This is a genomic window from Bacillus sp. NEAU-Y102 (assembly GCF_054788175.1).
Genome location: NZ_JBTWFK010000002.1, coordinates 172582 through 403267, shown reverse-complemented (window position 1 = coordinate 403267; position 230686 = coordinate 172582). Strand labels below are relative to the sequence as shown.

Here is a 230686-nt window from a genome sequence, read left to right as displayed (position 1 = left end):
TAAATCACGCATATTATCTGAATAAATATCTTCTAATGATTGTTTGCGTTTCACTAATTTCCCTCCCTTCATACATAACAACGAAATACATATAAAAAAGTTACAATTTTTTATGGAATTATAGTAAAAAACGTCAAGAATTGGATTGCGTTCTCTTTTATCATAATACATATAAGGCGGGTGAACAGAGATGGAAAGCTATGAAACACAAATTCAAAGGTCAATTGATTATATTGAGGAAGATGTAATGGAAAAACAAACGCTGCGTAATTTAGCGCGGGTTGCAGGTTTTTCTGAGTCGCATTTTCATCGTGTATTTCAGGCGTTAGTAGGTGATACAGTAATGGAGTATGTTCGAAAGAGGAGGTTAGCCCGGGCAGCTTATCAACTTTCTCATACGGATGAAAAAGTTATTGATATCGCGTTTGAACATGGCTTTCAATCTCACGAAACGTTCACGAGAGCCTTTAAAAAATTATTTAAAATGACACCGAGTGAATATCGAAAACAAGAAATCGAAACACCGATGTATTACAGAGTGAATGTAAAGCAAAGAAAATTAAATCCGTATTTAGGGGGCATACAAATGGAATATCGTATTGTAAATAAACCAGAATTTTTAGTGGCGGGTTATGAATTGAAGACGACAAGTAAAGAAGGGAAAAACCATCAAGACATTCCAGTATTTTGGCAAGAATATTTACAAAAAGATCTTGGGACAACGATTCCGAATCGTAAAGATACGAGCCAATGGGTAGAGCTTGGATTATGTACTGATTTTAATTTAGAAACAGGAGACTTCACTTATATTATCGGAATGGAAGTTACAGATTTTGAAAATGTACCAAATGAAATTGCAAAGCGTACTTTCCCGGCAGCAACATATGCAGTATTTACAACGCCGAAAGTTCCTCATGAAGAAATGGTATCGTCTATTCACCAAACTTGGAATGCAGTATTCTCAGAATGGTTCCCGCATTCAGGATATGAACATTGCGGAGTTACAGAGTTTGAACTGTACGATGAGCGTTGCCACGAAGATAAGAGTGAGTTTGCACAAGTAGAGCTTTGGATACCGGTGAAGAAAAAATAATAGGGTAAGAGCGAATCATTGGGAGATGGTTCGCTTTTTCATGAAGGGGGAAATAGGAAAATGTTCAAAAAACTAGAATGTGTATCTATACATACGAAGAATATAGAAAGGTCAGTTTCTTTCTATCCCGCTATTTGCCGGGCAGTAAGATCCCTACCTCAAAATTCAGCGAAAGCAAAGAAGTTAGGGGGGATCAACTGCCCGTAAAAGCCCGATTGGTTCAACTAATAATCAGTGGGGGATGAAGAAGCCCCCCCACTGATTAAAGTTTCACTTTATAAAGAAATGGGAATGAAGCAAAACTGGATGATAGAAAGAGAATTAGAAGAAGGGGTTATTTGGATGTTAATAGGATTGAAGTTTCCAGATGAGAAAAGTTCGGAGTTAGTAATAAGCAATCATCCGGATATTAATTTTAGGGAAGTGGAAGTATTAGTAGAAGATGTACAACAAACGTATGAAAGTTTAAAAGATAATAAAGATGTAAAATGGATTTGCGAACCATTTCCAACGGAATCAGGACATGTTGCAGTAATGGAAGCACCTGATGAGAATGTGTTTGTGTTAGTAGGGAAATAGCTAAAATATGGAGATGACCTTTCATAGTGAGTTGTGAAAGGTTATTTTTACGAGTGGATTGTTAAATTTGTATTGTTTTATCTGTAATACATATGAAAATGGTAAAATAAAATAGCAATTAAATATTGCGGGTGGAAGGTTATGCCCTTTCTTCATTTAATGGAGTAAGGAGGTGTAATCGTATGGAATTTCTTTTGCAAATTTTGTTGGAAATCACAAAAACTATAGCTAGAGAAGGTATAGTTTTGGGATTTAAGAAATTAACGGCAAAAAAGCGCAAAAAGAAGACCACCCGTCTGCCTGCGAAGCGTGGGAAGTCTTCAAAGCGCAAATAAGCTTTAGTTGCAACCTTCCACCTCGCGGTAATTAGTTGCAGTGACGGGGTGTTGGAAGCACCTCGTCTACTTCATTTTATGCAAAACTTATTTAGTTTATACTTCTATTTATAGTATAACAGTTTAGAAATGTATTTGTTAATAGTTTTATTTTTACTTTGTATAGTAGGGGAAGTAGACTGGTATTGTTGGTTTTTGTTGGCAATTCGATATATCTTAAAAATCGCTGATATAACTTCATATACCGCCGAACTATCGCAATAAGCTAGAATAAAAGGCGAGTAACATAATTTCATGTACCATCAAACTTCCCCATAAGAAAAGACGCTACATAGCGTCTTTCCTACGAACGAAACGGAAACACAAGAATAATCGTCGTTCCTTTTCCGAGTGCACTATCAACGGAAATTGTCCCGTTATGAGCATGAACGAGCTGTTTTGTAATGGCTAGGCCAAGTCCAGTTCCGATGTTGCTTTCTTCTGTGTTTGTTCCGCGGTAATATCGTTCAAATAGAAGTTCTTTCGTTTTTTCATCCATTCCTTTTCCGTCATCCGAAATGGAGAGTATAAAGGAATTAGCGTTTTGTGATAGTTTTACGATGACAGTAGTTGTTTCGTTATTATGTTTTACAGCATTTACGAGTAAGTTTTCGATAATACGCTGGAACCATTTTTCTTCAATGAAATATTGAATTTTATTTGAGCTCGGTACGAATTCAATATTTTGATTTTGAAGTGTTGGATTATTAATAAATTGCAATAATACTTTTTGGACGAACTGATTGATTTCAACGTTTACGTGCTGTGCAGGAAGGCTATTATTTTTTAATTGATACGTTAAGCTTAAATCATCAATTAATGTCGTCATATATTGAGATTTCTCTTTCATAACACTACCAAATTGTTGAATATCACGATCGGTCCAGTTGTATTGATTCGATTCTAGTAATAATGCGTAGCCATATATAGAGCTAAGTGGTGTTTTTAAATCATGCGTTAGACCGGTAATCCATTCTTCTCGTGTTTGCTGAAGTACTTGCCTCATCGCATCATTTTTCTTGAGTGTAATAGAAAGGTGTTCTAGTGAACTTGTCACATCTCTAAACAAACGGAATGACCATTTTTCTTTACCAGATCGCCGGAACCTGACAGGCTTTTCTTTTTTACTAATAGGTTCTTCATACTTTCCACCAGCGATATTTTTAAGCCAGCGCATCGCATGTAATAACGGTTTCCCGAATTTATTACCATACCAAATAGAAAGAATGACTAAATAAACAAATACGATAAGAAGGATTAATCCGCATCCAATGAGAAACTTCTTAGTAAATACATCTTCAATTTCGTCATCTGGGTAGTAGTGATCATTTTTTGCAGTTACAACGAGAAGGTTGCCACTATTTGCATCGTAAAAGCTAGACGTGTTTTCTTTATGATTCCAAGGTTCTTTTTCATTAAGGGCGATTTGTATTGCTGAAAATGTTTTTTTCTTTCCGGTTGTATAAGAAAAAACCTCTTCGCCATTTTGATTAAATATTTGAAGTGCTGCTTTTTCTTTAGACAGTAACTGTTTTTCTTGATCTGTTAATGTGAACGAATCCATTGTTAAAGAGGAATGCTCCTTTTGAATTGCTGTTAGTAAAGCATTGCTTTTTAACATACCACCATAAATAACAAGTACTTTCTTTTCTTCTAATTCAATTTCCCAATATGTAAATTTATAATTACTTTCGATATGATGTTGTATATATGCGACTAAAGATGTCTTCGTATAAGCATTCGGAACATCATTTGGTGTATTAAAGTGGTAGAGGATTTTTCCGTTTTCATCTACAACTTGGAGCCAATCATTTTTCTCCTTTATTAAATCTTGCACTTCAGATTGTAATGAAATATGCCCATCTTCTGAAGAGATGTATCTTGAAATCGTAAAACTATCAGAATCTGGAATGTTAGGTTCATATAAAGTACTAGTAAGAAGAAAAATTAAATAAGTAAAAGCAGCAACTACAGCGATAAGTAATGTAACTAAAACAAAAACGTGTTGCATGATAAATTGAATAATAAGTCGTTTATTAAAATTCATATCGTCACCCTACTTTGTAACGAACTTATAACCAAGGCCGCGAACAGTTTTTATATATTCTGGTTTACTTGGATCGTGTTCAATTTTTTCACGTAGTTTTCGAATGTGGACCATAACAGTGTTGTCATCGCCATTATAGGCAGGTGCTCCCCAAACTTTTTCGTATATTTCCTCTTTCGAAAATACGTAGTTCGGATTCTCGCAAAAGAAGAGTAGTAGTTGAAAGAGTTGAGCGGAACATTCGACAATGTGACCATCCACTGTCAGTTCTGCAGAGTGTTGATCAATTTCAAATCTTCCAAATGAAATCGAGTGTGATTTTTGTTCGTGCGGTACTGCTTGTTTCATATGTCTCCGAAGCTGTGCTTTCATGCGTGCTACTACTTCTAATGGATTAAAGGGCTTCGTAATATAATCATCCGCACCGTATGAAAATCCAGATATTTTATCTAAATCAGATGCTTTTGCTGATAGGAAGAAAATGGGACAATCTGTTTGTTGGCGAATGATTGGACAAATATCAAAACCAGATTGTCCAGGAAGCATTACATCTAAAATAATTAAATCGTAATTGTTTTCCTTAGTTAGAGATAAAGCTATTTCAGCTGATGTTGCAGTTGTAATATGAGAAAAACCTTCTTTTTCAAGAATGGTAGTTAGTAATTGTAAAATTGCTGTTTCATCATCAACGAGTAAAATATTTGCTTGGTACATAAACATCCCTCCTAATTTTCTCGAATATCATATCATCCTTTTGTAACTTATGGAATTTTTAAGGAAATTTTAAGGTTTTCTTTCGCAAAAAATTAAGAATCAAATGATATGATAAAAGTAACATAGGGGAGGAGATGAGTGTGAATCCGTTTCAAGTGATGCGAGCTAGATATTTTTTAATTGTATTTGCACTATTAATTTTAATAGCGAGAAGTAGTGGCGATTTGCTAACAAGTATATTTCATATACAAAATTCTTCTTTTATAAATATCCTTATATTCTATATCCTTCCGATGGTATGGATTTTTTATGAGTATAAAAAGCATCGCATTTCATTTTCATTGTTTGTTAATAAAAATGAAACATTTAACTTGGTGCAAGTTTTATACATTACGGTTATGTTATGCATATTTAGTTACGGGTATCTTATTTTGTATATGTATAGTTTTGCATGGATCACACCAGACTTTATTATGAATGCATTGCATGAACCGATTATAGATAGTACTGGGGGATATGTATATCAAGTCATTAGGGTTGTATTCATCGCACCAATTATCGGGGAGTTTGTTTTTCGCGGATTTTTACTTCAACGCTTTGCAACAAAATGGGGAACGAGCATAGCGACCATCGTTGTAGCAATATTGTTTGCATTGTTACATGTTGATTTCCTCGGTGCAGCCATATTCAGCATCGTATTGTCGATCGTATATATTCGTACGGAAAGTTTACTCATGCCAATTGCAATACATATGTTAAACAATGCATTTGTAATGTGCGCGTCTTTTTTAATAAGTAGAGAAAAAATTATGAGTTTTGCAGACTTCTCAAATTATACGACATTCTTTCCTGGACTTATTATATTTATAACGGGATTAAACTTAGTACTTATCTTTTTATTTGTTAATCGCAAGTATTGGAGTAAAGAAGTGCCAGTTATATATGCAGAGCAGGAAAAGAGCTTTTCAGATGTAGTCGGGAGTAAATAAGATGAAGAAGACGGTTGAAAAAATATTAAAAGAAATTATAGATGCTACGTCTATTGCAGATATGTGTGATAAAAGCTTTTGTAATTGGATTCAACCTGTAGTATTTGTTTTCTAGTAATCATTTAAAAGAAAATATTATTTCTCTTCTTATTGTATTAGGAGTTGTACTAATATTTGGTCTAATTGTAGAAGAAATGATGAAGCGCATCTTCAGAAAAAATGGAGAGAAGTATATGTGGGTTCATAAAGTATTTGAGAAAGTAATAGTGGCTTTCCTTTTGTTTTATAGTATGAAAACAATCATTTACTTTATAGCTTTGAAACATCATTAATTCTAAATTTGAAAGGGATGTATAAAATTATATGAATGAAACGATATCATCAAATAAGTTTTTTTATTTGATTTTACTTAGTCTAGTGTTAATAACGACAGTGAATGTTATTTTGCGCTGGGAGGAAGCTTACTTTTTCATGTATTTAGCGCTCCATTTGTTGGGGATTTTATGTATAAGTGGTGGAGTCGTTACTGAAAAAAAGAGTGAAGAAAGCGTTAACTATATGTGTGTGATCGGTCTTATTTTACTTTTAGCTGTACAGGGTATTATGAAATATAGTTCCTTCTCTTTACAAGATTTTAGTTTATTAATAGATGTACTTCCTTAAAGAGGCTCTTTATGTTATCTAAAAAGCAAGTAGGGTACGTACTAGTTTTAATCGGATTTTTTAAGATTATCCCGCTATTTGCCGGGCAGTAAGACCCCACTGATTAAAGTTTCGCTTTATTATAACGACGCTATTCTTTCAAGACTATGAGTATATTTGATATGTAAAAGGCGTTGGTTTGTAAGTGCTTCCGGATTATGAACCGAAGAAAGTGTTTAAAGATAGGTAAAACTCTTCTTATGTAGAAGAGTTTTTTTATGTAAATAAAAAGATCCATAGCAATTCACATAATAAGCTTGTTCTAATTTAGCGTGTACGAACTTACAATAATAATAGACAGGCAGCATAGAGGAGGGAATAGCGTGAGGAAGGTTATTGGTTGGTCGCTTTTTTTGTACGTTGGATTTGCGTTACTTATATATTGGTATTTATTTGGATGGAATCATGAACTTATTCCGGACATGTATAAAGGAACAAGTGCAGATCCAGAAACGTTTATGAGTGCTAGAGAGCTTACGCTAAGCCAAGATTATTCGCGCGTGAAAAATTTACTATACTTTTTAGCGACGCCTCTTGAATGGATTATTTTATTATTTGTACTTGTGCTAGGTATTTCAAGAAAGTTTGAGAAATGGTCGAAGGAAACGACTAAAATAAGTGTCTTGCAAGTTGCGATTTATTTCTTTTATTTATCATTACTGACAACAGTGCTTGCCTTACCGATGCAATGGATTGGCCGGAAAGTATCCGTTGATTACGGCATTTCAACACAAAGTACACAAAGCTGGATAAAAGATCATGTTATCGGTTTTTGGGAAAGTTATGCGACTATGTTAATCGTAGTTACCGTTCTATTATGGCTTATCCGTAAATTTCCGAAGAGGTGGTGGCTAGCAGGGTGGGCGCTCTCTGTTCCATTTACAATCTTTTTAACATTCATACAGCCTGTCGTTATTGATCCGCTTTATAACGACTTCTCAACGCTGAAAAATAAAGAATTAGAAACGAAAATTTTAGCGATAGCAGACAAAGCTGACATTCCTGCTAAACACGTATATGAAGTAAATATGTCAGAAAAAACGAATGCATTAAATGCTTACGTAACAGGAATTGGTCCTAACGCCCGTATTGTAATGTGGGATACAACGCTTAAGCAGTTAAAAGATAAAGAGATATTATTTATCATGGCTCATGAAATGGGACATTATGTTATGAAGCATATATACTTTGGCGTTGCAAGTTATGTATTGCTATCGTTTATAGGTATGTTTTTAATTAGTCGTATTATAAATATGTGTATTCGCAAATGGGGAGATACATTGCAAATTTCAAAAGTGGCATGTTTCTCCATTTTACCTTTATTTTTCTTAATTTCTTCTATACTCTCTTTTGCAGCACAACCAGCAACAAACTACGTTTCACGTATAGAAGAAAGAGCGGCAGATCAATATGCTTTAAATATGACGAAGGACGGGAAATCTGGTGTGAAAACTTTTCAATATTTATCAAAAACAAGTTTAAGCCAAGTAAATCCGCCTGCGTTAGTGAAGTTTTTCTTATACACCCACCCACCAATTTTTGAAAGAATTCACACGTTTGAACAATATGAGAAACAAAGCAAAAAGGAGTAGCATGATAGCTACTTCTTTTTTTATAGAGATATAAGTTTGATATTGGGAATATTTATCATTGCTTTTTATTGAGATTTTGTAAATAATAAGCTATAAAATTCTAAAAATCTATATATAAAGGAATAAAGGTGGAAAAATGTATTTTTTACAAAATTTAAAAGTGAAATATAAATTATTATCGCTTATTTCATTAGCAGTTTTAGGTATGGTAATTATGAGCAGTGTAGCAATTAATTCCATTAATAAGATTAAGCACGATACAGAGGTTGTAGTAGATGATTATCAATATTCTGCAATTTTATTAGAAGGAATGCTTCGCACACAAAATTCACTAGAATATAATTTATTAGAATTAATTACTGCATCACAAAATGAAGTGGCAAATAAAGAGGGGATAATTGATAATATTGAAAAGGATCTTAAAAAATATGATTCTTTATTAAAAGAATATGATGATGGTTTTAATTTAAGTAAGCAAGAGGATGAACTGTTTCAGAAGATGAAGAAATCTTTGCCAAGTTATAAAGATACATATAAAAAATTATTTGAAAAGGCGAAGGCAACAAATGAGCCACAAATGGTAAACGAATTTCAGAAGGAATTAAAACCGAAGGGAATAGAGTTAGCTGGTTATGCAGTGGATCTAGAATCGTATGTTTCAAACTTAGCTGATCAAGTGTTTAAAGATTCTCAAAAAATGATTGATCGATCCGTTATTACCTTTATCATTCTTGTAGTAGTTACTACAATCGTTATATGTATAGTAAGTTATATTATTAGTAGGCTTATAGTTGCTCCGTTACAAACGGTTAGTCGTATGATGGAAAGAGCGAAAGAAGGAGATTTAACTGTACATGGTGATTATAATGCTAAGGATGAATTAGGTGTATTAGTAAGTAATTTTAACGAGATGATTGCAGGGCTAAGAACAAATATGCAAGAAGTAGAGAATAATATTCAGCTTTTATTCCAACATGCAGACGGAGTAGCATCTGCATCAGAAGTATCTAGTAGTGCAGCGAAGAAAATCACTATGGATATTGAAGAAGTTGCAAATGGTGCAGAGAGTCAAATGCAAGCAATGGAACAAACTGCGGGTGCGATGGAAGAATTGACACAAGGAATGCAGAGTATAGTCAATACATCGTCCTCTGTAAATGAATTGTCTGCTCAATCAGCATTAGATGCAGAGAATGGTAACAAATTAATGAAACAAATGATTCAACAGATGGATACAATCCAAAATTCGGTACATAGCGGTGTGAAACAAGTAGAGACTATGAAAGAACAATCAGAAGAAATTGTTAAAATCATTGATGTTATGCAAGGTATTACCTCTCAGATTAACTTATTAGCATTAAACGCCGCAATTGAGGCTGCACGTGCTGGTGAAAGTGGTAGAGGATTTGCAATTGTGGCAGATGAAGTGCGGAAATTAGCAGAACAATCTAGTGATTCTGCAAAACAAATTGAGAATCTTATTACTCAAGTTATGGGAACAACGAACCATACGGTACATATGATGGGGAAAGTAGATAATGAGGTACAGGCAGGTACAAAAGTAGTAATGCACACAGAAAAAGTATTTGGAACAATTACAGAAAAAGTACAGCAAGTATCTGAGCAAATTCAAACGGTATCTATGTCTACAGATGAAATTGCAGCGAGTAGTGAGGAAATCTCGGCTTCTGCAGAAGACATGGCTCAAATTTCCCAAAGATCATCTGACCGAACTGATAGGGTAAAAGAGTCTATTCAACAGCAAGAAAAATCTGTTCAAGAGATTTCGGTTTCAATTGAACATATGCATAACGCAGCAGGAAAATTAAAACAAATAGTTGCCCAATTTACTCTTCAAAAGTAGTAGCATATTTGAGTGTTAATAAATATAAAAAAGCATCCTCTTTTAAGAAAAAAGGATGCTTTTTTTATTACTACTATTCTTAGATTTCGAGCATTTTCAAGGTGATGATCTGTACATACTAGATTTGTATATTACTTATTTTTTGACAGTTTAAGACATTTATCGACGAGAATTATTTCTGTATTAGTGTTTTTAGATCCTGCGGTTGCAATATTATTAGATACTGTTTTTACCGGATTTAGACCAACTAGTATGCAAGTAGTTGGGATTATCCTTATATTTGTAGGGATGGCGCTAACTTTTCGCAAGGGAAGAGAAGGCGAGTTATCAGTGGAGAGGAATGCTACCTCTGAAATATAAATCATGAATATAGTAACCTTCATTAGGCATCTCCTTTACGCGCCAATAAAGGGAAGTTGTAAAGTGAAAAGGAGTTTATAAAGAGATTGTAGAATGTTTTAGTATATGACACCTTAGATGTGACAACTTCCTTTTTGAAAAAGAAAGAAGGAGGCATAAAGCAGAAAGGTAGTGGAAATATTTCTTCTAGAAGATTTGCATTTTATCTTACATTCACCAAAAAATAGTACTCCTGAAATAATGAAGTTCATTTTATTTGAATGAAATAGGGAGAGAGGACGATGAAGAAAAAAATATTGGGTGTAATGATGATTGCGACAATGGCAGGAGGGATATTTGCAGGGACGAATGTGACGCCTGTAAAAGCGGAAGAGTATCCACAAATGATTGTGTTTGAAGATGTTCCATACGGGTTTTGGGCATATGACGCTATTATGGATTTAGCATATCATAAAATTATATTAGGGTATGGAAACGGGAAGTATGGTGTTGGTGATCTTACAACACGTGAACAAGTAGCTGGTATTATTTACAGAACACTTGAAATGAAAGAAGAAGGATCAGTAGCGAATCCGTATAAAGATATTTCTGATAGTACAACAACTTTTAAAAAGGAAATTTTGGCGTTAACAAAACGTGGTGTTTTTACAGGGGATGGGCAAGGGAACTTTAGGCCGAAAGCACCAGTCTCTAGAGCGGAAATGGCTGTCATTTTAAAACGAGCATTTACTTTTGAAACGAAGCAAAAACATACATTTAAAGATATTCCAAAAGGCCACTGGGCAGAAGATGCAATTAGTGCGCTACAATCTAATAATGTTGTAAGAGGAACTGGGAATGGCATGTATGAATTAAATCGCCCTGTACCTAGAGAACAATATGCTCAATTTATTAATAATGCGATTATTAATTATCATTTGAAAGAGGATTGGAGATAGAGTGAAATATGAAAGCACAAATAGAAATATTTGTGCTTTTTTGTTTGTTTAAAAAAGAATTATTATTCGTTTTTATGTATTTTTAATGTTATACATAAGCTTTATAATCAACCCCATAAAAAAGACATGATGTGTAATATGATTCACAAAACCGTCACGAAATGTGTCGGAAAATATACTATTTGTTATGTATATTTGAAAAAACATATACATATTGGGGAGGAAATGTAATGAGCAAAAAATTATTAAAAACAGCTACAGCATTAACAATTATGGGTGGGGTGTTATTCTCAGCAGAGAGTAACAATGTAAAAGCGGAAAGTGCACCGTTGCAAAAAACAAATACAATTGTATTTAAAGATGTACCAAAAGGGCATTGGGCATATGAGGCGATTCATGATTTAGCGGAACAAGAAATTATTTTGGGATATGGCGATGGAATATTCGGTTTTGGGGATAATGTAACACGTGAGCAAGTTGCAGCTTTAATTTACCGTGTGTTTGATATGGAAGAACAAGATGAATATGAAAACCCATATGGAGATATCGATGAAAATTCAACAAGCTTTATCGAGGAAATATTGGCTTTAACGGAAATCGGAATTTTCCAGGGAGACGAGAATGGAAACTTTAGACCGAAGGCGACGTTGACGCGTGCGGAAATGGCACAAGTTCTTACGAATGCTTTTGACTTACAGGCAAAGGGATCTCATAACTTTAATGATGTTTCAGCAAATTCATGGGCAACGAATGCAATTAGTGCAATACAAACAAATGGTATTACAATGGGAATCGGAGAAGGTAAATTCGGTCCGTCTATGAAGGTAACGAGAGAACAATACGCACAGTTTTTACATAGAGCAATATTGCATGATATGGAACAAGGGCAGTAATAAAGTTTAACTAGTCAAAGTAAAATTTAAAAATAATACAAAAAAGGTCGTTGTTGTATAACAGCGGCCTTTTTTGTATGGAATAAAGCGCGAAAGCATGGCGTTTTGAAAAAAAGTGAAATGAATTTTCAAAAAAAACTTCCTTTTCCGAAGATTTGTTATATAATATAAAACATAAAATCAAATCTGTTATAAAACAGTTTAAGAAGGGGATGCTAATATGTCGACGCAAACTTCACGGGTTACACTCGTTGGAGAAATGTTACCAGCGTACAACGAAATATTGACACCTGAGGTGCTTAGTTTTTTGAAGGAACTACATGAGAATTTTAATGAGCGCCGCATAGAACTTTTACAAAAACGTGTAGAAAAACAAAAGAGAATTGATGCAGGGGAGTTTCCGAAGTTTCTAGAAGAAACAAAACACATACGTGAAGCGGATTGGACAATTGCCAAGCTGCCAAAAGACTTAGAGGATCGCCGCGTAGAGATTACTGGACCGGTAGATAGAAAGATGGTCATTAACGCTTTAAATTCAGGAGCGCATCTTTTTATGGCGGATTTTGAAGATTCGAATTCACCAACTTGGGAAAATGCAGTGGAAGGTCAAATCAACTTACGAGATGCAGTAAAGGGAACGATTTCACATGAAAATGATAAAGGGAAAGAATATAGATTAAATGAGAAAACAGCTGTACTCATTGTACGTCCAAGAGGATGGCATTTAGAGGAAAAGCATATGCAAGTTGATGGGAAAAATATGTCAGGTAGCTTAGTAGATTTCGGCTTGTACTTTTTCCATAATGCGAAAGCTCTTTTAGCAAAAGGGAGCGGCCCATACTTTTACTTACCGAAAATGGAAAGTTATTTAGAAGCGAGATTATGGAATGATGTATTCGTATTTGCTCAAAAATATATCGGCATTCCAAATGGAACGATTAAAGCAACTGTGTTACTGGAAACGATTCACGCTTCGTTTGAAATGGATGAAATTTTGTATGAGCTAAAAGATCATTCTGCTGGCTTAAACTGTGGAAGATGGGATTATATTTTTAGCTTTTTAAAGAGTTTCCGTAATCATAATAAATTCTTACTACCAGATAGAGCACAAGTCACGATGACAGCGCCATTTATGCGTTCGTATTCTTTGAAAGTAATTCAAACGTGTCACCGCCGTAATGCACCAGCAATTGGAGGAATGGCGGCACAAATTCCGATTAAAAATAATCCAGAAGCGAATGAAGCAGCTTTTGAAAAAGTGCGTGCTGATAAGGAGCGCGAAGCTTTAGACGGTCATGACGGGACTTGGGTTGCTCACCCTGGACTTGTACCGGTTGCAATGGAAGTATTTAATCACATTATGAAAACACCAAATCAAATTTTCAGAAAACGTGAAGAAATATGTGTAACAGAAAACGATTTACTAGAGGTACCGGTGGGAACGATTACAGAAGAGGGCCTTCGCATGAATATTAGCGTAGGTATTCAATATATTGCATCTTGGTTAAGCGGACGGGGAGCAGCACCCATTTATAACTTAATGGAAGATGCGGCAACTGCTGAAATTTCAAGAGCACAAGTATGGCAATGGATTCGTCATGAAGGTGGAAAACTAAATGATGGTCGTAATATTACGCTTGAATTAATGGAAGAGCTAAAAGAAGAAGAATTAGCAAAAATAGAAAGAGAGATTGGTAAGGAAGCCTTTAAGAAAGGGAGATTCCAAGAGGCGACAATGTTGTTTACAAATCTCGTTCGAAATGATGAATTCGTACCATTTTTAACATTACCAGGTTATGAAATTTTATAAAAAATGAAAAGGGGATGGAATAAATGAAAAACGAAAGAATCGAGAAATTACAAGAAAGCTGGGAATTAGATGAGCGTTGGAAAGGGATCACACGTCCATATTCGGCAGAAGATGTAATTCGCCTGCGCGGATCAATTGATATTGAACATACATTAGCGCGCCGCGGTGCTGAGAAGCTTTGGACATCGCTTCATACAGAAGACTATATTAACGCACTTGGCGCATTAACAGGAAATCAAGCGATGCAACAAGTAAAAGCTGGGTTAAAAGCGATTTACTTAAGTGGTTGGCAAGTGGCAGCTGATGCAAACCTTTCTGGACATATGTATCCAGACCAAAGTTTATATCCAGCGAACAGCGTACCTGCTGTAGTGAAACGAATTAATCAAACACTTCAACGTGCGGATCAAATTCAACATATGGAAGGAAGCGATGATACAGACTATTTCGTACCGATTGTAGCAGATGCAGAAGCTGGATTTGGTGGACAATTAAACGTATTCGAACTGATGAAAGGTATGATTGAAGCAGGTGCATCAGGTGTGCATTTTGAAGATCAATTATCTTCAGAGAAAAAATGTGGCCATTTAGGTGGAAAAGTACTACTACCAACGCAAACAGCGGTACGTAATTTAATTTCTGCACGTCTTGCAGCAGATGTAATGGGAGTGCCAACAATTATCGTTGCAAGAACAGATGCAGATGCAGCTGATTTAATTACGAGCGATATCGATCCTGTTGATAAAGCATTTATTACAGGAGAAAGAACACCAGAAGGATTTTACCGTACGAATGCAGGTCTTGATCAAGCGATTGCGCGCGGTTTAGCGTATGCACCGTATGCAGACCTCGTTTGGTGTGAAACGTCGGAACCAAATTTAGAAGATGCAAAACGATTTGCGGACGCAATTCATAAGGAGCATCCAGGAAAGTTACTTGCATATAACTGTTCACCTTCATTCAACTGGAAACAAAAACTAGATGAAAAAACAATTGCGAGCTTCCAAAAGGAAATCGCATCTTACGGTTATAAGTTCCAATTCGTAACACTTGCTGGATTCCATTCATTAAATTACGGTATGTTTGAACTAGCACGTGGCTATAAAGAGCGCGGCATGGCAGCATACTCTGAACTACAACAAGCTGAATTTGCAGCAGAAAAACACGGCTACTCTGCAACACGTCATCAACGCGAAGTAGGAACAGGTTACTTTGATGAAGTTGCACAAGTGATTACAGGCGGAACTTCATCAACGACAGCGTTAAAAGGATCTACAGAAGAAGCACAGTTTACGAAATAAAAGGAAGGGGCACCTGTTTGAAGGGGGCCCCTTGTTATTTTGTGAACGATTCGAAAAGAGATATCAATTTATCGGCAAAAAACGATACTAACTTTTCTTTATTACTAAATCAACGCCACTCAGCCCTATGATTACGAATAAACTTCATATCTTTCTCATAATGCTCTAGATGTCCTTCATCAATCATTCTTTGGAAATTCAAGTCGCCTTCTTGCGCTTTTCGTTTCATATATGTACATAACCCTTCTAATCGTAGCAACACCATTCCTAAGTAATCTTCATCCATATTTTTACCATAGGACTGAACGAATAATTTCACTCTCTCTTTAATACGATCTGCATGTTGCGATGATTCATAATGAATGGCTTCACCAGATTCTGTATAATACACTCTACTTAAAGGCACACAAGTATAAAGTGTATAAGCGATATCCCATAGTCTTGGACCAGGAGCAGCAACATCGAAATCAATAATCCCTACTGGCTTCTCATTATTAAAAATAATGTTATATATGGCAAAATCATTGTGGCATAAAACCTCTCTATCTTCTCCATCTACACCTAAAAACTTTGGAGTATAATGAAATCCTTTGTTTTCTAAGTGTTGTAATAGCTTATGGATTTTTGCGCTATCTGGCTTTAACTCTCGACGAACAGTATTTTCAGAACGATATACGTTCGAAACGTTTCCGCCTGTTAGCTTTTCTTCGTTATCGTAGTTTGACATGTGAAAATTCCCCCTATAATTAAAAAATCCAATTCCAAATAGTGAATAGACCAACAATGGCAGAAAAGAGAAGGCAAGCAAGGAATGCTAGACAGCCAAAAGGAACTAGCTTATCTTGCCATGTTTCTTTATACTCATAAATTAACTCCTCTGCTACTTTCTTCTGCACTGAAGATAAAGGTTGATCTTTATACAAAGCTTTTATATGGTTAGAATCGCCTTTAAACTTTAAAGCGCGTGCAATATGATGAGGGTTATTTCCCATTGATTTCTCAAATAATAAACATGATTCATGCATAATATCTGTTTTATGCTCCTCTAGATACCAGTAACGTCCAGCCATTTCTGGATATTGTAATTTATAATAAATATCTCCGAGTTGTTTTCGAAGATGTAATTCATTTGGGTATGTAAAGATGAGGCCGTGCAATCTGTCTCTTGCTTTTCCAAGATTATTATTTTCAATATCCTCTTCGATTCTTTTTAATGTTTTTCTAGGAATTTTGTTGTTCATAAATTCCTCCTTATTTGGAATAGAGATAATTATATTTTATAAGAAATACTAAAAATTAGAAATTCCATTTTAGAAAAAGATTGTACATTTTATTTTAATGTGCTATGATGGTGTCAGTTGAATAGTTAAATTAAGCAATCCATATGTTATCAAGTGCTGAAAACGAACGAGAAAAAGTATGTGAGAACTAGTTTATGTTTCGTATTTGATAATGTGTGGATTCTTTTTTTAGACAGGAAGACTAAAAAATTTAAAATTTGTATTTTCTTAGGAGGAAATAATTATGGCAGTAACAGGACAAGTAAAATGGTTTAACAACGAAAAAGGTTTCGGTTTCATCGAAGTTCCAGGCGAAAACGACGTATTCGTACACTTCTCAGCAATCGAAACTGACGGTTTCAAATCTTTAGAAGAAGGTCAAAAAGTTAGCTTCGAAATCGAAGACGGTAACCGTGGACCTCAAGCTAAAAACGTAATCAAACTATAATTTTATAGTTGATGATGGAAAAAAGGATGGCTAATGCCATCCTTTTTTTTTTTTTAGGTTGTGCAGAAATTTTTTTCAGAGCCTGTTTTTATATCTAAATCTCTTTTTCTATGTTACAACTGGTAAAAAATTATCGGGAATGCGTATTAGTTCCTGTATAAGAATTAGTTCAGCAAGAGCATTTGCTGCGTATGATAGTAAATAACTATAAGTTTGTATTCTTTATTGAAATAGGGGAATCTTTTCCAGATAGACCTTGAGTCTCATCTTTTTTGTTAGTATTGTTATTGGAATTTTGTACGTTTTGAGATGATGTTTCTAACAGTTGTTCTTGTTCCTTGCTAGGAGTATTCAGAGCATCTGAGGGGATGCTATTAACCTGCTGACTTAATAGATTTTCTTTATCCATAGTATACAGCTCCTTTTTGGAATTTGATAAAAAGAAATGTAATTATAAATGGCTACTTATATATATTGTGTTTTTGAATGAAATTATATACAAAACTTATATTACAAAGTTAATTAATTGACGAATTGTTAGTAATGGAAAAAATGTACAAATTTAAATTTTTTAGTAAAAATTAAAAGCGAGTAACAAGTACAAATACTCTTTCTCATGTTTTATATAAAGATCATATTACAAATCAAAAAAGATGTAGAGAACCTTGGAAGAAAATATAGTTGTTTTTCTAAGGGTGAAGAAGAATAAATAAAATGATACTACAAATGTAAAAAGGCTTTCCAAAAAGGAAGGCCTTTTACTCTTTTTTCACTACGTTTTTCTTCTCACGTTTTTTACATTCTGTACATTTTGATTTACGAAACGGTTTGGCAAAGAATAGCAGAATAAAAAATAAACCGAATATAATACTAGCTGAATTTTTCACGATAATGACGCTACTATTTTTCATTTGAATCGATGGTTGGATCTCTTTTTCTTCCATAGTGGCCCTCCATATATTGGATTTACATTTTAATTATAACAAAGTTAATTGTTGTAATGATGTGAAATGAGGAAGTGATTTCAAATATTTATAGCAGTATAAATGCTTTTTTGTGCACAATGCCATCTTGTTATTTTTATATATTTATTTTGAAATTTGAAGAATGTTTGATAAATAATAAATTAATGTAAAATAGTAGAATGTGCAATCCGTTTTCTTTTCATAGGTGCTAAAATTATATATGCAGCTGCTAATATAAATGGAAAAAAGGAGATAATAGAGTATGGAAAGTAAAGTGGAACGCTATGTCGAAAATTATGTTGTAACGAAAAATACGATGGCCTTACTTCCTGTTATTCTAAGTGAAAAGAAAATTGTTACGCGAGTCGTTGAAATGAATGATTCTTTTTTCGTATTTCAAAAACCACTAGATATTATAGAAAGAAGTTGCCGAAAGCATGGTTCTAGTTTCTTAGGCAGAAAAGAAGGAACGAAAGAATTAACTCATATTACACATAAAGCACCGATTGCGATTAGTCCTACAGATCAACTTTATTTTTTCCCTACCTATTCTTACTCTAGAAAAGAGTGCGCTTGGTTGTCTCATTTTTATATTGAAGGTAATAAAGAATTAAAAGATGGAAATCTTATTATTAGGTTTATAAATGGCTTTGCTGTGAAATTAGAAATATCAAAAACTAGTTTTGAAAATCAACAAAATCGTACAGCGAAATTGCGTACTGAATATGAAGATCGTAGGAAAAAACAAGGGAGCCCTTGTTTTAAAGAGATTGATAAAAAAGAGGAATCAACATTAAGACCTGCTTATGAGAGAGTGTATTTTGTGAAGGAAGGCGAAGTGTGAAAGGATGGGGGAATCCCCATTCTTTTTTTGTTTATCCGCTATTTACCGGGCAGTAAGACGCACACATCAAAATTCAGCGAAAGCAAAGAAGTTAGGTGGGGCCCTGCTGCCTGTAAAAGCCGGATTGGTGAGGGTTGATTAAAGTTTCATTTTATCAATCTTTATAGATAAAGAGATGTGTTAGAAAAACCGAGTTGTAATTTCATTTACCGATAAAAATATCGGAAAACCACCTAAATAACAAAACGAACGAAATTTCCTGTCGAATATTGATAGATTATCATAGCTAAATAATGAAGGAATTCTTATGAAAGATATGGAAACTTTAATAAATACATCTCCATATGTCGTATCTACCATTTCCTCTTTCATATAAGCAATGATACAGTAGGGATAGTATTTAGAGTAAAGGGGTAAAGTGTAGAATGGATTTTCAGACAATCAAAGAGTATTTTTCACCAGAAAATATGGATCATATTGTTGAGAGTTATAAAGCGTTCGGACCACTTCTTGGTATTGGTTTACCGATGATAGAGGCGTTGATTCCAGCATTACCGCTTATTGTATTTGTACTGGCGAATGCTGTTGCATTTGGCTTTTGGCTCGGTTTTCTTTATTCATGGCTTGGATCAGTAATGGGTGCATTACTTGTCTTTTTCATCATCCGCCATTTTGGTCGCAGTCGTTTCTTTTCGTTTGTAAATAAGCATGAGAGAGTAAGAAAAGCAATGGGGTGGATTGAAAGGAAAGGATTCGCACCGATTTTTGTTATATTTTGTTTTCCGTTTACACCGTCAGCGCTAATAAATGTTGTCGCTGGTTTATCACGAATTAGTGTAAAACAGTTTGGGCTAGCGTTAGCATTCGGAAAACTTGTGATGATTTTTATTTTAACGTATATCGGTCATGATTTAATGTCATTTATTCATAATCCGGTGAAATCAGTCATTGTAGCGATTGGTATTTTTATTTTATGGTATGTCGGTAAGAAAATTGAAGTAAAGTTAGAACTACATTAAGAATAGTCTTCTTTGTAAAGGAAAGCTTCAGTATTAAAGGATAAGGGGAGAAGCGGATGAAGAAAACTTTGAAAAAAGAAGGCATAGAGTGGATACGAACAATTTTAATTGGTGTATTATTAGCTGTATTTTTTCGAACGTTTTTCTTCTCAACGTATGTTGTAGAGGGGAAGTCAATGATGCCGACATTGCAAGATGGTAATATGCTCGTTGTAAATAAGGTGAGTTATCAAGTTGGGGACTTGAACAGATTTGACGTTGTGGTGTTTCATGCGAATAAAAAAGAGGACTATGTAAAGCGAATTATCGGTTTACCTGGAGATCATATTGAATATAAGCATGATAAGTTATATATAAATGGACAATTTATTGATGAGCCGTATCTAGAGAAATATAAGAAAGAGATAAATGGAAGGCAACTAACAGGCGACTTTACATTAGAAGAGTTAACGAAAGAAAAGCTGGTGCCACCCGGGTTTATTTTTGTAGTAGGTGATAACCGGCTCGGGAGCTGGGATAGTAGACACTTTGGCTTTGTAAAAGCTGATACAGTCGTCGGTAAAGTTGATTTGCGATATTGGCCAATTCAAGAGGTGCAAACGAATTTTTCAAAAGGTTGATATAATAGATAGAAGTATAGAAAAGACAAACAACTCAGTTTGTCTTTTTTCGTGTACTATAATACAATTATAGTAGCAAACTAACGTTCGTTATGTAAGTGAAAGGTGGGGTTACATGTCACTTCGATTTGTGATTGGTAGAGCGGGAAGTGGAAAAAGTACACTTTGTTTACGCGAAGTGCAAGAAGAGTTAAAACAACGCCCGAGAGGGAAAACAATATTATATCTTGTGCCAGAACAGATGACATTCCAGACGCAGCAGGCGTTAATTGGAAGTGAGGATGTAAGAGGTTCTATTCGGGCACAAGTTTTTAGTTTTTCACGATTAGCGTGGAAGGTACTACAAGAAGTTGGCGGAGCGAGTCGTCTTCATATTGATGAAGCGGGTGTACATATGTTACTCCGTAAAATTGTAGAGTCTCGTAAAGATGGATTATCGGTGTTCCAAAAAGCAGCGGAGCAAAACGGTTTCTTTGAACATCTTGGCAGTATGATTGCAGAGTTTAAACGTTACAATGTAACGCCATCTAACGTATATGAAATGTGGCAACAATTGGATGCGCATAGTAGCAGTGCCGAACAAAAGTTACTAGCGAATAAAGTGTATGATTTACAGCTATTATACGATGATTTTGAACGTGCTTTAATTGGAAAATATTTAGATTCAGAAGACTACCTGCAATTGCTAGTGGAAAAGCTTCCGCAGTCTGAATATGTAAATGGTGCGGAAATTTATATAGATGGATTTCATTCATTCTCCCCGCAAGAGTTAGAGATTGTAAGACAGCTTATGATTTGCGGAGCGAGAGTTACGATCACGTTAACGATAGATGAAAAAACGTTAGCACAGCCAGTAAATGAACTCGATTTATTTTATGAAACGACGTTAACGTATGAAAAAATCAAACAAGTAGCGCGTGAAGAGAAAATAGAAATTGAAAAAACAATTCCACTTATGGAACAGCCGCGTTTTCATTCTCCGGCATTAGCGCATTTAGAAGCTCATTATGAAGCGCGTCCGAATGAAAAATTTAACGGTGAAGCGAGTGTAACGATTAGCACAGCTGCGAATTTACGAGCGGAGGTAGAAGGTGTTGCTCGTGAAATTCGTAAACTTGTTGCGGATGAAAGGTATCGTTACCGAGATATTGCAGTGCTTCTTCGTAATGGGGAAAGTTATTACGATGTGATGCGAACGTTATTTACAGATTATAATATCCCGCACTTCATCGATGAAAAACGCCCGATGTCACACCACCCATTAGTAGAATGTATTCGTTCTGCACTCGAGATTATTAGTGGGAATTGGCGTTATGATGCGGTGTTCCGCTGCGTGAAAACAGAGCTTTTATATCCATTAGACGTAAGAAAAGAAACGATGCGTGAAGAAATGGATGAATTTGAAAATTACTGTTTAGCGTACGGTGTACAAGGAAAGAGGTGGACTTCAGAGGATCCATGGATGTATCGCCGTTATCGTTCTCTTGATGATACGAACGGGATGATTACAGACAGTGAACGTGAAATGGAAGAGAAAATAAATAGGTTACGTGACGTTGTAAGACCACCTGTTATTCGCATGCAAAAAAGGTTAAAGCGTGCAGGAACAGTTATGCAAATGTGTGAAGCAGTTTACTTATTTTTAGAAGAACTGGATGTTTCGAAGAAGCTAGAAGAATTACGTATACGTGCAGAAGAAAGTGGAGATTTCTTATTTGCGACAGATCATGAACAAGTATGGGAAGAAGTAATGAGTCTTCTTGATACATTTGTAGAGATGCTTGGTGAAGAGAAAATGTCTCTTTCTATGTTTACGGACGTTATGTCGACAGGTCTTGAGGCACTTCAATTTGCTAACATTCCGCCGTCATTAGACCAAGTGTTAATTGCTAATATTGATCACTCCAGGTTATCTGACGTGAAAGCAACGTTTATTATAGGTGTAAATGAGGGGGTCATTCCAGCAGCACCTATGGATGAAGGTATGCTTTCTGATGAGGAAAGAGAAGTTCTTGGTGCGGCAGGGATTGAATTAGCGCCAACGACGAGACAAACTTTGTTAGAAGAACAGTTCGTTATGTATCAAATGGTAACGAGAGCGTCTGAGAGGTTATACATTTCATGCCCGCTTGCAGATGAAGAAGGAAAGACGTTACTTGCGTCTAGCTTTATTAAGAAAATAAAAAGAATGTTCCCTAATGTGAAAGATTCATTTATTACGAATGACGTAAACGATTTATCACGTTCAGAACAAATTTCATACGTAGCAACGCCAGAAGTAACGTTATCTTACGTTATGCAGCAACTACAAACGTGGAAGCGATACGGATTTGAAGGGAATTTAGACTTTTGGTGGGACGTATATAATTTCTACGTAACTTCAGATGAATGGAAACAAAAAAGTAGCCGCGTCTTATCAAGTTTATTCTATCGAAATCGTGCGAAGAAACTAAGTACAGCAGTAAGTAGAGATTTATATGGAGATATAATTAAAGGAAGCGTCTCTCGTATGGAACTATTTAACCGTTGTGCATACGCTCATTTTGCACAGCACGGTTTATCACTTAGAGAGCGTGATATTTTCAAGCTTGATGCACCGGACATCGGCGAATTATTCCATGCGGCATTAAAGAAAATTGCGGACAAGTTATTGCGTGAAAACCGTACTTGGGCGGATTTATCCATAAAAGAGTGCGAGCATCTTTCTGTTTTAGTAATAGAAGAAATTGCACCGTTATTACAACGACAAATTTTATTAAGTTCAAACCGTCATTTCTATTTAAAACAAAAACTACAACAAATCATTTTCCGTACGTCAATCATTCTTCGTGAACATGCGAAGTCGAGCGGATTCGTACCAGTTGATTTAGAAGTGCCATTCGGTATGGGCGGTACAGGATCACTTCCGCCGATGGAATTCTCACTACCAAATGGTGTGAAGATGGAAGTAGTCGGCCGTATTGACCGTGTTGATAAGGCAGAAGATGAGAACGGGACGTTCTTACGTATTATTGATTATAAATCAAGTTCAAAAGCGTTAGATTTAACAGAAGTGTATTACGGATTAGCACTTCAAATGTTAACGTATTTAGATGTTGTTACTTCGAATGCACAGACGTGGATGAAAAAAGGCCAAGCAGCATCACCAGCGGGTGTATTGTATTTTCATATCCATAATCCAATTGTTGAAATGAAAGGTGACGCATCTGAAGCCGAAATTGAAAAAGAAATTTTAAAGAAATTTAAAATGAAAGGACTCGTATTAGGAGATGCGGACGTTGTTCGTTTAATGGATAACAAACTTTCAACAGGAAGTTCAGATATTATTTCTGCTGGCCTGAAAAAAGACGGTAGCTTTAGTGCGCGTTCAAGTATTGCAAGTGAGCAAGAGTTTAACGTACTGCAAAAATATGTACACCATACGTTTGAAAATATCGGAAAAGATATTACAGAAGGTGTTATCGATATTGCTCCTTATAAAATGGGAAATAAAGCAGCGTGCACGTTCTGTAACTTCAAATCTGTTTGTCAATTTGATGAGTCACTTGAAGATAATCAATTCCGTACGTTAAAAGATATGAAAGATAGTGAAGCGATGGAGAAAATAAGAGAGGAGGTTGGCGGAGAATGATAGAAAATTGGCCTAAAAAACCAGAAGGTAGTCAATGGACAGATGACCAGTGGAAAGCTGTTGTAGCGAACGGACGTGATATTTTAGTTGCGGCTGCAGCTGGATCAGGTAAAACAGCAGTATTAGTTGAACGTATTATTAAAAAGATTATTAATGAAGAGAATCCAGTCGATGTCGACCGCCTGCTCGTTGTAACATTTACAAATGCAGCAGCGCAAGAGATGAAAAATCGAATTGGGGAAGCGTTAGAAAAGGTATTAATTGATGAACCAGGCTCTCAGCATGTAAGAAAGCAACTGAGCCTATTAAATAAAGCTTCCATTTCAACAATTCACTCATTCTGTTTACAAGTAATTAGAGGATATTACTACATGCTGGATGTTGATCCTCGTTTCCGTATTGCGAATCAAACAGAAAATGAATTGTTAAAAGAAGAAGTGCTAGATGACATATTAGAAGAAGAGTACGGAATCGAAGATAATACAATCTTCTTTGAACTTGTTGATCGTTATACGAGTGACCGTAGTGATGATGACTTACAACGTATGATTTTAGCGCTTCATACAGAGTCAAGAGCGCATCCAAATCCGGAAAAATGGCTTGATAAATTAGTAGAAGCATATGACGTAGAAGGAAAGACAATTGAAGATTTAGTATATGCTTCTTATTTATTAGAAGATGTGAAATTCCAGCTTGAAACAGCGGAACAGCATATTCGTAAGGCAACTGAACTCGCAATGCTTCCTGACGGTCCAGCGCCTCGCGTTGAAACCCTGCAAGCAGATGTAGCATTACTTGGAACGTTATCATCAGCTGCTCGTGAGTCGTGGACAAGCGTGTATGAAGCGATGCAAAACGTATCGTGGCAAACGTTAAAGCGTATTAAGAAAAGTGATTACAATGAAGATGTTGTAAAACAAGTAGACTCTCTTCGTAATAAAGCGAAAGATGAAGTAAAGAAATTACAAGAAGAGTTATTTAGCCGCAAACCTGAAAGTTTCTTACGAGATTTTCAAGATATGCACCCAGTATTAGAAAAGCTTGTTCAACTTGTAAAAGTATTTACAGAGCGTTTCCAAGCGATGAAGCGAGATAAAGGAATGGTCGATTTCACAGATTTAGAGCATTTCTGTTTACAAATTTTAAGTGAACAAAGTGAAAATGGTGAAATGAATCCGTCAGCAGTGGCGCTCCAATATCGTAATAAATTTACTGAAGTATTAGTCGATGAATATCAAGATACGAACTTTGTACAGGAATCCATTATTAAATTCGTAACGAAAGATTCTGAGAGTGAAGGAAACTTGTTCATGGTTGGTGACGTAAAGCAGTCGATTTATCGTTTCCGACTAGCTGAACCAGGACTATTCCTAGGAAAGTATAAACGCTTCACACAAGAAGGATTGGGCGGCGGAATGAAGATTGACTTAGCGAAAAACTTCCGTAGTCGTCATGAAGTACTAGCAGGTACGAACTTCATTTTCAAACAAATTATGGGCGAAGAAGTTGGAGAGATTGACTACGATGCTGACGCTGAATTAAAACTAGGTGCTACCTATCCAGAAGGTGAAGATGTAGCGGCAGAATTACTCTGTATTCAGCAAACGGAAGAAGAAGTAATAGACGGTGAAGAAGGTGCAGAAGTCGAAAAAGCACAGCTTGAAGCTCGCCTTATGGCGCAGCGCATTAAAGCGATGGTTGATTCCGGTTATGAAGTGTATGACCGTAAAACGGATAGTATGCGTCCTGTACAATACCGCGACTTCGTTATTTTACTTCGCTCCATGCCGTGGGCGCCGCAAATTATGGAAGAGTTAAAATTGCAAGGAATTCCGGTATATGCTGACCTTGCGACTGGTTATTTTGAAGCAACGGAAGTAAATATTATGATGAACGTATTCCGCGTTATTGATAATCCGATGCAAGATATCCCGCTTGCAGCTGTACTTCGTTCCCCAATCGTTGGATTAAACGATGAAGACCTTGCGACGCTTCGTGCTCACGGAAAGAAAGGCTCGTTTTATGAAGTAATGAGCTCATTCTTAAAAGGTGCACCGCTTGAAGAGGAACAAGAACTTCATGAAAAACTAGAGTGGTTTTATAACTTACTGCAAGGATGGCGTGAATTTGCACGTCAACAATCACTTTCTGATTTAATTTGGAAAGTGTACGGCGAGACAGGTTATTACGACTTCGTTGGCGGTTTACCAGCTGGAAAGCAAAGGCAGGCAAACTTACGCGTACTATATGACCGTGCAAGACAATATGAAGCAACATCATTTAGAGGATTATTCCGCTTCTTACGTTTTATTGAACGTATTTTAGAACGCGGTGATGATATGGGGACGGCGAGGGCCCTCGGTGAACAAGAAGACGTTGTTCGCATCATGACGATCCATAAAAGTAAAGGGCTAGAGTTCCCGGTTGTATTTGTAGCTGGACTCGGCCGTCGTTTTAATACACAAGACTTAATGAAACGTTTCTTACTCCATAAAGATTTCGGTTTCGGTTCGCAATTTATCGATCCGCGTAAACGAATTAAATACACGACATTATCACAGCTTGCGATTAAACGTAAAATGAAAATGGAATTAATTGCGGAAGAAATGCGCGTACTATACGTAGCGTTGACGCGTGCGAAAGAGAAGTTAATTTTAATCGGAACAGTTAAGGATGCAAATAAGGAAATGGAAAAATGGCTTGATGCGAGGGAACATAGTGAATGGTTATTACCGGATCACATACGTGCCGGAGCGTCTTGTTATTTAGACTGGATTGCACCTTCATTATATAGACACCGTGATAGTGAAATGCTTCTTGAATTAGGACAAGGAAGTATTCCAGATGAAATTTACGGGTATGACACGAACTGGAAAGTAGAAGTTGTGGACGGTAACACGCTACTTGCACCAGAGCCAGTTCAAGAAGAGAAACAAGAATTGTTAGAAGCGCTTCGTGAGAAAAAGGCTGTTCCCCTGCAAAGTGAACGGAAAGAAGAAGTGTACGACAGATTAATGTGGAAGTACGGATATGAGGATGCAACATCTTATCGTGCGAAGCAATCTGTTACAGAAATAAAGAGAAATTATCAATCTGAAGAAGGTAGCGATAATGCCTTTATTAAAAAACTACGTGCGCCAATTAAAACACGTCCGCGCTTTATGGAGAAAAAAGGATTAACGTACGCAGAGCGTGGAACAGCAGTCCATGCCGTTATGCAGCATGTTGATTTGAAGAAGCCGATTACGGTTGAAGTTCTGCAAGAGCAAATTGCTGGAATGGTAAATAAGGAATTATTAACATTCGAGCAGGCGGAAGAAATAGCGATTGAAAAAGTAATTTCATTCTTTGACAGTGATTTAGGTAAAAGGGTACTAGCGGCGAAAAGTGTTGAGCGTGAAGTGCCATTTACGATGATGCTTGCAGCAGAAGAAGCATATCAAGATTGGCAAGGGAAGAGTGAAGAAACGATTCTTGTCCAAGGGGTTATCGACTGCATGATTGAAGAGGAAGACGGCATTACGTTAATCGACTTCAAAACAGATACGATTGAAGGGAAATTCCCAGGCGGATTCGAACAAGCAAAACCAATTTTAGAAGATAGATATAAAGTACAGCTTTCGTTATATGCAAAAGCGCTGGAGAAAAGCTTACAACATCCTGTGAAAGAGAAATGTTTATACTTCTTTGATGGGAATCATGTTGTAAATATTGAGGAATAGAGGGGCTTGAAAATGGTAACGGAAAAAACGTTAAGAACTTGTGAAAAAGGACATGAATACTACAAAAGTAGCGATTGCCCAACTTGCCCGACTTGTGAGAAAGAAAAGAAACCTAAAACAGGATTTCTTTCACTTCTTTCATCACCAGCACGAAATGCGCTGCAACATCATGGAATTCACACGATAGAAGAACTATCCAAGTATAGTGAAAAAGAGATTTTAAAACTGCATGGTATGGGACCTGCGTCTATGCCGAAGCTTAGAAAGGCTTTGGAGGAGAGAGGGTTATCATTTAAATAAAATGAAATAGTGCCTCTTTACTACTTACTTGTTTATACTGCTATTTGTGGACAGTAAAGCTCTTTCTTATTAAAATTTCATTTTAATAATTTTGAATTAGATAAAAGAAAAAAGTAGGAGAATATCTCCTACTTTTTTTACGCTGTTCCAATCTGATCTTGATCCGCCACATCAGAATCAAACGTATTTGTTGCACTAACACCGTTAAACGTATTTACGACAAATCCAACATTGGAAGCCCCAGATCCGTTATAAGCTTTCGTGTTTTCTTTCGGAGATACGTTATAAAAATCTCCTAAGTTGAAAGAGCCGTTACTATTTTGAACGACGAGATTTCCTACAACCGAAGGCATACCATCCACCTACTTTACTAAGCTTTTTACTTACTATATGAATTATTGTGCGGAAGGTTCATCCGTAATATATTGGCGGATTTGCATAATACGAGAGTTATTAAAACCATAATCAACATTTCCAATTTGAAAGCAACCAGAATTTAAAAGTGTCCGCAATTCAACATTATTAACTTCAATAAAAGGGCATTCATTTACAATATTTAATTTTACATCTGTCGTTCGTTTTGGAATTGTAATGTGTTCATCTGTAAAGATTTCAAAAGCATCAAAGCGACCTTCTCCCCTTATATAACAAGGAATTTCACGGTGGACGGCAAGAGCTCTACTTTTTAATTCCATTTGGTTTGCATCTCCAACTTGAAATACGGCAGTAATCCCTAAAGAAATAATAGAAACATTTTGGACAATGGACACATGATGTAACATAATTTCTCAGTCTCCTTAACCTGGAGTAGGAGGGACATCTGTTACTAATGGTACAAATGGACCCTCTGTAACTGTTTCAAATGGTGTATCGAGAATAGAAGATAGAATGAGGAGATTTGCATCTCCAATTAAAAAGAGTGCGGACGACGATACACCGTTCATTTTAATCTGTCCGACTTTTAACTCACGGTTTACAACGTTAAGGTTCATACATACTTACTCCTTTCGGAAATTTCCCGGTATGTGCTGAATAAATGAGAGAAAGGCTTTGTCAATATCTTGTTTCATTGCCTGGATAATGATATCTCGTAAATAATCTGGATCTGTTGAAATACCTTCATATGATTGAACTTGTGATAAATAATAAGGGAGTCGATGCTCCATCTGTTTTTTTATGTCATCCACCATCATTTGTCGATACATTTCATCAAGCGGTGTTCTCTCTTCTTGTTCAAAATGGAGAATACGATTATATGCTTCTTCATCTAAGTATCGATGCATTTCTTGGAGGATACCTTGATAAAAGTCTGGGTTTGTTTCGGTTTCAGGATTTACCTTCAATGTTTCTGTATCCACTTGAAAATCTTCAATTTGTTGTCCTTTTGCTGAAAATGGGTTTAAGCCAATATTTAAAGTGCCATTTAAATTTTCGACTTTTAATTGATCGAATTTGTATTCCACTTTTCCTACAGAAGAGGAGGGGCGATTTTTTAATTCGTTAAGCTCTTCTTGGAGTTGACGCACTTGATCTTCTAAATTGAGGATGGCTGCTTGTTGTGTTTGAAGAGCTTGTTGAAGTTGGTGTAAGTAAGTATATATATCTTGATTCATTTGTGAAACCTCCTTTTCAATAGGGAGGGTAAAAATATTCCTGCTATATATTTATGACAAGGATGTCTTAAGAAGAACTAGTTGATGGTTTGATAGAAATAATTTGTCCGTTTGCCTGTAATGGGCGAAGCGGCTCCGTAAATCCGCCCGTATTTGAAAATTTGGATAGGGCTTTAATACTTCCGGCAGTGCCAATTTGGAATACAGAAGAGGTTGTAATGCTATCAATTTTAATGCTGTTAATGATAATGCTTTGGTTTACGTAAAAATTCAATACAATCGCCCCCTTTAAGTTGAACCAATTATCGCTTGATCAACGACATCTGAATCATTAACAGTCGTTGCACTTTGATAATTGTAGACAGAAACATTATCTCCAACATTAAAAGAGCCGGCCCCGGCGAAAGCACGTGAGTAACTAATAGGCCTAATCGCAAATACATCTCCAATATGAAAAATACCACTTGATCCAATATTGACGATACGAATATGTCCGACCATAGCTGGCATACAAAACACCCTTCGTTTTTAAAATTTTCTTTTCTACTATTGTATGGGCGTTTCCGATAAAATGTGTGTTTTTTTGAAATAAAAGAAACACACACATTATTGCGTGTGTGTGTTGAGTGTTTGATTTGAGTGAAAATCCGTATGTACATGCCAAATTACATTTAAGAGCCTGTCCAGTTCTTGGCTACAATCCACTGTTTTTTGAGAAGTCATTCCATAGCGTTCAGCAAAATAAATCATTTTTTCACGTTTTTTTTCAATCGCTTGCTCAAACATTGAAATCGGCTCCATCTCTAAATGAAATTTTTAGTATATATGTAGTACATATTATACAAAAACTCCATAAAAAAGAAATACCTTCGCTAAAAAAAGTAAAAATTCTACATTTTATGCCAAATGTAAAGGGGTAACGAATAGGATGTGAGAAGAATATTGTAAAAATTAGCGTGCATGAGAAGGTTTTTTTCTTGCGGATGCGAATACAATTAAAGGGTATGAGTTTTAGGATGGAGAGTGGAAATATTGCGTTTTGTAACGGCGAAGAAAGAAGAAAAGGTATTTGTAGGTATTGTGGATGAAGAAGAAGAAAAGGTATTACACTTAAGAGAAGCGCAAAGACAAAAAGGGGAAAAGGTTACAATCCCTATTACAATGTTAGAGTGTATTGAAAGAGGGACTGAGTGCTTTGAGAAAGTATGTGAAATTGTAAATTGGGCAAAAGAGAACGGGGAAGCGGCGTATTATCCGTTAACAGAGGTGAAAATATTAGCACCGATTCCAAGGCCAAGAAAGAATATTTTGTGCGTTGGAAAAAACTATCGTGAGCATGCGGTAGAAATGGGCGGAGTAGAGTCTATTCCAGAAAATATAATGATCTTTACGAAAGCACCAACAACAGTTATTGGCATAAATGAGCAAATTAATGGTCACCCTCACGCAACGGACGAACTAGATTATGAAGGAGAACTAGCTGTCATTATAGGTAAGCGAGGGAAGCAAATTAAAAAAGAAAAAGCGCTTGAGCATGTTTTTGGTTATACGATTATAAATGATGTAACAGCTCGAGACATTCAAAGAAAACATAAACAGTTTTTCCTTGGGAAAAGCTTCGATACATTTTGCCCGATGGGACCGTATTTAATTCATAAATCGGTGGTTAATGCGCCGAATGCATTACACATTGAAACGGTAGTAAATGGAGAAGTAAGGCAAACTTCCAACACAAATAAAATGATTTTTTCGATAGAAGAAATTATTTCAACGATAAGCAAAGGAATGACTTTAGAACCAGGTGATATTATCGCAACAGGAACCCCGGCTGGTGTCGGAAAAGGTTTTACACCACCGAAGTTTTTACATGCTGGTGATGAAGTGGTCATTACAGTAGAAGGAATTGGTACTTTGCGAAATGTAGTGAAATAAAGAAAAGAGCTATCTTGTTAAAAGATAGCTCTTTTTTATGGCCTTGGGTTATAGAGGTAATCGATAACGGAAAAAGTGTAAAGGCCAATGAATGCAAGTGTACAAATGCCAAATAGTATAACCGTAAGTGCACTTTTTTCTCGTCCAAAACCAATGATAGTAAGAATAACAGCAGTCCAAAATGATGCTTTCAGTAGTGTGAATGTAGTAGGAGTTGAGTAGTGAGTAAGCCATGTTGTGGAAAGTAGGAAGCCACAGAATGTAACTAAAATAAAAGATGTAGCTAAATAGTTAATCTGTTTACCGTATCTTAATAGCATATCGCACCTCCTTTACGATTTTAAAATACAGAAAATTACGATTTTATCTTAATGTAAATGAATATAAAAAGAAAGAGGTTGTCCCAACATGCCGGACAACCTCTCTATTATTATGATAATACAGCTTTAATTTTTTGGAATGCCCACTCTAAATCTTCTTCAGAGATTACTAGAGGTGGTGCGATACGAATTACGTTTTCGTGTGTTTCTTTACATAGTAGACCAGCTGCTTTTAGTTGTTCACAGTAAGGACGAGCTGGCTCGTTTAATTCGATACCGATGAATAAACCTTTACCGCGAACTTCAGTGATCATTGGGTTATCAATTTCTTTTAATTGCCCAACTAATTTTTCTCCTAATTGAAGAGAACGCTCTGTTAATTTTTCTTCTTCTAACACTTCAAGAGCTGCGATAGATACAGCACATGCAAGTGGGTTACCGCCGAATGTAGAACCGTGAGAACCTGGCTCAAATACACCTAAAATGTCGCGGTTTGCTGCAACGCAAGAAATCGGGAACACACCGCCACCAAGTGCTTTACCAAGTATGTACATGTCAGGAGTTACATCGTCCCAGTCACAAGCGAATACTTTACCAGTACGGCCTAAGCCTGTTTGGATTTCATCGGCTACGAATAAAACGTTTTCTTTTTTACATACTTCAAGAGCTTCTTTTAAGTAACCAGCTGGTGGGATGTTAATTCCAGCTTCACCTTGAATCGGTTCTAAAATGAATGCTGCTGTGTTTGGTGTAATTGCGGCTTTTAATGCTTCTAAATCACCGTAAGGAATTACAACGATGCCAGGAAGCATTGGACCGAATCCACGCTTGTACTCTTCGTTTGAAGACATAGAAACAGAACCCATTGTACGTCCGTGGAAGTTATCTTCACAAACGATGATTTCAGCACGGTTTGCTTCTACTTTCTTCACATCATAAGCCCAGCGGCGAACTGTTTTAATTGCAGTTTCAACAGCTTCAGCACCTGTGTTCATTGGAAGTACCATTTCTTTATTAGTTAGTTTCGCAACTTTTTCGTACCAAGGACCTAATTGATCGCTATGGAAAGCACGAGAAGTTAACGTAACACGATTAGCTTGGTCAATTAAAGCGTTAATAATTTTCGGGTGACGATGACCTTGGTTTACTGCAGAATATGCACTTAATAAGTCCATATAGCGGTTTCCTTCAGGATCTTCTACCCAAACACCTTCTGCTTTAGAAATAACGATTGGAAGTGGGTGATAGTTATTTGCTCCGTATGTGTCTGTAAGTTCGATAATATCCTTAGTTTGAATCATGATTGTTCCCCCTTTTGTTATTACAAGAAGTTTGTAAATACTCTAAATATTATATCATTTAAATGTAAAAAAGCGAAACATTTCCTGAAAATAAATGAACATGTTATCATATAGAGTGAAAAAGTGTGAAAAGAGGAGGTAAGGGATACGATGGTACATATGCATATTACAGCATGGGCGTTAGGTTTAATTTTATTCTTCGTTGCGTATTCATTTTATTCAGCAGGAAGAAAAGGTAAAGGTGTACATATGGGGCTTCGCCTAATGTATATCATCATTATTGTGACAGGCTTCATGTTGTACATGAGTATTGTGAAGACAGCAACAGGTAGCATGCACATGTGGTATGGCTTAAAAATGTTAACTGGTATTTTAGTTATCGGTGGAATGGAAATGGTTCTTGTGAAAATGAGCAAAAACAAACCAACAGGGGCGGTTTGGGGCTTATTTATTGTTGCGCTAGTAGCAGTATTTTACCTTGGGCTGAAATTACCGATTGGCTGGAAAGTATTCTAATAAAAAATAAAACCACCTTATAATCTCAAAGACTTGGGAGATAAGGTGGTTTTTTACGTTATCCCGTATTAACTGGCAGTAAAACTCCCACCTCAAAATTCAGCTTAAGCAAAGAAGTTAGGCGGGAGATCAACTGCTCGTAAACACCCGATTGGTGAAGGCTAATAATCAGTGGGGCTGCCCCACTGATTAAAGTTTCACTTTATGTCGCATCGATATGCAACTCTTCCCCATTTACTTTCGTAAAACGGAACATATTTTTATTGGATGTAGTGTGACGGACGAAATGGTGCTGCAGTGTACAAATCATCTCTTCGTTATCAAACAAAAGAATATTTACTCCTTCGCGTGACTCCTCTTTCGGTAAGAAAGATAAATAATTATGACAATACATGCAATCATATAAAGAGTAGTGAAGTGATTGCAATGATTCAGTTAATAATGTGAAGACGGAGTCAGGTAATTCCTCGAGCCATTCATTATAACTAAGAAGTAACTTTTTTCGAATACGTATCATTTCACCATTTTGCAAATGGTGTTGTTCGTTGGCGATTTGTAATACATCTTGTTCATAGAAACGGGCTGGTAGCCAATTGTTATTATATAAAACTTCAAACCCATCTTCGGCAATATCTTCTAATAAAAACGCTTCATCATTTTCATCATCAAAGAATACCCATTCATTGTTTATATATTCTACATTACCGACTGTATGAGCACGGGGCTGGTTATATAAAATATGTTTACGTTGTATCATACACGATTTCTCCTTTATGAAAAGTAGTTATTCCTGTTATAGACAGTTCGTGCATTCTTTATAACTAGACACATCTAAACATAGGTGGGCATACAATAAAACACGTTTTACTGAGTGAGAATGCTATTCCAAATGTGGATAGTAGGTTATCGTCAAGTTTGTCATTTTTTTGATCCGCACTCACAGGGTGGGGATTACTGCACGTTCAAGAAAAGAAATAAGATGGAAGGATGATTTATATGTGCGGGATTACAGGATGGGTGGATTATAAACGCTCATTAGAAGGAGAAAGAGATGTCGTTACGAAGATGGCTGAGACGTTAGCGAAACGCGGTCCAGATGATAATAAAGTTTGGATTAAAGGTAATGTCGCATTTGGGCATAAACGGTTAATCGTTGTTGATCCTGAGGGTGGTAAACAACCGATGACTTGTTTAAAAGATGAAACGAATTATGCCATTTGTTATAACGGTGAACTTTATAACACAGAAGACATTCGAAAGGAATTATTAAGAAGAGGATATACGTTCAAAGGTCATTCTGATACAGAAGTATTATTAGCTTCTTATATTGAATGGAAAGAAGAATGTGTCGATCATTTAAACGGTATATATGCGTTTGCAGTATGGGACGAACAGAAAGAACAAGTATTTATTGCGAGAGATCGATTAGGTGTAAAGCCACTTTTTTATAAATATGATAGCGGACGCTTATTATTTGGTTCGGAGTTAAAAGCGATATTGTCGCATCCAGATGTGAAGGCAGAAGTAACATTAGAAGGATTATCAGAAATATTCGGACTCGGACCGTCAAGAACACCTGGCCACGGTATTTATGCTGGTATAAAAGAATTACGTCCAGGTCATGCGATGACATTTTCAAAGAACGGTTTATGTATATGGAGATATTGGAATGTGGAAAGTAAAAAACATGAAGACTCCTTTGAAGAAACAGTAGAGAAAACACGCTTTTTATTACAAGATGCGATTACAAGGCAGCTCGTTTCTGATGTACCACTATGTACTTTTCTATCAGGCGGTGTAGATTCGAGCGCTATAACAGCAATTGCTGCGAAAGAATATGCAAGGTCAGGAAAAGGGCAATTACACACATATTCTGTTGATTATGAAGATAATGACAAATACTTTAAAGCGAATGCGTTTCAGCCAAATTCAGATGCTCCGTTTATTAATTTAATGACTGAGACATTTCAAACAACCCATCATCGCTGCGTCATTTCGAATGAACAATTAGCAGAGTATTTAACTGAAGCGGTACTCGTTCGTGATTTGCCTGGTATGGCAGATATCGATTCGTCATTATTATGGTTTTGCCGAGAAATTAAACAAGATTTTGTCGTTGGCTTATCTGGAGAATGTGCAGATGAAATATTTGGTGGATATCCGTGGTTTTATAGAGAAGATGATTTACAATCGAGTGCATTTCCGTGGATGCGTTCTACAGAGGCACGTGAACAACTTCTAAAAAAAGAATGGAGAAATAAACTAAATTTACAACAATATGTACAAAGGCGCTATGAGGAATCGATTCAAGAAGTTCCTATTTTAGAGGGGGAAAGTCCACTAGAAGCAAAAAGACGCCAATTATTTTATTTAAATATGGTATGGTTTATGACAACATTATTAGACAGAAAAGACCGTATGAGTATGGGGGCAAGTTTAGAAGTACGCGTTCCATTTGCAGATCATCGTCTTGTCGAATATGCGTGGAATATTCCTTGGGAAATGAAAATGTATAAAAACCGCGAAAAAGGTCTATTACGTAAAGCGTTAGAAGATGTACTCCCACATGACATCTTATATAGGAAGAAGAGTCCTTATCCGAAAACGCACAATCCACACTATACAAAGGCAGTAACGGTATGGCTTCAAAATCTATTAACAGATAAAGGTTCAATTTTACACGAACTATTTGATAAAGAGCAGTTGAGCGGATTGATTCAGTCTGGTGGCAGTGCATTTCAAACACCGTGGTTTGGTCAATTGATGACTGGGCCACAGCTTTTAGCTCATTTAGCACAAATTCATGTTTGGTTTAAAGAGTATGGGGTAAATATTAAAGAATAGGAGAAAAGCGGCTTGCAATTATGTAAGTCGCTTTTATTAAAGAAATTATCATATAAAATTCAAAATCACCTTATAAATAATACTTAATTAGAATTATTATTTTGACGTACTTATTATTACTTGTTATAATTTGAAACAAACGTTCTGAAAAGGATTCTCATTTATAAAATTGAGGTGTTATATAGATGACAAAGGAAAAAATAGGTTTACTCGTAATGGCGTATGGAACACCAGAATCATTAGACGATGTAGAGGCATATTATACACATATCCGTCACGGACGTAAGCCATCAGAAGAAGCGCTTGAAGATTTAATTGGGCGCTATAAAGCGATTGGTGGAATTTCGCCGCTTGCAAAAATTACGAAAGAGCAGGCGCATAAATTAACAGATTCAATGAATAACATATTTACAGAGTATGAATTTACTTGTTACTTAGGTTTAAAACATACTGCGCCATTTATAGAAGATGCTGTAGAAGAAATGAAGCGAGATGGAATTGAGCAGGCGATTAGTATCGTATTAGCACCGCACTATTCTACATTTAGCATTAAAGCGTATAATGACCGTGCTATTCGTCTTTCAAAAGAAATCGGTGGTCCTGTGATTGAACCAATTGAACAATGGTACGATGAACCGAAGTTTATTTCGTATTGGACAGATCAAATAAAAGAAACATTTACAAAGATTGAAGATAAAGAGAAAACAGTTGTAATTTTTTCGGCGCATAGTTTGCCAGAAACAATTATTGCAGCAGGGGACCCTTATGTGGAGCAATTGCAGCATACAGCAGATTTAATTGCGGGGGCTGCCAATATTCAAAACTATACAACGGGTTGGCAAAGTGCTGGGAATACTCCAGATCCGTGGATTGGTCCAGATGTGCAAGATTTAACGAAAGATTTATATGAAGAGCATGGGTACGAATCTTTCATATATTGCCCAGTTGGCTTTGTGGCAGAGCATTTAGAAGTTTTATATGACAATGATTATGAATGTAAAGTTGTAACTGATGAATTAAATGCTAAATATTTTAGACCAAATATGCCGAATGCACAATCTGCATTTATCGACTGTTTGGCTGAAATTGTTTCCAAAAAAGTGAAGGAAATAGTTGACAAAGATTTAGTTTTAAATAATAATTAATTTATAATAATTTTAAATTAATAATAATTACTATGAAAGAAAGAGGAGGATCCCCCTAGATGAATCCAAATAATCGCTTAACAACAAACCAAGGTGCTCCAGTTGGAGACAACCAAAATTCTCGTACAGCTGGTCGTCGTGGACCAGTATTATTAGAAGACTATCATTTAGTAGAAAAACTTGCACACTTTGATCGTGAACGTATTCCGGAGCGTGTTGTGCATGCACGTGGTGCAGGTGCTCACGGTGTATTCGTAACGAAAAATAGCATGAAGCCATATACGAAAGCAGCATTTTTACAAAATGAAGGAACTGAAACACCTGTATTTGTTCGTTTTTCAACGGTTATTCATGGTCAAGGTTCTCCGGAAACAGCTCGTGACCCACGCGGTTTCGCAGTTAAATTTTATACAGAAGAAGGAAACTACGATATCGTAGGTAATCATTTACCAGTTTTCTTCATTCGTGATGCAATTAAATTCCCTGACATGGTTCATTCTTTAAAACCAGCACCGGATACAAATATTCAAACGCCAGATCGTTATTGGGATTTCATGACGTTAACTCCAGAGTCTACACATATGATGACATGGGTATTTTCTGATTATGGTACACCAGCAAGCTATCGTGAAATGGAAGGTTTCGGTGTCCATTCATTTAAATGGATTAATGAAGAAGGTAAAATTGTTTATATTAAATACCACTGGAAACCGCAGCAAAGTGTACGTAACTTAAATGCGAAAGAAGTGCAAGAAGTGCAGGGGAAAGACTTCAATCATGCAACTCGTGATTTGTTCGACGCAATCGAAAAAGGAAATCATCCAAAATGGGATTTACACGTACAAGTTATGCAACTAGATGAAATGGATTCTTTAGACTTTGATCCACTAGATCCAACGAAAGTATGGCCAGAAGATCGCTTCCCGTTAATTGAAGTAGGGACAATGACGTTAAATCGTAATCCGAAAAACTTCTTTGCAGAAGTAGAACAAGTAGCGTTCTCTCCAAGTGCAACTGTAAATGGTATTGAACCATCGGAAGATAAATTATTACAAGGTCGTTTATTCTCTTACCCAGATACACAGCGTTATCGTCTTGGTGCAAATTACTTGCAAATTCCTGTAAACTGCCCATATGCAGCTGTTCATAACCAACAACGTGATGGTGCGATGCAAATGAATCAAAACCCATCTACAATCAACTACGAACCGAGCCGTCATGCAGAGAATCCAGTTGAAGACAAAGCTTACCGCGATTCGACTATGAAAGTAGAAGGCTATGTATCTCGTGAAAAAATCGAGAAACCAAATGACTTTAAACAAGCAGGTGAGCGTTACCGTTCATTCTCTAAAGAAGAGCAAGATAACTTAATTGCAAACTTAACAAATGACTTGAAAGACGTAAATGAACGCACGAAATTACTAGCTGTTTGTAACTTCTTCCGTGCAGATCAAGAATACGGTATGCGTTTAGCGCAGGCGTTAAATGTTGATATTACGCAATATGTAGGAAATGCTCCAAAATAAATAGGAAAAGACGACCGGGTTTCGGTCGTCTTTTTTGTATAACGTTATGTGGGGTATTTTGCTTGTAAATTATGTCGGAATTTGTTTGTAAATCGATATGTTGTGTCGGACCGTTGATATATTGAAAGTAACAATCGATATATTTGAAAAATCGTTGATATATCCAAAAAACCGTTGATATATTTACATTTATACTAGGTGGGGTATGTTGCCTAGTACGCAAAAAAGAGATGCAATCTACTATCAATAGATTGCATCTCTTTTTTAGTTTACTCGCTCTGCATGTTCATAAGCCTTCTCGCCATGCATTGAAATATCAAGACCCATGTGTTCTTCATGTTCATCGACGCGAACGGGGAGGAAGAAGTTGATCGCTTTAATAATGGCATACGTCATGATGATCGTGAATGCATATGTTGCGCCAATCGCTATAAGTTGTTTAAACAGTAACGCGGCATTTCCGTAAAATAATCCGTTTGCGCCATCCCCGTTTACGGCAGTAGTTGCAAATAGTCCTGTTGCAATACCGCCCCAAGTTCCTCCGATGCCGTGGCATCCAAAGGCATCAAGTGTATCGTCATACCCGAATTTTGTTTTTAGGAAGAAAACGGCGCCGAAGCATATTATACCACCAATTGCTCCGATAAGAAGGGCGGAGAAAGGTGTAACGAACCCGCAGGCTGGTGTAATAGCTACTAGACCAGAAACAACTCCGCAAGCAGCTCCCATCGCGGTCGGTTTTGATTGGAAGAACCATTCAGAAAGCATCCAAGTTAGAGCGGAGGCAGCAGCGGCTATATTTGTATTAGTAAATGCAGTTAAAGCTACGTCGTTTAAGGATAATGCGCTGCCAACGTTAAAACCGAACCAGCCAAACCATAATAAGCCTGCGCCTAACATTGTAAATGGCAAATGGTGAGGAGAAGAACCATTTATGTTTTTTCGTTTTCCAAGGAAAATAGCTAATACAAGACCGGCAACTCCGGAAGTGATGTGAACGACATTTCCGCCAGCGAAGTCTAGTGCACCAAGTTCCCTTAGCCACCCACCGAGGCCCCATACCCAATGAGCGACAGGATTGTAAACGATTGTTGTCCATAGAAGGATAAAAATAAGAAAGGCAGAAAATCGCATTCTTTCAGCGAATGCACCTGAAATTAAAGCTGGAGTTAAAATGGCGAACATGAGTTGAAACATCATAAATAAATTGTGAGGAATAGTAGATGAGTAGTCTGGATTTGGTGCGTAGGTAACTCCGTTTAGACCGAACCAATCAAGTGTACCGATAAGTCCGTGCCAATCTGGCCCGAATGATAAAGAATAGCCGATAACAATCCATTGAATCGAAACGATAGCCATTGCACTATAACTATGCATCGTTGTACTGAGTACGTTTTTGCTACGAACCATACCTCCATAAAAAAGTGCCAATCCTGGTGTCATCAACATGACCATTACTGTCGTCACAAACATAAAAACCGTATCTCCCATATTCATGATCTCTCCTCCTGGAATGTTAGAAAAAATAACATCTATTTGTTATGTTTCATATCATATTCGAAATAAAACTAAAAATCAACTAAAAATTCAGAAAATTACATACGTGATGTCATAAAATCTAACATAGATTATTTTGTGAGGATTGAAATCGGCATATGCGTTTCACTTGGATAATTGGTATAATATTCTTACAATTAAAAAATTGGGGGATGCGTGTGGGAAAAATATGGACTAGGAAACTATTTATTTGTTTTTGCTTAGCTGTTGTTTTGTTTGTACCAATACATACTTTTGCAGACGAAAAAAGAGAGTGGCGAGATGAGGTTATATACTCCATTATGATTGATCGCTTCAATAATGGAGAACCGAAAAATGACAAACAGTTAGAAGTTGGTAATTTAGAAGGGTATCAAGGCGGGGATATAAGAGGAATTATAAAAAGGTTGGATTACATAAAAGAAATGGGTTTTACTACCGTTATGCTTTCGCCACTTTTTGAAAGTGGAAAGTACGATGGATTAGACGTGCGAAATTTTAAAAAGGTAAATGAACATTTCGGGACAGAAAATGATGTGAAAGAACTTGTAAAAGAAGCTCAGGCAAAAGGAATGAAAGTTGTATTTCAATTTCCGCTTGGAGAAAATGAACAACAGGTAATTGACGCAATGAAATGGTGGATAAAAGAAGTTGATTTAGACGGAAGTTATGTTATACATAGTGAAAAAAAGCCGCGTTCCTTTTGGGATAACGCGCAAAAAGATATGCAAGTGATAAAGAAAGATTTTCGTATTATGACAAAGGAGGATAGCGAATACAACGAAAAAATAGTAGAATCGTTTTCCAAAGCGGATGTATCGGTGAAATCGTTATACGATGTGAGTAAAAAAGAAGGAGAATTTGTTACGTTCTTAGATGATCAAGAAACAAAAAGATATGCGCGTATTGCAAAAGAAAATATGTATTATCCGCCATCACGTTTAAAACTGGCGCTTACATATCTGTTAACATCACCTGGAATTCCGAATTTTTATTACGGAACTGAAATTGCATTAGATGGAGGAAGTGTACCCGATAATAGACGATTAATGGATTTTAAGTCAGACGAAAAATTTATGCAGCACATAACAAAACTAGGTGAACTTAGACAGGCGAGACCGTCTTTACGACGCGGTACGTTTGAGCTATTGTATGATAAGAGCGGGATGAGCATACTAAAACGAAAATATAAAAATGAAGTAACTTTAGTAGCAATTAATAATACGAAAGAAACACAAAAAGTCTCCTTACCTGCAAGTACGATTGGTGAAAAACAAGAGTTAAGAGGATTGTTAGAGGATGAAATTATAAGAGAGGAAAATGGGGGATTTTATCTCGTTTTAAAGCGTGAAGAATCAAACGTATATAAAGTTAACGGAGAAACAGGTGTGAATTGGTTATTTATCTCCTTAATCGTTGGTGTGAATGTATTATTTATTGCGTTTTTAATTGCAGTTAAAAGGAAACGTAGATGAGAAGTTGCTCGTTCTATGTTCATGTCTTCTTATTGTATTTGTTTGTTCGGTGGGGCAATAGTGTTTATTCTGTTGATATGAAATTTCTTAAGAGAAACGATACGAAAATGAAAACTTCTCTAATGAGAGGGGGTTCCAGGTTAGGGAGAAAGTCTTCTTCCTAGCCTGTTTTTGTGTCAATACGGATAGAGAAAGATCTTTGGAACGAACGATAATTGCAACTATATTAATTTTATATTACATTAAAAATTAGAGAATACTCTTATACTAATATAGTGCTAAATAGTAGGTGGGAAAATGGAATTTTACGATTTGGGTATTACCATTAAAGAGCTTAGAATTAAAAAAAATATATCACAATCCGAATTATGTCATGGAATATGTTCGCAAAGTCAAATTAGCAAAATAGAAAAAGGTATGATTTATCCATCTAGTATATTGTTATATCAATTATCAGAAAGACTTGGTATTGACCCGAATAATATATTTGCATTAACTCAAAACAAAAAATTTAAATATGTAGAAAATGTAAAATACGTAATAAAAGATTGCTTAAAGCAAAAACAATATAAAGAACTTTATGAAATAGTGAAAAAAGAGAAAGATGAAAAAAATTTCCAAGCAAAAGAAGATAAACAATTTCTCCTATGGCATGAAGCAATTGCTGTATTTGAGGTGAACAGATCCATAAAAACTGCATTAAAACTTTTAAATAATGCATTAAAACTAACTTTAACCAATGTTGATTTTTTATCAGAAAGAGAAATAGATATTATGCAGACAATGTCTATATTTTATGCGGAAAATAAAGAATATGATAAAAGTATTACTATATTAGGAAGATGTTTAACTAATTTTAATAAGTTAGATTTTCCGAGAGATAAAGCGATTAAATTAAAAATCATTTTTAATTTAGCGAAATGTTTAGGTATGACCTATCAATATGAAGAAGCGGTAAAATACATTGATAAGGGCATCAAATTAGCTATTAATCTAAATACTTTATACTTATTAGGTGAACTCTACTATTTAAAAGGATGGAATTTATTAAGATTTAAACAACAGAATGAAGAAGATATTGCAAATAACATGAAAAAAGCATTATTTATATTTGAACTAACAGAAAAAGAAACTCTGATAAAAATGGTTAAAGAAAAATATTTTGAAAATCAAACTGAAAAAAGCCACTCATAATTCATTTGGAAATCACTTGAAATATAATAAAACCTACAGGGGAAATCCCTGTAGGTTTTATACTTATAAACTTGCTTCTAAAATATTAGTGTTTAATATAAGAGTGTCCTTAACGTACTTTTTTATTTTGAAGTCTGCATCTTTATTAACAATTTATGCTTCTTTTTAACTCCATCCAAATATGATTAAAATTAAGATGGTTCAAGTCGGAGGAAGGCACTTTGATGTGTCTTTTCTTATGACTTTTATCATTAACTATTTAATGTTTTTTAAATGATTACATGACATAGTTTTTTTGTACCAAGCTTTGTTGATACAGTTAGACTTATCCGTTAGTGTATTCGTATTATTAGAACATCCTACAGTATTTAGGGAGAATGTGGCCAATAAAAACCATAATATTAATTTCTTCATATAACCACTTCTAACTCTTTTTTAATTAACATTTTTTAAGTTCCTTATTAATTTTACATTATATTAAAGGTTGGGAAATATTCTTATACTCATAAATTGTTACGTTTTGGCGGGAAGAGGAATTATAAGTTACAGCGATTTTTAAGATGACTTTGGCCTAGGATGTAATTACTAAGAAAAGTAATTCAAATCGAAGGGGAAACGTCTTAAATTGTCTTTTTTTTATTTTCAATAAGGTCTGCTAAATGCATGTATGAAACAAATTCTACAATAAGGCCTAGTTTAATCATGCATTCACTTGTGAAGTATTCGTATAGTTAGACTCTGTTCACTTAGCAATTTTCACCGCAGATGCCTTTTTTCTATGGCTTGTTCTTGTAATATTGTCTCTACAAAACTAAAAAGAAAACTCCTCTAATTAAGAGGAGTTTTCTTTTTAGCGGTAGTTAATGAACTGTACGTCGATTGGTAAATCAGCGCTACGAACAGCTGCAATTACTGCTTGTAAGTCATCGCGGCTTTTCGCCGTAACACGTACTTGGTCATCTTGTACTTGTGTTTTTACTTTTAACTTCATTTCTTTAATGATGTTGTTAATTTTTTTCGCGTTATCTTTATCGATACCTTGTTGAAGTGTTGCGCGTTGGCGAACAGTGTTCCCAGTTGCAGCTTCAACTTTTCCGTAATCTAAGTTCTTAATTGGAACGTTACGTTTTACAAGTTTAGAAATTAAAACATCTTTTACTTGGTCTAATTTGAACTCGTCATCAGAAGTTAAAACTAGTACTTCTTTTTCTAATTTAATATCACTTTTACTTCCTTTAAAGTCATATCGGTTTTGGATTTCCTTTAATGCGATATTAATTGCGTTTGTTACTTCAGGTAATTCTACTTTCGAAACGATGTCAAAAGAACTATCTTTTGCCATAGTTAGCACCTCCAAATAAATTTCTAATCTTTTTATGTACTGTACATACTAAAGTATAGCTGAAAACGAGTCTAGACTTAAGTGTTTTCGTATTTATATTCATGTAACCTCATTTTATTATAGTGAATTTTGGGCAGTTGGACAAATACAGGAAAAATCATGTTATAATTAACTTTTGTTTGGAATGATAAAAAAGATAATTTTATATATATAGAAGGGAATTAAAAAATATGTATTTGCAAATAGGATCGATTGAACAGGTAACTGTTTTACGCGAAACGGAAATTGGATATATGGTTGGGAATGAAGAAGAAGAAATTTTCCTACATAAAAACGAAGTAGCTGGAGAAATTGAAGAAGGCGATACGATTGATGTATTCTTATACCTTGATCACCAAAATCGTATTTCAGCAACAATGAAGGAGCCAATTATTACAACGTATGATTGGAACTGGGTAAAGGTTGTAGAAGTCATTCCTAGTTTAGGTGTGTTTGTTGATATTGGTGTATCAAAAGATATACTAATTCCAGCTGATGAGTTCCCGATTTATATGCCGGTATGGCCAGAAGTAGGCGACGAATTATATTGTACGTTAAAATTAACGAATCGTGATCGTTTAATTGCTCTTCCGGCAAGAGACAGTGATATGCAAGAAATTATCGTAGATGCAACGCCATCTATGCGTAATAAAAACGTAAATGGACGTGTATATCGTTCTCTTCAAGTTGGTTCATTCGTACTAACTGATGAGCATTTCCGTGCTTTCTTACACCATACAGAAAGAAAAGAACAAGTCCGCATCGGGGAGCGTGTAACGGGCCGTATTATTGACGTGAAAGATGATGGTACAATTAACATTTCACTTCTTCCTCGTAAAGAAGAAGGAATGGAAGACGATGCGGCAGTAATTTATGCATATATGGAAGAACGAGGCGGAGCAATGCCGTTTTGGGATAAGAGCCATCCAGAAGATATTAAAGAACGCTTTAACATGAGTAAAGCTGCATTTAAGCGCGCACTTGGTAAGTTGATGAAAGAAGAAAAAGTTTACCAAGAAGAAGGTTGGACTTACTTTAAGAAATAAGATAGAAGATTAAAAAGCACAACCTTATTTTTAAAAAAATAAGGTTGTGCTTTTTTAATTTCCTTGTGGAGAAACAAGAGTAAATGTATCTTTCAAATCACTATCGTTTATTTTAATATTTGCCTTTTTTAATTCCTCTTGTAACAATTTTTTGCTGAATATAGGGTCAGCGATACGTTCTTCTTCTAAGTTTTTGCGAATAGATTTTTTTACTTCATCGTAAGGTTTTAAATCTTTTTTATCAGTTAATTTAATAACGTGATAACCGTTTGATGATTTTACGGGGTTGCTAATTTGTCCAACATTTAGTTTGTAGGCAGCCGTTTCAAATTCAGGAGCCATTGTACCTGAATTGAAGTATCCAAGGTCTCCACCTTTATCTTTTGATAGTAGATCTTGTGATTCTTGTTTTGCTAATTCTTCAAATGAAGCACCAGCATCTAGTTTACTCTTTATTTCTTTCGCTTCATTTTCGTCACTTACTAAAATGTGACTCGCTTTAATTTCTGGCTTATAGTGGTCTTTTACGTCTTTCTCTGTAATGCTTTTCTTAATTGCTTCATTCATAGCAAGTTTGAACTTAATTTGATTTTTGAAATCCTCTTCATCTTTTAAACCATTATTTTCTAATACTTTTTTGAATTGATCTCCATATTGTTTTTTTACTTTTTCTACTTCTTTATTTACCTCTTCATCAGATACTTTATATTTTTTGGTGATGACGTCTTGTGCCATCATTTCGTATAGCATGTCTTTTCCGTAACGATCTTTCAACTGTTTTTCGAAGTCGTCCTTCGTAACGGTTGAGTCTGTTGCTGTGGCGACTGTAGCTGATTCGTTTTTTTGTCCGCAAGCAGATAGCATCAATATACTTATTAGTGCAGTAATAATGAAAATTTGTTTCCCTCTCATGCCAACACCTCATCCGAATATGTTATCGCTATTGTAGAATATAGAAGTGAACATGAAGTGAATTTTTAATGTTTTTTCCTGTGAAATGTAAAAAAAGTACATCAACATAATTGCTGATGTACGGTGGAATCAAAGGTGATCGGTCTTTTTAGAGTATGCACGTTTACCTTGCTCTATATTTTTTTGTTCTTGCTCATTTTTTTGTGCGCGTTTTGCATTATTATCGCGTGCTTTTTTGTCGTTATCACTCGTATGTGGCATATGTATCAACTCCATTTCTAAACGTTGTACGTTTATCATTTCCTTTTTCGTAAAGACTATGTATAGCGGTGCATTTATGAAGGGTAAAGGTGGATTCGAAATGGATTTAAAGTTGAATTATACTGAACTTATAAAGAAGTTAATCGTTGTAATCATCGCAGGTTTATTAAACGCGATTGGGATGAATTTATTTTTAACGCCAGCGAAAGTGTATGCGAGCGGCTTTGCTGGATTGTCTCAATTATTATCACAAATATTAGGTGATTTTTTATCGATTCACGTATCTACGGGTGTGTTGTTTAGTTTATTTAATATTCCTGTCGTTATTTTAGCATGGAAAAAGGTTGGAAAGGCCTTCACTTTTTTTAGTTTTCTTTGTGTTATATTTATGACTTTGTTTCTAGAAATCATCCCTGTTAGAGCAGTTTCGAACGATATCATATTAAATGCGATTTTTGGCGGGATTATTTCGGCAATTGGGGTAGGGATTGCTTTAAAGTGGGGTGCTTCTACAGGCGGATTAGATATTATTGCCATGATTTTATCAAAAATAAAAGATAAGCCTGTCGGTACATACTTTTTCTTTTTTAATGCAATTATTATTATCGCTGCTGGCTATGTATATGGATGGGAAAAAGCGTTATATACATTAGTGACTTTATATGTGTCAACGCGAATTATTGATGCAATTCATACTCGTCATGTAAAGATTACAGCATTAATTGTTACGAAGAATGGGGCAGATGTACGAAAGGCGATTCACTCGCGATTAGTAAGAGGGATTACAACAATACCAGCAACAGGTGCTTATACGAATGAAAATAAAGAAATGCTAATGATGGTTATTACCCGTTACGAGTTATACGAATTAGAGAGGATTATTAAACAAGTGGACCCAGGGGCATTTACAAATATACTGCAAACAGTTGGGGTGTTCGGATTGTTTCGGAAAGATTAAAGAGGACCAAAACTGGTCCTCGTTTTTAATGTACATTCGTAATGTTTTGCAATTGCTCTTGCATTTCACGTAGCTGAACTTTTTCAGCAGTTGAAGAGTTTGCGTAAGCGGATTGCAAAGCATTTTTTGCTCTATACACGAGATCTTGTTGCTCAGTACCGCTTGAACAAGATACGGCATTTTCAACAGCATCTCTGGCTTGTTGGAATAGTAAGTTCCCCATTTAAACCCCTCCAAAAGAAGAGTTACTTCTTGCTTTTTCTGCCTCAGCTAATGTACCTCTGTACGGGAATCTTGCATCATGCTTCATAACAGCATCGGCTCCTTGTTGGATAAAACGTTTTGATTTGTTCTTTTTACCCATTCGAAAAACCCCCTTTATTTAGCTGAAAACAATCGACGCTATGTGTTATGCGTCTACTTATAGTATGGACATTTGGCAGGAAACTATAAGCAGGGAATTTTTAGATTACAACCCAAGAACCTCTTCTAAATATAAAGCAATACCATCTTCTTCGTTCGTTAACGTAGTATGGTTTGCGAGTGATTTTAATTCAGGGATGGCATTTCCCATTGCGATGCCGTGACCAGCAAATTCAATCATTTCAAAATCATTATCTTCGTCACCGAAAGCAATAATTCGCTCTTGTGGAATGTTGTAATGACTAGAAATTTTTTGTAATCCGACCGCTTTATTTAATCCGCTTTTTACAATTTCAATAATCGGCCAAGGTGCACCCCATTTTCTATGGTCGATTACTTCCGCATGCATATCAGTTAAATGTTGACGAATTGCAGTAGAATGCTCGTCATGTGCGTCAATTAATAAGCAAGTTGGATGGTCATTTAAAATATTTAATAAGTCTCCTGTAAAAATCTTAGGAGAACCGAATTCGAAAATGTGTTTTTTATCTTCATCAATTTCACGAACATACACATCATCCATAACTTCAGCGTATATATTTTTTACGCCGAAATCAAAACAAGCTCGTACAATTTCTTGCGCTGTTGCTAGCTCAAGAGGAGAGTGATGTATACCCCAGTTTGAATCCAGAGGATGGTGCACGTACGCACCGTTAAAGTTTACGATAGGTGTATTCAGACCTAGTTCTTTATAGTAATCATAACTAGCGCGGAATGGACGTCCTGTTGAAATAACGACAACGTGTCCTTGTTCCTTTGCTTTTGCAATTGTATGTTTCGTTCGAGTCGAAATTATTTTGTTGTCTGTTAATAAAGTGCCGTCTAAGTCTAATGCGATTAAATGTTGTTTGTTCATAATTTCACCTCTTATAATAATTTTTTTGTTTCTATCTGTATTTCCGTTTTTAATATGCAGAAATAAGAGGTTAGACTGGGTGAGACCACCATAGATGGAGATTTCACTATATATCCATCTTACGTCGCGAAGTACTACGGTGTCTACTATTTCTCGTTGGAAATTAAGAAAAGTCAACATCTTTTTAGAAAGTTCAAATAATGTTTCTTTCATTATGTACAAAATGTGAAAAGGGTTACATTGCTCGTATGATGAGGCATATAATGAACATGTAATCTTCTCGTATATGTTTGACTCTCCTTTGAAACTAGCCTAGAGTAGGTTGGTTTCTTTTTTTCTACAGATAGGAAAGGAATTCCTTCCTAAGCTTGTGTCATTCATGTATATGTACAAGAATGAGATGTAGTACTTGTTTCCTAAACATGACAGAAAACCTTTCTTTTAAAATGGATATACTAATGAGGCAAGACGTCATGGAAGGAGAATGAAGATGGGACAAAATCGCAGGTTTCGTTCTGGACAAAAAGCGCCAAATGATGGCATTTACGTAGAAATTGGTGAAACGGGAAGTATGGTAAAAAATCCGCAAATGGTACAATTAACTGCCGGTGAAAAGTTTCCAGACAACACAAATCATAACCGCCAGTGGACATATAAAAGAAAACCGTAACAGAAGCCGCAATCTTTATTGCGGCTTTTTTGTTGTTACATAATGTAGTTTCATTTATCGTACTTTTTTAAATAGCATAATGAATGCTCCTTTTTTCTTTTTCCAATAATAAGTTTGAAAATGCATAGGCGAATTTATTGTATAAAAAAGTCAGTTGGCGTATAATTAAATCAAAGGTCAAAGAAAGTCAAACATTTGGAGGGCTGTAAAGATGGACTTAAATCAAATGACAACAAAAACACAAGAGGCGATTATGAGTGCCCAATCTTTAGCGGTATCTCATCATCATCAAGAAGTAGATACTGTTCATCTCTTGTTTACATTATTAGAAGAGCAAGATGGGTTAGCAGTGCGTATTTTTCAAAAAATGAATGTCGATATAGAAGCGTTAAAGCAAGGCGCCGAAAGTTTAATTAAGAAAAAACCTTCTGTAACGGGAAGCGGTGCAGAAGTAGGCAAATTATATATAACAGGTGCTCTGCAACAACTACTTGTAAGAGCAGGAAAAGAAGCAGAGAAATTGCAAGATGACTACATTTCAGTGGAACATGTATTGCTTGCTTTTTCTGAAGAAAAAGGCGATATCAATCAATTATTTACAAGATTTCATATTACGAAAGATAACTTATTACAGTCTTTAATGACAGTTCGGGGGAATCAAAGAGTGACTAGTCAAAATCCAGAAGCAACTTATGAAGCGTTAGAAAAATATGGCCGTGATTTAGTGGCAGAAGTGAGAGCAGGGAAAATTGATCCTGTTATTGGCCGGGATAGTGAAATTCGACGTGTCATTCGCATTCTTTCACGTAAAACGAAAAACAACCCTGTTTTAATTGGTGAGCCAGGTGTTGGTAAAACAGCAATCGTTGAAGGGTTAGCGCAGCGTATTGTGAAAAAAGATGTACCTGAAGGGCTAAAAGATAGAACGATCTTCGCGTTAGATATGAGTGCGCTCGTAGCTGGTGCGAAATTCCGTGGTGAGTTCGAAGAGCGTCTGCAAGCTGTATTAAATGAAATTAAAAAGAGTGAAGGGCGTATTTTATTATTTATTGATGAACTTCATACAATCGTTGGCGCCGGTAAAACAGAAGGTGCGATGGATGCAGGGAATATGTTAAAACCGATGCTTGCTCGCGGTGAACTACACTGTATTGGGGCGACGACATTAGATGAATATCGTAAATATATTGAGAAAGACCCGGCGTTAGAAAGACGTTTCCAACAAGTATTAGCAGAAGAACCAACTGTTGAAGATACAATTTCCATTTTACGTGGTTTAAAAGAGCGTTTTGAAATTTATCACGGTGTAAATATTCATGACCGCGCGATTGTAGCAGCATCAGTTTTATCAGATCGATATATTTCGGACCGTTTCTTACCAGATAAAGCAATTGATCTTGTCGATGAAGCGTGTGCAACAATTCGTACAGAAATCGATTCTATGCCGACAGAATTAGATGAAGTAACGCGTCGTATTATGCAGTTAGAAATTGAGGAAGCAGCTCTTGGAAAAGAAACAGATCGTGGTAGCCAAGAACGTCTTAAAACGTTGCAACGTGAACTATCAGATTTAAAAGAAGTTGCAAGTGGTATGAGAGCGAAATGGGAGAAAGAAAAAGAAGACATTCACAAAGTTCGTGACTTACGTGAACATTTAGAACGTCTGCGCCGTGAATTAGAAGAAGCAGAAGGTAATTACGATTTAAATAAAGCAGCCGAACTTCGTCACGGGAAAATTCCAGCAATTGAAAAAGAGTTAAAAGAAGCGGAAGAAATGGGCGCGCATAATAAACAAGAAAATCGTTTATTACGTGAGGAAGTAAGTGAAGAAGAAATTGCAGATATTGTTTCACGCTGGACTGGTATTCCTGTTGCTAAACTCGTTGAAGGTGAACGCGAGAAATTACTACGCTTAGAGCAAATCTTATCAGAGCGTGTCATCGGACAAGAGGAAGCAGTAAGCTTAGTATCAGACGCGGTTCTTCGTGCTCGCGCTGGTATTAAAGATCCGAACCGCCCGATTGGTTCCTTCATTTTCTTAGGCCCTACGGGTGTTGGTAAAACAGAACTTGCAAAAACGTTAGCGCAGTCTTTATTTGATAGTGAAGAGCAAATGATTCGTATTGATATGTCTGAGTATATGGAGAAACACGCAGTGTCACGCTTAATTGGTGCACCTCCTGGATATGTAGGATATGAAGAAGGCGGTCAATTAACAGAAGCGGTAAGACGTAAACCATATTCCGTTATTTTATTAGATGAAATTGAAAAAGCACATCCAGAAGTATTCAACATTTTATTACAAATGTTAGATGATGGACGCATTACAGATTCGCAAGGACGTACAGTGGACTTTAAAAACACAGTTATTATTATGACTTCAAATATTGGATCTGCTCATTTACTAGATGGATTAGAAGAAGATGGCTCGATTAAAGAGGAATCAAGAGACCTTGTAATGGGGCAATTAAGAGGACATTTCCGCTCTGAATTTTTAAACCGTGTTGATGAAATTATTTTATTTAAACCTCTTACAACGAATGAAATTAAAGGTATTGTTGATAAAATTGTAAAAGAATTACAAGGGCGTTTAGCTGACCGTCACATTACAGTAGAATTAACAGACGCAGCAAAAGAATTTGTTGTAGAAGCTGGCTTTGATCCGATGTATGGAGCTCGTCCATTAAAACGATACGTACAACGTCAAGTGGAAACGAAATTAGCGCGAGAATTAATTGCAGGAACAATTACTGACAATATTCACGTAGTTGTCGATGTAGAAAATAACGAATTAGTTGTTCATGTGAAATAAAAATAAAAAAGAGTTCGGATAAAATCCGGACTCTTTTTTTAGTGTTGTTCTACTGGCTCGTTTGGAATTGCAGCTGAAATCGCTAGTACTAATACAGCAAGAACAACTGAGAAAATAGACGCTTGGTTAAAGTCGTATGTACCGCCAGTCATAGAGCCGATTACATAGCTCATCATATGTACAAGTAAGAACGACCAAATTAATGCCCAAATGAAACGCATATTTTACACCTCTATTCGTTCAATCTGTCCTTATTGTAACACAATTGAAAAAAGAATATAGAAAAATATTTGTAGATTTTTCAACGCAAATTTGCATTCCGTTCATACATTATAAAAGAGTGGTTTTATATGTTTAGAAAATAAGGCGGGGGAAAAATGAGTATTACGGAACGTTTTTTTTACTTAGAAAAAGAACCATGTGTCATTTATTTACCGGAGAAGCCAAATGGATTTTCGGTTATGCTCCTCGGTGATTACAACTACTTTATTGAGAATGGTACAAGTTTATGGACACAGCATGCGGGAAGATCTTATTTTTTACATGGCCTTATTGAGGAAGGCTACACGGTCTTTTCTTCTAATTTATACGGAAGGCACTGGGGAAACGACCAATCTGTTCGTCTAGCAAAACGTTTATATGATGTTGTTTTGAGAAAAGAGACGTTAAATGCGAAAATGCACATAATGGCAGATGGTATGGGTGCGCTTGTAGCACTTGAAATGATGAACAAATACCCTGAATGTATTCGTTCTGTCATTATGTTGAATCCATGTTTAGATTTACCAGAATATGTGGAATTTGAGAAAGAGCATAAGTTTTTTTACAAAAGATTAGTGAAGGAATTAAGTTTGGCGTATGATGCCAAAGAAGAAGAGTTAGATTTAAAAATAAATAAGAAATCATTTACGCTTCTGCCATCTTGTGTACCTGTCAAAGTTTTCGTATCAACACAAGAAAAAAGAGGAAGAAAACAACAGTTGCGTAAATATGAGAAAATGAGGCAATTAAATCAATGCGATACGTCTGTCTTGTTCCATCTGCAAGATGTGAAATATAAAATGGTTAGGCAAACGACTGATTTCTTTAAAAAATATGAAGAAGAATTGTGAAGCTCCCATATACATAAATGAGGAGCTATTTGTTTCAAGGAGAAAGGGTTGGTGGTATGGAACGCGTGCTGATAATAGGTGCACTTACGTTTGTAGGTTATCACCTTGTGAATAAAATGATCGCAGAAGAAGTAGAAGTGTATGGTCTTGATTTTGATGAATTCAATAGTATGACCAAAATTAATGAAGAGAAGTTATTGTTAATTGGGCGAAATGCGTTATTTACGTATTATTCGATAAGAGATGAAGATGGATGGAGATCAGTAGAGGAAGAGAGATTCGATACTGTTTACTTTTGCTTATATGAGCCAAATCAGCAATGTGGATTTCGGAATGAAAGAGTCATATTACAATATTTAAAGCGAATTATAAGAATGTGTGAAGAACAAAAATTGAAGTTAAATTTAATTTCTTCTATTGAAGTAGGTAGTACAGATGAATCGGAAAATAAGCGCATATTTTTGAAAGTAGAAGAAGGATTGAAAAAAGGGGATTTACAATATAGTGTATTTCGAGTTCCTACATTATATGGACCGTGGCAACCGTCTTTTATGATGTATCATCAGCTCATTTTATCAGAACTGGATGAGAAAGAGTGCTATTATGCGAGTGAGGAAAACGGAAGTGATCTACTGTACGTGGAAGATGTATGTGAATACTTATGGGAAAATGGAATGAACGAGCAGCATCTCGGTATATACAATTTGCTTAGTGGTAAAAAGTCATTATGGAAAAAAGGTATGAACCTTTTACGCGCGGATGATAAAGTAAATAAAAATAATAACGAAGTAAGAGATGAGGCTATCGAGGTAATTTCGATAAAAAGAAATACTCCGTTAGAATACGGTTTAAATAAGCAACTGGCACACATGAAAAAATATAAAGAGTTATACGAAGGGTAGCACGCGTGTTACACTATTGTATGTGAAAGTTTTAATGGAGAGGAAGAGTATAATATGAACGAAAAAAGCATGCAGTTTTTACAAATCGCAATGAAGCATTTACCAGAAGCAAAGGCCATTTTAGATGATAATGGAATTGCGCTTGATATGGAGAAAGCACAACCAGTATTAGAGTTATTGATGAAAGTTATGAACGAAGCATATGAGCTTGGGAAAGCAGATCAACAATAAAACCCTTTCTTTTTGAGGAGAAAGAGGCTCGAACCGTCGAGAGAAGCGGTTCGAGCCTTTTTATATTTCAAAAGAAACAGGGAAGGTATGTTTCTGTTTCTTTTAATAAACAATAAAGTGAATAATGCCTAGCTTTATGTTTTAGCTGAAATATATTCTAGACAAAAATACATTTATGTTTTAAAATTAGTACCAAGTCATAATAATTGATATAAAACGGAGGGCTGCGATGTGAACGTGGGCATTTTAGGGATCGGAAGATATGTGCCGGAAAAAGTAGTCACAAATCACGATTTAGAGAAGATAATGGATACATCCGATGAATGGATTCGTACGAGAACGGGAATTGCCGAAAGACGCATTGCCGATGATACAATAGATACTTCGTATATGGCCGTAGAGGCTGCTAAAAAAGCACTTGAAGATGCAGGGGTTAGCGGAGAAGATATCGATCTTATTTTGGTGGCGACAGTAACACCAGATCGTGCGTTTCCAGCAGTAGCTTGTGTCATTCAAGAAGCGATTGGAGCGAAACATGCAGCTGCAATGGATGTAGGTGCAGCATGTGCTGGTTTTATGTACGGAATGATTACAGCGCAGCAATTTATTCAAACGGGAACTTATAAAAATGTATTAGTAGTTGGTAGTGATAAACTATCTAAAATTGTAGACTGGAATGATCGAAATACAGCGGTACTATTTGGAGACGGAGCTGGTGCTATCGTAATGGGAGCTGTTTCAGAAGGAAGAGGCGTTCTATCTTTCGAATTAGGAGCAGACGGAAGTGGCGGTAAGCATCTTTATCAAGACGAGTATGTTATGATGAATGGCAGAGAAGTGTTTAAATTTGCCGTTCGTCAACTTGGTGAATCTTGTCTTCGCGTGCTGGATAAAGCTGGTCTTACGAAAGAGGATGTGGATTTCTTAGTACCGCATCAAGCGAACATTCGTATTATGGAATCTGCAAGAGAGAGATTAAATTTACCACAAGAAAAAATGAGTATGACAATTGAAAAGTTTGGTAATACATCAGCTTCTTCAATTCCAATTGCAATGGTAGAGGAATTGCAAAATGGACGTATTCAAGATGGTGATTTAATTATACTTGTTGGTTTTGGCGGCGGATTAACATGGGGAGCAGTTGCTCTTCGTTGGGGTAAATAAGGACTGAGAGAAAAAAAGGAGTGTATTTTGTATGGAAAAAAAGAGGGTCGTAATTACAGGGCTAGGAGCTGTTACACCGATCGGTACAGATGTTGAAACAGCGTGGGAAAACATTAAAAAAGGTGTATCTGGAATCGGACGACTTACAAGAATTGATCCGGAACTATTTCCAGCAAAAGTAGCAGCAGAAATTAACGACTTTGAAGTCGAGAAATATATTGATAAAAAAGAAGCGCGCCGTATGGATCGCTTTACACAATATGCAGTAGCAGCAGCGAAAATGGCAGTTGCAGATGCAAAGCTTGAAATTACAGAAGAAAACGGACCTCGAATTGGTGTATGGATTGGATCTGGTATTGGCGGTATGGAGACATACGAAGAACAATTTAAGATTTTTACTGAGAAAGGTCCGCGCCGTGTGAGCCCATTCTTCGTGCCGATGATGATTCCAGATATGGCAGCAGGTCAAGTATCAATCGCAACAGGAGCGAAAGGAATTAACACTTGCTCTGTAACGGCTTGTGCATCTGGTGCAAACTCAATTGGTGATGCATTTAAAGCAATTCAGCGTGGTGATGCTGATGCAATGATAACAGGCGGAGCTGAAGCGCCGTTAACAAGTATGGCATTCGCAGGATTTAGCTCAGCGAAAGCATTAACATTTAATGAAGACCCAGCAACGGCTTGCCGTCCATTTGATAAAAACCGTAGCGGTTTCGTAATGGGTGAAGGTTCAGGTATTTTAATTCTTGAAGAATTAGAGCACGCATTAGCTCGTGGTGCTCACATTTATGCGGAAATCGCTGGTTACGGTGCAACTGGTGATGCATTCCATATTACAATGCCGGCTCCTGGTGGTGAAGGCGGCGTGCGTGCAATGCGTCAAGCTTTAGCAGATGCAGGTCTACAGCCAGAAGATATTGATTACATTAATGCGCACGGTACAAGTACGGATGCGAATGAAAAGTATGAAACGATGGCAATTAAAGAAACGTTCGGTGAGCACGCGTACAAAGTAGCAATTAGCTCAACGAAATCAATGACAGGTCACTTATTAGGAGCAGCTGGTGCTGTTGAAGCGATCTTCTCAATTAAATCAATTACAGACGGAGTAATCCCTCCAACAATTAACTATGAAACACCAGATCCAGAATGTGACTTAGATTACGTACCGAATCAAGCGAGACAACAAGAAGTAAATGCAGTATTAAGTAACTCACTAGGATTCGGTGGTCATAACGCAGTATTAGTATTTAAATCGTATAAATAATAGATGAAATAAGGAGTTTTTTCGTAGCATATTACGAAAAAACTCCTTATTTATTTTTACGTCTTTTTCTCTTGTAGCATATACATAAGAAAAAAGGAGGGATAAAGATGGGGGTTATTGAAACAGCTGAATGGCTACATTTATATTATGGACGGCCAGAAAAACTTTGTGAGAAATTTACGAAGTATATTCCGTTGCCAAAAGAAAGGTTGTATCGCTTTTTAATTTCAAAAGGGATGTATCGTCCGGTCATGCATGGGGAAAAGGAAATTAAAGAATTAGAGGAAAAGGAAATTTGGAAAGAGTTGAGCTTGGAGTATGATAAATTGAAAAATTGGTTGAAAGGTCCGGATGTCCCTGTCTTTATTTTATTATCAGATGCCTATAATCGAACTGTACAAGAAGAGTATAACGGTAGAGCTGGATTATCTATGCGTCATGTTATTTTCTTATTTGTATGTGGACGGAATTCGGTGGAAGAATTAAAGGTGTTATTGGCGCATGAATATCATCACATATGCAGGTTACATCAAATTGAGACGAAAGAAACAGAATATACATTACTTGATACGATGATTATGGAAGGGCTAGCTGAGCAAGCGGTAACGGAAAGATATTCAGAAAAAAACAATGCACCGTGGACGATGTATCTTTCAAAAGAAGAGGCTATTTATTATTGGAAAAATGTTGTACATGAAAGAATAAGTATAAAACGAGGAACAAGGGAGCACGACATCTTATTAAATGGATTTCACTCTTATCCAAAGATGCTTGGCTATGCGCTTGGATTTCATATTGTCAAAGATTGTGTAACATTGGAAGGAGAAGATACACTTTCTTTATTATCTATAGATGCAAAAGAAATATTGAATAAAGCAAATACATTTCATATATAAAAAAACAGGAGCTCTATTTCCTGTTTTTTTAGTATTAATAGAAGAAAAAATAATAATTAGAATATATTTCCTTAGGTGGAATAAAGTTAAGAAAAATTGAACATAATGATTGATACAAACAGTAGTGAAGTGAGGGGTAGTGAATGTTATATCTACATGATGTATGGGTAAATTGGTTTGAAGGTGAAGAGAATGGGTATAACGTTTGTCATTTTTACGAATGGCGGAAAGATGATACGATTGAGCTATTAGATCAAGTGCCATTATTAAAAGTAGATGCCACATTATATCATTACATCGAGGACGAATTGTTAGAGCTTCCGCAAAAATTGTTGGAAGACGTACATCATAAGGCTTATATTCGTAAAAATCATGAACGTTTGCAGCAAGAGTATTGCTTTGTTGTTACAGATGGAAAAGGAATTATTGCGATTGATACAATTGGTTACAATGTACCTATTCGTAAAAGCAGACTTATACCACGGCAAGAGCAGATGGTATATGAGATGGTAGAAAACGTACAAGCAGAAAAGTATGAGTTCCAAGTAGAAGAAACAGAAAAAGAACACCACATTTTATCACCATCGCCTTTCATTATGAATGGCTTGACTCGTAAAGAAAGACAACTAAAACAATTATTATTTATGGCGTTAGATCAATTACATACAACGAAAAATACAGCGGAAATTCGCTATTGGTACACAGAGTGGGATCCGTCAGCATATGGAACGGTCCAACATATGGAATTTGAAGATATTTGGGCAAGACTATATGATGAAGCGAAATCAGGCTGGTCTGAGAAGCACGAACAATTATGCGAGCACCTTGTAAAAGGACAGCCGTTTTTTGAAAAGTTATGGGAAATGGAAAATGAGCAAAAGGTAAATTAAAAAACCGCCAATTGGCGGTTTTTTAATTTGGTGAAATCCAGCTCCAGCGGCAAGAATGTTCGGTGGCTTCGCGCCTTCCTGCGAGGCAAAAAGCGCCTTTACGTCAGGAGCTCCATCCCCCTCACATTCTAAACGAGCCGCTTCCACTTTATATGTAATTTAGCTCCGGCTCCTAGCCCTTCGCGTCTAAGAACCTTCCCCACGAGAAGGTAAAAAGCACCTTCTGTGGGAAAGAACTTTAGCCGTCAGGGCTAAGCAGTCGCCTCCGCTTTTTATGTTACCTACGTTTTCTGCTTAGTCCCATTGCGTTTTCTACTTTGCGTAGTTGTTTGAATGCAACGCGGTTTGCTTTTTCGGCACCTTTGTCTAGAATTTCGTCTAGTTCTGGGGAGCTGATTAGTTCGTTATATTTGTCTTGGATTGGGCGAATTGCTTCTACGACTACTTGTGCTAAGTCGCCTTTGAAGTCGCCGTATCCTTTTCCTTCGTACATTGCTTCTATCTCTTCAACTGTTTTTCCTGAGAATGAAGAGTAAATTGTTAATAGGTTAGAGATTCCAGGTTTATTTTCTTTATCGAATTTCACGATACCTTCTGAATCTGTTACAGCACTTTTAATTTTCTTTTCAATTGTTTTTGGTTCATCAAGCATACTGATCATTGATTTTGGATTCGGATCAGATTTACTCATTTTTTTCGTAGGTTCGGTTAATGACATAACGCGAGCTCCTACTTTTGGAATACGAATTTCAGGAACTATGAACACTTCACGGAAGCGTTTGTTGAAACGCTCTGCTAGATCACGTGTTAATTCCATATGTTGTTTTTGGTCATCACCAACAGGTACGATTTCTGTGTTATAAAGTAAAATATCAGCAGCCATTAATGGTGGATACGTAAGTAATCCAGCTGGAACTGAATCTCTACCTGAAGCTTTATCTTTATATTGTGTCATACGCTCTAATTCTCCAACGTAAGCAACAGATTGCATGATCCATCCTAGTTGAGCGTGTGCAGGTACTTCTGATTGTACAAATAAAGTAGCTTTTTCAGGATCGATGCCGCATGCTACATAAAGTGCAGCAAGACTACGAATGTTTTTGCGAAGTTGTATAGGATCTTGAGGTACTGTAATGGCATGTTGGTTTACAATACAGAAATAGCAATCGTGTTCGTTTTGAAGCTCTGTAAATTGCTTCATAGCCCCTAAATAGTTTCCAAGTGTAATCGTTCCGCTTGGCTGAATACCAGAAAAGATAACTGACATAATTATTTCCTCCTAAATTTGAATGCGTGATAGGGAAGAGAAGGCAAACAAAAAAGCCCATTCATCCCAAAAAACTATAGGGACGAATGGACCGCGGTACCACCCTAATTATTTCACTACTGTGAAATCTCTCTAATCCATAGTAACGTCTGGATATAACGCCAAGGCCTACTACTTTCGGTTCGGTTTGGTGCTCAAAAGCCCATTCCACATTGTACAATTACTTGTTCACACCAGCCACAAGCTCTCTGAAATTGTTTCAATATGTACTCTTCTTTATCATCGCATACATATAAATTTATTTATTGTTAACTGAGCTCTTTTAATATGAAAGAACTAAAGTTTTATAACAAAATGTTTTGCTGATAATTATATCATATGGGATAGTGTTTGCAAACTACATCAAAATAGTAAAGCTAATGAGGGTCGAGAACAACCCAAGAACGATACCTGTAATACAAATTGGATATGTCCATTTGAATGAATATGTTTTATAAATACGTTCTTTCTTATCTGTAGGTTCCTCGACTTCTTCAATTAAAGAGTCAATCTTTTTGTTCGTGCCAAATACTCTCTGGAAAGCGTAAAGAGTTACATTGAAAAATCCATTTTGAAATATGAATAAAAAACCACCTATCAGAATAAAAAATAGCGCGATATAAAACGAGATGTTGACAAAGTTCAACAAAAATTGAGATGAAATGAGGAATGCACCAATACTAGAAGCAATCATCGCTATAAAAATTAGTATACAAGTATGAAAAAAAACTTTATTCAAAATATTCCCCTCCGTCAAAATATTACTAGAATTATTATACTATAAAAGCTATAATAAGTACTAGAAATAATTTTTTGAAAATTATACACAATTAAAGGTCTGATTTTAAGATGATGGTAGCAATGTTAACGTATCCCTTTACGAAAAATTAAAAATATAAACATTTTATTAAAAATTTTAACAAAAAAACAAAAAACTATATTCACAATCGTCGTATTATATGTATAATGAAAATTGTAGAAACTTGGAGATTATTCTTTCAATTCTACTTTTTAACAAGTGAGGGTACAGGAAGTGCAATTAGGGGAGGCAACACAACATGAAGAAAAAGATACCGTTATTACTTGCATCAACTTTAACTGCAAGTATGTTGCTTGGCGCGTGTAGCTACCAAAAAGATGATGCAAAAGCAAAAGGGAAAGAGAACGCTACGAGTAGTAGTAACGGAAAACAGATTCTTAATTTAACAGAGTTATCTGAAATTCCGTCAATGGATGCATCATTAGCATCTGACTCTTCATCTTCTACAGCATTAAATAATACGATGGAAGGTTTATATCGTATTGGCAAAGATCAAAAGAGAATGCCTGGCGTTGCAGAAGATGTCGAAAAGCTAGATGATGGGAAGAAATACATATTTAAATTAAGAAAAGATGCGAAATGGTCAAATGGGGAACCTGTAACAGCTAAAGACTTTGTGTATTCATGGAAAAGAGCCGTAAATCCAGATACAAAAGCAACGTATTCGTACATTATGTTCGATATTAAAAATGCAGAGAAAATTCATAAAAAAGAATTACCTGCTGACCAATTAGGTGTAAAAGCGATTGATGATTATACATTAGAAGTGGAATTAGACAATCCCGTTCCTTACTTTATCGATTTAACAGTTTATCCAGTATTTTACCCGCTAAATGAAAACTTTGTAAAAGCACAAGGTGATAAGTTTGGTTTAGAGGCAAATACAACATTATATAACGGTCCATTCGTTATGAGTGATTGGAAACATGAACAAAGTTTCCAATTCAAGAAGAATCCTTCATATTGGGATAATAAAACGGTTAAAATCGAAGAAATCAACTTTAATATTGTAAAAAATACAGCAACTGATGTAAATTTATATGAGACAAACGCGATTGATCGTGCGGCTTTAACGTCTGAATTTGTTGATAAGTTTAGACAAAGCCCAGAGTTCCAAACAAGAAAAGAAGCAGGGGTTGCTTACTTAAGATTTAATCAAAGTAATCAGTACTTAAGTAATAAAAACTTAAGAAAAGCAATTTCAATGTCCTTTGACCGTGATAACATTGCGAAAGTTATTTTAAATAACGGTGCAATTGGAGCTTACGGATTTGTTGGAAAAGATTTCGCTGAAGGTCCGAATAAAAAAGATTTCCGAGCTGAAAATGGAAAGCTAGTTGAAACAAATCCAAAAGAAGCGAAAAAGCTTTGGGAAACAGCGAAGAAAGAGCTTGGAACTGATAAAATCGAACTAGAATTCTTAAACTTTGATAATGAAGATGCTAAAAAAGTTGGTGAATTCTTAAAAGGTGAGATAGAAAAGAACTTACCAGGTTTATCAATTAAAATTAAACAGCAACCATTCGCACAAAAAAATAAATTAGAAGATTCTCAGCAATATGATATTGCGTTTGGTATTTGGGGACCAGATTTCCCAGATCCAATCTCATATTTAGATATGTTTGTTACGAATGGTTCTCAAAATAAAACAGGGTATTCTAATCAGAAGTATGATGAGTTAATCCTAAAAGCTAAAACAGATACAAAAGATTTACAAGCTCGCTGGAACAACCTTCTAGAAGTAGAGAAGATGTTAATTAAAGAGGATGCAGTTATCACTCCAATCTTCCAAAAAGGTTCAGCGTATGTAGTAAAAGGTGCCGTAAAAGATATTATCCCAATTAACTATGGTGGTAAATTAACTTACAAATGGGCATCTGTTGAACAAAAATAATCTTTTTTTCCATCGTTTACAAGGGTATATGCCTATGATGGGCATATGCTCTTATTTTAAAAAAATAAAAGTAAGAATATTTTAAACTATCTTATTGCTTTTGAGAAAAACGGGGAGGTGCTTGACTATGGGACGTTATGTATTAAAACGTTTCGTGTACATGGCTTTGACATTATTTTTAATTACTACACTGACTTTCTTTTTGATGAAATTACTTCCGGGTTCTCCGCTTAAAAACCAGGAGAAGCTATCACCGGCACAAAAAGAAATCATTCTTGAAAAATACGGATTAAATGATCCGGTACCAGTTCAATACGCACGTTACTTAGGTAACTTAGCAAAAGGTGATTTAGGGGTATCATTCCAATATGATAACCGCCCAGTAACAGACATGATTGTGGATCGTATTGGACCATCAGCCCAATTAGGTTTACAAGCGATTATATTAGGGACATTTATCGGTTTAATTTTAGGTATTGTTGCCGCACTTCGTAATAATACGTGGGTGGATTATAGTGCAACAGTTATTTCGGTACTCGGAATGTCGGTACCATCATTCGTATTCGCCGCATTACTACAATATTTCGTAGGGGTAAAACTTGGTTGGTTCCCGGTAGCATTCTGGAAAGGACCAGAGTTTACTGTAATGCCTACAATTGCATTATCGATGGGAGTTATCGCAACAATCGCACGTTTCTCTCGTGCAGAATTAATTGAAGTTATGCAGTCAGACTATATTTTAACAGCGAAAGCAAAAGGAATTAGTCAAGGCGTTATCATTGTAAAACACGCACTTCGTAACGCGTTAATTCCAGTTGTAACAATTTTAGGACCAATGGTTGCGGCATTAATTACAGGAACACTTGTTATCGAGCAAATTTATGCTGTACCAGGACTTGGGGAACAATTCGTTAAATCGATTACTTTAAATGACTATACAGTTATTATGGGAACTACGATTTTCTATAGTGCAATCTTCATTTTAGTTATTTTCATTGTCGATATTTTATACGGAATTATTGATCCTCGTATTCGTTTAGCGGGAGGGAAAAAATGATGAAAGATGTACAAAAATTATCTCCAGATTTATTTCAACAAGCCAATCAAAATAATGTTGATAATGAAGTCATTGCCCGTCCAAGCTTAACGTTTTGGCAAGATGTAAGAAGACGTTTGTTCCAACATAAAGGTGCGATGCTTGGCCTTGTATTATTAGTAATCATTGCGCTATTAGCGATTTTTGGACCGATGGTAAGTAAACACTCGTATAAAGAGCAAGATTTAGGTCGTGCGAAATTACCACCAAAAATTCCAGTTATTGAAAATGTTCATTGGTTACCATTTGACGGTACAGATCAATATGGTGTTGACCAATATGAAAAACGTGATATTAAAGAGTACTTCTGGTTTGGTACAGATGATCTTGGCCGTGACTTATGGACAAGAACATGGGAAGGTACACGCGTATCATTATATATCGCTCTTTTAGCAGCAGCAATTGACTTAGTAATTGGGGTTGCATACGGAGGTATTTCAGCATTCTACGGCGGTAGAGTAGATAATATTATGCAACGTATTATGGAGATTATTAACGGTATTCCATACTTAATCATCGTTATTTTAATGGTAATCATTATGGGATCTGGTATTTGGTCAATTACACTCGCGATGGCGATTACGGGTTGGATAGGGATGTCGCGGATTGTTCGTGGACAAATCCTAAAGTTAAAAAACCAAGAATATGTATTAGCATCTCGTACATTAGGTGCAACAAATACACAATTAATTGTGAAACATTTAATTCCAAACGTAATGGGACCTATTATCGTAATGACAATGTTCACAATTCCATCAGCGGTGTTTGGTGAAGCGTTCTTAAGTTTCATTGGTTTAGGAATTCAGCCACCATTCGCGTCACTTGGTTCTCTTGTAAATGATGGTTATAAATCTATTCAAACGTATCCACACATGATGTTCATCCCTGCGGTTGTCATCAGTATGTTAATTCTAGCATTCAACTTAATGGCAGATGGATTACGCGATGCGTTAGATCCAAAAATGCGTAAGTAAATGAGGAGGGAGAAGTAAAAATGAAAACATTGTTAGAGGTAAAAGATTTACAAGTCTCCTTTGATACACATGCAGGTGAAGTACAAGCAGTGCGCGGAGTTACTTTTGATTTGAAAAAAGGGGAAACATTAGCGATTGTAGGAGAGTCTGGTTCTGGGAAATCAGTTACTTCTAAAGCGCTAATGGGGTTAATCCCAAATCCTCCAGGCCGTATTAAAAATGGAGAGATTGTATTTGACGGTCGTGATTTAACGAAATTAACGGAAAAAGAAATGCAGCAAGTTCGTGGTAAAGATATCGCGATGATTTTCCAAGATCCAATGACATCATTAAATCCAACGATGACAATTGGGAATCAAATTATGGAAGGTCTTATTAAACACCAAGGGATGAGTAGAGGAGACGCACGTAAAGTTGCGTTAGAATTAATCGACCTTGTAGGTATTCCAAATCCAGAAGCACGTTTAAAACAATATCCTCACCAATTCTCAGGTGGTATGAGACAGCGTGTAGTTATTGCGATGGCGTTAGCTTGTAACCCGAAATTATTAATTGCCGATGAGCCGACAACAGCGCTAGACGTTACGATTCAGGCACAAATTTTAGAACTTATGAAAGACATTCAGCAAAAAACAGAAGCGGCAATTATTTTCATTACGCATGACTTAGGTGTAGTAGCAAACGTTGCTGACCGAGTGGCAGTTATGTATGCTGGTAAAGTTGTTGAAATTGGAACTGTAGATGAAATTTTCTATAATCCGAAACATCCATATACTTGGGGCTTAATCGCATCTATGCCAAGTTTAGATGGTTCAGAGGAAGAGTTATACGCAATTCCTGGAACGCCTCCGGATTTATTGAAGCCGCCAAAGGGTGATGCTTTTGCACCACGTAACCCACAGGCGCTGAAAATTGATTTTGAAATGGAACCGCCTTTATTTAAAGTAAGTGATACACACTATGCGGCAACTTGGTTACTTCACGAGCAAGCTCCAGAAGTAAAACCGCCGGCAGTTGTTGAAAAACGTATTCTTCAAATGAAAGCAGGTGAACAACATGACTAAACAACGTGAGAAATTAATTGAAGTAAAAAATGTAAAGCAGCACTTCGACGTGAGTGGTGGTGTTGTCAAAGCGGTTAATGATATTTCATTTGATATTTACCGCGGAGAAACATTTGGTCTTGTAGGAGAATCAGGTTGTGGTAAATCAACAACTGGAAGAACGATTATTCGTTTATATGATGCAACTGCTGGTGAAGTATTATTCGATGGTGAAAACGTACATGGTAAGAAATCACGCACAGAATTGAAGAAATTCAACCGTAAAATGCAAATGATTTTCCAAGATCCATACGCATCACTAAATCCTCGTATGACAGTAGGGGATATTATCGCAGAAGGTATTGATATTCACGGATTAGCGAAAAGTAAAAAAGAGCGCATGGACCGTGTTCATGAACTACTAAACACAGTTGGTTTAAATAAAGAGCACGCAAACCGTTTCCCACACGAATTCTCAGGTGGACAACGTCAGCGTATCGGTATCGCTCGAGCGCTTGCTGTAGAACCAGAATTTATCATTGCCGATGAGCCGATCTCAGCACTTGACGTATCGATTCAGGCGCAAGTTGTAAACTTACTGAAAAAGTTACAAAAAGAAAAAGGCTTAACATACTTATTCATTGCCCATGATTTATCGATGGTAAAATACATTAGTGACCGCATCGGCGTAATGTACCGTGGTCAAATTGTAGAACTGACAACAAGTGAAGAGTTATATGCGAATCCAGTTCATCCATATACGAAATCACTATTATCAGCAATTCCGCTACCAGATCCAGATTATGAGCGTAATCGTAAACGTATCGTATACGATCCATCGCAGCATGATTACGGTAGCGAAGTGCCAACAATGCGTGAAATTCGTCCAGGACATTTCGTACTATGTTCTGAAGCAGAGTATAAGAAATATAAAGAAATCTATCAATAAAAAAAGAGCCATTCTTCCATTGCGGAAGGAGGGCTCTTTTTTCTACTATATAAAATTACTAAACTTGAACAGAAATACTCTCTTCTTGTTCTTCAGGTTTAACTAGTGCGTAACGTTCCCAAGCTCTACTTTTCCAGCGGAAGAACATAATAATGGCACGTGTCCATTCGTCGATGGCGATCGCTAGCCAAATACCCACGAGCCCCATATCTAAATGAAAGGCGAAAAAGTAACCTAGTGGTAAACTCATTAACACCATAGAAAATGCACCGATTAAAACAGGATATTTTGCATCACCAGCTGCACGAAGCGAATTAATGATGACGATGTTCATCGTACGTCCCGTTTCAAGTAGTACACTTAGTAAAAGAACACTTGCGCCTAACCCGATAATGTGCGGATTATCTGTAAACAGTCCCATTAATTGTGTACGGAATGTAATAACGAGAGCGACCATACATAAAGTTACACCAATCGCCCATTTTACACTTTTCCACAAACGTTCGTATGCTTCATCCTTTTCGCCACCACCAACAAGGCGGCCAATAATAATGGCTGTTCCCATACCAATCGCAATTGCAAATAAATAAGTGAACATGGAAATGTTAGTAGCGTATTGTCTAGCCGCTAATGATTCCGTTCCTAAGTACGTTGCGTAATAAAGGAAGACGATTTGACAAGCTTGATACATCACTTGTTCAAATGCAGATGGAATGCCGATTTTTAAAATTTTTCCAATGTATTCTTTGGATAAAGTGAAGTAATATTGTAATTTCACACGATATTCCATAACGCGATATAGTAACCAGAAGAAAACAATAAGTGCGATCAATCGACTGATAGCGGAAGAAATTGCAGCCCCTTGTACACCGAGCTCAGGGAAACCAAATTTCCCGAAAATGAGTACGTAGTTTCCAGCGATATGAATAATATTCATTCCGAGTGAAATAAACATCGCTTGCTTTGTAAAACCGTGTACACGGATAATTGCGGCTAATGAGTTAATGATAGCTTGCAGGAAGATTGCCCCTCCGACGATAGATAAGTAGTTTTGCGCATACGTTAGTACATCGCCTTGTAAGTTCATTGCAAGCATCATATGTTTCGAAAATAAAAGAAAACCAGCGCTTATAACGAGCCCAACTATTAAATTTAATGTGACGGCTAATGCTGATATTTTAGATGCTTCCATAAAGCGTCTGGAACCGAGGTATTGAGATACAACGATAGCAGCGCCGTTCCCGATGACTTCTAATACCAAAATCGCAATATGGAGATATTGATTCGCTGCACCAACCCCAGATACAGCATCGTCTGATAATGCACTTAACATGAAAGTATCAGCGATCCCCATCAACATAAAAAGAAAAACTTCTAGAAAAATAGGCCATGTTAATAAGAATAAACTTAATTTCTCTGTCGGCCCATTTTTTGCCTGAATTGCTGTCATGTCCGTCCCCTCTTTACCGATATCTATTTTTAGCAAAATGTATCGTAACATACTTTCTTATCCTTTGCACTCATTTTAGCCTATATATTTTTAATATGAAGGGCCTGCTATTTTATGTTGAAAAGGGTGGGATAATTATACATAAAATATTATAAAATATAAAATTTATTTTTCTCTGATAATTTATAATAATATAAAAATAATTATTTTTGGCACTTTAGTAAGGAAAATAGACAATATAAAACGTTTACAAAGATATATTTTTTAACAGAAAATTTTAATGAAATAGAAATATAAATATACAAAAAATATATTTGTGTGTATAATATGAATTATTAGAACATATATATATTTCTTTCTGTTTGAAAATGAAAGGGCTAACATTTTTTGGAGGGTGGAAGTATGAAAAAAAAGATACCAGTTTTTGTAGTATCAACAGTAGCAATGAGCATGATATTAGGGGCATGTAGCTACCAAAAAGATGAACCGCAAGCAAACGCAAAAGGGGATAGCGGGAAAAGCGGTGCGAAGCAAGTTCTTAATTTAATTGAAACACAAGAAATTCCAACGATGGACCCAGCATTATCAGCTGACGCAGTTTCTTCAAAAGTAATGAACAACACGATGGAAGGTCTATACCGCCTTGGAAAAGATGATAAGTTAGTTCCAGGTGTAGCAAAAGAATTTAAAAAGTCAGAAGACGGTAAAAAATATACATTTAAATTACGTGAAGACGCGAAATGGTCAAACGGTGAGCCTTTAACGGCGAAAGATTTTGTATACGCATGGCAAAGAGCAATCAATCCAGACACAGCTGCGAAATCAGCATACATTATGTATGATATAAAAAATGCAGAGAAAATTAATAAAAAAGAGATGAGTCCTGATCAATTAGGTGTAAAAGCAATTGATGATTACACATTAGAAGTAGAATTAGACAATTCTATTCCATATCTTGTAGATTTAATGGTATATCCAATCTTTTATCCTGTAAATGAGAAATTTGTGAAAGAGCAAGGTGCGAAGTTTGGTTTGGAAGCGAACACAACGCTTTACAACGGACCATTTACATTAAGTGATTGGCAACATGAACGCAGTTTTAAAATGACAAAGAGCTCATCATATTGGGACAATAAAGAAGTGAAGCTTGAAGAAGTAAACTTTAATATTGTAAAAGATACATCTACGCCAATTAACTTATATGAAACAAATGCAATCGATCGAGCGACGTTATTAGCAGAGTTCATCGATAAATATAAAGGAAAACCAGATTTCAAAACAGTAGAAGAGACATCTGTATTTTTCCTACGCTTAAATCAAAAAGATCCAGCTTTAGCAAATAAAAATATTCGTAAAGCAATTTCCCTTGCTTTTGATCGTAAGCCGTTCGTTGATACATTATTAAATAACGGTTCTAAGCCAGCAACAGGATTAATTCCTGATAACTTCATTAAAGGTCCGGATAAAAAGGATTTCCGTGCTGAAAATGGTGATATTGTAAAACCAAATGTGAAAGAAGCAAAAAAATATTGGGAAGCTGGTACGAAAGAGCTTGGAAAAAATGAAATTGAATTAGAGTTATTAAATGAAGATGTTGAATTATCTAAGAAAACTGGTGAATATTTAAAAGGTGAACTGGAAAAGAATTTACCAGGCTTAACAGTGAAAATTAAACAACAACCATTCGCACAAAAGTTGAAATTAGAAGATGCGGGTGATTATGTCATGTCATTCTCTGGATGGGGGGCAGACTTCCCAGATCCGATCACATATCTTGATATGTTTGTAACAGATGGGTCACAAAATAAGATGAAGTACTCTAATCCGAAATACGATGAAATCATTATGAAAGCGAAAAAAGATGGAAGCGATGTAAATGCTCGCTGGAAAAACTTACTTGAGGCAGAAAAAATGTTACTTGATGACGCTGCGATTGTTCCAGTATACCAACGTGGTAGAGCATACTTACAAAGAGAAACAATTAAAGATATGTACAACCATAAATATGGCCCTGATGTGAGCTTCAAATGGGCATCCGTAGGGAAATAAAAAAAGCAGGCTAACCACCTGCTTTTTTTAATACGTGCGTTTCTTATAAATGCCTTTTCCGCCAACTTGATTCCAGCCGGATTGTACATCCAAACTTTTGTTAACAAACTTCATTTTTTCTTTTCCGCCAAAGAGCTTTTCGCCAATGCTATTTGTAATGACACCAATCAATGCTGTTATTCCGATGATGAGGGCAGCAACCGTAATAAAATCAACAAAAAAAGCAATCATTTGCAAACTCCCCCTTTGCCTGTCTGTATGTTTATTGTATGAGATAAAAAATAAAAAAGAAAGAAATGTCAGAAAAAAATAATTTACTTTAGAAATCGTGTGGACAGGAGGGAGAATATTTGTTAAAATAAGAACAAATGTTCCTTTTCATTCTCATTTGTATAGTCTTACATTTCTTAATTGATTTATCAGGAAAAAGTAAGAAAACGTTCTCTTTTTCATAGGGAAGATTATAGATAAATAACTATATATTATATGAAAAATCTAGGGGGAATGAGTATTGAAAGGGTTGAAAGTTATTGTTCAAGTACAGATAAATTGAGCGTAATCATGTTACATAGCAGTGGAATACACGGAAGAGTTTTCTCAACTAGCAGGAAATTTACTGTATATTTCTTGCAAAATCTATTGTATAATGATTATAGAAGTTACTTATTAAAAGTAATTGTTGTTTATTATAAGTTGTTGCTTACATGAAATGCGATTTTTGTACTTTTCAATAAGACAAGTTATCGCGAAAAATTGCTGAAGTTAGAAATTAAAACTGTATTTAGTACAGAATTTGTACTCTTTAAGGAGAGTGAGCTTTGTATGGTAACATTATATAGTTCTCCAAGCTGTACGTCTTGTAGAAAGGCGAAATTATGGCTAGAGGAAAATCATATTCCCTATACAGAACGTAATATTTTCTCAGATCCATTAACAATTGAGGAAATTAAAGAGATTTTACGTATGACAGAAAGCGGAACGGATGAGATTATTTCTACTCGTTCGAAAGTTTTCCAAGAATTGAATGTAAACTTAGAATCTTTACCACTTCAAGATTTATATAAGATGATTCGTGACTATCCAGGGATTTTACGTCGTCCAATTATGATTGACGAGAAACGCCTTCAAGTTGGTTACAACGAAGACGAAATTCGCCGTTTCTTACCACGTACAGTAAGAACGTTCCAATTACGTGAAGCACAACGTCTTGTAAATTAATTATAATAATATGAAAACCTTCTACCTATTATATAGTAGAAGGTTTTTTTTAATGTTTCACATTGCGTAATCGAACTTGTTGTACGATAAAGCCGATGCATAAAATAGTGAAAATGAACAAATAAGGAATGCTTGCAGTGAAACTTGGGTTGTTATGAAAAAAGGTGGCAAGTCTGTCTTCATGTGTAACCATTTTTCCTGCAGTATAGGCAAGAATCGCTGCACCGCAATAAATGAGGAATGGAAATCGTTCCATAAGTATTAAAATAAGTTTGCTACCCCAAATAATAATAGGGATAGAAATGAGTAAGCCAATTATGACGAGTAAAAATCTCCCGTGAGCTGCACCTGCAATGGCAATAACATTATCAAACCCCATAACGAGATCCGCGAAAACAATTGTCCGCACAGCTTGGAATAAAGTTGTTTTTCCTTGAATAGCAGAAAGATCGTTGTTATTATCAGTTAATAAATTGACTGCAATTAATGTAAGTAAAACCCCGCCAATCAGTTGTAGAAATGGAATGTCGAGTAAATAGACAGCTAATATAGTAAGGGCAATTCTTAGTACGATTGCTAAAAGAGTACCAATCAAAATAGCTTTATTTCGTTTCGATTCAGGTAAATTTCGGCTAGCTAGTGCGATGACAATTGCATTGTCACCACCTAATACAACATCGATACCGACAATCATTAGTACGGATGTTAAAAACTCTAAGTCCATTCGTCTGCCTCCATTTATGATGTTTTAATAAGCGAACTGTATGTATGTGATGAAGAAAGTTGTTGTTAAATAATCTCTTCCAATAGAAGTTTCACTTTATTAAAGTGTACGGGGGAATGTGGAAATGTATGTCCAAATTTTTTGTAAGTAAGAAATCGCTATAATAATATATTTATGTAGTTGATCGAGTAAAGATAGGCATATAACTATTTTTGTAAAATAAATCGATTTTATTTCCATTCTGGAGAATCTTATCATAAAATGAGAGTACAAGAATCTATTGATTTGTCATATGAGTGGGGAATCCCTTCATAACAATTCTAAGCAGGAAGGGAGAGTTGTATTTTGGATATTGAAAGAATTAATGATCATACGATGAAATTTTTTATTACGTACATTGATATAGAGGATAGAGGATTTAATCGTGAAGAAATTTGGTATGATCGCGAACGAAGTGAAGAGCTCTTTTGGGAGATGATGGACGAAGCTCGTGATCATGACGATTTCTTTATTGATGGGCCGTTATGGATTCAAGTGCAAGCAGTCGATAAAGGGATTGAAGTACTTGTCACGAAAGCAGAGCTTTCAAAGGACGGACAAAAGCTGGAACTACCGATAGGGGTAGACAAAATTATAGATATTCCTCTAGATGAAGGCATCGAATCATTATTCCAACAAGAGTTAGTCGAAGAGGTAGAAGAACAAACAGGAACAAACTTTAATGAAGATGGTACGTTTGGCTTTTTAATTAAATTTAATGATTTTGAAGATGTCATTTCATTAAGTCATCGTCTTATCTTTGAAGATATAAAAGATGAGCTGTATTCATTTGAGAACCGCTATTATGTATATGTGGAATTCGATGAAGTGCTACATGATGAAGAAGAAATCGATCGTATTTTAAGTATTATTTTAGAATATGGGGAAGAATCAACTTTAACAATTCATCGTGTAAGTGAGTATGGAAAACAAATTGTGAAAGAGCATGCGCTTGAAACGATTCGCAATAATTTTCCTGCTAAAACGTAGGCCGATTTCTGTAGTATGAAATCGGCTTTTTATATGAAGAATAGGAAAGCTTTCTTAGTTAGGAGGTAAGAGATGAAAAATACGTTAAAGCTGATTTTCTTTATCCTGCTATTGTTCGCATTATTTGTTTCGTTACGTATGTTTATTGATGTAGCATTTTATTCAGATGTGATTGGGATAAAAGATGTTTCGATTTTAGGTATTATTAGTATTTTATTTACAGTATCTGCGTTTTTAATTGGTTGCGTTATTTTCTTAGAAAATCGCCATCCATCTAAAACACTTACATGGTTAATTGTGTTAGGGATTTTTCCAGTATTTGGCTTCTTTGCTTATTTATTATTTGGACAAAATTTTCGGAGAAAAAGAATGTTTCAAAAGAAGGCGTTACTTGATGAACAGGCGTTTTTACAATATAAAGGGCATGAAGATTACGAAGAAAGAATTTTACGCAATCATAAGCATCAAGAGCTGTTATTTCGTTTAGCGGATCGCTTAGGCGCTTTAAATATTTCATTTCAAACTGAAACGAGGACATTAACAAATGGAGATGAAACGTTTCAGGCCATTTTAGATGGATTAAAACGAGCAAAACATCACATTCATATGGAATATTACATTGTGCGTGATGATAAATTAGGAACAGAAATTAAAGATATTTTAATACAAAAATCAAAAGAAGGCGTTGTTGTTCGTTTTTTATATGATGCGGTTGGAAGTTTTAAGTTATCAAAATCGTATATTGAAGAATTAAACGATGCAGGTGTTGAAATGATTCCGTTTTTTCCTGTGCGCTTTCCGATTTTAAACGATAAGATTAATTATCGAAATCATAGGAAAATTGTTGTGATTGATGGGAACGAAGGGTTTGTAGGCGGATTAAATATCGGTGATGAGTATTTAGGGAAAAGTAAATATTTTGGCTTTTGGCGAGACACGCATTTGTATTTACGTGGTGAAGCGGTTCAAAGTTTACAGCTTATTTTCCTTCAAGATTGGTTTTATATGACTGGAGAGGCTGTGCTAGCTCCTGAATATTTACAAGCAAAAGCAGTTGAGGGTGATCATTGGGGAGGCGTGCAGCTCGTTGCAGGCGGCCCTGATAATAAGTGGGAAACGATTAAGCATTTATATTTCGCAATGATCGCTTCTGCTCGGAAATCTATTTGGATTGCAACGCCGTATTTCATTCCGGATGATGATATTTTATCCGCATTAAAGGTAGCTGCGCTTGCTGGTATTGATGTTCGTTTGTTAATGCCGAGTAAGCCTGATAAGCGTACTGTCTTTTACGCATCGAGATCGTACTTCCCAGAGCTTTTAGATGCAGGGGTAAAGATATATGAGTATGAAAAAGGTTTTCTCCATAGTAAAGTTGTCATTGTCGATTCTGATTTAGCTTCAATTGGGACAGCTAATATGGATATGAGAAGTTTTCATTTGAATTTTGAAGTAAATGCCTTTTTATATGATACAGATAGCATTAAAAGACTTGTTCAAGACTTTAAAGATGATTTAGAAGAATCAAGTGAAATTCATGTCGATCATTTTCATAAAAGGCGTCTTCATAGACGAATTGTTGAATCAACGTACCGGTTATTATCCCCTTTATTATAAAAAGAGATGTCCGAAATTGGGACATCTCTTTTTTTAAAGGAATTTGTAATAAATTGTAGAATGTAAAGAGCTGAAAGGATGTGATTACGATATTTATAGCTAAAAGAGAAAACGGAGAAAAAATTCATTTACTCTACAATTGTAATGAAGAGCTTTTGCGCCGTATGCGTCAACAGGAACGATTCTTTTGTGTAGCTTGTGGAAAGGAAGTACAAATGAAATTAGGGAAACAAAAAAGTTGGCATTTTGCTCATAAAAAAGTGGATTCATGTCTTGCCTTTTATGAAGCGGAATCTATGTATCATAGGCACGGTAAAGAATTGTTATATAGATGGTTCGAACGTCAAAACTTTCATGTAGATATAGAGCATTATCTGCCCCAGATTCAGCAACGACCAGATATTTTTATAGAGAGAGCAGGGAGAAAAATTGCGATTGAATACCAATGCGCAAATCTTTCTATAGAGCAGCTGTACAAACGAACCTATTCGTATTGGCGAGCGGGTATACAGGTCATTTGGATCATTGGTGGAAATCAATTGAAAAAGCAATCTGCATATTGGATGAAATTTTCCTCACTTATGGCTTTCTCCTTACAATCTTATCCTCAACCATTTCTTATTTTCTTCTGTTCCAAACAAAAATCATTTATGAAATGCGCGTTTCTCACTTCTTTTTCTACAAGCGTCTCTTTCTCACATACTATATATTTACCAACTGAAACTACTACTTTTGAACTACTCTTTTCCCCTGTTCCTTTCCAAAAAGAAATATTAGACCGAGAATGGAAGCAACGAAAGGACTATTTTCGAAAAAATGCTTTGCCTATTTGGAATTATAATTATAAGTCACTATTACGCCTCTTATATCAATTTAAATGTACCCCAGCGAGCTTTCCTTCTGAAATTGGTGTTCCACTCCCTTCTGGATTTGCTTTTCAAACAAACCCATTTATATGGCAAGCTTTTCTATATATGAAGTGTATAGGGGAGCTTGCAGTAGGAGAGTGTATTTCTCTTCAATATGTGTGTAGTTATGTAAAAAAGTATACGAAAAGGCGTATGCTCCCGTACTTTTCAAAGCATATATGGAAAGTAGCAGTTACTGAATATATGACATTCTTATGTTATACAGGTGTATTACGTAAAGTGGAGACTTATAAGTACCGGAAAATAAGGGGGATCGTTATGTTAAAAACAGAGGAGGAAGTTATGAAATATGATGAAACTTGTTTAGCGTATGCCTTATCTTTATTTGAGGCAAAGTACAACATGAGAGAAGGAAAAGGGGATATAATAAAGACTGATTGTGAAGGAATTACATAAGAAAAAAACGAATTGTACTTAAGTAGAGATAATTAAAGGAGGGCTTAAAGAATGTCTGAACAAAACAAAGCGAAAACATTACCAGATCGCAATGAGATTGAAGAAGCAAGTACGTGGCGATTAGAAGATATTTTCCAAACAGATGCAGAATGGGAAAAAGAATTCCAAGCTATTAAAGAGCTATTACCGAAGTTAACTGAATTTAAAGGGAAACTTGGTGACTCTGCGGACAATTTACTTGAGGCATTGCAATATGAAGACGAAATTTCAATGCGATTAGGTAAGCTATATACATATGCTCATATGCGTTACGATCAAGATACAACAAACTCTGTATATCAAGCATTAAATGATCGCGCAACAAATTTATATTCACAAGTATCTAGTAGCACAGCGTATATTGTACCTGAAATTTTGTCGGTTTCAGAAGATACACTGCAAACATTCTTGAAGGAAAATAGAGATTTAAGTGTATATGAACATGCATTAGAAGAAATTACACGTCAACGCCCGCACGTATTATCAGAAGCTGAGGAGGCTTTATTAGCGGAAGCATCTGAAGTAATGAGTTCATCAAGCAATACATTTGGTATGTTGAATAACGCGGATTTAAAATTCCCATCTATTAAAGGTGAAGACGGAGAAGAAATAGAAATTACACATGGTCGTTACATTCAGTTTTTAGAAAGTGATGATGGCCGTGTTCGCGAAGATGCATTTAAAGCTGTATATGAAACGTACGGGAAATTTAAAAATACATTCGCAAGTACGTTAAGCGGAGCAGTAAAACGTAATAATTTCAATGCGCGTGTTCGTAAATATGATTCTGCTCGCCAAGCTGCACTAAGCAATAATAATATTCCGGAAGCAGTATATGATCAACTTGTTGAAACGGTAAATGACAACTTACATTTATTACACCGTTACATCGATATTCGTAAGCGTGCATTAGGACTTGATGAGCTTCATATGTATGATTTATATACACCACTTGTACCAGAAGTGAAAATGAATGTGAAATACGAAGAAGCGCAAGACCTTTTATTAAAATCTTTAAACGTACTTGGTGATGAATATGTTGATATTTTGAAAGAAGCATATGAAAATCGCTGGGTAGATGTGTATGAGAATAAAGGAAAACGAAGCGGGGCATATTCATCTGGTGCATATGGAACAAATCCGTATATTTTAATGAACTGGCATGATAATGTAAATAATTTATTTACACTTGCTCATGAGTTTGGTCATTCGGTGCATAGTTACTATACAAGAAAAACACAACCGCACGTATATGGTGATTATTCCATCTTCGTAGCAGAAGTGGCATCAACTTGTAATGAAGCGCTTCTAAATGATTATTTATTAAAAACGACAGAAGATAAGAAAGAGCGTCTATATTTATTAAATCATTATTTAGAAGGATTCCGTGGTACTGTATTCCGTCAAACGATGTTTGCAGAGTTTGAACATATTATTCATAAGAAAGTACAAGAAGGACATGCTGTTACGCCAGACATGCTAACGGAAATCTACTACGATTTAAATAAGAAATATTTCGGTGACGCTTTAGTAATCGACGAAGAGATTGGTTTAGAATGGTCTCGTATTCCGCACTTCTACTACAACTATTACGTATATCAATACGCAACAGGATTTAGTGCAGCGACAGCTCTATCTAAACAGATTTTAGAAGAAGGACAACCAGCAGTAGAACGTTATATTAACGAGTTCTTAAAAGCAGGAAGCTCTGATTATCCAATTGAAGTGCTGAAAAAAGCAGGAGTAGATATGGTATCTCCTGAACCAGTAAAAGAGGCACTACAAGTATTTGAAGAGAAATTAAATGAATTAGAAGCATTATTATTTGAAGAAAAGTAATGAAAAAAGACGAGAGATTGTATCCTCGTCTTTTTTGTTGAATAAATTCAATGTCGATATTTGTCGAAAAAATAAGGTGAATTTCTTTGTTTTTCTAACTGAAAGGATAGTTTTACAGCTGATTTTTGAAATTAAAACCCTTTGAATCTTTTTTTATGATTGAAATAAGAGAGAGTGATAACGATGATTCCAAATAAAAGAGGTAAGGCAATAATTTTAGGAAAAGCTTGTAGTAGAGAGAGGATGTACAAGAAAAAAGAAACGATGACAGCTAGAAAGAGAAGAGCAATATAAGATTTTTTCATAAATAACCCCCCTAAATGACCTTTTTTATAGCTTATTCAAAAATGAAAACGTTTAGAATGTGACAAAAGTGTGAATTTCGACAAAAGGGGTTGTCATCTGGCGTCGAATCTTGTAATATAATAAGCGTGAACGAATTCACATACAAACATATACCCCTTTGTTTGAACGTGAAAATTTCTCCCATCCCCTTTAATATTTTTATAAGCCGTAAAGAAAAAGACCTGGTGTTTACACCAGGTCTTTTTCTTTTGCTATCCATTTCCAATAACGTTCGCATTTTACTTCAATCATTTGTACTTTTCGTTTCAGTTGTAATTTTTTAAGTTCGCGCTCAATTTCTTGCTGCGGACAGTCATAAATAAATGCTACTTCTTTTGAAGATATAAATTGTGTTGCTTCTAGTAATGCTTCTAAAGGTGGTAATGGTTCTGGCTCAATTTCACATTTTACAAGTTCTTTCAATAATTGTACGTATACATCGTAGGAATAATTTCCAGCGATTTTAATACCTTCTTCATCTGAGTTCGCATGAAAAAAGACGAGGGAGGGTATTTCTGTAATATGCATCTCATTCGTGAATTTCAAGTCACATTGGAAAGCTTTTTTTGCACTAGCAGAATGTAGATCTTTTTTAAATTCTTCTACATCAATATTGCTATCTTTCGCACATGCAAGTAATAGTTCGCAGTCAGGGTTTGATACATTTTCAAGGAAAATGTATTCTTGGAGTTTTCGCAAAAACTTCGAACCTGCTTTTCGGCCTTGCAACTCCGCCGCCTTAATTGCCATCGAAACTAAATATGGTGTTGACGATGCTTCTTGCATATGTACCTTTCCATCACATGAAAAACCTTGTAAACTTGTTGTCTTTTCCCACACAAATCGAATATTAGCAGGTTTATTCCATTTGTGTGAGGAAGCGTTCGTTCCATCCACTTTTCCTGTTACGATATGACGAATAGAGAAGTATTTCCCGTATTCAAGCCATAGTTTAATAATAAAAGGCTCAATTTCCCAGCAATCTTTACAAAGTGGATCAATAAATAAATATGCTTCTACAGACTTATGCTCGCATGCGGAAGGAGATGGCATATTTATATGCTTTGCTTCCTGCTTATCCATTACACTTCACCTGTTTCGTTTGGAGTATTAACCATATGCTGAGCGGTTAATGCTAAACGTTCAAAAACAAACTCTCTTATATGACCATGCACTCCAGTATCATCCATTGCTTGCTCCATACATGATAGCCAAGCCTCTGCTCGTTTTGGAGTAATCTCAAACGGAAGATGGCGTGCCCTTAACATAGGATGACCATGTTCTTCAGTGTACAAATTAGGACCACCTAAATATTGTGTTAGAAATTGCTTCTGCTTCCTAGCGGTTTCTGTTAAATCTTCCGGGAAGATGGGAGATAAGTCAGGGTGTTTACTGACATAGGAATAAAATGTATCTACTAATATTGCAATGCATTGTTCACCGCCAATTGCTTCAAATGGTGTCATCGGTTGCTTGCTCATCCTTTATAAACTCCTTTTTCCATGAAATGTATATCTATTGTAGCAATGGAATGTTCGAGAGGGCAAATAAACAGCCTTCTCAAACATTCTTTGCTTATTCTACGGGTGTAAACTTTTTTAGTAAGATGTATCCACTAGTGAAACATATTCACTAGTGGAATTTTCACTTTAGCGTGCTTTGTTTTGTTTGGCAAGGAAAAAGCGTTTTACTTTGTTATTTGTATGACGAACAGGTATGTTATGTTGCGTTAATAAATGAATAAATGCAGCTTTTCCTGTTTCTTCATCTTGCACTTCAAATTCAATTTCATAATCATCGTGATTGTAATAGAAACTATGATCAAAGACAAGCGTTCCGCCTTTAAATAATGCTTCGGCTCTTTCAGTTGTTAAACTACCCATATAAGTTAAAGTGGAAACAGGAATTTGTAATTTGTGTAGTTGATCCATTACAGCCCCTGGAATGATTACGTTTGTTTCCATCATCATTCTTGCTTCGTCTTCTGTTACGACTTGATGCGTTTCTAACAAGCCGACTTCTGCAGGTTGTTTCAATGTTAATGTATAAATTTCTCCTTTATGACGAATACGAAGTGCAGAGCCGGCTTCTTTTAACGAGAAGCCCGGTGTTTCAAAGTAGTGATTCACCTGTTTCGTAAATGCTTCAATAGAGAATGATTTACATAATGTATCGAATTCTTCTTCTGTAACAATATTTTTAAATTCAATTTCAATTTCTTGTGTCATTGTATGCGCGCTCCTTTTAAAAAATAATTCTTTACACATTATCGCTTTTTCATAAATTTGGTTCAATGTTTTATTTGTTTGCGTCCATGTTATGATACAATAATACTGTTAAGTAAGACAGGAAGTTGAGATGGAGGAGTTAGAGCATGCAAAATAAAATTCAAGTTAAGAGCGTAGAAAAGAGAGAGAATGCGCTTATTTTTTGTGCGGAAAATAATGAAATAGAGGTAAAGGAGTTAAGTGCGCGTAATCACGTACTTGTAGACTCAGACAATTTATCATTTTTATATATTTTAGAAAACGAATCATCTTTCATTTATGTAAGTATTCCGCACACATGCTGGGAAGCAATGCATGAAGCGATGAATAAAGATATAGTAATGTTCGTTCGTGTGAATGACGTTGAAATGGAATTAGAAAATTTAAAAGAAGAAGTAGAATATTTAGTTGAAAATATTGAAGGTAATGCAAATTACGGAGAAGAACTAGTAACTGCTGTAGAAAAAGTATTTCTATAAGCAAATGGATTGATTTTGGTGGTGGTTGAAATGAATCGAAATTGGGAAGAATTTTTAGCACCTTACCATCAAGCGGTGGCAGAGCTGAAAGTGAAACTAAAAGGAATGCGTACTCAATTTGCAATGTTGACAGAGCATTCTCCAATTGAGTTTGTAACAGGAAGGGTAAAGTCGGTTGCTAGTATTATTGATAAAGCGGAGAAGAGAAATGTACCGCTAGATCGGCTGAGAGAAGATATGCAAGACATCGCGGGCCTTCGAATGATGTGTCAATTTGTTGATGAGATTAAGCCTGTTGTAGAATATCTTCGAAAACGAAATGACTTTGAAATCGTGGAAGAACGTGATTATGTCACGCAAAAGAAAGATAGCGGCTATCGCTCTTATCACGTTGTCATTAGTTACCCCGTTCAAACGATTCAGGGAGAAAAAAAAGTATTGGTAGAAATCCAAATACGCACGTTAGCAATGAACTTTTGGGCAACAATTGAGCATTCTTTAAATTATAAATATAGTGGACGTTTTCCTGAAGATATTAAAATACGCTTGCAACGTGCAGCGGAAGCGGCGTTTTTATTAGATGAAGAAATGTCTTCTATTCGTCTTGAGATTCAAGAAGCGCAGAAGGCTTTTTCAAGAAAGCAAGAAACGAAAGATTCCGAATCATAAACTAAAGGGTGTTGGGCGATGAAATTTACAATTATGTCAAAGGGAGATCAATCATCAGATACACTGGCAAGCACGATGAAAGAGTACTTGTTAGATTTTGGATTTACAATGGATGAAAAGGAACCCGATATTGTAATTTCTGTTGGGGGAGATGGAACGCTTTTATATGCGTTTCATCGTTATTATAATCGATTGGATGAAACAGCATTTGTTGGTGTACATACAGGACATTTAGGTTTCTATGCAGATTGGTTACCGACAGAAGTAGAGAAATTAGTAATTGCGATTGCGAAAACACCATTCCAAGTGGTGGAATATCCGCTTTTAGAAGTGATTATTCGCTATGTGAATGGAAGTAAAGAGTCACAGTATTTGGCGATGAATGAGGCGACTGTAAAAAGTGCAGAAGGTACATTAGTAACAGAAGTAGAAATACGCGGAGAATATTTTGAAACATTCCGCGGGGACGGCCTTTGTATTTCTACTCCTTCAGGAAGTACTGCATATAATAAAGCGCTTGGCGGAGCAATTATTCACCCTTCTATTGAAGCGATTCAAATTGCAGAAATGGCGTCCATTAACAATCGTGTGTTTCGTACTGTGGGATCGCCACTCGTATTGCCGAAGCACCATACATGTGTGTTAAAGCCAGCTGCAGGAATGAACTTACAAATTACAGTGGATCATTTAACGATGGTTCATCAAGATGTGAAATCAATCCAGTATCGCGTCGCAAACGAGAAAGTACGATTTGTTCGTTTCCGCCCGTTCCCGTTCTGGAAACGAGTTCGTGACTCGTTTGTTGCAGATAAATAGAAAGGGTTATAAATTTGAACAGATTTACATTGAAATGGGATATAGGACTGGCTGAAGAGAGTACTTTAGTTAGGGAATTTTTGAAAACGAAAGGTATTTCTAAAGCCGCTTTAACGGATATAAAGTTTCACGGCGGGGCAATTGAAGTAAATGGTCAACATGCGAGTGTTCGTCATCAGTTGCGCGCTAGTGAAGAATTACGCATCTTTTTTCCAGTGGAGGAAAGAAGTGAAGGGATGATTGCAGAAGATATCCCTTTATGCATTGTATATGAAGATGATGCGGTTCTTATCATTAATAAAGAGGCGAACATGTCAACGATTCCATCTAGGGAACATCCGACAGGGAGTGTTGCCAATGCGCTTTTATCTCATTATGATAAGCAGCATCTTGCAAGTACAGTACACATTGTAACACGGTTAGATCGTGATACTTCAGGGCTTATGCTTATTGCAAAAAATCGTTTCGTGCATCATCTTTTATCGAAGCAGCATCAACAAAAAGCTGTGAAACGAACGTATGAAGCAATTGTTCACGGTGAGATGGTAGAACGAGAAGGAATGATTGATGCACCAATTGGTCGGAAATCTGATAGCATTATTGAGCGAACGGTTTGTGAGGATGGACAAAGGGCAGTTACTCATTTTAAAGTAATTGATAGTACATATCATAAGACACATGTAGCGCTGGAGCTTGAGACAGGAAGAACGCATCAAATTCGTGTGCATATGGCTCATATAGGACATCCATTACTTGGTGATAACTTATATGGAGGAAGAAGGGATGAAATGAAACGGCAAGCACTTCATAGTAAATCTTTGACGTTTTATCATCCTATTTTAGAGAAAGAAATGTCTTTCACTATAAAGATTCCAAGCGATATGCAAGAGTTACTTAGGAATGCTTAAAAAGGGAACAAAATTCTTATGTTATAAAGAATTTTGTTCCCTTTTTTCTTAGCGGAATAATATTAAAATTTGGTTCTCACCCGTACGCTTTATAACGAAAAATCCACTTTCGGCTTTTGTAGCAATGCCATTGTCATTTGGACGACAATATCCATGCGTTTCGCAAGTGCCGTCATCACGTACTAACATTTGCCCAATTAATCCGACAGGAAGCCACTCGGCGCGATCTTTTCTTGCTACATATTTGCAAGCTGGATCCCATTCTGTATTTAAAAGAGGTTGTATTTCTTCTGATTCCGTCCATACATATTGGCGTTTTCCAAAGTTGTCTGTTTTATAGCGTTTTTGCCAACTTAAAGCCCCGCTATTTCCTATAAGTGCAGGGGTTGCACTAGATATTCCTAAAATGAACGAATCGTGTGAAGTAGCTATCCGAATTTTTTCTTCGCTACTAAATGTAACGAAATAACCGACATCAATAGGTTTATGACCTTCTGTTTCAAACATTTGTGCAAAATCCGTTCCGCTTGCATTGTAAGACGCGCCCTCAATATACATTTCTCCATTATGGGCAAGCCATTTAGCACCGATATTATGGTCGGTGTCGTTTGCACCATTTGCAATAAACCAGGAATAAGCTTCTTCTGCAGTGCCGAAGCGCCCCATAATATGGCTACCTGCAAAATGAGCTGTTGATGTATGATGACCTTCCGCATGAGAAGAGAAGCCGTTAGCGATAGTTGCGGTTCCTTCTGCGTGTGCTGCTTCGCCTAAAGCAGTCGTCTGTTTACCCTCCGCATGAGAATAAGCACCGCCTGCTGTCGTTTCACTTCCCTCACTATGCGAACTATGTCCAGTTGCTTTTGAGTTGGATCCTTCTGCATGAGAGAAAGAACCTTTTGCGTGTGTTAATAAGCCTTCCGCATGTGCTGCCATGCCCTCCGCATGAGAGTGAAGCCCCTCCGCATATGCATATCGGCCGCCCCTTTTAACTTTTGTATTTTCAGGTGTAGGTGTCTCAATTATGAGTGGTTTTTCAGTTTGTATATCATTCGATGAAGCTAATGCTTCTTTTATTTTTTTTACTTTGTTTATAATAGCAGCTGGAATTTCTGGTTCCACTTTTTTATTTATTGCTACAGAATTATTTTCTTCCGCGGTTTCTTCTGTTTGGTTAGAACGTAGTACCTGTTCATCTTGATTTGAGAGCTGTTTATTTTTTTGTTGCATCTTTATTTTTCTGCGATCGATTATGTGGTTCATCACAGCATTTTCTAAAGAGACATATGTTGGTTTTACTTTGCTTTTTTTTGATGACTCTTGTTCTTCTAGTTCTTCTATGGCTGCAGCCCGAATGCTACACCAGTTGTTAATTCCGTACATGGGCAGATATAAAGGGGGAAATTTTCTTTTTTGTTTAGAAGATTTTTTCTTCATTCTGTCACCTCCTGCGACATTATATGTAAAGCAATTAAAAAAAGATGCACTTTATTGCATCTTTTTTTAATTACTTTACCTAGTTTTATATGAGATCTGCCTAAATAATACGGTAATCTCTCGCTAAGTAAGGTAGTTATGAAATTGGACGGAACTTCTCAGTGACAAAAGGTAAAGAAGAAGGGACAGAGATAGTCTCCATTTCAGGATAACGTAATCCGGTTAATTTGCCACCAAATACAGCACCAGTATCAATATTGACTGTCTGATTGACGAATCGAGGTTCTTTTACTGGTGTATGTCCATATACAATCCAAGCTTGCCCCTTGTATTCTTGCGCCCAATCGCGACGGACAGGTGAGCCATCGGCATGCTTTTCTCCTGTAATATCACCATATAATACAAAGGTTTGTACTTTTTTATCTCGTCTTCCTATGTAATCTTGCCGAATCCCAGCGTGACATACGATTACTTTTTTTTCATCTAGTATGTGGTAGAGTGGTGATTGTTCATAAAGAGTGATAAACTTTTCTTTTATAATGTTTTGCTTATGAGAAGGAAGTGCCTCATATTCAGCGACAGTTGTTTCAAGTCCGTGAGCGATTGTTACATTACGTCCAAGGAAAAATCGATATAATTTATTACAGTGATTTCCAGGAGCGTAATAAGCTTCTTTTTTATGTATGACAAGTTCCCATACAATTTCGATCATACGTAATGAATGAGGACCACGGTCTGTAATATCACCAACGAATGCAAGTTTACGTTGTTCAGGGTGGATCGGTAGACCGCTACTCCAGTTATACCCTAGCTTCTCTGTTAAATTTTGAAACTCTTGGAAGCATCCATGAATATCTCCTATAATGTCATATTTCATATTTAAACCTCCATCGTATTTTTCATTAGTATATCTAAAAAAGGATAGAGATAAAAATATAGCGTTTTTGTGTTGTTCATTTAAACATAAAGCTTTTCGTTCTTGAGCGAATATTTAAAATGAATCCAATCGCAATCATGTATGTAAGCAGTGAACTTCCTCCGTAGCTCATAAGAGGTAATGTTATCCCTGTAATGGGAAGTAATCCGATTGTCATCCCGATATTTTGGAATACTTGGAAAGTAAACATTCCGATTGTACCAGCGCAAATGTAACTACCGAAAGGGTCATTACTTTCTAAAGCGATATGAATCATTCGAAAAATGAGTAAGAAAAAAAGTGAAATAATGACACTTGCACCTAGAAATCCAAATTGTTCAGCGACATTAGTGAAAATAAAATCTGTATGTGGTTCTGGAAAATATACTTGTCCATTTTCCCATCCCTTTCCTTGCATTTCTCCGGATCCAGTCGCTAAGAATGCTTGTCTTAATTGATAGCCTTGCGCATCATATTTGTAAGGTGCCAACCATCCGTAGAAGCGATTTAATTGATATTCTTTTAAAATGTGTGCTTTAAAGAAATCTGTGTGAGTAAAAAAAATATATATTAATGTAGATCCAGCCACGAAAGTACCTGAAACTAATCCGAAAACAAAACGCCATCGTATGCCAGAAACTAGTATCATTGCTGCAAGCATCGCTGAAATGACCATTGTGTTTCCTAAATCTGGTTCTTTTGCAATAAGTAGTAGTGGTGGCAAGCTTGTCGCAAATATTTTTCCAAGTAATAAAAAATCGTCACGCATTGTTTGGGAAAAATATTTCTCATTATGATTTGCTATAATTCGTCCAATGACGATAATTAAAAACAATTTCATAATTTCAGAAGGCTGAAAATTTCCGATGCCTGGGAGCCTGTACCAAGCGGTAGCGCCTTTAATTGTAACGGCACCTGGTACTTGAAGTTCTAGTCCAATAAGTAGTACCATTGCAAAGCTATACAAATACCAAGCAATTTTTTGATAACGATCGAAATCGATAATCATAATAACACCAATGGCTATAAATCCAATGAAGTACCATTGGATTTGCTTGAGTACAAAATTGACATTTTGTAAAAATGGCGGTAAGGAGGCTTGCGCACTTGCAATAGCACAACAACTAACAATCCCAATGGCAAATAAAATAAATAGTAATACGTAGTCTATTTGATATTGAGAATTTGAATCTTTCAATGTAGGTATTCCTTTCTACTGCTCTTTATAGTAATGGATTTTATAGTATGAGAAAGAATGTATGAACTATACGAATGATTCACATATAGTCCATACACTTTTGATTTTGCAGAGTAGTTTAATTGTTTAACTCTTTAATAATTATATCCAAACAATGGGCAAGACGTACATGTGCGTCAGGAAAAATATCTAGTTGATGAAGGTAGTATTTTAAGGAACTTTTACACCATTTGTAAGCACTAAGTAGAGCTGTTCTATAGTCTATAGTATTTTGTAAAAATCCATATTCTTTTGCTGTTATAACGAGGTGTGTGAAATCTTCGCAACCTTGAAGTAGTTTATTGTGTATTTGTTGTCCAGCATGGTAGCGAAATTGACTTAAAGGCTCAGAAATGTATATTGCATTTCCTTTAGAAAGTAAAGAAATCCATGAGGCCATATCAACACTACAAGAATATTGTCGCTCTTTAAGGGTGCCAAAAGGTTCAGTGAGCAAGTTCTTTCGAAACAAAGTAGTTGTAGGTTCGCCGATAATGTTGTGGCCGGCCTTTAGCATCCAGTCGCCTAAAAATATTCCGTTTAATGGGGTATCTTCGCTATATAACTTTTGTGTTGGATGGGCATCGCCGATTAGATTTCCATGATCATCAATACGTACTCGATAAGAAGTAACAAGAGCAAGATCTTTATTGGAATCTTGCTCAAAATAGGCCATCATTTTTTGTATTTTATGCTTATAAAACACGTCATCGTCCATTAAAAAATTTATATACTCACCATTTGATTTTTCTATGAGCATAAGGTCATTGTGAAATTGTCCTAGAGTAGAGATATTTCGAATGTATGTTATATTTTTATAATTTGGTAAGTATTGTTCATGGATTAGAGTTGCTGTTTCATCATTTGTACTATCATCTCCGATGATGATTTCAATATTTGAATAAGTTTGTGCCAATGCACTTTCTAGAGCGATTTTGAAATAATGGGGTCGATTATAAGTGGGAATAAGGATAGAAACGAGAGGTAGATTTTTTTCACTCGCCATACATAACTTCCTTTCAGAAGCTTTTTTTTGTAAGAACAATATCTTGGTAACTTGTATATTCTGGTCTGCCGCACCATAAACCATAATGTGGTTTATTGATTATTTCTAGACCATACTTATTCAATAGATTGCAAATATCTGTCTCAGGATAAGCAACTGCAAAATTGGGAATATCTTTATTTACAACGTAGCAATTTTCAATTCGATGATAAAAACCTAATGTACTTTGTCCTGCATTTAAATAATAGGACGATTCAGGATTTATTAGAAAGAATGTAATGAAACATCTCCCGTCTTTTTTTAATACACGTACAATTTCAGATACGTAATGTTCTAATTCTTTTGGAAGAAGATGTGTAAATACAGAAGTTAAAAAGATAAAATCGAATGTTTCGTCTTCATAGGGAAAACGATATTGAGAGGCATCTTCTTTTCCTTCTGGATTATAGAATTGATTGTATATGTCAACATGTTCAAAGTGAAAATTATTACGCATAGTTGAAATGTTATTTTGACACCAAGTAATTCCATCTTTAAACAAATCAAATCCATAATATGCTCCATCATCATTTAAGTAATTCATTAATGGTACAGCCATTCGGCCGACGCCGCAGCCTACATCTAATACTTTTTCATTTGATTTTAAAGCGCCAATTTGAATAAAATGCTTTAGGAACTCTTTTCCAACCTTTTTGAAGTCGCCACCTACATATTGGACGAGTTCAGGAGGGGGGAGTAAAGTCATTTCTTTGTTAAGTTCGCTCATGAGTATACCCCTTTCTTGTTTGAGAATATGCAGTCACTCTATTAATAAAATTTTCAATTTGTAGTGAGAGAACAAAGGAAAACAATTGTTATATGTAAGGAGATTCCACAAAAGAAATACTTAATTGGATTAGAAGTGAGAGAAGAATGAGTGAAAATGGAATCTCCTATAGATTAAATCTTGTTTATTCTTTTCTCCAATAAACGCCAAATACATCAATTTTAGTAATAGGGGCTTTTAAATTTCGTTGCTTTCTAAAGTCTGTCACAGCCTCAGCGCATGGCGGTAGCCCGTAGTCATCGATAATTATATAGCCACCTTTAGAAACTTTATCATATAAGTTCATGAGACCATCCATGGTGGATTCGTACATATCACCATCAAGCCGTGCAATTGCTATTTTTTCAATTGGTGCTGTTGGTAAAGTATCTTTAAACCAACCTTTTAAAAATTTCACTTGATCATTTAGTAAATCATATTTTTTAAAATTCTCTTGTACTTGTTCTAAAGAGACGCGTAAGTAATCGAATGTGTGTAAATAATCACCGTAATCTTTTGGATATTGTTCTAGATTCGGTGCTGGCAAACCTTCAAATGAATCTGCGACCCACACAGTACGATTCGTAATGTTGTTTGCTTGTAAAAAACCATTCATAAAAATGCATGATCCTCCGCGCCATACACCTGTTTCAATAAAATCTCCCTCTATATTTTCACGAACAACGGTTTCCATTGCCTCTTGTAATTGGTTCATACGTTCTCGACCAATCATGCTATGTGCTGCTCTTGGCCAATCCATTCCATCATGACGTTCACTTTTTGAAACATTTGGTTTTACAATTTTTAAGTTATGGTTTTCGGCATATTGCTTAATGAATAAAGGGAGGGGGACTGTAACGGGTTCGAATTCTAGTTCTTTCGAAATATGTAGAGATGCGGGTAAGTATGCCTCATATTCCAACCATATTTCAAATAAAATTGTTTTCTTTAGCAATTCGAGATAAAGCTGAACAGCAGATTTACTTTCCATATTTGTGCCTCCTGCAAAATGTCATACAACAATATGATTATGTAGCTAACGAATGTTTCATGATTGAATTTGAAATTGAAAAAGCAGTAAAACTGATATCAGTTTTACTGCTAAGTAAAAAATTAAGCAACTTTTTCAATAATAATGGATGCACTCGTACCAAGAGCTAATGATAGCCCAAGTCCTGTAACAATTACTTCAACCAATGATGGAGTTGTCGTAATTTGCGTAATTGCTTGAATAACGATAGGTGCTCCAAGTGAGATTAAACTTGATCCAGTACCTGGTACAGGTACTCCATTCACTTGGATTGTAAGACCTCCTAATAAGCTTACTGTTGCAGTATTAGCGATAACAGTAATTTTATAGAATCCAGTTTCACTAATTACGAAAGTATCAGCATCTAATTGAGAAATTGCTGTACCAAACTGAGATCCAACAGTATTAAATGGTACTGGATCATTAATTCCTAGATCTAAAGAAATCCCACCGGAGTTAAATGCATATAATCCTGCTGGAAGTCCTAATCCGGATGGTCCAGTCGGTCCAGTAGCCCCCGTAGGTCCAGTAGCTCCCGTAGGTCCGGTAGCCCCAGTGTCACCAGTAGGCCCGGTAGGTCCAGTAGCCCCAGTGTCACCAGTAGGCCCCGTAAGTCCAGTAGCCCCAGTGTCACCAGTAGGCCCGGTAGGTCCAGTAGCTCCAGTGTCACCAGTAGGCCCAGTAGGTCCAGTAGCCCCAGTGTCACCAGTAGGCCCCGTAAGTCCAGTAGCCCCAGTGTCACCAGTAGGCCCGGTAGGTCCAGTAGCCCCAGTGTCACCAGTAGGCCCCGTAGGTCCAGTTATTCCAGTTCCACCCCCAGTAGGCCCGGTAGGTCCAGTAGGTCCAGTAGGTCCGGTAGGCCCCGTAGGTACAGTAGGCCCGGTAGGTCCGGTAGGTCCAGTAGGCCCGGTAGGCCCAGTTGGAAGGGTAAACGGTGGTATCGGTGGTAATGTTGGTCCTACAAGATTAGGGTCAAATGCACTAGCTGATAAAGATTCATCGGGATTTAATCCATTTGAATAATTATTATTTGACATAAATTCACCTCCATAAAGCGTTCATTATATAGTAGATGCAAAACCGAAAGAAAATGACACGGACATTTGAATTATTGAAAAGAAATCTTAAACTACTTGAACAATTAAAAAAAATGGAAAGTTTAGTATATGTATAACATATGATTGATTTGGAAGAGGGTGATTATGTTGAACAAGCAAGGAATTACAATTAGTTTATGTATGATTGTTCGAGATGAGGAGGAGACAATAGCCCGTTGTTTAGAGACAGTTGAGAAAATTGTGGATGAAATTATAGTAGTGGATACAGGTTCCGTCGATCGAACGAAAGAAATCGTAGAGAAATACACTTCTAACATATATGATTTCCAGTGGATTGATGATTTTGCGGCAGCAAGAAATTTTTCTTTTTCAAAAGCGACGCAAGAGTATATATTGTGGCTAGATGCAGATGACGTATTATTAGAAGATGCTCAAGAAGCATTGAAACTCTTAAAAATAGAATTAGATCCTAAATTTGATGCTGTTTCGATGCCTTATCATCTTGCGATGGATTCTAACGGGAAACCTTTATATTGTACAAAAAGAAATCGACTTGTAAAGCGTGAAAAACAATTTCAATGGTTTGGAAAGGTTCATGAGTATTTAGCTATTGCTGGTGAGACTTTTAGTAGTAAAGTTGCTATTACACATAAAAAAGAAAAAAAAGTAACAAATCGTAATTTGAAAATTTTTCAAAATACTGTAGCAGCAGGGGAAGAATTGAGTTCGAGGGATTTATTTTATTACGCAAATGAATCTATGGATAACCAAAAATATGATGATGCAGTTCTTCTTTATGAAACATTTCTTAATCAAGACGAAGGATGGTATGAAGAGAAAATTTATGCATGTGGTAAGTTAGGAGATTGCTATGCGAAGCTCGGAATGTGGGAGAAGGCAATCGAATCTTGTGTGAAGTCGTTTCGGTATGACGTCCCTAGAGGAGAGAATTGTACAAGAATAGGATATATATATATGGAACAAGAAAAATATAATGAAGCGATATTTTGGTTTAAACTTGCAACGGAAGTACCAATGGCAACGGAAAGTCCTTTTCATAGTCCAGCTAGCTACACATGGCTACCCTATTTACAAATGTGTATTTGTTATAGCAGGTTAGGGGAGCAGGATAAAGCGTATTATTACAATGAATTAGCAGCTTCTTATGTTCCGAATAATGCTGCAATTGAATATAACCGTAAATATTTTCGGGGAGTTTTTGATAAACCATATAAAGCGTAATAGGTTTCGTTTTTTAGAAATGATTTATCGTTATTCTAACTCTAATAGATTGGTTATATATTAGAGTATCAGTAACGAAACCAATATAGATAAAAAATTTTATAAAGCTATTTGCGGGCTAATAATCAGTGGGGGATGAACAAAATCTGCACTTTATAGAATTCATATGAGATTTATATTTCTAATTCAATTTGCATAAGGAGTGTGTGAAATGAATCGCGAAAAAAGTTCTTTATATGAAGAAAAATCCGAGCATTATTATAATGCAGCGAATCCGAATTTATTAAAGCATATAAAAAAGGAATGGAAAGAAGTTCTTGATATTGGTTGCTCGAGCGGTACATTGGGAGCAGCGATTAAAGAAAATGGTACACGTGTATCAGGAATCGAGGCATTTCCAGAGGCTGCAGAAAAAGCGAAAGAAAGACTAGATCATGTTATTTTAGGGGATATAGAAAAAATAGATCTTCCTTATGAGGAGGAGCAATTTGATTGCATCCTATTTGGAGATGTATTAGAGCATTTATTTGATCCGTGGGCTGTGATTGAAAAGGTTAAGCCATATATAAAGCAAAATGGTGTGATTTTAGCAAGTATACCAAACGTTGCTCATATTTCAGTATTAGCTCCCTTACTTGCCGGAAATTGGACGTATACAGAATATGGTTTATTAGATAAAACACATATTCGTTTCTTTACATTTAATGAAATGCTAAGAATGTTTTTAAAAGCAGGATATGTTATTAGTAAAGTAGATCGTGTATATGTTGATCATAAAATGTATGAACCACTTATTGAGGAGTTATATGGAATTTGTAAAAAATATCGTCTTGGAAGTGGCTTCATGGCTGAGACAGTTGTATTTCAGTATATTATTGAAGCTGAAAAATCACAATTATGAGTGCTGCAGACAAAACAATATTATTTGTTACATGTATAAATGATCGGAAATTGTATGCAAACTGCGTGCGACATATATTGCAATTGTTAGTACCACCAGGGTATATTGTCCAATTTATGCCGATTCGAAATGCGAAAAGTATGACGAGTGGATACAATCAAGCCATTTCGCATCCAGCGAAGTATAAAGTGTATTTACATCAAGATGTTTTTATTATAAATAGAGCTTTTTTATACGGATTACTTCAATTATTTGAGGAACATGAACACCTTGGTATGATTGGGATGGTTGGAGCGCAATATGTTCCTCCAACTGGTGTATGGAACGAAGGGCGTGGAATTGTAGGAAAGGTCATTGGTTATATGAATGATTTGTTTTATATGGCAAGTTTAGAACAACCGTATCACGAATCAAAAACATTTATTCCTGTAGAATGTATTGACGGTTTATTAATGGCGACACAATATGATGTTCTGTGGCGAGAAGACTTATTTGACGGATTTGACTTTTATGATGTATCTCAATCATTTGAATTTAAAAAAGCAGGATATACAGTCGGTGTACCTGTACAGCGCGATGCTTGGTGTATCCATTATCATTTTGATGTGAATATGACGAACTATGAGAAGTATCGGGAAATATTTGTGGAACACTATATGTCAGAGGTAAATAAGGAAGAATAAAAGGGGGGACAAAAATGAAAGATCATACAATATTAGTTGTTGTTTGTGTAAATAATGAAGAGCTTTTCAAACAATGTGAGAGCCAAATCAGAAACATTTTTGTTCCCCCTGGCTATGTCGTACAAATTTTTCCGATACGAGATGCACAAAGTATGGCAAGTGCATACAACCGAGCCCTTTCATATCCAGCGAAATACAAAGTGTATATACATCAAGATACATATCTTATTAATCGAGACATGTTTTCTACACTTATATCTCTTTTTAAAGAAAATGAAAAGCTTGGTTTAATAGGAGTCGCTGGGGCTCAGTTTTTACCGAATAACGGGATATGGTGGGAAGGAAAAAATTTAGTAGGGAAAGTGATTGAATACAGAAGACAGAATTATCAATTATTAAATTTAGATCAGGTTTTTTATGGTAATCAACCATTTTTGTCAGTTCAGGCAATTGATGGTTTATTCATGGCAACGCAGTATGATATTCCGTGGCGAGAAGATTTGTTTCAAGGGTTTCACTTTTATGATGTGTCACAGTCTTTAGAGTTTCAAAGGGCTGGTTATTTAATCGGTATCCCAAATCAAGCAAATTTATGGTGTATTCATTACAACGGGGATGAGTTTGATGCGGATACATATGAGAAGTACCGGCAAGTGTTTATAGAACATTACAAAGATATATTATCTCCATCATAAAGGAGAGATGCAGAGTGAAAGGAATTATTTTAGCAGGTGGTACTGGATCGAGATTATATCCAATAACGAAAGTAACGAATAAACATTTACTTCCTGTTGGTCGGTATCCGATGATTTATCATGCGGTATATAAGCTAAAACAATGCGATATTACAGACATTATGATTATTACAGGTAAAGAGCATATGGGGGATGTTGTTAGCTTCTTAGGGAGTGGTCATGAATTTGGCGTGTCCTTTACGTATCGTGTGCAAGATAAAGCGGGCGGTATCGCACAGGCGTTAGGGCTTTGTGAAGATTTCGTCGGGAATGATCGTATGGTAGTTATATTGGGGGATAATATTTTTTCAGATGATATTCTTCCGTATGTTGAAGAGTTTGCAAATCAAAAAGAAGGTGCGAAAGTGCTCTTGCAATCTGTAGAAGATCCCGAAAGATTTGGCGTAGCACATATTCAAAACCGAAAAATAGTTGAAATTGAAGAAAAGCCGAAAGAGCCGAAAAGTTCTTATGCTGTTACGGGAATTTATTTGTATGATTCGAAAGTTTTTTCTTATATTAAAGAATTAAAACCTTCTGCACGGGGAGAACTTGAAATTACAGATATAAATAATTGGTATTTAAAACGAGGGGTACTTACTTATAATGAAATGAGCGGCTGGTGGACTGATGCGGGAACTCATGCTTCTCTTCAAAAGGCGAATACGTTAGCACGGGATATTGATTTTGGGAAACAGTTTAACGGAGAATAGGTGAGAATATGAAAGTCGTAGAAACAAATTTTATCGATGCAAAATTGTTAGAACCGAGGTTGTTTGGAGACGAGCGTGGCTTTTTTTCAGAAAGCTATAATAAGCAGGTGCTAGAAACATTAGGGATTACGTATTCATTTGTACAGGATAACGTATCTTATTCGGCTAAGGCAGGAACGATTCGGGGACTACACTTTCAAAAAAAACCGAAAGCACAAACGAAACTCATTCAAGTTATGCAAGGGGCAATTTATGATGTTATCGTTGATTTACGAAAAAAATCACCAACATTTAAACAATGGAAAGGGTATATTTTAAGTGCAGATAACCATCGACAATTACTAGTGCCAAAAGGGTTTGCGCATGGATTTTGCACCCTTGTTCCGCATACTATCGTTATGTATAAAGTAGATGAATATTATAGCGCAGAGCATGACTCAGGATTACTTTGGGAAGATAAAGATTTAGCAATTCCTTGGCCAGTAACCGATCCTATATTGTCCGATAAGGATCAGATATTACCATTACTAGAGGAATATGAAGATAGTTTTTAAGTAGGAGCGTTGTTTATGAATATATTAGTAACAGGTGGGGCTGGATTTATTGGAAGTAATTTCGTTCATTATATGCTACAAAGTTATGAAACATATAAAATTATTAATTACGATGCATTAACATATAGCGGGAATTTAAATAACGTAAAATCTCTTCAGAATCACCCGAATTACTCTTTTGTAAAAGGAGAAATTCAAAATGGAGAGCTATTAGAACATATTATAAAAGAGCGAGACGTACAAGTGATTGTAAATTTTGCAGCTGAATCACATGTGGACCGTAGTATTGAAAATCCGATTCCTTTTTATGATACAAATGTAATTGGGACGGTCACTTTATTAGAACTAGTTAAAAAATATTCGCATATAAAACTTGTGCAAGTATCAACGGATGAAGTGTATGGCTCTTTAGGGAAAATAGGGAAATTCACAGAGAAAACGCCGTTAGCTCCAAATAGTCCATATTCTTCAAGTAAGGCGAGCGCGGACCTGATAGCTCTATCTTACTATAAAACATATCACTTACCGGTTATAGTAACGCGTTGTTCTAACAATTATGGGCCGTACCAGTATCCCGAGAAATTAATTCCGTTAATGGTTACGAATGCACTGGAAGGAAAAAAACTACCGTTATATGGTGATGGTTTAAATGTAAGAGATTGGTTACATGTAACGGATCATTGTAGTGCGATTGACGTTGTTCTGCATAAGGGACGTGTAGGAGAAGTATATAATATAGGTGGAAATAATGAAAAAACAAATGTAGAAGTTGTGGAACAAATTATTACTCTTTTAGGAAAAACAAAAAAAGATATCGAATATGTTACAGATCGTTTAGGGCACGATCGTCGTTATGCGATTGATGCAGAGAAAATGAAGAATGAATTTGATTGGGAACCGAAATATACGTTTGAACAAGGATTACAAGAGACGGTGAAATGGTATGAAAAGAATAAGGAATGGTGGAAACTACTAAAAGACCAGTAAGGGGCATGTTAAATGAAAGAGAGGGTTATCATAACAGGAGCAAACGGCCAATTAGGAAAGCAACTATTTGAAGAGTTAAACTCTGAAGAATATGATATATATCCATTTGATAAAAAGTTATTAGATGTGACAAATATATCCCGAATACAACAAGTGGTACAAGAAATAAAACCACATATAATTATTCATTGTGCTGCCTATACGAAAGTAGATCATGCGGAGAAAGAACAGGATCTTGCATATAGAATAAATGCAATCGGAGCTCGAAATGTAGCGGTCGCTTCACAATTAGTAGGAGCGAAACTAGTTTATATTAGTACTGATTATGTATTTCAAGGCGCCAGACCAGAGGGATACGATGAATTTCATAGTCCAGCGCCGATAAATATATATGGAGCCTCTAAGTATGCGGGGGAGCAGTTCGTCAAAGAGTTACATAATAAATATTTTATCGTTCGCACATCGTGGCTATATGGTAAATATGGAAATAATTTTGTGAAAACGATGATGCGATTAGGAAAAGAAAGAGATGAAATATCTGTTGTAGCGGATCAAGTTGGCTCTCCTACGTATGTGGCGGATTTAAATATAGTTATTAATAAGCTCATTCATACTTCTTTATACGGTACATACCACGTATCAAACAGAGGCTCATGCTCTTGGTTTGAATTTGCAAAAAAGATATTTTCGTATACAAATATGAAAGTGAATGTGTTACCTGTTTCAACGGAAGAATTCGGGGCTGCGGCTGCGAGGCCCAAATATTCTATCTTTCAACATAACATGCTACGATTAAATGGTTTTTTACAAATGCCGTCTTGGGAAGAAGGATTAGAGCGCTTTTTTATAGAAACCAAAAGTCATTAACAAATTTCTGTTAATGACTTTTTTGTTTGCCTTTAAGCGGTTTTATGGTACTATAATTATAGTATCAGGTACTAATAACAAGTATAAGTATTTCTGGGAGGATATATCATGGAACTATTACAAGGGAAAACATTTGTTGTTATGGGCGTTGCGAACCAAAGAAGTATTGCATGGGGAATTGCTCGCTCTTTGCATAATGCAGGTGCAAAATTAATCTTCACATATGCAGGAGAACGTTTAGAAAGAAATGTTCGTGAATTAGCGGATACATTAGAAGGACAAGAATCACTTGTATTACCTTGTGATGTAACAAATGATGAGGAACTTACAGCTTGCTTTGAAACAATTAAACAAGAAGTAGGTACTATTCACGGTGTAGCACATTGTATTGCTTTTGCGAATCGCGATGACTTAAAAGGCGAATTTGTAGATACTTCTCGCGATGGATTTTTACTTGCACAAAATATTAGTGCATTCTCTTTAACAGCTGTAGCAAGAGAAGCGAAGAAAGTTATGACAGAAGGCGGAAATATTTTAACGTTAACATACCTTGGCGGCGAGCGTGTTGTGAAAAATTATAACGTTATGGGTGTTGCGAAAGCTTCATTAGAAGCGAGCGTGAAATATTTAGCGAACGATTTAGGTCAACATGGTATTCGTGTCAACGCTATTTCTGCAGGACCAATTCGTACGTTATCTGCAAAAGGTGTAGGCGATTTCAACTCAATCTTAAGAGAAATTGAGGAGCGCGCACCACTTCGTCGTACAACAACTCCAGAAGAAGTTGGCGATACAGCAGTATTCCTATTCAGTGATTTAGCTCGCGGTGTAACAGGAGAAAACATTCATGTTGATTCAGGGTATCATATCCTAGGATAAATATAATATTAATTTTTAAAGGACAATCTCTAAATGCTGAGATTGTCCTTTTTATTTGTTCTGAGAAAGAACGATTTTTAACGAAAGTTCTTACCACGTGATGAATATAACTATAATAGTACACAATTTATTCAGCTACGTATGGAAGTGGGAGGGACGAGTGTGAAGAATAAAAATAAAAGTTCAACAGTTGGAAAACCGTTGTTATATATTGCGCAAGTAAGTTTAGAACTTACTGCACCGAAAATAAAAAGGATTATCCTGACAAACTTTGGAAATGAAGATCAAAAAGAGCAAAGTAATAGAAATGAAAATATTGTAAGTAGTGCTGTGGAAGAGGTAACAGAACAAGAACAACAAGAAGAGCAGCAAGTGGAAGAAAAAATAGAAGAAGAGAAAAAAGAAGCACATGCAGAACAAGAACAACAAGAACAACAAGAACAGAAAGAACCAGTAAGAACTGTTCCGTATAATAAATCATTTAAGGATATGAATAATGATGAAAAAATTCATTTTTTATTAAACCGCCCTCATTACATTCCGAAAGTAAGGTGCAGAATAAAAACAGCTACAGTTTCTTATGTTGGATCGATCATATCGTATCGTAATGGTATTGTATCTATTATGCCGCAAAATAGCATGAGAGATATTAGGTTGTCTATAGATGATATCCAATCAATTAGTATGGCCGGCTTTTAAATATGTAAAGGTGGTAGAAAGCTTCTACCACCCCAATAGTTTTTTAGTTTACTTCACTTATTAGATAGTAACGTCGCGTAAGCATTGAATCGCACAGAAACAGCTTAAATCAACAGTAATGCAAGTAGATGTCGATACTAGTCTTGCATTTGGTACAGCTAAAAACGTACAAATTGGATCATCAGTAGGTGGTACAGGAGAACTATCACCTAATACTACACTTAATACACGTAGTACAGCACAGCTATCATCATCTACACTTTCCACACGGAAAATTGGAGATCGGCAGCCAACAAGGCTTGCAGATGGTGCAAATGCTTCAAAAGGTGCTCCAGCTTTTGTGTATAAAATAAAAGGACGTGTATTTGCTACTGATGCAGTATTATGTGCACCTAAAAATGGAATTTCACAACCAGATCCACACGTTGTTGTAGAACAATCTTGTAATTCATTGATGAATTTTACAACGTCAACTACACAATGAGAAGAGCCATGGTGTTTATTTTCGTTACAACTCATTAATGTCACTCCTTATCTTCTTGTTTGTATTTACATTAATAAGATATTGGAGTCGAGGAGATTTGGTCACAATCTCAAGACCTTTTTTTTTAAATAGGCGAAAGAAGATAAGGGAAGGTGGAATTATGCTGTTTACAAGCTGGCTTTTATTTTTTATTTTCGCGTTAGCAGCCTTTAGGCTCACTCGTTTAATTGTTTATGATAAAATTACAGCCTTTTTGCGAAGACCATTTATTGATGAATTAGAGATTACGGAGCCAGATGGAAGTGTATCAACGTTTACAAAAGTGAAAGGTAAAGGATTAAGAAAGTGGATTGGCGAATTATTAAGCTGTTATTGGTGTACAGGTGTATGGGTTAGTGCTTTTTTATTAGTTTTATATAATTGGATCCCTATCGTTGCGGAGCCGTTACTTGCATTATTAGCTATTGCAGGAGCAGCAGCAATCATTGAAACGATTACAGGATATTTTATGGGAGAATAATATATTTTCATAATAAGAGAAAAAGCGGAGTTTAAAAGAATGAGGGAACGGAAATAAAGAGTTGTTCATATAGTAAATAGACAGAATTGACAGTAGAGGAGATGTTTGCTGTGAGCAATAATCCTAGGCAAAATTCATATGACCTGCAGCAGTGGTATCAAATACAGCAACAGCACCATGCACAACAACAGGCATATCAAGAACAATTACAACAACAAGGATTTGTGAAGAAAAAGGGATGTAATTGTGGGAAAAAGAAGAACACAATAAAACACTATGAAGAATGAAACACTCATGTTACTGTGAGTGTTTTTTATTATACATATAAAAAGCGGTATTTCTGTATTAGAAATACCGCTTTTTACTAGCTAATTTGTGCAACTGTTAATGCTGCTGCACGGATGTCTACAGTTCCAATTAACTCAACTGGTACAATTTGAATTAAGTCACCAGGATTTAAGTTAATAAGAATAACACCGCTGGATACGTCTACTTCACCAGTACCAATAACGTTAGAACGAACCGCTGTGCCTGATCCAGGAATAATGTTAGCTGGTGTACCTAATGATAAGAAGAAACGACCAGCTTCTGGTGCTACAGGTGCGTTATCAAGACTAATCGTTAATGTATAACTAATTTGATAAATACCAGCTCGTAGAATTCGAATGCCATCTCCAACACTTACTGTATCATTTATTACAGGAACAGTAATATTTGGGTTTGGACTTACGCTAGGTAATAGTAGTGGTGTAAATAGTGAAGCGAACTGAGGTGCAGACGCGTTGAAAGCAAAACCGAAGGCAGGTAGTGTACTAGCTGGTTTTGCCTCGCAATCAATTTTAGTAAATTCGCAATCAGAAGAGAACATGTTTTTCACTCCTTTATCTGTTTCTACTTTCAGTTAATGAAAAGGACAGGTTCTATGTTCTAGACAAGTTCCCAATTTTAAGAAATTTACATAATAATACTCTTTAAGCATGGATTGGGTGGCAGAATTATCTGCCACCCAATCCATACTTAACTCATTATTTAGTTTTAAATTGTAACATCGCGTAAGCATTGAATCGCACAGAAGCAACTTAAATCAACAGTAATGCAAGTAGAGGTTGATACTAATCTTGCATTTGGTACAGCTAAAAACGTACAAACTGGGTTATCAGTAGGTGGTACAGGGGAGCTATCACCTAATACTACAGTTAATACACGTAATACAGCACAGTCATCATCATCTATACTTTCTACGCGGAAAATTGGAGATAGGCAGCTAGTAAGGCTTGCAGATGGTGCAAATGCTTCAAAAGGTGCTCCGGCTTTTGTGTATAAAATAAAAGGACGTGTATTAGCTACTGATGCAGTGTTATGTGCTCCTAAAAATGGAACTTCGCAACCAGATCCACATGTTGTGGTTGCACAGTCTTGCAGTTCATGTATAAAGCGAACGACATTAGATACACAGTTGAAATCACAATCATGGTCATGATGGTCTTCATTACAATTGCAGCTCATTATGTTCACTCCTTATCGTGAGTTCTGACATACACTATTACAATATGAGTGGGATATGGCTGATATTACGTTAATTCTCACGATAAAAACAAGGAATTTATATAGGAGGGATGTACATAACGTGATATAAAAAAAGACATCCTTATTTAGTGGATGTCTTTTCAGGTAAATCTTTTCGCACAGTATATAAAAAACGAGATATATCTAATTTCTTTCCTCTGAAAAATTGCGGAGAAGAAATGTAAAGTTCTTCTTTCGCACGTGTAATGGCGACATACAGTAATCGGCGTTCTTCTTCTAACGCTTCAGAAGTTTCCGTAATACGATCATTTGCATCTTTTAAAGAAGAAGTATGGGGCAGGATTCCATCACTCGCTCCAAGTAAAAAGACACATGGGAATTCAAGGCCTTTTGCGTTATGAATTGACATAAGTGAAACGGCATCTTTTTGCGGCATTGTTTTTAATGCTTCCATTTCTTTTTGGCCTTGAATCGCCTCGTCAATAAATTGTAAATAAGCTGGAATATCGGTGAAACGAGTTGCAGACTCCATTAATTCTTCCAACATTTCTTCTTGTATGTCTTTATGCATCGTAAAGGAAGAACGATCGTTACTTTGTAAGTACTCTAAATATTTTCCTTTACCATGTATGATTTCTTTTAATGCTTTTTTCGGTTCTAATTCTTTAATAAATTTAATAAAATCGATGCGCTCATTTATCTTTTTCACTTGAAAAGGTTTTAAGCTTGGATTTAATAGTAAGAAATGAAGAAGAGAGGGGAAGCGACCCTCACCATATTTCCATTGTTCACGTTCAATAAATGAAATACAATCATCACGTCCGATATACATCGTCGGCAATATGTTTGAAAGTGATTCTAGTCGAAACGGCTCAATTACGAGTCGTAAATGATCTAATACAGGCTTAATTAAAGAATGCTCATAAAATGATTGGCTTGCCCCGTGTTTAATAAACGGGATTTTATGAATGGTAAGCTGATCAAGTAACGAACGACTTACAGAATGTGTGCGATACAGTAAACAAAAATCTTTATAGTTTCGTTCACCGCTATCTACTTTCTCTTGAATGAGCTGTAAAATTTGATTTGCTTCATCAAGAGTCGTAGCAGGTCTTGCATAAAAAGGTTGTACACCTTCCTCACGAACGGAGTATAGCTCTTTATCAAAACGTTCTTGATTTAATTTTATAACTTCATTTCCAAGCCCAACGATAAAGGGATTGGATCGATAATTCGTATTTAGTGCAATGATTGTTGTGTTATCAAATTCTTTTGGAAAAGATAAAATAATTTGGTGACTTGCCCCTCGCCAGCCATAAATTGCTTGATCATCATCACCTGCGATGAACAAATTATTTCTTGGCGTGGCTAACAATTTTACAATTTCATATTGTGCATAGGATGTATCTTGAAACTCATCTACTTCAATGTAGTGAAAACGTTGTTGTAATTGAGTTAGTAAAGGAGCATTATTTTCTAACATATAATATGTTTCCAATAAGATGTCATCGAAATCAATATAATTGTATCGTTGTTTTACCTCTTCAAAACGTTCATATACTTCTTTAAATTCTTGTTCGACTGGCGTTTTCGCCTTTACATCTTTCGGACGATTTAATTTGTTTTTCTCAAGTGAAATCATCGCGAGGATCGTTTCCGAATCATAATCGTCTTTTAAACGCAATTCTTTTAAGATTTTCTTTATCATAATTTGTTTATGTTTTTCATTTGCTAAAATTTGCTGATTATACCCTTGACTACGAAGCAATTTTAAGAAAACAGAGTGGAATGTACCAGCAACAACGTAGCTACTTGCTGCATGATTCATACCTGGTAACTTTGCAACACGACTGCGGATTTCTTCAGCTGCTTTTTGTGTAAATGTAAGTAATAAAATATTTCTTGGATGAACTTGTTTTACATTTACTAAATAACCAACGCGAGTTGTTAAAACAGATGTTTTCCCGCTTCCAGCACCAGCTAGTGTAAGAACAGGACCTTCTGTTGTGCGCACGGCTTCTAATTGTTTTTCGTTTAAAAAAACATTTTGTTGTTCGAGAGCGCGGAAATAAGCCGCATCTACATCTTCTTCCATAATTAAATGGGTAGATGTTTTCGGAGTATGATATGTCGCACGCGGAATATCAGCGTGTGTTAACGATTTTTGTGAAAATTTTTCTTGTGTCATATATTCACCTTCAAAACTATAGCATCAACATTTAACTTTAGCGGAAGAAAAAGAAAATAGCAATGTAAAAAAACAGGAGGGGTCACCTCCTGCTTTCAAATCACAATTCTTTTATCATTACGACGTGCGGGATATTTGCTTCCATAAATACATCAGAACTCGTTACATATCCAAGTTTTTTATAGAAATCTTCAGCATGTGTTTGAGCATGAAGTTTCAATTTTGGTAGCGAATTTTCCTTTGCATACGCTTCAAGCGCATCCATAACAATTTTTCCGATGCCTTTTTTTCGATGGGAACCTAGCACGCAAATGCGTTCCACTTTTCCTATACCATCAAGGGTGCGAAAACGCCCAGCACCAACTGGAACATCATTGTCATATATAACAACGTGTGTTGAAGTTTCTTCAAACTCATCGTACTCTTCTTCAGCAGAGACACGTTGTTCATTTACAAACACTTGTTTACGTACAGAGAATGCATCTCTTAGTTGTTCGTCCGTTTGTACAATCTGTGCGTGCAAATTAGTTGTTCCCCTTTCCAAGATGGAATGTTTCGTGTACAGTCCATGTTCCATTTTCTAATTGATATAGAAGATGGAAACGATCAATTGGTTGTTCATAATAGAAATCTTTCATACGTAATCGCCCCAATACATCAGCATGCTCTGCATCTGATAAGCCTTGTCCGATTGTTAAGTGAGGTACGAAAGCATATTCGCGTTCTTGCGTGAATAACCCGCCATGCATTTCTTCATTTAAGAAAGTAAGTTCAGGTGTTTTTTCTACTTTAAAATAAAGGACGTTATTAACAGGTGCGAATGAACCGACTTTCCCAACATGAAGGGTGAAAGGGTTCGTTTTACCTGCGATTGTATGTAGCTCGTTTACAATCGATTCTAATTGTTCATCTTGCGTCTCAAAGGGTGTTTTCAATGTAATATGTGGCGGAACTAATGCGTAGTGTGGGTCATAACGCTTACGCAATCCGTTCGCTTTATCTTGAATCATTTTAGATGGAAAAATTACAATGCCTAATTTCATGTTCCAATTCCTCCCTTTGTAAGTCTAGTTAGATTTTGAGATAAATAGATCTCTTTGTCTATTATATCAAATTATTCTGAATACTGCTCTCTATTATTTCATTGATAGAATATGAGAGAAGGCTTTTGGTAAATCAGTTTGCCAATATTTCCAAGTATGATTACCTTCAAACTCTTCGTAATGCGTAATGAAATTTCTATCTGTAAGAAGTGTATTTAACTCACGGTTCGGTTCTACGAAATCAGATACTTGTCCATCAGTACGCTTTACAGCCGTTTCTTCTGTGCCGATGACGTGATACAGTTCTAATGCTTGTGGATCTTTGAAGTCTTTTGCTAAGTTCATTACTGTCTCATCCACAAATGGTGATTGCATAACGACTTTACCGAATGTATGCGGATACATAAGTGCAGTCATAAAGGAAACTGTTCCGCCAAGAGAATCACCAATTAAAACACGACCTTTTCCCATTTGGTACGTTGGATAATTTTCATCAATATATGGTGCAAGTTCATGAGCAAGGAAACGTATATATGCAGCATTTTTTACTTCATTTGGGAAATATTTTTCTTTACGATCATGTACATTTTTATATGGAATACCGACAATAATTGTACGGTCAATTTCTTCAGTTTCACGAAGGCGCTCAATTACACGATGCGCTTTACCGAGCTGAAAATAATCTCTACCATCTTGTGCAATTACAACTGTATGTTTGTGCAGTGGTGTGTAATTTACTGGTAAATAAACGAGAAGTGTAACGTCTTCTTGAAGTGATGCGCTATAAAATGAAATTTCTTCAATTCTCCCTATTGTTTGACTCATGTAGATCCCCCTAAATAAAAATTTACTGTAACGATTGTAAGAGCGACGCTTGTAGTGAAAAAGGAAATAAATATTCACTAATTGGTGCCTTAATTTCTATTTTACCATAATGGTACGAAGAATCTAAAAAATTAGTATTTAAGTCACGAAAGAAAACGGATATAATGAAGTGGGATTTTTGACAGGTGAGAGGGGAGACAGGATTTGAAACAAGAAAAGTCAATCGCACTACCATTAGCTATTTCTATAATTGCCATTTCTTTTGCAGCAGTTTTTGTAAAGATGTCCTCAGCACCATCTTCTATTTTAAGTATGTACCGCTTATGGATTATCGTACTTATTATGCTGCCTATCGTATGGAAAAAACGGGAAGAGTTTAGTAAGATTCAAATAAAAGATTGGGGATTTTTAATTGGATCTGGTTTCTTTTTAGCACTTCATTTTCTATTATGGTTTGAATCTTTAAAGCATACGACAGTTGCGAGTTCGACGATTATTTTAGCGCTTCAACCAATCGTATCTTTAATTGGAGGTTTTTTCTTATTTAAAGAAAGAACAACATACTCAGCTATTGCAACGATGGGAATTGCGATATTAGGCGTAATGTGTATTGGTTGGGGAGATTTAGGGCTAAGTGAACAAGCAATTTATGGAGATATATTATCCTTTTTAAGTGTAATAGCGGTTGTCGGTTATTTATTTATCGGGCAAACGACAGTAAAGAAAGTATCACACTGGATTTACAGCTTTACAGTTTTTGCATTCGCAGGTATTTTTATGGGAATTTATAATATAGTATTGCAAGTGCCTTTTACAGGTTATACGAAGTGGGATTGGACCGTTTTTCTTTTACTTGCGGTTGTCCCGACAGTGTCACACGTCATTAATAATTGGTTATTAAACTACGTAAATGCAACAACAATTTCAATGAGTATTTTAGGAGAACCCGTTGGAGCATCTATACTAGCGTTCTTCTTACTCGGTGAAAGACTAAATGCCATGCAAATTATCGGTAGCATGCTCGTATTATTTGGTGTATCTGTTTTCTTACTACAGCAACAAAAACGAACAGCAAAAAATGTAGTAAACGAGCCGGCGTATACACAGGAATTATAATGTTAGAGGAGAAAAGAGAAGTTGTGATACTTCTCTTTTTGTTTTATATAAATACGGGTGTGGAAGGGGGAAGGAAATGGAATTCCCATCAAAAAAAGATGTATGGCTATATCCGATTTTTTTCGTTGTCATTGGAGCGTGTTTTGCTCCCCTATTTGCAGGTAGAGAATATTTTCTTTTATTTTTTACAATTTCATTAGCGATATTATTTATTTGGAGTTGGTTTTCGACAAAATACATCGTCGGAGAAGAAACAATTACAATTAGATCAGGTTTCGTTAAAAAGCGCATATTTATACGAGATATAAAACAAGTTTTAAATACAAAAAATCCAATAGCAGCCCATGCATTGTCATTTGATCGACTTGAAATTGTTTATGGTGCACATCAAACAGAAATTATTTCTCCTAAAGATAAAGAGCAATTCATCAATCTTGTTAAAAGTAAAAATCCACACATTGAAATAAAGTAAAAGAGTGGCTTCGTAGCCACTCTTTTACTTTGGATTTGTCATATAAGGTTGTACGTGAATGATACATAGGTCACGGAACTTTCCTTCAGCAGTTGTGACAATTACGACTGCTCTACCTGCACTTTTTCCAGTAATCGTTACCGTGTCCCCCTTTGGATACAGTGTGATAACATCAGCATTCATATTCGTCCAAAGAAGTTCTTTATTTGTTGCCTGCATTGGCAAAACGGAAGCTGATAACTCAGTGCTTTGGCCAGTTCTTACTTTTAACTTATTTTTTTCCATATGAACACCGATGACTGAAATAACAGAAGGAGCAATTGTAATTTTAGGTGGATTAGGTTGTATGTTCAAACAAGACGCAGAAGTATTGGTGATAGGTGAAAATTTTCGTGTTTGTTGTTGCTGGAAAGCTGCTAACATATTGGAGTCCCCTTTCTGTATAAGTGCTGATAGTAATACTATAAAGGAGTAGTGTTACGTTTAATTTAACGAAACATAAAGAAATTGTTAAATTCGAGCAGAAGATCGTCGAACTTTGATATAAAGAAAGCTCTGCTGATACGATAACAGCAGAGCTTTCCCTTTATAGATTATGACTATGTTGTTTTTCGAAATTCTCAAATTGCTCTTCAACTTCTTTTGAAGGTTGTGTTAGTAAACTAACAATTACGATAGCTAGTAAACTAATAGCGAAACCTGGAATCATTTCATATAAGAAATCTTTTAAGAATTTGAATTGAGTCCATATAATAACAGTAGCGGCACCAGAAACCATACCAGCAAGCGCGCCCCATTTCGTCATACGTTTCCAATATAAGCTTAATAAAATAGCAGGTCCGAATGAAGAACCGAACCCAGCCCAAGCATATCCAACAAGAGCTAAAATCGTATCATTTTGTTTAAGTGCTAATGCACATCCAATTAAAGCAATAACAAGAACAGCCATACGACCGACAAATACAAGTTCTTTATCAGAAGCATCACGCTTAAAGAATGTTCTATATAAGTCTTCTGTTACTGCACTCGAAGTAACGAGAAGTTGAGAAGAAATTGTACTCATAATAGCTGCTAAAATAGCTGCTAATAAAAATCCAGTAATAAGTGGATGGAATAAAATAGTGCCAAGTTCAACGAAAATCGTTTCTGGATCAGAAAGTTTTAAACCTGCTTTTGAATAGTATGCAATACCGATAAGGCCAGTAAACATAGCTCCAGCAACAGAGAAAATCATCCAGCTCATACCAATACGTCGTGCACTTTTAATTTCTTTTACAGAAGAAATCGCCATAAAGCGTACAATAATATGTGGTTGTCCAACATAACCAAGGCCCCATGCGAATAATGAAATAATTCCTAATACAGAAGTACCTTTAAAAATATCTAATAATGCCGGATCGATAGATTTAATTGTTTCAAATGCTGGACCAAGTCCATTTACGTGCATAATTGTTACGACTGGAACAAGAATAAGAGCGACTACCATAATGATTCCTTGCACGAAGTCTGTCCAACTTACAGCTAAAAATCCACCAAATAATGTGTAAGCTACGACAACTCCACCAACGATAAGAAGACCAACATGGTAATTGAGTCCAAATGAATTTTCGAATAATACAGCACCAGAGACAAATCCTGAAGCTACATAAAACGTGAAAAATATCATAATAACAAGTCCAGATACTAAACGTAGCATATGGGATTTGTCGTGGAAACGGTGTTCCAAAAATTCTGGGATAGTAATAGAGTTATTTGCAATTTCAGAGTAGGTACGTAAGCGAGGAGCGACATAAAGCCAGTTTGCATATGCGCCTAATGTTAGGCCAATCGCAATCCAGCTACTACTTAATCCAACGCTAAACATTGCACCGGGTAAGCCCATTAAAAGCCAACCACTCATATCAGCTGCTCCAGCACTTAATGCTGTTACTGCGGGGCCTAGTGTACGCCCGCCAAGCATATAATCTGTTAAGTTGGATGTTTGCTTATAAGCGAAATAGCCGATAATTAGCATCCCGAGCATGTAAATAGAGATAGAAGTTAAAATTAACATCTGCGTACTCATGTAGTTCCCCTTTCTTTTGTCATGTCTTTTGATGCGTTATGCATATTTATCCCGCATGAACGGGCAGTAAAACTCCCACCTTAAAATTGGATGGGCAAGGAAGTTAGGTGGGAGATCAACTGCCCGTAAATGCCCGATTAGTTCAACTAATAATAAGTGGGGGATGAACAAAACCCCCACTTATTAAAGTTTCACTTTATAATCTATCATGATTATTCTGAAAAATCCATATAGAAATATGAATTTTCAGAAATGTAAGCGTTTTTTGATGTGATTTTACTTTTTTAATATATAATATTCATACAAAAAACCTTATTTTTAATAGAGTATTTATTATATTTACATAAAAAGAGGTTGTTTTGTCAATATAATATTGAAAGGAAAGAAAAATAATTTTTTTAAAAAAGTATTGACTTGTGAAAAAAGTCAGGTCTATAATGAGTGCAACTTAAAAAAATGCAAGCGTTGATGAAGAAGAGTACACATGATGAACATGTCAGAGAGCTGATGGTTGGTGCGAATCAGTATGGAATTGATGTGGAATGGGCTTCGGAGCTTCCAAACCGAAACGAAAGAAGTAGGCTTTGGCGACATGATCTCATCGATACAAGAGACACGTATTGTTTTTGATACGGTAAAGTGCGTTACATTTGTAACGAATTAAGGTGGCACCACGGGAGTACCCGTCCTTTCTATAGGATGAGTACTCCCTTTTTGTGTATAAAAAATTAAATAAATGAAATCGTTTAAGTAAGAAGAGTACGTATATTGGAGACGTTACAGAGAGCCGGGAATAGGTGGGAGCCCGGTACGGTGCCATATACGGAATGGGCTTACGAGAGGTATGCTGAACAATTATTTTCAGTAGGCAACCCGGGTTCCGCCGTTACAAGGATAAGGTATAAATTTTGTACCTGAACAAAGCGGGATGCTTTTGCATCCAACACGAGGTGGTACCGCGGTATATTTATCGTCCTCTACATATTTTCGATATGTAGGGGACTTTTTTATTTTTCAGAGTGAGGTGAAGGACATGATGACGAAAGAAGAATTTATAAAACAAAAAAGAGAGAGAAAGACATTTTTAGTAATCACTGAAGAAGAAGGAGATAGCATTACGCCAATTTCTTTATATAGACGTATGAAAGGGAAGAAGAAATTTTTATTAGAAAGTTCACAGCTTCATCAAGATAAAGGGCGTTATTCTTACTTAGGATGTAATCCTTATGGAGAGGTGACAAGCGTTGGTACGGAAGTAGAAAGAATGATATATGGGCAAACAGAAAAGTTAAAAGGTAACGTACTACAAGTGTTAGAAGAAGTAATCGCATCATCACAAGTAGATAGCCCATTTCCATTTTGCGGAGGAGCAGTTGGTTATATTGGATATGATGTCATTCGGCAGTATGAAAACATTGGAGCGGATTTACACGACCCATTAAATATTCCGGAAGTACACCTTTTACTATATCGTGAGTTTATCGTTTACGATCATTTACGCCAAAAGTTGTCGTTTGTATATGTATGCAGGGAAGATGATTCAGCAGATTATGAGGAAGTATACGAAAGGCTACGAGTATACAAAGAGGAAGTGCTACAAGGAGAAGAAGCTGAAGTAAATGCAATACAATCCACATTATCATTCACTTCTTCTATAACGGAAAAAGAGTTTTGTGAGATGGTAGAAATGGCGAAAGAACATATAAGAGCTGGGGACATATTCCAAGTCGTACTGTCACAGCGTTTGCAAAGTGAATGTATTGGTGATCCATTCGCGTTATACCGAAAACTTCGAATTGCAAATCCATCACCATATATGTTCTATATCGATTTTCAAGATTATGTTGTACTCGGTTCTTCACCGGAAAGTTTGCTATCAGTAAGGGAGAATAAAGTGATGACGAATCCAATTGCTGGTACGAGGCCGAGGGGGAAAACGAAGAGGGAAGATGAGGAAATCGAAAAAGAACTGTTGGAAGATGAGAAAGAACGAGCGGAGCATATGATGCTTGTAGATCTTGGGCGAAATGATATTGGCAGAGTGAGTGAAATTGGATCCGTGACGATAGATAAATATATGAAAGTAGAAAAATATTCTCACGTTATGCACATTGTATCTGAAGTTTACGGAACATTGCGAAAACAAACGAGCGGATTTGATGCGTTAGCGTATTGCTTACCAGCAGGGACAGTTTCTGGGGCTCCGAAAATTAGAGCGATGGAAATTATAAATGAGCTAGAGAATGAAAAAAGAAACGTATACGCCGGAGCAGTTGGATACGTTAGTTTTTCAGGGAATCTTGATATGGCACTTGCCATTCGAACGATGGTCGTAAAGGATGAAAAAGCATACGTTCAGGCCGGAGCAGGAGTCGTTTACGATTCAGATCCAGTAGCTGAATATGAAGAAACATTAAATAAAGCGAGAGCGCTATTGGAGGTAATGAAATGATTGTACTAATTGATAATTATGATTCATTTACTTATAACTTGTATCAACTGTTAGGTGAATACGAAGAAGATATTGTAGTCGTAAGAAATGATCAAATAACGATAGAACAGCTAGAAGAGATGAATCCAACAGGAATTGTGCTTTCACCAGGACCAGGAAAACCAGAGGATGCTGGTATTTGTATCGAAGTGATTCGTCATTTTTATAAGAACGTTCCCATATTAGGGATTTGTCTTGGCCACCAAGCGATCATAGCCGCATTTGGAGGAGACATTGTTAGAGCAGAACGTATTAAACACGGAAAAACATCGCGTGTGAAACATAACGGAACGTCAATCTTTTCATACGTTACACAGCCGCTGACGGCGATGCGCTATCATTCCCTTGTTGCAGAGCAAACGAGCTTGCCAGATTGTTTTGACATATTAGCGACAGCGATGGACGACGGAGAAATAATGGCAGTCCGTCACAATTATTATCCGCTCTTCGGATTACAGTTTCATCCGGAATCAATCGCAACAGAAGAAGGCGGAAAGTTAATACGTGCCTTTTTAACAGAAGTAAAAGAGGAGGAAAGAGTATGAATAACTATCTTCGTAAATTAGTGGAGGGTCAACATTTAACAGAAGAGGAAATGTATAAAGCAGGACTACTTTTATTAAGTGAAAACATATTAGAAAGTGAAATTGCAGCTTTCTTAGTCTTACTGAAAGCGAAAGGTGAAACTGCAGAAGAAATATACGGTCTCGTTCGAGCTCTTCGCGAAAAGGCATTGCCGTTTTCGAACCATATACAAGGAGCAATGGACAATTGCGGGACGGGTGGTGACGGTGCTCAAACGTTTAATATTAGCACAACATCAGCATTCGTACTGGCAGGAGCAGGTGTAAAGGTTGCAAAACATGGTAATCGTGCCGTTTCTAGTAAAACAGGAAGTGCAGACTTATTAGAAGAACTAGGTGTAAATATTAGTAGTACGCCAAACGAGATTGATTATTTACTAGAGCATGTGGGCATTGCCTTCTTATTTGCACCAGCAATGCATCCAGCACTAAGGCGCATTATGAAAATAAGAAAAGAGTTAAACGTGCCGACAATCTTTAATTTAATTGGTCCTTTAACAAATCCAGTGAATTTAGAAACACAATTTGTCGGTATTTATAAACGAGATATGTTATTACCAGTTGCACAAGTATTACAAAAGTTAGGCCGGAAACAAGCGCTTGTCGTAAATGGAAGTGGTTTTTTAGATGAAGCGTCATTACAAGGGGAAAATCAAGTAGTCCTTTTAAAAGATAATGAAATAGTAGAAATGAATATTGATCCAGAAAATTATGGTTTTTCAAGAGTGAAAAATGAAGAAATTAGAGGGGGGAATTCACAAGAAAATGCAAAGATTACAGTCGGCGTATTGAGTGGAGAAAAGAGTGTTTACCGCGATACAGTGTTATTAAATGCAGGTCTAGCCCTTTTTGCAAATGGAAAAACAGAAACGATTGAAGAAGGAATTAAACTAGCAACACATAGCATTGACTCTGGAAAAGCATTAACCAAATTAAACTTATTAATTGCAGCAAGCAACGAAAAATTAGAAAGGGTGAACTAAAGTGGGGACGATTTTAGATAAAATTGTAGAACAGAAGAAAAAGGAAGTTGCGGAGTTATATGAAACGTATACACCAGTCAAAACAAAAAGAAAGACACATTCACTTGTAGAAGCGTTACAGCAGTTTACTGTCATTGCAGAAGTAAAGCGAGCATCACCATCAAAAGGAGATATCAATTTACACGTTGACGTACGAAAACAAGTGGGAACATATGAAGACTGCGGGGCAGGAGCAGTATCTGTTTTAACAGATGGTCAATTTTTTAAAGGATCGTTTCACGATTTACAAACAGCAAGAGAAGAAAGTAACATTCCGCTTTTATGTAAAGATTTCATAATCGATAAGATTCAAATCGATAGAGCGTATGAAACGGGAGCAGATATTATTTTACTAATCGTAGCAGCGTTAACGAAAGAAAAGTTAAAAGAGTTGTATAGCTACGTGTTAGAAAAAGGATTGGAAGCGATTGTTGAAGTTCATGATGAACAGGAATTAGAAACTGCGATCCAACTAAATCCACATGTTATTGGCATTAATAATCGTAATTTAAAAACGTTCGAAGTAGATTTAAGCCAAACTGAAAAGTTAGGAAAACGATTGAATGAGGAGAAATTACTTTGGATTAGTGAAAGTGGCATTCATTCAAAAGAAGATATTACCCGCGTTAAAAGAGCTGGAGCAAAAGGTGTATTAGTTGGAGAGGCACTTATGACATCATCTTCTATTAGTAGCTTTTTTGAAGATTGTAAGGTGAATATATGAAAGTGAAAATTTGTGGTATTACTGATGTTGAAACAGCAAAATGTGCTTGCGAATACGGAGCAGATGCAATCGGATTTGTTTTTGCAGAAAGTAAGCGGAAAATTACTCTGGGGCTAGCGAAAGAAATTATTGGGGAGCTTCCAGCACACGTATTAAAAATCGGGGTTTTCGTAAATGAATCAGTTGAAGTGATTCAGAAGATTGCAGATGAGTGCGGGTTAACGCATGTGCAACTACATGGGGATGAAGAGAATCATCAAATTAGAAGATTGAATATTCCGTCTATAAAATCGCTAGGAGTAACTTCAGAGAGTGATATGAAAAGCGCTCAAGCATATGAAACGGATTATATATTGTTTGATAGCCCGAAAGAAAAGTTTCATGGAGGAAATGGAAAGACATTTTCATGGGAATTACTTGAGCATATGCCAAAAGAGTTGCGAAAGAAAACGATATTAGCTGGTGGATTAAACATCCTTAACATAGAAGAAGCAATTCGAACTGTTCGGCCATATATGGTCGATGTAAGTAGCGGAGTAGAGACAGAAGGAAAGAAAGATCTAAAGAAAATAAAACAATTTATTATAAAATCGAAGGAGTGTTCCAAATGAACTACGCATATCCAGATGAAAAAGGTCACTACGGTATATACGGAGGACGATACGTTCCAGAAACGTTAATGCAATCTGTATTAGAACTAGAAGAAGCATATAAAGAAGCGATGCAAGATGAAGCGTTTCAAAAGGAATTAAATCATTATTTAAAAACGTACGTTGGAAGGGAAACACCGCTTTATTTCGCTGAAAATATGACGAAGTATTGCGGTGGTGCAAAGATTTATTTAAAACGTGAAGATTTGAACCATACAGGAGCTCATAAAATTAACAATACAATCGGTCAGGCACTACTTGCAGTACGAATGGGCAAGAAAAAAGTTGTCGCTGAAACAGGAGCAGGACAACACGGAGTGGCAACTGCTACTGTATGTGCCCTACTCGGATTAGAATGCGTCATCTTTATGGGAGAGGAAGATGTGAGACGTCAAAAATTAAATGTGTTCCGAATGGAATTACTCGGAGCGAAAGTAGAAAGTGTAGCGGCAGGTAGCGGCACATTAAAAGATGCAGTGAACGAGGCGCTTCGCTACTGGGTTTCACACGTGCACGATACACACTACATTATGGGATCCGTTCTCGGGCCACATCCATTCCCGCAAATTGTCCGTGATTTCCAAAGTGTAATTGGAAATGAAACGAAAAAACAATATGAGGCGTTAGAAGGAAAGTTACCAGAAGCAGTCGTTGCTTGTATTGGCGGTGGTAGTAATGCGATGGGCATGTTTTATCCGTTCGTACACGATGAAGAGGTCGCTCTTTACGGCGTAGAAGCAGCAGGGAAAGGCGTTCATACAGAAAAGCATGCAGCAACTTTAACGAAAGGAAGCGTCGGTGTTTTACACGGATCAATGATGTATCTTCTGCAAAACGAAGAAGGGCAAATTCAAGAAGCGCACTCTATTTCAGCAGGACTCGATTATCCAGGTGTTGGTCCAGAACATAGCTTGCTAAAAGATATTGGCCGCGTTTCTTATCATTCAATTACTGATGATGAAGCGTTAGAAGCATTTCAATTATTAACGAAAAAAGAAGGAATTATTCCGGCTTTAGAAAGCTCACATGCTGTCGCATATGCATTAAAATTAGCGCCGCAAATGAAGAAAGACGAAGGACTTGTCATTTGCTTATCAGGCCGCGGTGATAAAGATGTAGAGAGTATAAAACGTTATATGGAAGAGGTGTGAAAAATGGGAGTAGAAAAAATTAAAGCAGCGTTTGAAAATGGTAAGAAAGCATTTATTCCGTACGTAATGGGCGGAGATGGTGGACTTGAGAAATTAAAAGAAAGAATTCGTTTTCTAGACGAAGCAGGAGCAAGCATCGTTGAAATTGGTATCCCGTTTTCAGATCCAGTTGCAGATGGCCCAACGATTCAAAGAGCAGGGAAGCGAGCGCTAGATAGCGGTATAACAGTAAAAGGAATTTTTCAAGCATTAATAGAGGTAAGGGAAGAAGTGCAAATTCCGTTTGTACTCATGACATATTTAAATCCAGTACTCGCATTTGGAAAAGAACGATTCATCGAAAACTGCATAGAAGCAGGTGTAGACGGCATCATCATTCCAGACTTACCATATGAAGAACAAAATATTATTGCGCCGTTACTTCGAGAGGCAAACATTGCGCTAATTCCACTCGTTACCGTAACGAGCCCAATTGAGCGAATCGAAAAAATTACGAGTGAATCAGAAGGATTCGTTTATGCTGTTACAGTAGCGGGCGTAACGGGAGTACGTCAAAACTTTAAAGAGGAGATTCATAGTTACTTAGAAAAAGTAAAATCACACGTCAACTTACCAGTAGTCGCTGGATTCGGCATTTCAACAAAAGAACATATAGAAGAAATGGTTACAATATGTGACGGTGTTGTCGTTGGAAGTAAAGTGATTGAGCTGTTAGAAAATGAAAAACGAGAAGAAATATGTGAATTAATACAGGCAACAAAACAAAAAGAAGAGGCGTAGTCTCTTCTTTTTGTTTTGCGTAATAAATGTTAAAATATACAGAAAATACATATAATTTAGAGGGTGAGAAGACATGCTAAGACGGAAATTACTATATCTTCTTTTAACTGTACCACTATACGCTTGGCTCATTAGCATGACGAAAATAGAGTTGATGGCTCTATTTTTAGGATATGTATTTATCTTTTCCAACTTAAATCGCATTCAAGTACAGTCTATTTTAGAAATATGTCTATTTTCAATTAGTATAGAATTATTTAGTATCGTTTCGATTGTATTATTAAACGAATTATTTCTACGGATTCATTCATTTACATTAATGAAATTTTGGAATATTGTATTGCAAGCAATATGTACTTACATTGTGTTTGTTGTGTTGAAAAAAATAATCGGACAGCAGACAGTTTTTCAGGATAATAGAAAATGGGAGTGAATGAAAAGGGGCTGTTTGGCTCCTTTTTTAAATCTGTTTTAAAAACAATTGAAAATCACAACATCTGTTATATAATAGTTAAAAATTGTATTTTAAACGAAATGAGATGATAACATGGCCATATTGTTGGCACTTATCCCAATTATGATGATTTTCATTTGTTTATTTTTATTTAAACAAACGTCATTAAGGTCTTCGTTAATTTCTTATGCTGTATGTGTTGGAATCGTTTTACTCTCGTCAACGTTTCAATTAGGGATAAGTGAAACTGTGCACGCAACGATTAAAGGATGGTTAATTTGTTTTATTGTCGGGTACGTTTTATTTTTCGGTATTTTTTTATTTCACCTCATGAACAAAATGGGATACATCGATCAAGTAGCACGTTTTTTAGAAGAAATCACACATGATCGCTTATTACAAATGCTGCTTATGTGTTTTGGCATTTGTCCGCTTATTGAATCAGTAAGTGGATTTGGTATTGGATTCATGGTTGCAGCACCTATTTTTCTTTCGCTAGGCTATAAACCATTTCAAGCTGTACTGCTCTCATTCATCGGCTTACTAGCTAGTTCATGGGGCGCAATGGCAACGGGTACGATTATCGGTTCGCAGCTAATAAATATGCCTCTTACAACACTTGGTACAAATACAGCGCTATTAAGTATTCCGATGTTTGCTTACTTCGTTATTCTTTCTTTACACGTTGTTGGCGGCTGGCAAGCGGTTATAGAAAAGTGGAAAGAAGGAGTAGGGTTCTTTCTATTATTTTCTCTCGGAATCTATCTTTCTAATGCGTACGTAAGTGTTGAACTAGCCGGGATATTAAGTTCTATCGTTACGATTACATTTGGCTTTCTTATCATTAAATTAAAAGGAAAAAGTGGGCAAAATCTTATAACAGAACATGCGGCTGCAACGGAGAGAGAAGTATCCATTATAAAAATTATTAGCCCTTATATATTTCTAACAGTTTGTATTTTACTTTCTCGCCTCGTTCCAGCATTACATGATTTGTTCAGATCATATGCGGTTCTTGATTTGAAATCATACTCTTACAAACTAGAGTTACTATATTCACCAGGATTTTGGCTCGGTATGACTTGCTTATTTACTATTATTTTCTTCCGCATCCCGTCTAATATTATTAAACAATCATTCTCACAAACGATCAAACAATGGATTCCATTTGCTATTACGACGACAATGTTTATCGCCATTTCAGAACTAATGGGTGCATCTGGCATGCATTCATTACTTGCAAAGACAGCTGGTGAAACATTTGGAACCTTTTTCGTTTTCGTAGCTCCGTTTATTGGCGCTATTGGTGGATTTTTAACAGGTAGTAACGCAGGATCAAATGCAATGTTTATAAAACTACAAATGCAAACCGCACAAAACGTAGCACTCCCGTGGCAATACGTCACAACACTGCAAAACACCGCATCATCAGTGGCGACAATCGCTTGCCCGTCACGGATTACACTAGGTGCGTACTTATGTAATATCCCGTATCGTGAAAATGAACTATTAAAGAAGACGACGTTAATGATCTTTGGTGCGGTTTTACTTGTAGTGGTAGAGGTTATTGTTTGGTATATGTTGAGAAATTAAAAATCCTGCTAACATAGGAGGATTTTTTTTATGATTGGATAATGTTTTAAATATGTAAAGCTTCTACTAAATGAATAGGAGATGAAATGTATGCCCCTAAAAAACTACGGTGTGTTAAAAGGTACAGTTATACAATCAAAGATTGGAAAAGGGAAAACACCTCATTATCAAGTTCATTTACAGGGAGAGACAGGAGTAGATTATCGTATTGCAATTAACGTAAAATCGCAAAGTTATCCGTCAGAAGTTTTATATTTTGCGAGTAACAATATTAAGTCAGAGGCGATTCATATTTTACCGACATTACCATTCGGTTTTACAGAAATAAAAAACAATGAACCGAAAGTAGCTTTAGATTATGTAAGAGGAAATCTATTTGACTCAAATCAAATGATTCCTTTGCCTCCCGAAAAAGCAGGAGCAGATAATGATTTAAATGAAAAAATAGAGCGTTATATAAAACGAGCGGTAGAAGAAAAAGCAATTATTTATGCGTTCGGTGAAAGATGGGGACCAGAAGAAAATACACCTGATTCTTACTTTCATTTCGAGCCAGGAAACGGTATACACGATATTCATATGAATCAAGGGAATGTAGAGAAATGGAAAGGTGATAATGGTATATGGCAAGACGGGGGAATACTTATTCACTTTGAAAAGGAAGAAGAATGGATCGGTATTTTTCTTGCCTTCCAATCACAGTCATGGTGTACCGATGAAGAAGGACATGCTCGTGTTCCGGTTGAGCATTGTGATTATAAGAACAATAAGTGATGAGAAGAGCTAGTTCGTAATGAACTAGCTCTTCTCATTGTAAACAACATGAATGGTATATAGTGGTAAGATTATGTATGCAATATTAAAAATCGTGATAGAGTTATTGATTTTTATTCGTATTAGAAAGTAGGTATCAATTAGCAGTACAAGGAGGTCTAGCTTTGAAGATAACGGAAGAAAATGTTGTGCAACAAATAAAAAAACGTAATGAGAAAAGCATTACGTTTATTATTCAAACATACGGCAGTTTACTCAGCGCTATCATTAAAAGATATGTACAGAGTAATCAACAAGATTATGAAGAATGTTTAGATGATGTATTACTAGCTATCTGGTTTCATATCGACTCATTCGATCCAAGTAAAAATACGTTTAAACAATGGATAGCAGCCATTGCTAAATATCGAGCAATTGATTATCAGCGGAAAAATACGAGAAATCGGCAACAAACTGTCTGTACGGAGATTAATGATCGTCTGTATCAAGAACAAAGAAGACAAAACGATTTCTTAGACGTACAAGAATTGCTCAGTGAACTGTCAGCAACGGAGCGGAACATTTTTGAAAAGTATTATCTAGAAGGTGTACCGTCTCGTGAAATTGCATCTCACCTTAATGTGAAAGAGTCATGGATTCATAACAAACTGTCACGTGGAAGAAAAAAGCTCAAACAGATTTTTATTTTTAAAAATGGAGTGTGAGGGCATGTCTATTTATAAAGAGTTAAATGATATTCAGCTGGACATCACAGAGTTTGAAGAGATTCCCTTAACCAAAGTAGAGGAAAAGAAGTGGGGAAAACGTGTGAAAAATAAGCTCCGGAAAAACAAACAGTCAAAAAAATGGTTCGGAGTTGCAGCAGCTTGCATGTTAATCGTCAGTATTACAGTCCCACTTGGACAATCTTCTTTAGCAAATACTCCATTTATTGCTGGATTGATTGAAAAATATCTTGATGAACAGCAACCGCGTGACTATTCTCCCTATAAAACAGCTATTGGAAAAACTGCTGAAAATAAATACGGTAAACTGACTTTAAACGAGGTACTAGTTGATGATAATAAACTACTCATCAGTTCAACATTTGAGCCAGCGAAGGGTGTGGAATTTGATTATCAAACATATTTAATCCCACAGGTACGAATAAATGGCCGTGACTTTTCTAGTACAAAGGATGCACAATCAATTGAAGTAAATCATTCTATGTATACAATCTACGGTGGTGTCGAGTTAAGTGAAATGCCAAAAACTGACGAACTTCAAATCGAAATTACTTATGATACATTCAACAGGGATACTGTAATTGAGCAACCATGGATATTTAATATTGAAGTATCGCAAGCTCAGTTGATGAAAGAGAAGCAGACGTTTGATTTAAATGAAACAATTGTTTTATCCGATGGCAATAAAGTAAATGTTAAAAAAGTAGTTTCAACGCCGATTTCTACAACAATTTATTATGATGTAACACAAAGTACAAATGAAGATATTTATTTTAAAATTGAATCAGAATCTGGAAAAACATATATATGTAAAGAGGCATTTGCATCGAATAAAGAAGGAGACATTTCTTTTAGTAGATTCGATGGAATTAATGTATCGGTAGGAAAATATTTACTTGTACCGTATTCGGGGAAAGAAAACGAAGTAATTGGGCCATCTATTCCAATTCAATAACTTATTAAATCGGATAAATAGTCATCTGAAAATAGAAGAGAGCGTTCAAAACGAACGCCCTCCTCTTATTTTATAAAATCCAAAACTAACAAGTGTAGAAATACAAGAAAATAGTAGTGCCACACTAGAAAACGCAATGAGATACATATTATACTTCATCATTTTGCCAATTAAATGGTTACTGTCGTACTGAAATAGTCCTGCTATTATGTTGAATAAAAATAACACGATAAACATGACGATAACACCGTCTATTGATCCTTTAATATCTGGTTTACTTAAAGCGATATGTGCAGAAATACAAATGGCGATAAATAAAAATAACCAAAAAGAAGGATTTAATAAATTACTTATTGTAAATAAGCTTTTTAATAATACAAACGTCGATAAGAGCATGTTTTGAACCATTTCTACATTAATAGAAGTAGAAGCGATTGTTTTTTCGAGAGTTGTATTAAATAAGAAATATGAATTTGGTACGAAATAGCGCATTAAAAGGATTAACGCAGTAATACCGGAAATAATAGGACCGATTCCAATGAAGAAGTTCCCAATTCGTTGATATACACTTTTTTGATTGTATTGATGTTGTACGTAGCCTAAAGCACCTTGACTTGTATCTGTTGGGAAAAACTGTGTTGCTACAATTTTATGACGAAATAGTACACACATAATGGCATGTCCAAGTTCGTGAATAGGAACACCAATCCATGCAGTCAAAAGGAAGCCTTTTCTTCCGAAAGCCCTCGACCAATACATGCGTGTGAGAGATTCTAAATAGCCTAATAGAAATCCAATTACAATGATAACGCCAATTAAGGAAAATAATTGGATTACGCTTGTAAGGAGTATTTGAAAAATTGAGTTTACCAATTCCATTGTCTTTCATCCAATCTGTTAAAAATGTTATTTGTTCTGTTTCATAATAGCATTATTTTTCAAGATTGCTAGCATATATAATTTCTTTTGAAAGAAGGATTTCAGAATCTTTTTCTTGTAGTCATGTTTTATGTACAAAGTCATATATTGAATTTGTAACACCCTATATGGTATATGCTTAAGGAGGGATGAGAGAATGAAATGTCCGTCATGTCATACAGAAAATGCAGCAGAGGCAAAGTTTTGCAGGAATTGTGGACATTCGTTAACGGAAGAAGTAGTGGCAAGTAGTGTTCAAGAAGAAGGGCCGGAACAAGCACGCGCGGCACAAGTAAAGGAAACTCGGCCAAATGAAACGGTAGAGCAAGCGAAGCGGTTTGCGAGCGGCTATTTTCAATTTTTTAAACATGCATTACAAGCACCGACAGCGATTATGAAAAGCGGCACGATTGAAGTAAGAAATGGAATTGTAAGTCTTGTTCTTATTTGTTTTTTAGGAGCATGTATTTTTTATAGAATGATGAGTGCAGCATCAGCAGTTACGAGAACATTTGCACCAGATATATCTACTCCCACATTTTTTGTAGAATCTATAACGGTCTTTTTCTTTTTATTAATTTTAACTTTATTTGTCGGATTTATTATTTTTGTAAGTGGTAAGATGATGAAATCATCTTTTTCGTTTCTTGAAGTATTCGGTATATGGGGAACGCTAGCGACGCCGGCTATTGCTATATTAGTCCTTTCTTTTCTTTTTAGTTTCTTATTAATCTTTTTCTTACCGATATTATTATCGGTAGCTGCAACTTATATAGGGATTAGTATAACTGTAGCCATATTAAAGCTAGACAATGGCGGATTAGATCTCGTGTACACACTTATTATTGCAAATGTTTTAATTGGAATTGCAACATTCATTGTACTTTGGTCTTACATTAGCACGATAATTCAAGCCTTAACACAGGGAATAACTGGCTTCTAATGAAAAGGTGGTTGACTGGATGAATGTATGTACAAAGTGCGGAATTCAATTTGAAGATGGTGTGCAATTTTGTCAAAACTGCGGGACGAAGAGGGGAAGTCCTGTAGTAAAGAAGAACATGAGCGGTGGTGCAAAGGTTGGCATTACACTGTTAGCACTATTTGTTATAGCGATTATTGGATTATATTTGTACGGATCATCGTATTATACGCAGGTGGCACAAGTAGATCGGATGATTACGATTTTACAAGAGAGGGACGGAGAGAAATTAGCTGAGATCATTACGGCAGATGATCAATCGGTTATGATAACAAAAGAGAGTTTAACGCCTCTATTTTCATATATAAAAGAAAATCCATCGTATGTGAATGAATTAAAAGAATATTTGAGACAAGGTGAAAAACAACGGGACGGAATAGAAAGAGCTGATTTTTCGTTAACGAAAGACGGAAAGTATTTCTTTATATTTGATCGGTATAAATTGAAAGTGAAGACGTACTATACCACTTTGCTTACAAATGAAAAAGGCGTATCGTTAAAAATGAACGGAAAAGAAATTGATAAGACAGATGACAAAAAGTTTGAGAAGCAATATGGGCCGTTTCTTCCGGGCAATCAAGTGTTTCAATCAGAATATAAAAATGATTATGTAAAACTATCGCGTGAGGAAAAGGTTGTACTTATGAAACAAAGCCAAAATAACGTAACGATAGATTTAACGTTGCAAGGTCAATATATTACAGTTCAAACGAACGCGCCTGGTGCAACATTGTACGTAAATCAAAAACCAGTTACAGCACTGGCAGGAGAAGAAATTACATGGGGGCCTATAGCGACTGATGGAAGTACGACGATTTATTTAGAACGAAATGGAGAAAATGGAAGGGAAACGACGAAGGTAGAAACGGTAACGGCACTTCCGTCTTATAATCTTCCATTTCAAAAGAAAAGTACAGAAAAAACAGTTGTTTATAATGTTACTCCGCCATCTACCACTCCGTATGTATATAATGGTTTCATTTTCCCAGATAGTGATATTCGAAAATTAACGAGTACAGATTTAGCATATTTATCGAAAGAACAGTTGAAAATTGCTAGAAATGAAATATATGCAAGGCATGGACATATTTTTCAGACGAAAGATATGCAAACGTATTTTTCAAAACAATCTTGGTATAGAGAAAATCCATATTTTACAGGAAAGCTAACAGATATTGAAACTTATAATGTTGAACTCATCAAATCAAGAGAATAAACATGTGAAAAAGGTACAGTGCATAACTGTACCTTTTTTATGGTTATTTATCTGAACCAGGATCCCTTGAGAAAAAGATGTGAAAGAGAAATGTGACTTTACTTGATCCTCCTGATGTACTAGCTTGTATATGTGATAAAGGACCAGATGTTAGGGCTGCCTCGGAATGGGGGGGTACGACTATTTTGAGCGCATGATCTGATTCTGGTGAAGCAGTAACGGTTATTGTATCGTCAGAGAAGTTCAGAATTTTAACGGAACCGACTGGAAAGATAGACTTGCCAGCATGTGATGCTGAAGCGAATTGGGTAGCTTTCCAAATATCTTGCGCAAACGTATCATCGTTAGATAACCAGGCACGAGCGCTGTATATTGTCGCATTAATGGAAAATTCTTGGTCAAGTAAGAGGGCGGGTTTCGGTTCTTTTGGTTCTTGCGGTTCATCTGGAAGCTGGGCGAGAAGGCCGGCGCACATATATTTCACCTACTTTCAATAGTAACTGTTATAGCATATTAAACATGTTGTTTATAAGACACGACGGCTACCTATTAAAGCATAGGTTTGTGCACCAAATTTGAAGATGGAATTCTCTTTCTTTACAATGGAAATAGGTGTTATTTCTATAAAATATGGAAAACGTAAAGAGTATGTAAAAAAGAAGGAGTGGTAAAGTGAACTATGTCATTATTGGCGGAGATGCAGCTGGTATGAGTGCAGCTATGCAAATTGTTAGAAACGATGAAAATGCAACTGTTGTAACGTTAGAAAAAGGTAAAATTTATTCGTACGCGCAGTGTGGGTTACCATATGTCATTAGTGGTGCTATCGCTTCAACGGAAAAATTAATTGCGCGTAATGTGAAGACGTTTCGTGATAAATATGGAATTGATGCGAAAGTACGACATGAAGTAACGAAAGTAGATACGGAAAAGAAAGTGGTGTACGCAGAGCATACGAAGACGAAAGATATTTTTGAATTTCCGTACGATCGTTTATTAATTGCAACTGGCGTACGTCCTGTTATGCCAGAGTGGGAAGGTCGAGATTTGCAAGGTGTTCATCTTTTAAAAACAATTCCAGATGCTGAGCGTATATTAAAAACGCTAGAAACGAATAAAGTTGAAGATGTAACCATTATTGGCGGTGGTGCGATTGGACTGGAGATGGCAGAAACATTCGTCGAACTTGGTAAGAAAGTAAGAATGATTGAGCGAAATGATCATATCGGTACGATTTATGATGCAGATATGGCTGAATATATACATAAAGAAGCAGATAAACACAATATTGAAATTTTAACGAATGAAAATGTGAAAGCATTTAAAGGAAATGAAAGAGTGGAACAAATTGAAACGGATAAAGGTACGTATAAAGCAGATCTTGTTTTAGTATCGGTTGGAGTGAAGCCGAATACTGATTTTCTTGAAGGAACAAATATACGTACAAATTATAAAGGGGCAATCGAAGTAAATGCATATATGCAAACGAATGTGCAAGACGTATATGCAGCCGGTGATTGCGCAACACATTACCACGTTATAAAGGAAATTCATGATCATATCCCGCTCGGAACGACTGCTAATAAACAAGGGCGACTTGCTGGACTGAATATGCTTGATAAACGAAGAGCATTTAAAGGTACGTTAGGCACAGGTATTATTAAATTTATGGATTTGACGCTCGCAAGAACAGGCTTAAATGAAAAAGAAGCAAAAGGGCTACATATCCCGTATAAAACGGTCAAAGTAGATTCTACAAATATGGCGGGCTATTATCCAAATGCAAAACCACTTTACTTGAAAATACTATATCGCTCTGATACGAAACAATTGTTGGGCGGGCAAGTAATTGGAGAAGAAGGCGTAGATAAACGGATTGATGTGATCGCAATGGCACTTTTCAATAAAATGAGCATTCACGATTTAGAAGATGTCGACTTAAGTTACGCACCACCATATAACAGCGTGTGGGACCCAATTCAGCAAGCGGCAAGGAGAGCGGAATAGCACTTTTTAAAGTGCTATTTTTTTTGCAAAGGTAGGTAAACTTTTTTAGCGAATAATAAAGAGGAAGAAACAGTTACATATAGGGAAGGGGATCTTTAAAAATGTTTGTAACACTTCAAATAGTTCAAGAATCAGAAAAAGAAATATTGCGTAATTTGTATGCACTATATCTTCATGACCTCTCTACATTCACTCCTAATATAACGATTGAGGCAAATGGATTTTTCGAATACGAAGATTTGCACATGTTTTGGGAAAATGACGGAATCACTCCGTATTTTATTAAAAGTGATAATGATATTGTAGGATTTTTGTTACTACTGGAACGTCCTTTTTTGAAGAAGGAAAACGACTTTGGTATAAATGACATTTTCATATTGAATCAGTACAAAGGGAAAGGAATCGGTAAACAAGTTATTGCGAATGTACTAAAAGAGAAACGAGGGCAGTATTTCGTTATCGAACTTGTGAAAAATATACCAGCAGTTTCTTTTTGGAAGAAAGTATATGGGGAGCTAAACATCGAATTTGATGAGAAAACACAGTTAATTGATGATGAAGAATGTCTCGTTCAAACGTTTGAAATATAATGAAATCGATGCACCTAGTATATTACTTTGAAATTTAACTTTATTTCGAATATACCGTTTACCCTTGAAAACATAGTACTTATCGCTTATATTTTCATATAGTATTTATTTTTAAATAAAGCAATGAACGAACCAGGGGGCGCAGTATGGCAATTAACATGAAAACAATCGAAGAATGGATTGCTGAATCAAACGCAAGACATGAAGAAGACTTTGGAAACGTTGTTGAAGAGATGAAAGAAGTATGCATCGGACTTGATAACGCGACATTAATCTATACGAAAAATGTATTTTGTTTCGGTAAAAAAGTAGAAGTCTTTTTCTTCTTCCAAGACCATGTCGTGATTGGACAAGAAAAAGACGAATGTATTGAGATTGAAAAATTAAAGTATGATGCTATTACACATAGTAACTTAAAAACAAATGATAAAAATACAATGCTAGAATTAAAGTTTGCTAACGGACAATCTATCAATTTAGATAGTTTAAATGATAACTACGGTACGAAAAATTGGTTATTTGCTAGACAAATTAAGAGTATTTTTAAGTTAATCTAGTAAAAAAGCACGCCGTCCATCGGCGTGCTTTTAACTATGCAAAACCCCTTTTAACCAATTCCGCGCTCGATACGCCCCAACAGGAATTTGAATAAGAGACGTTTCATTCCCAGCATCAATACCGTACAATTGATCACATGAATTTGTATCAAAACTAAGTAATGGATGCCCGCCCATCCCCATCGCGGTCGCTGCAAAAACGAGTTTATGAACGAGTATACCAGCTTCCATTTGGTGAATACGATATCCTCTATAGCCTAATGCACGTGTATAGTAATCTTTCTTTCCGACTACATGTAAGCAAAGTGGTACTTGAAAAAGGTTAACGTTATCCATCGTCATACTAGATTGAAGAGGGTAACGAAGGTCTCCATACCGAATTGGTTGTATCGAATGTGTTTTACTATTATAAGCGTAAGCCCCGTTTTCAATATTTTTCACGTTATAAAAACATCCATATAAGAAGACGCGTGCATTTTCATTTGCATACTTACCGTCAAGGTCGTTGTAATAGGGGAAGGAGAGGCTCGCTTCTTGTAGTAAAGTAGCGAGCTCGGCTGCATCCCATTTCGTTAAAATAAAGTCCGCATCAGGAGAATATCGTTTTTTACAAAGTTGTAGGAAATCATACGATAACCGTTCTACTTTTGGTAGCTGTACAGCGTACGCATTATGTTGATAGTGCTCTTCATGATGTAGTGTTTGGAAGTGTGCTGTCGATTCGATCATAGAAGCTTCATTTATTTTTGTTATCATCGGATATTCACCTACATGTTTTGAGCGAACGAAATGTTCATGTGCTAACGGCGGAATTTGTTGCAACAACTCATGAGAAGTAACTGTTTTATTTTCACGGTAATCATTGTGAAACCAATTAGTTTCTGGCTCTGTACTTAAAGGAATAACGGCATACACACTTTCTTCACCTTCTGACAATCCGACTAAGTGATTCATTGCCCGGTCTAGAAATTGAAAATATACGCCATTTGTGTAGCCAAACTGTTTTGCACTTTCTAGTAATTGTCCAATAAGGACCCCGCTATCTAATCCTTGAAGACGATATGAAAAATTATTGTATTTAAAGAAATTTTTCCAAAACATAGTAGATATAAATGCAGCACCGAAACAAGACTGTATGTTACAGCGATTACCGAGTGCGTCTGCTAAATAAGAATCGAAATTTCCTTCGCGAAGTAAAATAAGCCGGTGATGCGCGGCGTCATAATGGTAAATGCCGTCTGGATAATCGTCGATCTTTAAATAGATATACAATTCATTCGGATATAAAGCGCCGCCTGAAGGAATAGATCTTCGTAATACATTTCTCTCGCTATTTAGCTGACATAATTGTGTTACACCAAATGAATACCAAAGGTAGTGACCAATTTCATCTAAAGTAGGTGTAGTAGAAGAGTTCGGTAAAGATAATGGGATTTCTAAGGAGAGCGGGATGGTAGGTACATTTCGATATAATTTATAAGGAAGCGGTGCGTCTTTCCAGTCCACCTCATGATTCGGCATAATTTCATCGATAGAGAAATGGAGATGATGTAAAAAAGTATCTAGCTGCATGAAATCCCTCCTTTACTATGGAAACGGATGTGGATGTGGATTTAATCTTTCATTCGTTAAAGGTTCGTCTGTATATCCAAGTGTCATCGGTACGGTATATACCCGGTCCAGTCCTGTAATCCGACTAAGATGGTGTCCGAAAGTCATCGGTAACATGCCTGGAATAATAACTTTTACACAGTGTAGTCCGTTCTTTTCTATAAGGGGAGCGGTTTGATCTACAACGATTATTTCAAGATTAGATTGATGCAAACGATTTAAAAGTTGGTGGAGATCGGATGTTAAATCCATATCAAATGATTGTGATACATTCATTTCTTGGAACGTTTGCACCGGTGCATCTTCTCGTAAAAGGAAGTGAAGACGTTCTTCCGTTTCTTTCAATCCGTACAGCATACTATGGTCTTCCATTTTATTAACGAAATAAGGATCTTGTAAGCATTTTTCGTAGTATTCTCTTTTGTGCTCGAGCTCATCGTCTGTTATAAGTAACATGCCTGCTATTTCTTGAATGGCACTTTTTAAAGCTCGAATAGAATCTAAATGAGCGCCTCCCGCACAAACAACGTTCATTCCATTTTCACGTGTATTCTTTGCAATTACCCATAAGCTCGGGATGCCGTTTTCCATCGTCGCGTTAAAAGCGTGTAATTCATATCCAGTAATCGTACGTAACCGCTGGATCATTAATTGTAATTCTGTATCATTTGCTGAACTAAGATCAAGGCGGGGAAGAGGTAATTCGGCATACCAAGTGAGTAAGAAGGCATCACGCTCTACAATTTCTAAAATGCCGTGAAAAATCGCTTCTTCTAAACTACCGCCAATTGCACATCCATTTGATGTTTCATACACGAAAGCATCTCGATGACCAAGGCTATAATAAGCAATTGATTCAGGAACTAAAAGCGGTCTGTTTTGTGATAAAGAATATCCCCATACCCAGTTTTGCTCATAATCAGGATCAAACGGCTTAAATGGAAAATTATCACGATTGTAGTGTTCATTTGTATGCACACCGAGTGTAAGGGGATTTAGTGCATGTTCCTCTAAATCATGAAAACTACCATGCACATTTGTCTTTTTCCCGCGAGGCGACATACCGCAATATCGTTCTAAACCTTCTAAAATAGCAGTTGCTTCACTCACTGCAAATGAATGAGTTCGGCCTGCAACACCTTCATTTCCAAACATTAATGGCATGTTTATAATGACGTCAGCGAATGGCAATAAAGAATGCTGCATTTTGCCGTTCAACATACCGATCCGATAATCTAAATAGTCTTTCGTTAAAAATGTGTTTAATTCATGAATGGAACGGCAGCGATACGTTTCGGTGCTTACTTTTAAACTCGGTTGTAAAGAAACTTCCGCCGCATCCGCAGTATCATCAGGTAAACTACTACATACAGGACAGAGAGGATCTGGAAGAAAAGAATGCCGCGTACATTGTAATGTTTGTAAGTTTAGTAAAATAAGTTCATTTTCTAAAGAAGAATGGTTATGAGTTAATATTTTTTCTGTTTCTGCGCAAATAAGATGGCACATTTGTAACATGCCATTTTGGGTGGCACGTACATCACGCCTCGTTCCATTTTCGGCTTTAAAGGCATATTTCCGCTGTAGTTCCCACATTTCTTTTTGATCAAAGCCAGCGATAAAACGGCGTCCATCAGAACAATGGGAACATCCGGGCGTAAGAGGATGAATGTAAGGACCGATAATACCTTCGCCAAATGAAGTGAAACCACGAAGCCACGGAATATGATTTGAGCGAAAAATTAGCTCAGCATCATGATGAATAGTAGAAGGAGATCCATCATGTAATACGAGAGCGAGATAAATATTTTCAGGAAGTTCTTCTGTAAGGGTATGCTGACGAATGATGGAATATTGTTTGCATAATTGATCATGTACATAGTCTGCAAGAAGGCCATCCCCTATAAGCAATATATTTTGAGTCATAGACCGTCCTCCTTTGCAATTAATACCCCATACACACCGTCTAAGTTTTCTTTCAAAAATGGTTCGATTGCTAAATCAAACACGAAGGGATAAAAATTATGTTCTTCTAAATGCTGTAAGGCAAGCTGTAAAGATTGCACACTTGGAATTTCTTCTTCCGCTTGTATTTCCACCCTAAAAGAATCCGTGTCATATAAAATAATAGATGATTCAGGCAAGATATTAGCTCTGTAAGGAGTCTCTTCACTTTGAATGTGGAGCAGTGATAGTTGTAGTGCGCTCCGTAACGCTAACGTCATATTAATATTAGATGCACCGTACCATTTATCATTTATACCAGCCCAAACGACTGGAAAACTGAGAATCTCTTCACTCATTGCGATTTTAGGTGTTTCATGAATTGTAGCAAGGGCATCGTAATAAAATCTACAATGTTTATCGTGAATATCAGTTAAATCAATCGTTGTAAGTTCTTCTAGCATATGTGACTGCCGTTCATACAATTTATTATTTAAATGTTGTTGTAGTGCCCGGTAAAATCCTTCTGTCATCGTTTCTCCAGCGCCAATACCGATATCGTTATGTTCAGGAATAAGGCGGTGAATGATTTCTGCTACATATGTTTCAATTCCTGTTAAACCAGCTTCTCGGCGTGCTTCATTATGAGTTAATCCACTGCGAGTCATAAGAGGCAGAAGGGGAGCTGGGCCATCTGATAATGGATTGGCTACTTGAATATAGCATTGTGATAACGGTAATTGATATGAATCTTGTTCATCCCATACATGGAATATACCGGCTTCTTTAGAAGTTAATGAGTCGAAAAAGCGGAATACATCAGTTGAAGTATGTTGGTTGGACCGATGCTCAAGTTTTTCAGAAAGATTTTCTATCGTATCAATTGTAAAACTTTCATCAGTTGCAAGAGGGTGTTTTATAAAAGGATGCCACGTTCCTTCAAGTGTTTCATAGTTTAATAAAAAGAATTGTAATTCTTTTTCACAATATAAATCATCCGCGACATGTTTAAACAATTCAAAAACGATTACATTTGCTAACATTGCAGATGTAATTGGTGAGAAGGAATCTGATGAATTTTCATTTTGCAAAGTCGTTTCATGTAGCCGATGCCATGCGGATTCCCAGCATTCATCACGATTTTCCGTTACGACAGGTCCAGCTATACCGAGTGTTGATAAACAAATAGCTGGTATAAAATTCTTTTTCGTTTCTCTACAAATAGTGTGAACTGTTTTTAAACCGTCAATGTCTCCATTTTGAGAAACATATAAAATCCAATCAAAAGGTTCGAATACTTCATGCAAGGGACGGTCAATTGTAGTATCGATTTCTTGAATGAGTACACCGTTATCAACTTCATATGCACGTTCTATTAGCTCATGTATTCTGTCATAGTTTGTTTCATCTCGATCTGTAACGAGGTAATGAAATGTAGGTAAACCAGATTCTAATAAAGAAGAAACTAAAGAAGTAAGCATATCTCCGGAGCCAAGTACAAGGACATTTGCTCCGCGGTACGTTTCAAATTTTAAAGCACCTGAATGAGAATCAGCTTCTAAAAATTCAATTTGTGAAGCATATCTGTCGAGTAATGTACTGTTTAATTCATGAGGTGCATCTTGATTTGCATCGCGAACGAAACCATTTTCATATAAAACCTCTCCAATTTCAAATACACGATTTTGATAGGGGAGAGGGAGACCATCAGTTATTTCTGCTAAAGAATGATTACCGTTAAACATTGGCATTAATTTTTCAATCCAGTCATAAATTCCATCACCGTCCATGCGAAATGAACTGGCGTTATTTCGAAAATAGACACCCCCGTTTGAATCGGGCAGGAAGAAAGTATCCTTATTTACTTTAAGTTTTGCATGAATTGGAAGGTTATTCATTTTAATCCTCCTTACGTTTAGGCATACATTATTATCTTATGTCATGAAATTTGTCCCGTATGAACGCAAAAAAAGGCTGTAGAATGATGTATTCTACAGCCTTTATATATTAGATTATTAATCTATCAACCTTCTAATAATAATGATTTTGGATCTTCAAGCATATCTTTAACAGCAACAAGGAAGCTAACTGCTTCTTTACCATCAACAATACGGTGATCGTAAGATAAAGCAATGTACATCATTGGGCGGTTTTCCATACGCTCGTTATCAATTGCAACTGGGCGTACTTGGATTTTATGCATTCCTAAAATACCAACTTGAGGGCTATTTAGGATTGGTGTTGACATTAGAGAACCGAATACACCACCGTTTGTAATTGTAAATGTACCACCTTGTAGTTCTTTTAATGAAAGTTTGTTATCGCGTGCTTTCATACCTAAATTACGAATTTCACTTTCGATTTCAGCGAAGTTTAATTGGTTAGCATCGCGTACAACTGGAACAACTAATCCATCTGGAGCTGCTACTGCAATACCGATATCATAGAATTTTTTGATGATAAGCTCGTCACCTTGAATTTCAGCATTTAATAATGGGAATTGTTTTAATGCTGCAACAACTGCTTTTGTGAAGAATGACATGAAGCCAAGACGTACATCATGTTTTTTCTCGAAAGCGTCTTTACGCTCTTTACGTAATTCCATGATCGCACTCATATCAACTTCGTTAAATGTTGTTAACATTGCAGATGTTTGTTGAACTTCTACAAGACGTTTTGCAATTGTTTGACGGCGGCGGGACATTTTCACGCGCTCAACTGGTTTTTCGAATTCCGTTTTTGCAACTGGAGCAGGAGCTGGGCTCTTTGGAGCAGCTGGTGCTTCTTTTGGTGCTGCAGCATGAGCTTGTACATCATGTGGTCTCACGCGTCCAAGTGGATCTGTGCTACGTACGTCGTTTAAGTCGATTCCTAATTCACGAGCCATTTTTCTAGCAGCTGGTGATGCGATAGGACGGTTCGTATTTGGTAAGCCTTGTAGACTCGTAGTTTGTTCAGCATTTGGAGCCGCAGCTTTCGGTGCTTCAGCTGTTTCTTGTTTTGCTTGCTCAGCAGGTGGTGCAGGTGTACTTACTGCAACTGGTGCTCCATTAGCATCTAAAATTGCGATAGTTGCGCCAACTTCAACTGTATCCCCAGGTTCGCCTAGTAACTTCGATACAATACCTGAATCTTCTGCAATGATTTCTACATTGACTTTATCAGTTTCAAGCTCAACAACGCTGCCGCCTTTCTCAACTTTGTCGCCTACGTTGATAAGCCATTGTGAAATAGTTCCTTCGGTAATAGATTCTGCAAGCTCAGGTACTTTAATTTCGATCATTTTAAATGTCCTCCCCTTATTTGCCTAACGGTGTGTTTTTTCTTCTTTTGTCTTCGGTAATCTCCATTTGTTAGCCTGGCCTTGGGCAGAATATCTGCCCAGGGAACAAGCTAGAAACCTTCATTATTACTTTTTAGTTGCTGAAAACTTCAATTTCTTGTTTATCTTGACGGAAGTTATACTTCACATCTAAAGCGTGTGCAACAATTAGTTCTTGCTCGGCTTTGTGAGCGAATGGATCGCCGCCAGATGGACTAGAGCGATCAGGACGTCCAATGTAACCTGTTTTCACTTTATCTCCAGCAAGTTCGAACAGAATTGGAGCCATGTAATGCCATGCGCCCATATTACGAGGTTCTTCTTGAACCCAAATGATTTCTTCTAAGTTTTTAAATCGTTTAATAATAGATTGAACTTTCTCAGCAGGGAATGGGTACAATTGCTCGATACGAACGACATGAACTTCGTCTAAGTTGTACTCATGTTTACCAGACTCGATTTCTGCTGCTAAGTCAATCGCCATTTTACCTGTGCTTAAAACAAGACGTTTTACTTTATTTGGTTTCGTGCCAAGGTTTTCTTGTTCTAAAGCAGGTTGGAAACGTCCTTCGCTTAACTGACTAGCAGTTGAAAGCGTAAGTGGGTGACGTAATAAACTCTTCGGCGTCATCAGTACTAATGGTCGAACAGCTTCTGTTCCTAAGATAGATGCTTGACGACGCAGGATATGGAAGTACTGTGCCGCGCTCGTTAAGTTTGCAACTGTCCAGTTATTTTCAGCAGCTAACTGTAAGAAACGCTCTGGACGTGCACTAGAGTGCTCTGGTCCTTGACCTTCATAACCGTGTGGTAATAGAAGAACTAAACCAGATTTTTGACCCCATTTTGCTCTTCCAGCTGAAACATATTGATCAAATAATGCTTGCGCAGTATTTGAAAAGTCACCATATTGCGCTTCCCACATAACAAGAGTTTCTGGAGCGAATACGTTATAACCATATTCGTAACCAACAACAGCAGCCTCTGATAACGGACTGTTATGAACAGAGAATGATGCATTAATGTTTGGTAAGCGATGTAATGGTGAATATGTTTCATTTGTATCAGTATCGTGTAATACGATATGACGGTGCGCAAATGTACCACGCTGTGAATCTTGACCAGTTAAACGAATTGGCGTACCTTCTTGTAAAATAGAAGCGAATGCTAATGACTCAGCAAGTGCCCATTCAATTTTACCGTTCTCTTCTAAAGCATCTTTACGGCGCTCAAGAATTTTCTTCACTTTCGGATATACGTTAAAGCCTTCTGGCCAAGATAGTAGACCTTCATTAATTGCACGAAGTGAGTCAATCTCAACACCAGTATCAATTGGTTGAATGCCTTTTGCAACAACATCTGGCACTTTAACGTGAATTGTTGCATCGCTCGTATCAGCTGGCGGTACTTGTGCATAATCGGATTTTAATTGTTCTTGCGTAAACTGAGTAATTGTTTCAACCTCATCTGCATTTAGAACACCAGCAGCTTGTAATTGATCTGCATAAATTGCTCTTACAGTTGGGTGATTTTTAATTTTTTTGTACACTTGTGGTTGCGTAACCGCTGGGTCATCCATTTCGTTATGACCATATCGACGGTAACCGATTAAATCGATTAAGAAGTCTTTTTTGAACAACATGCGATATTGAATCGCAAGGTTAGCAGCTGCAAGACAAGCTTCTGGATCATCAGCGTTCACGTGAACAATCGGAATATCGAAACCTTTTGCAAGGTCACTTGAATATTTCGTAGAACGAGAATCATAGCTATCAGTTGTAAAACCAACTGCATTGTTTGCGATAACATGAATCGTTCCGCCTGTTTGATACGCGTTCAATCTGCTTAAGTTGAGCGTTTCAGATACAATACCTTGACCAGGGAATGCAGCATCACCATGAACTAAAATTACGAATGATTTTGAAATATCTTGATCTGGAAGACCAGATTTTTTACGATTCTCTTGAGCAGCACGTGCGAAACCTTCTACTACAGGATTCACGAACTCAAGATGACTCGGGTTATTTGCTAATGTCACGCGAGTGCTAACTTCTTCGTTACTAACGACTTGTTCTCTACCTAGGTGGTATTTTACGTCGCCAGTCCAGCCAGAATTGGCTACTGCGCCTTCTATTTTTGCATGTTTGAACTCAGCAAACATGTGACTATATGGTTTTTCTAATACGTGAGCAAGTACGCTTAGACGACCGCGGTGAGCCATACCAATCATGACATCCTCTACACCGTTCTTAGCACCTTCTAGAACAATTTCATCTAAAACAGGCACAAGCATATCAACGCCCTCGATAGAGAAACGTTTTTGCCCAACGAATGTTTTATGCAAGAATTGCTCGAAACCTTCAACAGCTGTTAAACGTTTTAAAAGAGCAGTTCGTTTTTTATTTGATAGTGGTTGACGCAATGAATTTGATTCCACCATTTGATGCAACCACGTGCGTTCTTCACTATCTTGTATATGAGAAAATTCATAAGCTAAAGATTTTGTATAAACGTCTTTTAATCTATGAATTACATCAAGTGCAGTGTGAATACCTTCTGGTGCATCTTGCCATACTGTTTTCGCTGGAATCGCTTTCAAGTCAGCATCGCTCAGTTCGTTCATTGCTTTCTCAAGAAGAGATTGTCCATTTGCAGCATCTTCCATCGGGTTGATGTGAGCCAACGTGTGCCCGAAAGAACGAATCTGCTCAACAAGTTGAACGACTTTAAGAATTTTTTCAATGTTACCTGTGTTTTGAGGAGAAAAATGTGTTGCTGTGTTGTCCCCTGTTACGACATCATCTTGAAACGAAGGAGCTCCAAAAATTTCAAAAAGCTCTTGTAATTCCGGATCAACAGAACCTGCTCCAGTTACGTAAAGATCATACTGTTCAATCACATAACCAAGGTTCGGACCGTGGAACTTGGCCCAAGGGTTTGTCGTTGTATTCTTCCTCGTCATTTGTTTAAACCTCCCAATGCATATAATCCTTTTCCATACAAAAGGTGCATTTTGCTCTTTTCAATAATTGATGAACCAATAATCAATGTAAATGTTTTCTTTACTCTTATGTTATTACAATAATTTACATAATACCAAACACTATTACTTATCTGTTTTGTAAAAAAACATTCACAATAACTTATCACCCAAGTTAATCTTTCACTTTATAAAGTAATTTTACAGAAAAATGGGGTGGATATATTTGGTATACCTACATTGAAAACTAGAATTGTTACATGTAAATATAAGTATAATCATTGGAATGTTTTGATAAAAGTTGATTCGAATTATGTATATTGAAATAATAAGCGCTTTCATAGATATTATACAACAATATAACGGAATATAGTATAAAAAATAAAAAATTATGAATTTACCATAAACTTTATTTCGATAGTGTTAAATATCGAAAGGAAAATGAAGGATTTCTACAAAAAAAGTGGTTAAACATAAAAAATGCTTTATAACCCGTTAGTTTCTATAAATATGCCAAAAAACACCGTAAAACAAATAACACATTGCATCTAATAAAGCAGAGAATGAAATATTTTAAAAGGATAAAACAAATATGAAGATATTAAATTTTTAAAAAAGTGAGGAGGAAATATAGTAACGATTACATACAGTGTTCCATGTTTTATTACAAAATAGACGTGCTGAAATCGAACAAGTTTCTTCTATATAAATAGAACGAAAACTGATTGAAATAAATGTAAAGGAACCTTGACGTAAAGTTTACTTTACATATATACTCGATATATGGAAGGAGGGAGAAATTTCCTTGGAAAATAAAATGGTCGAATACCGAAAGAAATTTGGACTATCTCAAGAAAAACTGGCCGAGAAACTCGGGGTTTCCAGACAAACCATTATCTCAATTGAAAAAGGGAAATACGATCCATCACTTCCGCTAGCATTTGAAATAGCAAAAACATTTCAGACAACGATAGAACATGTATTTATTTATGAAGGAAAAGAAGGGGAGGAGTAAGAATGAACTATTCACAAAAGTACTTTGTAATCATGGGAATTATCTTTCTATTTATGAGTGGATTTATGATATTAACAGGTATAATGACGCATTCTGCACCGCCGGCTATAACGTATCCATTGCTTGGGATGATGATTATGAGTTTCTGCCTAAGCTACTTACACCCACAATTTAAAGAAAAAGATGAGCGAATGAAACTCATTCGTTATAAAGGAATGTTTGTAACCTTTTTTGCATTAACAGTATATTATCTTCTTTTCTCTATTGGCTTAAACTTAAAAATACTTACACTATCTGCTACTGAATTATTGAATATACTTATGGCACTTACGATGAGTACCGTCTTTATCTCATTTGTTGTTTTGGCAAAAAGATATTAAGATGGAAGAGAGAAAGGAAGATTAACATATGCAAATGATGTATGCTTTTGGCATTGGGCTTGTATTATTTTTAGCCGTATTCTTATTTATTCGTAAAGATGTTCAAGGTGGGACATTAACGAAGCGAGGATTTTATAAATTAATCGGCTGTTTAGTTGTTATGCTTATAGCGATTATTGTAATGATCGTATTAATTAATCAGTCACTATAGAATGTAAAAACGGAACTTTACTTCGGTAAGGTTTTTCTTTATTATTAAACCTAAAAATTACCGATAAATCCATTTATTGTAAATAAATTGTGTTATATAATCCAATGAACTGATAGATAAGGAGTGTAGTATATGAATAAAAAAACTATCTTCTATTTATTAACTTGTATACTACTTGTAGCTAGTACTACTTATATAATATGTAACAAAAGAGAACAAGTGCCACCTATATTAGTATGGGACGAACAAGAATACTATGTTACGAATGAACCTGCCAAAGTAGAAGAAGTTGGGCAAAAACTTGGCGAAGTAACAAAGAAAATTAAAACAAGTAAAAACCCTACTAAAAATAGAGAATCTAATACATTACAAGAGAAAACAGAAGTGTTTACAATGATTGAGGAAGAAAAAAGTGAATATCCGCCTTTAATCATAAAGGAAGCTTATAGTGATGAATATAGGGTAGTGAGGCCGATGTTGAAGCAAGTATTATGATGAAAAGGGGATTCATATGCAGAAAGAAACTGCGTATCTATGGTTGTTAAGAAAAACTTTTTCCTTTGCTTTATTTTGCCTCCTATCGGTGCAATTTACATTGTAATGAATAGAGGGGCACTACAAAAGAGAGACTTCATTTTATATTTATTATTTGCTGCTATTAATATATCACTTTGGTTATCGCTTATGATCTTTGATTGGAGTATGTGGATGGTGGCGGGGCATTATATAATTGGAGCAATTGTTATTGTTTTTTTTAATATAAATAAGAGATAATCCAGCAACCTTAAAGTTGCTGGGTTTTATTTTGCTATTTATAATGAAGAAACAAATTTTGAATAGAGAGTAGTGGGCGTTATGAGATGGAAAGTAGGAACGTTTGAAAAAATAGAAACGAATGACTCATCTATTGAGAAACTCATACATACATTTAAGGAACAAAACGTAAATGGCGGAGCGGTTATAAGCTGTTTTAAAGTACATAACGAAAATTTTTTCAAAGAAATACCATATTGGAAAGATGGACACGAGCACTTCTTTAGAAGAATCTTTAACTCTTTAGATATAATCAATAGCTTAGAAGAGTTAAAAATACATACGTCAGAAAAATATAAGTTGCATTTTAAAGAGAAATGGGCAGTCATGCTTGATGGTAGCATTGCCGCTCAAATTTTGTCGGGCGGAGCATATGAAGGATTTAAGGAACGACCAGTTATCGCAAAACAATTAGCAGTGAATGTATGTCAATATATGTTCCAAGATCGCTATGAAGATATTAAAGTGTTCGAAAGCTATTGCCCTTGGACAGATTGGTTTTACGATGTTGCATGGGATGTTACTTGGGTGGTGTTAGATAGTAGGGAGCGTAAAATGTGGTTCATTTGTGCTACGGATACGGATTGATAGATAAAGAGCCTTGTAGGAATGCTGCAAGGCTCTTTATCTATTGGGATTGAATAGAAAAAGAATCATATAAATGATATACTAAAAAATGTTTGTAATGTCAGTTTCATACTATTATATAATGCTGACTTACTAGAAAAGATAAGAGGAGAATGAGCGTGCAAAAGATAAAGAAATTATTACTGTTAATGATGGTAGTAGGATTAACAGTAGGTGTTTTAGCAGGGTGTGCAAATCCGAAAGATACGACAGAAGAATTTTTAACAGCGATACAAAAAGGTGATATAGAAAAGGCTCGTACATTTGTTGAGAGTGACAAGGAATTTAATAAACTAAATGAAAAAACAGATGATGCTGAGGCAAAAGCAATGCTGAGTGCAATTACGAAAAACTTTAAATTTGAAAAGCTAGAAGAAGTATCGAAAAAGGATGACAAAGCAGAAGTGAAAGTGAAAATTACATCTGCAGATCTATCCGTTGCTGTAACAAAAGCAGTGGGAGAAGTTATGCCAATGGCGTTCGCTAGTGCCTTTAGTGAAGACAAAGAACAATCTGAAAAAGCAATCGAAAAAACAATGACATCAACTATCGTCAAAAACTTAGCAGATAAAGATGCAGCAATGGCAACTCGCGAAGTTACATTGAACTTAAAGAAAGACAAAGATGGCGACTATAAAATCGTTGCTGACGATAACTTGAAAGAAGTATTGTTTGCAAATGCGAAGTCTTTGGAGAAGATGTTTGGTGGGAAGTAATTGAATTAGATAAAAAAGAGACGCCATATCACGTAGAAGGTTGATATGGTGTCTCTTTTTTTATGACCCCGGAGAGGTTCGAACTCACGACCTCCACCCTGTCAAGGTGGCACTCTCCCTGCTGAGCTACGGGATCCCAACTATAAATATTACCACCAGCAATGTGTTTTCATTTCATTCGTGTAATCGGAGAATTTGTATAATTTGTTGAATATTGTAACATTTAATGTATTCTTATAATAACAATAAATTTCAATAGTGTAAAGATGTAATTTTCTGAATATTATCATTCCAATTTTTATATAAAAAAATAAGCCCCGAAGAGCTTATTTTAATAATAATATCACCGCAATTATCAATGATATTATCAAAAATAAAATCATAAATAATGGAACTCAGTCATGAGCTATCGCCCTGTAACTGTCATTCCTGCTGTGTAAATTGTATCAATAGAACCGTCAGCGTCTTTTATTTCGACTTTATAACGATATGTTCCATCCTCATAAATATCATCGCCATATCCTGTGAAAGTTGCAATTTCATCATTGCTTCCAGCTGGGACCCATTGATTTTGCCAACGGAAGTTGGTTTCAAATTCTCCCCATCTATCGCCATATTTCTTTTCAAGGCTGACATTGTAATGAATTTCTTCCGCTCGGTCATTTGTAATTCTTGCAATTACGCTGTTACCAAAAGTAACTTGTGTAGAGTGTACCTGAACTGTAACACCGTTCACCGTTTCGCTAGGACCACAAATATAACGACAGAACTCGCTTGCTCCGTCAGCATGTGCCTTTGGTGTATCAATGTTCATAGCTGTTAAACCGCCTAAAGCTAAAGCTCCTGTTAATAATACTTTACTAAATGCTTTCACTTGAAATTCCCCCTAAGTTTATTCTCAATTCGTTCGATAGACGTCACATTAAGCAGTTTTATAACATTAATCTAATCGAACGCTTTTGTTCTCGAGTGTATTCGCTATGAATCTTTCATCCTGTAGTAATCTAATCTCTACATAAAATTTCATAGTTTTGATTCCATATATGTATCATAATTTACATAGAACAAATCTGTTAATAAGTTTTGGTTATTTACTTATCATACTTTTCTCTATTACCTTTTATTGGTAAAACGTTGGTTTTATTATATACCATTATTATCTATTTACAAGAGAAAATAATCCTGTATGCAAAAATGCATAATAAAAACCACTGCTTGTATTCTGAATTACAGAATACAAGCGGTGCTGAGTTTCAATTAATATTTGATTGGAACCTAATGCTAATTTTTTATGTTTAACAGTATACATATATCACTGTTTTTTAGTCATAATTGATAAATCTTGTTCAGAGGACGCTATTCCTGCTGGGCTACGGAATCTTCAAAAGGGAAAGTATAAGCGATTATGCTAGTAATGTATGAAGGGATAATGATAAGAAGAAAATTCAGTAAAAAGTAGTTTTTGAATGTAGCCGTTATATTATTTCCGGTATTTATCTAAAGGATTTTCATCGCTTAAATCAACAATTAAAGGGCATAAAAATAACAGTGGTAAAGCAGCGTTAGCTTGATGAAAAGTATCATTAGACATATATTGTCTTCCAAAACAATACGGACAATCTTTTTCAAATGTTATGAGAAGCGACCATACGTCTTTTACTTTCCACTTCGTTTTACAATACGTACAACGCGCCATTGAGTTCCTCCTCATTTTAAGGTGTTTTCTAATATATTCTACTTTATTGTACGAAAGTCATTTGAATTTGATGTGGAAAATTTCTGCATTCTCTTTAATAAGTGGACCAGTTAAATCTCTGCTATTCCAAACAAGTGCAACATTTGCTTTTTGTTTTAAAATTCGTTGGCATTCGATTTTGAAAGCTTCTTTATCAAACCAATGAAATGCTTGGGCAACAGTTACTAAATCTACACTATTTTCTTTTAAAGTGGTATTTTCAGCAGTTGCTTTTATGGATTGAAAACGAGAATATAGTTTTAACGATTGCTCAGCCACTTTCCTCATATCATCATTTGGCTCAACTCCAATAACATGTAAATCACTTTCAAGCAGCTGGCGGCTAAATATCCCCGTACCTGAACCAATATCGGCCTTGTCAGTAAAATTTTCTGTTATTTTCACACTACTACCTTCTTTCTTACAATATTATGTACAGAAATAGAAATTAAATATGAATTCCGGCATCAGTCTCTAAGCCTACAACTTAAGAGTCCAGCTAAATAAAAAGCCTCAGTTTCTTTATTCAAATATCCTTTATCCGTTTAGTATACTATTTTAGATAATATCTTCCAAAACACTAGAATGGCTTACTCAATTATGTTTTAAACTGTATGTTTTTATGAATTTATTTAATAATTTATGAGCAATTGTATGCCGTATTACGTTTACGTAGGTAAGAGATTTTCATTTTTACTATTTAAATTGGCCAATATATCCTTTTTACAATTTACTGAAAATCATGTATAACAGAGATACAAGATTATTTTATAAATATTCAGGAGTAGAGGGAGAAAAGTTGTAATGGTAAGAAAAACGTTCAAGATGCGCGTGTCTAGAAATAGAACGATTTCGATTAATGGATCGATTCTTGATGTGGATGTTACACATGATGAATTTTTACAAGAGTTTGTTGAGTGGGTTGATTCTAAAGGTTGGTCGTTTATGGGGATAACGGATGAGATTACGCCCGAGGAAGCTAGTCAAAAGTTAATAGATTCGTTGATTGATGAGAAGGATAAGAAAGAGTAATTCCTTCTTATTTTTATTGTATATTTATGTTCTTTATCGTAAAAATATGATATAGTAAAAAATAGTGAAAATTCTTCCAGTTTAATACAAATTACATATGATTGGTAGATATATTATTTTGTTAAGGGATTAAATGGAAAAGGGAGAGTCATATGGTAAATTTTAAGAAAATTTTGGTTTTTATTACAGTTATTTGTTTGTTTTTGTTGACACCTATGACATTGCGTGCTGAGACGAATATTGGAGTAAATCCAGAACAAGTTGCACCACCACCTGCGGAAGGACCAAATGTTTTTAGTCAGTTTGCAACGACAATTGATGCGAAAACAGGAGATGTTTTGTATGACAAAAACGCATATCACCGCGCATATCCTGCTAGTACGACGAAAGTGTTAACAGCGATTCTACTCATGGAGCATACAAAGCCAGAGGATCAATTTACATTTTCACAATTAGCATTAGATCAAGAGAAGAGTAATTATCAAATTGAGTTTCAACCTGGAGAGACAATTAATAGAAATACTGCGCTTATGATTTTAATGGTGCTGAGTGCGAATGATGTGTCGTATGCGATTGCGGAGCGGATTGGCGGGAGTGTTGAAAATTTCGCCAATATGATGAATGAGAAAGCGAAGCAATTAGGAGCGAGAGATAGTCACTTTGTAACACCGAATGGATTGCATGATCCGAATCATTATACGACGCCATATGATATGGCTATGATTACGAAAGGTGTGCAAAATTATCCTGAAATTTTACAAGCGATGAATACGAAAAGAACGACAGTTACGACGTCTAGGCAGACGGTGTCTATTTTTAATAAATCTAATTTTTTTGAAAATCCATATAGCATTGGCGGTAAGACAGGGTTTACGAATGAAGCGCGTAATACACTTGTTTTATTAAATGAGAAAGATGGAAATCGTATTATAAATGTAGTAATGGCTTCTCAAAGACCTGAAATTTATGAAGATTTGAAGCAGATGGCGGACTATTCTTTTGGTCAATTTGTGAAGCAAACTGTACTAGATAAACATAGTTGGCATCAAAAAACAACATATTTAAATAAAGATATTAATAGTGAACTTGAAAAAAGTGCAGAACTTATGCTTAAGAAAGATGAAGGGAAAAATGTGAAAACTATTTTCCGGGCAGCTTCATTAGATAAAGAATCTTTGTATCATAAAGGAATTCATCGTGGTGAGGTAGTTGGTGCAGTTGATATTACGAAAAATAATCAAACAATTGCGACGGTAAATGTTCTTTCAACAGAAGATGTCACTTTTGCGATGCCTAAAAAAGATACAATTGTATCAGAAGAAAAAGAGCCAAATGTGAAAGTAATAAGTGTTGGGGTAGGCGCACTTGTACTATTTGGAGCCATTTTATATGTAGTGCTACGCCGAAATACAAAAGGAATGAAAACAGAAGAAAAATAACGTATTAGTAAAAAAGGCTGTGGAGATTTTATCACAGTCTTTTTCTATGCTAAAAATACTTTTAACTAATAATTGTAAATTTTCTTATTGCAATAACCTAAAGTTCGTTATATCATTTACTTGTGTTCTTGTTAAAGAACAAAATGAACATTGCATACTTCAAATAATATAAAACAACGGAGAGGGAGAGAGACGATGAAATTAATTTGGAAGGTAATTAGCAACGCGATCTCATTTGTTTTATTTGCATTGATGGTTTTTTTAGCTTTTGTAGTTATTTCTTCAAAAGCGAGCGGTGGTGATCCCGCAGTGATGGGATATCAATTTAAGAGCGTTCTTTCAGGATCAATGGAGCCGACGTTTTTAACAGGATCAATCATTGCAATAGAACCAAACAAAGATGGTTCTAAATATCAAAAAGGTGATGTTATTACCTTTAAAGAGAAAGATCAAAAAATTATCACTCACCGTATTATCGGTGTAAAAGATACAAATGGAAAAGTAGTGTATGAAACAAAAGGGGATAACAACAACGGACCAGATTTAGAGCCAGTACTTGCAGAAAATGTAGTTGGAAAGTATGCAGATATTACAGTTCCGTATGTTGGGTATTTACTGAATTATGCGAATTCAAAAACGGGAGCAGCATTACTTCTTATTATTCCAGGAGTCTTTTTACTTGGTTATTCCGCGATTTCTATTTTTGGCGCTATTCGTAGCATTGACGGAGAAAAGAAAGATAAAAAAGTAGAACAATCCGTCTAGTTCGTTTGGTTATACTTTCCGTTTAGGAAGTTAACAAATATATATTAAGGGGATATGGACATGACTTTAAAGAAAAAATTAGGAATGGGTATTACATCAGCAGTACTAGGAGCAGCGTTAGTTGGTGGAGGAACATTTGCGTTTTTCAGTGATAAAGAAGTGTCAAACAATACATTTGCGGCTGGGACACTGGATTTAGCATTAAATCCATCAACAGTTGTTAACGTATCGAATTTAAAACCTGGGGATACAATTGAAAAAGAATTTAAACTAGAAAATAAAGGCTCTTTATATATTAAAAAGGTTCTACTGAAAACAGATTATAATGTAGAAGATGTAAAGAAAGATAATAAAGATGATTTTGGTAAACATATTAAAGTAACATTCTTAAAAAATGTAGATAAGCATGAGACAATTGTGAAACAAACTACTTTAGATAAATTAAAAGGTGACACACTTACAGCTGTAGATAATGATTTATCGGCTTGGTTCTGGGATGAAAAAGGTATTTCAGCAGGTAAATCTGATAAATTCAAAGTGAAATTTGAGTTCGTTGATAATGGAAAAGATCAAAATCAATTCCAAGGCGATAAGTTACAATTAAATTGGACGTTTGATGCACAACAAACAGCAGGTGAAGAAAGATAATAACAAAAAGGGCTATCACATGGATAGCCCTTTTTCTATTTTTCTAGTATTTGTCTATCAATTTTAATAGTTCTTTACTATAATATAGATAATGTTCTGTATAAAGAACGTAATGTTCGATGGGGGAGATTAAGATGCTGAAAAGACCGCGGAATTTTAAAAAGATGCTTATATTGCCGTGTATGTGTTCTATTACGTTTTATTTAGGATCTCAAATTATGACGTATACAGAAGCGGCGTTCATTCATGAAACGAAAGTGGAAGCGACGCTTTCTACAGCAATTATATTTCCGAAAACAGTTAATACGTTAAAAGAGCAATCTGAGAAACATAAACAGTTTATTGAGCGTGAGTATGGAACGATGAAGGGGAAATCGAAAGCAACTTCTATTGAAGAAATAAAACAGGCGATTTCTGTATGGCAACAAGGGCGTGAGAAAATTGTTGCTGAGAAGGAAGCTCTGCAAAATGTATATACTGAAATAGAGGCTCCTTACAATCAAATACAAGAAGAATTAAAGGTAAATAAAGATGAGTCGATGCAGCAAGTGTCCGTATATGTAAATGAAGGCTTTCGCAGTATCAAAGAGAAACATGACTATATTGAGAAAGAAATTAGCTTGAAAGCTATTGATGAGCAAATTCAGGCTCTTCAGCAACAATTAAAAGTTGCAATTGAAGCGGAAGGACAAAAGAAAGCAGAAGAACAAAAGAAAGTAGAAGAACAGAAGAAAGCGGAAGAACAGAAGAAAGCGGAAGAACAGAAGAAAGTAGAAGAACAGAAGAAAGCAGAAGAACAGAAGAAAGCAGAAGAACAAAAGAAAGTAGAAGAACAGAAGAAAGCGGAAGAACAAAAGAAAGCAGAAGAACAAAAGAAAGTAGAAGAACAGAAGAAAGCAGAAGAACAGAAGAAAGTAGAGGAACAGAAGAAAATAGAAGAGCAAAAGAAAGTAGAAGAGCAAAAGAAAGCAGAAGAACAGAAAAAAGCGGAGTAACTGCTGTAGTGAAACGGCTGGAAAACAAGAATGTGGTGCAAGAGATAATGAACGAATAAGCAAAACTAGTAATATTTATATGAGTGTGAGGGAACGTTAGCCCTCACCCCTTTGTTTTTCTTTTTTCTTATAGTATTAAATGCATTTGAGTGTGAAAAAAGTTATAAATCATCATTCTTTTTTTCTGAAAAATCTAAATAATATTGAGAAATAAAAATAACTGAAAATATTAATAAATATGTGTTGTGTTTATATAGGATTGTTCGTTATAATGAACATAAGGTTTTTAAAAAAGAACACATATTAGCTAAGCTAATATAGTTTTCTTTACATCTCTTATTGAAAAATAAGTGATAAAAATATAAAAAAAAGCTAGGGGGAATTGATTGTGAGTCTGAAAAAGAAATTAGGTATGGGAGTTGCATCAGCAGCATTGGGGTTAGCTTTAATTGGTGGAGGAACATTTGCATTCTTTAGCGATAAAGAAGTATCAAACAATACATTTGCAGCTGGGACGTTAGACCTTACATTAAACCCTAAGACGCTTGTAGATATTAAAGATTTAAAACCAGGGGATTCTGTTAAGAAAGAGTTCTTATTACAAAACAGCGGTTCGTTAACTATTAAAGACGTTAAATTAGCAACAAAGTATACTGTTAAAGATGCAAAAGGTGATAATGCTGGTGAAGACTTTGGTAAGCACGTTAAAGTAAAATTCCTTTGGAACTGGGATAAACAAAGTGAGCCTGTATACGAAACAACTTTAGCAGACTTACAAAAAGTTGATCCAGATCTTTTAGCTAAAGACATCTTTGCTCCTGAGTGGGGAGAAAAGGGTGGATTAGCAGCTGGTACAGAGGATTATCTATGGGTACAATTTGAATTTGTAGATGATGGAAAAGACCAGAATATCTTCCAAGGTGATACATTGAATTTAGAATGGACATTCAATGCTAACCAAGAAGCTGGGGAAGAAAAATAATAAAAAAGCGGGTATTCCCGCTTTTTTTTATAAAGAAAAAGAAGTGCTGGTTGTAAGCACTTCTTTCTATTATTATTTTTGATTTTGCTTCCACTTTGTAAATTCAAGAAATTCACGAAATTGTTCTTTGGAGACACCAGAGTTCATTGCATCTTTAACGAGTTGTGTCCATTCGGAGTCTAGGTTAGTTGCCTTTGTTGTTTCATCATGAAGTAAAGTATCAACTGGAATTTGTAGAACTGCTGCGATCTTTTCAAGAAACTGAATGGAAGGGTTTTTTTGTAAATTTCGTTCTATAGAACTAATGTAAGATTTAGCAACGCCAGCTTTTTCGGCAAGTTCAGTTAATGAAATACCTTTTTGTAAACGAAGGCGTTTTATACGTTCTCCAATCATATTTGCGCACCTTTCTATCAATATGTAGTTGTCTTATGATGTCATTATTATAACATAAACTTCGTTAAAAAGAACAAACCTATTGAGCCTGACTGGATGGCTTCATACGTTGGAAAAATTGCTCGATGTCTTGCATGGCGATACCAGCATCTAGAGCTTCAAGTATTAAATCAATCCATTCTTGATCCAGTGCGTCTGTCTTATCTTTGTACAAATGTAATTCCTCCCTAATTATCGGTCATAATTGCTGCTACAGAATACATGATAATGCAATCGGACTTTGTGTTTTATATAGTGAATTATCAAATACTTTGTAGATGAAACAAAGATAAAATCCCCATTAAACTCCCTCTATGGAAATTATAAATTGTTCGATAAAAACTTTCAATATTTTCAGAAAACATTGTTGAATTGTGATATATCCGTATGCTAACTATGAAATTTTTACAAATATATTAAAAACATTACATAATATGACTAAATATTGAAAAAATATTGAATTTTTAATAAAATTTAATTTGTAATACATATTATTTATTAGGGGAGGAAATAAGGGATGAACAAGAAACCGTTCAAAGTTTTGTCATCAATCGCTTTGACAGCTGTATTAGGCCTTTCATTCGGAGCTGGCACTCAATCGGCATATGCTGAAACACCTGTGAATAAAACAGCTACGAGCCCAGTGGATGATCATTTAATTCCAGAAGAGCGTTTAGCAGATGCACTGAAAAAACGTGGGGTAATTGATTCTTCAGCTTCAGAGAAAGAAACAAAGAAAGCTGTTGAAAAGTATGTAGAGGACAAAAAGGGTGAAAATCCTGGGAAAGAAGCAACAAATGGGGATCAACTTACGAAAGAAGCATCTGACTTTTTAAAGAAAGTGAAAGATGCGAAAGCAGATACGAAAGAAAAACTAAATCAGCCAGCAACAGGGACACCTGCAGCGACAGGACCAATTAAAGGCGGACTAAATGGTAAAGTACCAACTTCTCCAGCAAAACAAAAAGCATATAACGGCGATGTTCGTAAAGATAAGGTACTTGTTTTACTTGTAGAGTACGCTGATTTTAAACATAACAACATCGATAAAGAACCTGGTTATATGTATTCGGAAGACTTTAACAAAGAACACTATGAAAAAATGTTATTCGGTGATGAGCCATTCGCGTTAGAGGATGGAAGCAAAATCGAAACATTTAAACAATATTACGAAGAGCAATCCGGTGGTAGTTACACAGTGGACGGAACAGTTACAAAATGGTTAACAGTTCCTGGTAAAGCTGCTGATTATGGTGCAGATGCTGCTACAGGTCATGATAATAAAGGACCAAAAGGACCACGTGATCTAGTAAAAGATGCATTAAAAGCAGCTGTAGATAGCGGTCTTGATTTATCACAGTTTGATCAGTTCGATCAATACGATGTAAATGGTGATGGAAATCAAAATCAACCAGACGGTTTAATCGATCACTTAATGATTATTCATGCGGGTGTTGGACAAGAAGCTGGCGGTGGTAAATTAGGTGATGATGCAATTTGGTCACATCGCTGGACAGTTGGACCAAAACCATTCGCAATTGAAGGCACACAAGCGAAAGTTCCATATTGGGGCGGAAAGATGGCAGCATTCGACTACACAATTGAACCAGAAGATGGCGCAGTTGGTGTATTCGCGCATGAATATGGCCATGATTTAGGTTTACCAGATGAGTATGATACAGACTATACGGGTCATGGTGAGCCAATTCAAGCTTGGTCTGTTATGAGTGGCGGCAGCTGGGCTGGTAAAATCGCTGGAACAACACCAACGAGTTTCTCACCACAAAATAAAGAGTTTTTCCAAAAAACAATTGGTGGTAACTGGGCAAATATCGTAGAAGTAGATTACGAGAAATTAAATAAAGGTATCGGTCTAGCAACATATTTAGACCAAAGTGTTACGAAATCTAACCGTCCAGGTATGATTCGTGTTAACTTACCAGATAAAGATGTAAAAACAATTGCACCAGCATTTGGTAAGCAGTATTACTACAGCACAAAAGGTGATAATCTTCATACAACGTTAGAAACACCACTGTTCGATTTAACGAATGCAACGAATGCGAAATTTGATTTCAAATCGTTATATGAAATCGAAGCAGAGTATGATTTCCTTGAAGTACATGCTGTAACAGAAGATGGTCAAAAAACGTTAATTGAAAGACTTGGCGAGAAAGCAAATAGTGGAAATGCAGATTCGACAAATGGAAAATGGATTGACAAATCATATGATTTAAGTCAATTCAAAGGTAAAAAAGTAAAATTAACGTTTGAGTACATTACGGATGGTGGTTTAGCATTAAATGGTTTCCTACTTGATAATGCGTCATTAACAGTAGATGGTAAAGTTACATTCTCAGATGATGCTGAAGGTACACCACAATTAAAATTAGATGGTTTCGTTGTATCTAGCGGAACAGAGAAGAAAAAACATAACTACTACGTAGAGTGGAGAAACCATACTGGATCAGATAGCGCATTGAAATTTGCTCGCGGTCCAGAATATAACTCAGGTATGGTTGTATGGTATGCAGACTCAGCTTACGCAGATAACTGGGTTGGTTTACATCCAGGACATGGTTTCCTTGGTGTAGTTGATTCTCATCCAGAAGCAATTGTAGGAACTTTAAATGGTAAACCAACAATTGATAGTAGTACACGATTCCAAATCGCTGATGCGGCATTCTCATTCGATAAAACGCCAGCTTGGAAAGTTGTATCTCCAACGCGTGGAACGTATACGTATGATGGCTTAGCGGGTGTAGCGAAGTTTGATGATTCGAAAACGTATATTAATCAACAGATTCCAGATGCAGGACGTATTTTACCGAAGCTTGGTCTGAAGTTTGAAGTAGTAGGACAAGCTGATGATAATTCTGCAGGTGCTGTTCGTTTATATCGTTAATACTGTGAAACTACCGAGAGATTTTCTTTCGGTAGTTTTTTTGTGAGCAATGAATTTTATATAGTTGAAAAAGTCATATATAATGTAACTTTAAGAATAGAAATTTATTATATATGAAGTCTATATAAATAATGAAAGAACTGGATAAAAATAGTGGGAGAAGGTGAGTGAATGAGTATTTCCTCTATTGTAAGTAGGCAAAAGGAATATTTTTTAAAAGGGCATACGAGAAGCATCGAAATGAGAAAGAATAATTTGAAGAGGCTTTATGAAGGCATTCAGCGTTTTGAAGAAGAAATATTTCAGGCATTGAAATTAGATTTAAATAAGTCAGTTCACGAGTCGTTTACAACGGAAGTTGGATATGTATTAAAAGAAATTTCTTTTCAATTGAAACATATGTCATCGTGGAGTAAACCAAAGCGAGTTCGAACAGCACTGACTCATTTTGGATCAAAAGGAAAAGTAGTGCCAGAACCGTATGGTGTTACGCTTATTATTGCACCGTGGAACTATCCGTTCCAATTAGCAATTGCACCACTTGTAGGAGCACTGGCAGCTGGAAATACAATCGTTTTAAAGCCGTCAGAGTTAACGCCAAGCGTTTCAAAAGTGCTTAAGAGAATGTTAGGTGAGTTATTCCCAGAAGAGCTTGTAGCGGTAGTAGAAGGTGGCGTTGAAGAGAGTACATCTTTGCTGAGGGAACCGATTGATTATATTTTCTTTACTGGTAGTGTTGGCGTTGGAAAAGTTGTAATGGAAGCAGCAGCGAAACAGTTGACGCCGCTTACGTTAGAACTTGGCGGGAAAAGTCCTTGTATTGTACATAAAGATGCAAAGATAGAGATGACAGCAAGAAGAATTGTTTGGGGTAAGTTTTTAAATGCAGGGCAGACGTGTGTAGCGCCTGATTATATGTACGTGCATTCTTCCGTGAAAGAAAAGCTAATTGAGGCAATGCGACATGAAATTACAGAGCAGTATAGTAAAGAACCTTTGCAAAATGAAAATTACGTGCGTATTGTAAGTGAGCGTCATTTTGAACGATTATGTCGATTTTTACAAGATGGTCAAGTCGTAATTGGTGGAAACTATAAGAAAGATACATTACATATTGAGCCGACAGTACTAGCGGATACTACATGGCAAGATGCTGTTATGGAAGATGAAATTTTTGGCCCGATTTTACCAATCATAGAGTACGACAATATAGAAGATGTAATTGGCACAATTCAGCAACATCCGAAGCCGTTAGCGTTATATGTATTTTCTGAAGATAAAGAAGTACAAAAGAAAGTGACGAGTAATATTTCATATGGTGGAGGCTGTATTAATGATGTTGTCTATCATCTTGCCACGCCATATTTACCTTTTGGGGGTGTTGGAAGTAGTGGATTAGGGGGTTATCATGGGAAAGAAAGTTTTCGGACTTTTTCACATTATAAAAGCATTTTAGCCCAATCTACAGCATTCGACATGAAAATTCGTTACTCTTCTACAAAAAGTGCTTTAAAATTCATACGAAAGTTGTTAAAATGATGATGGTGTTTATCAGTAGGCGCAGCCGTATGATAATAGCCCCTTCGCAATGGAAGGGGTTTTTCTGTTCGACGTTATGTATCATGCGAAAATGAATCAAACATACTACATAAAGAATAGAAACGAACGCTTGCTGAATAACCATTTTTGTTTGGATCGAAACAAAAAATAGTCTATAGAACATAAATATTTATTCATGAATATAAAAATTTAAAATTTAAGGTAGATAGGACGGGAAAATGAAAAAGATTATTAAAGTTGAAGCAGTTGAAAAACATTTTGGAAATCAAGTGATTATCCCACCTCTTTCTTTAGATATTAAAGAGGGAGAGTTTTTAACAATTTTAGGGCCGAGTGGCTGCGGGAAAACGACTTTACTTCGTATGATCGCAGGATTTGAAACTCCAACTAAAGGGAATCTTTTATTAGATGATGAAAGAATTAACGATTTGCCGCCATATAAGCGTCATATGAACCTAGTGTTCCAACATTACGCACTATTCCCACATATGACAGTGGAGAAGAATATTTGTTTTGGTATGAAAATGCAGAAAGTATCAGCAGCAGAGCAGAAAGAGCGTGCTGAAGAGGCAATGCGTTTAACGCAGTTACTTGAGTTCCGTAATCGTAAACCTGCGAAGCTTTCTGGTGGACAACAGCAGCGTGTTGCAATTGCAAGAGCAATTGTAAATAATCCGCGTGTATTACTATTAGATGAGCCACTTGGAGCGCTTGACTTTAAGTTACGAAAAGACTTGCAACGTGAATTGAAAAACTTACAACGTAATTTAGGAATTACGTTCATATACGTAACGCACGATCAAGAAGAAGCAATGAGCATGAGCGATCGTATCGTGGTTATGAATAAAGGACATATCGAACAAATCGGAACGCCGAAAGAAATTTATAATAAGCCGAAAACATTGTTCGTTGCGACATTCATCGGTGAAAATAATATTGTGAAAAACGGGGAAGGCTATGTAGCAATTCGCCCTGAAAATGTAAAAGTACGTTCGGTTGAAGAACCAATTTTAAAAGAATACCATCTTGGACATATTGAAGATATAGAGTTTGTCGGAAATATGGAGAAGCTTTATGTACGTGATGAGAAAACATCAGAATTACTAATGGCATATCAAACTGCTGAAGAGGCAGCGCAGTGGAGCATTGGAGATAATGTATATGTAGGCTGGGAGCAAGAGGACGAGGTGACCTTAAATTGAAAAAAGGGAAATTACTCGCACTACCTACAGTCGCGTGGTTATTAATTTTCTTCCTAATCCCGCTCGTATTCGTATTAGGATTCGCCTTCATGCAGCGCGGAGCTTACGGGACAGTAGAAATGCAATTTACGCTGGAGAATATATCCCGTGTGTTTGATCCATTGTACTTAGGGACATTATGGGAAACTGTTAAAATCGCAGTTATTACTACAGTAATATGTTTATTAATTGGTTATCCATTTGCGTATACAATTACAATTGTTGACCGCAAATATCGTTCTATTCTTTTATTATTGGCAACGATCCCGTTTTGGATTAACTTTCTTGTTCGTTCATACGCATGGATTGTTATTTTACGTTCACAAGGCCTTGTGAATACGTTGTTATTAAAGCTTGGTATTATTAGTGAACCGTTAAATTTATTATATAATACTCCTTCTGTAATACTCGGAATGGTCTATTCTTTATTACCATTTATGATCTTACCAGTGTATGCAGCAATTGAGCAGCTAGATAAGCGTAAGCTAGAAGCGGCTTATGATTTAGGAGCAACACCAATAAAGGCATTTTGGAATATAACAGTGCCGATGACAATGTCAGGAATTGCGACTGGTTCTATTTTAGTATTCGTTTCTTCTATCGGAATGTTTGTTGTATCAGACGTGATGGGCGGATCGAAAGTAGCATTAATCGGAAACGTTATTCAAAACCAATTCTTAGGTGCACGTGACTGGCCGTTTGGATCTGCGTTATCGATTATCGTTGTTCTATTCTCTGTTCTGTTAATTTACTTATATTATCGTGCAACGAAAGTATATAAATATAATGAGAACGGAGGGGAATAGGCAAAGATGAAGAAGTTTTTAGTTTCTTATTCTTGGTTAATTTTGTTATTCTTGTATTTTCCAATGATGGTTTTAATGGTCTATTCTTTCAACGACTCTCGCATTAATGCGGAGTGGGAAGGTTTTACATTCCATTGGTATACAGATTTATTTCAAAAACAAGATGTTATTGATGCATTTGTAAATAGTATTACGATTGCAGTTATAACAACGATTGTGACAACGGTACTTGGCGTATTCTTTGCGATTGCTTTACATCGTTATAAATATCGTTTCGAAGGGGCTATTAATGGCCTTGTATATTTACCAATTTTAATTCCTGATATTTTAATGGGATTATCTTTACTAATTCTTTTCAGTCAGTTAGGAATGGAACTTGGACAAACAACGATTATTATTGCACATATTACATTTAGTATTTCGTTTGTTGTTGTTATTTTAGCTGCGCGTCTTTCAAGTATGGGACGTGACTTAGAAGAAGCTGCAAATGATTTAGGAGCAACGCCTTGGCAAACGTTTCGTTATGTAACGTTCCCAGCAATTGCACCGGGAGTTATTTCGGCAGCATTATTAACATTCACATTATCAATTGATGATTTTGTAATTAGTTTCTTCGTATCAGGACCAGGATCAACAACATTGCCATTATACATTTACAGTATGGTTAAGCGCGGAGTATCACCAGAAATTAATGCTCTTTCTACAATTTTAATTGTTGCTATCGTAGGATTAATGGTTCTATCTGAAATCTTCCGTAACAAAGGTGCAGATGGTGAAGAAAACTCTGGAGGACACCTTCCTTTATAATACGAACGATATAGAAAGTACGAGGGGGTAATAAACCGATGAAATTAATGAAAAGAATAGCTGGCGCAGCAATTAGCTTTAGCCTTGTTGCTGGTGTACTTGCTGGTTGTGGTGAAAAAAAAGAAGAATTAAATATTTATAGCTGGGCTGACAATTTTGATGAGCAAGTGCTAAGAGATTTTGAAAAGAAATATAATGTGAAAATTAACTATGATAAGTACGCAAGTAACGAAGAAATGCTTGCGAAATTACAAGCTGGTGGCGCAAAGTATGATTTAATTCAGCCATCTGATTACATGGTTAAAACAATGGCGAAAATGGATTTATTAGCGCCGTTAGATAAAAAGAATATCCCAAATATCGAAAACATGGTTTCTAATTTCAAAACACCGGCGTTTGATCCAGAGAATAAATATTCTTTAGTGTACACTTGGGGTGTAACAGGGATTGCATACAATAAAAAGTATGTGAAAGAAGCACCTACAAGCTGGGCTGACTTATGGAATGAGAAATATAAAGGACATGTAACGTTACTAAACGATTCTCGTGAAGTATTAGGAATGGGTCTTAAGAAGCACGGTTTCTCAAACAGTACGAAAGAAGATGCAGAGTTAAAGACAGCAGCAGATGATTTAAAGAAGCTGCTTCCAAACTTATTAGCATTTGATACAGACAACATTAAACAAAAATTCATTACAGAAGATGCTTGGATCGGAACAGTTTGGTCTGGAGATGCAGCATTTATCGCAAAAGATAATAAAGATGTAGAATACGTTGTACCAAAAGAAGGCGGCACAATTTGGGCTGATACGTTAGCAATTCCAAAAGGTGCAAAACATAAAGAGCTTGCTGAGAAATTTATGAACTACTTACTAGATGAAAAAGTAAGTGTGAAAAACTACGAGTCAATTGGTTACAGTAATCCAAATGAAAAAGCTCATCCTCTTCATAGTAAAGAATACCGTGATAATCACATGATTTTCTTAACGAAAGAAGAGTTAGATCGTACAGAATGGCTTGTTGATGTAGATGATAAGTTAAAAGACTATGATCGTTACTGGACAGAGCTAAAAACAAAAGGTAAATAAGTAAGGAAATGCGGTTTCTAAAGTAGAAATCGCATTTTTTCATAGTAGGAGGAAATCGTTTGAAGAAGAAGTTACATCAATATGAGATAATGTGTATTGCTTTATTATTTGCTGTATTTGGTATTGTTGCTTGGCGCGTACATGCAGGTGGCGTTACCGTGATGGATACATATGTCCGTGGATTAGTAAAAGGGCTACAAACGGAGAGTTCCCTTACATTTTTCTCGTACTTTACAAAATTGGGATCAGCAATTGGGATAGTCGCTACGCTCGTTATAAGTTTGCTTGTTTTTTGGAAGAAGCGTTATTATGCTACGATGATTGTGTATCCACTGGGAATTTTAATAACACATCTTGTGAATAAAGGGATAAAAGAGATTGTACAGAGAGAACGTCCGTCATTAAATGAAGCGCTAGATGCACTTGGATATAGTTTTCCTAGTGGACATGCAATGCTATCAATTATGACATTTGGATTTCTTGCTTATATCATTGCTGCTAATTTGAAAAGCATAGCTGGGAAATGTGTCACAACGATTTTGATGGGCACAGTAATTCTATCGATTGGATTAAGTAGAGTCATTTTAAATGTACATTACCCAACTGATATTTTAGCTGGTTACTGCGTAGGTGGTATTTTGTTAGTTATCGCTATTTACTATCATCGTTTACTTACTGAGAGATTGGGGTTTAATAAAGAGAGATAGAAAAAACGCCTGGAAAAACTATCATTATAGTGTTCCTAGGCGTTTTTTGTTTGTATAAAGATATGATACAGTATAAGTGACAATTGAATTATTTAAAGTAGGTGAAAATGTGTGAAGACAAATGTTCATAAAGTTGATAAGTGGGGCAAGTTAGGAGCTTTTTTGTATCAATTTCGTTATACAGTAATTGTAGCGTTACTGTTGCTCGCAATCGCACTTGGGATTTTTGCTCCAAAGCTACCGGGAGTATTAGGTGGTGACGGTTTCCAAACGGAAGGCGACTATCAAAAAACAAAAGAAATTTTAGATAAAGATTTTAAGAGGTCTCAAGATACGCTTCTGCTCGTTTTTGAGAAAAATAAAGATGCTTCGCATGAGGAATTTAAAAAACGAATAGATGAAATTGTAAAGAATGTTCAAGAGAAAGAGAACTATGAATCTTTCCATCACCCAATCCAAAATAAAGAAATGCTACAAGGTGATATCGGTTATGCGACAATTTTATTTTCCGGGAAAACAAATAAAGAAAGAATGGAAAAGACATTACAATTTGCTGATGAGATTGAGAAAGAAAGTAATGTAGCATTAAAAGTAACACCTACAGGATTTCCGAAAATTAATCAAGAGATTAATGAAAGAACGCAAAATGATTTAAAAGTAGCAGAAATGATTGGATTACCAATTGCGTTTCTTGTATTACTATTTTCGTTTGGTAGCCTTTTGGCATCAATTTTACCGATTTTGAATGGGGCGCTTAGTGTTATTAGCACGATGGGTATATTGTATTTTATCGGTGTGGATAAAGAACTTTCTATTTTCGTGTTAAACGTTGCACCGATGATTGGACTTGCACTATCTATTGATTTTGCGCTATTATTTGTGAACCGTTTTCGAGAGGAAGTTGCTAAACGAACGGTAAAAGAAGCGATAGCAATTACATATCAGACGGCAGGACGTGCAATTGTATTTTCAGGATTATGCGTATTTGTTGGGTTGTCAGGTTTGTTTTTCTTTAAGATAGATTATATTCAATCTGTCGCGATTAGCGGAATGATTGTTGTGATTATGAGTATTTTATTCTCACTCACACTTCTTCCAGCGCTATTATCGTTAATAGGTAAAAGAATATTAAAAAAGAATCAAGTAGCACATACGCGGGCAAAAGCATGGCGTAAATTTGCACAATTTGTAATGAAACATCCAATCGCAATGATTATTGTTGTTACAACATTTATTGTTATTTGCTTATTGCCGTTACGTACAGCTAATTTGCAGTTCCCTGGTGTTGAAGCTTTACCTGAAAAGAGTGATACAAGGATTGCATATGAAAAGTATGAAGAAGCATTTAATGAAACTGTCAAAACACACGCTGATGTTATGTTAGTTGTAGAGACGAAAGAAGATATGAAAGAAAAAGAAAGTCTACAAAAGATAGAAGAAGTCGTTCAAAAGTTAAAAGATGATAAGAAAGTACATGAAGTAAGAAGTTTATACGACGGGTTAACTGGAATGAAAGCAGATCAAGTTGTTGGAATATTGCAGTCGCCAGAGTCAGCGAAACTAACTCCTGTATTTGAAGCATACACGAAAGGGAATAAGACGACGATAGAAGTCTTTTTGAAAACAAAACCACGTACAGAGACTGCAAAACAGTGGGTGCGTGACTTTAAAAAGAACTATAAAGAAACGGATGTTACGTATTATCTAGGCGGAATGACGACGTTTCAACAAGAATTAGAAGATGAAATTAAAGATAAAGTTGTAATTGGTATGTCTGTTATATTTGGATCGACCTTTGTTATATTATTATTTGCATTCCGATCTATACTCATTCCAATTAAGGCAATTATTATGAATATACTTAGTTTAAGTGCAACTATTGGAATTGTTGTTTGGTTATTTGAAGGTGGTCATTTCGGTTTAGAAGCGAGTCCGGTTCTGTTTGTCTTACCAATCTTCATTTTTGGCCTCGTATTTGGGCTTAGTATGGATTATGAAATATTTCTTATTTCACGCATTTATGAGCTCTATGAAGAAACAGGAGATAACGATCAAGCAACGTTAGAAGGGCTCGTTTCAACAAGTAGAATCATTACATCAGCTGCTTTAATAATGATTGTTGTAACGGGTGCATTCGCATTTACTGATATTTTACCAGTAAAGCAGATGGGGCTAGGCGTCGCATTAGCAATATTTCTTGATGCAACAATTATTCGTCTTATGCTCGTACCAAGCTTAATGAAGTTATTTGGAGACTGGAACTGGTGGTTGCCATTTCGAAAAAAACGAGAAAAATCATCATAAAAAAATGCTCATCATATTGATGAGCATTTTTTTATGAATAGCAAGACCTACATTTTGCAAATAGTATGTGATAAGAACATTACATACAAGTAGGTGAAGGCAATGTTTCGTTATTTTAAGTTTAAGTTAAATGATACAGTACAGTTTGCAGAAAACGATGGGCATATGTATCGCATTGTCGGTTATCGGTTAGAAAAGGGATTTTATCCAAAAGATGAATGGACTCATATCATTTATGAACTACTTAGAGAATTTGACGGGTATACGATGGATGCAGAGGAGGAAGAACTTGTAAAGGTCGTTCAAGTAGAGGATGAGTATTACAAAATACAAGAAGTATCAGGTTATCGTTATCCAGTAAAAATGAAACAAAAACAACAAGTGATGAAAATAGAAAGGATGGACGATTTATTAGATGCTTACAATGATTATAAAAGGTTGGCAGATTTCTTTAAAGATTTATCGTATGAACAAAAAGCTGAAGAAGTATTGTTAGAAATGAAAAGGCTTAGAGCTTGAGGGGCAGTCTATTATAAGACTGTCCTCTATTTTTGACGGTGCATCAAAGTGTGTTTTCCGTTACAATGAGAGAATCAATAGAAATAAGGTGATAAACAGTATGGAAACAAAGAAAAAGGGCGAATGGTGTGAAATTACCATTCCAGCTAAATGGAATGGTATAAGTATTGAATCGGTATTAAAAGTAGAATGGGAAATACCGAAAAAGCTATTACATCAGCTTCGTATGGAAAAAGGTGTTACGGTTAACGGGGAACAAAGAAGATGGAATGAGCTTTTAAAAGAGAACGATAAGTTACAAGTTCATATGTTTGCGGAGGAAGAGTACGGTGTAGATCCAGAATATGGTGAATTACATGTAGTATACGAAGATGATCACGTACTCATCGTAAATAAACCAGAGCAAATGGACACACATCCTGCTGAAAAAGGTGGAAACGGGACGCTTGCAAATCTTGTTGCTTTTCATTTTCAAATGCAAGGTTTAGAGACGAAGGTTCGTCATATTCATCGTTTAGATAAAGATACGACAGGTGGTGTCGTGTTTGCTAAGCATAGAATTGCTGGTGCAATTATGGATCGTTTATTAATGGAACGAAAAATTAAAAGAACGTACGCAGCGCTCGTTGAAGGGAAAGTAAAGAAGAAACAAGGAACGATTGATGCTGCTATCGGAAGGGATCGCCATCATGCTACAAGGCGTCGTATTTCTCCAAAAGGTGACCAAGCTATCACATATTATAAAGTAGAAAAGTATTTTAAGAAGCAAAACACGACTTTCGTAACGTTACAATTAGAAACGGGTAGAACGCATCAAATTCGTGTTCATATGAGTCATAATGGTAATCCACTAGTTGGGGATGTATTATATGGTGGGCAAACAAAATATATGTCCAGTCAAGCATTACATGCGATGAAGATAAATTTCTTGCATCCAATTACGAAAGAAGCGATTGAAGTTGATGTGCCGTTTCCTACAAAATTAAATAATAAAATAAAAGAATTTCAAAAAGAAAATGCGTAAAGTATAAGTTTTAATTTGAAAAAAGTAGATTTTTGCAGGGATTTCTCTAAAAGAAGCGAAGCCGTTAAGAGAAAAGAGAGGTGAGAATTACTTGATCAAATATAAGTATGTACTTGGGATATTTTTCGCTTGTCTTTTAGTTACTCTATGTCTTTACCCCTATTTACCAAATCGTATGGCAGTACATTGGAACGTAAATGGTGAGCCAAACGAGTTTATGAGTAAACAAGTTGTTGTAGCATTTATTCCTTGTTTTATTATTTTTTCATATGGATTTTTGTATATTATTTCACATAATATATTTAAGTTTAATGAAAGAGAGCATTGTATTATAGGCGGATTTATAAAGAAAATTACATTATTTATGTTGTTTATTCATATGCTTATTCTCTTGATTAATTTTGGAGATTTTATATTCTTTCAAACAGGATTAACGATTGGGATTAGTATGTTTCTTTTTATGCTGAGTAAAGAATTTAAGAAAATAAAAGGCAAAGAAAAAGATCCAATTAAATTACAAAAAATTCGTTTAGTAAGTAGACGGATTTTTCAAGTGATGGCATGTGGCATATTGTTTTCATTGTTTTTGAACTTAGAGTGGGGATTTTATATATTGCTTAGTGTAATAAGCTGTGGATCTATGTTGTTTATGTTTTATATTTTCTATTCATACATAATAGAAAGCTATGAAACTTGAAAAAGAGTCTTCTCATTATGAGAAGACTCTTTTAATCTATTTACTTTGTAATAAATTGTTGTGTCCAGTAGTTGCCGCTTTCTACATAACCAACACCGATGTGAGTGAAGCCGTTATTTAAGATGTTTGCACGGTGTCCAGCGCTGTTCATCCAAGCTTGTACTACTTCTTCAGGTGTACGTTGGCCTTGAGCGATGTTTTCACCTGCAGATGTATAAGAAATACCAAATTTCTTCATCATGTCAAACGGAGACCCGTATGTAGGGCTGTTATGATCAAAGTAGTTGTTTTTTTGCATGTCTTCAGACTTAATACGTGCTACTTTGCTTAATTCAGTATCGATTTTTAGTGCTGGTAAGCCTTGCTTTGTACGCTCAGCGTTTGTTAATTCAACAACACGTTGTTCGAACTCGCTTAAAGATTTTGCTTCTTCAGCAGGCTTTTGCTCAGCAGGTTTTTGTTCAGCAGGTTTTTGAGTATTGTTGTTTTCAGCAGGCTTTTGAGCTTCTGGTTTTTGAACTTCTTCAGCAGGCTTTTGCTCGGCAGGTTTTTGCTCAGCAGGCTTTTGAGTTTCTGGCTTAGCTGTTGGTTGCTCAGTTACAACATTTTCAGTAGGTTGTTGACCAGGAATAATGCAATTTGGTTGGAAGTTTCCTTGTTGCCATTGCGCTAATGACTCAACGCCCATAGATTGTAAGAATGCCTGTAATTCTTGTTGGTTCATTTGTTTCATCATTACTTTTGAATGCTGAATATTTTGAACCTTAATGTTAGATGGTTGTACTGTTGCAGCTTGTGCATCTAGAGAAGATACTCCTAAAGTAAGAGCTGTTGCAGCAGCTACAGATAATAAAACACGCTTTTTCATGATGTGTGTCCCCCTATATAAAGTTTTAATTTGTTTTCACACGATTTGTTTTTGACAGCCTGTCTGACTGACAAATTCATCGTAGCATACAATTTGCGAGAAAAAAGATGGAAAAAAATTCATAGACTTTAAAATTACCTAATTTATCCTAAGAGAAGAAGTGAGCAAAAATAAGAGAAATATAGAGTATAAAAGGAATTTATAGTGTTTTTATACTTGATTTTAAGAGGGTTTTTTGGATAAATTTACCTAAAAAGAAAATAAAGAATCCTATTGTATCAATGGTTTGAGCGATTTTTTGAGGAATATAATGGATTGATTTTTACAAAACTGTAATGTTTCTGTTGTTCTTTTTTATAATAAAGTAACATATTTTTAATGTTGTAGCAGACAAAAAAGCGGCTATCTCTTTACATAGACGAAGGAGATAGCCGTTTTCCTATTATTACGTATGTTACGAGTTAGTTTCAATTGCTTCTAATAATAAATCTACAATGTGAATTCCTCTCATTTTATGAGAAAGCCCTTCTCGCTCAATTCCTAATTTCATTTGTAATAAACAACCTGGATTTGCAGTAACAATGGTTGCTGCGTCTGTTTCATGCACACGGTCCATTTTGTAATCTAGAAATTCCATTGATAACTCTGAATGAACAATATTGTAAATACCAGCAGAGCCACAGCAGCGGTCCGCATCTTTCATTTCACGATATGTTGCACCTTGGATAGCCTCTAGTAACATACGAGGTTCAGAAGCTGTGCGCATAACATTGCGTAAATGACAAGAGTCTTGATACGTAATAATTTGCTGCGTGAGTCGTAAATCAGTTCGCTTATGGAAGTCTAGTTCTACTAGTATAGCAGTAATATCTTTAATCTTAGAAACAAACTGCTTAGCACGTTCAGCCCACTCTGGATCATCCTTTAAAAGATAATCATAGTCTACGAGGTAAGCTCCGCAACCACCTGCATTCGTAATAATATAGTCGATGTTTAAATCTTCGAATGCCTTTATATTTCGCTTTGCTAATTCTTTTGCTCCACTCTTTTCACCAGCATGTCCATGCAATGCACCGCAGCAACTTTGTGTTTTCGGAATAACGATATCACAACCAGCTAATTGAAGAAGTTTCATCGTTGCGTTATTTGTTTCTAAAAACATAGTATCCATTAAGCAGCCTGTGAAGAATGCAACTTGTTTTTTCTTTGTACTTTCTGCAGGTAAAAATGAAGGACGATCTTTCATTGCTTTCATTTTTGGCACTTTTGGCAAAATGAGATCCATCGTTGCAAGTGTTTCAGGGAATAACTTCATAATACCTGTTTTATGTGTTAGTGTTTGTAAACCAGAACGTTGATAAAATCCAATTAGTCCTGTTAATGTTCTCATTCGATTTTGATGGGGGAACAATCCTTCAAAAACGACTTTTCGAACAGCTTTCACTGGCATTGAGAATTTTTTATTTTGATTAATAATATCACGAGCTTCTTCTAATAAATGTCCATAATTTACACCAGATGGACAAACAGGCTCACAAGCACGGCAACCAAGACAAACGTTTAATGTATTTTCAACATCTTCATCTGGTTCGATTAAACCATCAACGATAGCTTTCATTAATGCGATACGTCCGCGCGGTGAATGTGACTCTTTATATCCGGATTGAATGTAGGTAGGACAAGTAGGTAAACAAAAACCGCATCGCATACAGTTTAGTAATTCATCTTCACTTAATCGTTCTTTAAATTCTTTTTGAATATTTTCTTTATTTAATGTGGTCATCGCTCAACCACCACTCTTTTTCGAGTGTCTTTCGCGAACATTTTTCCAGGATTCATAATGTTATTTGGATCGAAAGCTTGCTTTATTCCTTGCATAGCTGCAATACCTTCTTTACCTAATTTCATTTCTAAATATGGAGCTTTCATCGCACCAACACCATGTTCACCAGTAATTGTGCCACCAAGTTCAATTGCTTTCGTAAATATTTCAGCAAAAGCTTGTTCAGCTCGGTGCATTTCTTCTGCATTACGAGCGTCTGTCATACAAGTTGGATGTAAGTTACCGTCACCAGCGTGTCCAAACGTACAAATAGGAATATTATATTTTTTTGCAATGGCATTAATAGCTTCAACCATCGGAGCGATTTGTGAACGTGGTACAGTTGCATCTTCTAATATTGTAGTAGGTTTTAATCGTGCGAGCGCTGATAGTGCACTACGGCGAGCGGTACGAAGTGCATCTGCTTCCGTTTCATCTTTTGCAATGCGAACATCAACTGCATTCATAGAGCGGCAAACGTTAGCCATGTTTTCAATATCTCGATTGACTACTTCGGGCGGGCCGTCTTGTTCGATTAATAAAATTGCTTTTACATCTGTAGGTAAACCGATTTGTGCAAACTCTTCTACTACTTCAATTGTCGGTTGGTCTAAAAATTCCAGAGTTGCTGGAATAATTTTATTTGCAATAATAGAAGAAACAGCACGTGCAGCTTCATTAATATCTTCATAGAGTGCAAGCATTGTTTTCTTTGTTTCAGGCATAGGAACAAGTTTTAATATCGCTTCTGTTACCACGCCAAGTGTTCCTTCAGAGCCGATAAATAAACGAGTTAAATCGTAACCAGCTACATCTTTTGCTAATTTGCCGCCAGTACGAATAATATCACCATTTGGTAAGACAAGTTCAAGCCCCATTACATAATCACGTGTTACGCCATATTTCAAGCCGCGTAACCCACCTGAATTTTCATTAATATTGCCGCCGATTGTAGAAATCTTCATCGAACTTGGATCTGGCGGATAAAATAAACCTTTTTCTTCTACTGCTTTAATAATATCAAGTGTAATGACACCAGCTTGTACAGTAATTGTTAAGTTTTCTTCATCAATTTCTAAAATATTGTTCATATGGCGGAAAATAAGGACGATACCGCCTTCAAGTGGACATGTTCCTGCGCAAAGATTTGTTCCAGACCCACGAACATACACAGGAATTTTGTGAGTGTTACATACCTTTAACAATTCAGCTACTTCATTTGTATTACGTGGAGCAATGACTGCATCAGGCATTGCTTGGAAGTTTGGAGTGGCATCATAACTATAAGTTAAACGCCCCATATTGGATGTATCTACATTATCTTCGCCAACAATAGATACGAATGAATGAATAATTTGCTTTTCTAACATTGGAAATCCCCCTCAAACTGTTAACGTGTTTAGTTATAATAAACAACGTGGTAACAGTGCTTTCATTATAATGATAAAAAAGTAAAGGGATTCTTTCTATGTGTAATCATCTAAAGATTAATCTGTTTTATCGTTCTTTTTTGTATGATTATCTAATAGGAGGAGTGCGAAGTATAAAACGTTTAAGTCTTTGAATTGTTTTGGATCAAGTCCTGTATGCTCTTCAATCTTTTTTAGCCTGTAATGTAATGTGTTAATGTGTATATGTAATTGTTTAGCTGTCTGTTTATAAGATTGGTTATAATCGATAAATAAGCGTAAGGTGTGCATAAGCTCAGGAGATGATAGTAAGTTTTCGATGGTACGCTCTAGAAATTGTTCACGCGTTTCGGCAGAAATATCTTGTAAACACATTTCTAAACGTAAATCTTCATTAAATACAATTTGTTTCGTTTCTAATGATACAGAAAGAGCACGTAATGCTTGTTCGTAAGATATGTTCATATTGTTTGGGGTAACTGTTTGTCCAATCCCGATATATAAAGGAATAGAAAATAAAGCTTCGCAGTCTTGTTTTAATCGTTTTAAAAATTGGTATGTTTGCTCGTTGGAGCTCATCGCTGTAAATAAAATAAAACGATCATTTCCCCACCGAACAAATAGATGCTCTTTTGTTAATATATTGCGTATATGTTGCCATATTTTACGCTGGAGCATCGTGTCATTTTTTCCAATAGAAAACAAAATAAGTTGTTTCTTCTTATATAAATCAATGCCAAGTGTTTTGGCGCGATCGAGAAAACTTGGAGACCATTCTGTATTTTGAAGCCAATCAAAGACGAAAGCTTCATAAGAACGGTGCTCAAGTTCTAGTTGCTCTAAAAAGTAGTTTTCATGAATTAATAACTCGGTCATCTTACGCAATATTTCTCCATAGCGTGAAATATTTTCAGGTTCTCCTGTAATTCCAATAACACCAATTACTTCGTCATGAAATAATAAAGGAAGATTCATTCCAGCCTTTACACCTTGCAACTGCCTTTCATCTTCTGTTGTAATGATGACAGTTTTCTTTTGGTTAGCGCAGCGGAGTGCACCTTCATGAAATTGACCAATTCTTTCTGTATCTGTACTTGCAATAATAACGCCTTGTATATTAATAATAATAATATTCTCTGTAATTAGTCTGCGTACTTCTCGTACAATTTTATTCGCTAAATCAGGAAATAGCATAATTGACACACCTCAAATTCTATTTGTTGTACATTATATATGTAAATTGAGTAAGAAAGGAAAATTTCACACTTTCCACACATTTATTTGTTATTTTACAATTATAACGAAATCATCCGAAGATGGAGGGAATCTTTTGAGAAAGTATGTTTTTCTTCTCTGTTTTTTATTTCTATTAGTAGGGTGTCAAGGAAGTTCATATACACCAATTGCTAAAGATAAAAATGTTATTATAACAACGAATATAAAAGAAGGCAGCATTAGTTTTATTGATAAAAAAAATAAAAAGTTAATCACGACATGGGAACTAAATGAGCCAATGGCCGGAATCACACTGCTTCCAAACGGTGAGGAAATCCTTGTATACGGTAAGCAATTAGAATATATGTATGTATATTCATTGGCGGAAGGAAGGCAAGTGGAAAAATATAAAACTGGAAAGGGCATTGTAAATGTGGTCGTATCAGAAGATAAAAAGCAATTATTTGCTGCCGATCAAAATGTTCAAAAGGTAAGGTTCTTTACGATAAATGGGAAAGAGACAGGAAATGTTTCAACAGGAAAAGGTCCTATAACGATGGTAGAGTATCATAATCGGTTATCTGTACTAAACTTTTATGATACGAAACTAACGACAATTGATACGAAGAAAAAAGAAGTTGTTCAATCCTTTATGATTCCGCCAGCATCAACCGGAGCAACGATTAGTCCTGATGGGAAAGAAATATGGATTGGCGGACATGGTGATGGAAATCAAGTAAATGAGAAAGTGTTAGTGTATTCTTTACAGGGGGGAGAAATGGTGCGCTCTTTACACGCTCCATTTATGCCTGTGAATATAACGAAGGATAGTAAGTACGTATATGCACTAAGTCATGGTTCGAACACACTTAGAAAGTTTGATATTAGCACATATAAAGAAATAGCTTCTGTAGAAGTAGGATCGAATCCATTTGCATTTTTGGAGAGCGGAGCAGAAGGATATGTAGCAAGTTATGATAGTGATGAAGTGTGCGTTATGGATATGAAGAATTTGAAAATAAAACAAACAATTAAAGTCGGAAAAGGACCGTTTCAACTCATAGAGAGGGAAGGGAAGGATAATGAATAAATATAGAGTGCTAGTTGTAGATGATGAAAGTGATATGAGGCAGCTTGTTGGAATGTATTTGGACAACTTCGGATATGAGTGGGGAGAAGCTGAAAATGGAAAAGAGGCTCTTAAAAAACTAGAAACAGATCATTATGATTTCGTTGTATTAGATATTATGATGCCAGAAATGGATGGACTTTCAGTTTGTAAAGAAATTAGAAAAACGTCAGATGTGCCGATTATATTTTTAACCGCAAAAGGTGAAGAGTGGAATAGGGTGAACGGCTTACGTATGGGAGCGGATGATTATATTGTAAAACCGTTTAGTCCTGGTGAATTGGTTGCCCGTATGGAAGCTGTGTTAAGAAGATATACAAAGCAAGAACAGCAAGAAGAGATTCAATTTGGACCAATTCTTATCAATGAAAAAAGTAGACGAATAGAGGCGGATGGTGAGCCGATTTCTCTTACAGTAAAAGAGTTTGATTTACTATATTTTCTTTGTCAGCATACAGGACAAGTATTTAGCCGGGAACAATTACTTGAAAAGGTATGGGGATATGATTATGCGGGAAGTACAAGAACAGTAGATACGCACGTGAAAACGATGCGCTTGAAGCTTGGAGAAAGTGGAAACTACATTCAAACTGTTTGGGGTGTAGGCTATAAATTCGAGGTGTAACGTATGTTTACGATGGTACAAAAACTTTGGCTTACAGTAGTGTGTGCAGTATGTGTAACAGTGTCCTTTCTTTATTTCGTATCTTTATACTCATATGAAAAACTATACGTTGATAATTTAAAAGGTTCATTAGTAATGGAAGGGAAAAATCTTGCTGCTCAGTATGATAAGCGCGAAGGAATATCAATTTTTGAAGAGAAAGTAAGATCATTTGATCAAATATCTAGTTCAGACGTTCTTTTCGTGTCTAATCCGCGTGATTTAAGTGCATGTTTACCTTTTGATGTGCATCATCATTCTCTTATAAGTGAAGGAGATAGGCAAACGCTATTAGATGGGAAAACTGTGACAAAGATAGGATATGAAGAACATTTTGAACGTAATATTATGGGGGTTGTCATCCCTGTATTGGAAAATAAAAAATTAGTCGGAATTGTATATTCTTATATTCCTTTAAAAAGTATAAAAGACTTAATATATGATATGGGTCTTATTTTAGCACCACTAGCAATTGCGATGATTTTAATTACGATATGGGTTGGAAGAAAAATTATAATTGCAATAACGAAGCCGCTTTCGCAAATGGAGCGGGTTGCAAACCATTTGGCTACGGGAGATTTCTCGGAGCGGATTACCGTTTCTTCAGAGGATGAAATTGGACGACTAGGAAAAGCATTTAATAAAATGGCAAATTCATTGGAAACAGAAGATGTAAAGCGTAAGGAATTTTTAGCAAATGTTTCGCATGAACTTAGAACACCACTTAGTTATATAAAAGGGTATAGCGAGGCTATTTTAGATGGCGTTGCAAAGGGACCACAGCAGGAAAAAGTAACGCAGCTAATTCATAAAGAAGCAGGTCGTATGCAGCGTCTCGTTCATGACTTGTTAGACTTAGCGCAATTAGAAGGTGAGCACTTTCCGTTAAAGAAGCAACCTATCGTTTTTTCACAGCTGATTGAAGACGTATTAGATACGTATGAGATTAAGTTTATAGAAAAGGAAATTCATATTTCAACCAATTTAAATCCAGAGGTCATTGTCATGATTGATGAGGATCGTATGCAACAAGTGCTTCATAATGTGTTAGATAATGCGATACGGTATACAAATCAAAATGGAAATATCGTTATAACTTTAGAGCAAATCGATGATTACTGTGAATTAAAAATAAAAGATACAGGAATTGGCATTGATATAGAGCATTTAGAAAATCTTGGCGAGCGCTTTTACCGAGTTGATAAAGCGAGAAGTCGTCAACATGGTGGAACAGGTTTAGGCCTTGCTATTGTGAGACAAATTGTTCATATACATGGTGGACAGTGGAAAATTAAAAGTGAAAAAGATAAGGGAACAACGGTTATTATTAAACTGAATGTACAGGATGAGGTGGGCATGTTCTAATTTTTAGGACATGTTCTTTATATTGAAGGGAATATTTATCTCGCTATTTGCCGGGCAGTAAGCCCCCCACCTCAAAATTCAGCGGAAGCAAAGAAGTTAGGTGGGGGATGAAAAAAAAACCTACTGATTAAAGTTTCACTTTATACGTAAAAATATAAATTAATATGTAATAAATATCGGAAATTTGACTATTTTATGAACAAAACATTTGTACTTCTTATCAATTCGGTCTAAAATAGTTATGATGCAAAGTTCTTATAAATCGTTTCAATTGTTGTTTGGAAGATACTGAGGTGATTTAACTGGAGTACAAATCTATTAAACCGAAAAAAATTTACGAAGAAGTATCTGAAGCTATTTTAACAATGATTAAAAATGGTACGTTAAAACCTGGTGACAAACTACTCCCTGTGCATCAATTAGCTGAGCAGTTTCAAGTTGGCAGATCTGCTGTTCGTGAAGCGCTAAGTGCGCTAAGAGCGATGGGCTTAATTGAGATGAAACAAGGAGAAGGTACATATGTGAAGAACTTCGATTCTTCTTCATTAACAAAATCATTAAACAATAGATTATTAATGAAGAAAGAAGATATTTTGAATTTATTAGAAGTACGAAAGGTGCTTGAAGTGGGGGCAGTTCGAGTAGCGGCGGCAAAACGTACGGAAGATAATTTACAAAATATGAAACATTGGTTAGATGAAATGGCAAAGAGCATTGGAGATGAAAAGGCTGGCGAAAAAGCTGATTTTCAATTTCATATGGGAATTGCAGAGTCTTCGCATAATAACATTTTGCTTGAACTCATGAATCATGTTTCAGAGATGATTGCTGAAACAATTGGTGAATCAAGACGCATTATTTTATATGGTGAACAAACGACATCAGAACGACTTATAGAAGAGCATCAAGTTATATATGATGCGGTGTTAAAACAAGATGTAGAATTAGCGCAGCAAGCAATGCTAGATCATTTAACAAATGTAGAACATATTGTCACAGGTAAAAACGATATAAATTCGTAATTTAATCTTTTAAAAATTTAATTTTCTGATAAAATAGAGAGAGATTAAGTAAGCGTTTTCTTTAGGAGAGGGAGAGGATAGGCCATGGTTGAGCCTATTTCTTCTCTACTCAATCATCTGATGACCATATGTTTGTTGGCGAAGTTGTAAAAAGGGGGAGTAATAGTTATGAAAGTTACTTTATTTGTTACTTGTTTAGTCGATATGTTTGAAACAAATGTCGGTAAAGCAACAGTTGAAGTGTTGGAGCGTTTAGGTTGTGAAATTGAATTTCCAGAAGCACAAGTTTGTTGTGGTCAGCCTGCTTATAATAGCGGCCATGTAGAAGCAGCAAAAGAAGCGATGAAACATATGATTGAAACTTTTGAAGATGCAGAATATATTGTTACACCATCTGGCTCGTGTGCGACAATGTTTCATGAGTATCCGCATGTTTTCAAAGATGATCCAAAGTGGGCTAAACGTGCACAAAAAGTTGCTGATAAAACTTATGAATTTACACAGTTTATTGTAGATGTTTTAAAAGTTACAGATGTTGGTGCAAGTTTATCAGGGATAGCTACTATTCATAAATCATGTCATATGACACGTATGCTCGGAGTAAAAGAAGCACCAGGGATTTTATTATCAAATGTAAAAGGATTAACTGTGAGAGATTTGCCAAACGTGCAAAATTGTTGTGGGTTTGGGGGAACGTTTTCAGTTAAGATGACTCCAATCTCTGAGCAAATGGTAGATGAAAAAGTAGATAGTGTAATGGAAACAGGTGCAGATTATTTAATCGGTGCAGATTGTGGGTGTTTGTTAAACATTGGCGGACGTATTGAGCGTTTAGGAAAAGAAGTAAAAGTAATGCATATTGCTGAGGTACTGAATAGTCGCTCATGAAGGGGGAACATAAGCTATGTCTATGAAAATCAGTGAGAAAAAATTTAATGATCGCGTTGGTGATGGAATTCAAGATTCGTTTATGCGCGGAGCAGTATCTTCGGCACAAACGCGCTTATATACGAATCGCTTAAAAGCCGCAGATGAATTAGGAAACTGGGAAGAGTGGCGTGAACTAGGTGAACAAATCCGTCAACATACGTTAGAAAATCTTGATTATTACTTAATGCAGTTAAGTGAAAATGTATCAAAAAGAGGCGGACACGTGTACTTTGCGAAGACGAAAGAGGAAGCAGCAAAGTATATTCAAGACGTCGCCAAAAAGAAACAAGCGAAAAAAGTAGTAAAATCAAAGTCGATGGTAACAGAAGAAATCAGTATGAACCATGCGCTTGAAGAGATTGGCTGTGAAGTGTTAGAGAGTGATTTAGGAGAGTATATCTTGCAAGTAGATAACGATCCACCTTCACATATTATTGCACCTGCACTTCATAAAAATAGAACGCAAATTCGCGATGTATTTAAAGAAAAGCTAGGCTATGAAAATTCTGATGACCCGTATGAAATGACAAAGTTTGTTCGTAAACAACTTCGTGAGAAATTTATGGATGCAGAAATTGGTGTAACTGGTTGTAACTTTGCTGTTGCAAATACGGGCTCCCTTTGTTTAGTAACGAATGAAGGTAATGCAGATCTTGTTATGTCAATTCCGAAAACACAAATTGCAGTAATGGGTATGGAACGTATGGTTCCGACAATGGAAGAATTAGATGTTTTAGTTGGTTTACTATGTCGTAGTGCAGTAGGTCAAAAATTAACAAGTTATGTAACAGTAGCAGGACCAATTCAAGAAGAGGAAGTTGATGGACCTGAAGAATTCCATTTAGTTGTTGTTGATAATGGTCGCTCTCAAATTCTTGGATCTGAATTCCGTTCAGTATTACAATGTATTCGTTGCGCTGCTTGTGTTAACGTATGTCCTGTATATCGTCACGTTGGTGGACATTCATATGGATCGATTTATTCAGGACCAATCGGCGCGGTATTAACACCGCTTCTAGGTGGATATGATGATTATAAAGAGCTTCCTTATGCATCTAGTTTATGCGGAGCATGTACAGAAGCTTGTCCAGTAAAAATTCCATTGCATGATTTATTATTAAAACATCGTCAAGTCATCGTTGAGCAAGAAGGTCGTGCACCACTTGCAGAAAAACTAGCGATGAAAATGTTTAGTATGGGTGCTTCTTCAGCTGCTTTATATAAAATGGGTTCAAAAATGGCACCAGCGGCAATGAGTCCATTTACATCTGGTAATCGTGTATCAAAAGGTGTTGGCCCACTTAAAAACTGGACGGATATTCGTGAATTCCCAGCTCCAAGTAAAGAACGATTCCGTGATTGGTATAAAGATCATAAGAAAGGCGGGGATAAATAATGACAGGATTAATTCAAAACCGTGATGCCTTTCTAGATAACATTGCAAAAGAACTTGGGCGCGCGCGTAAAACAGAAGGTGTAGAGCGTCCAGTATGGAAAAGTAATGTGAATATAGAAACGTTAAAAGATTATTCACAAGAAGAATTACTAGAAGTGTTTAAAAATCAATGTACAAACATTCATACAACTGTAGTAGAAACGACAAATGAACGTTTACGTGAAGACCTTCAACAAGTAATCATGGAAAACGGCGGAGGACCTATTTTATTATCAGCGGATGAGCGTTTTGATGCATATGGTTTAACATCTTTATTTAAAGAAGAACTTCCAAAGCGAGACGTTGAAGTAAACGTATGGGATCCAGAGAGAAAAGACGGAAATATGCGTTTAGCTGAAAAAGCGAATATTGGTATTGCATTTAGTGATTATACATTAGCTGAATCTGGTACAATTGTTGTACAAAGTCATAAAGGACAAGGACGTTCTTTACATTTTTTACCGACTGTATATTTAGCTATTATTCCACGTGAAACACTTGTGCCTCGTATTACACAAGCAGTTCAGGATATGAACTCACGTGTAGAAGATGGCGAGACAGCGGCATCTTGTATTAACTTTATTACAGGACCAAGTAACTCGGCTGACATTGAGATGAATCTTGTTGTCGGAGTACATGGACCATTAAAAGTAATATATTTCATCGTATAAAAGAGGGGAAAGCAGGCCAGAAAATGGCCTGCTTTTTTAGTAGAATAATGGATAATATGAAGTAGAAGTTCTCTCCTTTTTTTGCTATGTTTTTTGGGAAAGGAGAGGAAGGGATGTTCACTTATTTATATGCACTGTTAGCAGGAATGGTGTTTGGGTCTTTTTTTATGTTAGTTGCGATGAGGGTTCCATTAGGGGAGTCTATCATTACCCCGCGTTCACATTGTCATTATTGTAAATATGTGCTAAGGCCAAAAGAACTAATCCCCATCATTTCATTTTATATACAAAGAGGCTGTTGTACGAATTGTAAGAGGCAAATTCCGATTATGTATGTAGCATTTGAATGTATAACAGGAAGTATATTTCTTCTTACCGTGTATATGATTGGAATAGAACGAGAGCTTATTATCATTTTATCCCTTTTTTCGCTACTTCTTATTATTTCACTTACAGATTACTTATATATGTTAATTCCTGATCGTATTTTAATTTCATTTGCCGTTTTACTCATTCTCGAAAGTGTTTTTGTACAATTAGTTACTTGGACAGATAGTATAGTTGGTAGTGGTGTTATATTCATTTTGTTATATTGCATGCAAAAGATATATCCAGAAGGGCTTGGCGGTGGAGATATAAAACTACTTTCGTTGCTTGGGTTTATAGTAGGAGTGAAGGGAGTTTTTATCATTTTATTTTTAGCATCTTGTTTTAGTCTTTGTTTTTTCGGGATTGGGATCGTATTAAAGCGTATAGAAGTACGAAAGCCCATTCCATTTGGTCCTTTTATTAGCCTTGGGGCAATATGTTATGTATTGGTCGCATATTCAAAGTAGAGAGGGAATAGAAAATGAACGTATATATGGATGATCAAAGAAGTTGTCCGTTCGGGTATGTGCCGGCAACTACAGTAGAATGTACCTTACAAATGGTTCGGGATTATGGTGTGAATATTCTTTCCCTTGATTTTAATATGGGATGGGGAGAAAAAAGTGGACTAGATTTTGTAGAAGCCTTTTGTACAGAAGGGTTATATGTAAATGAAATTCACCTTCATACGAATGATATCATCGGTATGCATAAGATGAAACAAAGATTGGATAAGGGAAAGGAAGAAGGAGAAATTAATCCTCACCTTGTTGTTAAATATGTGGGAAGCTAAAAACTCCAAAGTAAAACTTTGGAGTTTTTAATGTTTCATATGTGCTTGTAAAGGAATAATCTCTTCTTGTTGAGCTGCTGCGATTTCAGTTTCTTCCTGTTGAACGTCAGGTGTTTTCTTAGTTAAGTAGTGGTATACCATACCGACAAATACTGATCCGCCAATAATGTTACCGATTGTAACAGGAATTAAGTTATGAATAGCACCTGAAAAAGAAATTGTCTCAGGATGCGGTGAAACTAAAGATAAAGCAAAGAGTGATAAGTTTGCAATACTATGTTCGTAACCAGATAAGAAGAATGTGAAAACAAGTAGCATCATGACCATTATTTTTGCTGTGTCACCTTTGACCTGAGAAGGTAAGAAGCAAGCAAGACATACGAGCCAGTTACATAAAATGGCTTTAAAGAATAACTGCATTGTAGGTGTGTTCATCTTTCCTTCAACGACTTTACTCATTAAGTGACCGTGATCAATTGCTTCAAAAATTCCAGTTGCGTAAAATAGTAAGGCAAAGAATAACGCGCCACCTAAGTTACCTGCGTAACAAGCAACCCAGTTACGCAGTGTATCAGAAATCGTTGTTTCCTTTCTTAAAGTTGCTACAGTAAAGTACATTGTGTTTCCAGTAAACAATTCAGCACCGCCATATATAATAAGTACGAGAGCAATCCCGAAAAACATAGAAGCAGCTAAATAAGTTGCTGGTGAATCTGCAATGTGAAAAAAATTACCTAATTTAAAACATAGTACAATAATAAAACCGATATAAATACCCGCAAGTGCAGCACGAATGAAATATTGCATTGGGTTTGTATCTAGCATTTTCTTTTTGCTTTTAGCCAGTTTGACAACATAATCTAGTCCTTGTTCTAGCATGAGTAATACGCTCCTTTAGTAAATCTTCTATAAATACTCCTTATATGAATAAAGTACATGGAATTGTTCTCACTTTCAATAAGTTTGTGCAATGTTTCACAAAAAGGACATACATATATTGAGAAAGCGTTTACAAAAGATAGTATAATGGAATTTTTTCTGGATATTGAGAGGAAGAAAGCAAAAAGAAAAAGCGCTGTAATTACAGCGCTTTTTCGTCTAAATTCTTTTCTACTTTTACTTCTACTTCTTTTGAGAAGAACCAACCACCAACTGCGATTCCGACTAATACAATCCAGAATGTAAGCTTCCACGGAGTGGATTCTGGGAATGAATGTGGAATTACATTTAATGCAGGGTGTGCTAATGTATAAACTGCTAGCTTTACACCAACCCAACCTACAATTAAGAATGCTGCAGTTTCAAGTCCTGGTTTACGTTTTAAGATTTGTACGAAAGCAGTTGCTGCAAATCGCATAATGATTAATCCGATAAGTCCACCCACAAAGATAACAACGAATTGCCCAGTATCAAGACTACCAATTGTACCTAATCCTGTTTTTGGTAAAGTCATTGCTAGTGCAACAGCAGCTAAAATTGAATCAACTGCGAAGGCGATATCAGCAACCTCAACTTTAAATACAGTCCACCAAAAGTTCTCTTGTTTTTTCTTTGCTTCTTTTTCTTCAGTTTCTTCATCCGTATTCTTTTTAACATACGTTTTAAATAAGTGATTACCAGCGATAAACATAAGGTAGATGGCACCGATTGCTTGCACTTGCCATACATCGACTAAGAACGAAATCATAAATAACGATCCGAATCGGAAAACAAATGCCCCCGCTAATCCATAAAATAGTGCTTTCTTTCGTTTTTCTTCTGGTAAATGTTTTACCATAATTGCAAGAACAAGAGCGTTATCAGCCGCTAAAATTCCTTCAAGTGCAATTAGGATGAGTAATACCCAACCATACTCCAATAATAATGATACATCCATGTACATTCTCCTCTCATTTCTATAAGTTCTAAATAAGTGAAGAATTTCCCCACTATTTAGTTTCCCCATACTCCTGCCTATTAACTTTGGAAGAATCTGGAAATGAATACAAAAAAGACCTCTGCCGTTAATAGGCAAAGGTCTTGCTAGACATATGTAATGAAAATGCCAACAAAGCCGGAAGAACTAAGTTCTACGTAATGACGACTTTGTTTCCAAGAAATTTTCTTGGACGCTACTCCCCTTTGGAGATATGCTATTGTATTCTCATTATATGGATAATTTCTACGGTTGTCAACCTGTTAAAATATCTTCATTCGGATATTTTATTTTCCGGTTCTTTTTACGAGCAAATGAAAAAGCCAATGTTAAAGGACCCATTTTCCCAAAAAACATCATAAAGATAATAATAGCTTTTCCGATTATAGTTAAGTGGGGTGTTAAGTTCATACTGAGGCCAACAGTCCCAAATGCTGAAAATACTTCGAAAGCACTCATCAATAGAGGAACTAGCTCAGTAATACTCAAAATTAAAATAGCAAAAAAGATAAATGAAATGGAAATAATAGTAATAGTTAATGATTTGACAATGAGAGTATCTTTAATGGACTTTTTAAATACGACAATATCCTCTTGTTCTTGTAGAAATTTAAATACGCCAAAAAATATGATTAAAAATGTTGTTAACTTAATCCCACCACCCGTTGAAGCGCTACCAGCACCAATAAACATAAGGAGCATCATTAATAGGAGGGAAGGTTTTGACAATGTAGAAATATCAACTGTATTAAACCCGGCAGTTCGCGTTGAAATTGCTTGAAAATAAGAGGCTATTCCTTCTTCAAATGGGGTAAAACCTCTCATAGAAAGGGAGTTATGGAACTCGAATATAAAAATAAAAAGGGTAGCAATAATGTTGACGATTAGAGTAGAAGAAAGCATAAGTTTTGAATGTAGTGTAAGGTTTTTAAAGTTTTTCTTTCTTTTTATGTCTACGATTACTGTAAAACCTATTCCACCTAAAATGATGAGAGAGGAAATGACGAAATTGACAAGAATGCTATGAGAATGGGACATTAAATTATCGCTCCACACAGAAAAACCAGCATTGTTAAAGGCTGAGATTGAATGGAAAAAACTATAATAGATCCCTTTGGTAACCCCATATTTTGGTACCCACTCAAAAGAAAGAATTAAAGTAGCGATACATTCGACTGTAAAAGAGAATAAAAATAACGATTTGGCAAGACGGATGACGCCGCCGATATTCGTTTGATTTAATGCTTGTTGTAATAAAATACGGTTTTGAAGACCGATTTTTCTTCCGAGCATAATCGCAATTAAGACAGCAAAGCTCATAATGCCAAGCCCGCCAACTTGTATAAGCGTTAAAATGACACATTGTCCAAATAAAGTAAACATTTTTCCGGTATCTACAACACCAAGCCCAGTAACAGTACAAGCGGAAACGGTTGTAAATAAGGCATCGAGCCATGAAATGGACGTTGTCGTAGCAATGGGCAGTTTTAATAAGCATGTGCCGACAACTGATAATAGAAGAAAAGATAAAGTAAGAACGCGGGGAGGGCTCATGCTAATATTAATCCGTTTCATTTCACATATCGCTCCTTTCATTTTGCTTTGATTAGTATGTGAAAAAGCACTATTATGTATGTTGAAAATAGAAAGAGGCAGAGAATATCTGCCTCTAAGCCATATGTTATATTATTATCCACGTAATTGTTGTTGTGCTAAAGCAACAAGACGTTTTGTTACTTCACCGCCAACTGAACCGTTAGAACGAGATGCTGTATTAGACCCTAAGCTTACACCAAATTCTTGTGCAATCTCATATTTAAATTGTTCAAGCGCTTGCTCTGCACCTGGAACTAATAATTTGTTTGTTTTTACCATGTTGATACACATCCTTATGAGTAGTCCAGTTCAGCTAAGTTCTTATCTAAACTGGTAACGTTATTTTATGTGGAAATGACGTAGTCATACGCGGAAGTAATCGGTGCGATTAGAAGTTCTTGGATAGAAAAAAGAGTAGCAAATTTGCTACTCTTTTTTTAGTATTGTCGCCGTTCCTTCCACGACAATATCATCTGATTGATTATATATGTTTGTTTGCAACGTAATGATTTTTTTATCGTCACGCTTCTTAATAACCTCTGCCACAACACGAAGTGTATCACCGATTTTGACAGGGGCACGGAATGAAACATTTTGGGATAAATAAATCGTATTTTTGCCTGGGAGTTTCGTTCCAAGGATGGTAGAAATAAAACTCGAAACGAGCATACCGTGAGCAATACGTTCTTTAAACATTGTTGTTTTTGCAAAAGAATCTAAAATATGAATAGGATTCACATCTCCAGTCAATTTTGCAAAATTGATAACATCTTCATCCGTAATTGTTTTTGTAAGGGATGCTTGATCACCGACTTGAATCTCATCATAACGAAGCTCCGGAACAGTTTGTGCTTCTTGAAATGGATTCATTTTGTCCTCCTTCTTTTCCATATCGAAAAATGCTAGCCATCTTGATGTAGTAGGAGGAAGAAAGAGTTTTGTTTGTGCTGCAGTTAGCTCCCACATTTTTCTTACTTGATGGAAGTAAATAGATTTTTTGAATTTTCCTCGAACTTTTTTGCGAGTTCCAACTGTTTTGACTTGAACTCTTCCAAAAAACCCTCTAACTGTTTTTGAGCCTCTTCACGTTGTAATTGTTGTTGCTCAATAAATTGTTTTGTTGTTTCTTCAAATTGACCGCTTGTTTGTGTAAGGATTGACAAAGATGTTTTTGTAGGAGAAACAGTAAGTTGCTGCATATGAGCAGAAAGTTCCTTCCACTTGTCTTGCCACTCGTTAATTTGATCATTTAAGGAGTTTCCAGTTAATTGTTTCACGTAATCTGTATATTGGTTATTGAACTGAGCAGTGAGTTGTTGTAGTTCTTTTTCTAGTTCATCTACTCCTGATGTTAATTTATGCAAAGCGTCTTGTTGTTGTTTTAATGTTTCTAAAGTAAGTTGCTCTAATTGTTTCCCAGCTGAAGAGAAAAGGGAAAGTGATTGAGACCAGTTTTTCCAAAATGCATCGACTAATTCGTATGGTTTAGTTTCCATTGTTTGACCCCCAAATGTTTTTTTGCATATTGTGAACGCAGATTACTCTGCTGTACCACCAGGTGAAGATGAAGAATCCTTTTCATCCTTTTCTGGAGAAGTAGAAAATGGAAAGAATGCATTGGTGTATAACGTGAAAAACGTTCGCAACATATTTTGATAATGTTCAAAAGAAGTCGCACATGTTGTTAAATATTGCTCTCCATATTCAGTTAAAGAATAAATTCTTTTTGCCGGCCCTCCATCGCTTGTATCCCAAGTAGAAGAAATAAGGTTTTCTTTTTCTAATTTGCGTAGTGTTCTATAAACATTACCTTGGTCAACAGAAGAAAAGCCGATATCCATTAGCATTTGAATAAGTTTGTAACCATGAAGACTCCAGTCTTTTAGACAGAGAAGTAAGAAGGGAACTAAGAAGTTTTTTGGCATGGAGTTTGGTTGTTTCGCTTGGTTGTTCTCCAAACTTTCGCGTTGTTCTGGTTCATTTTGTAGCATGATTGTGCATCACCTCATGAATCAGTTAGATGGAATTTTTTGCTTATAAGTGCAATTTACACCTATCTGTTTTTAAAGTCAACACATTTGTTAGAAAATAGAAAAAATAAAATATAGACTTGAAGTTTTATTCAGAATATTAGAAAATAGTGAATAGGTTGAATTGTTTCAAAAACGAAAAAGGGAGTGTAGGTAAAGTGATTGATCAAAAATTCGATCCACTACAAGCATGGAAAAATGCTTATGAACAAACCGAAACATTTTGGGGAAAAGCGCTCAATGAAACAATTAAAACAGAAGAATATTCTGCTTGGATGGGCAGCGTTCTAGATTTGAATTTGTTTTATCAAAAAGCATTAAATGATACGACAAAAAACTATTTAGAACAAGTAAATGTGCCGACGAAAGAGGATATCGCAAGAGTGGCTACGCTTGTTATTAACTTAGAAAATAAAGTAGATAACATTGAGGAGTTTCTAGAGGAGAAAGTAGATTCTTTAGGACAAGCTCCTACATTAAAGCGTGATGTGACGAAAGTGAAACAAGATATTCGTACGCTTGAAACAAAAGTAGATCAAATTTTAGAATTGCTAGAAAAGCAAAATGCAGTACTAGCTAAACTACAAGTACCTGTAAAAGAAGAGATAAAGCCTGCGAATAAGCCGGAAAATAAAAAATGATAAAAGCGCTTGTTTATAACAGGTAAAAGAGAGAGGGAGAATCTCTTTCACGTGTAAACGGCGAAACATAATTATATAGGGACTCTACAGTATGAGTACCAAAATGATTCATAACAATCGTTCACAAATTCATTTAAGGGGGAAAAGAAATGGTTCAATTAAATGGCAAAGTAGCAATCGTAACAGGTGGAGCAAAAGGGATTGGAAAAGCAATTACAGTAGCATTAGCACAAGAGGGAGCGAAAGTAGTTATTAACTATAATAGCAGTAAAGAAGCAGCTGAAAATTTAGTAAATGAACTAGGAAAAGATGGACATGACGTTTATGCAGTGCAAGCGGATGTTTCTAAAGTAGAAGATGCAAACCGACTTGTAGAAGAAGCTGTGAATCATTTTGGTAAAGTTGATATTCTTGTTAATAATGCTGGTATTACAAGAGATCGTACATTCAAAAAGTTAAATCGTGAAGATTGGGAGCGCGTAATTGACGTGAATTTAAGTAGCGTATTTAATACGACAAGCGCGGTTCTTCCATACATAACGGAAGCGGAAGAAGGAAGAATTATTAGCATTTCTTCTATTATTGGCCAAGCAGGTGGATTTGGCCAAACAAACTACTCAGCAGCAAAAGCGGGTATGTTAGGATTTACAAAATCATTAGCGTTAGAACTTGCAAAAACAAATGTCACTGTAAATGCAATTTGCCCTGGATTTATTGATACTGAAATGGTAGCAGAAGTACCAGAAGAAGTACGTCAAAAAATCGTTGCAAAAATCCCGAAAAAACGTTTTGGTCAAGCTGATGAAATTGCAAAAGGTGTAGTATACCTATGCCGTGACGGTGCGTATATCACAGGTCAGCAATTAAACATTAACGGCGGATTATATATGTAATGAAGTAAGAAAAAAGTGCATATCCATAGCAGGAATGCACTTCTTTTTTTAGAAGGAAATCGACCAAAAAGGAGATAGGAAAATGACTACATTCGCAACAGAATGGGAAAAGCAATTAGAGCTATACCCAGAAGAGTACCGAAAAGCATACCGCCGAGTGAAAAGGGCGAGTGAAATTTTATTACGTGAACCAGAGCCGCAAGTAGGATTAACGCCGAAAGAGGTTATTTGGACGAAGAATAAGACGAAGCTTTATCGCTACATTCCAAAACAAGAAAAAACACAAAGAGTTCCAATTCTGTTAATATATGCTCTTATTAATAAACCATATATTATGGATTTAACTCCTGGAAATAGTTTAGTGGAATATCTAGTGGATCGTGGTTTTGATGTGTATATGCTTGATTGGGGCACATTTGGTTTAGAAGATAGTCATTTGAAATTTGATGATTTCGTGTTTGATTATATTGCAAAAGCAGTAAAAAAAGTAATGCGAACTGCAAAAGCGGACGAGATTTCTTTACTTGGTTATTGCATGGGTGGAACGCTAACTTCCATTTATGCAGCACTTCATCCGCACATGCCAATTCGTAATTTAATTTTCATGACAAGTCCTTTTGATTTCTCTGAAACAGGATTGTATGGTCCTTTATTAGATGAGAAATACTTCAATTTAGATAAAGCGGTTGATACATTTGGAAATATTCCGCCAGAAATGATTGATTTCGGAAACAAAATGTTAAAACCAATTACGAACTTTGTTGGTCCATATGTTGCTTTAGTAGATCGTTCAGAGAATGAGCGCTTCGTCGAAAGCTGGAGATTGGTTCAAAAGTGGGTTGGTGATGGTATTCCGTTCCCAGGTGAATCATACAGACAGTGGATTCGTGATTTTTATCAAAATAATAAACTGGTTAAGGGTGAACTTGTTATTCGCGGACAAAAGGTAGACCTTGCAAATATTAAGGCGAATGTCTTAAATATTTCCGGGAAACGTGATCATATCGCTTTGCCATGTCAAGTAGAAGCGTTACTAGACCATATTTCTAGCACAGATAAACAATATGTATGTTTACCGACAGGGCATATGTCTATTGTTTACGGTGGAACAGCTGTAAAACAAACATATCCGACGATTGGAAATTGGCTTGAAGAGCGTTCTAATTAAAAATAAAAAAATCCAACTAGCCTATGTTAGTTGGATTTTTTTATGGAAAATAACAAAACATAGAAAGGAGAAATTTATATTTTAGGAGTATGATTATGAAACTTATGACCGGTAAGTTGTTTTGGAATACAGGAGTTTCTGTACCTTGTTATCCACCGTTAGAAAGTGATATGATATGTGATGTACTTGTAGTCGGAAGTGGCGAAGCAGGTGCTCATATAGCGCATTCGTTAGCGAAAATTGGTATGAGTGTTACTCTTATTGAAAAAAGAGCAATTGCGTGTGGTAGCACAGCTGCTAATACAGGTTTACTACAATTTCTTCATGATAAATCGTTAACTTCTCTTATTCATACATTTGGTAAAGAAAAAGGGGTACGAGCATATAAGCTTTGTTATGAAGCGCTAAGAACAATGGAAGAGGTTATACCGACTCTTGATATTGATCCCCATTTTATTCCGCGAAATAGTTTATATTATGCAAGTAAAAGTGAGGATGTCTCATTTTTACAAGAGGAATATAATACGTTACAGAATTATGGATTTCCAGTTGAATATTTTACAGAAGCTGATATTAAGAAACGTTATTCTTTTGCAAAACAAGCAGCGTTATATATGCAAGGTGATGCTGAGGTGAATCCGTATTTACTAGCGCATAGTTTTTTGCATAAAGCAAACCAAATGGGAGCTAATATATATGAACATACAGAGGCAATACATATAAAAAAACACCAAAATGATTTAATTTGTTACACGAAAACAGGAAATCAAATTGTAGCAAAGAATATTATTATGGCGACAGGTTATGAAGCGCTTTTTGGAAAGAAAGAAAAGAATACAACAGTAGAAACTTCTTATGCAATTGTAACAAATGAAATAGATCAGTTTGAAGGCTGGCATGAGCGATCGTTAATTTGGGAAACGGCACGGCTCTACTTATATTTTCGAACGTATCGAAACCGCATTATTGTAGGCGGATTAGATGAAGCGATGCAAATTCAAACAATCGGTGATACGAAATTATTGCATAAGCGTGATATCCTTATTAATATTGTAAAAGAACTGTTCCCGCAGTATAAAAATATACAGGCAGACTACTATTGGGCAGCCGCATTTGGTGGTACTCATGATGGTCTCCCCATTTTAAAAGAAGACGAAAAGATACATAATTTGTTTTACGCATTGCCGTATGGAGGTAATGGAACTGTATATGGAATGGTCTTTGCCAAATTATTTGAGCAGTTATTTACAAATAAAGAAAGTAAAGATTTTTCTTTATTTAATCGATAGAAAAAAGGTAGCGAAGTGATGGAATGAGAGATATAAAAAAGTTTTTACAAAAATTACGTCCTGTACAACTCATCGTTTTGTTTTATTTATTAGCGGTAGTTGTATCGGTAATATTGCTTAGTTTCCCGTTTGTTACGAAGGCTGGTGTGAAATGGACATTTATAGATGCCCTCTTTACATCTGTTAGTGCGGTAAGTGTTACGGGACTGTCTGTTGTTACGATTTCAGATACATTTACTACGGCAGGAATTATTATGTTAGCCCTTATTTTACAATTAGGCGGCTTAGGGATTATGGCACTTGGTACGTTTGTTTGGATTATAACGGGGAAAAAAATCGGTTTGCAGAGAAGAAGACTCATTATGGCAGATCATAATCAAGGGAATTTATCAGGCCTTGTAGAATTGATGCGTTCTATTTTAATTGTAATTATTTCGATAGAACTTATTGGAGCAATACTATTAGGTACAAGATTTCTACTTTATTTTCCAACTTGGCAAGAAGCTTATTTCCACGGTTTCTTTGCCGCTGTTAGTGCAACTACGAACGGAGGATTTGATTTAACTGGACAATCACTAATTCCGTACAAAAAAGATTATATTGTGCAAATGATTCATATGTTGCTTATTATTTTAGGAGCGATTGGCTTCCCGGTGTTAATGGAAGTAAAACAATTCTTTAGTAAAAGGCGACAGCAACTATTCCGCTTTTCGTTATTTACAAAATTGACGACAACGACATTTTTTGCACTCGTTATCGTTGGAACAATTATGATTTTTCTACTAGAACGAAATCAGTTTTTAGCAGGAAAGTCATGGCATGAAACAGTTTTCTATACATTATTCCAATCTGTGACGACGCGAAGTGGTGGACTGGCTACAATGGATATACGTGAATTGTCACAACCGACGCTTTTATTTATGAGTATATTAATGTTTATAGGGGCATCTCCAAGTTCGGTTGGGGGCGGAATACGTACAACAACATTTGCTGTTAGTATATTGTCACTATACACCTTTGCAAGGGGCGGTAGAACAGTTAGAGTCTTCAAACGTCAGTTACATGAAGAGGATGTACTGAAAGCATCTGTCGTTATGACGATGGGGATTTTGTTATGTGCTACTGCGCTATTCGTTTTATCTATTACGGAAAATGTACCGCTTATGAGCTTAATTGTTGAGGTTTGTTCTGCTTTCGGAACGACAGGACTATCAACAGGTGTTACGCCTGATTTAACAACTATTGGGAAACTTGTACTCATTGTGCTTATGTTTATCGGACGCGTTGGTATTTTAACATTTATTTTAGCTAGTGGTGGAAGGGAACAACCACCTCGCTATAAATACCCGAAAGAACGGATTATTATTGGATAGTATGAAACCATTCTACCTATGTTAGGTAGAATGGTTTTTTAGTCGTTAATGCCAAATTGTGGATGCATAAAAGCTTCATTTTTATTATCTGATTCGTTTTTTAGCAACTCTTGATTTTCTTCTGAAATCCACCCAATATCATTTGTAGGATGGATCCACTCATCACCAGCCATAATGGCAGGATCTACTTCATCACTCCAATTGTTAAGTGGACTGTTCTCGGAATTATATTTACTGTCTCCAATTACAACATCATATGGATTCACAAAAGGTTGTTGCATCGTTTTTCCTGTTCCTTTAAAAGATGGAAAATTCATTTGATGCGGGAGCGTTTCGTCTAAAATTGGTGATTGAATCTTTTCTTTTTTCTTCAAAATCATCGCTCCTTTTTATAATGATTTCTTCATACGTAGTATTTCCATCGAACGCCTCTTATGTACTTGTTAACACTTGCCAGTAATAATTATTTTAAATTGTTTCAAACTAGAGTAGAAAGTGATTTCTTGAGAGCAGGTGAATGTATTGGTAAAAAGAAAAGTAAAACAAAATGCGGCAATCAATAATAATAAAACTCCGAAAGAAAGCTTACCAGATGCAGAATTTGCATTAGAGTATGAAGGAGAAAATAGCGCAAAGTATGCTAATCGTAATTCAAAAAAAGGGAAACAAAAATGAGGCGTTTTTTACAAACGCCTCATTTTTTTGTGGGATTATAAAGGTTTTTTTAATTATTTGTAAATTTAGTGTTTTCTATTAGCAGAAAAATGCGAAAAAACATAGAAGTAGCAACGTATTACACAAAAACAAACAACAAACAAAAGATTAATGTTGGTTTAATACTGCTTTTACACTAGTTGTTTATATTTGAGTTGTACATAAGATTTGTAAAAGGAGAGAGAAACAGTGAAAAAAACAATCTTTAAAGCTGTAGCGACTGGAATGGTATTTTCGTTATTAATGGGGTGTGGTGCAAAGAAGGAAGAAAGTGCTGGAGCGAAAGTGAAAGATGAAAAATTATCTGGATCATTAACTGTTTACACAGCAATTGAAGAAGAGCTTGTACCAATTTATCTTGATTCCTTTAAAAAGAAATATCCTGATGTGAAATTAAACATTGTACGTGATTCAACAGGAGTTATTACTGCGAAATTGCTAGCTGAAGGGAAAAATACACAAGCAGATGTTGTATGGGGAACTGCGGCATCAAGTCTATTAGCTTTAGATAAAAAAGATATGTTAAAAGGATACTCTCCAAAAGGAACAGATCGTGTTCTTCCGCAATTTAAAGATGATAAGCAACCTGAAAAATGGGTAGGAAATACTGCATTTATGACGGGGATTGCTGTAAATAAAGAAGAATTAAAGAAGAAAAATTTACCGATGCCAGAATCATATGAAGATTTAACGAAACCAGAGTATAAAGGAACACTTGTTATGCCACATCCAGCATCATCTGGAACAGGGTTTTTAACAGTTTCTGCATGGCTACAAATCATGGGTGAAGATAAAGGCTGGGATTACATGAAGAAACTTCATGATAATATGGCAAGTTATACGCATTCAGGATCAAAACCAGCAAAATTAGCAGGAGCAGGTGAATATCCAGTCGGTGTATCAATGGTTTATAGTGCTTTAAAAGAGAAACAAAAAGGTGCCCCAGTTGAAGTTGTACTGCCGAAAGAAGGATTAGGATGGGAAGTAGAAGCGAACGCACTTATTAAGAAAGATAATGCGAAAAATGATAAATTAGCGCAAGCATTTTTAGATTGGGCAATTACTGATGATGTAATGAAGTTATACTTTGAGAAAAATGGATTTGCGACAATTAAAAATGACTATAAACTTCCAGAGGGATTCCCGAAAGATGTTACTGAAAAATTATATAAAAAGAATGACTTTAAATGGGCAGCAGAAAATCGTGACAAAATTTTAGAAAAATGGGAAAAAGAGTTTGGCCAAAAAGCAGAACCGAAAAAGTAAGTGAGTGGGAGAGAGAAAAATGAGCGAATATTTATCAATTCAACACATTCAAAAACAGTTTGATGCATTTACAGCGTTAAAAGATATTTCTTTTACTGTGAACAAAAATGAGTTTGTTTGTTTATTAGGCCCAAGTGGTTGTGGGAAAACGACGTTGCTTCGCATTTTAGCGGGACTAGAGGAACCAACGACTGGCAGTATAGCTGTGAATGGAAAAGATATTACAGCATTGCCTCCTGGAAAGAGAAACTTCGGAATGGTTTTCCAATCGTATGCTTTATTTCCGAATTTAACAGCACTTGAAAATATTGAATACGGCTTAAAGACAAAAAAATATGGGAAAGCAGAAGTGAAAGAGAAAGCGCTAGATGCGTTAAAACTTGTAGATTTGCTGAATGTAAAAGATAAATATCCTGCTCAAATGTCTGGTGGACAACAGCAGCGAGTAGCACTTGCACGTGCGCTCGCTCTGTCTCCAGATATTTTGTTACTCGATGAGCCGTTATCAGCTTTAGATGCAAAAGTGCGTGAAAAATTACGTAGAGAAATGCGTGATTTGCAAGAGGAAATAGGAATAACGACGATTATGGTAACGCATGATCAAGAAGAGGCATTAACGATGGCTGATAAAATTGTTGTAATGAATCATGCGGAAATTATGCAGATTGGAACACCAGAGGAGATTTATCAAAGACCAGCCAATCCGTTTGTGGCAGATTTTATTGGTTCTATTAATTTCTTTTCGAAAAATAACGAAGAACATGCAATTCGTCCTGAACATGTAACAATTGTACAAAAGGAAGGTATTAAAACAGTTGTGGAAAGTATGGAATTTCGCGGATCCGTATATCGGACGGAAGTGCGAGTCATAGAAGAAAACACACACCTTTATAATGAGAAAATTGTAGTGGATATATTAGCATCAGAAGTAGAAGCAACCGCTATTAGAAAAGGAAAGCCGATTCAAATCTCTTTCTCAGAAAATCATATGTTGTCATATGGAAAGAAGGTCATTGTATAGATGGAGATGTTAGAAAACTATAAGGTAGAAAGTACGAAAAAAAAGATTAAGAGAAGTATTGGGAAAGAGGAATGGATCCAAAGGCTCGTAATTATCGGTATGATCCTTTCCTTCCTTATCATACTTGTATTGCCGCTATTACAAATATTTACACAAGCTTTTTATAATAAAGATGGAGTTTTCATTGGTTTAGCGAATTTCAGTAAATATTTCACAACACCAACTTTAGTTCAGTCTTTACAAAATACAGTATGGATTTCGGGCGCAACAACAATTATTTCAGTTGCAATCGCATTCGTTTACGCATATGCAATTGCCCGTACGAATGTTTTTGGAAAGCGTGTATTTCAGTATGTAGCGTTATTACCATTGTTCGCACCAACGATGATGCACGGTATAGCACTTACATATTTATTTGGTAATCAAGGGCTAGTAACGAAAGGGATGTTTGGGTTATTTGAAGGTATACAAATCCCTTTATATGGACCAGTAGGAATTGTAATAGCTGAAGTTATGTATACATTTCCGCAAGCATTTCTTATATTGCTAATTGCCTTTCAAGGATCTGATTATCGATTATATGAAGCTTCTAATATGTTAGGGGCGAGTAAAACAAAGCAATTTTTCACGGTTACTTTACCTAGTGTAAAGTACGGATTAATTAGTGCAATGTTTGTTGTGTTTACACTTAGTTTTACTGATTTTGGGGCACCAAAAATTGTTGGTGGGCAATATAATGTGCTTGCTACTGACGTATACAAACAAGTAATTGGACAGCAAAATATGCCGATGGGTGCAACTGTCGGAATGATTTTATTAATCCCAGCTATATTCGCATTTGTAGTTGATCGTATTACGCAAAGAAAGCAGGCGAATTTCTTATCTTCAAAAGCAGTACCATACAGAATAATAGCTAATAAGAAAAGAGATGTAATCTCATTCATATATTGTAGTGTAATTACACTTATGATCATTCTATTATTTGTTGCAGTTGGTATTGCTGCAAGTGTGAAAGTATGGCCATATAATATGAGTTTTACATTTGAGCATTTTAATTTTTCGAGTTTAACAGGAGATGGACTTGAAGCATTTAAAAATAGCGTAATTGTTTCAGCAGTTACAGCAGTTATTGGGGCGATTTTAACATTTGTATTCGCATATGCAATTGAGAAAATAGACCAGCTACAATTTTTTAGAAAAACAGGTTACTTTTTCTCTATAGTGCCGTTAGCGATACCAGGTTTAGTACTCGGATTAGGATATGTCTTTTTCTTTAGTCAACCAACGATTCAAATTCTGGGACTATCAGTAACGAATCCATTTCATTCTTTATACGGAACAATCGCTGTGTTAGTACTAGTAAATATCATTCATTTTTATTCTGTAACATTTGTCACGGCAACGACTGCCTTAAAGAAATTAGACCGAGAGTTTGAGCTTGTTTCGCAGTCAATGGGTATTCCGTTTTATAAAACATTCTTTAGAGTAACAGTACCAATGTGTTTACCAGCAATTTTAGAAATGGTGATGTACTACTTCGTAAATTCGATGGTAACTGTGTCAGCAGTTGTATTCTTATATGCAGCTGATTTTAAACTAGCTGCCGTATCAATCGTAAATATGGATGATGCAGGAAATGTAGCGCCAGCAGCTGCAATGAGTGTACTTATTGTTATTACAAATATTGTAGTGAGAGTTGTATATGAATGGGGAACGAAAGCACTTCGTAACCGAACTTCGCAATGGCAAAAAAGATAAATAAGAAGGGTGATGGACAGAATGAAAATTGAAGCAGTTATTTTTGATTGGGCAGGTACGACAGTTGATTACGGATGTTTTGCACCACTAGAAGTATTCATGAAGATTTTTCATAAACGCGGCGTTGAAATTACAGTAGAAGAAGCACGTAAGCCAATGGGATTATTAAAAATAGATCATGTAAGGGCACTAACAGAAATGCCTCGTATTGCGGATGAGTGGAAGCGTGTCTTCGGTCAATTACCAACAGAAGTAGACATTCATGAGATGTATGAAGAGTTTGAAGAAATTCTCTTTTCTATTTTGCCAAGTTATGCTACGCCGATTGAGGGGGTAAAAGAAGTAATCGCTTCTTTACGTGAGAGAGGCATTAAAATCGGTTCAACAACTGGTTATACGAGAGAAATGATGGATATTGTTGCAAAGGAAGCAGCGTTACAAGGATATAAACCTGATTTTCTTGTTACGCCAGATGATGTTCCAGCAGGCCGTCCATATCCATGGATGTGCTATAAAAATGCAATGGAACTTGATGTGTATCCGATGAACCATATGATAAAAGTAGGGGACACAGTATCAGATATGAAAGAAGGTAGAAATGCTGGAATGTGGACAGTTGGTGTAATTCTTGGAAGTAGTGAGCTCGGTTTAACGGAAGAGGAAGTGGAGAGTATGGATTCGGTAGAGCTTCGTGAAAAAATAGAAGTAGTTCGTAATCGGTTTGTTGAAAATGGGGCTCATTTTACGATTGAAACGATGCAGGAGCTCGAAAACATAATAGAACATATCGAGAAACAAGAACTAATTATTTCATAAAAGGGGCACTGGATCATGAATGAAAATCACTATTTATTATTAACACCAGGACCATTAACGACAACAAAATCAGTAAAAGAAGTTATGCTATACGATTGGTGTACGTGGGATGTTGAATATAATACGATGGTGCAAGAAGTAAGAGCTAAACTTGTATCGTTAGCGACGAAGGAAGAAGAGAAATATACAACAGTGTTAATGCAAGGAAGCGGTACGTTTTCAGTTGAAGCAGTAATTGGTTCTGTTATTCCGGCAAATGGAAAGCTTCTCGTTTGTACAAATGGTGCGTACGGTAAGCGCATCGTGCAAATGGCAGAGATGTTACAGATTGATGTAGTGGTCAGTCAAACAGAAGAGTGGGAACCTACTAATATTGTAGAAGTAGAAAAGTTATTGCAAGAAGATAAAGAGATTACGCATATTGCAGTTGTTCATTGTGAAACAACGACAGGTATTATAAATCCAATTGTAGATGTATGTAAATTAGGAAAGCAGTATGGAAAGGTTACAATTGTTGATGCGATGAGTAGTTTCGGCGGGATTGAAATAGACATTGCTGATTTACAAATTGATTTTTTAATTAGTAGTGCAAATAAGTGTATTCAAGGGGTTCCTGGATTCGGATTTGTAATCGCAAAACGTGATGAATTATTGAAGTGTAAAGGAAAAGGACGTTCTTTATCTCTTGATTTATATGGTCAATGGGAAACGATGGAAAAACAAAATGGGAAATGGCGTTTTACTTCACCTACACATGTTGTACATGCTTTTTATCAAGCACTACTTGAACTAGAAAAAGAGGGGGGAGTGAGAGCGCGTTACAATCGATATTACAACAATCAAAAACTACTAGTGAATAGAATGGGAGAAATCGGATTTAAGCCACTAGTAGATGAGAAATATCAATCTCCTATTATTACATCTTTCATTTATCCAAAAGAGGGGTTCGAGTTTCAACAGTTATATAACGAATTAAAGCGTTATGGATTTGTTATTTACCCTGGAAAAATTTCGAAAGTAGATACGTTTCGCATTGGAAATATCGGTGATGTACATGAAGAAGATATTAATCGCTTAGTTGATAGTATTGCTAAAGGAGCTGTTATTGGATGAAAGTATTTTGCTTAGGTGGAGCAGGTAAAATTTGTCGTGAAGCTATTTTGGATTTAGTTCAATTTTCATCTTTTGAGACGATTACAGTAGCTGATTTTAACGAGGAAGAGGGCCGTAAAGTAGTAGAATGGCTCAACGATCCTCGTGTTGATTTTGTAAAAGTAGATGTAACGAATCACGAGGATACGGTTGCAAAAATGATTGGTTATGACATTGTAATGGACGGTACGACGATAAAGCTAAACGGATTGTCGACCCGCTGTATTGCAGAAGCAGGGTGTCACGGTGTGAACTTAAATGGATTTGGTGAAGAAAATGAATCGCATGCTATATTTGTTCAAAACGAAAAAACATGTTTACCTGGATTTGGCATGACGCCAGGTGTAACGCAAATGATGGCAATGCATGCAGCAAATCAACTGGATACTGTAGATACGATCCGCGTAAGTCACGGTTCGTATCGTCCGATTGCTTTTTCTGCATCAATTACAGAGACAACGACATATGAATATGATCCACATTTACCATCGCGTACAGTGTATGAAGATGGTGAATTTAAGCAAGTACTTCCGTTTGCGCGTCCAAGAGAAATAGAATTGCCAGCGCCTTATGGTAAGACAACGCAGTATATAATCCCGCATTCTGAAACAATTACGTTAGCAAAGGCACTAGAAAATAAAGGTATCAAACTGATAGAGACGAGAGGAACTTGGCCAAAGCAAAATATGCAACTTGTACATGCTTTATATGATTACGGCATATTGCGTAATGATCAGATTGAAATAAATGGGAAAGAAATTGGTATTATGGATTGTATTTCGCAGTATTTATTACAATCGAAAGAAGGACAAGAAACAGAGGTTTATGGTTATGCACTTCATGTAGAAGTAATAGGTATGAAAAATAATGAGAAGCAAAGACATGTATTATATCATACACATCCGTTATCTGATGGCTCTGTTGTAGGATGGGAAAAATTAAGAGCTTATACGAGAAACGTCGGTATTCCATTTGGGATTGCTGCAGAGTTAATTGCAAATGGAAATGTAAATAGGGTGGGTGTTGTTACGCCTGAAGAAGCTTTTGAAAATCCACAATTGATTTTTGATGAGCTAGCAAAGCGCGGTATTCATATTCATGAAAAAGTTTCTGCTTATAAAGAAAATTACAACCTTGTATAAATAAGGAAGTTTATGAGGGAGATATAAATGAGGTGAAGCTATGTCTGTAGTAGGAGAAGAAAGAAAGCGAACCATTCTTGAAAAGGTAGAATTTAAAGGGAAAGTAAAGGTTTCAGAATTAGCGAGAGAATTTGCTGTATCAACAGAAACGATTCGTCGATATTTAGAAGAATTAGATCGTGAAAAGAAGTTGAAAAAAGTGTATGGTGGAGCTGTTCAACTTCCAGGCGCTGGGGTAGAGGCACCAATGTTAGAAAGAGAAATGCTACATATAGAAGAGAAGAAAAGAATTGGTTATAAAGCAGCGACATTTGTAGAAGATGGTGATGTCATTGCAATTGATGATGGAAGTACACCGCTTCAAATGGTTCCATACCTTGTTCATCGTAAAAACTTAACGATTGTAACAAGTTCATTTCCAGTCGCAACACAATTAATTTCTTCTATTAATAAAAAGATGTTTCACGGTGAAGTTTTATTTATAGGTGGAAAAGTATCTCCAAAGCATTCGCGTGTATCAGGGTCTATTTCTCAGCAAGTAATACAGCAATTCCATTTTCATAAAGCGTTCGTTTCGATTGATGGGCTATTACCTAGTTTTGGAGTTTCCAGCTTTGAATTAGAGAAAGCGAAATTGTCAGAGGCGATGATGAAATTAGCTGAGAAAACATATATTTTATGTGATCATACGAAGGTAGGCGTGAAAGGGAATTATCGTATAGCAGCATTTTCACGTATTCAACATGTAATTTGTGATAAAAAAATGCCATATAGTTTTGAAGAAGAACTTATGAAGCATAATATTCAGTGGACAGTTTGTTAAATACAGTGAAAGTACCTAAACTCCCGCCTAATTTTTAGGAGGGAGTTTTATTGTCTGTAAATCGTAAAATAAAAGATTTGCATTTATGCAAAAAGTGGACACATTTTCTCATCTCTTTCATATAATTTACCAATACAAAAAAAGTTGGTCGAAGGAAAGAAGGGAGAACATGTCAGAACGAATATATAATAAACTTGTATTGTACGCGAATATTTTGCAAAAAATCGGTGTCATCAATGAGAAGGAAAAAAGTGAAATTCTTCATACGATAGGTAAAAAAGCCCTTTGAATAAAGGGCTTTTTATTATTTATCTTTAAAAATATAAATTTAATGTAATATTCTCATTGACAATGATAATGAGATTCATTATCATTTATTTGTGGATAATTGATAAGTATTATCAATTATAAAAATTATATATGATAGGGGATATTATTTTGAAAAAAAATTATATGAAGGCGCTAGTAGTAGCGACAACATTAGCAATTCCATTTGCTACGTACTCTACTCCAGCATTAGCAGCACTAAAAGTTGAAGCAAATCAATCGGTAGCAGCAGCGAGTGATCGCACGTATGATACTGAGATTAAAATATATAAGGATCAAAAAGACGAGCCATCTATGGTTTCTCAATATATAAAAGATCCTAAAGTAACAATTGCAGCTGGCAAAAAAATTGTCACTGTAACAATGCAAGATAGCGATTATTTTCAATATCTTAGAATAGAAGATAGAAACCAGCCTGGTGTATTTCATGATGTGAAAGTTTTGTCAGAAGATAAGAGGAAGAATGGAACGAAAGTAGTTCAATTTGAAATTGGCGAGTTTGAGAAGAAGCACAATATGCAAATGCATATACTTATTCCAGCTATTGGATATGATCACAAATATCAAGTTCAATTTGAAATTAAAGATCCAACTGTAGGTAACAAGGAAACAGAGAAACCAGATGATAACTCTAATTCAGGCAATACGGAAACGGATAATCCAGTTGATAATCAAAACATGATAACAGATAACAAATTAAGAGAACTTGTTAATAAAAAAGTATTTAATAGAAAAGATTTAAATACACCAATTACGAAAGAAGAGTTATTACAAGTAAAGGATTTGTTTTTAAATACAAACGAGATACTTGATTATAGTGCATTAAAATATATGCCAAATTTAAAATCTTTAACAGTTGCGAATGCAAAGATAAAAGATCCGTCGTTCTTTGCGAACCTAAAGCAATTAAATCATTTAGCTTTGCGTGGTAATGAATTTTCAGATGTAACGCCACTTGTTAAGATGAATAATTTAGAGTCTCTTGATTTAAGTAATAATAAAATTACAAATGTTGCACCACTAACTGAAATGAAAAATGTAAAAACTTTATATCTATCAGGCAACCAAATAGAAGATGTAACAGCATTAGCAAAAATGGAACAACTAGATTACTTGAATTTAGCAAATAATAAAATTAAGAACGTTGCTCCATTAAGTGCTTTAAAAAATGTAACATACTTAACTTTAGCAGGTAATCAAATTGAAGATATTAGACCGTTATATTCATTACCTTTAAAAGATTTAGTATTAACGCGTAATAATGTTAAAGATTTATCGGGTATTGATCAAATGAATCAATTAAATAAATTATTTGTCGGGAAAAATCAAATTAAAGATGTGACACCACTTGCTAAAATGACTCAACTTACAGAATTAGATTTACCTAATAATGAATTAAAAGATATTACTCCATTATCAAGTCTAGTAAACTTACAAAAGCTTGATTTAGAAGCGAATTATATTACAGACTTATCACCAGTGAGCAATTTGAAAAAATTAGTATTTCTAAGTTTTGTTGCAAATGAAATCCGTGATGTCCGACCAGTTATAGAACTAAGTAAGACGGCTTATATCAATGTCCAAAACCAAAAAGTATTTTTAGAGGAAACAGAAGTAAATAAAGAAGTAAAAGTACCTATATATGAAAAAGATGGTGAGATTTCTACGAAAATTCGTCTGAAGAGCGATAACGGTACGTATAGTAATGGTGTAGTGAAATGGAGTACACCAGGTGAGAAAGTATATGAATTTGGTGTGAAAGATCCATTTGCGGATACAGGAATCTTCTTTACAGGGTCTGTTATTCAAAATGTAGTAGAAAGTAAAGACGGTAATACATCTAAAGAAGATGAGAAAACAGAAGTGGTAGAATTTAAAGATGTACCAAAGGGACATTGGTCAGAAAAAGCAATTAATTACTTAGCGAAAGAAAAGTTATTTATAGGCTATGGAAATGGTGAATTTGGATTTGGTGATAACATTACTCGTGGACAAGTAGCTCTTCTAATACAAAGGTATTTAAAATTAGAAAATAATCTAGAACCAAAAACGGCATTTACAGATACGAAAGGAAATATGTATGAAACGGCTATTGATGCAGTGGTTCAAGCTGGTATTATGACAGGGTATGGAAATGATATATTCCGTCCAGATGGAGTATTAACTCGATATGAAATGTCAGTAGTACTACAAAGAGTATTTCAGTTAAAAGAAAATGAAAATAGTGCAGAGAATTTCAAAGATATACCAAATGGCCATTGGGCGAAAGGATATGTGAAAGCTCTAGTAGATAATAAAATATCAAAAGGTGACGGGGAAGGGAATTTTTTAGGAGATAATTTCGTAACACGTGAACAATATGCACAGTTTTTATATAATGCAATAAAGAAATAAAATGAAACTTTAATCAGTGGGGGTTTTGTTTATCCCCCACTGATTATTAGCCCTCACCAATCGGGCTTTTACGGGCAGAGCCCGATCCCCGCCTAACTTCTTTGCTTTCGCTGCATTTTGAGGTGGGGGTCTTACTGCCCAGCAAATAGCGGGATAAAAAGTGAGGAAAATGCACTATTCTTTAATTAAAGAATAGTGCATTTTTTTATGTACAAAATGAAATAGGCAATAGATAGGAGTATAGACATATGAATAGCCTATTTTAAAGAAGAACCGCGAAACTATATTGACAAAAAAGCATTCTCATGTGATAATTCAATTAAATTTTTAGAATAATCAAAAAATATTCCTTTTACATAGAAAGGATTCGAACCTTATATGAATATTATGCCGGGGGTGACGAAATGTTATTTTTTCTGAAGAAATGGAATGAATTAAAAGATGTGAAATCTGAATTGGCACTTCGTGATTGGTTTTATGGTACCAAAATTAGTTTGTCGCTATGTACGTCAAAAGAGCCGTTAACATTTTTAGTAAATGTTGAGGGAAGAGATAAAGGGCTATTTTCGGAAGAAGATTTTATTGTCGTAAATTGCATGTGCGAGTCAGTATTTGAAAATGAAGAAAAACCAGCTGCAGAGTCATTTATGCATGCGGATATTTATAAAAAAAGTAGTGCAGGATGTATTTTACAAGTGCAGACTGTAGATAGTCATTTAATATCAGAGTTATATGGAGAAGAAGGAGAAGTAACGTTCGATAAACGCAGTGTGGAACGTGTTTTCGGAAAAGAAGGTATAACAGAAATGACCATTCCAATTGTAGAAGATGAAAAAAAATTCGCTGATTTATTAGAAAGCAATGTTCCGAATTTCATTGAAGGTGGAGGAGTAGTTCTTGTTCATAATTACGGCATGATTGTGTGGGGAAAAACGCCAGAAGAAGCGAAAAAATGGCTAGAGGGTATAGAATATTTAATGAACTATCATGTGAAATTATTAATGATTAAGGGCGCAAGAAGCTCTGTTATATAAAAATGAATGTGATATGGCCACAAGTTAATAAATAAATGAAAGCGTTTTAAAAAATAATTTCACTCATAAAATATAGGTCTCCTTATTATATATAGATTACATGTTGACATGTAAGGAGGAACATATTTTGCGAGTTAAATATCATTTTCTGCCAAAGCAGCAAGTAACATTTTGCAAAATAAATGATTCTGGTGAAGAGGCACTGCAAACGATGAACAAAACGGGATTTCGAGCCATCCCGGTATTAGCAGAAGATGAGAAGAAATTCACGGGTATTATTTATAAAGTAGATTTATTAGAAAAAAAATGCAATAGCGGATTAGAGCATGTAAGTGCAGGAGATATGCTTGACAATTCCAATGCATTTATTTTTGAAAAGGATTCCTTCTTCAGAGCCTTTTATGTGATTCGTCGGCTTCCGTTTTTAGCCGTGCTAAATGATTATAATGAATTTGTCGGTATGTTAACGCATTCGAATATATTTGATGTTATTGAAGATTCATTTGGTATGCGGACAGGTGGTTATATATTAACAATTGCAACACAAGATTGTAAGGGAACGATTAAAGAGCTTGGGACATTGTTAAAAGCATATAATATCGGTGGGTTGTTTACACTTGATAACGGTGATCAATATATCCGCCGCGTTATTGTAAATATATCAGATGAGTTAGATGAAACAAGATTAAAGCAATTAATCGGAAAAATAGAGAAAAAAGGATTCAGAGTGAGTCATGTAGATTATATTTAAGTTAAAAAGAAAAGTACCTATCTGTTATATATAGATAGGTACTTTTCTTTGTGAGTAATAAACTTTATTTTGAAACAGGAGGCGGGGATAATGCTAGATCAGATAAAAAAATAAAGTCTGCATGCTCACGAATTTTAGGGATAGAAGTTTCAATAACGCGTGATGTAATTTCACCTGGGGGGCCCACATGCCCGATAGCTACCATAATAGGTTTTTCTTGAATTTTTTTGATGAGTAATTGGGCTTGTTTTGAAATATGTCCTGCTGTATACACATCATCAAAAAATAGTTGGTTTTCAATAATAGGAACTCCTAATTCTTTTCCGATTTTTGGGACGACACTATTAGGATTAGTTTTACTATCTAAGTAAAATAAACCGTGTTTTTTACAAGCAGCAAGTATAAGGCGAACAATTCTTTCATCCGCTGTTACTTTTGACCCCATATGATTGTTCATTCCAATTGCATGCGGAACTTCTTGAATCGCTTGTTCAAGTCGGTTGTTTATTTCTTCATCGCTTAAATCGGTTGTAATTGCTTTCGGTCCAAGCCATTCTTTTTTACCTTTAATAGGTTCCATTGGCATATGTATAATAACTTCATGGCCTTTTTTATGGGCAGCTATTGCATCTTCTTTTGTGGAAGGAAGAAAAGGCATAACAGCAACAGTGAGCGGAATGGGAAGTGATAACATTTGATTAGTCCCCTTCATATTATTGCCGAAATCATCAATGACAATAGCAACTTTATTCGTATGAGCATTTGCTTGAATAGGAAATAAGAAGGACGGTAAAAACAAAACAATGATGAACAATGTAATCGTATATTTTCGCATATAAATATTTCCTTTCTATTGTTATCCCGCTATTTGTGGGTAGTAAGACTCCCACCTCAACATTGGGCTGGATAGGTGGGAGATTCACTGCCTATAAACGCACGATTGGTGAATGCTAATAATCAGTGGGGCTGAACAAAAAACACTGATTAAAGTTTCACTTTATCAATCATCATTATGTTTTGCTTTTTTATATAAATTAAACAAAAAATGTCGAAGAAAAGTAGGTGGAAAATTAAGAATCCCCGGTTTACGTAGAATTTGTAAAAAAAGAAGATGAAAAAAATGTCTATTATTGCGAATGTATTTACAAAGATAGAATAATTTGTAATAATTCTCAAAGTGAGGGTAAAGATTTGTAAATTACAGGGAGAAAATGTTAAAATTTCTGATTCTTCAAATTTGTATATGATTAAGTAGTTCAAAAGGTCAATGGAGAAGTGAAGTTGAGAGCATGGAAGTATAATAAGGGGGATATGGATGTTTACTGTAAAAAGGAAGTACACATTAGAAAAGCTTTCACGTGATATTCATATGAAACGTGAAGAAATGATTCAACTAGGATTAACAAGTGGGCTAAATAGTAGGGAGACAATTCAAGTTAGTCAAGAATTGGACAAGCTTATTTTACAATATCAGTGTTATAAAGAAAAACAAACACCGAAATGGTTTTCAATTATAAAAATACCAATTTTCCAAATCGGGTATGAAGGAAAATCAAATAATTTTTGGCGAATGCTTGTCGCTGGTTTTATGAAATAAGTATAATTACCCTTATAGGATAAGGATAATTATACTATGTGTAACGGAATTTCGATATGAACTGTCGTTCCTTCGTTTTCTGTACTGTCAATAAAAATATGCCCATTATACATCTCTACAATTCGTTTACATATGACAAGTCCAAGACCTGTTCCAGTATCTTTATTAGTAAAGAACGGATGAAAGAGGTGTTTTTGAATATGTTGTGGAATCCCTTTTCCAGTATCTGTAATCTGCAATTGTGCGTGTGTTTCATTGTTTTTTACTACAATGGTTAGTGTATCACTAGAAGTCATGGCCTCAATTGCATTTTTTGTAATGTTTAAAACCACTTGTTTCATATGGTCTTTCGAACAACGGATATGAACAGGATGGTCTGGCAAATGTAAATGGAATACAATGTTATGTAAATTCGCCTCAGATTGAATAATTAATGCTACCTCATTTAGAATTGTTCTTACGTCATATGTTTGTTCGATGATGGCGGTTGGCTTGCCGAGAATAAGAAATTCACTTACAATTTCATTGATTCGCTCTATTTCTTGTTCAATTACGGAAAAGTAGAACTGATCTTGTTCATCTTTATATTTCTCTTTTAATAGAGCGACGAGTCCTTTAATTCCAGTAAGAGGATTACGGATTTCGTGTGCTGTACTTGCTGCAAAAGTTCCAACTAATTCAATTTTCTGTAGTTCATTTTGTTGTCTTTCAAGTTTTGTTTGACGTTTTAACAACATATATTGAGCAAGTAAAAATAAAATAGACATTAAAAATAAAGTAGCGATACACTCTATTGCAACCCACTGGTATAAGTTTTTTTGATGAATAGGTAATGGTGAAACAGAGACCTTCCAATTTAATCTTTGGAGTGGAGTAGTAAGCATATTAGAATGCGTATCACTTGTTTCATTATTATCATCGGTTAGAAAAACTACATCATGTTTATCAGTTACCTCAAAATGGTATTGTGGTTTAATGGCATTTAAAGAAGATGAAATGTAATCAAAGCGTAAACTAGCTAATAATAATCCTGAGAGCTCCTTCTGTTTATTGAATATGGGGGCAGCAATCATAATAGCTTTATGTCCAAGAACGCGATCAGTAATGACTGATGATACAGTGGTTTTTTTAGTTTGTAGCACGTCTTGAATATATTTACGGTCTGAAACATCTACGGGCTTTGATTCATCTTCAGATGCGATTGTAATGACCCCTTTTGGTGTAGCGTAATATAGACCAGAAAAGCGTGCATCGTTTCCATCTGTATCATGTACAATTTGTTTAATGCCATTTATATTACCAGTCTCGGTGCCTACAACTTTTGCAAGCATGTCTAAAGCAGAAATTGCTTCACCAAGATGATGATCTAAATAATCTCTATATAAAAAGAGAACTGTATGAGCGGATAATTTGTTTTCCTGTTTCATTTTATATGTATGATACGAATAAAATGTAGCACCAATCCCTATTGTCGGTAGGATAACAAGCAATATATATATAATTATGCTTTGGAATTTGACTTTCAAATGTGGTACTCCTTCTTTTTTTATTATCATTATATATAAACTATGTTAAAATTGTCATGTTTTTATTCAAGAATGATTCTTAATATATTAGGGGAGAGGAAATGGATGAGTGAATGCTCATTCGGAATTCACATGAAGTATGAAGTGGCATTTTCTTTTTATTGCTGAGAATTTAAGTGAAGGGTTGAAAGTTGTATGACATCAAATAATGAACGAGAAGATATTTCTCAATCTTTAAAAGTATTTATTGCATTATCTCGTGTACATCGTTCTGTTATGGATACTACAAATAAATCTATACAAAGTAACGGGTTAAATCCAACGGAATTTGCTGTATTAGAACTGCTATATCATAAAGGCGGTCAACCACTCCAGCAAATTGGTGAGCGCATTTTAATAGCCAGTGGCAGCATTACATATGTTGTAGATAAGCTGGAGAAAAAGGGATTAGTAAAGAGAATCCCATGCCCGAATGACAGACGTGTTATTTACGCGCAATTAACTGAGTCTGGCGAGAACTTTATTGCTTCTATTTTTCCGGGGCATGAGAAAGTTATACATCAGTCTTTTGAAATGTTAACGAAAGATGAAAAAGATGAATTACTTGATCTATTAAAAAAAATTGGGAAGTATGAAAAATAATAATATGTTCCAAAGGAGCTTTGGATAAATAAATCCAAGGCTTTTTTATTTGCAATGAACTCAGGGTAGTAACTGCCGAATTTTGTTGAAAATTAAGAGGGAATTCGGGAATACGTATTGAATTATAGTAAAGGTATGTAATGGAGAGGAGGCTCGTTCATGTCATTTAAAGACTATGAATATAAACGCCCAAATATTGAAGAGTTAAAAGAGAAATTTACTGTTGCTTTAGAGAAGTTTGATAACGCAAAAACTGTAGAAGAACAAAAACAAGTCATTCATTCAATTAATGAAATTCGCAACGATTTTGGTACAATGGGAAACCTTTGTTACATTCGCCATTCTGTTGATACGACGGATGCTTTTTATAAGGAGGAGCAGGATTTCTTTGATGAATTCTCTCCAGTTGTACAAGGATATGGTACAAAATATTATAAGGCACTCATTAATTCTCCATTTCGTGAAGAATTAGAGGCGTATTATGAAAAACAATTATTTGCTCTAGCAGAATGTGATTTAAAAACATATTCAGATGAAGTCGTGAAAGATTTACAATTAGAAAATAAATTATCGTCGCAATATACACAGTTATTAGCATCTGCAAAAATTGACTTTGCTGGAGAAGAAAGAACGTTATCGCAACTGATTCCGTTTATGCAAGGAAAAGAAAGAAGCGAACGTAAAGCAGCAAGTGAAGCATACTACGGATTTTTAGCTGGAAATGAGGAAGAACTAGATCGTATTTATGATGAGCTTGTTAAAGTGAGAACGAAAATCGCAAAATCTTTAGGTTTCAAAAACTTTGTTGAACTTGGATATGCAAGAATGTACCGTACAGATTATAATGCGGAGATGGTGGCTAATTACCGTCAGCAAGTGCTGGATTATATCGTTCCCGTTACAACGGAATTAAGAAAGCGACAACAAGCACGTATCGGTGTAGGGAAGTTAGCTTATTACGACGAAAACTTTGAGTTTGCTACAGGGAACCCAACTCCAAAAGGAGATGCGGATTGGATTGTTGATCATGGAAAGACGATGTATAAAGAGTTATCGGCTGAGACAGATGAATTTTTCAATTTCATGCTAGATAATGATTTATTAGATTTAGTTGCGAAAAAAGGAAAAGCTGGTGGCGGATATTGTACATATATTGAGAATTATAAAGCGCCATTTATTTTCTCAAACTTCAATGGAACATCTGGTGACATTGATGTATTAACACATGAAGCAGGTCATGCTTTCCAAGTATATGAAAGTCGTAAATTTGAAATTCCAGAATATAATTGGCCAACATATGAAGCGTGTGAAATCCACTCTATGAGTATGGAATTTTTTACATGGCCATGGATGAAGCTATTCTTTGAAGAAGATGCAGATAAATATTACTTCTCTCACTTAAGTTCAGCACTTCTGTTTTTACCTTATGGCGTATCAGTTGATGAATATCAACATTATGTATATGAAAATCCTGAAGCATCACCTGAAGAGCGTAAGACAGCATGGCGTAACATAGAGAAGAAATACTTACCGCATCGTGATTATGAGGATAATGATTATTTAGAGCGCGGTGGTTTTTGGCAACGTCAAGGGCATATTTATAGTTCACCTTTCTATTATATTGATTACACGCTTGCTCAAATTTGTGCGCTACAATTTTGGAAACGTGCAAGAGATAATAGACAAGAGGCGTGGGAAGATTATGTGAATCTGTGCCAACAAGGTGGAAGTAAATCGTTCTTAGAATTAGTAGAAGTTGCAAATTTAACATCACCATTTGCTGAAGGCTGTGTGAAAAGTGTTATTACAGAAATTGAAGCATGGTTACATGCGATTGACGACACAAAATTGTAAAAAACATGCGCTTTTTTTCACATGTTTAACATCGACATAATGGGAAAATGATGAGATAATAAAAGAAAATTCAGAATACTAAAGAGGTGTTTCTAATAAGGAGCACCTCTTTTCACCAACAAAAGGGGGGAACAAGTATGCTTCAATCTAATATGGATGTGAGTTTAGAAAGTTTAGTAAACTCATTACAGTCTACCCGAAGCACGCTATTATCAGAAATTGAAATGTTAAATGATACAGAAGTGAATGTAAAGCCACGCCGTGATAAATGGAGTATTACTCAAATTTTACACCACTTGCATTTAGTTGAACAATCTGTCACGTCTGCCCTTGTATATGCTTTACAAAAAAACGAAAGAAACATGACTCCATTTAAAGACCTCCAACTTACGCTTGATCGCACACATAAACGAGAAGCTCCTCAGCAAATGCAACCAACAGAAACTTTAATGAAAAAACAGCAAGGAATTCAATTACTAGAACATTCACGACAAGAACTATTACACGCGCTTCATAGTGTTATAGATGAAAAAGATCTATTTGAAAATGGATTAAAGCATCCTGTTTTTAATGATCTGAATTTGTATCAATGGGTTCAATTTCTTGATTTGCATGAACAAAGACATCTTACGCAGTTAAAAGAGGCGAAACATGCAATTTTGCAACGCTAAAGTGGAAGAAGTGGGAAACCACTTCTTTTTTGATATGTGCATAGTTTTCTTTCTTATTTTGGAATACTACATGGAGAAAGAAAAGAAGGAGTTGAAAAAATATGTCTAAGAAGAAGCGAGAAGAGGAGCGCGCCTGGAAAGCGCGTAAAGAAAATCAACAACCGCACGGAAAAGTGAAAGCTTTTGCTGAATTAGTTGAAGGAACAGAAAAAACGTGATGATTATTTCATCACGTTTTTTGTATGAGTGGAAAAGTTAATAAAAAGGTTGTACCGATTCCTTTTTCACTTATAATATCAATTTTTCCGTTCATAGCTTGAACAACACTGAATACGACCATCATTCCAAGTCCAGTGCCTTTTTCTTTCGTTGAATAGAAAGGCGAACCAAGACGTTTTACTTGTTCTGAATCCATACCGATTCCTGTATCTTTTATATATAACTGAATATGCTTATGATCAGGAACTAATGTGAAATAAAGATCACCGCCTTTTGGCATAGCCTCAATGCAATTTTTTAAAATATTTAATAAACATTGATTTAGTTTTTGTTTTTCTCCAGCGATAAAAAAAGAAGTGCTTTGCTTTATATAATGAGTACGTACATTTGTTAAATTAGCAAGCGGTGTAATTAACGACAATGCATGTAGTAATTCTTCTTCTAACTGTAATGTTTGTTCTTTTTCAATGCTTGGTTTGGCAAAAGTTAAATAATCTGTAAGAACATGATTTGCTTGTTCGATGCCGTTAATGGCAATGTCGATATATAATTTTCGTTCCTGCTCAGTGCATGTATCTGATTGTAACAGTTGTAAAAACCCTTTCGTTGAAGTTAATGGATTGCGAATTTCATGAGAGATAGACGCTGCCATTTCACCAATTAAATGAAACTTTTCAGCATTTATAAGTTCGTTTTGGAGACGAACTTGAGTTTGTAATATGTGTAGTAAATATAAAATTAGGATCGTACCAAGCATTGAACATAACTCATATACAATAATATGCGGTATATAATCAGTCTTATTTGTAACCTTTGAAAGAAAGAAAGGTATCCAACTAAATCCGTATGTGAGACTGTAGATAATAGCAAGTGTTATTTTTATACGATTAGAAGTTCGATTGAAAAATTTATATGTTAATAGTAGAACAATAAATAGAAGAACAGAACCGATAAGAGATGGGAAAACACCTACCCCACCTAATAGTAAGCGATATATGTTTAATACAACTAAGATAGAACCACCAGCAATAGGCCCTCCCGTTAATGTACCGACAATTAATACAATATGGCGCATATCAAATTGAAAACCATTATTTGTTTTTGCTGCAAATGTAATACAGAGTACGGTAGCGAGGCAACACAATACAATAAATATAGCTGAATTTAATTTAGGAGAGCGTTTCCCTTTTTGATTCCAAAATAAATGATATACGAGCATTGTAATAAGGATGAATAATATATTTAAAAAGAGATAAATAATAAAGGATTTCAGTGGGATGCCTCCTCTCTTCTTATATTAAATTAATCATACTATAAAATGAAAGAAATGAAATAATAAATAGCGGAAAAATCAGAAATTTTTACGCTAGTATACAATATGTTACAATAAGCTGTGTCAATGAAAGAAGAAATTCCGTGCACCGCGCGGGAGAGGTTCGCGAACTCCCTCTATAAAAAACTATGGAAACAACAATATCCTTAGGTATTGTTTTGTTTTTTTATTGTGACAGTTCAAGAACGTTCTTTCTTCTTATTTATAGTAGAGAAGGAGAATGAGTGAAATGAAAAAAGAAAAAGCAGTTGTTGTTTTTAGTGGAGGACAAGATAGTACAACATGTTTATTTTGGGCAATAGAGCAGTTTGCAGAGGTAGAAGCTGTAACGTTTAATTACAATCAACGTCATAAGCTAGAAATTGATTGTGCAGCGAAAATTGCAAAAGAGCTAGGAATAAAGCATACGGTACTAGATATGAGTCTATTAAATCAACTTGCTCCAAATGCGTTAACGAGAACGGATATGGAGATTACACATGAAGAAGGTGAATTGCCATCGACATTTGTAGATGGACGAAATTTACTCTTCTTATCATTTGCTGCTGTATTAGCAAAACAAGTTGGAGCACGTCATATTGTAACGGGTGTATGTGAAACTGATTTCAGTGGTTATCCAGATTGCCGTGATGTGTTTGTGAAATCGTTAAACGTTACTTTAAATTTATCCATGGATTACCCGTTTGTCATTCACACGCCACTTATGTGGATTGATAAAGCTGAAACATGGAAATTATCAGATGAACTTGGAGCATTTGAGTTTGTTCGAGAAAAAACATTAACATGTTATAACGGAATCATTGGTGATGGTTGCGGTGAATGTCCAGCGTGCCAACTTCGTAAAGCAGGATTAGATACGTACCTACAAGAACGCGAAGGAGCGAACAACTAATGGATAATTTCTTTGGATTTCGCATCGTAGAAAATTTGCAAAAAATGGACAAGGATATTCAGCGTAAACAGCTCAAATACCATAATAAAAGAGTAATGGTCAGCAAGGAATTTACATTTGATGCAGCACACCATTTACACTGTTATGAAGGGAAATGTAAAAACTTACATGGTCACACATATAAAGTTGTATTTGGAATTAGTGGATATGTAAATGAAATAGGACTTGCAATTGACTTTGGTGATATAAAAGAGATTTGGAAGAATGAAATCGAAATTTATTTAGATCATCGTTATTTAAACGAAACGTTACCTGCAATGAATACGACTGCTGAAAATATGGTCGTTTGGATTTATGAAAAGATGGCAGAGGCACTAACTAAAGAGAATCGAGTGAACGAATATAAAGGAGCTCGCGTAGAATTTGTTCGTCTATTTGAGACGCCGACTAGTTATGCGGAAGTAAGACGGGAGTGGATGCTCGATGAGTAAAATCCCTGTCTTAGAAATATTTGGTCCGACTATTCAAGGTGAAGGAATGGTTGTAGGGCAAAAGACAATGTTTATCCGTACGGCTGGTTGTGATTATAGCTGCGCTTGGTGTGATTCTGCTTTTACATGGGATGGATCAGCTAAAAATCAAATTAGACAGATGACAGCAGAAGATATTTGGGATGAGCTTGTTGCAATTGGAGGAGAAAAATTTTCTCATGTTACGATTTCAGGCGGGAATCCGGCATTGCTGAAAAATATTGAGTTTCTTCTTTCTATATTAAAAGAAAATGGAATGCGGACGGCAATTGAAACTCAAGGGAGTAAATGGCAAGATTGGTTACTTCAAATTGATGAAGTAACAATTTCTCCAAAACCACCAAGTTCGACGATGAAAACAGATTTTCAGAAGTTAGATGCTATTATTCAGAAACTAGCAGGAAAAGATATTAGTTTAAAAGTAGTAGTATTCGATGATCATGATTTTGAATATGCAGTTAAGATGCACGAACGTTATCCAGATGTACCATTTTTCTTGCAAGTAGGAAACGATGATACAAAAACAGTGGATGATGCGATGCTTATTAAAAAATTATTAGATAAGTATGAGTGGCTGATTGATAAAGCTGTAAATTGTAAAGAGATGAATGATGCAAAAGTATTGCCCCAGCTTCATGCGTTAGTATGGGGAAATAAACGCGGCGTATAATGAGAAGGGATGTTTAAAATGACAGGAAGATTAGATGAAGATTTAAAAGATGTAACATTACTAGGAAATCAAAATACAAAATATTTATTTGAATATAGCCCAGAAATATTAGAGGTATTTGATAATAATCATCCAAACCGTGATTATTTTGTAAAATTCAATTGTCCTGAATTTACAAGTTTATGTCCGAAAACAGGACAACCAGATTTTGCAACAATTTATATTAGCTATATTCCAGAGCAAAAAATGGTAGAGAGTAAATCTTTAAAGTTGTATTTATTTAGTTTCCGCAATCATGGTGATTTCCACGAAGATTGCATGAACGTTATTATGAACGATTTAATTAAATTAATGGATCCACGTTACATTGAGGTATGGGGGAAATTTACACCACGTGGTGGCATTTCAATTGATCCATACTGCAACTACGGTCGCCCGGGGACGAAGTATGAACAAATGGCTGACTACCGCATGATGAACCACGATCTATATCCGGAAACAATTGATAATCGTTAATAGAAAGAAAGGGCCTGTATACTATACAGGCCCTTTCTTTCTATTATATTATGCATTTTGATTAATGACAGTATAGTTTTTATGACTTACAACTGTAAGAGGTTCCATATCTAGTTCTCTAAAATTCTTCATAATTGTTATATCAACAATAACAGAGTTTTGATTTACTTTTTGAACACGGCCTTGCATTCCACCTTTAAATTCGATGATATCTCCAGTTTCTGCGATCTGCATAAGCAACTCTCCTTGTTACAGTTTTCCCAAAAAAAGAATAAATTTGGGTTTTTTTATTTCCTCCTATTTTGAACCATATTTCCTACTTTGTAAATGTTTCCAAAGTAAAAATTCGAAAAATATTCACTTTTTGTAAGAAAATATGTAGAAAATCCATGTTATTTGAAAAAATAGCAAAAATGCGGAAATCTTTATATCGAGGTATAATGAAAAAGTAGAATAACCTGCTGAAGTGGGAGAAATTAGAGGCGGTAAAATGATGTTTGAATTTGTGGGGAGTGTTATAGCTTTAATTTTATTTTTATTTTCTTATATGCATTTAAAAAAGATTCGTCAATATGATACGAATACATATTTTGATGGGATGGATGGTACCCATGCTTCGATAACACATGATAGTGGTGGGGAGATGTAAAGGTATATAACTTTCTTTTCTTGCGTGGTATGATATTTAGAACTAGTGCATAATAGAGTTCGTAAGTGATGAATGGAGAGTGAAAAGAATGAAGATTTCTTTTATTCGTCATGGTTGTTTAGGTCGTATAAGAGAACCGATGACAATTAATTCATTTCACGAATGGATGAAACAGTATGATTCCGAGTCAATGATACAAAAAGCTAAAATGCCGATAGAAACAATAGAGGCAATTGAAGCAGCGAAATTTGTCTTAACAAGTGATCAAAGGCGTGCTGTACAATCAGCAGCTGAATTGACAGATTCTTTATCTTTTATGCAAAATTCTCTTTTTAGAGAAGCTGAAGTTCCTTCATGCTTTTTTGCTCCGAAGTGGTTGAAATGCACAATTAAGGTATGGATGTTCATTGGACGAACGTTATGGATACTTGGCTACCATAAAGATGTTGAGTCTTATAAGGAAGTAAGAGAGAGGGCAAGGCAAGCGGCTTACCTGTTACATCGTTATGCTCTCGTACATGGAAGTATTGCTCTTGTAGGTCATAAGTATTTTAATTCGATGATTGGAACGGAGCTGAGGGCAATGGGATGGTCTGGTTCTCCTATTTTGCATAGAAAGCCATGGGGATGTACAACATATACGTTTCACGAGGCGATGGATGGAAATATATTAAATACGAATTTAACATAAAAGCACACGATTTATATAAATCGTGTGCTTTCTTTTTAAGATATAGAAATTTTGACGTTTAATGTTTTTACGAGATGAGCATAAGGTTCGCCTACTAGCATAACAATTTCATCTTTTTTATAACCTAACTTTTCGTATAGTGAATAGGCGCGTGTGTTTTCTAAATTAACAAGTAAAGCGATTTTTTCATGCCCTTTTTCAGTTGCATAGATTTCGGCAGCTTCAATTAATTTAGAACCTATACCTTTTCCGCCGTGTGCACTTGAAACTGATAATGTATCAATGTAATACTCATCAAGCTCAGCTTCTTTTTCTAACGTAATTGATTCATCTTTATGTAATTCTCTTAAGTGATGTACAATTGGTGCGTCAAGCTGTGTTGCTTCACTACCGTGATAAGCGACAATAATTCCAACTGCACTCTCGTCTTGTTCATAGACAAAACAGTTTTCGTAGCTCAGACGGTTATTTTCTTTTGAGAACCATGTCTCAAGTCCTAGTAATACTTCTGCTTTAACTGTGCTACCTGTGATTTTTTCAGCAATTTCATGCAGAGCATTATACAATAAAGGAGCTATTGCCATTGCATCTGTCTTTTTTGCTTTCCGAATCATAGTATCCCTCCTAGTTCTATTTGTATATTGTAGCATAGTGGTATGGAACTTTGCATAATTGAATGCCGAAATGTTTGATATAGAGAAGTAGCTATGTTAGTATATGATATTTAGTGGACATATAGTAAAACGATATTGTTTGCGAAATAACGAAAATAAAATCATGGCATAACAACGAGATAAAATGAAACGTTAATCAGTAAGACTTTTGTTCATTCCACGACTGATTAGTAGCCAACACCAATCGGACCGCCTGCAAATAGCGGGATAATTTTACAGTTGTTGACCTATAGAATATACGATAAAATAAAATATTGCAGAGAGGTGAAATACATGGATAAAGAATTAGCAAATACAATTTTAGATCAGCTGAAAAATGGTGAAATAACGGAGTATGTTGTTACGAAAGATGTATTTTATACGTTCAGAGAAGTTGTTGTAAATAGAGAAGACTTTAAGCATTTCATTGGTAACGCACAACGAGGCGGGCAAGTGATTTATACATATTCAGAAACGCCACGTTCATAAAGGGGAATTTTGATCAGCAGGGCATCCCTCACTGATTAGTAGCCGACACCAATCGAACGTTTAATGCGGGATAAATAAAAGATAAAGGAGAGGGGAATTATGGGCGATTTTAAACAAGGCATTTTACCACATTGGGATTATATGTGGAAAGATAGAGCCGGCAATAGATTTATGGGAATGGTTATGTATCCAGAGAAACGAAAATGTTCAGCAAAAATGCTTCAGAAAATAAAAAGAGCATATGAAGAAGCGATAGAAATTAAAGTAACTGTACAAGTTCAACATACATATCAGTACGTAGAAGGAATGATTGTATACTTTGATGAAGAGGCTCCTGTATGTACAATGCTTGATAAAGATGAAAATCCACATCACATATTTGTAAAAGATATTTTGCGTATTGAGCACTCTGAATAAACTTTTCATAAATAAATTGAAGTTCCATAATAATAATCTTTTTCTATAATAGTTATCTTTTAGTATGTAACGAAAAACGAAAGTATATGTATAATATATTTAATAAGGTAAATTTGATAAATGTAATCGTTTTTTAGAGCAGATTATAGTTTCATATCTGTTCTTTTTTGCGTGATGCTGGAGAAATATATTTCTTCAGCATCTACCGTTTTATGACAAAATATATTGTTAACTTTTTTTAAAATAAGATTAAATTCGTTGACAACTTTTTTGAAAAGCACTTTATTGACATGAGTTTTAGAATGTTGTTTCATAGTCATTGTATTGAAAAAAAACGGCTATCATGTCGAAAAGTAAAAGTTAAAAAAAGAAAGAATTTATACATATATCTTGTGTCTTATTTTGAAACGTAATACAATATATAGAGAAATCAAGAACAACATATAGAGAATATAGATTTGAGAGGGAGGGTCGGAAATGTTAGTTGCATATGATTCTATGACAGGAAACGTGAAGCGTTTCATTCACAAATTAAATATGCCGGCCGTTCAAATTGATGAAGATCTAGTAATAGATGAAGACTTTATTCTTATTACGTATACAACAGGTTTTGGCAATGTACCAGAACGTGTTTTAGACTTTTTAGAGCGCAATAATGAAAAATTAAAAGGCGTATCTGCAAGCGGCAATCGTAACTGGGGAGACATGTTCGGTGCAAGTGCTGACAAGATTTCTACTAAATATGAAGTGCCTATTGTATCAAAATTTGAGTTATCTGGAACAAATAACGATGTAGAATATTTTAAGGAAAGGGTGCGGGAGATTGCGACACATTGAACTGAATAATGAAATCACGCAAATGCAGGACGGTTTTTATCAGCTTCATAAAGATAAAGAGGCATTAGAAGTCTTTATGGAAGAAGCTAGAGAGAATACCGTTCCTTTTAATAGCGTGGCAGAGCGAATGGAGTATATGAAAGAACATGATTACTATTACAACGTTCTGGACGAGTATAGCTTGGAGGAAGTAGAGGGAGTATATAACATCGCTTATGGTGAAAACTTCGAGTTCCAATCTTATATGGCAGCATCTAAGTTCTACAAAGATTATGCGTTAAAAACGAATGATCAAAAACAATACTTAGAAAGCTATGAAGATCGTGTAGCAATTGTGTCATTATACTTAGGACGCGGTGATGTTTCGAAGGCAAAACAATTCGCAAGCATGATTGTAAAACAAAACTACCAACCAGCGACACCAACCTTTTTAAATGCGGGAAGAAGCAGAAGAGGAGAAATGGTGTCTTGTTTCTTGTTAGAGATGGACGATAGCTTAAATTCAATTGGTTTTAACATTAATACTGCGATGCAATTATCGAAAATCGGCGGGGGAGTAGCCTTAAACTTATCTAAGCTACGCGCACGTGGTGAGCAAATTAAAGGTATCGACAACGCTGCAAGTGGTGTAGTGCCTGTTATGAAATTGCTTGAAGATTCGTTTTCATATGCGAATCAGCTTGGCCAACGAAAAGGTGCCGGCGCAGTATATTTAAACATTTTCCATTGGGATATTATTGAATTCCTTGATACAAAAAAAATAAATGCCGATGAGAAGAGCCGTATTCAGTCTCTATCAATCGGAATTATCGTTCCAAGTAAGTTCTTTGAGCTTGCTGAGAAAAACGAACCTTTCCATGTTTTCGCGCCTTATACGGTTTATAAAGAATATGGCAAGCATTTAGATGATATTGACATTGATGAAATGTACGATGAATTAATGAGCAATCCGAAAGTGAAGAAGAAGCCACTAGATATTAGTGCACGTGATATGCTTATTAAAATCGCTATGATTCAGCTTGAGTCTGGTTACCCATACTTAATGTTTAAATCAAATGCAAATAATCAACATCCATTGAAGGATATTGGAACTGTGAAGATGTCGAACTTATGTACAGAAATCTTCCAGCTTCAAGAAACTTCAGAAATAAATGATTACGGTACAGATGACATTATCCGTCGTGATATTAACTGTAACTTAGGATCGTTAAATATCGTAAACGTAATGGAAAATAAAGAAATTCGTGAAGCAGTTCATGCGGGAATGGAAGCTTTAACAGCTGTTTCTGATATGACGATTATTCCGAATGCACCAACTGTGAAAAAAGCAAATGACGAGCTTCATTCAGTTGGACTTGGAGCAATGAACTTACACGGATATTTAGCAAAAAATAAAATCGCTTATGAAAGTGCAGAAGCGAAAGAATTCGCTCGTACATTCTTTATGATGTTAAATTACTATTCTATTGAGAAAAGTATGGAAATCGCTACAGAAAAAGGCGAGACATTTAAAGACTTCGATAAATCTGATTATGCGAATGGCACATACTTCGAAAAGTATGAAACGACAGATTACAGCCCAGTAACTGAAAAAGTTCAGCAACTATTTGAAGGAATTCATATTCCGACAAAAGAAGATTGGACAAGTTTAAAAGAGCAAGTGCAAAAGAATGGTTTATACAACTCATATCGTCTTGCCATTGCTCCAACACAATCAATCAGTTACGTTCAAAATGCAACTTCAAGCGTAATGCCGATCGTAAGTCAAATCGAATCAAGAACATATGCGAACGCGACAACATATTATCCAATGCCGTATTTATCAAAAGATACGTTCTGGTACTATAAATCTTCTTACGATATGAATCAGTTTAAATTAATTGATTTAATCGCAGAAATTCAAGAACATATTGATCAAGGAATTAGTACAATTCTTTACGTTAATAGTGATATTTCAACACGTGAATTAGCACGTTACTACATCTATGCACATAAAAAAGGCTTAAAGAGTCTGTATTATACGAGAACACGTAAATTAAGCGTGGAAGAGTGTGTGGCTTGTACCGTTTAATATAAAAAGTGAGACATGATGAGCAGGGTTTTCTGAACCCTGCTCATGCTTAGTTATCATATTTAGAGAAGGGGCGATTTAATGCGTGCGGTAAACTGGAACAAAAAAGAAGATGATTTTAGTTTAATGTTTTGGAAGCAAAACATCGCTCAGTTTTGGACAGAAGAAGAAATTGCGGTTTCGTCTGACAAAAATACTTGGGTGCAATTATCGAAAGAAGAGCAAATTGCTTATAAGCGTGTATTAGGTGGTTTAACACTTTTAGATACGAAACAAGGTGGCGAAGGAATGCCACTTGTACTTGTTCATCTTGAAAATTTACAAGCTAAAAGTGTATTAGCTTTCATGGGAGCTATGGAAGAAGTACATGCGAAGAGTTACAGTCATATCTTTACAACGTTAGCTACTGAAGAAGAAATTGATGATATTTTTGACTGGGTAGACAATCATCCATTACTTGAGAAAAAGGCCGGTATTATTACTGGTTACTATCGTCGTTTGTTAAAGCCTGAGGTAACGAAAAAAGAGCTATATATGGCAATGGTAGCAAGTGTGTTCTTAGAAAGTTATTTATTCTATAGTGGATTCTTCTATCCGCTTTACTTAGCTGGTCAAGGAAAACTAACAGCAAGTGGTGAGATTATTAACTTGATAATTCGTGATGAGTCAATTCACGGCGTATTCGTCGGTATTTTAGCACAACAAATCTTCGCAGAACTTTCTGCAGAAGAGCAACAAGAAGTGCAAAAAGAAACACAAGAGTTATTAATGGAACTATATGAAATTGAAATGGCCTATACAGAAGAAATTTACACTTCTATCGGTCTTGTAGAAGATGTAAATCGTTTCGTTCGTTACAATGCGAATAAAGGGCTTATGAACTTAGGACTTGAGCCGAAGTTTGAAGAAGAAGAAATTAACCCAATCGTTTTAAATGGTTTACGTACAGATACGAAAAACCATGATTTCTTCTCTGTAAAAGGAAATGGTTACGTAAAAGCAACGAACGTTGAAAAGTTAGCTGACGATGACTTCGTGTTTAACTTTTAATATAGGATTATAAAGAAAAGCTGTCTTATTCATTGATAAGACAGCTTTTCTTTATAATTTTGTTTACATAACACTATTATTTCTATATAGCGATTTATGTTTGGGAAGTTCTATTCGGTTAACGGATAGAACTTTTTGTAATTAAATGGGTATTTACAAACTTTTTGTATCAGTGTATTATTTAACTAGTACACCAATACAAAAGGAGGGAAGAAATGAAAATAGAGTTTTCTCCAAATATACCAATTTACATTCAGGTAATGGAATACATAAAAAAAGAGATCGTAACAGGACAGTTATTGCCTGGTGATAAAATTCCCTCTGTCCGTGAATTAGCGAGTGAATTACAAGTGAATCCAAATACGATTCAGCGTACATTTCAAGAGCTAGAACGGGATGGAGTTGTTGTAACACGTAGAGGAATGGGACGGTATGTAACGAATGAAGGGGAGAAAATAATGGAGCTGCGAAAAGAGATGGCGAAAGAATTACTTCATTCTTTTATAGATGGAATGGACAATTTAGGTTTTTCAGAAGAAGAAATTCTTACAATTCTTCGTTCTTCATTGCATGATAAGAGGGAGGAGAGCCAATGACAGAGCTATTAAAAATAGAAAACTTATGGAAGAGATACGGATTAAAAGCAGTGATCCGTGAATTAAACATAGAGATTACGGAAGGGAAAATCGTTGGGCTTGTTGGAGATAACGGGAGCGGGAAAACGACGTTATTGAAAATGATTGCAGGCTTGCAACACCCTTCTGAAGGCAGTATCACAATAGACGGTAAAAAGGTAGGATTACAGACGAAAGAAATCGTTTCATTTATGTCCGATAAGCCAATCTTTGATGATTGGATGACTGTAAAAGACGCTTTATTTTTCTACCGGGATTTTTATAAAGACTTCGATATTCAAAAAGCGGTAGATACGATAGCGGAATTTAAAATACCGCTAGAAGAAAAAATTACAGCATTGTCAAAAGGTATGGTTGAGAAGCTGCAGATTATTTTAACGTTTTCTCGAAAAGCGAAGCTATATGTACTAGATGAGCCATTGGGCGGAATTGATCTTGTTTCTAGAGAACATGTACTTGAGCTAATACTTAAATTTTATCGTCAAGACTGTACGCTACTTATATCGACTCATTTAATAAGAGAAATTGAAAATATATTCGATGAAGTAATCTTTTTGAAAGATGGAGAAATAATATTGCATGAAAATGTAGAAGAACTAAGATTTCAAAAGGGTAAAGCAGTACATGAGCTGTTTAAGGAGGCCTATGAGAAATGAGTCAGCTTTTTCATTATCTGTATAATTGTAATAAGAGAAAGATAGCTATTATTTACTTTGGTTTTATTACAGTTTCATTAATTCTTTTATTTAATATGAAAGGAGTTTCAGGAGTTAGAATTTCAGGTAGGCAAGATATAATTATTATTATATTTTTTATCGTGCTAGGTATAAATGGATTTGCAATTCTTCTAACAGGTATATCGTCTTTTCGGAAAATGTTAAAAGACTCTATGCTACGTTATACTTCTATTTCAGCAAAAAAGTATATATGTGCAAATATTTTATTCTGTGTACTACTCTTTATGATTTTGCTAGGAATAGGAATCATTTTTCTATACTATTTTTCTTTAAATATTTACAATGGCAAAACTAATTTAGGTATTCAGCAAGCGATACACAGTTTATATGATTATGGAATATTACATCATATGTTATCTATTTTCTTATGGGGACTAGATTTTCTTAATATGCTAGTTTCTATTTATTTTATTATAGTAATTGTGAAACTATTCAATGTGAAATCATCGATGAATAAGATTGCTTGTTTAGTTTTGTTCGTCATTTTTACAGCATTTAATGGAGGAATAACGTATATTTTTCAGCAAATAGAAAAGTATGTGTTTGCTATAAATAATATTGGATTTATAGATAAAAATGGTTTTTTAAATACATCATTTTATTCTGGTACCGAGATTACAATTTTAAATCTATTTTTTAATTGTTTATTAACAATTATATTACTAGTAGTTACAGGTTACATAGTCGATAAAAAACTAGAAGTCTAAAGGAGGAATCAGCATTGGGAAACGTAGTAGTAAAGTTAGAGAATGTTCGAAAAAGGATTGGTGGAACGGAAATTATTCGTGGTTTATCATTTGAGGTTCGTGAAGGAGAAGTATACGGATTCCTTGGACCGAACGGTAGCGGTAAGACGACGACGATCCGTATGATGACAGGTCTTATTTCAATGACAGAGGGCGATATTACAATTTGTGGACATAGTATTCGCTCGGAGCGTGAAAAGGCACTAGAGCAAATTGGAGCGATTGTAGAAAATCCTGAACTATATGATTATATGACAGGAATGCAAAACTTAAAGCATTTTGCGAACATGGCCATTAAACCAATTAGTAAAGAGCGCATTGCTGAGATTGTAAAGCTTGTTGAATTAGAGCATGCAATTCATAAAAAGGTGAAAACATATTCACTTGGTATGAAACAACGTTTAGGAATTGCACAGGCATTACTTCATCAGCCGAAAATCTTAATTTTAGATGAGCCGACAAATGGATTAGATCCAGCTGGTATTCGCCAAATTCGTGATTATTTACAACGTTTAGCGAAAGAAGAGAATATTGCTGTAATCGTATCAAGTCACTTATTGAGTGAAATTGAATTAATGTGTGATCGCGTCGTTATTATTAAACAAGGTGAGTTTGTACAAGAGTACAACTTACATGAAAAAGTGAAGCATGATGAGGCAGTCGTTGTAGCGTTTGAAGTAGATGAAGTTCAGAAAGCGAATGAAATTATTAAAGGTAAAGCGAAAGGGAATGTAATTGTAGCATCTTTAACAAAAGACAACATTCCACAAATTGTAAAAAAACTTGTTCATGCTGATGTGCTTGTATACGGAGTTACTGTTCAAAATAAAACGTTAGAGGATGAGTTCTTAGCGATTACTGGGGGAGTGAAAGCGTAATGTTTAAATTAATTCAAAATGAATTTTTAAAGTTGCATGCGAAAAAAGGTATGTATATTTTAATTGGTGTCATTGCGGCACTCGAAATTTTAGGTACTTTAGCAATGTTGAAGTGGGGAAAAGGTGATGAGTTTAAGGGATCATATTTAGATTATGCAAACTCAGAGATTGGCTTAATTGTTTTATTTACAACGATTTTTGGGATCACACTTGCTGCCCGTACTCTTACTGATGAGTTCCAAAAAGGTACAATTAAACAATTGTTAATCCGTCCAAGAAAAAGACTTGCAGTTTTATTTTCTAAATATATTACAGTGTTATTAGCAATGTTATTTATCGTATTAGCTGGTATGCTAATTGCAATGATTATTGGGGGTATTGTAATGGATGGTAGTAAAACAGAATTAACGTTAGGAATCGTAATGAAGTCCACTTTATATCAACTACTTTCACCGTTCTTTTTTGCAACACTTGCATTTTTCCTAGCAAATGTCTTTAGAAAGTCTGTATTACCATTAATTATTACGATGTTCCTATTCTTCTTACAAGGTGCAATTAACATGGTATTAATAATGTTTGCAAAAGGTGTAGCGAAGTTTGTAGTATTCAACCATTTGGATTTAAGAGCTTACGATAGTAATAAATTAATCAATGGTGGAATGGAACCAACATTTACAGAATTTACGTTTACAGCTTCATTATTACTTGTAGCTGCATACTTTGTTGTGTTACTTGTAGCATCAAGTGCATTATTCCAAAAACGTGACGTATTATAATAAAAGAAATCCCCGCTTGTAAAAACAGGGATTTTTATTACATAAATTTCACTTGGATTGCAACTTGAAGAACAGCGATATGGTATTTTAAGAGCTATGCTGTTTGAAATGATTTGAGAAAAATAGGAAGGATTTCAACTATATTCATATTATAATTTAGTTATCCTGCTATTTATAGGGAAAGGATTGCCTATAAAGTACTGATTAAAGTTTTATTTTTACTATCTTTGGGGGTGTTCTATATGCACTATGCATTTTCACGTATAAGGCTACGTAGCTTTTTTGGATGGATGATTATAGGGGTGTTCCTTATAATGATACCATTAGGTCTAGCAAATGTTTCTGAGAATACGATGGAGGTTATTTCACAAATAACTGTATTTTTTGTATTTCCGTTACTTTGGCTATACGTAAAAACAAATAAAAATAATGTTGTATTTAACAGTTTTTTTGATAAGCCAGGACGTTTATCTTGGGGATTAATTGTATTAGCAACGATAATGGGGATGATTTTTTCAGTTGGCATATCTCAGATTCAATTTTACATATTAGCACATACGTTACCGAATTTCTTAGTTACTATGCTAGAAGACGGAAATGTTATTAATACGAGTAACGTATATATGACGATATTTACTTTCATTTCAGCATGTGTGTTAGCACCTATTATGGAAGAGGTTATTTTTAGGGGATTTTTCTTACAGCGAATGGCTCATAAATGGGGAATTAAAAAAGCTGTAATTATATCTTCAATTATTTTTGGCCTAGGACATTTTGATGTTATTGGTGCGTTCATGTTTGGTGTCGTTATGTGTCTTTTATACATAAAGACAAAAAATATATGGACGAATATAGCTGTGCACGCTCTAAATAATTTGATTGCAACAAGTATGCAATTTTTCGGTGGAGAAGAAAGTGGTACAATCTCAATTACTGAATTACAAGCGCAAAGTAATTTATGGATTGGTATCGGTCTTACAGTTGTTGGATTACTATGGTTAATTCCGTATGTTTGGAAACAATGGCGTACAGTAAACGAAGTTGGCGTGCCACCAGTACGTTTTATAAATGAGCAAAAAGTAGAGAGTCCATCACATGAAAATGAAGTGTATAGTCAAGTGATCGTAACCGATAGATTGATGGCCATAGAGTTACCAGATGAGGTTGTAAATAAGCTTCGGTTAGAAGAAAGTGATTATGTAACAGTATCAGTAGAAGAAGATAAAATCGTTATAAAGAAAGCACATAATAGATAATTAAAAAGTAGCTCTTAGGAGCTACTTTTTAATTTGTAATAATTTCTACACGAAAATTATTACCGTTCTTTACATATTTAATATCTGTAACAGTGCGGACCGTCTTTAAAATCTCCACTTTTTCACCAATTCGCGGGATGGTTGGAACATTATCCCAAATACCAAGCAAGTCATCTAATTGTGCCGTTTTTTCATAAAACCAGATTTTCAATGTGAAGCCCCTTTCTCGAACTTTATGTATTTTAATACATAATATATTATTTTTATTCTTATTGTAAGGGGTTTTTTTATATTTTATGAATAAAAATAAATTAATCTTCTGGGAAGATATGTTCAATATCAGGAGTAAGAGATACTTCTGATAATACGATATGAGAAACTGTCGTTGCATATGAAGAAACATCATTGATAAATTCTTCAAGTTCAACGAGTGAAGGAACAGAAATTTTTACAATGTAGCATAAGCTTCCTGTTACTCGGTAACAAAAACTTGCAGATGGATAAGACTGAATAAACTGTTGCATACGTGTTGTATCACCATTTTTTAAAGTGATTTCTAAAATACAATCTAAAACTAGTCCTGCTTTTTTATAGTCGATATCGATTGTATATTTTTGAATAACGCCTTCACTTTCAAGTTTACGAACACGTTCTGCAGTAGACGGAGCAGATAAGTTTACTCGTTTCGCCAATTCACGCATAGAAAGGCGACTATCATTATATAATTCATTTAAAATTTTTCGATCAACACGGTCTAGTTGCATTTGTAAATATACCTCCAGTAAAATAATGATTTTTGTAAAGGGAAAATATAAATTAAGATTCATATGAAATGTAAAGTGAACGTTATTTATTTTACAATAAAACAGAAGGAAATAGGAGGGGAAATGATGGAGAGAATTTCATTATCAAATGTAGGAGATACAAAGTTTCAAAAGTTATTAGGGCATAATTCGGATATATTACATTCGTGGAGTACGTTAGAGGATACACTGTACAATAAAGGAATTCTTTCAGCAGAGTTGAAGGAGCAAGTGAGAAGAACACTAGCGTATGGGAATGAATGTCCGTACTGTATGGCAAAGGGAAGACCTGATGATGTGCAAAAGGCAGAGGAGATTGGTGTAGCCGTTACTTTTGCGCATACATTTGTTCATGACCGAAAAGCGATAGATGATACTATGTTTCACGCATTAAAACAATATTGGACAGAAAAAGAAATTGTAGAGCTTTGCGTCTATGTTTGCTTTATTACTGCGTCACAACAACTTGGTTTTCTATTTCAATTACAGCCAAATTAAGGAGGAAATGATGACAAATCAAATAGCACTTATCATAATCGATGTACAAAAGGCATTTCAATTACAAGATTGGGGCGAGAGAAATAATATTTTTGCTGAAGAAAACATGAGAATTTTGTTAGCAGAATGGAGGAAAAGGAAACGACCAGTTTTTCATATTCAACATGTAAATAAAGAAGATGCTCGGTCAATGTTTTATGAGAGAGGGAAAACGGTAAACTTTAAAGAAGAAGTGCAACCACTACCTGGTGAAGTGGTTATTCAGAAATTCGTTAACAGCGCGTTCATTGGGACGAATTTAGAAGAGCAATTAAGAGAGGACAAATGTAATGCAGTAGTAGTTGTAGGATTAACGACAAATCATTGCGTGGAAACTACGACACGAATGGCAGGGAATTTAGGATTTACAACGTATTTAGTGAGTGATGCAACGGCTACTTTTAACCGTAAAGGTTTAGATGGTAAAGAGTATAGTGCAGAAGATATTCACAATATGACACTTGTAAATTTACATGAAGAGTTTGCTACGATTGTGACGACAAAAGAAGCATTAAAATTATTTTGAAAAAATAATTGCGAATTATGTAGAAAAAAATAAGAATATTTCGTATAATCTAAGTACAATCATTTTGAAATAGGGGTGGCATCATATGGAGCAAATTTCAGTAAAGAAATTAGAAGAGGTACTTGTTGTAGCAGGGGATGATAAACAGAAGCAAAAGGAATTTTATGAATTGCTCTTATCTACTGAGTTTTATGTTGCTGGTTCACTAGAAGCAGAGGACGGGGCAACAGAAGGAATACTTCGTTTGCGTCATTTCCAAGGAGAAGGTAGATGGATCGTTCCGTTCTTTACACAAATGGAATTTGTAAAAGATGTGTTGCCAGAAGGAACGCCCCTTATTACGATACGTGGGAAAGAGTTATTTGGTAGCATTGAGAAAGATGCTACAGCTGTATTAAATGTTGGCACTGATATAAGTAAAACATTTATTCCAGAAGAAATTGCAGATATCGCATCTGGACGAATTTTTAATTATTATAAGTAAAAGGAAAAGCGTAATCGCTTTTCCTTTTTAATTTGAACATGGAGTGGCTATACCAGAAGAAATAGAGACTGTTTTATTATTTGTGTTTATTGTCGCTGTAGCTCCAAGTGGAATACCGATGTTTGGACTTATATGTCCAATCGGTAAACCGAATAGGACAGGTATATGATATGGTGCGAAATATTCATATAATATTGTTTGCAATGATTGAGATGGCTTTGAAGGAGTGCAGTCGTGACAACTTGTGAAAATAACGCCCTTGCATTCATTAAACTTTCCAGATAAAAGTAGCTGATTTAACATACGGTCAATGCGGTACGGTTCTTCACCAATGTCTTCAAGTAATAAAAGTGTATTGTCCGTATTTATCTCGTAGGGCGAGCCAATTATACTCGTTAACACAGCTAAATTTCCTCCAACTAATGTACCTGTAACTGTACTGTGAGAGCTAGGTACGATACATTCTGATGCAGATAAAATGGTTGAATACGGATGAAATAGCTGATTGAAAGAGGATAAAGATAGGGAATCAATACCTTTTCCTAGTTCTTCAATCATCGGACCATGAAATGTTATAAGCTTTGCATAACGTGAAACAGCAGTATGTAAAGCTGTAATATCGCTATATCCCCAAAAGATTTTAGGGTTTTGCCGAATGATTTCATAGTGAATGTGAGGGAGGAGACGAGCACTTCCGTAACCACCTCGTGCACAGAAAACGGCCTTCACTTCATTATTTGTAAATGCTTCATGTATATCGTCAAGCCGAACTTGATCACTTCCGGCTAAAAATCCATATTTCTCGTAAACGCTCTTCCCGATTATTACGGATAACCCCATCTTTTGTAATACATTCACACCTTTTAATACATTTTCGATTGTAGGTGGACCAGATGGTGCAATGATCATTACTGTATCACTTTGTTTTAATGCATTTGGATAAATCATTAAGCTCAGCCTCCTTCTCTTTCAATATATTCGCTTCATATGAAGTTCAACCCTTGCAAAAGCAGGGGAAAGCTTATCAAATAAAGAAGATATAAGGGAAATAGGAGGGAAAATGATGTTTACAAGTCGAGTAACAGACATATTAAAAATTGAGTATCCCGTTGTTCAAGCCGGTATGGCAGGCGCGATTACGACGCCAGAACTTGTTGCAGCAGTAAGTAATAGCGGAGGATTAGGGACGCTTGGAGCGGGCTATATGAGCCCAGAACAAATTCGTGAAGCGATTTATAGAATAAGAGAACTAACAGATAAGCCTTTCGGTGTTAATTTACTTGTAACGAAAGAGATACAAATAGAAGAAGAGAAGGTAAATGAGGCGAAAGTATTACTAAGCGGAGTGAATAGAGAATTAGGTATAGAAGTAGAAGGAACGTTAAAGGTTCCAAAAAGCTATAAGGAACAATTACAAGTGCTATTAGATGAAAAAGTACCGGTCGTTAGCTTTGCATTTCAAACGTTAGAAAAAGAAGAAATAAGTGATTTAAAAAGAAGTGGAATAAAAGTCATTGGAACAGCTACCCATGTGAAGGAAGCGAAAGTACTTGCTGAGCTAGGAGTAGATATTATTATTGGGCAAGGTAGCGAAGCAGGAGGGCATAGAGGAACGTTTATTGGGAAAGAACGAGATGCTATGATTGGTACGTTTGCGTTAATACCTCAGTTAGTAGGGGCTGTTCCGCATATCCCAATTGTCGCAGCAGGTGGTGTAATGAACGGACAAGGGCTTGTTGCGGCATTGGCACTAGGAGCAGAAGGTGTTCAAATGGGATCAGTCTTTTTAACAAGTGAAGAGAGTATTACGCACGATGTGTATAAAGAAGCGGTTTTACATAGTACAGATACGAGCACAACTGTAACTCGTGCGTTTTCCGGGAAATATGCACGCGGTATTCGGAATGAATTTATAGAGAGACATGAAGGAAAAGAAGAAGGGCTTCCGATGTATCCAGTGCAAAACGTATTAACTTCTAAAATACGCCAAGAGGCAGCGAAGCAAAATAAGGAAGAATATATGTCACTTTGGGCAGGACAGGCAGCATCATTAGCTCGAATCGAATCAGCTCAGCATGTAGTGGAGCGAGTTGTGAAAGAAGCGGAGAATGCAATCGAGCAATTACAAAATATATACAAAAAGACCACTTGAGTAATTCAAGCGGTCTTTTCATTAGTTTGCTTTATAAAATTGTTGGATGGCTTCGTCGATGTAAACCCAGCCTTTCCAACCTAAGTGCATATGATCTTTTAAGAAGTATTTATCGTATTCATGATTTGAGAAGTCGGCAATTGGATAACCAGCTTTTTCGATTTGCTCATGAACTTTCTTATAGTATGCTTCGCGGCGTTCTTTCGGGAAGCCAGCGTAGTCGTACCAAGGACCTTTGACAGGAACAGAAATGAAGAGCGGTTTTGCACCAGATTGTTTTAATAAATCAAGTACAATTTGTAAATCTTCATATTCTGGCGATTGGTCATAAGCATCATTTTTTAAGTAACCTTCACGTTGTTTTAATTTTTTCTTAATTTTGCTATTGAAATAATCATCTTCAATACCGTATTCGTTAGATCCAGATTCCACTGCACCTGTTTGATCCGCATGTTTACGAGCCTCTTCCCAGTTCATTTGTTTTAATGAAGGGTCAAGCTTTTCTTTGTGCGGTTTAATATTAAACATGGCTGTAAATAAATCTTTACGATCTAAAATGTTATGGTAAATATAAGCGAAAGGTTTAGCAGCAAGTGCTTTTACTTTATACTTCGTATCATCATAAGCGATACCTTCAAGTGAAATTTTTAATAAAGTTTCTTTTTTTACAATCTCAAAGTTTAATAAACGCTTTGCAATTTGTTTTTTCATTTCAGGTTTTAAATCATTGTTGAAAATGAAGTGGTAACCTTGTTGTTTTGAAAAGTTTGGTGCAAAGTGCGTTTCATCAATACCTTGTGGTACAAACCATTGCGGAGAAAGAACAAATACCATTTTCTTATCTTTCAATTGATCCATTGTAGATGCGAAGTTTAACACATGTACAAGGTCTTGTGTTCCGCCGCGTCCAAGAAGGAATGGCGTAAATCCTTCAGGCTTTACTTTAAAATAATTAGATGGATGGAAAGCATCCATACGTGCGAATTCCGATGAACCGTACATTGGAAGATATTTTGGATTTGCTAACATCTTTTGCTGTAAAATCATACTTTGAATTTTTTCTTCTTTTAAAGAAGTAGCAGCTTGTTCTACTTTTTCATCACTTAAAAGTGGAAGTAGGAAGCGCGTTGGAATAAGTAAGAATACAGCAAAAAGGGCCAATGCTAAAAGCATCGGACCAAATTTTGCTTTGTTCATCGGATTTCTTCCAACTTCTTAATAACCATGTTTGGTGTAGCCCACTCGTCACGGTCAAAATCAGAAATAGAAACTTCAATATCTAAACGCTCTTGGAATTCAACTAATAAAGATACTACAGCGAAAGAATCAAGGATACCTTCTTCAAATAATTGAACATCTAAGTTTTCTTTCACAATATCGTTTTCACATACTTCTTCTAAAATATCTAATACTTGCTCTTTGAATTCTGCCATTTTTAAAATCTCCTTTATATCCGAAATATATTATATGTGCAACTTCTTAATGGAATAAGAAGGGTGCATTAAAAGTATCTGTTAAGGTGTCCAGAGAAGATTAGGAAACCGAAACATACAACGTGGAACGTAATTACAATCGCAAGGATGCGTGTGAATTTATTATTTGGCCAAAATTTATGCTTTTTGTTTTTTCGTTCGAAAATATCGAATAAAATAAACAGTGCGGCATGATATAGACCATAAATAATATACTGCGCAACAGCGCTTCCTTGGATATGCCAAATTCCCATAATGAAAAAGTTTAAAAATGCACCGATATATGAAATTGTGTAACGGTTCTTAATTAACTTTTTCTTCGTTGCAAAAAAGACGAAACGCATGTAAATAAAATCACGGAACCAGAATGATAAACTCATGTGCCAGCGGTTCCAGAAGTCTTTAATATTACGACTAAGGAATGGCTTATTAAAGTTTTCTGGCGTTTTAATTCCCATCATATAACTTACACCAATTACAAAAGAGCTATAACCAGCAAAATCAAAGAATAGATATAAGCTATAGCTATACATGTAAATCATATTTGAAAAGATTGTATCGTGTTGAGCGAATGCTGGATCCATACAATATTGCTTTATTAAGTAAGCAATAATAAATTTATACAAGAAACCTTGGAAAATACGATTTAGTCCTGTATATAATAAATTTTGATATTCTTCAGCGCTAGGTGGCTTTTGAATATCTTTTTGGAATCTTCTGTAACGATCGATAGGTCCTGTTGAAATTGCAGGGAAGAATAAAACGAATTCCCAGAAGTTAAAGAAAGAAAGCTCTTTAATTAAACCATCACGAACTTCAAATACCATTTGAACTGCTCTGAATGTTACGTAAGATATACCTAGAAAAACAACAAGTTTTAACTCAGGTAATAACGATGCAAATGGTGCGATTTTTGCCAAAATAAGAGGCAAAATCGATAAAATAACAGCTATGCAAAATGTGAATGTACTATTATTTTGTTTTCT

241 protein-coding genes, 1 tRNA gene, 4 pseudogenes, 2 riboswitches and 3 other annotated features (2 of these 251 running past the window's edge) are annotated in these 230686 nt (G+C 35.7%); of the genes and pseudogenes, 160 read left to right on the top strand and 86 right to left on the bottom strand.

What is annotated here, in order from left to right:
• Positions 1 to 72, bottom strand: partial view of an RNA polymerase sigma factor gene (locus tag ACYFX0_RS08540; protein ID WP_460270247.1) — the beginning only. The gene continues 432 nt to the left of window position 1, outside the view; only the first 72 of its 504 coding nucleotides appear in the window; it begins with the start codon at positions 70 to 72; its stop codon lies beyond the left edge, outside the window.
• Positions 73 to 190: 118 nt separating this feature from the next.
• Between ACYFX0_RS08540 and ACYFX0_RS08535 the strand changes: the two genes are divergently transcribed.
• The 3 genes from ACYFX0_RS08535 (at position 191) to ACYFX0_RS08525 (ending at position 2007) form a co-directional block, all read left to right on the top strand.
• Entirely contained in the window at positions 191 to 1093 is a 903-nt protein-coding gene (locus tag ACYFX0_RS08535) for an AraC family transcriptional regulator (RefSeq protein ID WP_048656602.1), read from the top strand.
• Positions 1094 to 1327: 234 nt separating this feature from the next.
• Positions 1328 to 1672 (top strand): VOC family protein, encoded by a 345-nt coding sequence (locus ACYFX0_RS08530; protein WP_460270245.1) that lies wholly within the window; start codon positions 1328 to 1330, stop codon positions 1670 to 1672.
• A 182-nt stretch (positions 1673 to 1854) separates the two neighbouring features.
• Positions 1855 to 2007 carry a hypothetical protein gene (locus ACYFX0_RS08525; RefSeq protein WP_000394945.1) on the top strand — a complete coding sequence of 51 codons (153 nt, stop codon included), beginning with the start codon at positions 1855 to 1857 and terminating at the stop codon, positions 2005 to 2007.
• A gap of 343 nt (positions 2008 to 2350) precedes the next feature.
• On the opposite strand, the gene ACYFX0_RS08520 is transcribed toward ACYFX0_RS08525, so the two are convergent.
• Both ACYFX0_RS08520 and ACYFX0_RS08515 read right to left on the bottom strand, forming a co-directional pair.
• A complete protein-coding gene (locus ACYFX0_RS08520) occupies positions 2351 to 4093 on the bottom strand; it encodes a sensor histidine kinase (protein ID WP_149185262.1) in 1743 nt (580 codons plus the stop codon).
• A gap of 9 nt (positions 4094 to 4102) precedes the next feature.
• Positions 4103 to 4807, bottom strand: a complete 705-nt coding sequence (locus ACYFX0_RS08515) for a response regulator transcription factor (protein WP_000283858.1) — start codon at positions 4805 to 4807, stop codon at positions 4103 to 4105.
• Between the two features lie 140 nt (positions 4808 to 4947).
• Here ACYFX0_RS08515 and ACYFX0_RS08510 point away from each other — a divergent pair, with 140 nt between their 5' ends.
• The 11 genes and pseudogenes from ACYFX0_RS08510 (at position 4948) to aceA (ending at position 15256) form a co-directional block, all read left to right on the top strand.
• Positions 4948 to 5796, top strand: coding sequence for a CPBP family intramembrane glutamic endopeptidase (locus ACYFX0_RS08510; protein ID WP_001067981.1), 849 nt, complete (start codon positions 4948 to 4950; stop codon positions 5794 to 5796).
• A gap of 1 nt (position 5797) precedes the next feature.
• Positions 5798 to 6128 (top strand): annotated as a pseudogene (locus ACYFX0_RS08505) (hypothetical protein).
• A 31-nt stretch (positions 6129 to 6159) separates the two neighbouring features.
• Positions 6160 to 6459, top strand: coding sequence for a DUF2101 family protein (locus ACYFX0_RS08500; protein WP_001006051.1), 300 nt, complete (start codon positions 6160 to 6162; stop codon positions 6457 to 6459).
• Between the two features lie 362 nt (positions 6460 to 6821).
• Entirely contained in the window at positions 6822 to 8090 is a 1269-nt protein-coding gene (locus ACYFX0_RS08495; protein ID WP_001233314.1) for a M48 family metallopeptidase, read from the top strand.
• Positions 8091 to 8226: 136 nt separating this feature from the next.
• Positions 8227 to 9006, top strand: a pseudogene (locus ACYFX0_RS08490) (MCP four helix bundle domain-containing protein); the annotation flags it as partial.
• Complete coding sequence (locus tag ACYFX0_RS08485; protein ID WP_460270334.1) at positions 9001 to 9954, top strand: methyl-accepting chemotaxis protein; 954 nt, start codon at positions 9001 to 9003, stop codon at positions 9952 to 9954. The pseudogene ACYFX0_RS08490 and the gene ACYFX0_RS08485, both read left to right, overlap by 6 nt.
• Before the next feature lie 58 nt (positions 9955 to 10012).
• A pseudogene (locus ACYFX0_RS08480) lies at positions 10013 to 10314 on the top strand (EamA family transporter); the annotation flags it as partial.
• A gap of 281 nt (positions 10315 to 10595) precedes the next feature.
• Positions 10596 to 11252 carry an S-layer homology domain-containing protein gene (locus tag ACYFX0_RS08475; protein ID WP_000727105.1) on the top strand — a complete coding sequence of 219 codons (657 nt, stop codon included), beginning with the start codon at positions 10596 to 10598 and terminating at the stop codon, positions 11250 to 11252.
• A 230-nt stretch (positions 11253 to 11482) separates the two neighbouring features.
• Positions 11483 to 12145 (top strand): S-layer homology domain-containing protein, encoded by a 663-nt coding sequence (locus tag ACYFX0_RS08470; RefSeq protein WP_016097893.1) that lies wholly within the window; start codon positions 11483 to 11485, stop codon positions 12143 to 12145.
• 220 nt (positions 12146 to 12365) lie between these two features.
• A complete protein-coding gene (aceB, locus tag ACYFX0_RS08465; protein ID WP_016097894.1) occupies positions 12366 to 13955 on the top strand; it encodes a malate synthase A in 1590 nt (529 codons plus the stop codon).
• A 23-nt stretch (positions 13956 to 13978) separates the two neighbouring features.
• Positions 13979 to 15256 carry an isocitrate lyase gene (gene aceA / locus ACYFX0_RS08460; protein WP_000787346.1) on the top strand — a complete coding sequence of 426 codons (1278 nt, stop codon included), beginning with the start codon at positions 13979 to 13981 and terminating at the stop codon, positions 15254 to 15256.
• A 109-nt stretch (positions 15257 to 15365) separates the two neighbouring features.
• Here aceA and ACYFX0_RS08455 read toward each other — a convergent pair whose 3' ends face one another.
• Positions 15366 to 15983, bottom strand: coding sequence for a phosphotransferase (locus tag ACYFX0_RS08455; protein WP_460270241.1), 618 nt, complete (start codon positions 15981 to 15983; stop codon positions 15366 to 15368).
• A gap of 19 nt (positions 15984 to 16002) precedes the next feature.
• Positions 16003 to 16497 carry a DUF6584 family protein gene (locus ACYFX0_RS08450; RefSeq protein ID WP_001060337.1) on the bottom strand — a complete coding sequence of 165 codons (495 nt, stop codon included), beginning with the start codon at positions 16495 to 16497 and terminating at the stop codon, positions 16003 to 16005.
• A gap of 283 nt (positions 16498 to 16780) precedes the next feature.
• Here ACYFX0_RS08450 and cspA point away from each other — a divergent pair, with 283 nt between their 5' ends.
• Entirely contained in the window at positions 16781 to 16984 is a 204-nt protein-coding gene (gene cspA, locus ACYFX0_RS08445; protein ID WP_000301518.1) for an RNA chaperone/antiterminator CspA, read from the top strand.
• 205 nt (positions 16985 to 17189) lie between these two features.
• Here the strand turns inward: cspA and ACYFX0_RS08440 are convergent, their stop codons facing one another.
• Both ACYFX0_RS08440 and ACYFX0_RS08435 read right to left on the bottom strand, forming a co-directional pair.
• A complete protein-coding gene (locus tag ACYFX0_RS08440) occupies positions 17190 to 17393 on the bottom strand; it encodes a hypothetical protein (protein ID WP_000356915.1) in 204 nt (67 codons plus the stop codon).
• A 349-nt stretch (positions 17394 to 17742) separates the two neighbouring features.
• Positions 17743 to 17928, bottom strand: coding sequence for a hypothetical protein (locus tag ACYFX0_RS08435; RefSeq protein WP_000391376.1), 186 nt, complete (start codon positions 17926 to 17928; stop codon positions 17743 to 17745).
• 283 nt (positions 17929 to 18211) lie between these two features.
• Between ACYFX0_RS08435 and ACYFX0_RS08430 the strand changes: the two genes are divergently transcribed.
• The 6 genes from ACYFX0_RS08430 (at position 18212) to ACYFX0_RS08405 (ending at position 28085) form a co-directional block, all read left to right on the top strand.
• Positions 18212 to 18793, top strand: coding sequence for a competence protein ComK (locus ACYFX0_RS08430; protein ID WP_000444446.1), 582 nt, complete (start codon positions 18212 to 18214; stop codon positions 18791 to 18793).
• Between the two features lie 425 nt (positions 18794 to 19218).
• On the top strand, positions 19219 to 19812 hold the full coding sequence (locus ACYFX0_RS08425) for a TVP38/TMEM64 family protein (RefSeq protein ID WP_000347517.1): 594 nt from the start codon (positions 19219 to 19221) through the stop codon (positions 19810 to 19812).
• 56 nt (positions 19813 to 19868) lie between these two features.
• Positions 19869 to 20432, top strand: a complete 564-nt coding sequence (gene lepB, locus ACYFX0_RS08420; protein ID WP_000751897.1) for a signal peptidase I — start codon at positions 19869 to 19871, stop codon at positions 20430 to 20432.
• Between the two features lie 115 nt (positions 20433 to 20547).
• Positions 20548 to 24063 (top strand): helicase-exonuclease AddAB subunit AddB, encoded by a 3516-nt coding sequence (gene addB, locus ACYFX0_RS08415; RefSeq protein ID WP_136996709.1) that lies wholly within the window; start codon positions 20548 to 20550, stop codon positions 24061 to 24063.
• Positions 24060 to 27785 carry a helicase-exonuclease AddAB subunit AddA gene (gene addA, locus ACYFX0_RS08410; RefSeq protein WP_016077977.1) on the top strand — a complete coding sequence of 1242 codons (3726 nt, stop codon included), beginning with the start codon at positions 24060 to 24062 and terminating at the stop codon, positions 27783 to 27785. The genes addB and addA overlap by 4 nt, the downstream gene beginning before the upstream one ends.
• Positions 27786 to 27797: 12 nt before the next feature.
• Positions 27798 to 28085: an RNA polymerase alpha subunit C-terminal domain-containing protein gene (locus ACYFX0_RS08405; protein WP_000255718.1), complete on the top strand. Its 288-nt coding sequence runs from the start codon at positions 27798 to 27800 to the stop codon at positions 28083 to 28085.
• 137 nt (positions 28086 to 28222) lie between these two features.
• Here ACYFX0_RS08405 and gerPF read toward each other — a convergent pair whose 3' ends face one another.
• From gerPF to ACYFX0_RS08370, 7 genes are all read right to left on the bottom strand, one after another.
• The gene (gene gerPF, locus ACYFX0_RS08400) at positions 28223 to 28438 is read right to left on the bottom strand and encodes a spore germination protein GerPF (RefSeq protein ID WP_001141566.1); all 216 of its coding nucleotides are present in this window, start codon (positions 28436 to 28438) and stop codon (positions 28223 to 28225) included.
• Between the two features lie 42 nt (positions 28439 to 28480).
• Complete coding sequence (locus tag ACYFX0_RS08395) at positions 28481 to 28867, bottom strand: spore germination protein GerPE (protein WP_000902327.1); 387 nt, start codon at positions 28865 to 28867, stop codon at positions 28481 to 28483.
• A 15-nt stretch (positions 28868 to 28882) separates the two neighbouring features.
• Entirely contained in the window at positions 28883 to 29077 is a 195-nt protein-coding gene (gene gerPD / locus ACYFX0_RS08390; RefSeq protein ID WP_001052807.1) for a spore germination protein GerPD, read from the bottom strand.
• A 6-nt stretch (positions 29078 to 29083) separates the two neighbouring features.
• Complete coding sequence (gene gerPC / locus ACYFX0_RS08385) at positions 29084 to 29698, bottom strand: spore germination protein GerPC (protein ID WP_001070761.1); 615 nt, start codon at positions 29696 to 29698, stop codon at positions 29084 to 29086.
• 67 nt (positions 29699 to 29765) lie between these two features.
• Positions 29766 to 29972 (bottom strand): spore germination protein GerPB, encoded by a 207-nt coding sequence (gene gerPB / locus ACYFX0_RS08380; protein WP_001012509.1) that lies wholly within the window; start codon positions 29970 to 29972, stop codon positions 29766 to 29768.
• Between the two features lie 14 nt (positions 29973 to 29986).
• A complete protein-coding gene (gene gerPA, locus ACYFX0_RS08375) occupies positions 29987 to 30208 on the bottom strand; it encodes a spore germination protein GerPA (RefSeq protein WP_001111188.1) in 222 nt (73 codons plus the stop codon).
• A gap of 96 nt (positions 30209 to 30304) precedes the next feature.
• Positions 30305 to 30484 carry an aspartyl-phosphate phosphatase Spo0E family protein gene (locus tag ACYFX0_RS08370; protein ID WP_000462848.1) on the bottom strand — a complete coding sequence of 60 codons (180 nt, stop codon included), beginning with the start codon at positions 30482 to 30484 and terminating at the stop codon, positions 30305 to 30307.
• A gap of 246 nt (positions 30485 to 30730) precedes the next feature.
• On the opposite strand from ACYFX0_RS08370, the gene ACYFX0_RS08365 reads away from it, so the two are divergent.
• Positions 30731 to 31630, top strand: coding sequence for a fumarylacetoacetate hydrolase family protein (locus ACYFX0_RS08365; RefSeq protein ID WP_001213078.1), 900 nt, complete (start codon positions 30731 to 30733; stop codon positions 31628 to 31630).
• A 35-nt stretch (positions 31631 to 31665) separates the two neighbouring features.
• On the opposite strand, the gene ACYFX0_RS08360 is transcribed toward ACYFX0_RS08365, so the two are convergent.
• A complete protein-coding gene (locus ACYFX0_RS08360) occupies positions 31666 to 31950 on the bottom strand; it encodes a hypothetical protein (protein ID WP_000926870.1) in 285 nt (94 codons plus the stop codon).
• Positions 31951 to 32060: 110 nt separating this feature from the next.
• Positions 32061 to 33251 (bottom strand): ornithine aminotransferase, encoded by a 1191-nt coding sequence (gene rocD / locus ACYFX0_RS08355; protein WP_000616660.1) that lies wholly within the window; start codon positions 33249 to 33251, stop codon positions 32061 to 32063.
• Positions 33252 to 33401: 150 nt separating this feature from the next.
• Here rocD and ACYFX0_RS08350 point away from each other — a divergent pair, with 150 nt between their 5' ends.
• The gene (locus ACYFX0_RS08350; RefSeq protein ID WP_016097898.1) at positions 33402 to 33767 is read left to right on the top strand and encodes a YisL family protein; all 366 of its coding nucleotides are present in this window, start codon (positions 33402 to 33404) and stop codon (positions 33765 to 33767) included.
• A 202-nt stretch (positions 33768 to 33969) separates the two neighbouring features.
• On the opposite strand, the gene ACYFX0_RS08345 is transcribed toward ACYFX0_RS08350, so the two are convergent.
• Positions 33970 to 34524, bottom strand: a complete 555-nt coding sequence (locus ACYFX0_RS08345; protein WP_000616051.1) for a DUF2777 domain-containing protein — start codon at positions 34522 to 34524, stop codon at positions 33970 to 33972.
• A gap of 239 nt (positions 34525 to 34763) precedes the next feature.
• On the opposite strand from ACYFX0_RS08345, the gene asnB reads away from it, so the two are divergent.
• The 3 genes from asnB (at position 34764) to katB (ending at position 39282) form a co-directional block, all read left to right on the top strand.
• Positions 34764 to 36611, top strand: a complete 1848-nt coding sequence (asnB, locus tag ACYFX0_RS08340) for an asparagine synthase (glutamine-hydrolyzing) (protein ID WP_000333993.1) — start codon at positions 34764 to 34766, stop codon at positions 36609 to 36611.
• A gap of 185 nt (positions 36612 to 36796) precedes the next feature.
• Positions 36797 to 37756 (top strand): ferrochelatase, encoded by a 960-nt coding sequence (gene hemH, locus ACYFX0_RS08335; protein WP_000159538.1) that lies wholly within the window; start codon positions 36797 to 36799, stop codon positions 37754 to 37756.
• A gap of 59 nt (positions 37757 to 37815) precedes the next feature.
• Positions 37816 to 39282: a catalase KatB gene (gene katB, locus ACYFX0_RS08330; protein ID WP_001069166.1), complete on the top strand. Its 1467-nt coding sequence runs from the start codon at positions 37816 to 37818 to the stop codon at positions 39280 to 39282.
• 264 nt (positions 39283 to 39546) lie between these two features.
• Here the strand turns inward: katB and ACYFX0_RS08325 are convergent, their stop codons facing one another.
• Complete coding sequence (locus tag ACYFX0_RS08325) at positions 39547 to 40779, bottom strand: ammonium transporter (protein WP_016097946.1); 1233 nt, start codon at positions 40777 to 40779, stop codon at positions 39547 to 39549.
• 158 nt (positions 40780 to 40937) lie between these two features.
• Here ACYFX0_RS08325 and ACYFX0_RS08320 point away from each other — a divergent pair, with 158 nt between their 5' ends.
• Both ACYFX0_RS08320 and ACYFX0_RS08315 read left to right on the top strand, forming a co-directional pair.
• Complete coding sequence (locus tag ACYFX0_RS08320; protein WP_016097947.1) at positions 40938 to 42293, top strand: alpha-amylase family glycosyl hydrolase; 1356 nt, start codon at positions 40938 to 40940, stop codon at positions 42291 to 42293.
• A 297-nt stretch (positions 42294 to 42590) separates the two neighbouring features.
• Entirely contained in the window at positions 42591 to 43487 is an 897-nt protein-coding gene (locus ACYFX0_RS08315; protein WP_000397873.1) for a helix-turn-helix domain-containing protein, read from the top strand.
• A gap of 850 nt (positions 43488 to 44337) precedes the next feature.
• Here the strand turns inward: ACYFX0_RS08315 and ACYFX0_RS08310 are convergent.
• Entirely contained in the window at positions 44338 to 44829 is a 492-nt protein-coding gene (locus ACYFX0_RS08310; RefSeq protein WP_001040146.1) for a YajQ family cyclic di-GMP-binding protein, read from the bottom strand.
• 230 nt (positions 44830 to 45059) lie between these two features.
• Here ACYFX0_RS08310 and ACYFX0_RS08305 point away from each other — a divergent pair, with 230 nt between their 5' ends.
• Positions 45060 to 45914 (top strand): CvfB family protein, encoded by an 855-nt coding sequence (locus tag ACYFX0_RS08305; RefSeq protein ID WP_000281261.1) that lies wholly within the window; start codon positions 45060 to 45062, stop codon positions 45912 to 45914.
• A 54-nt stretch (positions 45915 to 45968) separates the two neighbouring features.
• Here ACYFX0_RS08305 and prsA read toward each other — a convergent pair whose 3' ends face one another.
• Together prsA and ACYFX0_RS08295 are read right to left on the bottom strand one after the other, a co-directional pair.
• On the bottom strand, positions 45969 to 46826 hold the full coding sequence (prsA, locus tag ACYFX0_RS08300; protein ID WP_001214385.1) for a peptidylprolyl isomerase PrsA: 858 nt from the start codon (positions 46824 to 46826) through the stop codon (positions 45969 to 45971).
• A gap of 129 nt (positions 46827 to 46955) precedes the next feature.
• Positions 46956 to 47087 carry a DUF3941 domain-containing protein gene (locus tag ACYFX0_RS08295; protein WP_001120845.1) on the bottom strand — a complete coding sequence of 44 codons (132 nt, stop codon included), beginning with the start codon at positions 47085 to 47087 and terminating at the stop codon, positions 46956 to 46958.
• Positions 47088 to 47187: 100 nt separating this feature from the next.
• Between ACYFX0_RS08295 and ACYFX0_RS08290 the strand changes: the two genes are divergently transcribed.
• Complete coding sequence (locus tag ACYFX0_RS08290) at positions 47188 to 48045, top strand: YitT family protein (protein ID WP_000364447.1); 858 nt, start codon at positions 47188 to 47190, stop codon at positions 48043 to 48045.
• 25 nt (positions 48046 to 48070) lie between these two features.
• Here the strand turns inward: ACYFX0_RS08290 and ACYFX0_RS08285 are convergent, their stop codons facing one another.
• The 3 genes from ACYFX0_RS08285 to ACYFX0_RS08275 form a co-directional block, all read right to left on the bottom strand.
• Positions 48071 to 48268: a DUF3813 domain-containing protein gene (locus ACYFX0_RS08285; protein ID WP_000527408.1), complete on the bottom strand. Its 198-nt coding sequence runs from the start codon at positions 48266 to 48268 to the stop codon at positions 48071 to 48073.
• Positions 48269 to 48409: a hypothetical protein gene (locus ACYFX0_RS08280; RefSeq protein WP_000516816.1), complete on the bottom strand. Its 141-nt coding sequence runs from the start codon at positions 48407 to 48409 to the stop codon at positions 48269 to 48271.
• 105 nt (positions 48410 to 48514) lie between these two features.
• Complete coding sequence (locus ACYFX0_RS08275; RefSeq protein WP_001041241.1) at positions 48515 to 49324, bottom strand: Cof-type HAD-IIB family hydrolase; 810 nt, start codon at positions 49322 to 49324, stop codon at positions 48515 to 48517.
• Between the two features lie 490 nt (positions 49325 to 49814).
• On the opposite strand from ACYFX0_RS08275, the gene ACYFX0_RS08270 reads away from it, so the two are divergent.
• Both ACYFX0_RS08270 and clpB read left to right on the top strand, forming a co-directional pair.
• Complete coding sequence (locus ACYFX0_RS08270; RefSeq protein ID WP_000531422.1) at positions 49815 to 49994, top strand: YjzC family protein; 180 nt, start codon at positions 49815 to 49817, stop codon at positions 49992 to 49994.
• 211 nt (positions 49995 to 50205) lie between these two features.
• Positions 50206 to 52806, top strand: coding sequence for an ATP-dependent chaperone ClpB (clpB, locus tag ACYFX0_RS08265; protein ID WP_460270235.1), 2601 nt, complete (start codon positions 50206 to 50208; stop codon positions 52804 to 52806).
• Positions 52807 to 52844: 38 nt separating this feature from the next.
• On the opposite strand, the gene ACYFX0_RS08260 is transcribed toward clpB, so the two are convergent.
• The gene (locus tag ACYFX0_RS08260; protein WP_001211116.1) at positions 52845 to 53027 is read right to left on the bottom strand and encodes a YjzD family protein; all 183 of its coding nucleotides are present in this window, start codon (positions 53025 to 53027) and stop codon (positions 52845 to 52847) included.
• 156 nt (positions 53028 to 53183) lie between these two features.
• Here ACYFX0_RS08260 and ACYFX0_RS08255 point away from each other — a divergent pair, with 156 nt between their 5' ends.
• The 7 genes from ACYFX0_RS08255 (at position 53184) to ACYFX0_RS08225 (ending at position 59271) form a co-directional block, all read left to right on the top strand.
• The gene (locus ACYFX0_RS08255; protein WP_000028706.1) at positions 53184 to 53918 is read left to right on the top strand and encodes a lipase family protein; all 735 of its coding nucleotides are present in this window, start codon (positions 53184 to 53186) and stop codon (positions 53916 to 53918) included.
• 29 nt (positions 53919 to 53947) lie between these two features.
• Positions 53948 to 54820, top strand: a complete 873-nt coding sequence (locus ACYFX0_RS08250) for an NAD-dependent epimerase/dehydratase family protein (protein WP_016097951.1) — start codon at positions 53948 to 53950, stop codon at positions 54818 to 54820.
• 54 nt (positions 54821 to 54874) lie between these two features.
• Positions 54875 to 55051: a ComZ family protein gene (locus ACYFX0_RS08245; protein WP_001003335.1), complete on the top strand. Its 177-nt coding sequence runs from the start codon at positions 54875 to 54877 to the stop codon at positions 55049 to 55051.
• 231 nt (positions 55052 to 55282) lie between these two features.
• A complete protein-coding gene (gene fabH, locus ACYFX0_RS08240) occupies positions 55283 to 56215 on the top strand; it encodes a beta-ketoacyl-ACP synthase III (protein WP_001100533.1) in 933 nt (310 codons plus the stop codon).
• 31 nt (positions 56216 to 56246) lie between these two features.
• Positions 56247 to 57485: a beta-ketoacyl-ACP synthase II gene (gene fabF, locus ACYFX0_RS08235; protein WP_000412645.1), complete on the top strand. Its 1239-nt coding sequence runs from the start codon at positions 56247 to 56249 to the stop codon at positions 57483 to 57485.
• 107 nt (positions 57486 to 57592) lie between these two features.
• A complete protein-coding gene (locus tag ACYFX0_RS08230; RefSeq protein WP_000538197.1) occupies positions 57593 to 58381 on the top strand; it encodes a DUF2268 domain-containing putative Zn-dependent protease in 789 nt (262 codons plus the stop codon).
• Positions 58382 to 58524: 143 nt separating this feature from the next.
• A complete protein-coding gene (locus tag ACYFX0_RS08225; RefSeq protein WP_460270233.1) occupies positions 58525 to 59271 on the top strand; it encodes a DUF3603 family protein in 747 nt (248 codons plus the stop codon).
• Between the two features lie 277 nt (positions 59272 to 59548).
• Here ACYFX0_RS08225 and trpS read toward each other — a convergent pair whose 3' ends face one another.
• Together trpS and ACYFX0_RS08215 are read right to left on the bottom strand one after the other, a co-directional pair.
• The gene (trpS, locus tag ACYFX0_RS08220) at positions 59549 to 60538 is read right to left on the bottom strand and encodes a tryptophan--tRNA ligase (RefSeq protein ID WP_000110979.1); all 990 of its coding nucleotides are present in this window, start codon (positions 60536 to 60538) and stop codon (positions 59549 to 59551) included.
• 75 nt (positions 60539 to 60613) lie between these two features.
• Positions 60614 to 60830: a binding site (T-box leader), on the bottom strand.
• A 105-nt stretch (positions 60831 to 60935) separates the two neighbouring features.
• On the bottom strand, positions 60936 to 61316 hold the full coding sequence (locus ACYFX0_RS08215) for a DUF3899 domain-containing protein (protein WP_001045002.1): 381 nt from the start codon (positions 61314 to 61316) through the stop codon (positions 60936 to 60938).
• Positions 61317 to 61635: 319 nt separating this feature from the next.
• Here ACYFX0_RS08215 and ACYFX0_RS08210 point away from each other — a divergent pair, with 319 nt between their 5' ends.
• The 5 genes from ACYFX0_RS08210 (at position 61636) to ACYFX0_RS08190 (ending at position 67353) form a co-directional block, all read left to right on the top strand.
• Complete coding sequence (locus tag ACYFX0_RS08210; protein WP_000727209.1) at positions 61636 to 63291, top strand: peptide ABC transporter substrate-binding protein; 1656 nt, start codon at positions 61636 to 61638, stop codon at positions 63289 to 63291.
• Positions 63292 to 63418: 127 nt separating this feature from the next.
• Positions 63419 to 64348 carry an oligopeptide ABC transporter permease gene (gene opp3b / locus ACYFX0_RS08205; protein WP_000534168.1) on the top strand — a complete coding sequence of 310 codons (930 nt, stop codon included), beginning with the start codon at positions 63419 to 63421 and terminating at the stop codon, positions 64346 to 64348.
• The gene (gene opp3C, locus ACYFX0_RS08200; protein ID WP_000974107.1) at positions 64345 to 65361 is read left to right on the top strand and encodes an oligopeptide ABC transporter permease; all 1017 of its coding nucleotides are present in this window, start codon (positions 64345 to 64347) and stop codon (positions 65359 to 65361) included. The genes opp3b and opp3C overlap by 4 nt, the downstream gene beginning before the upstream one ends.
• Positions 65362 to 65381: 20 nt before the next feature.
• Positions 65382 to 66425 carry an ABC transporter ATP-binding protein gene (locus ACYFX0_RS08195; RefSeq protein WP_000854341.1) on the top strand — a complete coding sequence of 348 codons (1044 nt, stop codon included), beginning with the start codon at positions 65382 to 65384 and terminating at the stop codon, positions 66423 to 66425.
• Positions 66418 to 67353: an ABC transporter ATP-binding protein gene (locus tag ACYFX0_RS08190; RefSeq protein WP_000166354.1), complete on the top strand. Its 936-nt coding sequence runs from the start codon at positions 66418 to 66420 to the stop codon at positions 67351 to 67353. The genes ACYFX0_RS08195 and ACYFX0_RS08190 overlap by 8 nt, the downstream gene beginning before the upstream one ends.
• A gap of 58 nt (positions 67354 to 67411) precedes the next feature.
• Here the strand turns inward: ACYFX0_RS08190 and ACYFX0_RS08185 are convergent, their stop codons facing one another.
• Complete coding sequence (locus ACYFX0_RS08185; protein WP_003309213.1) at positions 67412 to 68854, bottom strand: MATE family efflux transporter; 1443 nt, start codon at positions 68852 to 68854, stop codon at positions 67412 to 67414.
• A 351-nt stretch (positions 68855 to 69205) separates the two neighbouring features.
• On the opposite strand from ACYFX0_RS08185, the gene ACYFX0_RS08180 reads away from it, so the two are divergent.
• Entirely contained in the window at positions 69206 to 70852 is a 1647-nt protein-coding gene (locus ACYFX0_RS08180; protein WP_000727253.1) for a peptide ABC transporter substrate-binding protein, read from the top strand.
• A 27-nt stretch (positions 70853 to 70879) separates the two neighbouring features.
• Here ACYFX0_RS08180 and ACYFX0_RS08175 read toward each other — a convergent pair whose 3' ends face one another.
• The gene (locus ACYFX0_RS08175; RefSeq protein WP_000559983.1) at positions 70880 to 71083 is read right to left on the bottom strand and encodes a hypothetical protein; all 204 of its coding nucleotides are present in this window, start codon (positions 71081 to 71083) and stop codon (positions 70880 to 70882) included.
• 591 nt (positions 71084 to 71674) lie between these two features.
• Here ACYFX0_RS08175 and spx point away from each other — a divergent pair.
• Positions 71675 to 72070 (top strand): transcriptional regulator Spx, encoded by a 396-nt coding sequence (spx, locus tag ACYFX0_RS08170; protein ID WP_000258267.1) that lies wholly within the window; start codon positions 71675 to 71677, stop codon positions 72068 to 72070.
• Positions 72071 to 72119: 49 nt separating this feature from the next.
• On the opposite strand, the gene ACYFX0_RS08165 is transcribed toward spx, so the two are convergent.
• The gene (locus ACYFX0_RS08165) at positions 72120 to 72794 is read right to left on the bottom strand and encodes a TerC family protein (protein WP_000362600.1); all 675 of its coding nucleotides are present in this window, start codon (positions 72792 to 72794) and stop codon (positions 72120 to 72122) included.
• A gap of 345 nt (positions 72795 to 73139) precedes the next feature.
• On the opposite strand from ACYFX0_RS08165, the gene mecA reads away from it, so the two are divergent.
• The 4 genes from mecA (at position 73140) to pepF (ending at position 78643) form a co-directional block, all read left to right on the top strand.
• On the top strand, positions 73140 to 73823 hold the full coding sequence (gene mecA, locus ACYFX0_RS08160; protein WP_000350716.1) for an adaptor protein MecA: 684 nt from the start codon (positions 73140 to 73142) through the stop codon (positions 73821 to 73823).
• A 72-nt stretch (positions 73824 to 73895) separates the two neighbouring features.
• Entirely contained in the window at positions 73896 to 75440 is a 1545-nt protein-coding gene (locus ACYFX0_RS08155) for a cardiolipin synthase (protein ID WP_000799189.1), read from the top strand.
• Positions 75441 to 75520: 80 nt separating this feature from the next.
• The gene (locus tag ACYFX0_RS08150; RefSeq protein WP_086398441.1) at positions 75521 to 76765 is read left to right on the top strand and encodes a competence protein CoiA; all 1245 of its coding nucleotides are present in this window, start codon (positions 75521 to 75523) and stop codon (positions 76763 to 76765) included.
• 51 nt (positions 76766 to 76816) lie between these two features.
• Positions 76817 to 78643 carry an oligoendopeptidase F gene (pepF, locus tag ACYFX0_RS08145; protein WP_106103831.1) on the top strand — a complete coding sequence of 609 codons (1827 nt, stop codon included), beginning with the start codon at positions 76817 to 76819 and terminating at the stop codon, positions 78641 to 78643.
• Positions 78644 to 78774: 131 nt separating this feature from the next.
• On the opposite strand, the gene ACYFX0_RS08140 is transcribed toward pepF, so the two are convergent.
• The 4 genes from ACYFX0_RS08140 to ACYFX0_RS08125 form a co-directional block, all read right to left on the bottom strand.
• Positions 78775 to 78948 carry a hypothetical protein gene (locus tag ACYFX0_RS08140; RefSeq protein ID WP_000750354.1) on the bottom strand — a complete coding sequence of 58 codons (174 nt, stop codon included), beginning with the start codon at positions 78946 to 78948 and terminating at the stop codon, positions 78775 to 78777.
• Positions 78949 to 79177: 229 nt separating this feature from the next.
• Positions 79178 to 80071, bottom strand: a complete 894-nt coding sequence (locus ACYFX0_RS08135; RefSeq protein ID WP_000360643.1) for a ClpXP adapter SpxH family protein — start codon at positions 80069 to 80071, stop codon at positions 79178 to 79180.
• Complete coding sequence (locus tag ACYFX0_RS08130) at positions 80071 to 80469, bottom strand: globin domain-containing protein (RefSeq protein ID WP_000043386.1); 399 nt, start codon at positions 80467 to 80469, stop codon at positions 80071 to 80073. Before ACYFX0_RS08130 ends, ACYFX0_RS08135 begins: the two co-directional genes overlap by 1 nt.
• Positions 80470 to 80637: 168 nt before the next feature.
• On the bottom strand, positions 80638 to 81216 hold the full coding sequence (locus ACYFX0_RS08125; RefSeq protein WP_000191102.1) for a CYTH domain-containing protein: 579 nt from the start codon (positions 81214 to 81216) through the stop codon (positions 80638 to 80640).
• 146 nt (positions 81217 to 81362) lie between these two features.
• Between ACYFX0_RS08125 and ACYFX0_RS08120 the strand changes: the two genes are divergently transcribed.
• The 4 genes from ACYFX0_RS08120 to ACYFX0_RS08105 are packed head-to-tail and all read left to right on the top strand — an operon-like array spanning position 81363 to position 84127.
• Positions 81363 to 81734, top strand: coding sequence for a UPF0738 family protein (locus tag ACYFX0_RS08120; RefSeq protein WP_460270226.1), 372 nt, complete (start codon positions 81363 to 81365; stop codon positions 81732 to 81734).
• A 30-nt stretch (positions 81735 to 81764) separates the two neighbouring features.
• Complete coding sequence (locus tag ACYFX0_RS08115) at positions 81765 to 82403, top strand: GTP pyrophosphokinase (protein WP_001081480.1); 639 nt, start codon at positions 81765 to 81767, stop codon at positions 82401 to 82403.
• A gap of 18 nt (positions 82404 to 82421) precedes the next feature.
• Complete coding sequence (locus ACYFX0_RS08110) at positions 82422 to 83219, top strand: NAD kinase (protein ID WP_000673196.1); 798 nt, start codon at positions 82422 to 82424, stop codon at positions 83217 to 83219.
• Between the two features lie 14 nt (positions 83220 to 83233).
• Positions 83234 to 84127, top strand: a complete 894-nt coding sequence (locus tag ACYFX0_RS08105) for an RluA family pseudouridine synthase (protein WP_001079127.1) — start codon at positions 83234 to 83236, stop codon at positions 84125 to 84127.
• A 48-nt stretch (positions 84128 to 84175) separates the two neighbouring features.
• Here ACYFX0_RS08105 and ACYFX0_RS08100 read toward each other — a convergent pair whose 3' ends face one another.
• The 7 genes from ACYFX0_RS08100 to ACYFX0_RS08070 all read right to left on the bottom strand — a co-directional run bounded on the left by ACYFX0_RS08100 (position 84176) and on the right by ACYFX0_RS08070 (position 91595).
• Positions 84176 to 85564 (bottom strand): peptidase G2 autoproteolytic cleavage domain-containing protein, encoded by a 1389-nt coding sequence (locus ACYFX0_RS08100; protein WP_000730506.1) that lies wholly within the window; start codon positions 85562 to 85564, stop codon positions 84176 to 84178.
• Between the two features lie 136 nt (positions 85565 to 85700).
• Positions 85701 to 86441: a bis(5'-nucleosyl)-tetraphosphatase PrpE gene (gene prpE, locus ACYFX0_RS08095; protein WP_000872691.1), complete on the bottom strand. Its 741-nt coding sequence runs from the start codon at positions 86439 to 86441 to the stop codon at positions 85701 to 85703.
• 76 nt (positions 86442 to 86517) lie between these two features.
• Positions 86518 to 87678 carry an FtsW/RodA/SpoVE family cell cycle protein gene (locus ACYFX0_RS08090; RefSeq protein WP_460270223.1) on the bottom strand — a complete coding sequence of 387 codons (1161 nt, stop codon included), beginning with the start codon at positions 87676 to 87678 and terminating at the stop codon, positions 86518 to 86520.
• Between the two features lie 118 nt (positions 87679 to 87796).
• Positions 87797 to 88723: a glycosyltransferase family 2 protein gene (locus ACYFX0_RS08085; protein WP_000135606.1), complete on the bottom strand. Its 927-nt coding sequence runs from the start codon at positions 88721 to 88723 to the stop codon at positions 87797 to 87799.
• 13 nt (positions 88724 to 88736) lie between these two features.
• Positions 88737 to 89489 (bottom strand): class I SAM-dependent methyltransferase, encoded by a 753-nt coding sequence (locus ACYFX0_RS08080; protein WP_001292841.1) that lies wholly within the window; start codon positions 89487 to 89489, stop codon positions 88737 to 88739.
• 184 nt (positions 89490 to 89673) lie between these two features.
• The gene (locus ACYFX0_RS08075; RefSeq protein ID WP_000444387.1) at positions 89674 to 90519 is read right to left on the bottom strand and encodes a TylF/MycF family methyltransferase; all 846 of its coding nucleotides are present in this window, start codon (positions 90517 to 90519) and stop codon (positions 89674 to 89676) included.
• Between the two features lie 122 nt (positions 90520 to 90641).
• Complete coding sequence (locus tag ACYFX0_RS08070) at positions 90642 to 91595, bottom strand: BclA C-terminal domain-containing protein (protein ID WP_086396727.1); 954 nt, start codon at positions 91593 to 91595, stop codon at positions 90642 to 90644.
• 165 nt (positions 91596 to 91760) lie between these two features.
• Between ACYFX0_RS08070 and ACYFX0_RS08065 the strand changes: the two genes are divergently transcribed.
• The 10 genes from ACYFX0_RS08065 (at position 91761) to ACYFX0_RS08020 (ending at position 99875) form a co-directional block, all read left to right on the top strand.
• Positions 91761 to 92858 (top strand): glycosyltransferase, encoded by a 1098-nt coding sequence (locus ACYFX0_RS08065; RefSeq protein ID WP_000932911.1) that lies wholly within the window; start codon positions 91761 to 91763, stop codon positions 92856 to 92858.
• A gap of 211 nt (positions 92859 to 93069) precedes the next feature.
• Positions 93070 to 93759 (top strand): class I SAM-dependent methyltransferase, encoded by a 690-nt coding sequence (locus tag ACYFX0_RS08060; RefSeq protein ID WP_001078435.1) that lies wholly within the window; start codon positions 93070 to 93072, stop codon positions 93757 to 93759.
• Positions 93756 to 94442 carry a glycosyltransferase family protein gene (locus ACYFX0_RS08055; RefSeq protein WP_460270221.1) on the top strand — a complete coding sequence of 229 codons (687 nt, stop codon included), beginning with the start codon at positions 93756 to 93758 and terminating at the stop codon, positions 94440 to 94442. The genes ACYFX0_RS08060 and ACYFX0_RS08055 overlap by 4 nt, the downstream gene beginning before the upstream one ends.
• Before the next feature lie 14 nt (positions 94443 to 94456).
• Positions 94457 to 95137: a glycosyltransferase family protein gene (locus ACYFX0_RS08050; RefSeq protein ID WP_000651525.1), complete on the top strand. Its 681-nt coding sequence runs from the start codon at positions 94457 to 94459 to the stop codon at positions 95135 to 95137.
• A gap of 14 nt (positions 95138 to 95151) precedes the next feature.
• Complete coding sequence (locus ACYFX0_RS08045; RefSeq protein ID WP_000676159.1) at positions 95152 to 95889, top strand: sugar phosphate nucleotidyltransferase; 738 nt, start codon at positions 95152 to 95154, stop codon at positions 95887 to 95889.
• 8 nt (positions 95890 to 95897) lie between these two features.
• Positions 95898 to 96443: a dTDP-4-dehydrorhamnose 3,5-epimerase gene (gene rfbC, locus ACYFX0_RS08040; RefSeq protein WP_000869412.1), complete on the top strand. Its 546-nt coding sequence runs from the start codon at positions 95898 to 95900 to the stop codon at positions 96441 to 96443.
• A gap of 15 nt (positions 96444 to 96458) precedes the next feature.
• Positions 96459 to 97430 (top strand): dTDP-glucose 4,6-dehydratase, encoded by a 972-nt coding sequence (gene rfbB / locus ACYFX0_RS08035; protein ID WP_001024179.1) that lies wholly within the window; start codon positions 96459 to 96461, stop codon positions 97428 to 97430.
• 12 nt (positions 97431 to 97442) lie between these two features.
• The gene (rfbD, locus tag ACYFX0_RS08030) at positions 97443 to 98297 is read left to right on the top strand and encodes a dTDP-4-dehydrorhamnose reductase (protein WP_000664661.1); all 855 of its coding nucleotides are present in this window, start codon (positions 97443 to 97445) and stop codon (positions 98295 to 98297) included.
• Between the two features lie 108 nt (positions 98298 to 98405).
• Positions 98406 to 99176 carry an enoyl-ACP reductase FabI gene (gene fabI / locus ACYFX0_RS08025; protein WP_000421885.1) on the top strand — a complete coding sequence of 257 codons (771 nt, stop codon included), beginning with the start codon at positions 98406 to 98408 and terminating at the stop codon, positions 99174 to 99176.
• Between the two features lie 141 nt (positions 99177 to 99317).
• The gene (locus tag ACYFX0_RS08020; RefSeq protein ID WP_080018635.1) at positions 99318 to 99875 is read left to right on the top strand and encodes a spore coat CotO family protein; all 558 of its coding nucleotides are present in this window, start codon (positions 99318 to 99320) and stop codon (positions 99873 to 99875) included.
• A gap of 60 nt (positions 99876 to 99935) precedes the next feature.
• Here the strand turns inward: ACYFX0_RS08020 and exsY are convergent, their stop codons facing one another.
• Positions 99936 to 100394, bottom strand: coding sequence for an exosporium assembly protein ExsY (gene exsY / locus ACYFX0_RS08015; protein WP_001277735.1), 459 nt, complete (start codon positions 100392 to 100394; stop codon positions 99936 to 99938).
• Between the two features lie 125 nt (positions 100395 to 100519).
• Between exsY and ACYFX0_RS08010 the strand changes: the two genes are divergently transcribed.
• The gene (locus ACYFX0_RS08010; protein ID WP_000899662.1) at positions 100520 to 100879 is read left to right on the top strand and encodes a DUF1360 domain-containing protein; all 360 of its coding nucleotides are present in this window, start codon (positions 100520 to 100522) and stop codon (positions 100877 to 100879) included.
• Positions 100880 to 100980: 101 nt separating this feature from the next.
• Complete coding sequence (locus ACYFX0_RS08005; RefSeq protein ID WP_014894818.1) at positions 100981 to 101166, top strand: hypothetical protein; 186 nt, start codon at positions 100981 to 100983, stop codon at positions 101164 to 101166.
• A 77-nt stretch (positions 101167 to 101243) separates the two neighbouring features.
• On the opposite strand, the gene exsF is transcribed toward ACYFX0_RS08005, so the two are convergent.
• The 6 genes from exsF to ACYFX0_RS07975 form a co-directional block, all read right to left on the bottom strand.
• Positions 101244 to 101747: an exosporium protein ExsF gene (exsF, locus tag ACYFX0_RS08000; protein WP_000492933.1), complete on the bottom strand. Its 504-nt coding sequence runs from the start codon at positions 101745 to 101747 to the stop codon at positions 101244 to 101246.
• Between the two features lie 167 nt (positions 101748 to 101914).
• On the bottom strand, positions 101915 to 102385 hold the full coding sequence (cotY, locus tag ACYFX0_RS07995; RefSeq protein WP_106103633.1) for a spore coat protein CotY: 471 nt from the start codon (positions 102383 to 102385) through the stop codon (positions 101915 to 101917).
• A 142-nt stretch (positions 102386 to 102527) separates the two neighbouring features.
• On the bottom strand, positions 102528 to 104594 hold the full coding sequence (locus ACYFX0_RS07990; protein WP_247727773.1) for an ATP-dependent helicase: 2067 nt from the start codon (positions 104592 to 104594) through the stop codon (positions 102528 to 102530).
• A 100-nt stretch (positions 104595 to 104694) separates the two neighbouring features.
• Positions 104695 to 105117 (bottom strand): GNAT family N-acetyltransferase, encoded by a 423-nt coding sequence (locus ACYFX0_RS07985; RefSeq protein WP_000543309.1) that lies wholly within the window; start codon positions 105115 to 105117, stop codon positions 104695 to 104697.
• A gap of 1 nt (position 105118) precedes the next feature.
• Positions 105119 to 105637, bottom strand: a complete 519-nt coding sequence (locus tag ACYFX0_RS07980) for a YjcG family protein (RefSeq protein ID WP_000765871.1) — start codon at positions 105635 to 105637, stop codon at positions 105119 to 105121.
• A gap of 93 nt (positions 105638 to 105730) precedes the next feature.
• Positions 105731 to 106462 carry an alpha/beta hydrolase gene (locus ACYFX0_RS07975; protein WP_000084010.1) on the bottom strand — a complete coding sequence of 244 codons (732 nt, stop codon included), beginning with the start codon at positions 106460 to 106462 and terminating at the stop codon, positions 105731 to 105733.
• Positions 106463 to 106666: 204 nt separating this feature from the next.
• Here ACYFX0_RS07975 and ACYFX0_RS07970 point away from each other — a divergent pair, with 204 nt between their 5' ends.
• The gene (locus ACYFX0_RS07970) at positions 106667 to 107578 is read left to right on the top strand and encodes a DMT family transporter (protein WP_000806947.1); all 912 of its coding nucleotides are present in this window, start codon (positions 106667 to 106669) and stop codon (positions 107576 to 107578) included.
• A 76-nt stretch (positions 107579 to 107654) separates the two neighbouring features.
• Positions 107655 to 108050, top strand: a complete 396-nt coding sequence (locus ACYFX0_RS07965) for a PH domain-containing protein (protein ID WP_000395656.1) — start codon at positions 107655 to 107657, stop codon at positions 108048 to 108050.
• Positions 108051 to 108074: 24 nt separating this feature from the next.
• Here ACYFX0_RS07965 and ACYFX0_RS07960 read toward each other — a convergent pair whose 3' ends face one another.
• Together ACYFX0_RS07960 and putP are read right to left on the bottom strand one after the other, a co-directional pair.
• The gene (locus tag ACYFX0_RS07960; protein WP_000878727.1) at positions 108075 to 108473 is read right to left on the bottom strand and encodes an Ig-like domain-containing protein; all 399 of its coding nucleotides are present in this window, start codon (positions 108471 to 108473) and stop codon (positions 108075 to 108077) included.
• A 163-nt stretch (positions 108474 to 108636) separates the two neighbouring features.
• The gene (putP, locus tag ACYFX0_RS07955; RefSeq protein WP_000107191.1) at positions 108637 to 110115 is read right to left on the bottom strand and encodes a sodium/proline symporter PutP; all 1479 of its coding nucleotides are present in this window, start codon (positions 110113 to 110115) and stop codon (positions 108637 to 108639) included.
• 456 nt (positions 110116 to 110571) lie between these two features.
• Positions 110572 to 110809, top strand: a binding site (T-box leader).
• Positions 110810 to 110851: 42 nt separating this feature from the next.
• Positions 110852 to 111096: a binding site (T-box leader), on the top strand.
• 52 nt (positions 111097 to 111148) lie between these two features.
• Between putP and trpE the strand changes: the two genes are divergently transcribed.
• The 12 genes from trpE (at position 111149) to ACYFX0_RS07895 (ending at position 122018) form a co-directional block, all read left to right on the top strand.
• Positions 111149 to 112567 (top strand): anthranilate synthase component I, encoded by a 1419-nt coding sequence (trpE, locus tag ACYFX0_RS07950; RefSeq protein ID WP_002083083.1) that lies wholly within the window; start codon positions 111149 to 111151, stop codon positions 112565 to 112567.
• Entirely contained in the window at positions 112564 to 113151 is a 588-nt protein-coding gene (locus ACYFX0_RS07945) for an aminodeoxychorismate/anthranilate synthase component II (RefSeq protein ID WP_000636336.1), read from the top strand. The genes trpE and ACYFX0_RS07945 overlap by 4 nt, the downstream gene beginning before the upstream one ends.
• Entirely contained in the window at positions 113148 to 114173 is a 1026-nt protein-coding gene (gene trpD, locus ACYFX0_RS07940) for an anthranilate phosphoribosyltransferase (protein WP_001067363.1), read from the top strand. The genes ACYFX0_RS07945 and trpD overlap by 4 nt, the downstream gene beginning before the upstream one ends.
• Position 114174: 1 nt before the next feature.
• Complete coding sequence (trpC, locus tag ACYFX0_RS07935; RefSeq protein WP_000536711.1) at positions 114175 to 114936, top strand: indole-3-glycerol phosphate synthase TrpC; 762 nt, start codon at positions 114175 to 114177, stop codon at positions 114934 to 114936.
• Complete coding sequence (locus tag ACYFX0_RS07930) at positions 114933 to 115547, top strand: phosphoribosylanthranilate isomerase (protein WP_000865127.1); 615 nt, start codon at positions 114933 to 114935, stop codon at positions 115545 to 115547. Before trpC ends, ACYFX0_RS07930 begins: the two co-directional genes overlap by 4 nt.
• Entirely contained in the window at positions 115544 to 116737 is a 1194-nt protein-coding gene (gene trpB / locus ACYFX0_RS07925) for a tryptophan synthase subunit beta (protein ID WP_001105026.1), read from the top strand. The genes ACYFX0_RS07930 and trpB overlap by 4 nt, the downstream gene beginning before the upstream one ends.
• Before the next feature lie 3 nt (positions 116738 to 116740).
• Entirely contained in the window at positions 116741 to 117517 is a 777-nt protein-coding gene (gene trpA, locus ACYFX0_RS07920; protein ID WP_106103635.1) for a tryptophan synthase subunit alpha, read from the top strand.
• Between the two features lie 73 nt (positions 117518 to 117590).
• Entirely contained in the window at positions 117591 to 117950 is a 360-nt protein-coding gene (locus ACYFX0_RS07915) for a DUF4029 domain-containing protein (protein ID WP_106103636.1), read from the top strand.
• A gap of 114 nt (positions 117951 to 118064) precedes the next feature.
• Positions 118065 to 119564, top strand: a complete 1500-nt coding sequence (locus tag ACYFX0_RS07910) for an L-lactate permease (RefSeq protein ID WP_106103637.1) — start codon at positions 118065 to 118067, stop codon at positions 119562 to 119564.
• Between the two features lie 90 nt (positions 119565 to 119654).
• A complete protein-coding gene (locus tag ACYFX0_RS07905; protein WP_106103638.1) occupies positions 119655 to 120338 on the top strand; it encodes a DUF2278 family protein in 684 nt (227 codons plus the stop codon).
• Positions 120339 to 120502: 164 nt separating this feature from the next.
• Positions 120503 to 121042, top strand: coding sequence for a sigma-70 family RNA polymerase sigma factor (locus ACYFX0_RS07900; RefSeq protein WP_087984762.1), 540 nt, complete (start codon positions 120503 to 120505; stop codon positions 121040 to 121042).
• A 4-nt stretch (positions 121043 to 121046) separates the two neighbouring features.
• Positions 121047 to 122018: a DUF4179 domain-containing protein gene (locus tag ACYFX0_RS07895; RefSeq protein ID WP_106103639.1), complete on the top strand. Its 972-nt coding sequence runs from the start codon at positions 121047 to 121049 to the stop codon at positions 122016 to 122018.
• A 45-nt stretch (positions 122019 to 122063) separates the two neighbouring features.
• Here ACYFX0_RS07895 and ACYFX0_RS07890 read toward each other — a convergent pair whose 3' ends face one another.
• A complete protein-coding gene (locus ACYFX0_RS07890; RefSeq protein ID WP_087984764.1) occupies positions 122064 to 122897 on the bottom strand; it encodes a hypothetical protein in 834 nt (277 codons plus the stop codon).
• A gap of 196 nt (positions 122898 to 123093) precedes the next feature.
• Between ACYFX0_RS07890 and ACYFX0_RS07885 the strand changes: the two genes are divergently transcribed.
• Entirely contained in the window at positions 123094 to 123879 is a 786-nt protein-coding gene (locus ACYFX0_RS07885; protein ID WP_106103641.1) for a zinc ribbon domain-containing protein, read from the top strand.
• A gap of 19 nt (positions 123880 to 123898) precedes the next feature.
• A complete protein-coding gene (locus tag ACYFX0_RS07880; protein WP_106103642.1) occupies positions 123899 to 125134 on the top strand; it encodes a TcaA 3rd/4th domain-containing protein in 1236 nt (411 codons plus the stop codon).
• Between the two features lie 43 nt (positions 125135 to 125177).
• Here the strand turns inward: ACYFX0_RS07880 and ACYFX0_RS07875 are convergent, their stop codons facing one another.
• Positions 125178 to 125609 (bottom strand): hypothetical protein, encoded by a 432-nt coding sequence (locus ACYFX0_RS07875; RefSeq protein WP_106103643.1) that lies wholly within the window; start codon positions 125607 to 125609, stop codon positions 125178 to 125180.
• Positions 125610 to 125806: 197 nt separating this feature from the next.
• Between ACYFX0_RS07875 and ACYFX0_RS07870 the strand changes: the two genes are divergently transcribed.
• The 3 genes from ACYFX0_RS07870 (at position 125807) to ACYFX0_RS07860 (ending at position 128288) form a co-directional block, all read left to right on the top strand.
• On the top strand, positions 125807 to 127141 hold the full coding sequence (locus tag ACYFX0_RS07870; protein ID WP_106103644.1) for an FAD-dependent oxidoreductase: 1335 nt from the start codon (positions 125807 to 125809) through the stop codon (positions 127139 to 127141).
• A 101-nt stretch (positions 127142 to 127242) separates the two neighbouring features.
• Positions 127243 to 127731 carry a GNAT family N-acetyltransferase gene (locus ACYFX0_RS07865; protein ID WP_106081458.1) on the top strand — a complete coding sequence of 163 codons (489 nt, stop codon included), beginning with the start codon at positions 127243 to 127245 and terminating at the stop codon, positions 127729 to 127731.
• A 146-nt stretch (positions 127732 to 127877) separates the two neighbouring features.
• Positions 127878 to 128288 (top strand): DUF3908 family protein, encoded by a 411-nt coding sequence (locus ACYFX0_RS07860; protein ID WP_000996785.1) that lies wholly within the window; start codon positions 127878 to 127880, stop codon positions 128286 to 128288.
• Between the two features lie 30 nt (positions 128289 to 128318).
• On the opposite strand, the gene ACYFX0_RS07855 is transcribed toward ACYFX0_RS07860, so the two are convergent.
• The 5 genes from ACYFX0_RS07855 to odhA all read right to left on the bottom strand — a co-directional run bounded on the left by ACYFX0_RS07855 (position 128319) and on the right by odhA (position 138127).
• Positions 128319 to 129860, bottom strand: coding sequence for a SagB family peptide dehydrogenase (locus tag ACYFX0_RS07855; protein WP_016077961.1), 1542 nt, complete (start codon positions 129858 to 129860; stop codon positions 128319 to 128321).
• 15 nt (positions 129861 to 129875) lie between these two features.
• Positions 129876 to 131825 (bottom strand): TOMM precursor leader peptide-binding protein, encoded by a 1950-nt coding sequence (locus ACYFX0_RS07850; protein ID WP_106103645.1) that lies wholly within the window; start codon positions 131823 to 131825, stop codon positions 129876 to 129878.
• Positions 131822 to 133741 carry a putative thiazole-containing bacteriocin maturation protein gene (locus tag ACYFX0_RS07845; RefSeq protein ID WP_460270216.1) on the bottom strand — a complete coding sequence of 640 codons (1920 nt, stop codon included), beginning with the start codon at positions 133739 to 133741 and terminating at the stop codon, positions 131822 to 131824. Before ACYFX0_RS07845 ends, ACYFX0_RS07850 begins: the two co-directional genes overlap by 4 nt.
• Positions 133742 to 133866: 125 nt before the next feature.
• Entirely contained in the window at positions 133867 to 135126 is a 1260-nt protein-coding gene (gene odhB, locus ACYFX0_RS07840) for a 2-oxoglutarate dehydrogenase complex dihydrolipoyllysine-residue succinyltransferase (protein ID WP_000569919.1), read from the bottom strand.
• Positions 135127 to 135259: 133 nt separating this feature from the next.
• Positions 135260 to 138127, bottom strand: coding sequence for a 2-oxoglutarate dehydrogenase E1 component (gene odhA / locus ACYFX0_RS07835; protein WP_000197142.1), 2868 nt, complete (start codon positions 138125 to 138127; stop codon positions 135260 to 135262).
• Positions 138128 to 138950: 823 nt separating this feature from the next.
• Between odhA and ACYFX0_RS07830 the strand changes: the two genes are divergently transcribed.
• The 7 genes from ACYFX0_RS07830 to ACYFX0_RS07800 all read left to right on the top strand — a co-directional run bounded on the left by ACYFX0_RS07830 (position 138951) and on the right by ACYFX0_RS07800 (position 141907).
• Positions 138951 to 139160, top strand: coding sequence for a helix-turn-helix transcriptional regulator (locus ACYFX0_RS07830; protein WP_000428510.1), 210 nt, complete (start codon positions 138951 to 138953; stop codon positions 139158 to 139160).
• A 2-nt stretch (positions 139161 to 139162) separates the two neighbouring features.
• On the top strand, positions 139163 to 139540 hold the full coding sequence (locus ACYFX0_RS07825; RefSeq protein WP_001109904.1) for a hypothetical protein: 378 nt from the start codon (positions 139163 to 139165) through the stop codon (positions 139538 to 139540).
• Between the two features lie 28 nt (positions 139541 to 139568).
• Positions 139569 to 139751 (top strand): DUF3976 domain-containing protein, encoded by a 183-nt coding sequence (locus ACYFX0_RS07820; RefSeq protein ID WP_001178294.1) that lies wholly within the window; start codon positions 139569 to 139571, stop codon positions 139749 to 139751.
• Between the two features lie 132 nt (positions 139752 to 139883).
• On the top strand, positions 139884 to 140246 hold the full coding sequence (locus tag ACYFX0_RS07815) for a hypothetical protein (RefSeq protein WP_001036577.1): 363 nt from the start codon (positions 139884 to 139886) through the stop codon (positions 140244 to 140246).
• Positions 140247 to 140285: 39 nt separating this feature from the next.
• On the top strand, positions 140286 to 140525 hold the full coding sequence (locus ACYFX0_RS07810; RefSeq protein ID WP_106103202.1) for a hypothetical protein: 240 nt from the start codon (positions 140286 to 140288) through the stop codon (positions 140523 to 140525).
• Between the two features lie 81 nt (positions 140526 to 140606).
• Positions 140607 to 141152 (top strand): hypothetical protein, encoded by a 546-nt coding sequence (locus tag ACYFX0_RS07805; protein WP_142398764.1) that lies wholly within the window; start codon positions 140607 to 140609, stop codon positions 141150 to 141152.
• Between the two features lie 158 nt (positions 141153 to 141310).
• Positions 141311 to 141907 (top strand): hypothetical protein, encoded by a 597-nt coding sequence (locus tag ACYFX0_RS07800; protein WP_142398763.1) that lies wholly within the window; start codon positions 141311 to 141313, stop codon positions 141905 to 141907.
• 63 nt (positions 141908 to 141970) lie between these two features.
• Here ACYFX0_RS07800 and ACYFX0_RS07795 read toward each other — a convergent pair.
• The 4 genes and pseudogenes from ACYFX0_RS07795 to ACYFX0_RS07780 form a co-directional block, all read right to left on the bottom strand.
• Positions 141971 to 142043, bottom strand: a tRNA-Val gene (locus tag ACYFX0_RS07795).
• A 270-nt stretch (positions 142044 to 142313) separates the two neighbouring features.
• Positions 142314 to 142781, bottom strand: coding sequence for a hypothetical protein (locus ACYFX0_RS07790; protein ID WP_079245219.1), 468 nt, complete (start codon positions 142779 to 142781; stop codon positions 142314 to 142316).
• A gap of 606 nt (positions 142782 to 143387) precedes the next feature.
• Positions 143388 to 143603 carry a hypothetical protein gene (locus ACYFX0_RS07785; protein WP_000090226.1) on the bottom strand — a complete coding sequence of 72 codons (216 nt, stop codon included), beginning with the start codon at positions 143601 to 143603 and terminating at the stop codon, positions 143388 to 143390.
• 78 nt (positions 143604 to 143681) lie between these two features.
• Positions 143682 to 144047 (bottom strand): annotated as a pseudogene (locus tag ACYFX0_RS07780) (class I SAM-dependent methyltransferase); the annotation flags it as partial.
• A gap of 399 nt (positions 144048 to 144446) precedes the next feature.
• On the opposite strand from ACYFX0_RS07780, the gene ACYFX0_RS07775 reads away from it, so the two are divergent.
• The 6 genes from ACYFX0_RS07775 (at position 144447) to calY (ending at position 149503) form a co-directional block, all read left to right on the top strand.
• Entirely contained in the window at positions 144447 to 144674 is a 228-nt protein-coding gene (locus ACYFX0_RS07775) for a hypothetical protein (RefSeq protein WP_000251862.1), read from the top strand.
• A 152-nt stretch (positions 144675 to 144826) separates the two neighbouring features.
• Complete coding sequence (locus ACYFX0_RS07770; RefSeq protein ID WP_000247022.1) at positions 144827 to 146113, top strand: D-alanyl-D-alanine carboxypeptidase family protein; 1287 nt, start codon at positions 144827 to 144829, stop codon at positions 146111 to 146113.
• A 195-nt stretch (positions 146114 to 146308) separates the two neighbouring features.
• Positions 146309 to 146878 (top strand): signal peptidase I SipW, encoded by a 570-nt coding sequence (sipW, locus tag ACYFX0_RS07765; RefSeq protein ID WP_000767801.1) that lies wholly within the window; start codon positions 146309 to 146311, stop codon positions 146876 to 146878.
• 60 nt (positions 146879 to 146938) lie between these two features.
• Positions 146939 to 147526, top strand: coding sequence for a TasA family protein (locus tag ACYFX0_RS07760; protein WP_460270211.1), 588 nt, complete (start codon positions 146939 to 146941; stop codon positions 147524 to 147526).
• Positions 147527 to 147660: 134 nt separating this feature from the next.
• Positions 147661 to 148521: a DUF4047 domain-containing protein gene (locus ACYFX0_RS07755; RefSeq protein ID WP_460270209.1), complete on the top strand. Its 861-nt coding sequence runs from the start codon at positions 147661 to 147663 to the stop codon at positions 148519 to 148521.
• Positions 148522 to 148909: 388 nt separating this feature from the next.
• The gene (calY, locus tag ACYFX0_RS07750) at positions 148910 to 149503 is read left to right on the top strand and encodes a biofilm matrix protein CalY (RefSeq protein WP_000053713.1); all 594 of its coding nucleotides are present in this window, start codon (positions 148910 to 148912) and stop codon (positions 149501 to 149503) included.
• A 72-nt stretch (positions 149504 to 149575) separates the two neighbouring features.
• Here the strand turns inward: calY and ACYFX0_RS07745 are convergent, their stop codons facing one another.
• Both ACYFX0_RS07745 and ACYFX0_RS07740 read right to left on the bottom strand, forming a co-directional pair.
• Positions 149576 to 149899 carry a helix-turn-helix domain-containing protein gene (locus tag ACYFX0_RS07745; protein WP_000578875.1) on the bottom strand — a complete coding sequence of 108 codons (324 nt, stop codon included), beginning with the start codon at positions 149897 to 149899 and terminating at the stop codon, positions 149576 to 149578.
• Between the two features lie 79 nt (positions 149900 to 149978).
• A complete protein-coding gene (locus tag ACYFX0_RS07740) occupies positions 149979 to 150113 on the bottom strand; it encodes an anti-repressor SinI family protein (RefSeq protein WP_000276219.1) in 135 nt (44 codons plus the stop codon).
• Positions 150114 to 150455: 342 nt separating this feature from the next.
• Here ACYFX0_RS07740 and inhA1 point away from each other — a divergent pair, with 342 nt between their 5' ends.
• From inhA1 to ACYFX0_RS07685, 11 genes are all read left to right on the top strand, one after another.
• Positions 150456 to 152843: a M6 family metalloprotease immune inhibitor InhA1 gene (gene inhA1, locus ACYFX0_RS07735; RefSeq protein ID WP_460270206.1), complete on the top strand. Its 2388-nt coding sequence runs from the start codon at positions 150456 to 150458 to the stop codon at positions 152841 to 152843.
• 171 nt (positions 152844 to 153014) lie between these two features.
• On the top strand, positions 153015 to 154382 hold the full coding sequence (locus ACYFX0_RS07730) for an aldehyde dehydrogenase (RefSeq protein WP_000028385.1): 1368 nt from the start codon (positions 153015 to 153017) through the stop codon (positions 154380 to 154382).
• 239 nt (positions 154383 to 154621) lie between these two features.
• Complete coding sequence (gene potA, locus ACYFX0_RS07725; protein ID WP_000720333.1) at positions 154622 to 155605, top strand: spermidine/putrescine ABC transporter ATP-binding protein PotA; 984 nt, start codon at positions 154622 to 154624, stop codon at positions 155603 to 155605.
• Positions 155602 to 156450 (top strand): spermidine/putrescine ABC transporter permease PotB, encoded by an 849-nt coding sequence (gene potB, locus ACYFX0_RS07720; RefSeq protein ID WP_000715500.1) that lies wholly within the window; start codon positions 155602 to 155604, stop codon positions 156448 to 156450. Before potA ends, potB begins: the two co-directional genes overlap by 4 nt.
• A 6-nt stretch (positions 156451 to 156456) precedes the next feature.
• Positions 156457 to 157257 carry a spermidine/putrescine ABC transporter permease PotC gene (gene potC, locus ACYFX0_RS07715; RefSeq protein ID WP_000714192.1) on the top strand — a complete coding sequence of 267 codons (801 nt, stop codon included), beginning with the start codon at positions 156457 to 156459 and terminating at the stop codon, positions 157255 to 157257.
• 38 nt (positions 157258 to 157295) lie between these two features.
• Entirely contained in the window at positions 157296 to 158345 is a 1050-nt protein-coding gene (potD, locus tag ACYFX0_RS07710; protein ID WP_000772489.1) for a spermidine/putrescine ABC transporter substrate-binding protein PotD, read from the top strand.
• A gap of 59 nt (positions 158346 to 158404) precedes the next feature.
• Positions 158405 to 159052 (top strand): phosphatase PAP2 family protein, encoded by a 648-nt coding sequence (locus tag ACYFX0_RS07705; RefSeq protein WP_000727779.1) that lies wholly within the window; start codon positions 158405 to 158407, stop codon positions 159050 to 159052.
• A gap of 111 nt (positions 159053 to 159163) precedes the next feature.
• A complete protein-coding gene (locus tag ACYFX0_RS07700) occupies positions 159164 to 161356 on the top strand; it encodes an MMPL family transporter (RefSeq protein ID WP_460270200.1) in 2193 nt (730 codons plus the stop codon).
• Between the two features lie 102 nt (positions 161357 to 161458).
• Entirely contained in the window at positions 161459 to 161875 is a 417-nt protein-coding gene (locus ACYFX0_RS07695) for a hypothetical protein (protein WP_000490302.1), read from the top strand.
• Positions 161876 to 161975: 100 nt separating this feature from the next.
• Positions 161976 to 162899, top strand: coding sequence for an RluA family pseudouridine synthase (locus ACYFX0_RS07690; protein ID WP_086389855.1), 924 nt, complete (start codon positions 161976 to 161978; stop codon positions 162897 to 162899).
• Positions 162900 to 162990: 91 nt separating this feature from the next.
• Positions 162991 to 163596 carry a DUF1648 domain-containing protein gene (locus ACYFX0_RS07685; protein WP_000599007.1) on the top strand — a complete coding sequence of 202 codons (606 nt, stop codon included), beginning with the start codon at positions 162991 to 162993 and terminating at the stop codon, positions 163594 to 163596.
• 40 nt (positions 163597 to 163636) lie between these two features.
• Here the strand turns inward: ACYFX0_RS07685 and ACYFX0_RS07680 are convergent, their stop codons facing one another.
• From ACYFX0_RS07680 to ACYFX0_RS07665, 4 genes are all read right to left on the bottom strand, one after another.
• Positions 163637 to 164464 carry a CAP domain-containing protein gene (locus tag ACYFX0_RS07680; RefSeq protein WP_000747572.1) on the bottom strand — a complete coding sequence of 276 codons (828 nt, stop codon included), beginning with the start codon at positions 164462 to 164464 and terminating at the stop codon, positions 163637 to 163639.
• Between the two features lie 454 nt (positions 164465 to 164918).
• The gene (locus ACYFX0_RS07675) at positions 164919 to 166247 is read right to left on the bottom strand and encodes a (Fe-S)-binding protein (protein ID WP_000209615.1); all 1329 of its coding nucleotides are present in this window, start codon (positions 166245 to 166247) and stop codon (positions 164919 to 164921) included.
• The gene (glcD, locus tag ACYFX0_RS07670; RefSeq protein ID WP_460270198.1) at positions 166244 to 167656 is read right to left on the bottom strand and encodes a glycolate oxidase subunit GlcD; all 1413 of its coding nucleotides are present in this window, start codon (positions 167654 to 167656) and stop codon (positions 166244 to 166246) included. Before glcD ends, ACYFX0_RS07675 begins: the two co-directional genes overlap by 4 nt.
• 117 nt (positions 167657 to 167773) lie before the next feature.
• Positions 167774 to 168898 carry a CdaR family transcriptional regulator gene (locus tag ACYFX0_RS07665; RefSeq protein WP_003277264.1) on the bottom strand — a complete coding sequence of 375 codons (1125 nt, stop codon included), beginning with the start codon at positions 168896 to 168898 and terminating at the stop codon, positions 167774 to 167776.
• A gap of 127 nt (positions 168899 to 169025) precedes the next feature.
• Between ACYFX0_RS07665 and ACYFX0_RS07660 the strand changes: the two genes are divergently transcribed.
• The 9 genes from ACYFX0_RS07660 (at position 169026) to ACYFX0_RS07620 (ending at position 177288) form a co-directional block, all read left to right on the top strand.
• A complete protein-coding gene (locus tag ACYFX0_RS07660; protein WP_001234158.1) occupies positions 169026 to 170000 on the top strand; it encodes a YncE family protein in 975 nt (324 codons plus the stop codon).
• The gene (locus ACYFX0_RS07655) at positions 169993 to 170664 is read left to right on the top strand and encodes a response regulator transcription factor (protein ID WP_001046396.1); all 672 of its coding nucleotides are present in this window, start codon (positions 169993 to 169995) and stop codon (positions 170662 to 170664) included. The genes ACYFX0_RS07660 and ACYFX0_RS07655 overlap by 8 nt, the downstream gene beginning before the upstream one ends.
• 3 nt (positions 170665 to 170667) lie before the next feature.
• Positions 170668 to 172068: a sensor histidine kinase gene (locus tag ACYFX0_RS07650; protein WP_000494814.1), complete on the top strand. Its 1401-nt coding sequence runs from the start codon at positions 170668 to 170670 to the stop codon at positions 172066 to 172068.
• A 332-nt stretch (positions 172069 to 172400) separates the two neighbouring features.
• Positions 172401 to 173090, top strand: a complete 690-nt coding sequence (locus ACYFX0_RS07645; RefSeq protein WP_254904515.1) for a FadR/GntR family transcriptional regulator — start codon at positions 172401 to 172403, stop codon at positions 173088 to 173090.
• 168 nt (positions 173091 to 173258) lie between these two features.
• Positions 173259 to 173978, top strand: coding sequence for a (Fe-S)-binding protein (locus ACYFX0_RS07640; RefSeq protein ID WP_000869152.1), 720 nt, complete (start codon positions 173259 to 173261; stop codon positions 173976 to 173978).
• A gap of 16 nt (positions 173979 to 173994) precedes the next feature.
• Positions 173995 to 175416 (top strand): LutB/LldF family L-lactate oxidation iron-sulfur protein, encoded by a 1422-nt coding sequence (locus tag ACYFX0_RS07635; RefSeq protein WP_000061930.1) that lies wholly within the window; start codon positions 173995 to 173997, stop codon positions 175414 to 175416.
• Positions 175416 to 176126 carry a LutC/YkgG family protein gene (locus tag ACYFX0_RS07630; protein WP_460270195.1) on the top strand — a complete coding sequence of 237 codons (711 nt, stop codon included), beginning with the start codon at positions 175416 to 175418 and terminating at the stop codon, positions 176124 to 176126. Before ACYFX0_RS07635 ends, ACYFX0_RS07630 begins: the two co-directional genes overlap by 1 nt.
• A gap of 113 nt (positions 176127 to 176239) precedes the next feature.
• Complete coding sequence (locus tag ACYFX0_RS07625; RefSeq protein WP_460270194.1) at positions 176240 to 176962, top strand: prepilin peptidase; 723 nt, start codon at positions 176240 to 176242, stop codon at positions 176960 to 176962.
• Between the two features lie 14 nt (positions 176963 to 176976).
• On the top strand, positions 176977 to 177288 hold the full coding sequence (locus ACYFX0_RS07620; RefSeq protein ID WP_001103766.1) for a cyclic-phosphate processing receiver domain-containing protein: 312 nt from the start codon (positions 176977 to 176979) through the stop codon (positions 177286 to 177288).
• 27 nt (positions 177289 to 177315) lie between these two features.
• Here the strand turns inward: ACYFX0_RS07620 and ACYFX0_RS07615 are convergent, their stop codons facing one another.
• The 7 genes from ACYFX0_RS07615 to phaQ form a co-directional block, all read right to left on the bottom strand.
• Positions 177316 to 178167 (bottom strand): formate/nitrite transporter family protein, encoded by an 852-nt coding sequence (locus ACYFX0_RS07615; protein WP_000893035.1) that lies wholly within the window; start codon positions 178165 to 178167, stop codon positions 177316 to 177318.
• A 202-nt stretch (positions 178168 to 178369) separates the two neighbouring features.
• Positions 178370 to 179164 (bottom strand): TerC family protein, encoded by a 795-nt coding sequence (locus tag ACYFX0_RS07610; RefSeq protein ID WP_000383326.1) that lies wholly within the window; start codon positions 179162 to 179164, stop codon positions 178370 to 178372.
• A gap of 82 nt (positions 179165 to 179246) precedes the next feature.
• Positions 179247 to 179420: riboswitch (yybP-ykoY riboswitch) on the bottom strand.
• Positions 179421 to 179458: 38 nt separating this feature from the next.
• Positions 179459 to 180778 carry a TrkH family potassium uptake protein gene (locus ACYFX0_RS07605; RefSeq protein ID WP_460270191.1) on the bottom strand — a complete coding sequence of 440 codons (1320 nt, stop codon included), beginning with the start codon at positions 180776 to 180778 and terminating at the stop codon, positions 179459 to 179461.
• 114 nt (positions 180779 to 180892) lie between these two features.
• Positions 180893 to 181078, bottom strand: coding sequence for an alpha/beta-type small acid-soluble spore protein (locus ACYFX0_RS07600; protein WP_000241212.1), 186 nt, complete (start codon positions 181076 to 181078; stop codon positions 180893 to 180895).
• Between the two features lie 147 nt (positions 181079 to 181225).
• Positions 181226 to 181669 (bottom strand): MaoC family dehydratase, encoded by a 444-nt coding sequence (locus ACYFX0_RS07595; RefSeq protein ID WP_001067916.1) that lies wholly within the window; start codon positions 181667 to 181669, stop codon positions 181226 to 181228.
• 101 nt (positions 181670 to 181770) lie between these two features.
• Positions 181771 to 182295 carry a polyhydroxyalkanoic acid inclusion protein PhaP gene (phaP, locus tag ACYFX0_RS07590; protein WP_000448596.1) on the bottom strand — a complete coding sequence of 175 codons (525 nt, stop codon included), beginning with the start codon at positions 182293 to 182295 and terminating at the stop codon, positions 181771 to 181773.
• A gap of 42 nt (positions 182296 to 182337) precedes the next feature.
• Positions 182338 to 182790 carry a poly-beta-hydroxybutyrate-responsive repressor gene (gene phaQ, locus ACYFX0_RS07585; RefSeq protein WP_000939954.1) on the bottom strand — a complete coding sequence of 151 codons (453 nt, stop codon included), beginning with the start codon at positions 182788 to 182790 and terminating at the stop codon, positions 182338 to 182340.
• 197 nt (positions 182791 to 182987) lie between these two features.
• On the opposite strand from phaQ, the gene phaR reads away from it, so the two are divergent.
• The 5 genes from phaR to ACYFX0_RS07560 all read left to right on the top strand — a co-directional run bounded on the left by phaR (position 182988) and on the right by ACYFX0_RS07560 (position 188193).
• On the top strand, positions 182988 to 183470 hold the full coding sequence (gene phaR, locus ACYFX0_RS07580; protein ID WP_000566941.1) for a polyhydroxyalkanoic acid synthase subunit PhaR: 483 nt from the start codon (positions 182988 to 182990) through the stop codon (positions 183468 to 183470).
• Between the two features lie 149 nt (positions 183471 to 183619).
• Entirely contained in the window at positions 183620 to 184363 is a 744-nt protein-coding gene (locus tag ACYFX0_RS07575) for an acetoacetyl-CoA reductase (RefSeq protein ID WP_000250407.1), read from the top strand.
• A gap of 82 nt (positions 184364 to 184445) precedes the next feature.
• Entirely contained in the window at positions 184446 to 185531 is a 1086-nt protein-coding gene (gene phaC / locus ACYFX0_RS07570; protein WP_000206331.1) for a class III poly(R)-hydroxyalkanoic acid synthase subunit PhaC, read from the top strand.
• Between the two features lie 95 nt (positions 185532 to 185626).
• Complete coding sequence (locus ACYFX0_RS07565) at positions 185627 to 186820, top strand: NAD(P)/FAD-dependent oxidoreductase (RefSeq protein ID WP_460270188.1); 1194 nt, start codon at positions 185627 to 185629, stop codon at positions 186818 to 186820.
• Positions 186821 to 186843: 23 nt separating this feature from the next.
• Positions 186844 to 188193, top strand: a complete 1350-nt coding sequence (locus ACYFX0_RS07560) for a TrkH family potassium uptake protein (protein WP_001204689.1) — start codon at positions 186844 to 186846, stop codon at positions 188191 to 188193.
• A 38-nt stretch (positions 188194 to 188231) separates the two neighbouring features.
• Here the strand turns inward: ACYFX0_RS07560 and ACYFX0_RS07555 are convergent, their stop codons facing one another.
• On the bottom strand, positions 188232 to 188567 hold the full coding sequence (locus tag ACYFX0_RS07555) for a DUF3905 domain-containing protein (RefSeq protein WP_000726020.1): 336 nt from the start codon (positions 188565 to 188567) through the stop codon (positions 188232 to 188234).
• A gap of 148 nt (positions 188568 to 188715) precedes the next feature.
• On the opposite strand from ACYFX0_RS07555, the gene ACYFX0_RS07550 reads away from it, so the two are divergent.
• From ACYFX0_RS07550 to cbpA, 11 genes are all read left to right on the top strand, one after another.
• Positions 188716 to 188868, top strand: coding sequence for a hypothetical protein (locus tag ACYFX0_RS07550; RefSeq protein WP_000240799.1), 153 nt, complete (start codon positions 188716 to 188718; stop codon positions 188866 to 188868).
• Positions 188869 to 189096: 228 nt separating this feature from the next.
• Complete coding sequence (locus ACYFX0_RS07545) at positions 189097 to 190173, top strand: putative 2-aminoethylphosphonate ABC transporter substrate-binding protein (protein WP_000750915.1); 1077 nt, start codon at positions 189097 to 189099, stop codon at positions 190171 to 190173.
• Positions 190174 to 190192: 19 nt separating this feature from the next.
• Complete coding sequence (locus ACYFX0_RS07540; RefSeq protein WP_000006195.1) at positions 190193 to 191194, top strand: putative 2-aminoethylphosphonate ABC transporter ATP-binding protein; 1002 nt, start codon at positions 190193 to 190195, stop codon at positions 191192 to 191194.
• The gene (locus tag ACYFX0_RS07535) at positions 191195 to 192952 is read left to right on the top strand and encodes a putative 2-aminoethylphosphonate ABC transporter permease subunit (RefSeq protein WP_000425527.1); all 1758 of its coding nucleotides are present in this window, start codon (positions 191195 to 191197) and stop codon (positions 192950 to 192952) included.
• Positions 192953 to 192973: 21 nt separating this feature from the next.
• A complete protein-coding gene (gene phnX, locus ACYFX0_RS07530; protein ID WP_000687386.1) occupies positions 192974 to 193768 on the top strand; it encodes a phosphonoacetaldehyde hydrolase in 795 nt (264 codons plus the stop codon).
• Positions 193769 to 193783: 15 nt separating this feature from the next.
• Positions 193784 to 194881, top strand: a complete 1098-nt coding sequence (phnW, locus tag ACYFX0_RS07525; protein ID WP_460270185.1) for a 2-aminoethylphosphonate--pyruvate transaminase — start codon at positions 193784 to 193786, stop codon at positions 194879 to 194881.
• Positions 194878 to 196062 (top strand): saccharopine dehydrogenase family protein, encoded by a 1185-nt coding sequence (locus ACYFX0_RS07520; protein ID WP_000862157.1) that lies wholly within the window; start codon positions 194878 to 194880, stop codon positions 196060 to 196062. Before phnW ends, ACYFX0_RS07520 begins: the two co-directional genes overlap by 4 nt.
• 40 nt (positions 196063 to 196102) lie before the next feature.
• Positions 196103 to 196885 carry a DeoR/GlpR family DNA-binding transcription regulator gene (locus ACYFX0_RS07515; RefSeq protein WP_000117666.1) on the top strand — a complete coding sequence of 261 codons (783 nt, stop codon included), beginning with the start codon at positions 196103 to 196105 and terminating at the stop codon, positions 196883 to 196885.
• Between the two features lie 438 nt (positions 196886 to 197323).
• The gene (locus ACYFX0_RS07510) at positions 197324 to 199606 is read left to right on the top strand and encodes an NEAT domain-containing leucine-rich repeat protein (protein ID WP_042597418.1); all 2283 of its coding nucleotides are present in this window, start codon (positions 197324 to 197326) and stop codon (positions 199604 to 199606) included.
• A gap of 404 nt (positions 199607 to 200010) precedes the next feature.
• Positions 200011 to 200640: a class II aldolase/adducin family protein gene (locus ACYFX0_RS07505; RefSeq protein ID WP_000896006.1), complete on the top strand. Its 630-nt coding sequence runs from the start codon at positions 200011 to 200013 to the stop codon at positions 200638 to 200640.
• Positions 200641 to 200767: 127 nt separating this feature from the next.
• Positions 200768 to 201391, top strand: coding sequence for a cyclic di-AMP binding protein CbpA (gene cbpA, locus ACYFX0_RS07500; protein WP_001264214.1), 624 nt, complete (start codon positions 200768 to 200770; stop codon positions 201389 to 201391).
• A 64-nt stretch (positions 201392 to 201455) separates the two neighbouring features.
• On the opposite strand, the gene ACYFX0_RS07495 is transcribed toward cbpA, so the two are convergent.
• Positions 201456 to 202226, bottom strand: a complete 771-nt coding sequence (locus ACYFX0_RS07495) for a divergent polysaccharide deacetylase family protein (RefSeq protein ID WP_001234134.1) — start codon at positions 202224 to 202226, stop codon at positions 201456 to 201458.
• Positions 202227 to 202706: 480 nt separating this feature from the next.
• On the opposite strand from ACYFX0_RS07495, the gene ACYFX0_RS07490 reads away from it, so the two are divergent.
• A complete protein-coding gene (locus ACYFX0_RS07490; protein WP_000495536.1) occupies positions 202707 to 202988 on the top strand; it encodes an aspartyl-phosphate phosphatase Spo0E family protein in 282 nt (93 codons plus the stop codon).
• 29 nt (positions 202989 to 203017) lie between these two features.
• On the opposite strand, the gene ACYFX0_RS07485 is transcribed toward ACYFX0_RS07490, so the two are convergent.
• Entirely contained in the window at positions 203018 to 204514 is a 1497-nt protein-coding gene (locus ACYFX0_RS07485) for a DUF3149 domain-containing protein (RefSeq protein WP_460270182.1), read from the bottom strand.
• 195 nt (positions 204515 to 204709) lie between these two features.
• On the opposite strand from ACYFX0_RS07485, the gene ACYFX0_RS07480 reads away from it, so the two are divergent.
• The 4 genes from ACYFX0_RS07480 to ACYFX0_RS07465 all read left to right on the top strand — a co-directional run bounded on the left by ACYFX0_RS07480 (position 204710) and on the right by ACYFX0_RS07465 (position 207899).
• Positions 204710 to 205156 carry a MarR family winged helix-turn-helix transcriptional regulator gene (locus tag ACYFX0_RS07480; RefSeq protein ID WP_000203336.1) on the top strand — a complete coding sequence of 149 codons (447 nt, stop codon included), beginning with the start codon at positions 204710 to 204712 and terminating at the stop codon, positions 205154 to 205156.
• Between the two features lie 159 nt (positions 205157 to 205315).
• Entirely contained in the window at positions 205316 to 207010 is a 1695-nt protein-coding gene (locus tag ACYFX0_RS07475) for a M3 family oligoendopeptidase (protein ID WP_106081448.1), read from the top strand.
• A gap of 137 nt (positions 207011 to 207147) precedes the next feature.
• Complete coding sequence (locus ACYFX0_RS07470; RefSeq protein ID WP_000941975.1) at positions 207148 to 207681, top strand: DinB family protein; 534 nt, start codon at positions 207148 to 207150, stop codon at positions 207679 to 207681.
• Between the two features lie 101 nt (positions 207682 to 207782).
• A complete protein-coding gene (locus tag ACYFX0_RS07465) occupies positions 207783 to 207899 on the top strand; it encodes a DUF6254 family protein (protein WP_000038355.1) in 117 nt (38 codons plus the stop codon).
• Between the two features lie 11 nt (positions 207900 to 207910).
• Here the strand turns inward: ACYFX0_RS07465 and kinB are convergent, their stop codons facing one another.
• Positions 207911 to 209119: a sporulation sensor histidine kinase KinB gene (gene kinB, locus ACYFX0_RS07460; protein WP_002083096.1), complete on the bottom strand. Its 1209-nt coding sequence runs from the start codon at positions 209117 to 209119 to the stop codon at positions 207911 to 207913.
• Positions 209120 to 209325: 206 nt separating this feature from the next.
• A riboswitch (PreQ1 riboswitch) is annotated at positions 209326 to 209369 on the top strand.
• A gap of 93 nt (positions 209370 to 209462) precedes the next feature.
• Between kinB and queC the strand changes: the two genes are divergently transcribed.
• From queC to queF, 4 genes are read left to right on the top strand one after another with little or no spacing between them, the layout of a single operon-like run.
• Complete coding sequence (gene queC, locus ACYFX0_RS07455; protein ID WP_000711598.1) at positions 209463 to 210125, top strand: 7-cyano-7-deazaguanine synthase QueC; 663 nt, start codon at positions 209463 to 209465, stop codon at positions 210123 to 210125.
• Positions 210125 to 210616, top strand: coding sequence for a 6-carboxytetrahydropterin synthase QueD (queD, locus tag ACYFX0_RS07450; protein ID WP_000368414.1), 492 nt, complete (start codon positions 210125 to 210127; stop codon positions 210614 to 210616). The genes queC and queD overlap by 1 nt, the downstream gene beginning before the upstream one ends.
• A complete protein-coding gene (gene queE / locus ACYFX0_RS07445; RefSeq protein ID WP_000036303.1) occupies positions 210609 to 211325 on the top strand; it encodes a 7-carboxy-7-deazaguanine synthase QueE in 717 nt (238 codons plus the stop codon). The genes queD and queE overlap by 8 nt, the downstream gene beginning before the upstream one ends.
• Before the next feature lie 18 nt (positions 211326 to 211343).
• Positions 211344 to 211841 carry a preQ(1) synthase gene (gene queF / locus ACYFX0_RS07440; protein ID WP_001986050.1) on the top strand — a complete coding sequence of 166 codons (498 nt, stop codon included), beginning with the start codon at positions 211344 to 211346 and terminating at the stop codon, positions 211839 to 211841.
• Positions 211842 to 211889: 48 nt separating this feature from the next.
• Here the strand turns inward: queF and ACYFX0_RS07435 are convergent, their stop codons facing one another.
• Positions 211890 to 212075 (bottom strand): YkvS family protein, encoded by a 186-nt coding sequence (locus tag ACYFX0_RS07435; RefSeq protein ID WP_001165082.1) that lies wholly within the window; start codon positions 212073 to 212075, stop codon positions 211890 to 211892.
• Positions 212076 to 212334: 259 nt separating this feature from the next.
• On the opposite strand from ACYFX0_RS07435, the gene ACYFX0_RS07430 reads away from it, so the two are divergent.
• Complete coding sequence (locus ACYFX0_RS07430) at positions 212335 to 212490, top strand: hypothetical protein (RefSeq protein WP_002083105.1); 156 nt, start codon at positions 212335 to 212337, stop codon at positions 212488 to 212490.
• 88 nt (positions 212491 to 212578) lie between these two features.
• Positions 212579 to 213181: a phosphoglycerate mutase gene (locus ACYFX0_RS07425; RefSeq protein ID WP_000703092.1), complete on the top strand. Its 603-nt coding sequence runs from the start codon at positions 212579 to 212581 to the stop codon at positions 213179 to 213181.
• A 35-nt stretch (positions 213182 to 213216) separates the two neighbouring features.
• Here the strand turns inward: ACYFX0_RS07425 and ACYFX0_RS07420 are convergent, their stop codons facing one another.
• Entirely contained in the window at positions 213217 to 213795 is a 579-nt protein-coding gene (locus tag ACYFX0_RS07420) for a GNAT family N-acetyltransferase (protein ID WP_000619550.1), read from the bottom strand.
• A 333-nt stretch (positions 213796 to 214128) separates the two neighbouring features.
• Between ACYFX0_RS07420 and ACYFX0_RS07415 the strand changes: the two genes are divergently transcribed.
• The 11 genes from ACYFX0_RS07415 (at position 214129) to ACYFX0_RS07365 (ending at position 223726) form a co-directional block, all read left to right on the top strand.
• Complete coding sequence (locus ACYFX0_RS07415) at positions 214129 to 214323, top strand: hypothetical protein (protein ID WP_000356686.1); 195 nt, start codon at positions 214129 to 214131, stop codon at positions 214321 to 214323.
• Positions 214324 to 214422: 99 nt separating this feature from the next.
• On the top strand, positions 214423 to 214740 hold the full coding sequence (locus tag ACYFX0_RS07410) for a hypothetical protein (RefSeq protein WP_000502199.1): 318 nt from the start codon (positions 214423 to 214425) through the stop codon (positions 214738 to 214740).
• A gap of 477 nt (positions 214741 to 215217) precedes the next feature.
• Complete coding sequence (nrdI, locus tag ACYFX0_RS07405; protein WP_000959447.1) at positions 215218 to 215577, top strand: class Ib ribonucleoside-diphosphate reductase assembly flavoprotein NrdI; 360 nt, start codon at positions 215218 to 215220, stop codon at positions 215575 to 215577.
• The gene (gene nrdE, locus ACYFX0_RS07400; protein ID WP_001215843.1) at positions 215564 to 217648 is read left to right on the top strand and encodes a class 1b ribonucleoside-diphosphate reductase subunit alpha; all 2085 of its coding nucleotides are present in this window, start codon (positions 215564 to 215566) and stop codon (positions 217646 to 217648) included. The genes nrdI and nrdE overlap by 14 nt, the downstream gene beginning before the upstream one ends.
• 81 nt (positions 217649 to 217729) lie before the next feature.
• Positions 217730 to 218698: a class 1b ribonucleoside-diphosphate reductase subunit beta gene (nrdF, locus tag ACYFX0_RS07395; RefSeq protein WP_001203025.1), complete on the top strand. Its 969-nt coding sequence runs from the start codon at positions 217730 to 217732 to the stop codon at positions 218696 to 218698.
• 215 nt (positions 218699 to 218913) lie between these two features.
• Entirely contained in the window at positions 218914 to 219294 is a 381-nt protein-coding gene (locus tag ACYFX0_RS07390) for a GntR family transcriptional regulator (RefSeq protein WP_000687506.1), read from the top strand.
• On the top strand, positions 219291 to 219989 hold the full coding sequence (locus tag ACYFX0_RS07385; protein WP_000137740.1) for an ABC transporter ATP-binding protein: 699 nt from the start codon (positions 219291 to 219293) through the stop codon (positions 219987 to 219989). The genes ACYFX0_RS07390 and ACYFX0_RS07385 overlap by 4 nt, the downstream gene beginning before the upstream one ends.
• The gene (locus tag ACYFX0_RS07380) at positions 219986 to 220777 is read left to right on the top strand and encodes a hypothetical protein (RefSeq protein WP_000080429.1); all 792 of its coding nucleotides are present in this window, start codon (positions 219986 to 219988) and stop codon (positions 220775 to 220777) included. Before ACYFX0_RS07385 ends, ACYFX0_RS07380 begins: the two co-directional genes overlap by 4 nt.
• A gap of 14 nt (positions 220778 to 220791) precedes the next feature.
• On the top strand, positions 220792 to 221694 hold the full coding sequence (locus tag ACYFX0_RS07375) for an ABC transporter ATP-binding protein (protein WP_000528817.1): 903 nt from the start codon (positions 220792 to 220794) through the stop codon (positions 221692 to 221694).
• A complete protein-coding gene (locus ACYFX0_RS07370) occupies positions 221694 to 222470 on the top strand; it encodes an ABC transporter permease (RefSeq protein WP_106081446.1) in 777 nt (258 codons plus the stop codon). Before ACYFX0_RS07375 ends, ACYFX0_RS07370 begins: the two co-directional genes overlap by 1 nt.
• Positions 222471 to 222712: 242 nt before the next feature.
• The gene (locus tag ACYFX0_RS07365; protein ID WP_016097977.1) at positions 222713 to 223726 is read left to right on the top strand and encodes a CPBP family intramembrane glutamic endopeptidase; all 1014 of its coding nucleotides are present in this window, start codon (positions 222713 to 222715) and stop codon (positions 223724 to 223726) included.
• Between the two features lie 28 nt (positions 223727 to 223754).
• On the opposite strand, the gene ACYFX0_RS07360 is transcribed toward ACYFX0_RS07365, so the two are convergent.
• Both ACYFX0_RS07360 and ACYFX0_RS07355 read right to left on the bottom strand, forming a co-directional pair.
• Positions 223755 to 223937, bottom strand: a complete 183-nt coding sequence (locus tag ACYFX0_RS07360; protein WP_000707107.1) for a DUF3913 family protein — start codon at positions 223935 to 223937, stop codon at positions 223755 to 223757.
• Positions 223938 to 224037: 100 nt separating this feature from the next.
• Positions 224038 to 224490 carry an Lrp/AsnC family transcriptional regulator gene (locus tag ACYFX0_RS07355; RefSeq protein ID WP_001175498.1) on the bottom strand — a complete coding sequence of 151 codons (453 nt, stop codon included), beginning with the start codon at positions 224488 to 224490 and terminating at the stop codon, positions 224038 to 224040.
• Between the two features lie 123 nt (positions 224491 to 224613).
• Between ACYFX0_RS07355 and ACYFX0_RS07350 the strand changes: the two genes are divergently transcribed.
• The 3 genes from ACYFX0_RS07350 (at position 224614) to ACYFX0_RS07340 (ending at position 226076) form a co-directional block, all read left to right on the top strand.
• On the top strand, positions 224614 to 225027 hold the full coding sequence (locus ACYFX0_RS07350) for a carboxymuconolactone decarboxylase family protein (protein WP_074789356.1): 414 nt from the start codon (positions 224614 to 224616) through the stop codon (positions 225025 to 225027).
• Between the two features lie 10 nt (positions 225028 to 225037).
• Positions 225038 to 225592 carry a cysteine hydrolase family protein gene (locus ACYFX0_RS07345; RefSeq protein ID WP_016077945.1) on the top strand — a complete coding sequence of 185 codons (555 nt, stop codon included), beginning with the start codon at positions 225038 to 225040 and terminating at the stop codon, positions 225590 to 225592.
• Between the two features lie 85 nt (positions 225593 to 225677).
• Positions 225678 to 226076: an SseB family protein gene (locus ACYFX0_RS07340; protein ID WP_000435265.1), complete on the top strand. Its 399-nt coding sequence runs from the start codon at positions 225678 to 225680 to the stop codon at positions 226074 to 226076.
• Between the two features lie 27 nt (positions 226077 to 226103).
• On the opposite strand, the gene ACYFX0_RS07335 is transcribed toward ACYFX0_RS07340, so the two are convergent.
• Complete coding sequence (locus ACYFX0_RS07335) at positions 226104 to 227024, bottom strand: S66 peptidase family protein (protein WP_106081445.1); 921 nt, start codon at positions 227022 to 227024, stop codon at positions 226104 to 226106.
• 115 nt (positions 227025 to 227139) lie between these two features.
• Here ACYFX0_RS07335 and ACYFX0_RS07330 point away from each other — a divergent pair, with 115 nt between their 5' ends.
• Entirely contained in the window at positions 227140 to 228228 is a 1089-nt protein-coding gene (locus ACYFX0_RS07330; protein WP_142398760.1) for an NAD(P)H-dependent flavin oxidoreductase, read from the top strand.
• 21 nt (positions 228229 to 228249) lie between these two features.
• Here the strand turns inward: ACYFX0_RS07330 and dltD are convergent, their stop codons facing one another.
• From dltD to dltB, 3 genes are all read right to left on the bottom strand, one after another.
• Entirely contained in the window at positions 228250 to 229425 is a 1176-nt protein-coding gene (gene dltD, locus ACYFX0_RS07325; RefSeq protein ID WP_460270169.1) for a D-alanyl-lipoteichoic acid biosynthesis protein DltD, read from the bottom strand.
• Positions 229422 to 229661, bottom strand: a complete 240-nt coding sequence (gene dltC / locus ACYFX0_RS07320) for a D-alanine--poly(phosphoribitol) ligase subunit DltC (protein WP_000807310.1) — start codon at positions 229659 to 229661, stop codon at positions 229422 to 229424. Before dltC ends, dltD begins: the two co-directional genes overlap by 4 nt.
• A gap of 68 nt (positions 229662 to 229729) precedes the next feature.
• On the bottom strand, positions 229730 to 230686 hold the 3' portion of the coding sequence (gene dltB, locus ACYFX0_RS07315; RefSeq protein WP_000127954.1) for a D-alanyl-lipoteichoic acid biosynthesis protein DltB. It continues 219 nt past the right edge of the window; the window shows 957 of its 1176 coding nt (coding positions 220-1176); the start codon falls outside the window, past its right edge — the gene reads right to left on this strand; it ends in the stop codon at positions 229730 to 229732.

Bases quoted from the DNA above. Each gene is read 5' to 3' on its own strand.
- queE (WP_000036303.1), top strand. From the start codon at position 210,609: ATGAGTAAAATCCCTGTCTTAGAAATATTTGGTCCGACTATTCAAGGT.
- fabF (WP_000412645.1), top strand. From the start codon at position 56,247: ATGGAAAAAAAGAGGGTCGTAATTACAGGGCTAGGAGCTGTTACACCG.
- ACYFX0_RS08165 (WP_000362600.1), bottom strand. From the start codon at position 72,794: ATGGACTTAGAGTTTTTAACATCCGTACTAATGATTGTCGGTATCGAT.
- aceA (WP_000787346.1), top strand. From the start codon at position 13,979: ATGAAAAACGAAAGAATCGAGAAATTACAAGAAAGCTGGGAATTAGAT.
- ACYFX0_RS08485 (WP_460270334.1), top strand. From the start codon at position 9,001: ATGATTGCAGGGCTAAGAACAAATATGCAAGAAGTAGAGAATAATATT.
- rfbB (WP_001024179.1), top strand. From the start codon at position 96,459: ATGAATATATTAGTAACAGGTGGGGCTGGATTTATTGGAAGTAATTTC.
- ACYFX0_RS08320 (WP_016097947.1), top strand. From the start codon at position 40,938: ATGCGTTTCACTTGGATAATTGGTATAATATTCTTACAATTAAAAAAT.
- ACYFX0_RS07630 (WP_460270195.1), top strand. From the start codon at position 175,416: ATGACAGGATTAATTCAAAACCGTGATGCCTTTCTAGATAACATTGCA.
- ACYFX0_RS08270 (WP_000531422.1), top strand. From the start codon at position 49,815: ATGGGACAAAATCGCAGGTTTCGTTCTGGACAAAAAGCGCCAAATGAT.
- ACYFX0_RS08140 (WP_000750354.1), bottom strand. From the start codon at position 78,948: ATGAAAAAATCTTATATTGCTCTTCTCTTTCTAGCTGTCATCGTTTCT.
- ACYFX0_RS07335 (WP_106081445.1), bottom strand. From the start codon at position 227,024: ATGATTTATCCAAATGCATTAAAACAAAGTGATACAGTAATGATCATT.
- potC (WP_000714192.1), top strand. From the start codon at position 156,457: ATGAAGAAGTTTTTAGTTTCTTATTCTTGGTTAATTTTGTTATTCTTG.
- ACYFX0_RS07595 (WP_001067916.1), bottom strand. From the start codon at position 181,669: ATGAATCCATTTCAAGAAGCACAAACTGTTCCGGAGCTTCGTTATGAT.
- dltD (WP_460270169.1), bottom strand. From the start codon at position 229,425: ATGAACAAAGCAAAATTTGGTCCGATGCTTTTAGCATTGGCCCTTTTT.
- ACYFX0_RS07620 (WP_001103766.1), top strand. From the start codon at position 176,977: ATGAACGTATATATGGATGATCAAAGAAGTTGTCCGTTCGGGTATGTG.
- nrdF (WP_001203025.1), top strand. From the start codon at position 217,730: ATGCGTGCGGTAAACTGGAACAAAAAAGAAGATGATTTTAGTTTAATG.
- ACYFX0_RS08290 (WP_000364447.1), top strand. From the start codon at position 47,188: ATGGATTTAAAGTTGAATTATACTGAACTTATAAAGAAGTTAATCGTT.
- ACYFX0_RS07475 (WP_106081448.1), top strand. From the start codon at position 205,316: ATGTCATTTAAAGACTATGAATATAAACGCCCAAATATTGAAGAGTTA.
- katB (WP_001069166.1), top strand. From the start codon at position 37,816: ATGAATCCAAATAATCGCTTAACAACAAACCAAGGTGCTCCAGTTGGA.
- ACYFX0_RS07370 (WP_106081446.1), top strand. From the start codon at position 221,694: ATGTTTAAATTAATTCAAAATGAATTTTTAAAGTTGCATGCGAAAAAA.
- ACYFX0_RS07810 (WP_106103202.1), top strand. From the start codon at position 140,286: ATGGTTGTTAAGAAAAACTTTTTCCTTTGCTTTATTTTGCCTCCTATC.
- ACYFX0_RS08455 (WP_460270241.1), bottom strand. From the start codon at position 15,983: ATGTCAAACTACGATAACGAAGAAAAGCTAACAGGCGGAAACGTTTCG.
- ACYFX0_RS07855 (WP_016077961.1), bottom strand. From the start codon at position 129,860: ATGCAGCTAGATACTTTTTTACATCATCTCCATTTCTCTATCGATGAA.
- ACYFX0_RS07425 (WP_000703092.1), top strand. From the start codon at position 212,579: ATGAAGATTTCTTTTATTCGTCATGGTTGTTTAGGTCGTATAAGAGAA.
- ACYFX0_RS08115 (WP_001081480.1), top strand. From the start codon at position 81,765: ATGAATCGAAATTGGGAAGAATTTTTAGCACCTTACCATCAAGCGGTG.
- ACYFX0_RS07610 (WP_000383326.1), bottom strand. From the start codon at position 179,164: ATGGATGTATCATTATTATTGGAGTATGGTTGGGTATTACTCATCCTA.
- ACYFX0_RS08230 (WP_000538197.1), top strand. From the start codon at position 57,593: ATGGGGGTTATTGAAACAGCTGAATGGCTACATTTATATTATGGACGG.
- phnW (WP_460270185.1), top strand. From the start codon at position 193,784: ATGAATGAAAATCACTATTTATTATTAACACCAGGACCATTAACGACA.
- ACYFX0_RS07490 (WP_000495536.1), top strand. From the start codon at position 202,707: ATGTTTACTGTAAAAAGGAAGTACACATTAGAAAAGCTTTCACGTGAT.
- ACYFX0_RS08520 (WP_149185262.1), bottom strand. From the start codon at position 4,093: ATGAATTTTAATAAACGACTTATTATTCAATTTATCATGCAACACGTT.
- ACYFX0_RS07945 (WP_000636336.1), top strand. From the start codon at position 112,564: ATGATTGTACTAATTGATAATTATGATTCATTTACTTATAACTTGTAT.
- ACYFX0_RS08195 (WP_000854341.1), top strand. From the start codon at position 65,382: ATGAAAACATTGTTAGAGGTAAAAGATTTACAAGTCTCCTTTGATACA.
- ACYFX0_RS08070 (WP_086396727.1), bottom strand. From the start codon at position 91,595: ATGTCAAATAATAATTATTCAAATGGATTAAATCCCGATGAATCTTTA.
- phaP (WP_000448596.1), bottom strand. From the start codon at position 182,295: ATGGAAACTAAACCATACGAATTAGTCGATGCATTTTGGAAAAACTGG.
- ACYFX0_RS08425 (WP_000347517.1), top strand. From the start codon at position 19,219: ATGGATTTTCAGACAATCAAAGAGTATTTTTCACCAGAAAATATGGAT.
- ACYFX0_RS07430 (WP_002083105.1), top strand. From the start codon at position 212,335: ATGTTTGAATTTGTGGGGAGTGTTATAGCTTTAATTTTATTTTTATTT.
- pepF (WP_106103831.1), top strand. From the start codon at position 76,817: ATGTCTGAACAAAACAAAGCGAAAACATTACCAGATCGCAATGAGATT.
- gerPF (WP_001141566.1), bottom strand. From the start codon at position 28,438: ATGCCTTCGGTTGTAGGAAATCTCGTCGTTCAAAATAGTAACGGCTCT.
- ACYFX0_RS07365 (WP_016097977.1), top strand. From the start codon at position 222,713: ATGCACTATGCATTTTCACGTATAAGGCTACGTAGCTTTTTTGGATGG.
- ACYFX0_RS07745 (WP_000578875.1), bottom strand. From the start codon at position 149,899: ATGATTGGAGAACGTATAAAACGCCTTCGTTTACAAAAAGGTATTTCA.
- ACYFX0_RS07675 (WP_000209615.1), bottom strand. From the start codon at position 166,247: ATGACCACATTAAATAAAGAAAATATTCAAAAAGAATTTAAAGAACGA.
- ACYFX0_RS07350 (WP_074789356.1), top strand. From the start codon at position 224,614: ATGATGGAGAGAATTTCATTATCAAATGTAGGAGATACAAAGTTTCAA.
- ACYFX0_RS08450 (WP_001060337.1), bottom strand. From the start codon at position 16,497: ATGAACAACAAAATTCCTAGAAAAACATTAAAAAGAATCGAAGAGGAT.
- ACYFX0_RS08085 (WP_000135606.1), bottom strand. From the start codon at position 88,723: ATGGCGAGTGAAAAAAATCTACCTCTCGTTTCTATCCTTATTCCCACT.
- ACYFX0_RS08135 (WP_000360643.1), bottom strand. From the start codon at position 80,071: ATGGATAAGCAGGAAGCAAAGCATATAAATATGCCATCTCCTTCCGCA.
- ACYFX0_RS07535 (WP_000425527.1), top strand. From the start codon at position 191,195: ATGGAGATGTTAGAAAACTATAAGGTAGAAAGTACGAAAAAAAAGATT.
- opp3C (WP_000974107.1), top strand. From the start codon at position 64,345: ATGATGAAAGATGTACAAAAATTATCTCCAGATTTATTTCAACAAGCC.
- ACYFX0_RS08050 (WP_000651525.1), top strand. From the start codon at position 94,457: ATGAAAGATCATACAATATTAGTTGTTGTTTGTGTAAATAATGAAGAG.
- ACYFX0_RS08535 (WP_048656602.1), top strand. From the start codon at position 191: ATGGAAAGCTATGAAACACAAATTCAAAGGTCAATTGATTATATTGAG.
- trpS (WP_000110979.1), bottom strand. From the start codon at position 60,538: ATGTCAGTTATCTTTTCTGGTATTCAGCCAAGCGGAACGATTACACTT.
- ACYFX0_RS08245 (WP_001003335.1), top strand. From the start codon at position 54,875: ATGAACGAAAAAAGCATGCAGTTTTTACAAATCGCAATGAAGCATTTA.
- ACYFX0_RS08065 (WP_000932911.1), top strand. From the start codon at position 91,761: ATGTTGAACAAGCAAGGAATTACAATTAGTTTATGTATGATTGTTCGA.
- potA (WP_000720333.1), top strand. From the start codon at position 154,622: ATGAAAAAGATTATTAAAGTTGAAGCAGTTGAAAAACATTTTGGAAAT.
- ACYFX0_RS07355 (WP_001175498.1), bottom strand. From the start codon at position 224,490: ATGCAACTAGACCGTGTTGATCGAAAAATTTTAAATGAATTATATAAT.
- ACYFX0_RS07980 (WP_000765871.1), bottom strand. From the start codon at position 105,637: ATGAAATTAGGCATTGTAATTTTTCCATCTAAAATGATTCAAGATAAA.
- potD (WP_000772489.1), top strand. From the start codon at position 157,296: ATGAAATTAATGAAAAGAATAGCTGGCGCAGCAATTAGCTTTAGCCTT.
- ACYFX0_RS08280 (WP_000516816.1), bottom strand. From the start codon at position 48,409: ATGGGTAAAAAGAACAAATCAAAACGTTTTATCCAACAAGGAGCCGAT.
- ACYFX0_RS07825 (WP_001109904.1), top strand. From the start codon at position 139,163: ATGAACTATTCACAAAAGTACTTTGTAATCATGGGAATTATCTTTCTA.
- ACYFX0_RS07960 (WP_000878727.1), bottom strand. From the start codon at position 108,473: ATGTTAGCAGCTTTCCAGCAACAACAAACACGAAAATTTTCACCTATC.
- ACYFX0_RS07575 (WP_000250407.1), top strand. From the start codon at position 183,620: ATGGTTCAATTAAATGGCAAAGTAGCAATCGTAACAGGTGGAGCAAAA.
- ACYFX0_RS07635 (WP_000061930.1), top strand. From the start codon at position 173,995: ATGTCTATGAAAATCAGTGAGAAAAAATTTAATGATCGCGTTGGTGAT.
- ACYFX0_RS07565 (WP_460270188.1), top strand. From the start codon at position 185,627: ATGAAACTTATGACCGGTAAGTTGTTTTGGAATACAGGAGTTTCTGTA.
- prsA (WP_001214385.1), bottom strand. From the start codon at position 46,826: ATGAGAGGGAAACAAATTTTCATTATTACTGCACTAATAAGTATATTG.
- ACYFX0_RS07615 (WP_000893035.1), bottom strand. From the start codon at position 178,167: ATGCTAGAACAAGGACTAGATTATGTTGTCAAACTGGCTAAAAGCAAA.
- ACYFX0_RS07890 (WP_087984764.1), bottom strand. From the start codon at position 122,897: ATGGAATTGGTAAACTCAATTTTTCAAATACTCCTTACAAGCGTAATC.
- ACYFX0_RS08175 (WP_000559983.1), bottom strand. From the start codon at position 71,083: ATGATTGCTTTTTTTGTTGATTTTATTACGGTTGCTGCCCTCATCATC.
- opp3b (WP_000534168.1), top strand. From the start codon at position 63,419: ATGGGACGTTATGTATTAAAACGTTTCGTGTACATGGCTTTGACATTA.
- ACYFX0_RS07515 (WP_000117666.1), top strand. From the start codon at position 196,103: ATGTCTGTAGTAGGAGAAGAAAGAAAGCGAACCATTCTTGAAAAGGTA.
- ACYFX0_RS07815 (WP_001036577.1), top strand. From the start codon at position 139,884: ATGAATAAAAAAACTATCTTCTATTTATTAACTTGTATACTACTTGTA.
- putP (WP_000107191.1), bottom strand. From the start codon at position 110,115: ATGAGTACGCAGATGTTAATTTTAACTTCTATCTCTATTTACATGCTC.
- ACYFX0_RS07465 (WP_000038355.1), top strand. From the start codon at position 207,783: ATGTCTAAGAAGAAGCGAGAAGAGGAGCGCGCCTGGAAAGCGCGTAAA.
- ACYFX0_RS08125 (WP_000191102.1), bottom strand. From the start codon at position 81,216: ATGACACAAGAAATTGAAATTGAATTTAAAAATATTGTTACAGAAGAA.
- ACYFX0_RS08350 (WP_016097898.1), top strand. From the start codon at position 33,402: ATGGTACATATGCATATTACAGCATGGGCGTTAGGTTTAATTTTATTC.
- ACYFX0_RS07965 (WP_000395656.1), top strand. From the start codon at position 107,655: ATGGAATTCCCATCAAAAAAAGATGTATGGCTATATCCGATTTTTTTC.
- prpE (WP_000872691.1), bottom strand. From the start codon at position 86,441: ATGAAATATGACATTATAGGAGATATTCATGGATGCTTCCAAGAGTTT.
- ACYFX0_RS07865 (WP_106081458.1), top strand. From the start codon at position 127,243: ATGTTTGTAACACTTCAAATAGTTCAAGAATCAGAAAAAGAAATATTG.
- ACYFX0_RS07410 (WP_000502199.1), top strand. From the start codon at position 214,423: ATGGGCGATTTTAAACAAGGCATTTTACCACATTGGGATTATATGTGG.
- ACYFX0_RS07860 (WP_000996785.1), top strand. From the start codon at position 127,878: ATGGCAATTAACATGAAAACAATCGAAGAATGGATTGCTGAATCAAAC.
- ACYFX0_RS08190 (WP_000166354.1), top strand. From the start codon at position 66,418: ATGACTAAACAACGTGAGAAATTAATTGAAGTAAAAAATGTAAAGCAG.
- odhA (WP_000197142.1), bottom strand. From the start codon at position 138,127: ATGACGAGGAAGAATACAACGACAAACCCTTGGGCCAAGTTCCACGGT.
- ACYFX0_RS08020 (WP_080018635.1), top strand. From the start codon at position 99,318: ATGGAAGTGGGAGGGACGAGTGTGAAGAATAAAAATAAAAGTTCAACA.
- ACYFX0_RS07655 (WP_001046396.1), top strand. From the start codon at position 169,993: ATGAATAAATATAGAGTGCTAGTTGTAGATGATGAAAGTGATATGAGG.
- ACYFX0_RS07600 (WP_000241212.1), bottom strand. From the start codon at position 181,078: ATGGTAAAAACAAACAAATTATTAGTTCCAGGTGCAGAGCAAGCGCTT.
- ACYFX0_RS07885 (WP_106103641.1), top strand. From the start codon at position 123,094: ATGAAATGTCCGTCATGTCATACAGAAAATGCAGCAGAGGCAAAGTTT.
- ACYFX0_RS08395 (WP_000902327.1), bottom strand. From the start codon at position 28,867: ATGTTACATCATGTGTCCATTGTCCAAAATGTTTCTATTATTTCTTTA.
- ACYFX0_RS08010 (WP_000899662.1), top strand. From the start codon at position 100,520: ATGCTGTTTACAAGCTGGCTTTTATTTTTTATTTTCGCGTTAGCAGCC.
- ACYFX0_RS07415 (WP_000356686.1), top strand. From the start codon at position 214,129: ATGGATAAAGAATTAGCAAATACAATTTTAGATCAGCTGAAAAATGGT.
- ACYFX0_RS07435 (WP_001165082.1), bottom strand. From the start codon at position 212,075: ATGCAGATCGCAGAAACTGGAGATATCATCGAATTTAAAGGTGGAATG.
- exsF (WP_000492933.1), bottom strand. From the start codon at position 101,747: ATGTTCTCTTCTGATTGCGAATTTACTAAAATTGATTGCGAGGCAAAA.
- ACYFX0_RS07930 (WP_000865127.1), top strand. From the start codon at position 114,933: ATGAAAGTGAAAATTTGTGGTATTACTGATGTTGAAACAGCAAAATGT.
- ACYFX0_RS08185 (WP_003309213.1), bottom strand. From the start codon at position 68,854: ATGTTACGATACATTTTGCTAAAAATAGATATCGGTAAAGAGGGGACG.
- ACYFX0_RS07340 (WP_000435265.1), top strand. From the start codon at position 225,678: ATGGAGCAAATTTCAGTAAAGAAATTAGAAGAGGTACTTGTTGTAGCA.
- trpA (WP_106103635.1), top strand. From the start codon at position 116,741: ATGGGAGTAGAAAAAATTAAAGCAGCGTTTGAAAATGGTAAGAAAGCA.
- queD (WP_000368414.1), top strand. From the start codon at position 210,125: ATGGATAATTTCTTTGGATTTCGCATCGTAGAAAATTTGCAAAAAATG.
- ACYFX0_RS08325 (WP_016097946.1), bottom strand. From the start codon at position 40,779: ATGAATATGGGAGATACGGTTTTTATGTTTGTGACGACAGTAATGGTC.
- ACYFX0_RS08110 (WP_000673196.1), top strand. From the start codon at position 82,422: ATGAAATTTACAATTATGTCAAAGGGAGATCAATCATCAGATACACTG.
- ACYFX0_RS07910 (WP_106103637.1), top strand. From the start codon at position 118,065: ATGGCCATATTGTTGGCACTTATCCCAATTATGATGATTTTCATTTGT.
- ACYFX0_RS08100 (WP_000730506.1), bottom strand. From the start codon at position 85,564: ATGAAGAAAAAATCTTCTAAACAAAAAAGAAAATTTCCCCCTTTATAT.
- ACYFX0_RS07680 (WP_000747572.1), bottom strand. From the start codon at position 164,464: ATGAAAAAGCGTGTTTTATTATCTGTAGCTGCTGCAACAGCTCTTACT.
- ACYFX0_RS07785 (WP_000090226.1), bottom strand. From the start codon at position 143,603: ATGGCGCGTTGTACGTATTGTAAAACGAAGTGGAAAGTAAAAGACGTA.
- ACYFX0_RS08435 (WP_000391376.1), bottom strand. From the start codon at position 17,928: ATGGAAGAAAAAGAGATCCAACCATCGATTCAAATGAAAAATAGTAGC.
- ACYFX0_RS08405 (WP_000255718.1), top strand. From the start codon at position 27,798: ATGGTAACGGAAAAAACGTTAAGAACTTGTGAAAAAGGACATGAATAC.
- queF (WP_001986050.1), top strand. From the start codon at position 211,344: ATGACAGGAAGATTAGATGAAGATTTAAAAGATGTAACATTACTAGGA.
- gerPA (WP_001111188.1), bottom strand. From the start codon at position 30,208: ATGCCAGCTATGGTCGGACATATTCGTATCGTCAATATTGGATCAAGT.
- aceB (WP_016097894.1), top strand. From the start codon at position 12,366: ATGTCGACGCAAACTTCACGGGTTACACTCGTTGGAGAAATGTTACCA.
- ACYFX0_RS08225 (WP_460270233.1), top strand. From the start codon at position 58,525: ATGTTATATCTACATGATGTATGGGTAAATTGGTTTGAAGGTGAAGAG.
- phaC (WP_000206331.1), top strand. From the start codon at position 184,446: ATGACTACATTCGCAACAGAATGGGAAAAGCAATTAGAGCTATACCCA.
- ACYFX0_RS07330 (WP_142398760.1), top strand. From the start codon at position 227,140: ATGTTTACAAGTCGAGTAACAGACATATTAAAAATTGAGTATCCCGTT.
- ACYFX0_RS07385 (WP_000137740.1), top strand. From the start codon at position 219,291: ATGACAGAGCTATTAAAAATAGAAAACTTATGGAAGAGATACGGATTA.
- cspA (WP_000301518.1), top strand. From the start codon at position 16,781: ATGGCAGTAACAGGACAAGTAAAATGGTTTAACAACGAAAAAGGTTTC.
- ACYFX0_RS07650 (WP_000494814.1), top strand. From the start codon at position 170,668: ATGTTTACGATGGTACAAAAACTTTGGCTTACAGTAGTGTGTGCAGTA.
- ACYFX0_RS08260 (WP_001211116.1), bottom strand. From the start codon at position 53,027: ATGCGTTTCATTTGGGCATTAATTTGGTCGTTCTTACTTGTACATATG.
- ACYFX0_RS08525 (WP_000394945.1), top strand. From the start codon at position 1,855: ATGGAATTTCTTTTGCAAATTTTGTTGGAAATCACAAAAACTATAGCT.
- ACYFX0_RS08295 (WP_001120845.1), bottom strand. From the start codon at position 47,087: ATGCCACATACGAGTGATAACGACAAAAAAGCACGCGATAATAATGCA.
- lepB (WP_000751897.1), top strand. From the start codon at position 19,869: ATGAAGAAAACTTTGAAAAAAGAAGGCATAGAGTGGATACGAACAATT.
- ACYFX0_RS07975 (WP_000084010.1), bottom strand. From the start codon at position 106,462: ATGAGTCAAACAATAGGGAGAATTGAAGAAATTTCATTTTATAGCGCA.
- ACYFX0_RS07820 (WP_001178294.1), top strand. From the start codon at position 139,569: ATGCAAATGATGTATGCTTTTGGCATTGGGCTTGTATTATTTTTAGCC.
- nrdI (WP_000959447.1), top strand. From the start codon at position 215,218: ATGTTAGTTGCATATGATTCTATGACAGGAAACGTGAAGCGTTTCATT.
- inhA1 (WP_460270206.1), top strand. From the start codon at position 150,456: ATGAACAAGAAACCGTTCAAAGTTTTGTCATCAATCGCTTTGACAGCT.
- ACYFX0_RS08285 (WP_000527408.1), bottom strand. From the start codon at position 48,268: ATGGGGAACTTACTATTCCAACAAGCCAGAGATGCTGTTGAAAATGCC.
- hemH (WP_000159538.1), top strand. From the start codon at position 36,797: ATGACAAAGGAAAAAATAGGTTTACTCGTAATGGCGTATGGAACACCA.
- ACYFX0_RS07690 (WP_086389855.1), top strand. From the start codon at position 161,976: ATGGAAACAAAGAAAAAGGGCGAATGGTGTGAAATTACCATTCCAGCT.
- ACYFX0_RS07540 (WP_000006195.1), top strand. From the start codon at position 190,193: ATGAGCGAATATTTATCAATTCAACACATTCAAAAACAGTTTGATGCA.
- ACYFX0_RS08155 (WP_000799189.1), top strand. From the start codon at position 73,896: ATGAAAAATACGTTAAAGCTGATTTTCTTTATCCTGCTATTGTTCGCA.
- addB (WP_136996709.1), top strand. From the start codon at position 20,548: ATGTCACTTCGATTTGTGATTGGTAGAGCGGGAAGTGGAAAAAGTACA.
- ACYFX0_RS08430 (WP_000444446.1), top strand. From the start codon at position 18,212: ATGGAAAGTAAAGTGGAACGCTATGTCGAAAATTATGTTGTAACGAAA.
- ACYFX0_RS07850 (WP_106103645.1), bottom strand. From the start codon at position 131,825: ATGACTCAAAATATATTGCTTATAGGGGATGGCCTTCTTGCAGACTAT.
- rocD (WP_000616660.1), bottom strand. From the start codon at position 33,251: ATGATTCAAACTAAGGATATTATCGAACTTACAGACACATACGGAGCA.
- ACYFX0_RS08120 (WP_460270226.1), top strand. From the start codon at position 81,363: ATGCAAAATAAAATTCAAGTTAAGAGCGTAGAAAAGAGAGAGAATGCG.
- phaQ (WP_000939954.1), bottom strand. From the start codon at position 182,790: ATGCTACAAAATGAACCAGAACAACGCGAAAGTTTGGAGAACAACCAA.
- ACYFX0_RS08080 (WP_001292841.1), bottom strand. From the start codon at position 89,489: ATGAGCGAACTTAACAAAGAAATGACTTTACTCCCCCCTCCTGAACTC.
- ACYFX0_RS08005 (WP_014894818.1), top strand. From the start codon at position 100,981: ATGTTTGCTGTGAGCAATAATCCTAGGCAAAATTCATATGACCTGCAG.
- ACYFX0_RS08055 (WP_460270221.1), top strand. From the start codon at position 93,756: ATGAGTGCTGCAGACAAAACAATATTATTTGTTACATGTATAAATGAT.
- ACYFX0_RS08360 (WP_000926870.1), bottom strand. From the start codon at position 31,950: ATGCTATTAAGATACGGTAAACAGATTAACTATTTAGCTACATCTTTT.
- odhB (WP_000569919.1), bottom strand. From the start codon at position 135,126: ATGATCGAAATTAAAGTACCTGAGCTTGCAGAATCTATTACCGAAGGA.
- ACYFX0_RS07345 (WP_016077945.1), top strand. From the start codon at position 225,038: ATGACAAATCAAATAGCACTTATCATAATCGATGTACAAAAGGCATTT.
- ACYFX0_RS07880 (WP_106103642.1), top strand. From the start codon at position 123,899: ATGAATGTATGTACAAAGTGCGGAATTCAATTTGAAGATGGTGTGCAA.
- trpD (WP_001067363.1), top strand. From the start codon at position 113,148: ATGAATAACTATCTTCGTAAATTAGTGGAGGGTCAACATTTAACAGAA.
- ACYFX0_RS07605 (WP_460270191.1), bottom strand. From the start codon at position 180,778: ATGAAACGGATTAATATTAGCATGAGCCCTCCCCGCGTTCTTACTTTA.
- addA (WP_016077977.1), top strand. From the start codon at position 24,060: ATGATAGAAAATTGGCCTAAAAAACCAGAAGGTAGTCAATGGACAGAT.
- rfbD (WP_000664661.1), top strand. From the start codon at position 97,443: ATGAAAGAGAGGGTTATCATAACAGGAGCAAACGGCCAATTAGGAAAG.
- ACYFX0_RS07390 (WP_000687506.1), top strand. From the start codon at position 218,914: ATGAAAATAGAGTTTTCTCCAAATATACCAATTTACATTCAGGTAATG.
- ACYFX0_RS07915 (WP_106103636.1), top strand. From the start codon at position 117,591: ATGCTAAGACGGAAATTACTATATCTTCTTTTAACTGTACCACTATAC.
- dltC (WP_000807310.1), bottom strand. From the start codon at position 229,661: ATGGCAGAATTCAAAGAGCAAGTATTAGATATTTTAGAAGAAGTATGT.
- ACYFX0_RS07695 (WP_000490302.1), top strand. From the start codon at position 161,459: ATGTTTCGTTATTTTAAGTTTAAGTTAAATGATACAGTACAGTTTGCA.
- ACYFX0_RS07775 (WP_000251862.1), top strand. From the start codon at position 144,447: ATGGTAAGAAAAACGTTCAAGATGCGCGTGTCTAGAAATAGAACGATT.
- gerPD (WP_001052807.1), bottom strand. From the start codon at position 29,077: ATGAACCTTAACGTTGTAAACCGTGAGTTAAAAGTCGGACAGATTAAA.
- ACYFX0_RS07640 (WP_000869152.1), top strand. From the start codon at position 173,259: ATGAAAGTTACTTTATTTGTTACTTGTTTAGTCGATATGTTTGAAACA.
- ACYFX0_RS07990 (WP_247727773.1), bottom strand. From the start codon at position 104,594: ATGACACAAGAAAAATTTTCACAAAAATCGTTAACACACGCTGATATT.
- clpB (WP_460270235.1), top strand. From the start codon at position 50,206: ATGGACTTAAATCAAATGACAACAAAAACACAAGAGGCGATTATGAGT.
- glcD (WP_460270198.1), bottom strand. From the start codon at position 167,656: ATGTTAGAAAAGCAAATTATTCATTCATTCGTATCTATTGTTGGCGAA.
- ACYFX0_RS08130 (WP_000043386.1), bottom strand. From the start codon at position 80,469: ATGAGCAAGCAACCGATGACACCATTTGAAGCAATTGGCGGTGAACAA.
- ACYFX0_RS07755 (WP_460270209.1), top strand. From the start codon at position 147,661: ATGCTGAAAAGACCGCGGAATTTTAAAAAGATGCTTATATTGCCGTGT.
- rfbC (WP_000869412.1), top strand. From the start codon at position 95,898: ATGAAAGTCGTAGAAACAAATTTTATCGATGCAAAATTGTTAGAACCG.
- ACYFX0_RS08075 (WP_000444387.1), bottom strand. From the start codon at position 90,519: ATGGAAAGTAAATCTGCTGTTCAGCTTTATCTCGAATTGCTAAAGAAA.
- ACYFX0_RS07905 (WP_106103638.1), top strand. From the start codon at position 119,655: ATGCCCCTAAAAAACTACGGTGTGTTAAAAGGTACAGTTATACAATCA.
- asnB (WP_000333993.1), top strand. From the start codon at position 34,764: ATGTGCGGGATTACAGGATGGGTGGATTATAAACGCTCATTAGAAGGA.
- ACYFX0_RS08500 (WP_001006051.1), top strand. From the start codon at position 6,160: ATGAATGAAACGATATCATCAAATAAGTTTTTTTATTTGATTTTACTT.
- ACYFX0_RS07470 (WP_000941975.1), top strand. From the start codon at position 207,148: ATGCTTCAATCTAATATGGATGTGAGTTTAGAAAGTTTAGTAAACTCA.
- ACYFX0_RS08310 (WP_001040146.1), bottom strand. From the start codon at position 44,829: ATGGCAAAAGATAGTTCTTTTGACATCGTTTCGAAAGTAGAATTACCT.
- sipW (WP_000767801.1), top strand. From the start codon at position 146,309: ATGAAATTAATTTGGAAGGTAATTAGCAACGCGATCTCATTTGTTTTA.
- ACYFX0_RS08210 (WP_000727209.1), top strand. From the start codon at position 61,636: ATGAAGAAAAAGATACCGTTATTACTTGCATCAACTTTAACTGCAAGT.
- spx (WP_000258267.1), top strand. From the start codon at position 71,675: ATGGTAACATTATATAGTTCTCCAAGCTGTACGTCTTGTAGAAAGGCG.
- ACYFX0_RS07845 (WP_460270216.1), bottom strand. From the start codon at position 133,741: ATGAATAACCTTCCAATTCATGCAAAACTTAAAGTAAATAAGGATACT.
- ACYFX0_RS07505 (WP_000896006.1), top strand. From the start codon at position 200,011: ATGTTATTTTTTCTGAAGAAATGGAATGAATTAAAAGATGTGAAATCT.
- ACYFX0_RS08305 (WP_000281261.1), top strand. From the start codon at position 45,060: ATGTATTTGCAAATAGGATCGATTGAACAGGTAACTGTTTTACGCGAA.
- ACYFX0_RS08345 (WP_000616051.1), bottom strand. From the start codon at position 34,524: ATGATACAACGTAAACATATTTTATATAACCAGCCCCGTGCTCATACA.
- ACYFX0_RS07480 (WP_000203336.1), top strand. From the start codon at position 204,710: ATGACATCAAATAATGAACGAGAAGATATTTCTCAATCTTTAAAAGTA.
- ACYFX0_RS07560 (WP_001204689.1), top strand. From the start codon at position 186,844: ATGAGAGATATAAAAAAGTTTTTACAAAAATTACGTCCTGTACAACTC.
- ACYFX0_RS08475 (WP_000727105.1), top strand. From the start codon at position 10,596: ATGAAGAAAAAAATATTGGGTGTAATGATGATTGCGACAATGGCAGGA.
- ACYFX0_RS07380 (WP_000080429.1), top strand. From the start codon at position 219,986: ATGAGTCAGCTTTTTCATTATCTGTATAATTGTAATAAGAGAAAGATA.
- ACYFX0_RS08440 (WP_000356915.1), bottom strand. From the start codon at position 17,393: ATGGATAAAGAAAATCTATTAAGTCAGCAGGTTAATAGCATCCCCTCA.
- trpE (WP_002083083.1), top strand. From the start codon at position 111,149: ATGATGACGAAAGAAGAATTTATAAAACAAAAAAGAGAGAGAAAGACA.
- ACYFX0_RS08255 (WP_000028706.1), top strand. From the start codon at position 53,184: ATGAGTATTACGGAACGTTTTTTTTACTTAGAAAAAGAACCATGTGTC.
- ACYFX0_RS07760 (WP_460270211.1), top strand. From the start codon at position 146,939: ATGACTTTAAAGAAAAAATTAGGAATGGGTATTACATCAGCAGTACTA.
- ACYFX0_RS08275 (WP_001041241.1), bottom strand. From the start codon at position 49,324: ATGAACAAACAACATTTAATCGCATTAGACTTAGACGGCACTTTATTA.
- trpB (WP_001105026.1), top strand. From the start codon at position 115,544: ATGAACTACGCATATCCAGATGAAAAAGGTCACTACGGTATATACGGA.
- ACYFX0_RS07895 (WP_106103639.1), top strand. From the start codon at position 121,047: ATGTCTATTTATAAAGAGTTAAATGATATTCAGCTGGACATCACAGAG.
- phnX (WP_000687386.1), top strand. From the start codon at position 192,974: ATGAAAATTGAAGCAGTTATTTTTGATTGGGCAGGTACGACAGTTGAT.
- gerPC (WP_001070761.1), bottom strand. From the start codon at position 29,698: ATGAATCAAGATATATATACTTACTTACACCAACTTCAACAAGCTCTT.
- ACYFX0_RS08470 (WP_016097893.1), top strand. From the start codon at position 11,483: ATGAGCAAAAAATTATTAAAAACAGCTACAGCATTAACAATTATGGGT.
- cotY (WP_106103633.1), bottom strand. From the start codon at position 102,385: ATGAGCTGCAATTGTAATGAAGACCATCATGACCATGATTGTGATTTC.
- queC (WP_000711598.1), top strand. From the start codon at position 209,463: ATGAAAAAAGAAAAAGCAGTTGTTGTTTTTAGTGGAGGACAAGATAGT.
- ACYFX0_RS07495 (WP_001234134.1), bottom strand. From the start codon at position 202,226: ATGCGAAAATATACGATTACATTGTTCATCATTGTTTTGTTTTTACCG.
- ACYFX0_RS08370 (WP_000462848.1), bottom strand. From the start codon at position 30,484: ATGTTTGAGCAAGCGATTGAAAAAAAACGTGAAAAAATGATTTATTTT.
- ACYFX0_RS07770 (WP_000247022.1), top strand. From the start codon at position 144,827: ATGGTAAATTTTAAGAAAATTTTGGTTTTTATTACAGTTATTTGTTTG.
- ACYFX0_RS07520 (WP_000862157.1), top strand. From the start codon at position 194,878: ATGAAAGTATTTTGCTTAGGTGGAGCAGGTAAAATTTGTCGTGAAGCT.
- ACYFX0_RS08515 (WP_000283858.1), bottom strand. From the start codon at position 4,807: ATGTACCAAGCAAATATTTTACTCGTTGATGATGAAACAGCAATTTTA.
- ACYFX0_RS07875 (WP_106103643.1), bottom strand. From the start codon at position 125,609: ATGTGCGCCGGCCTTCTCGCCCAGCTTCCAGATGAACCGCAAGAACCA.
- kinB (WP_002083096.1), bottom strand. From the start codon at position 209,119: ATGCTCGTATATCATTTATTTTGGAATCAAAAAGGGAAACGCTCTCCT.
- ACYFX0_RS07805 (WP_142398764.1), top strand. From the start codon at position 140,607: ATGAGATGGAAAGTAGGAACGTTTGAAAAAATAGAAACGAATGACTCA.
- ACYFX0_RS08060 (WP_001078435.1), top strand. From the start codon at position 93,070: ATGAATCGCGAAAAAAGTTCTTTATATGAAGAAAAATCCGAGCATTAT.
- ACYFX0_RS07730 (WP_000028385.1), top strand. From the start codon at position 153,015: ATGAGTATTTCCTCTATTGTAAGTAGGCAAAAGGAATATTTTTTAAAA.
- fabI (WP_000421885.1), top strand. From the start codon at position 98,406: ATGGAACTATTACAAGGGAAAACATTTGTTGTTATGGGCGTTGCGAAC.
- ACYFX0_RS07625 (WP_460270194.1), top strand. From the start codon at position 176,240: ATGTTCACTTATTTATATGCACTGTTAGCAGGAATGGTGTTTGGGTCT.
- exsY (WP_001277735.1), bottom strand. From the start codon at position 100,394: ATGAGTTGTAACGAAAATAAACACCATGGCTCTTCTCATTGTGTAGTT.
- ACYFX0_RS07420 (WP_000619550.1), bottom strand. From the start codon at position 213,795: ATGATTCGGAAAGCAAAAAAGACAGATGCAATGGCAATAGCTCCTTTA.
- ACYFX0_RS08315 (WP_000397873.1), top strand. From the start codon at position 42,591: ATGGAATTTTACGATTTGGGTATTACCATTAAAGAGCTTAGAATTAAA.
- ACYFX0_RS08180 (WP_000727253.1), top strand. From the start codon at position 69,206: ATGAAAAAAAAGATACCAGTTTTTGTAGTATCAACAGTAGCAATGAGC.